Source organism: Spirosoma taeanense, assembly GCF_013127955.1.
GTDB classification, from domain to species: domain Bacteria; phylum Bacteroidota; class Bacteroidia; order Cytophagales; family Spirosomataceae; genus Spirosoma; species Spirosoma taeanense.
The window spans coordinates 2,879,677-3,110,362 of record NZ_CP053435.1; the positions used below are offsets into that span (position 1 = coordinate 2,879,677).

The window sequence follows — 230,686 nt, forward strand, 5'->3', positions numbered from 1 at the left end:
TAGAGCCGTCCTTTCTGGGTAAAGGCCAGCAGGGTGTTGTGCATCGTGGCCGTGAAGAGATGCTCGGTAAAATCCTCTTCTTTCGTGGCCGCGGCCTTCGCGCCTACCCCACCCCGACTCTGCGAGCGGTATTCGGTCGTCGGCGTCCGTTTGATATAGCCTTCGTGCGAGATGGTAATGACCATGTCCTCATCGGCAATCAAGGAAAGGTCGCTGATGTTGCCGTCGCCCAGCGCGTTGATCTCCGTCCGGCGGGCATCGCCGTAACGGGCGCGGATGTCGGCCAGTTCGTCCTTGATCACCTGCCGCTTGCGGTCTTCGCTGGCCAGAATCTCCCGGTAGTCAGCGATTTCCCGCATCAGCTCGTCGTACTCGCCCTGCAGTTTGTCGCGCTCCAGCCCCGTCAGGCGCTGCAGACGCATTTCCAGGATGGCTTTTGCCTGTGCGTCGCTCAGCGAGAACCGCTCCATTAATCCCGTACGGGCTACCTCCGGATCGCGCGACGAACGGATCAGTTCAATCACAGCGTCGATGTTGTCGAGCGCGATCAGCAGCCCTTCCAGGATATGCGCCCGCTTTTCGGCTTCCCGCAGTTCGTACTGCGTCCGACGCGTGACGACCTCGAACCGATGCTCGACATAATACTTGATCATGTCCTTCAGGTTCAGCAGCATCGGCCGTCCCTTAACAAGGGCAACGTTGTTGATACCGAATGACGATTGAAGGGCCGTGTGCTTATACAGGTTGTTCAGGACAACGTTCGGGATGGCATCCTTCCGCAGATCATAAACGACCCGCAGACCGTCCCGGTCGGATTCGTCCCGGAAAGCCGTGATGCCTTCGATCTTTTTGTCGTTGATGAGTTCGGCCGTCTTTTCGAGCATGACCGCTTTGTTGACCATGTACGGTACGTCCGTTACGATGATCTGCGTCTTGCCCCGGTTTTCTTCGATGGTCGCGTGCGCCCGCATAACCACCCGTCCCCGGCCTGTTTTAAAGGCTGACTTCACGCCTTCCATGCCGTAGATCGTGGCACCCGTTGGAAAGTCGGGCGCCTTGACGAACTCCATTAGTTCTTCGACCGTAATGTCGTTGTTACTCAGGTAGGCCGTAATGCCATCCACCACCTCGGTCAGGTTGTGGGGGGCCATGTTGGTCGCCATCCCCACGGCAATCCCCGACGAGCCATTGAGCAGCAGGTTCGGCAGTTTGGCCGGCATAACGCTCGGCTCTTCGAGCGAATCGTCGAAGTTGGGCTGGAAATCAACCGTTTCTTTATAGATGTCAGCCAGAATCTCATCCGCAATGCGCTTCAGCCGGGCTTCCGTGTACCGCATGGCGGCCGGCGAGTCGCCATCAATCGAGCCAAAGTTACCCTGTCCGTCAACCAGAGGGTAACGCAGAGACCAGTCCTGGGCCATCCGGACCATGGTATCGTACACGGAGGAATCGCCGTGCGGGTGGTATTTACCTAATACCTCCCCGACGATACGCGCTGATTTTTTATGTGGTTTGTTGTAGTTAACCCCCAGTTCAGCCATCCCAAACAACACCCGGCGATGCACCGGCTTGAGACCGTCGCGTACGTCGGGCAGAGCGCGCGAAATGATGACCGACATTGAATAGTCAATGTAGGCACCACGCATTTCGTCCTCAATGTTGATGGGAATGATGTTACTGGGCGATTCGAGGTCGGGATTTTCTTCCGCCATGTGACAAAGGAGTTTCGCAGAAAATTACTATTCCGGCCCACACGCTGCGCGTAGACCGCTGTATAGACAAATATACAAAATTTTTAGAAGAAATGGAAATAATGGCACAAATACCTGCTAAAACGCCTGAAAACCGCCCTTTCGGCTGTGTTCCAATCAGATCGGTTTCAGCATAATCCACAGCCCTGTCGTCTATTTGAAATACAATTCTATTTCAACAAAAACGTATACAGATCAACCGGCTCATAGGTCAGGATTTAATCCGGGGATCAAAGGTGAACGGCTCGGTCTGGCGCAGCCGAATCCGGGCAAAATCCGGATGGGACGGATTCAGCAGGTAATTCCATTCGTGGGTGATAATCGCCGAGGGCACTTGCAGGACGGCTGAACGTCCGCTCCGAAGCCACTCCCCTCCTATCTGCTGGCAGAAACCATACTGCTGGAAATCAAACCAGTCAGCGGGTAAAGCCTCAACTGAAACCGCATCAACCGCCAGATCGTCGGGGATATCGATTAGCATGACCCGAAAGCCGTCCAGCAAACCTTCCCCACTACGATGAACCACGTTTTCCAGGCAGGCCAGTGCCCGACTGGCGGCTGTATAGATAACAAACTGCCCCCGGCTGTTCCAGCGCGCAGCCCCGCCCGAAGCCACCAGGCGGTCGGTATAGATAGTTTTGGCAATCCGATAAACAAGCATTGGAAATAAGTCCCGTCCGGTTGGCCGAGTTTCAGGCCAGATCGCCGTATTCAATCCGGACAACCTCATCCAGAATCAGATCAATACCGCCCGAGGTATGCAGCAAATCAAACGGAACCTGATTACCCAGCCCGTAGGCAGGTTTGTCCATCCACCGCCGGAAGGCCTCCGCCGAGCCAAATACCGATTCACCAGTCCGGAACAGGACCATAATCTTCAGGACTTTCTCGCTGTCCTGCGGGTTAAGTTTCCGCTGTTCCCGTTCGTACCGCTGAAAGGTTTTGAGTGAGGTGTCAAACACCTCAGCCAGCTGTTCGCGTTTATAGCCGGTCAGGTCCGCAATTTCAAAAAAGCGCGTCGCGGGAACCCCCTTCAGCGCGGAAAAGACGAGTGCGGTACGGTCTGGTATGATCATGGCGCAAATATAAGACTTTTGTCTCATAAACAAAGAAATTTGTCCCGGAGTTTCCGTGCGTTGGTCTGTTCGGAATTAGGTCAATACCCGCCCTGGGTTGATTATTGGCCCGATTCCGGGAACAATCTGGGCTAAGCCCGGTTGTAGCTATACCACGTTTTCCTATCGGGTGTATTGGCTCAGATAGACTACGTAGGTTCTCTACCCAGCATGGAAACAGCCTTACACGCCAGCACTGCGCGTAAATCTCGCTTACCCCTTCATCCCTGTTTATTTGCCCAGCCCCTCCCCGCCCCTCAGTTACTGCTAACCGTTGTGGTGCCGGTACGTAACGAGGCTCACCACCTGACCCAGACTCTGGACGCGCTGCGCCGGCAGCAGGACCCGCACGGCCAGCCCCTCCCTCCGGCTCATTACGAAGTTCTGCTGCTGGCTAACAACTGCACGGACCGCTCCTATGCCATTGCCCGTCAGTACCAACGGCAGTTTCCGGATTTCCCGCTGCATGTTGCCCAGATTGCCCTGCCCGATCACCAGGCTAATGTTGGCACGGTCCGGCGGCTACTCATGGACGAAGCCTACCGACGCTTGATGAGCCTGGACAAACCCCAGGGGATTATTGCCTCCACCGATGGCGATACGATAGTCGATCCGCAATGGGTGTATCAGACACTGCAGGAAATCGCGAACGGCAACGACGCAGTTGGCGGCCGGATTTTGACCCGGCCCGACGGCAGTCCGGTCCGGATCAATCATCTCCGGAACGTAACGTACCGAACCCTCATTGCCCGCGCCGAATCCATTCTGGACCCCTGCCCCCATGATCCCTGGCCGCGCCACTTTCAGCACTTTGGGGCCAGTCTGGCGGTTACCTGCGCCATGTATCGCCGGGCCGGGCGGCTGCCAATGGTGCCGCACCTGGAAGACGAGGCATTCTACCGGGCTCTGCTCCGGGCCGACGCCAAAGTCCGGAAGAGTCCGCACGTGCGGGTTTTTACGTCGACGCGGCTGCAGGGCCGGGTGGCAGTTGGGTTTTCGGAGCAGTTACGTTACTGGAACGGTCTGAACCGCACCGGCCAATATCAGGTTGTGGAGCCCAGCGAAGCCGTCCTGATCCGGCTTCGCAACCGGCATCGACTCCGGATTTGCTGGCAGGCGGGCGGCCAGGTGCCTACGCATGAACTCCTGGGGAGCATTGCTACGGCGCTGGGCATTCCGGAAACCTGGCTGCGGAAAGAGTTCCGGAAGTACGGGTGTTTCGGTGAGCTATGGGAACGAGTAGAGCAGCAGATGGCGGTTGGCCGGTGGTCGGCGCGCTGGCAGCCCGTGCCGATCACCACGGCGATTGCGGGCCTGCGCCGGTTCCTGCGGCTGCAGGCCCGCCTGAACGATGTTGCCGACTAAAGCGATCGTTTCTGAAACAGATCCAGCCGGTATTTTTCCGTGCGCTGGTTAAGCAGATGTATCAGCGGTTGGCCTTCCCCTACCGCATCCATAAAAAAATCGTGCACCTCGTCGCCCGTCAGCGGGTAATCCGGCACGAAAGGCGTCCAGTGAACCAGCAGCAGATGCCCGTCCGGCAACAGGTGGTCCAGCATCTGCTGGCGGGCGCGGTCCAGGTCTGGTTCTGCCAGATAATACCCGACTTCCGACATCAGAATCAAATCGAACGACTCGTCGGGGAAGCTCGCCGGAATCTGCATCTGTGCTACAGTAGCCTGCGGATACGGGGCCAGTCGCCGACGGGCGGCCTGCAGCGGCAGTTCACTCGCGTCCACCGCCAGCAGCCTGTCGCAGCGAGCCGCCAGTCGTTCGCTCAGCACCCCAATCGAGCAGCCAATCTCGAAGGCGCTGGCGTAACGTTCCCGGGGCAGGACCGCCAGCGTAGCCTCGTACTTTTCGCGCTCGTATGCACTGCTGGTGAAGTTCCAGGGGTCCTCATTGGCCCGGTAGACGTCATCGAAATACGCCTGCGGCAGGCTGGTCTTGGAAGTATTCATACGGAGAGATTGGTTTACAGCACTTCCAGAAACAGTTCCCGGGGCGCATCAAAATGGGTTAAGAGTTCGGGCGACAGGTAAAACGCCGTAGGGTCATCGTCGATCAGCCGGGTCACCTGCGAGCGGTGGGCCGCAATGGCCTGATTACGCTGCGCCAGAACGGAATCAATGGCTACCCGCCAGACGTTCATCTCGTCGGCCTGAGGCATATCGGCTTCGCTGCCCAGCTCCCAGAGCCAGATCAGGTACTCCAGCACCCGTGGGGGCTCAGTCTGGTTTTCCAGCGCGGTCTGCAGCATTTGCCACGACGCCCGGTGGTCGCGGTGCGGGTCCCGTCGCCAGGGCACCAGCACGGTCGTCGGCTTTACCCTCGTTAATACCTGCCTCATCGACGTAACGGCCTCCCTGAACTCCGGCTCGCCGGGCGTCGGCACCCGCGAATCGGGCAGTCGCAGAAACGTAACCTGCTCCGGCGCAACCCCCAGAATCTGCACGGCTTCGCGGGCTTCGGCTTCGCGCAGCGCCCGCAGCCGCTCGGCCGGAAAGCTCGGCGAGTTGGGATGGGACATACTGCCGTCGCTCACAAACAAAACGTGCACCGGATAGCCCGACTGACGTAACCGGGCGATTGTCCCTCCGCAACCCAGGGATTCATCATCCGGATGCGGAGCCACCACCAGCGTAGTGCCCAGTTGACCCAGATCCGTCAGCGGAACGGCCTGCTGCTCCAGCCACCGGCTTTTATCAACCCCAGAGATCATGAGCCGCGTCGGGGTTAGTTAGCACGTATTTACCAATATCAAGCAGGGTTGCATCGGGCGCGGGCTGACGCAGATACAGCGTCAGATCGCGATGAATCCGTTCGAACGGATTCGGACGCAGCAGCCCCCGGGCCCCCACACAGCGTTCGGCCAGGGGCATCACCCGCAGACAGATTTCTTCGATGGCCGTCCGGGTCATATTGGCATAAGCGACTATCTTCGCGTCTGCGGCCCCTTCCGCCAGCCACTGGTCGGTTTTATCGCCGGCCATCTTCAGCCACTGATTCCCGGACTCGATCAGATACGCCATCTCGGCCAGCCGGCTTTGCTGCAGCAGATCATCGGTGCGGTGCATGGCTCCCAGAAACGAACGGGTGGCTTCGTATAAGGCTTCGGCCCCACCCAGTTGTACGGCCGCAAAGCGGATAGCCCCCCCGCTGAAATAAGGTTGCTGCAGGTACTGGCCAGGCCGCCCCAGCAACGCAGATTCGTCGAGTTCAACCCCCGTAAAATCCATCCGGAAGCTGGCCGACGCCCGCATGCCCAGCGGTTTCCAGAACCGGCCGTCCGACTCAATCGGCTTGACCTGCTCCGTGGGGATGATAACCATCTGCCAGCCGCGCTGCGCGCCACCGGCGGAGATCAGTTCGCCCGTCACCAGCGGCCGCTGAATCCAGCCGGCCCCCGAGCAGAACGTTTTGGCCCCTTCAAGCCGATAGACGCCCCCGGTCATTTCGCCGATCTGCACGCCATCAGCCGCCTGCGTGTTCCAGACGCTGAACAGCCGGTTATGCACTGCCACGTCAGCGTACCAGTTCTCCCGCTGGGCTGGACTGGCGAATAAATGAATCAGGTACAGGGCGTTGATGTGGCCTTCATAGACCCGGCCAACCGCCAAATTAGCCGCCCCGATTCGCTTGAGCAGGGTCAGTAGGCGGGCCGTAGTGGCTCCGTTAAAATCCAGTTCCCGGCCCGGCAGCGTAACCCCCAGCAGACCAGCGTCGGCCAGATCAGCAAAGGCTTCTTCAGGAAACGCTCCTTCCTCATCCGTGTCCGGCGCCTTCCCGGCAATCCGACGTAACAGGGCCTCGAATTGATTAGAGTCAGCAGCGTCAATAAGATTGGGCAGGACCGGGTCCGTTTTAGTCGTAAATGCATTCATCGCCATACAGCGTCGCCCTACAGCGGTTGTTCGCTCGGTTCGTGTAGTGTCATTTTCAAGTTCCGCCGGCGATTGGCCGCGACGGGTGGTTGTCTGAACAATCCCTGAGGCAGTCTAAAGGATGCTGTTCCAACCGACTGGTACGTCCGAACTTAACCGTCTGTATGCGCGAACTGTTTTCACGGAAACTGCCGGGCGTAAAAAAACGTCGGCGAATAAGACATATCATCTTCGTTCTGCCGACGTTTTTTTACGTAGTTGCTTACGGTACCGCTACTGTACGGCCACAATCTTGAACTCGGTCCGTCGGTTCAGCTGGTGTTCGATTTCGGTGCAGTTCACGCCATCCACGCAGCCGTTGATGATCTCACTCTCGCCGTAACCGCGGGCGACCAGTCGGTCGGGCTGAATCCCCCGCGAGATCAGGTAGTCGAGCGCGGCCCGGGCGCGGTTTTCCGACAGGCGGACGTTATAGGTATCCGTCGCCCGGGCGTCGGTATGCGAACGCAGTTCGATCTTCATCTGCGGATACTCCTTCAGAAGGGCTACGACATGGTCCAGTTCGCGGGCGGCATCGGCACGGATAAAGAACTTATCGAGGTCGTAATAGATGTTCTTGAGCTGGAAAATGTCGCCCACGCCATACAGACCGAGCGAATCCGTAATGACTTTGGCATTTCGCTTTGGTTTGCTGTACTGGGTCTTTTTGGTAGCGTAGCGATCTTTCTGGGCCGTAATCGTGTAGGGCGCGCCCGGCTTCGTATCAAACTCGTATCCTCCGTCGGGGCCTGTCGTTACGGTCTGTTCGGATTTATCCTTTTCATTCCGCAGCGTCACTTTTACCCCAGGGGCGGGCCGCTGGTTAACCTCTGTCTTAACTACACCCCGCACGAGCATATTCTCGGCACGTTCGAGGTAAATGGATACGCTCATGACCGGCCTGGCCGACTGCGTCAGCGTCGAAAAACGGACGCTGTTCATGGCGAAGCCTTCTTTCACGGCCTTAAATTCGTAGTCGGTATTCACGTCCACGCATAGCTCTGCCCGCCCTTCGACGCTCGTCACGCGCAGGTCCTGGTTGGAGCCGTTCCGCAGAATCCGCACGTCGGCGTTTTCGATCGGTGAGCCCGTTTTGGCATCGTATACAAAGATATTCAGCTGCTTGCAGATTCGCCGGAAGGAATAGATATCGTCATCGCTGACGCCCTTCTTTCGATTGCTGCTGAAGTAGCCGCTGGTGCGGTACCTATCCGTGATGAAACCGAAATCATCCTTCTCGGAGTTAATGGGCGCTCCTGCGTTCTGCACCCCTTTAAAGGCTACGCCATCCTTCAGCTCAGCATAGAATACGTCCAGCCCGCCCAGCCCTTCGTGGCCGTCGGAAGAGAAATACAGGTTGCCGTTCTCGTCGGCAAAGGGGAACATTTCGTTGCCTTCCGTATTAATCTCCTTGCCCATGTTGACGGGCGTTCCCCACTGGCCGTTCTGGTACTCGACTACGTAAATATCCGTACCGCCGTAGCCGCCGGGCATATCCGATACAAAATACATTCGGGTATTGTCAGGCGAAAACGCCGGGTGCCCCACGGAATACTCGTTGCTGTTGAAGGGCAGTTCCTGAATGTCCACCCATTTCCCGCCTTTGTTGATGGACGAATACAGTTTGAGCTTTTTGATCCCGTCCGAGCTTTTCCCCGCTTTGCCTTTGCTGGTATTGTTGCGGGTAAAGACGATCATGTTCTGATCCTTCGTGAAGGTCATTGGCCCTTCATGGTATTTGGTATTCAGCGTCCGGCTGAACAGTTCAGCTTTCGTCAGGGGCTGGTTTCCGCTCCCCGCAAGGTCGCTGGTCGTGGGCCGGGTATCTCCGCTGCCGAGCACAGCCGCGTTGGCCGGCCGGTTTGGCTCGGGACTGGGCGCCCGCAGCTGCGTGGTATCGGGGTGAAAATACATGTCCAGAAACGGTGTCTGGTTCCAGCTGAACACCCGCTTCACGGCCCCTGATTCGTCGCGGGCCGACACAAAAACCAGACCGTTTTTATAATACATAGGGCTGAAATCCGCCTGCCGCGAGTTGATGGGCAGGTTATGGAGCCGGTACGACGACGAATCCTGATAAAAGCGGCTCATGTCCATGTACGACACGGTAAACCGGCGTCCGCGCAGGTCCTGACTTTGCTTTTCCCCGTACTGGCTATACATCTTCTGCGACTCGCGGTATTTGCCGTTAGCCGCCAGCGACTGCGCGTAGTACAGATACACTTCGCTGTCGAGGTCGGTATACGCCCTGATCAGATCGGCATAGACCCGCTCGGCGTTACGGGTATCCTGTAGTTTGCGATAGCTATACCCCAGTTTGGTCAGGGCTTCGCGGGTTTCAGCGGGGTCTTTCTGTTTGTCGGCCCGCAGAAACTCTTCATACGCCCGTATCGCACTGACGTAACTAAGGTTATCAAAATGCTTATTAGCTGCTCGTAAACGTATGCTTTGCGCCTGAGCCGTCAGGCTACCAAGCGCCAGTCCCGCCATGAGCAAAACCCGTACAATTCGATTCATGAATACACTGTGGTTAATATCCTATGGGTTTACGTTGATACGTATCAAATAGGATGCCAATTCAGGACCTAAGATCTGGTCCATGCCCGTTCCGCCCCGCCAGACTGCCCCCGAAACCTTAAACATACGAGTTTTCCGAATGCAAAGGCTCGTCAGCCTGCCACAAGCCTACTGCGCTACCCAGACCAGCCGTGCCACCCGCCTGGTTTGCGGAGTGATCCGGACGTGGTGACTGATGCGTCGGCCGATGACCCAGGCGATCTGTCCGCCCGAGAGCAGCAGCAGGGTTCCTTCCCGTTCGGCTCGGCTCAATTTCAGATCATTCAGCAGATCGCTGACGAGCTTATGGCCCTGCAGCCCCAGGGGTTGAAATCGGTCACCCAGCTGCCAGGGCCGAAGGAGCAGCGGAAAGCTCAGCCGGTCGGCGTCCAGACAGGCTATATTTGGGTCGGCAGGCAGTTTGAAATCGATCGGCCGGGGCATCGTCTCGATAGTCAGCCAGAAACGCCCCGCTACGTCAATCGGTGCGTCCGGCCAGACGTCCAGGCGGATTTCCGGCCAATCTAACGGTGTTAGGTGGGTCAGGAGCAACCCGCTGCGCTCGTGAGTCACCCGGTGCGTTGCCGACTGGAAGACCTGCCCCGGCGGTCGACTTAACGCGTCGAGCATCTGCCCAGCCTGATCCAGCGTAAAGCCGAACGGCTTCAGCCACTCTCCCAGCCGGAAGGCGGGTTCGGGCAGCGCCAGCAGAGCATTCGTTCGCAGCAGCGTTCTATCGCCCTCTGTTTCGGTGATGGTCTGCCAGGACCGGTCGAGTTCGGCCTGCATCAACACTTCGGCCGCCCGAAGCCGCCCGATCGTGCGCGGAAAGGTTTGCCACAGGCCCGGATTCAATTCGGCCAGGACGGGCACTACGTGATGTCGGATTCGGTTCCGGGCATACGTGTCGTCGGCATTGGACTGGTCTTCCCGAAAGGTTACTTGGTGGGTATCCGCATAGTCCTTCAGCTCATCGCGGGTTGCGAACAGCAGCGGCCGGATGACCGATCCCTGCCGGGCGGCAATCCCATGCAGCCCGGCCAGGCCCGTGCCCCGCGTCAGATTGAGCAGCAGAGTTTCCAGCACGTCATTCTGGTGGTGGGCCGTAGCCACGCTGGCGTACCCATGCGCCTGAATCAATTGCGCGAACCAGTCGTAACGCAGATCCCGGGCGGCCATCTGGATAGAAATACCCCGTTCGGTCGCTACGGAGGCCGTATCGAAGCGGGTCAGGTGAAACGGAACCCCGTACCGGGCCGCTATGTTCTGAACAAAGTGAGCATCGGCATCGGACTCCACCCCGCGCAGACCGAAGTTAACATGCGCCAGGGCAAAGGACTGTCCCGTTCGGAAAAAGACCTCGGCCATGACTACCGAGTCCAGGCCGCCACTGACGGCCAGCAGGACCCGGTCGGCGGGACCGATTAGTCGATTGTCGTTAATAAATCCTAAAAAACGCTGCTCCAACATCCGGTATCGGCCCGAAGCCGTAGTTTTGTCGTTATGGTTCGTCTGTTGTTTCGCTTTCTTGCCCTGCTTCTCGTTGCCGGATCCCTGTTCGTTTCCCACAACGCCGGGGCGCAGGTTGGTCGGCCGCCAGCGGGGGGTGGCGACAAAGTTGAGCTGCTGCCCGGCGCCGACAGTTTGGTTGGCTTAAGCCAGCCCGGTCAGGTCATCCGGAAAATCTATAACAACGTCCGGTTCCGGCAGAAAGGCGTTTTAATGTACTGCAACCTAGCCATCCAGAACGTAACGACCAACGTTATCGAAGCCTACGGGAACGTCCGGCTGATTCAAGGCGACACCATCAGCGTCCGGGGCGATACGATGTTCTATTACGGTAATACCCGGCAGGCTAATCTGCGCGGCCATGTGATTATGCGCGACCGGAAAATGACCTTAACGACCGCCCAGCTGGATTACGACATGCTGGCGGGTATAGCCCATTACCCCACCCCCGGCCGTATTGTTGACAAAGAAAACGTGCTGACCAGCCGGGAAGGTTATTATGATACCCGCAGCAAATTGTTTACGTTCCGCCAGAACGTCCGGCTCGTCAACCCCAAAGGTACGCTGACGGCCGATTCGCTGCTGTATAATTCCCTGACCCGCATCGCAACGTTTCAGGGCCCGACCCGCATTACCAACAAAGACGGCGTGCTGACAGCCGTGGCCGGTCAGTACAACACCACCACGGGCATCTCGAATTTCGAGCGCCGGGCCACCGTCGATACGCCGAAATACCGGCTCACCGGCGACACGCTTTACTACGACAATGTCTCCGAGCTGGGGATTGCCCGGGGGAATGTGGTCATGGTGGCTAAAGACCGGAAAGCCGTCATCACGGGGGATCACGTTCGTTATAACGGGAAAGCCGGAATCTCCCGGGTAACTGGCCACCCCGTCGCCCGGAGTATAGTCAGCGCTGACACGCTGTTTCTGCGCGCCGATACGCTGTTTTCGTTCGACAATAAAGTCACCAATACGCGCCGGCTGCTGGGTCAGAAAAACGTGTTTGTCTATAAGTCGGACCTGCAGAGCAAGTGCGACTCCCTGCTTTACGATACGGCCGATTCGACCATCTATTTTTATAAAAAGCCGATTGTCTGGAGTCAGAACAAGTACCAGATGGAAGCCGACTCGATGCGGGCGCTGCTGAAAAACAACCGCATCAGCACCATGTTCCTCAAGAGCAGGTCTTTCGTAATTTCACTCGATACGCTCAAAAACTTCAACCAGATCAAAGGCCGCACGGTAACGGCTTATTTCGTCACGAAACCCAATGCGGCACCCATGGCCAAAGCGGGTTCATCGGCCAGCGCAACCGCCGGTTCCGCCCGAAAACCCTCCCCGGCTGCAACGAAAGCCCCCCAATCCGGCGTATTGGCCAAGGGAACGGCGCCCGTGTCCACCACGGCTCCGATGCAGGAAGAAACAACCCTGGATCGGGTGATCGTAGAAGGCAACGGACAAAGTATCTACTATGCCGTCGACGAAACGAATAAGCTGATTGGGTTGAATCACGTGGAATGCAGCCGGATGAACATAGAGTTTGCCGACAACAAGGTGGGACGGATCCGCTTTTACGGTCAGCCGGATGCGGAGCTGATTCCGCCTAAGGAAATTACCGACGAAGCCAAACAGCTCGACGGATTCCGGTGGCGTGAAGCCGAAAAACCGAACAAAGCCCAGGTCTTATGGCTCGAAACGCCCCCGGCCGAACAGCCCGCGAATAAAAAGCCGTTAAAAACCAGAGCCTCAGCTAAACCTTTGGCTAAGAAATTCGTTCCAAGGGGTAATAATTGACTTATTTAACAATTTTTTAGATAGTACGCCGTTGACTTTGTCTTTTGTGATGAATAGGTTTGTGGTGAGTACGTGTGTACCTGAAGTAAATAATTATGAAACAATGTATACTTATTGGTTTTCTGACCGTCTTACTGGCGGCCACCACTCCGCTCCGGGCGCAGATTGCCCCGCGCGATTCCGACGCCCGCAAGGGTAGCCGGCTGGAGTTGGGGCGCACGGCCGTAAGCCGGAAAGCAACCAGCCCGGCGATGCCTGCCCAGCGGTTTTCGCTGGTAACGGCTCCGGCCTACCAGAGCCTCGACCGACCGAACATACTCCGTAAAAACACCCCGATCAACGAATACTATCGTTCGCTGCTGGTGGCCCGGCCAACGACCAAAGCAGCTTCCCGCCCGGCGGCTACCGAAGAAACGCCTGCGGCCGTGAGCGAACTGCGCTCGGGGGCCGAACCCGAGCTGAAGGCCGAAGACCATATGTATACCAGCGAACGGATTACGGTATCGAACATTTACCCGAATCCGGCCAGCGAAGCCGCCGAAATTGATTACCAGATCTCCGGCCCCATCGGCGAAGCGAAGCTGATTCTGCTCAACGTCCTGGGCTCGCCCGTGGCCGAGTACGAGCTGGAACGTAACGAGCGTAAGGTTCGTATTGTGACCCGCGATCTGGCCACCGGTTATTATTTCTATCAGCTTTCCCTGGATGGTAAAAAAGTAGCGACCAAGAAGCTGCTTGTCCGGCACCAGTAGGCCCGGGCGGCTGTTAATATTTCGTAAAGCCAAGCCCCTGCCGGGCAGGTTGCGGCACTATACGGGTCAAGTCATCGTTTAATCGGTGTAGCCCGTATTTTTTTGTATCTTTGCCCCCCTATGCAACAGCGTCTTATCCTGCAGGTTCTTTTAGGAGCCTGGTTTGTCTTTCTGCTCACGTCCTGCAGCTCGTTCTCGAAACTCCAGAAGAACGGCACCGACGACGAGAAATACAAGGCAGCCGTTGAATACTATAAAAAAGGTGACTGGTATCGGGCCGGCCTGTTGTTTGAGGAACTGATCCCGGTTCTGAAAGGCAGCACCGAGTCGGAGCTGGCCCAGTTCTATTACGCCTATACCCAGTATCGCCAGCAGCAGTACCTGCTCAGTGCCACGTTATTCAAGAAGTTCTACGAGACCTTTGCCCGGTCCGATCACGCGCAGGAGGCCATGTATATGTATGCCTACTCGCTCTACAAGGATACACCCCAGTTTAACCTCGACCAGTCGAATACACTGACGGCAACCGCGGCTCTGCAGGACTTTATCAACGCCTATCCGGACAGCCAGTATCGCGATGAATGCACTAAACTCATTCTTGACCTGCGCCAGAAGCTGGAGCGGAAAGCCTATGAGAAAGCAAAGCTGTACTACAGGACCAGCGGCTTTAACATTGCTTCCTATAAGTCGTCGGTGATTGCGATTAATAACTTCCAGAAAGAATTTCCGGATTCGGAGTACAACGAGGAACTGGCCTTCCTGAAGGTCGATGCGGAGTACAGTCTGGCGCAGAACAGCCTGGAAACGAAGCAGAAGGAACGTTATCAGGAAGCGATTGGTTACTACCAGGCGTTCGTGGATAAATACCCGAACAGCAAGTACCTGAAGCAGGCCGAGAAAATGTATGAGTCCAGCCAGAAGGAAATTGAACGGCTGGTAAAGTTAGAACAGGAACGCGAAAAACTGAAGGAGTCTGAGACCAATCGCCCGGCGAAGGTAACGGCCGCGAACTAAGTGGTGAGTCGTCCGGCAACGCCGGTCCCCGCCTTAATTACTAATTTTAAATATATGGCAACCAACCAATCCATTATTACCCGCGATAACGACAAGATTGCGGCCCTGACGGGCAATCTGTATGAATCGGTTTCGATTATTTCGAAGCGTGCCCGCCAGATTGCGACCAAAAATAAAGAGGAACTGAGCAACAAGCTGTCCGAGTTTGTGTCGGCGGTTGATAACCTCGAAGAGGTATTTGAAAACCGGGAGCAGATTGAAATCTCGAAGTTCTACGAGCGGATGCCCAAGCCTACTTCCATCGCAACCGACGAATTTCTGGAAGGCAAGGTATACTGGCGGTACAACGACGAAGAACCCCAGCCGTAAGCAAACACTATACGTTTTGGAAGCCGCAGGGTCATCAGGCCAGGCGGCTTTTTATATATAGCCTGCATTCAGCTGGTCGGTTGCTGCCCATAACTTTGCCGTCGCTGTTCACAACCGTTCATAGACAGATTCACGGCTGAATCGTTAAGTAACTATCGTCAACTGTTCGTCCTGCATGATCGGACCGCATACACCATTAAATCAAGATAGTGACGCCGAGATTGAGCGGTTAAAATTTGCCCTGCAGGCGGCTGGTATCGGCACCTGGGATCTGGACCCGATCCGTCAGATCGTTCGCTGGGACGACCGATGTAAGGAACTGTATGGCTTTTCGAAAGATGACGTGGTTCCCTACAATCAGGTGCTGACGTATATGCACCCCGACGACCGGGTTCGGGTGCATGCGGCTGTCCAGCAGGCACTCCGCCCGCAGTCGGATGGTCAGTATGATATTGAGTTCCGGACCATAGGGGCCGAGGACGACCGGGTGCGCTGGCTGCGGTGCCAGGGCAAGGCGTATTTTAATGAACAGGGTCTGGCGTACCGGTTTTCCGGTATTGCGCAGGAGGTTACCCAGGAGGTCATGCACCGGCGGCAGCGGCAGGAACTGACGAACCTGCTCCAGTCGGTTCTGGACAGCTCGGCGGCAGGCATCAGTGTGCTGAAAAGTATCCGGAACGAGCAGCATAAACTCGTTGATTTTGAGTACCAGCTGGTGAACCGGGTCACCGGGCAGATCACGAACCGCCACGATCTGGTTGGCCAGCGTTATTCGGCCGTTCTCGCCGACTTCCAGCAGCAGGATTTGTTCCAGACGCTTAAAGAAGTCATTGACACGGGCGATACCCGGCAGATAGACATCCATTTCACGAACGAGGGCGTCAGCCGCTGGTTTGCCGCTACGGTGGTTAAGCTCGACGATGGCGCCGTCGTTTCCGTCACCGACATTACCCAGCATGTGGAGGCCCGCCAGGCGCTCGAAGCCAGTGAAGCCCGCTTCCGGAGCCTTATCGAAGAAGCGTCGGTAGCAACCTGTTTATTCATTGGCCGGGACATGCGCATTGACGTTGCCAATGAGATTATGCTTGGTTTCTGGGGTAAAGACCGGTCCGTAATCGGCCAGCCGCTTCAACAGGCCGTGCCGGAGCTGGTCGGCCAGCCGTTCCTCCAGATTCTGGATGAAGTATTCACCACCGGTGAGCCCTATGAAGCCAGAGCCGCCCGGGCCGAATTAAAGGTAAACGGCGTCCTGGGGACTTATTATTTCGACTTTACCTATAAGCCCCTGCGTAATGCCGAGGGCGAAATCTATGGGATCATGGATACGGCCGTCGATGTTACCGAACAGGTCGTTGCCCGGCGGGCGATTGAAGCCAGCGAAGCTAAACTACGCTCAGTGATTGCCACGGCTCCCGCGGCCATGGGCCTGTTTGTCGGGCGGGATTTAATTGTGGAGCTGCCCAACCAGGCGTTCATTGATATTGTCGGCAAGGGGCCCAACATCTCGGGCAAGCCGCTACGGGAAGTGATGCCGGAACTGGAAAGTCAGCCATTCCTGCAGATCCTTGACGATGTGTATACGTCGGGCAGCATGTTTCAAAGCTTTGGTACGCAGGTCAATATTGTGCAGCACGGAGTTATGACCCATAACTTCTACAATATCACCTATACCCCGCTGTTTGATGCCGAAGGCAAGGTCTATGCCATTCTGGACATCGCTATTGATGTTACCGAAGAAATAAAAGCCCGGCATCGGCTGGAAGAAAGCGAACTGTTCTCCCGCAGTATTATCGAAAATGCGCCGGTAGCCAAGCTGGTTCTCGTGGGCGAAGATATGCTCATCAAGACCGCCAATGAAAACATGCTGGCCATACTGGGCCGCGACGCGGCCATTATTGGCCAGCCGTTCGGGGAGGCTATGCCCGAACTGAACGCAACGCCCCTGCACGAGCGGCTGCGGCATGTGTTTACGAGCGGGGAAACGCATTACCAGCCCGAAGAACAGATTATCCTGAATCGATACGGGCAGCCTTATACCGGCTATTTTAATTATATCTATAAAGCGCTGCGCAATACAGCCGGCGAACTGTATGGCGTGCTCGTGACCGCCATTGAAGTGACGGAACAGGTGGTTGCCCGGCAGAAGGTTGAAGCTACGCAGGCTGATCTGGCCGAGGCTACCCGGCGGTTGAGTCTGGCGCTGGAAGCTGGTCGGTTAGGATCGTATGACCTTGATCTCGCCACGAATCAGATGACCTGCACCGCCCGATGCAAAGCCAATTTCGGACTGGCTCCTGAGGTCACCTTCAACTTCGATGACCTGATACAGGCAATTGTTCCCGACGACCGGCCTAAGGTACAGAAGCAGATCCATCAGGCGATCGGGACTAGGACCCCCTACTATGCCGAGTATCGGGTTATCTGGCCTGACGGCACCCTGCACTGGGTGAAAGCAGCCGGACTGGTCATTGATTCCGACGAGGGTCAGCCAGCCCGGATCATCGGCGTAACCCAGGATATTACCGCCCGCCGGATGGCGCAGGAGGAACTCGAGCGGCAGGTTCAGCTCCGGACCCAGCAGCTGCGGGCATCGGTGCAGGACCTGCAGCGGTCGAACGAAAATCTGCAGCAGTTCGCCTACATCGCCAGCCACGATTTGCAGGAGCCCTTACGTAAGATTCAATCCTTCGGCGACATCCTGCGGAGCCAGTACGCAGTCCAGTTAGGCGAAGGCGTTGACCATCTGCAGCGCATGCAGTCGGCAGCCAGCCGGATGTCAATCCTCATCCGGGACCTGCTGAGCTTCTCCCGGATTTCGACCCGACAGGAAGCCAGCGCTCCGGTATCGCTCACGGATGTGGTACATACTGTCCTGACCGATCTGGACCTCACCATTCAGGAAACGGGAGCGGTGGTGAGCCTGGAACCCCTGCCCACCGTGCAGGGCGACCCCTCTCAGCTGGGGCAGCTGTTCCAGAACCTGCTGAGCAACGCGCTGAAGTTCCGGCAGCCAGGCGTATCGCCGGTGATTGAGGTTAGCGCCGGGCAGGTGACAACCGATGAACTGCCCGCTTCCGTGCAGCCCGCCCGCCAGACCGACTTTTACCACCGCATCGACGTAAGCGACAACGGCATTGGGTTCAACGAAAAGTATATCGACCGGATTTTTCAGGTCTTTCAGCGGCTGCATGGCAAGAACGAGTTTGCCGGTACGGGCATCGGGCTGGCCATCTGCGAGAAAGTAGCCATCAACCACGGCGGAGCGATCACGGCCAGCAGTCAGCCCGGTCAGGGCGCTACGTTCAGCGTGTATCTGCCCGTGACGCGAATGGAAGCGTAAGCCCCCAAGTTCTCCGGCAAACCGCACTGCTTAGCTGACGCGAATGTATTATCTTAGCGACCGGATCCCGGCCGCATTCGAGTGGCCAGCTTCGGGGTCAACTTCATAAGTGGCGTGAACGGAAAACGAATTTTACTCGGCGTAACAGGCAGTATATCGGCCTATAAATCGGCCCTGCTGACGAGGCTGCTGGTGAAAGCCGGCGCTGAGGTGCAGGTTATTATGACCGAGTCGGCACAAACCTTTATTACGCCCCTGACGCTGGCTACGCTGTCGAAGCGGCCCGTCCTGTCAGCCTTCGTCAGCAATACCGACGAAGGCCGCTGGAACAACCACGTTGAACTGGGGCTATGGGCCGACGCGCTGGTGATCGCTCCGGCCTCGGCGCACACGCTGGCGCGCTGCGCCCACGGTTTCTGCGACGATCTGCTGTCGGCGGTGTACCTGTCGGCCCGCTGTCCGGTATTTTTTGCCCCGGCCATGGACCTCGATATGTACCACCACCCCGCGACGGTTGACAACCTGCGCCGACTCGAATCGTTCGGCAACCGAATCATCCGGGCCGAACACGGCGAGCTGGCCAGCGGCCTGGTGGGCGAAGGCCGACTGGCCGAACCCGAAACGATCCTGCAGACGCTGGAAACCTTCTGGGCAGATCAGCCCGGCAAAAGCTCATTCGATTCGTTCTCCGTTCCCCCATCCCCTGGCCCATTGCCCGTTGCCAACCGGCGGGTGCTGATTACGGCTGGTCCGACTCAGGAACCCATCGATCCCGTCCGGTTTATCAGCAACCACTCCACGGGCAAGATGGGTTACGCCCTGGCGGGCGCGTTTGTCAGGGCGGGCGCCGACGTAACGCTCGTCAGCGGCCCAACGGCGCTGGCCGTGCCGCATCCCGCAATCCGGCGCATCAACGTTCAATCGGCTCAGGAGATGTTCGAGGCCACTGAGGCCGAGTTTGCCCGGGCCGAGATCGTGGTTCTGAGCGCGGCCGTAGCCGATTATCGACCCGCTTTCCCGGCCAGCCAGAAGATAAAGAAAACCGACGATACCGTTACGCTGGAACTGACCAAAACCACCGACATTGCCGCTACGCTCGGAGCCCGCAAAGGACGGGGCCAGTGGCTAATGGGCTTTGCGCTGGAAACGGATAACGAGCAGGCTAACGCGCTCAAAAAACTCCACGCTAAAAACCTGGACTGGATTGTGCTGAACTCGCTGCGCGATGCCGGGGCGGGTTTTGGACACGACACCAATAAAATCACCGTTATTGATAAAGACGAACAAACCCACGAATTTGCGCTAAAATCAAAAAACGAAGTCGCGCAGGATCTGGTGGCCCTGGTGGCCGATTCGCTCAACAAACACGAACCCTGATCGTTTTCCCATGAACTTTATCCGGATCGCTATTCTTCTGCTGGGCTGCGTGCTGACCGCCAGCGCGCAGGAGCTCAACTGCCAGGTGACGGTCAACTCCGATCAGTTGTTTGCGCAGCAGAAAACCGATTTTTCATACGTCAATCAACTGAAAGGAATTATCTCCGAGTTCATGAACACCCGGCGGTGGAGCAACGACCAGTTTACGGCCGCCGAGCGGATCAACTGCTCGCTGAACATCAACCTGGTCAAATCACTGACCCAGGGCGCCTTTGAGGCAACGGCGCAGATTGTCGTTACCCGGCCCGTTTACGGCACAAACTACGAAACCACCACCTTCAGCTACGTCGATCGGGCGTTCAATTTTGTGTACCTGCCCACCACCCCGGTCTATTACCGCGAGAACCAGTTTTCCGATGACCTGACCTCACTGCTGGCGTTTTATGCCAACGTCATTCTGGCCGTCGACTACGATTCGTTCAGCCGTCGGGGGGGAAACCTGTTCGTGCAGCGGGCCTACGCCATTACAAATCTGGCCCAGCAGGGGTCGCCCAACGGTGCCTGGCAAACCGGGGGCGACCGGCGCAACCGCTACTGGCTGATCGAGAACCTGCAGAATCAGCAGCTGATCCCGTTTCGCGATGCCATGTACACGTATCATCGGCTGGGCCTAGATGTTTTCGCGGCCAATCCGGTCCAGGTGCGCAAACAAACCCTCGATTTGCTCTCCACCATCCGCAGCATCGGCCTGCAGCTACCGAACTCGGTGCTGATCAACTCGTTTTTTGACGCTAAATCGCAGGAACTGTACAATATCCTCTACGAAGGAACGTCTACCGAGCGAAAACGGGCCTTCGATCTGCTGGCGTATCTGGACCCGGCTAAAACGGAAGTCTACCGGAAGTTGGTCAGCACGGGTCAGTAGGCCGGTGGTGTTTCCGACCCCGCGTCCGGTGATCGGCCCGAAAACCGGGCTCAATAAAAAAAGAAACTCGTTGCCCAGAACCCTAAACTCGTTGAACCGCACCCCGGCTGGCATTGTTAGCTAAGTAAGGAGCTTCATGTATGCTATCGCATTTATTGATAAAAAATTACGCGCTGATTGACCAGCTCGAACTGGTCCCCGACCGGGAGCTGAATATCATTACGGGCGAAACCGGGGCCGGCAAATCCATCATGCTGGGCGCCATTGGCCTGCTGCTGGGTAACCGGGCCGACACGCGGGTTCTGTATAACCCCGAACAGAAGTGCATCATTGAAGGCACGTTCGGCGTTTCGGGTTATATCATCGAGCGGATCTTCGAGGAGGAAGAACTTGATTACGCCGACACCTGCATTGTCCGGCGGGAAATCAGCGTCAGCGGCAAGTCGCGGGCGTTCGTCAACGATACGCCCGTGAATCTGGAAACACTCCGGCGCGTCACGAGCCAGCTCATGGATATCCATTCCCAGCACGATTCAGTGCTGCTTGGCTCGAACGAATACCAGCTGGAGATTGTCGACACCTACGCGCAGGACGATGCGCTGCTGCGCCAGTACCGATCGGATTACCAGACGTACCGTAACCGAAAGGCGGTCTTTGACCAACTGCTGGCCGAAGCTTCGGCCATGCGCAAGGAGTTTGATTACAACAACTTTCTTTTCGAGGAATTAAGCAAAGCCCAGCTGCAGCCCGACGAGCAGGAATCGCTCGAACAGGAGCTGAACATTCTCGAAAACGCCGAGGAGATCAAGGAACGCCTGCAACTGGCTTACGAATACCTCGACAATACGGAGCAGTCGGTGATCGACTTCCTGAAGGGAGCCGTCAGCAATCTGGCGTATATCAGCAAGCTCTCTGACCAGTATGAGCAGTTGCAGCAGCGGGCGCAGAGCAGCCTGATTGAACTCCGCGACCTGGCCGACGAAATCAGTACCGAGCAGGACCGCGTTGAGATAGACGACACCCGGGCCGAAACCATCCGGGAACGGCTGAACCTGCTCTATCAGCTTCAGACCAAGCACCAGGTTAAGGATGTTACCGCGCTGATTGAACTGCGCGACGAGCTGAGCCAGAAAGTGAGCAAGGTTCTCAATCTGGACGACGAACTGGCCGACGCCAAAACACAGACCGAAGCCGCCCGGACGCAGCTGCTGGCCAGTGCCGAGACCCTGTCGGCCGCCCGGCAGGCTGTCCTGCAGCCCATTGAGGCCGAAATTGGCGGGCTGCTGCACGACCTCGGCATGCCCAATGCCTCCCTGAAAATTCAGGCCGAAACCGGTAAGCCCACTCAGACGGGTGTCGATACGATCTCGTTTCTGTTCAGCGCGAATAAGGGGGTTAAGCCACAGCAGCTGAAGAACGTAGCGTCGGGGGGTGAATTCTCCCGGCTGATGATGGCCATCAAGTATATCCTGGCCAGCAAACGCTCGTTGCCGACGATTGTCTTCGACGAAATTGATACCGGTGTCTCGGGGGAAATCGCCATCAAGATGGGGAACATGATGCGCGACATGGCACATAGCCACCAGATCATCGCCATTACGCACCTTCATCAGATTGCGGCCCAGGGCACGGCCCATTATTTCGTCTACAAAGACCATTCGGCGGCCAAGACCGTCAGCCGGATCAAGAAACTAACCCTCGATGAGCGGGTAAATGAGATTGCCCAGATGATCGGCGGCAAGAACCCTTCTGCCAGCGCGCTTAAAAACGCCCGGGAGATTCTGAAACAGCGAACCACCGCAGTGGCTAAATAAAGGCATCCCGGCTGGCGACCCATTCAGGTATCCGGCCGGGGTAATTCTGATTAATTAACCGAGTTCATGACCAAATTTCTCCTTCCAGTAGCGGGCTTTCTGGCCCTGAATATAGCCTTCCTGGCTTGCAGTCCATCCGGCGAAGAAGCCGTAAAAAAAGCCGAAAACGACGTCTTTGCGATCCATGACGAGGTTATGCCCAAGCTCGACGACATGATGCGGATGCGCAAAAAACTTCGACAGCGGATCGCTGCGCTCGACAGCACGGCCGCTTCGGGTTCAGCCTCGGCTACGCTCCGCACCGGCGAAGAGCAGGAACAGGCCCGCCGACTCCTCCGGGATCTGACCGAGGCCGACAGCCTGATGATGAACTGGATGACCCAGTACAAGAACGATACGCTAACCAAGTTGCCTTCGGCAGAAGCGCTGCGCTACCTGGAGCAGCAAAAAGATAAAATTTCCGATGTTAAAACAAAAATCAATACCAGCCTTGCCCAATCCCGCCAGTATCTGGATAAATAGAAGTCGCTGGGCGATCCTGACGGGTTTGCTGGCTGCGGTTCTCAGTTGCAGTCCGGCCGACGATAAACTGCCGATTTTAGGGGAACGAACCACCGTTACGCGCACAGTGAACGGAAAAGCCGTTACGGACTCGGTGTATCATACCATTCCCGATTTCACGTTTGTCAGCCAGTACGGTGATACTGTTACGGCCAGAACCCTGAACGGTAAAGTTTATGTGGCCGATTTCTTTTTTACGAGCTGCCCGACGATCTGTCCCAAAATGAAGGTGCAGCTCAAACGGGTCTATGAGAAGTTCAAAGGCAATCCGGACGTCATGCTGCTGTCGCATACCATTGACCCCGCCCATGATTCCGTGCCGATGCTCAAGGAGTTTGCCGATAACCTCGGCGTTACGGGTCGGCAGTGGCTGTTCGTGACGGGCGACAAGGAAACGATCTATGACATTGGTCAGAACAGCTACATGGTCACCGCCCAGCAGGACGCATCGGCCCCCGGTGGGGTGATACACAGCGGAGCGTTCATTCTGGTCGATAAAAACAAACACATCCGGGGGGTTTACGACGGCACAACGGAAGACGGCGTGGACAAACTCATGAAGGATATGGACCGGCTGCTGGCCGAAGAAAAATCATGATCCGATTAGCCGGAAGTCTGGCCGCGCTGCTGTTACTCGTTGGGACTCTCTCCTGCCAGAGCGAGGAAGAAATCAAGCGCCAGCGCTATATTACCGAGGGAATTCTGCTCTATAAAACGCATTGCGCCAACTGCCACCAGGACAAAGGTCAGGGGCTGGCTGCTCTGTATCCGCCCATTGCGGGTTCCGATTATCTGGTCAATAAGAACAAGGTTATCTGCCTGATTCGCTATGGCCAGCAGGGCCCGATTGTGGTCAATGGCAAACCCTACAACCGCCCCATGCCCGCCCAGCCCCAATTGAGCGATCTGGAAGTGGCCGAGCTCACGACCTACCTGTATAACGAATGGGGGGGCGAGTCAAAGGTGACGGATGTGAAAGCCGTTACGCCCGTATTGAAACAGTGCGGAAACTAGCCGATCCGGCGCAGTTGACCGGTTGGCTATAGCCCACCTTCGACGTTGAAAACGCCGGTTGGCTTGCGGATGGAGTACTGCGAAAAATCCTGGTTGGCATCCAGGCCCAGACCGTACAGCTTCTCGCCCGTCTGCTGGCTGATAACGGCCACGCGCTTATCGGTAAACACCTTCTTGGTCGCCGGATTCCAGCTTAGTTCGGGCGTCAGCAGTTTCTCCTGCTTTTCTTTGTTGATGACGACCACATTGCCCATAACCGTATACAGGTCTTTGGCTTTATCGTAACGCCCGGAGTCGGAGCGCAGGGTTGTCACCTCCGCCCCCGTTGGTCCGTAGAAGCTGATATGCACCGGCTTAGGGTACGTCCGGTTATCGTTGGCATAACGAAACTGCCGGGCCGTCGTTAACTTCACTTTCAGCATCGCGGCTTCACTGTACAGCAGCCGGACATCATTGATTTCCTCAACTGGCCCCTGATAGGGCGCGACTTTTTTAACCTGCTTCGGCTCATCGCAGGCCAGCAGCAGACCACTTAATACGGCTATCAGAATCAGATTAATAGAGGGCACACTATGCATTCTCATTCAAAATCCGGGTCGGTACTGTTCGGATAACACCGATCCGGGTGGGTAAGTTTGCGGAGGAATTAGTCGATAACCGACTTACGGAACCAGCGATCAGTGAGGGAGAAACCAATCCCGATCCGGACGTACTGCTCCCGGATCTGCGTACCCGTCAGGGCTCCCCGCTGGCCGCCGATAATCGATAACGTAGCGCGGTTGACATAGTAGGCACCTACCGGCAGGGACAGGCCTATACTGGCATTTACGTCGTTGATCTGCGTGCCGTCTACGCGGAACGGTAACTGGTTATATTGAAACCCGGCCCGGTACGTAATCAGATCGCGGTAACGGGTTGAGGTTGGCTTCGGCGTATACTCCAGCCCCGTTGCTATGCTCAGGCCATTCACCAGATTGCCCGGCTGGCCGGTAACGGTGCGGTACTGCGCCCATTTCTGTAAGCCAACGTCCACGCCGATCAGTAGCCGGTTGATGCGTTCGAGGCTGATGCCAAAGCGGAGCTGCTGCGGCAGAGTCGCCTGTCCATCGGTGTTGGAACGGAGTGTATCGGCGGCCGAGATCGTCGCGCCGGCGAGGGAGGTCTGCTGGTAGATATCCGTTTCGCGGGCCTTGACCTGGGTGCTCGGATCGTAAGTAACCCCGAAGTTCAGCCCCCACTCCTTGCTGAGTTTAGGCCGCCAGGCCGCGCCCAGCCGCCAGACGATATCACTGTAATTGACGCGGTTCAGGCGGCTTACGCGGGTATCCTGAATCCCCGCGTTGGAGTCATTGATCAGCACCCGCGAATCCGACGAGTTGGTGATGTTGCCAAACAGAAAGGAAGCTTCGGCCCCTAAATAAACAGATTTACCGAGCCGGAAGCCACTGGCGTAGGAAGCCTTATTGAGTCCACCCCGACCACTGTAATTGTATTCGGCCTCGTAGATCGTTCCCGGGATGGGCCGGTACTGGCGGGTGTTGTAATCCACGTAGGTATACGGGCGCAGACTGAGTGACATGCTCCAGCGCGAGTTTGCGGGAAAGCCCAGCGCCAGGTAGCCAAGGTTCCCCCCAAAATCCCGCTGGGTCTGCGTAGCATTGCTGATGGTCTGACTGAGAGCTTTCGACTGCCCCACCAGCCCCACCTCAAAGACTGTATAGGGTGGTCGGGTGCCCAGCAGCGCCGGATTCTGCAGATTCAGGTGGAACGGACTGGCATTACTCACCCCGATATTTCCCATGCCCAGGTTGGCTATATTCCCATCGGGGTAAAGCTCCCCAATGCCCAGCGCCGAATAGGGTGAGTTGCCTAAACCCTGTCCCTGCGCGATGGACGTCGTCGCGGCAACCGCCAGCAAACTAATTTGTAGTACCCGGCGTGTGCGCGTGTAAATTCTCAACATTATAGCGTAAAATTCGATTCAATCCCACCAGCACCAGCTCCGGTACTGCAAATATCGGGGGTTTCAAATGACTTTCAAAGACGGACGCATCGCCCCCGCACAGGACAACGACTAAATCCGGCCACTTCTGGCGGTATGCATCCAGCAGCCCGTTCATCTCAAAAGCCAGCCCGTTGACCACGCCACTCAGCATGGCCGACCGGGTATTTTTGGCCGTCAGCTCCGGCCAGTCCAGGCCGTGCCCATCCGTCGGCGGCTCAACCAGCGGCAGGCGGGCCGTCTGCTCGTGCATGGCCCGGAAACGCATCCGCAGCCCCGGCGAAATCAGCCCGCCCTGAAACGTAGCGTCCGGGTCCACGAAGTCGGCCGTCAGGCAGGTGCCCAGATCGAGCACCAGACAGGCCTGATCCGGAAAGAGGCTGGCGGCACCCACCGCAGCGGCTACCCGGTCGGTGCCGAGCGAATGGGGCGTATCGTAGGCCTTTCGAATCGGCACCGGCGTCTGCGCATCCAGAATCCTGATCTCGCTGTTCAACCCCGACAGCCCCGCCCGAATCTCATCGGCAGGCCGGCTCGTCGACGAAACCAGGACGTGTGCCGGTTGTCCCGGCGAAGCCCCGTCCAGTTCGGCCAGTAGGGCATCCACCGAAGGGTAATGGCCGGTAACGATTTGTTTGTCTTCCCGGAACCACCCAGTTTTCAGGCTTGAATTTCCCCAGTCAATTACCAGATTCATAGCAGTACGGTCCCCAAAATCGTCGTACCGGCGGGTCGTGTGCCGGAGAGGTAACGACGGTTGGGGGTGCAAACATTGTCAAATTTTATCGTTTTAAGATATTTTAAGGAAGGCGCCCCGGCGAATCGGGGCCAGACAGCGATCGTTTCCGGCCTGAGCGGGACCGATCGCCGGGTACGCCGAGGCTGAACTTTTTGAGCGGCTGACGTCTAACAGCCAGCGTTCGGGAAACATTTTTTATTAAAATACGTTCTATTGACAAAACCGGACCAAAACACTACCTTTGTTCGTATCAAACCTGCTGACCAGGTAGTATTCATCCTAAACAGCGACTCACGGCTGCCACGGATTTCCGATTTCCCAAACGTTTTGTTAGCCACCGCGTCTGGCCCCACCAGACTCCCGTGTTTGGATCAAGCAAACCACGTCTTATTTCACAGTTAACCCAGTTTGATTACGTCTAGATCTGAACCTTCGTTCGGTTCGGCAATCGGTGGTTCGAGCAGCCATCGTATGTAGCCCCAGATAGCCTCCCGGCGAACGTTCACGTCGCGTTTCACTCCAATCGTATCACCACCCAATCAGTTGCCCTGAGGTTTATCGTAACCCGACTTTTATGTTAACAAAGGAAGAATTAGACATGAAGCTTCTATCAGAGCTTCAGCCCATTGCCGAGCAGTTTGGCATCACGAACATTGCCAAATACCAGAAGAAAGAATTAATTTATAAGATATTGAGTGAACAGGCCGTCAACCCGCAGGCAGAAGTCGTTGAGGAAGCGGCTCCGGTGAACGAAGCACCCCGCCGGGGTCGGCGGACCAAAGCCGCCCAACCCGAAGCGGAAACGCCCGCCGAGCCGCCAGTTGCTCCTGGCCCGGCCCGCACCACCGAGGCACCCGACAGCAGCCGGACCCGCCAGCGCGTTCGGCGCGACGCCAGTGCCGCCGATACCCCTCCGCCAACCCCGGAAGACGGCATGACGGCCACCGAAGGAACGCCCGCCAGCGAAACCCAACCCGGTACCTTCCCGGAAGATGCCAGGCCCCTTCGCCAGCCCCGCGCCAACCGCGAGCGGCCGGCTGCGAATGCACAGGCAACGGGTACTGAACAACCGCAACCCGAAGCCGCGTCGGAGGCCCAGCGCCCTGAAACACCCACCCAGCCGGTGCAGCCCCGGCCCGAAAGCGACCGGATGCCCGGCCCACGTGCAGAACGGGAAAACGGTCAGCCTAACCGGCCCGACCCAAACCGCCAGCGCGGCCAGCGCCCCGAGGGGAATCAGCCCGGCCCCCGCGACGCGGCCAACCGACCCCGTCAGGACGCGAACCGCAACGACAACCTGCGCGAAAACGGCGCCATGCGTCGCGATGCACGGGATGGCGGCCCCCGGAATCCGCGCGACCAGCGTCCCCGTACCCAGCGGGTGGTTACCGACGAAGTGGCGCTAAATTACGTCCAGCCCGACGAAGAGTTTCTAACGCCCACGGTTGTATCCGACGACAACGCCCCGAACATGCAGTCGGATGTCAACGGAACTCCGTCCACCGATCCGGGCGCTGACACCACCGACCTTTCCACGGAAACGCAGCCAGCGCAGCAGTCTGACCAGCCACAGAATGGAAACGGCCCGGCGGCTCAGCCACAGGTTCCGCAGCCGTCGCGGGAGGCTCAGGAATACCAGAACCGCATCCGCCGGCAGTACAACCAGCACATCCGCGAGTTCGATGGTATCATCGACAACGAAGGGGTGCTGGAGATCATGCAGGACGGCGGCTACGGCTTCCTGCGTTCGGCCGATTACAATTACCTGGCCAGCCCGGACGATATTTACGTATCGCCCTCGCAGATTAAGCTGTTCGGCCTGAAAACCGGCGATACGGTGCGCGGAGCGATTCGTCCGCCGAAGGAAGGTGAGAAATACTTTGCCCTGCTGCGCGTCTCGACCGTCAACGGCAAAACGACCGAAGAAATCCGCGACCGGATTCCGTTCGAGTACCTGACTCCCCTCTTCCCCGAAGAGCAGCTGCACCTCAGTAACCGGCCCGAAAATTATTCGTCGCGGGTACTGGACCTGTTTGCCCCGATTGGCAAAGGCCAGCGCGGGATGATCGTGGCCCAGCCCAAAACGGGTAAGACCGTGCTGCTGAAGGAAATCGCCAATGCCATCACCAAGAACCACCCCGAGGTGTATCTGATCGTGCTGCTGATCGACGAACGGCCGGAAGAGGTAACGGACATGGCCCGCAGCGTAAATGCCGAGGTGATCTCCTCCACGTTTGATGAGCAGGCCGACCGGCACGTAAAGGTGTCGAGCATGGTGCTCGAAAAAGCCAAGCGGATGGTGGAGTGCGGCCACGATGTGGTGATCCTGCTGGATTCGATTACGCGTCTGGCGCGGGCCTACAACACGGTTGTGCCTTCGTCGGGTAAGATTCTGTCGGGGGGTGTAGACGCCAACGCCCTGCACCGGCCGAAGCGGTTCTTCGGTGCCGCCCGGAACGTTGAGAACGGCGGTTCGCTGACCATCATCGCTACAGCCCTGATCGACACCGGCTCCAAAATGGACGAAGTGATTTTCGAAGAATTCAAAGGCACCGGCAACATGGAACTCCAGCTCGACCGTAAGCTGGCCAACAAGCGGGTATACCCCGCCGTAGACGTTCTGGCGTCGGGAACGCGCCGGGAAGACCTGCTGCTGGATAAGGAAACCCTGCAGCGCGTCTGGATTCTGCGCAAGCATATGGCCGACATGAACCCCATGGAAACCATGGACTTCCTGCTCGACCGCATGAAAGGAACGCGCACCAACGAAGAGTTTCTGATCTCGATGAACCGCTAACGTTGACCGTACTGTCCATCAAACAAAAAGCTCCGTTGCCGGAGCTTTTTGTTTGTATCTGGCGCCCGTTTTCAAGTCAGTTCAGGTGCTCAAACCTCACTAAGCTGCGTTTTCAGTGTCTCGATCCCGCGTTTTACTTCCGGCTCGAAATTCGTCCAGTTGCATTCCAGGGATAGCCCACCCCGGTAGTTGATTTCTTTCAGTGCATGCAGATACGGCCTGAAGTCGTCACCGTCCGTACCGGGGGCGGTCCGGCTTCGTTTTTCGGCAATGTGACAATGTACAATGTGACGGCGGTACCGGATGATTTCCGATGGCGGTTCGTTTTCTTTGAGCATATGGTAAATATCGCACTGCAGTTTCAGCCATGGATTCCCAACCGCTTCGATAATTTCTACCCCCTCGGCTAAGCTGTTGATGAAGTTCGTCTCGCCCCGGTTGAGAGGCTCAACGGCGAGGGTTACCCCGTGCTTTTCGGCCAGAGGAGCCATTTTTTTGCATAATTCTATATGCTGGGCTTTAGCCTGCGCTTGGTCGAAGCCCTCCGGAATGGCCCGCGAGCCACCGCTGCCGAACACAATATTCTGCGAGCTGCATTCTTTGGCCCGCCTGAGCGCCAGGTCGGCGCGTTGTAAAATCGCTTCGTGGTGCAGTTCCGGCCCGACCGACTTCAGATTACCCGGAAAAAAGTAGATGTATGACCGGACCGGAAACGCGGCCGCCTGCAATTCCTGCCGGTTTGTTTGATAACCACCATCGCCTGAATCGGGAATTAGAAACCGCCCGACGCTCTCCTCCACGAAGGAACACCCCAGCTCTTTCAGCAACGGAACGTTTTTATAGGCCGTACATACACCCAGGGGCAACGAAAATGCAGCGGGCTTTGCTTCATTTACAGCCGCTCGCATCAGTGTGTCCGTCCCAACTACACCGACCAGGGAAGTTTTCAGAAAATTACGTCTGGATACTGAATGCAAATCAGCCATTGTTTATGGTTTAAGGTTCAGGAACTCAACTGCTCTTTCATCCGACATACCCGACGAACAGGCGGATAGGCGCAGCAGGTTAACCGCAACAAGTTACGCCATCCAGGCAATTGTCGCTACCTATGCAGGCATTTTGGGGAATGACCGGAGCCATCGGGCGGCCATTAGGTTCTGTTTAGACTATATTCCGCAAAACCGAACGCTTGGATTTAACCGAAACTTTCCTGATCCGACAGCTGATGATTCGGCAAGACGATACGCGGTTGTATATTTGTTTAAATCCCTGACACCCAGTGAAAGATCTGATTCAATACGCCATTCCCGGCTTTATTCTGCTGTTAGTCGCGGAGGTTATTGTCACGGCCATCCAGCAGAAAGATTATTACGATGCCAAAGACACGGCGGGGAGTCTGGCGATGGGCATCGGAAACGTGCTGGTGGGGTTCGTGGGGAAAGTGATTGTGTTCGGCGCTTATTCGCTGGTGTATCAGTTCCGGCTCTTTACGGTCGATATGAGCCAGTGGTGGGCCTGGGTTGTGCTGTTCTTCGCCGACGATTTCAGCTACTACTGGTTCCACCGCATCAGCCACAGCAGCCGGTATTTCTGGGCCTCGCACGTCGTCCACCATTCCTCGAAGAAGTATAATCTGGGCACGGCGCTTCGCCAGACCTGGACGGGCAACCTGTCGGGTGCGTGGGTGTTCTGGATCTGGTTGCCGCTGCTGGGATTCTCGCCCGTGGCCGTGATGACCATGCAGGCCATCAGCCTGTTGTACCAGTTCTGGATTCATACCGAACACATCGGGAAATTTCCGGCACCGATTGAGTTCATTTTCAATACGCCCTCGCACCACCGCGTTCACCACGGCTCGAACCTGGAGTACCTGGACAAGAACCACGCGGGCGTCCTCATCATCTGGGACCGGCTGTTCGGCACCTTCGAACCCGAACGCACCCGCCCAACCTACGGCCTGACCCGGAATATCGACTCGCACAACCCCATCCGGATTGCCTTCCACGAATGGACCGACATTGCCCGCGACCTGCGCCGGGCCGGATCGTTCCGCAACGCCCTGGGTTACGTGTTCGGCCCGCCCGGCTGGAGCCACGATGGTACTCGAAAAACAACCAAGCAGTTAAGAGAAAAGTGAGTGCTGCAATCTTGATGATACAGTGACCTACCGCTTAGTCACTTCGTTTTGATAAATTAGCTCCAAGGTCCTCATTTACCAATATAAGACGGAAGTTCACTTAATAAAAACGCGGAACTATAATCCTTTTATTACTAATGATTTATAAGCGAATAGTTCCGCGAAATCGCGTACAATACTATGTTGTACGGAGATGCTCCCTACCTCCCCTTGCTTTTGTCCTATTTTTGGGCTAGCTTGTCGGCGCGGGGAAGCTCGCTTACAAAGCTCCCGACAAGCTAGCCCAAAAATGCACGGCCAACCGCTTCAGCCCATCCCCCGGACTGGATGGGTGTAAACGGACAGTCAAGCTGTCGGTCGAGCCGGTCGACGCTCGTACAACATCGTGAGGGTGTAAGCCGCTGTCGCTACGCTCCCCGGCTTCACCCTCACGGTCGTTGTACGGAGATGCTCCCTACCTCCCCTTGCTTTTGTCCTATTTTTGGGCTAGCTTGTCGGCGCGGGGAAGCTCGCTTACAAAGCTCCCGACAAGCTAGCCCAAAAATGCACGGCCAACCGCTTCAGCCCATCCCCCGGACTGGATGGGTGTAAACGGACAGTCAAGCTGTCGGTCGAGCCGGTCGACGCTCGTACAACATCGTGAGGGTGTAAGCCGCTGTCGCTACGCTCCCCGGCTTCACCCTCACGGTCGTTGGGTGACCCGTAAAAGCAGTGCTTGCATTTCCGGGCCGCGTGTGACAAGCCACACGTCCCGGAGGGCAGTTACGGGGTTCGTTAGGCGGCTTCGGTCGACACGAGAATCGCCCTGGTTAGGCAATTTATACAGAACAGGAAGAACACCTTTAACCTTTATATACTCTAATCCATACAATGATGAAAGCATTTTTACAAAGTATCTCTTTGTTGTTTTTCCTCTGGTTGGTGTTTGCCCAATGTAGTAAAACTCCTGACACGCCCGTAACTCCCAAGAGTTCAGCAAAAAGTTTAACCAATCCGGTTATTGATGGGATAAGTAGTGCTTCCGCAACTTATGATGCTGCCACTTTTACACACATGATCACAGTGCCTTTTGGTACCGATGTGACGGCCTTAAAAATCTCCTTTACGTTGCCGAGCGGGGCTACTGTAAAACCAGTTTCAGGGAGCGTACAGAATTTTACCAATCCGGTCAGTTATACAGTTACCGCCGAGGACACTAGCACACAAACCTACACTGTAAAGGTAGTCGTGCAGGCGGCTCCAAAATCAAGTGAAAAACAGATTACTAGCTTTATTTTTGCTGCCCTCACTCCGGCTGTATCAGCCAGCATTGCCCAAGCTACACATGCCATATCAGCCACTGTGCCAGCCGAGGCTAATCTAACGGCTTTAGTTCCGACCGTCAGCGTTTCAGCAAAAGCAACAGTTTCACCTGCATCAGGTATAGCTCAGAATTTCATTAACCCAGTGAACTATACTGTAACGGCGGAGGACGGTAGTCAACAAATTTATGAAGTAAAGATCGCAAAGGGCAACCCAACTTCTAATAATATAGGTTGCTTAATAAGCCGAATAGATAACCTTGATACAAGCGAAAATATAAATTTTCAGTACGATTCACAGGGGCGAGTTACTAAAATTGATGGAACGTATTTATCTGGCAATACTTTAACTGGTCGTGGCTGAATTGCGTTGAAATGGTATCTTTGTTGATGGTCTTAGAAGCGGTTATTTGCAAACATTGCGGTCAAACTCAACAAGTCAAACGCTATGGCTCTACTCGGGCTGGCACTCAACGCTACCGATGCTACGACTGCGGTCGAACATTTGTGCAGATTTATACCCACAAAGCCCGTGATCCATTGGTTAAAGAGCAAATTACCCAAATGGTGCTGAATGGATCGGGCGTGCGCGATACGGCTCGTGTCCTGGGTGTTAACCGCAATACAGTTAGCAACCAATTTAAAAAAAAGCAGTGAGGTTGTTTATGTCAATCCTGTTTATGTCAATAAAGGCTTGAAAATCACGCTTAAAGTTGACGAAATGTGGGCTTACGTACGTAATAAGAAGCAGCCGCGCTGGCTATGGTGGGTAGAGGATGCCGTGACCGGCGAGGTGGTTGCTTTTGTTTTTGGTCGTCGTACTCACCAAACCTTCCGTCACTTACTAGCTCTATTAGAGCAAGCTAGAATTCAGGTAATTAGGTGGATAACAGACTGCTGGTGGGCATACTTTGATTGTTTGGATCAAAGACTGCGTTTGGAAAGCAAAGCTTTATTGCAGAGTCTTGAACGAAAGCATCTTACTCTTCGGACCCGGCTAAAACGCCTGGCCCGCCGAACGATCTGCTTTTCCAAGTCAGTTACTATACATGATACGATAATCGGTCTATTCATCAACCAATTTTTCTTTGCCAATAAACGCAATTAAGCCACTACCCTTTAACTCCTTTTTCACTTTCTTGTACTTACGGAGCAACGGACGACCTCGTTGAAGCCAGAGATGCTAAAGGTTTTAGGTATATACCTACATATCAGACAGGCAAATTAATTAGCGTTGAGTTGATCACAACAGCATCTGAAAAAAATTCTGTTACAGTTAATGAATCTAATCAAATTACGCAAAGTATTACAAACTGTTGTACTTCAAACTATCTGTACAACAATGGTTCAATTATAAAATCTACAGTAATACAAGGTACAGGAACGAATCAAAAAGTCATTCGAACAAGCGATTTCGAATACACTACTGGTAAATATTTTTTCACTCCTCAGAGTTTACGACCAGCTTTTCTGTATACATTTTACTGGTTTACAGTCAGTTCAAATTGGAGTTTATTTGGTAGTTATTTGGGGCAGAGTAGCCCAGCAAAAACGACGGTTTATTCAGATGCAGGCAGCACAGTTATAACAAAAATTGCTTGGATTAACAAGCTTAATAGCCAAAACTTCCCATCTGAAATTCAGATTGTTTTCGACACAGATGTTAATACTACGTCTCCCAAACAACAGAAATTTAATTATAAACTTACTTATAATAATTGCCAATGATAGATTAAACAACTCCCGGTGACAGGGAGCACGTCCCGAAGAAAAGTAGGCAGCCCAACTGACAAAGGGTGTAAAGGTAGCAGGCAACTCGCCCGTTTTGAGTATTTTGCTTACCATCAGCCCTTTGGGGTGTTAGGTGCGAGTTCATAAACTGCTTCAAATTCTAGCTTCCGGGCGACAATTTGAACGCCCCGCTTGGGAAGGTTTATTCTTCCATTTCGGCGTTTCGGTTGACAGGTTGTACGTCCAAGAGGTCAGGTTTTTTGTTTGTTTGGCGGGTTGCGGCTGACACGAGAAACGCTCCCGTTAGGCAAATAATAATGTAGCAGGCGAGCAACCAACTACCCAAAAGTGAGCTGGAAACGGGTTGAGTTAGATATGAGCGATATAGTGAAAGAGAGTAATACGGCTGAGCTTGAGTGGGGAACGATACGGGAGTATTCTTATATCTATGATTTATTATATTTAATAATTTAGGACGAATGAGTGTATTGTCTATTGTGACGATCAAATGAAAAAATGATATAGTAGGCATATAGGATAATGCTATGGCAAAAAGGGCAAAAACTACGATGGTGGCTGGCTTATATCGTCTTGGCTCAATACTTTTTGCTAATACTAATAGAGCAAAAAGTATAACAAAGGCTAATTCTAAGCTAGACCGGCTTAAAGAACGTCTTAGCCAATTAAGATCTATTGTTATTAGTACAGTGCTTATTATAGTTATATGTGTAATTGTTCATATGATATGGAGAGAGGTAAATAAAAACTATATAATTTTCGATTCTATCGAAGTACCTGAAGAATTAGTTACTCAAGGATATACAGGAACTGTGGTTGCAAGATACCTTATAGATGAGATAAATAGGATAAAATATGTCGCTGAAGACTCTGTAAAATACACATTAAATCCACGGCTGGATATAGTAACGATCGGAGTATATAATGATATACCCGATTTGAATTTTGAAGTATCTGAAACAAAAATTTCCTTTTCATCTATAATAAATTTTTTTAGAATATACTTTAACAAAGAGAGGCTTAATGTAAGTGGCAATATTTTAATTAAAGATAAAAACGTAGAAATTATTTGTAGATATAAAAGTGAAACTTTTCAGGCCAAAGTTTCTGTTGATTCAGTTCGTATTGGGATTAATTTAGTCGCATTAGAATTATTCAAAAAACTCAAACCAATTACTATAGCTAACTATTACTATGCCAAAAATAATTTTGCTGAAGGAAAAAGGTTTTTGCTAGATAATCTACCTTATCTAGAAACAGGCGACAGATCGGAAGCTTATTTGATACTTGGATTAATAGAGAATAGTAAATTGCCTCGTGATACTACAAAATCAAGAGTTTATTTTAATAAGGCTATTCAGGAAAATAGTCAAAATGCTGCTGCGTATAATAACTTAGGATTGCTCATGCGGGAAAATAAACAGTACATTTTAGCTGAGTCTTGCTTTAAAAATGCTATAAATGCTAATCCTAAGAGCGCAAGCGCTTATGTAAATTTTGGTTTATTGAGACTATCAAAATTAAATCATAAAGATTCTTTGATGGCGGAAGAATATTTTAATAGTGCTATTGCACAAAATCCAAATTATTCCTCATATGCATACATTAATCTCGGACTTCTAAAAAAATATCAAGGCGATTCTGATACAGCTGAAAAACTTTTTCAAACAGCTATTGACGTTGCACCCAGACAAGTTGATGGATATATCAATTTAGGCCTACTCAAAAGAGATGAAGGTCGTTTAGTTGAGGCAGAAGAATTATATACACAAGCAATCAAGCTGGAGCCTAAAAATTATTTTACGCATAATATTCTAGGTATTTTAAAAAGAGATCAGGGTATTATTGCTGAAGCGGATTCGTTTTTTCGAGTTGCTTTAAAATTAGAACCTAAACGACCAGCGTATGCATACAATAATATGGGACATATAAGAAGGGATATGATGCAAAATGTTACGGTCGATTCTATGTATCACCTTTCTAATAGAGCAAATCCAAAAGCACCCAATTCTGCGGCTTATTTAGGTATAATGGCTGAAGGACGTGGTAATCAATCCTTAGCTAAATACTGGTATAACAAGGCAATTAAAGTTGATTCTAGTGGTGTCAATGCGTATGTCTATAAAGGATTTCTAGAATTAGATCGCCATAACTACATATCAGCCGAGCAAGAATTAAAGAAATCAATTAAACTAAATCCTAATTTTGTAGATGCATTAATTTGTTTGAGCCTTCTCGAGATTGCAAAAGGCAAAGTAGATAGAGCAAACTTGCTACATCGTAGAGCTATTAATATAAGTCCGACTAATTCTGCTTTTGCTTACAATAGTATTGGTAATTTAAGAAGAGATCAAAAACGTTTTCCTGAGGCCGAAAAAATGTATCGCATAACTATTCAAATCAATAATAAATATATATCCGCGTTCAACAATCTTGCTCGCATCAAGGAATTGCAGAATAAGTTAGAAGAGGCAATAATATTTTATAACAAGGCACTTGCTATCAATCCCAAGGATTTAGAAGCTAGGGCAGGGTTAAAAAGAATAATACGACGATAGGCAGAAGTGGATTTTATTAATCCGTAAGTAAGCCTGTAAAGTTTATGATTGCTCAATATAGCTTGTGAGAAAGTCATGCTATATATGTAAGCTAACGACTTTACGAACCTGTTCACGTATCAATAAGTAGTATCGCTCTGCGTGAGGCTGCTTCCCGGCGACAGGCTGCTCGCCCCAGGAGGAGAAGTTGCAGCCCAACGCAGACAAGGGTACAAAGGTCAAGGCACGTATCTTGCCGTGAATAAAGCGACTCCCATCAGCCCTTGTGGTTGTTGGGCGAACTAAATAAATCCTTGTCTACGCTCAAAAATCACTGACGTTATAATCTTTTGAAACAACCCGGTTCCAGTCGGGGTGGCGTTTGAGGTAGGTGGTTACGAAGGGGCATAGCGGAATGATTTTCAGGTTGTTTCGCTCTACGTATTCCAGCACGCTCTGCACGAGCTTCGACCCGACGCCATGCCCCTCCAGGCTGGGGTCTACTTCCGTATGCGTCAGGGCAAGGGTTTCGTCGTCCACTTTCTGGTAGGCAACAATGGATAGCTTGCCGTCCGTTTTTAGTTCGAAGCGGTGCTGGTGACGGTTATCGCGGACGATGCTTTCATCAGGCGATTTATCGGAAAGACTCATAGCAGTTGGTATTACGTCCTCTCTCTACTCAAAAAGCCGCTTACTTGTTTAGCCGTTTGGGTTATTTTCGCCTTCGATTTCAGCCCTTACATGCCATGAACCGCCTTGACCGCCTGACCGCCATCCTGATTCATCTGCAAACCAAGCGGGTTGTCCGGGCGCAGGAGCTAGCCGAACGCTTCGGTATCAGCCTCAGGACGGTTTACCGCGATGTGCGGTCGCTCGAAGAAGCGGGCGTGCCCATCGGCGCCGAAGCGGGCGTCGGTTATTTCCTAACCGACTACCATTTGCCGCCGGTCATGCTGACCAATGCCGAAGCCAGTGCGCTACTGCTGGGGGCCAAACTAATTGAAAAATGGACCGATCAGTCGGTGCGGACGGCCTTCGAATCGGCTCTGTTCAAGATCAAGTCGGTGCTGAAACGCGCCGATCAGGAGCATCTGGACGACCTCGCACCGAATGTGGACGTATCGAAACCCGTCCGGGACCAACCCTATGCCGATGGGCTGCTCGTTACGTTACAGCAGGCCATTGCCCGCCACCACGTTCTTGACCTGCAATACCATTCGCTGTATAACGACGCCGAAACCCGTCGCGAAGTTGAGCCGGTTGGGCTGTGTCATTACAGCATGAACTGGCACCTCATCGGCTTTTGCCGCACCCGTCAGGATTACCGCGACTTTCGGGTTGACCGCATCCGCGAGCTAACCGGTACGGGCCAGCGATTCAGTCGGCGCGAGCGGCTGACGTTGCAGGAATACCTCGACCGCGTGGGCAACAGCGATCGCCCCTCGGTGGCCGTTACGCTGGTGTTCCAGAAGAAAGCGACCCGCTACATGCAGGAGCAGAAGCACTATTTCGGCTTCCAGGGCGAGGAAACCGTGGGTGACTGCGTCCGGATGCAGTTTCTGACGCCTTACGTCGAAGGACTGGCCCGGTGGCTGCTCATGTTCGGCAATCAGGTGACCATCGAGCAGCCCGATCTGCTCCGCACGATGATGCAGCGGCTGGTAGAAGAAGTCCAGACGCATTACGCCTGACATCGCCGTATTATTTATACGCCGGAATCCCGGTGATGTCGGCCCCCAGAATCAGCAGGTGGATGTCGTGCGTGCCTTCGTAGGTGCTGACCGATTCGAGGTTCATCAGGTGCCGCATGACCGGATACTCGCCCGAAATCCCCATAGCCCCGAGAATCTGCCGGGCCTCCCGCGCGATCCGTAACGCCATCTCGACGTTGTTACGCTTGGCGAGTGAAATCTGCGCAGTGGTCGCTTTCTCCTCGTTTTTGAGCATCCCCAACCGCCAGCACAAGAGCTGCGCCTGGGTAATGTCGGTCAGCATCTCGGCCAGCTTCTTCTGAATTAACTGAAAACTGGCGATGGGCTTGTTGAACTGAACGCGTTCGAGGGCGTACCGCCGGGCTACTTCATAGCACTCCATGGCGGCTCCCAGCGAGCCCCAGCTAATGCCGTAGCGGGCCTGATCGAGACATTTGATGGCGCTTTTCAGGCCAAAAGCTTCAGGCAGCAGGTTTTCTTTCGGCACCCGCACGTCCTGAAATACCAGTTCGCCGGTGGTGCTGGCGCGTAACGACCATTTGTTCTCGATTGCGTTGGTCGAAAAGCCTTCCATGTCCCGCTCCACAATCAGCGCCCGAACTTTGCCCTGATCGTTTTTCGCCCAGACGATCGCAATATCGGCGATGGGCGCGTTGGTAATCCAGAGTTTGGCGCCGTTGAGCAGGTAGTAGTCGCTGCGCTCGATGAAGTTCGTTTCCATACTGCCGGGGTCGGAGCCGTGGTTGGCTTCGGTCAGGCCGAAGCAGCCCAGCAGTTCACCTGTCGCCAGCCGGGGCAGGTATTTTTCGCGCTGCTCTTCGGACCCAAACGCCCAGATCGGGTACATGACCAGCGAACTCTGCACCGACACACAGGAGCGCATACCCGAGTCGCCCCGTTCCAGCTCCTGCGTCATCAGGCCGTAGGAAATCTGATCCAGGCCGCCCCCGCCGTATTTTGTGGGGATAGTAGCACCAAAAACACCGATCTGGCCAAACTTCGTGACCAGATGCCGGGGAAACTCGGCCCGCTGGGCACAGTCTTCGACAATAGGCGTGATCTCACGCTTGACAAAATCGCGCACGGCCGACCGAACGAGTTTATGTTCAGCCGTCAGCAGATCGTCGAGCTGGTAGAAATCCGGCGACTCAAACGAGTCGACCTTGTTGCGGGGCAGGGTTGTGAGGACGGTTTGCATACCGATTTAACTCCAAACCGGTCGGCTTGTTGGCTACAAGGCCATTTTTTGCCCGTCTCCAGCTTAAATCAGGCTACTTTTTACGCTGAAGCCCGCGAAACACACTGGCACGAACCCAAACCCGGAGCTGTCTGTTACTCCTGGGAGACGTTTATTGATTGTATGTATTCCCTGCCGGATAAACACCGGCCCTGATTGGTTCATGATTCATCAACTTTCACTTACCCTTACGCCCGAACAGGCTTACGACGACCTGGCTTTTCAGGCCGAGGCCCTTCGTTCCCTTCGCCTTCCTGCCAGCAGTCCGGCTGTAGTTCGCAAACGCCGGCAGTCTATCGATGCCCGTGGTCGGCAGATTCGGGTTCATGTCGACGCCGAGGTGTTTGTCGGCGAAACTCCTCCCCCACTCATCCGGTATCAGAAACCCCAGACCGATGTCAGCCAGGCCCGACAGGCCATTGTGGTTGGTGCGGGGCCGGCGGGCCTGTTTGCGGCTCTGAGGCTCATTGAACTGGGTGTAAAACCCATTGTGCTCGAACGCGGCAGCGACGTACGCGCCCGCCGACGCGATCTGGCGGCTATCAACAAAGATCATATTGTCAACCCCGAGTCGAACTACTGTTTTGGCGAGGGCGGGGCCGGTACGTACTCCGACGGCAAGCTTTACACCCGTTCGACCAAGCGGGGCGACGTTCGGCGGATTCTGGAGATTTTTGTGGCCCACGGCGCTACCGATCAGATTCTGGTGGATGCTCACCCGCACATTGGTACCAACAAACTCCCCGGCGTGGTGGCCGACCTCCGCGAGAGCATCCTCCGGGCCGGTGGCGAAGTTCGCTTCGATACGAAAGTAACCGACCTGATTCTGGTGAATGGCGAGCTGAAAGGCGTCGTTACGGCCACCGGCGAGGAGCTGAACGGCATCGGGGTCATTCTGGCAACGGGCCATTCAGCGCGGGATATTTTTCACCTGCTCCAGGAACGTAACGTTCGGATTGAGGCCAAGCCTTTCGCCATGGGTGTTCGCATTGAGCATCAGCAGTCTCTGATCGATCAGTTCCAGTACCATCAGCCCGACCGGGGCGACTATCTGCCGGCGGCTTCGTATAGTTTAGTCACCCAGACGCGTTTCAACGGGGTAGAACGGGGCGTTTTTTCGTTTTGTATGTGTCCGGGCGGGTTTATCGTTCCGGCCGCCACGGCCCCCGGCGAACTGGTTGTCAATGGGATGTCGCCTTCGCGCCGGGACTCGAAATACGCCAATTCAGGGCTGGTTGTGGCCATTACCGATACCGACCTGAAGCCGTATGCCGACGAGGGACCGCTGGCGGGGCTGGCGCTGCAGCAGGATCTGGAACGCTGGGCCTGCCGCATGGGCGGTAATAACCAGACGGCTCCGGCCCAGCGCGTGGCCGACTTTGTGGAGGGTCGCGTATCGGGTGAACTGCTGCCAACGTCCTACCAGCCCGGTCTGGCATCGGTCGATATGGCGGATGTGCTGCCTGATCACATTGCCCAGCCCCTGCGGCAGGGTTTACGCGATTTCGGCCGGAAAATGCGGGGGTATCTGAGCAACGACGGACAGGTGATCGGTGTGGAAAGCCGAACCTCGTCGCCGGTACGTATTCCGCGCGACCGCGACACCTGCGAACACGTAGAGGTTCGGCGGCTGTTTCCGTGTGGCGAGGGCGCGGGCTACGCGGGCGGGATTGTCTCGGCGGCTATGGACGGCGAGCGCTGCGCCGAACAACTTGTGCATCTGTATAAATGAGGTTTGGTTTTCGGTTTGTAGTTTACGGCCCTGATTCGGCGAGCCACTACCGAAAACGGAAGACCGGAAACCACTATGATCGACACCTCCTTCCAGACCTTTACTGAACACCTCCGGCAGCGGTTGCAGGAGCCGCTGCCGGGCGAAGCAGCCCATCAGAAAATGGCGTCGACGGCCCGTTACCGGCTCGGGATCAGGCCCAATGAACGTACGCGTCGGTCGGCGGTACTGATCTGTTTTTACCCTTATCAGAATTCAATCTATCTGCCACTGATCCTGCGTCCGCAGTACGACGGCGTTCATGCGGGGCAGATGGCCTTTCCGGGCGGACGCATGGAGCGAATCGACGAAAACCTGACCCGTACGGCCCTACGCGAAGCTCAGGAAGAGGTGGGCATCCGCGTGTCGGACGTAAAAGTGCTGGGGTTACTGACCGAGCTGTTCATTCCGCCGAGTAACTTCTATGTGCAGCCGGTGGTAGGCGTTCTCCCCTACCGGCCCGATTTTTACCCGGACCCCCACGAGGTCGAAGCGGTGGTGGAAGTAGACCTGCAGACGCTGCTCGACGAAACCATCGTCGGCGACAGCCAGATCGAGGTGCGCGGGGTAATGGTCGATGCCCCCTTTTACCAGATCGAGGGCTACCGCGTCTGGGGTGCTACGGCCATGATGATCAGCGAGCTGCTGATGGTGATGGGATCAATCACGCCCTCCTAGCTCCCAAACCCGTAGCTGATTGACTTACCCTCATAAAAAAAGCCACCTGACAGGCAGATGGCTTTTGAACCAGGCGATACACGCGCTTAATCGCCGATCCCAGTTGACTTATCGGGCCGAATCGTCTTCTTCCGGGTGATGGTGTCGGGCGAAGCAGCCTGAAACGGACGCTGGATTTTATAATTCCGAACCGTTACGTCCTGAACAGGCGTATGGTCGACCGTGACACCCCCACTGGGTTGCTGGAAAGGTACCTGCTTTTTATAGTCGGCCAGACGCGCATCCCCCGGCGCCGGTTGCCGGACAGATACCCCTTCACTGGCTTCCCAGCGCCGGGCGGCCGCGGCTTTGTTAGGGTGTTTATAGTTATGAGTCGAATAGGTCGGATCGTTACGTAGTTTCCGGTCGTCCTGAGCCTGCCCGGACAAGGCCAGCAGGCATAGACCTGTTAGTAGTGAAAGTACCGTTTTCATAGCGATTCTGTGGTTTTGTTGTACGACAAAAGTACAATTCTGTCTCAATATATAAACAACAAAAATCGCTACTATATTTATAGTTTTATAACATTTTTTGTATCATTCTGAAAATAGACTCAGATTTTGCATAAGAATTGGCTTCTTTAAGAGAAAACCACCGAATATTCTGCACTTCATCCGTAATGCCGAACGGTTCTTCCGGATCAGCTTCCAGCAAAAATCGAATATCGTAGTGGAGGTGAGCGGGCTTACTGTCTAGGGCGGGTATGGAATGAATATCGACGTCGAAAATCGCCGGGCTGACCAGCTGCAATGACGTCAGGCCGGTTTCTTCCTGTGCCTCCCGCAGGGCCACTGCCGCTACGTCCGGATCGCCATCGGCATGCCCACCGGGCTGAAACCAGCGATCGAGTTTACGGTGGTGAATCAGGACCACCCGCGGCTCGTCGGAATGGCCCCGATCACGCCCGATAATCCAGGCGGAGCCCGTTACGTGCCCGACCAGCAGCGTCCGCTCAAAACAATCGGGATGCTGTTCAACGAACATAATCGTTTCCTGGGTCATGGCCTGTTCATTGGCGTCGGCGAACCGGTGGTGCTGAAGGTGCTGATGGAGGAGCGAAAGGAGCGGCTGGCGGTGCATGAGTTGGGTTTATGCGTAAAAAGCCGCAATTTCGTCTTGATTTTCAGAAAATCATCAACCCAAAATTATTCCCAGTTCATGCGTAAATTCGTAGTTAGTGGCGTAACGCTTTGCTTAGCAGCTCAGTTAGCCACGGCGCAGATTAAGCTTCCTTCCCCTAGCCCCGGCGCTACGGTGATCCAAACCGTCGGCACAACCGACCTGACGGTCAACTATTCGCGGCCCAGCCTGAAAGGTCGTCAGCCCTTTACCGACGCTTTCGTACCGAGCGGCAAAGTATGGCGGACGGGTGCCAACGCAGCAACGGCCTTCACCACCTCTACCGACCTGACGGTCAACGGCCAGACGCTCCCCGCCGGAACCTACGCGATTCTGTCGATTCCAGCCCAGGACAACTGGACGCTGATTTTCAGCAAAAACAAAGGCGTAACGGAGCAGTCTTACAAACAGGATGAAGACGCCCTGCGCGTGAGCCTGAAACCGACCACGACGTCCGAAAAAACCGAAACGTTCACTATCGGCTTCAGCGACGTAACCGACAGCACGGCGAAAATGAATTTTCTGTGGGGCAACGTGAAAGCCTCGGCAGATCTGGCCGTTGACGTCAACAAATACGCAGCCGCCAATGTAGACAAAGCAGTAACTGAAAAGCCCGACGATCCGGCCGTTCTGCAGGCAGCCGCCAGCTATAACCTGTCCAGAGGCCGTAACCTTGACCAGGCGCTGACGTGGATCGACAAGTCTATTGCAGGCCAGGAGAACTTCCGCAACCTGTTCGTTAAGTCGCAGATTCTGGGCCGAATGGGCAAGTTTGCCGATGCGCTGCCGATTGCGCAGAAAGCCCTCGCGCTCGGTCAGTCGTCCAACGACCCGATCTTTGCCTTCTTTAAGGAGGGTATTGAAAAGAGCATTGCCGAGTACACCGCCAAACTCCCGGCGGCTCCCGCCAAAGGAAAAGGCAAGCGCAAGGCGTAACGCACTTGTCTGATGCAAAAAAGCCCGCTTCTTATCATTTGAAGCGGGCTTTTTTGCATCAAACCCGGCTGAACTTCTGGAATACCCAGGCTATGCCCACCACGAGCAGACAGCCGATTACGTTCAGCCAAAGAAACGCGGTGAGGTCGTAATGCCAGCTCAGCACAACAAACACCTCGGCCACGATAGCCGCCCAGAACGTTGCCCGGCCGCCCACGGATTTGACGTAGAACGCCACGACGAACACGCCCAGGATGACGCCGTAAAACAGCGACCCCAGAATATTGACGGCCTCGATCAGGCTGCCGAACTGATTCGCAAACTGTGCTACGCCGACGCAGAAAACGCCCCAGCCAATGGTGGCCCAGCGCGAAACCTGCACGTAATGCCTGTCGTCGCCGGTTTTCACCAGCAGCTTATACACATCCACAACCGTGGTCGATGCCAGTGAGCTATACGCCGACGCAATGGACCCCATCGACGCCACGAAAATGACGGCAATCAGCAAGCCAATCAGGCCGTGGGGCAAATAATCCAGCACAAACCGCAGAAACACATAGTTGATGTCGTTGGTGTCGGCCGTCGGGTTATTCTTCTTGATCAGGCCAACCACGTCGGCCTTTACCTCCCTGAGCGCTTCGTCGGTTTCGCGCAGCAGCGTTCCAGCCGCCGACTGTGCGGCTTCGTCGTTGGCGTCCAGAGCCGCCTGCATGTCGGCCACCGTCCGCTGTCGCTGCGCGGTCAGGTTCTGATGCTTGATTTCGGCCAGCTGGTAAGCACCCGCATAGGGGCTTTGCTTGAGCCGGTCGGTTTCCTGTTTGTTGAAGAACGTGGGCGACGGATTGAACTGATAGAACACAAACACCAGCACCCCCACCAGCACGATCAGAAACTGCATAGGCACTTTCAGCAGGCCGTTCATCAGCAGCCCCAGCCGGCTCTGGCCAATCGACTGCCCCGTCAGGTAGCGGCCCACCTGCGACTGGTCGGTGCCGAAATAGGAGAGCTGCAGAAAGAAGCCGCCAATCAGTCCCGACCAGATATTGTAGCGGCTGTTGGGATCAAAGTTCAGGTCAATCAGATTCATGCGTCCGGCCTCGCCCGCAACGTGCAGCGCATCCACAAAGCCAACGTTATCGGGCAGCAGTTTCACCGTCAGGTACCCCGCCAGCACCATCGCCAGCGTCACAATGGCCATTTGCTGCAGGTGCGTATAGGAAATGGCTTTCGTGCCGCCAACCACCGTATAGAGCAGAACGAGGCTGCCCATGATCAGATTCGTCAGGTAGATGTTCCAGCCGAGCAAAGTCGAGAGGACAATGGATGGCGCGTAGATTGACAAACCCGTCGACAGGCCGCGCTGGAGCAGAAACAGGCCCGCCGTGAGGGTGCGCACCCGCGTATCAAACCGATTTTCGAGGAACTCGTAGGCCGTGAAGATTTTCAGCCGGTGAAAAATCGGCACGAACGTAACCGACAGCACAACCATCGCCAGCGGCAGGCCGAAATAAAACTGAACGAACCGCATACCGTCGGCAAAGCCCTGCCCCGGTGCCGACAAAAACGTAACGGCGCTGGCCTGCGTAGCCATCACCGACAAACCAACGTGATACCAGGGCAGCGATTGTCCCGCCAGCAGGTAATCGTCCATACTCTGACGGCCCCGGCTGCGAAAAACCCCGTACCCGATAATGCCAATCAGCGTTACGGCCAGAACGCCCCAATCCAGTATACTCATGAGAGCCAGCGCATCAGAACGTAAAACAGGATAATCTCCACGACCAGACAGCCAATGACAATGGCGTAAAGCTGTGGCCACGAACGAACAAACGGGGGTAATTCAGGTGGGGTTTCGGACATGAAAAAAGGTGGGTTGTCTAACTCTAACGGCGAAATTAGGGGAAATCTGTCGTTCTCTTTGAAAACCTTCCCGATTCCCATAGTTTGCGGACCAATCCAGCAACAAAATCACTATGCCCATGCAACCGGTTTCCAGCACCGAAAACGCTTTATTTGACCTGACCGGTAAGGTGGCCGTTATCACCGGCGCGAGCAAAGGCATCGGCGAAGACATTGCCCGGCTCTTTGCCCGCTTCGGCGCCCGCGTTATCGTCAGCAGCCGCAAACAGGATGCCTGCGATCAGCTGGCCGATGACATTAAGGCTCAGGGTGGCGAAGCGACCGGCATTGCGGCCCACGTAGGCGATGTAGCCCAGCTTCAGCAACTGGTCGAGAAAACCATCGCCACCTACGGGGGTATTGATATTCTAGTAAATAACGCGGCTTCCAATCCGGTTTTTGGCCCCGCGCTTGACTGCGACGGGAACGCTTTCGACAAGATTATGCAGGCCAACGTAAAGGCTCCGTTTGAGCTGAGCAAGCTCTGCTACCCCAGCATGAAAGCGCGGGGCGGGGGCAGCATCATCATGATGAGCAGTATTGCCGGTCATACGCCCGATCCGGGTCTGGGCATCTACAGTGTCAGCAAAGCTTCGCTGAATATGTGCACCAAAGTGCTGGCGAAAGAATGGGGACCCGACGGTATCCGCGTCAACGCCATCTGCCCCGGCCTGATCAAAACCAAATTCTCGCAGGCCCTCTGGCAGAACGAACAGATTCTGGAGCATTTCACCCAGCGGCTACCCATCGCCCGCATGGGTACTACGGACGAAATCAGCCCGCTGGCCCTGTTTCTGGCTTCCAATGCGTCGTCGTACAGCACCGGCGGCTTCTTCTACGCAGATGGCGGAACGACTATTTAAACCCGAATACTGATGACCCAAACCGATACCCGCGAAGTCTGGCTACGTGGTCCCCTACCCGACGTACCGCCCCTGCTCCAACCCGTGGCTCATACGCTGTTGCAGGCCCGCGACGAAGTGAACGCTCTGATGCGCGACTTTCCCGAAGCCCTGCTCTGGGAGCGGCCCGCGGGCGTAGCCTCGGCCGGGTTTCACCTGCAACACCTCACGGGGGTGTTGGACCGGCTCTTTACGTATGCCCGCCAGCAGGCTCTCTCGCCAGCGCAGTTAAGCGCTCTGAACGCAGAAGGCAAGCCTACCGATACGTCTTTGTCGGTAACGGACCTGGTCGATCAGTTTAACAGACAAGTTGATCTGGCGCTGGCGCAGTTGCGCGCAACGAATGAAGAATCGCTCACCGAAGTACGCGGAGTCGGCCGGGCGGCTATCCCATCAACCGTGCTGGGCCTGCTCGTTCACGCTGCCGAGCACACCATGCGACACGTAGGGCAGCTTACAGTGACTGTGCGTATCCTGCTCGCCCAATCTGCCCAATCCACTCAATAGGGTTCATACGGTTGAGAAAACTTAACGTGCCTGACCTGGTTATACCCCTGTCAAGTGTTCATTTTAATCAGCAACGTTATGAAAAAGGTAAGTTTAATGTTGTTACTGGCCGCAGCTACCCTAAGCTTCCAGGCCTGTAATGAAAACAAAAAAGCCAGCAGCGACAGCGTCGAAAATGCGAACGACGCCAATGATCTGAAAGAACAGAACGGAACCGGGCAGGAAGATGATGCCAATGATTTCGCGGTTAAAGCCGCCAATGGAGGGCTGATGGAAGTCGAAATGGCGCGGGTGGCGCGGGAAAAAGCTCAAAGTGCCGACGTCAAGGAGTTTGCAGCCATGATGATCGCCGATCACTCGAAGGCCAATGACGAACTGAAATCACTGGCGGCCAGTAAAAACATTACCCTGCCGACCACCCTCGGGGAAGACGCGCAAAAAGACCTGAACGATCTGAGTAAACTGTCGGGGAAAGAGTTCGATAAGAAGTACGTCGACATAATGGTTGAGGATCATGAAGAAGACGTCAAACTCTTCAAGGATGCCGCTGACGATGCCGAAGACGCTGAGGTGAAAGCCTTCGCAGCCAAAACATTACCAACGCTCCAGAAACACCTCGATCGCATCAAGATGATTGATAAAAGCATGGATTAATGCTTTGTTTTTCGACCCGCCCCGTGATGAGCCTTCTTATTACGGGGCGGTTATTTTTTAGGTTTTCAGACCTCCGAAGTGGTTTGGCTGCCTATTCCTTTCAATCACCAAGACAGTTGCAATCATGAAATCAGTCCTATTCGGAGCCGCTCTCTTTCTGGCGGCCAGCTTTTATCAGTCTATCCAGGCGCAGTCAACCACGGGTGGCCAGAGTGGCGGCTCGACGGCCTCAACCGGTTCGGGTTACCTAACCGGGGGCAGACGCCCAGCCACCAGCAAAGCCGCCAGTATGACCATTGCCGATGAAGGCGCTACCCGGTCATACATGTATGTTCCGCCTTCCCAAAGAAAAAATGGGGCGTCAACGCAGGCGGGCACCAGTCAGCAGAAAAGTAGCAGTACGGCCGCCCGAAAAGCGTCGGTCAAAACAAAAACGACCGTCAAGAAGAGATTATCCACCAAGGCTCGGCCGTAGTAACACCGTTTTCAGGAGAGAATTGGGCCGGGGCTTCAGCCCCGGCCCTACTACTTTATTCATCTGCTCACGCAGCTTTGGGTCCTTGTCGTCTACTGGTATCTCCTGCTGCTCCACACAGGGCACCGGCTGCGTACAGATCAACCAGCGTAACATCACCCAGAACACTGTCTATTGGCTGGTGAACATCCCGTTTCAGTTCTTCGGTTGTCATAATGCCTAATGCTATAGGTCTACTTTTTCCAACTCCTGTGCAAGCTTTTAAAGTTACGCCTACTGCTCTTTTGATTTTCAGTTAGGATGAGGGGATGTTAACCCTACTCAATCGCCGATAAATCATTAGAACGTCGCCGGTTGTAATGAAGTTTAGAAATAATAAGGATACAATTAATCGTCTGTAAATACAAAAAGCTCCCGCCGTTACAGTGGGAGCTTTTTTATGGTTATCAGAACTTGTGAACTGGTCTACTGGTCTGATTATTTTACTTCTTCATACGGTACGTCCGAGACGTTGTCGCCGGTGGGCTGGCCCTGACCGTCGGCGGAACCATTGCCATTGCCGGTGAAACCATCGGTCGGATTGGCCTGCTGGCCGTTGGTGGCGTTGTACAATTCCTGCGAAGCCGTACCCCAGGCAGCGTTCAGCGCTTCCATGGCCGAGTCAATCGCAGCTACGTCGCGGGAACCATGAGCCGTGCGGAGCTGACCCAGAGCGGCTTCGATGGCCGATTTGTTACCTTCCGATAGCTTATCGCCATAATCTTTCAGCTGCTTCTCGGTCTGGAAAATCATCGAGTCGGCCTGGTTTACCTTCTCGATCTTCTCACGCTCGGCTTTGTCGGCGGCTTCATTGGCTTTCGCTTCTTCGCGCATCCGGTTGATTTCCGTCTCGGTCAGGCCGCTCGAAGCTTCAATCCGGATTTTCTGCTCTTTCCCCGTGCCTTTATCCTTCGCCGTTACGTTCAGGATACCGTTGGCGTCTACGTCGAAGGTTACTTCAATCTGCGGTACACCACGCGGTGCGGGTGGAATATCCGACAGGATGAACCGGCCCAACTGACGGTTCTGAGCCGCCATTGGCCGCTCACCCTGCAGCACATTGATCTCTACGCTCGGCTGGTTGTCCGAAGCCGTCGAGAACACTTCCACTTTCTTGCTCGGGATGGTCGTGTTGGCGTCCACCATCTTGGTGAACACGCCACCCATCGTTTCGATACCCAGCGAAAGCGGGATAACGTCGAGCAGCAGCACATCTTTTACTTCACCCGTCAACACACCACCCTGAATAGCAGCACCAATGGCTACGGCTTCGTCGGGGTTAACGGCTTTCGAGGGCTTCTTACCAAAAAGTTTTTCGACTTCGTCCTGTACTTTTGGAATGCGGGTCGAACCACCCACCAGAATTACTTCGTCAATCTGACCAGCCGACAGACTGGCGTTCTTCAGCGCCCGGCGGCAGGGCTCCAGGCTCCGCTGAATCAGCGAATCGGCCAGTTGCTCAAACTTCGCGCGGCTCAGCGTACGGACCAGGTGCTTCGGAATCCCGTTCACCGGCATGATGTACGGCAGGTTGATTTCGGTCGAGTTCGAGCTCGACAGTTCGATCTTCGCTTTCTCGGCGGCTTCTTTCAGACGCTGCAACGCCATCGGGTCCTGACGCAGGTCAATGCCTTCGTCTTTCTTGAACTCGTCGGCGAGCCAGTCAATAATCACCTGGTCGAAGTCATCACCACCCAGGTGCGTATCACCATCGGTCGATTTTACTTCGAAGACGCCGTCGCCCAGTTCCAGAATAGAGATATCGAACGTACCGCCACCCAGGTCAAATACGGCGATCTTCTGATCTTTATCCGTTTTGTCCAGACCATAGGCCAGCGCGGCTGCGGTCGGCTCGTTGATGATCCGTTTCACGTCGAGACCGGCGATCTGACCAGCTTCTTTGGTAGCCTGCCGCTCGGCATCGTTAAAATAAGCCGGTACCGTAATGACAGCTTCCGTTACGGTCTGGCCCAGATAATCTTCAGCCGTCTGCTTCATTTTCTGCAGAATCAGCGCCGAAATTTCCTGGGGTGTATATTGACGATCGCCGATTCTGACGCGGGGCGTACCGTTGGGGCCGTTCTCCACGTCATAAGCGACGTTCCTGGTTTCGTTCGTTACCTCGTTAAAGCGTTTACCCATGAAACGCTTGATCGAAGAGATCGTATTTTTAGGGTTGGTGATGGCCTGACGTTTGGCCGGCGCGCCGACTTTCCGTTCGCCGTTGCCGTTATCCATAAACGCGACCACCGACGGCGTCGTCCGTGCTCCTTCCGAGTTGGGGATCACGACCGGCTCGTTACCTTCCATAACGGCCACGCACGAGTTCGTGGTGCCTAAGTCAATACCAATGATTTTTCCCATAATTACCAACTAGTGTTGTGGTTTAGTTTCTTGCTGTGAATGTTAACTGACAGACATCACCTATCTATCAATACAAATGCCAGCTCCAAAAATTATTTGTTTTGCTGTCAGATTGACAGTATAACCTGAGTTGACGGGCCAGAATGTCGTCTATTTTCCGCCTTCGGTGTAACTGGCTGGCAGACCTTTAAGCTGAATGACGTTCTCTATCAATTTGAAAGCCGACCAGATTACTGTCAATGGCGGAACCCGTGCGATTACGTCGGCCGGTCAATACACCCAAGAATACGGCGGCAATGGCTTTGACTCGAATGTTGGCAATAACCCCTCAACCTTTACCATCAACTGCAGCAGTTCGGACTGCGTAACGCCCCCTGCCCTACCCTGGCTATCACGGCGACGCCCTCGGCCTGCAACCCCGCCACCAACCTCTACGCCGTTACGGGTACGGTCAGTTTTACCAACGCCAGCGCAGGCAGCCTGACCGTTACCGATGGCACGGCCACGACAACCGTTTCCACGACGGGCACCAGTCCGCAGAACTGTACCCTGACGGGTCTGGTTTCGAACGGGGCGAGCCATACCGTCGCCGTTACGTCCTCAAACCTGGCCCGTCAGGGCGCGTCAACAACCTATCTGGCACCAGCCTACCTACGGTGTGTTCTATGATTATGCTGGTTAAACAATAGCCAATCCGCTCCGGCTCTACCATAAAAATATACGGTCGAAACCTCCTGAATAGACAAAGTTTCGACCGTATATTTTTATGAAACACTCGTTTACAATAACCCTCAGGTGGTTCAATACAGATTAGCTACCGCCCGCCGAACAGGCCACCCAGCATGCCGCCGAGTCCGCCACCCGACTGCTGACTACCGCCCCCCTGCTGTCTACCCATTGCGCGCATCAGATCGCCCATGTCGAGCTTACCATCGGCCATAGCCGACTGTGCCATACTCATCCAGTCAGTACCCTGTTTGCCGGTAGCAGCGCCCATGATGGTATTTCCGTCAATACTCTGATCGTTAGGGTCCTGGGCTTTGTGCATCAGTTTGTTCAGCACGATGGGTACAACCATACTGGCCACCGACATGGCCACCTGCGGAGAAATACCAAGTTTCTGCATCAGATTCTGCTGAACATTCTGCTGAACCCCCTGCGTCACATCGGTATGGGCCGTGCTGTTCTGTCCCGTGAGCATACCCAGCAGATTCCCGAGGCCACCGCCCTGCGCCTGCTGTTGCAGGCCGCCCATGATCCCCCCCGATATCGCCTGTATGGCGTCGTCATTCTTTTCGTTCGGAATAGCCGGGTTGTTTACAACGGCTTCACCAGAATGCTGACGCACTAAATTCATAAGGGTTTCTAACATGATTACGTCGTTTTTTGTAAAGTAAGAAGAAAGCAAACCGAAATGTTTGACCGTACCGCCCCAGGCAGCCTCCGCAGCCGCTCTGACAAAGTGTATCTTTGCTCGACGAGGTCCAGCACTCAGGAAAACTGATGACGAACGAAGCAACCGAACGTAACGACCAACCGGCAGAGGATCGCCCCTTTGAGCAGGCTGCGGCTCCTCTGCTGGCCGACTTGCTCTACCCGAGCGAATCCGACGAACCCGTCGAATTTGTATTGTGCTATTTAAACCAGCCCGAACCGCTGACGGTCAGCCAGATCAAGGACTGGCTGATGCTGCCGCCATCGGTTTACGTGGAAGAGGTCCCGGAGACGACCTTCTGGGAACCTGTCGTGACCGGACAGGACTGGTTTGGCGATGAGGAAAAGAAACGACTGGCTCAGTTTCAGCAGCTCAATCAACTGGTTGAGCAGAAATTGACCGGCCGACAGGTCTTTCGCGTCGGCGAAACCGAGGTAAAGGTTTATTTGCTGGGTCAGCAGTCCAGTAGCGGACGGGCGGGCCTGAAGACAACGCTCGTAGAAACGTAGAACTGTGTAGCTGTATCATGTATTGCTGCTAATGACCGATAAATAAGAACAACTGCAATCCGTTTGAATTATACAGTTGCTTTACCTGTCCAAATAACTAATTGCTTATCAATCATATACGCATTCTAATAAATAACAATAGTTTAATTTATCCAACAGTGGCCAACAGTGAGGATGGCTTAACACATCGGTAGGCTCCTCATCGAATAGCTCTTAATACCTACCATCTTACATAAAATTCATTGTCCCGTTACAATACGTTAGCTCGCTGACCACTGAGCCATAGACGGTTACTGCTTATGAACTGCCGTTTGTTAAACAGTCCGGACATGCTGGATCAGGACAATACTGTCATTCCTACGTTCGGGCGGATAGCCATCGAGTCTCAACTGACTAAGTTTTTTAGTGCTCACTTTCAAACCTGCAAAAGTATGTTACACACCAAAGGTTATGCAGCACACAGTGCTGATTCGCCCTTATCATCGTTTCAGTTTGAACGTCGGGAGGTAGGGGCCAAAGACATTCAGATTGAAATTCTATACTGTGGCATTTGCCATACAGATATTCACATGGCCCGTAATGACTGGGGCTTGACTAATTATCCAATTGTACCTGGTCATGAAATAGTAGGGCAGGTAAAAAAAGTAGGAAGTGACGTAACAAAATTTAAGGAAGGCGACTATGCGGCTGTTGGTTGTCTGGTCGATTCCTGCCGCACCTGTTCCAGTTGTAACGACGGCCTGGAGCAATATTGTGAAAACGGTTGGGTAGCCACCTATGGCTGGATTGAACGGGATGGAAAAACGCCTACCTATGGCGGCTATTCCAGCCAGATTGTTGTAGACGAACATTTTGTATTGAAAGTTGCCGATAATCTGCCGCTTGAACGGGTTGCTCCGCTGTTATGTGCAGGTATTACCACCTATTCTCCTTTAAAAGAATGGAAAATTCGTAAAGGCCATCGCCTTGGCGTTGTGGGTCTGGGTGGGCTGGGCCATATGGCCGTCAAACTTGCAGCGGCTATGGGCATTGAGGTTACGATTTTGAGTACTTCGCCTGAAAAGGAGGTTGATGCCAGACAGTTAGGTGCTCAGAACTTTGTGTTAACGACCGACGAAGCCGCACTAGCGAGCGTACAGAATTATTTTGATTTTATTATCGATACCGTTGCCGCTAAGCATGATCTGCAACTCTACTTAACTACGCTCAAACGCGATGGAACACTGATTCTGGTTGGGGTACCTCCTCAAAATTTAGAGATAAATTGTATGGGCCTGTGTTTTCCCCGGAAGCGGGTCGTCGGCTCGTTTATTGGCGGTTTGCCGGAAACCCAGGAGATGCTCGACTTCTGTGCCGAACACAATGTTTTGTCAGACGTAGAAATCATCTCCATGAGCGAAATAAACGATGCCTATGACCGACTGCTGAAGGGAGACGTAAAATACCGGTTTGTCATTGATATGGCTACCTTGTAGCGTTTAACAATGCCCAACCCTTGAACTCTCCTTAAGAAAACAAGACATAAGTGGAGCGCAAATGACAGGTAGCTGCTATGTTTTACCAGAAATACAGTCCGGCACATCACCTGAAGCCGTTCATTGAATGCTATTATGCCTGGGAGAGTATTCGCTCAATTACGCCGGATACCCCCCTCGTCATCGAATCGCCCCCGAATGGGTTCGGGTCAATGGTGTTCAATACCGGACAACCCTACGCTGTTCAAACATTGAGCGGCCTCTGGCATTCAGTTCCTCCCTCATTTGTCATGGGGCAGTCAACACAGCAATACTGGCTACGGCTGACGGGGCCCGTTCGGGTAATTGGCATTGTCTTTCGTCCGGCAGGCCTGAGCGCCCTGTTTGGTCTGGATATGGTCGAACTAACCAATGAGCGAGTAGACCTAACGGCTATTCTGGGGCCAACGGCTTCGATCCTGATTCAACAGATTGCCGATTGCAGCAACCCAACGCAAAAAGTGGCGATTCTGGAGCAATTCCTTTCCTTTCAATTACTCAGGCAAAACACCTCGGCCGACCGTATCGATCATGCTACAAACCTGATTGTTGAACAGAAAGGAATTATTCAGCTGGACATGCTGATCGAAGACGCCTTTCTATGCCGACGGCAGTTTGAGCGTAAATTTCTTCACCGGGTCGGCGTAAGTCCCAAGTATTACGCCCGCATCCGGCGTGTCGGTTACCTATGCGCCCAACTCGCCGGTCAGCGCTGGCAGATAAGCGACTGGCAGGATCTGATCTGTCGATTTGGCTACTATGACCAGTCCCATTTCATTCGGGAATTTAAGGCCTTTACGGGCAAACAACCTTCGCTGTATGTAAAGGATAACGTTGAGCTAGGCAATTTTCTGGAAAGCTGAAAAAGTCGCATTTGTACAATCATAGCGAGGATGAGGACGATAGTTTTACCACCAGAATCAAACTTCTTCCTCACGATGAAAATGTTCATCCTTCCCTGTCTCATTGCTCTGGCTGCCAGCCCTTTGGTTGCTCAATCCTTAACACCAGCCAAGCTATGGACCGAAACCGACCGGCAGTACACGCTCGACAACCTTCGTCGAACCCGGGATGACCTGGTACGCGAAACAGAAAATCTGACGCCAGCCCAGTGGTCTTTCCATGAATCGCCCGATCGATGGAGTATTGGCGAGGTGGTCGAGCATTTAGCGCTCTGGGAGATCATCTGGGCGCGCGAAGTGGGCGTAAGTGTTATCAATAAACCTACCCCCGAACTCAACCAGACCAGCCGCCCCGACAGCTATTACGTGGAATGGATTATGGAACCGGCACCCCATCTATCACCTGACTATTCGCGCCCCAGCGGACTGATAGAAGGAAGAAACAATCTGACATTTTTTCTGAAACTCCGTGATCAAACTATTGGCTTTGTGGAGAATACCACAGCCGATATGCGAGCGCATTTCGACCGAACCGGCACGGATAGTCCACGTAACATGCACCAGGTTTATATTTTTCAATGGGGTCATGTGGACCGGCATCTGCGGCAGATACGTAAAATCAAACAACATCCCAATTACCCTCAAGCGACTGTTTCCAACCGATAAATCCTCCTAAAATCATGAATACCGTTCAACAGGACACCATTTCAACCCAAACCCGCAAAGGGGCCTGCCTGGCTTTTTTCACCGCCTATGACGACCTCGACACCGCCCGTATGATCGGGCTGGCAGCCCCCGATGCTACGGTTCACTTCCGCCCCCTGGGCGATGCTGGCAAAGGCTCATTCTGGGAGTTCGGCAAAGGCGTCTGGGACCTGCTCATCGACTGCTTCCCCGACCTCAGCAACTCGGTCGATAGCCTCTCCGCCGAGGGGGACACCGTAACGGCTAACGTAACCATCGAAGGTACGCAGGCCAAGGAGTTCATGGGTCTGCCCAGCAAGGGATTACGCTTCAACTCTGACCATATTTTCGTGTTCCGCTTCAACGAGGCCGACCAGATTCAGGAGCTGACCATCGACTGGGACCACGCCAGCTTTGTGAGGCAGTTGAGTGAACCGGTCACACAGTAGTCCTGAGTTTGTACTGGCTGATGCCGGGGCAGACCCAGGACTACTGTGTTTATCATCTGAATTTGTAATTAATGACTAGACTATGCGCCTGAACCGGCTTAAGGGTCTATAAACGCAAAAAGCCCCGGCTTACCGCCGAGGCCTTTGCGCAATTCAGGTCTGTTTACTTTACTTGTTCCACAACGGCGGCAAACGCTTCCGGATGGTTCATGGCCAGATCGGCCAGGACTTTACGGTTGAGTTCGATGCCCGATTTGTTGAGGGCACCCATCAGGACCGAGTACGACATGCCGTTGATGCGGGCACCGGCGTTGATCCGCTGAATCCAGAGAGCCCGGAAATCCCGCTTCTTGGCCCGGCGGTCGCGATAAGCGTATCCTAAGCCTTTTTCGACGGCGTTTTTAGCAACCGTCCAAACATTTTTACGCCGACCGAAATAACCTTTGGCCAGCTTCATTACTTTCTTCCGACGCGCCCGTGAGGCAACGTGATTGACGGAACGTGGCATATTCTTTTGTTTTTTGACGACTGGCGACCGCTTATGGGGTGCTTGAAGGCCAGTAATCGGGTGAAACTTAAACCAGACGCAACTGCGTCTTTTTTGTTCTTAGACGTTCAGCAGCGCTTTGATGCGACGCTCGTCAGCAGGTACCACCAGCGTATCATGAACCAGGTTCCGCTTCTGCTTGGTGGTTTTTTTCGTCAGGATGTGACTGTGGAAGGCGTGCTTCCGCTTGATTTTTCCGGTGCCGGTCAGCTTGAAACGCTTCTTGGCAGCCGAATTGGTTTTTACTTTTGGCATTGTCGTAAACCGCTAATTGTGATAGAAAAAGTAAACAGGCCGCAAAGATACGAAAAATCCGTTAGTTTTCTGTCTTGTTGATGAACAAGGCTCAGGAAGATATAGACCCATTTCGGCTGGCTTGCCGGTCGGTTACCCATTTGCAGAATAAGTCCCACTTCGCCCGGGGCATATCCCGGCTGGACGGCATATACGTAGCGGACGCCCAGTTTGCGGGAGCCATGCGGTGCGCAATGAATTTGTGTCCCCGGCGAAAATAATCTTCGGTAAACGGCGTAATCAGCGACGCTTTCGGATATACCAGATCATACGTGTGTAGCAGTTCCTGGTAAATTACCTCGAAGGTCACCGGCGTCGGGTAATGCGGGTGGCTCGGGTCCAGGAATTTGCCGTAATCGGGACTGGGCAATACGCGCAGACTGACAAAATAACCGGTTCGGATCAGATCAGTCAACAGATTCTCTGAATTAACCTTCGTCGAACCGGGATAGAATACATACATCTTGTTGGCCGCCTGATCGGTCGGGAAGACCACCGTTTGTCCGTCACGAAAGTCGGTCGTTTTAAGGAATTGATTGACGGAAGTCGACGCGCCGGATTGGGTGATCGTAAGTTCCATAATCGTCACCGGCAAAGCTTCTGTACAGGGCCTGCCTTTCTGGTATACACAGACCCGGCAAGGTTCTTTCACCGGACCATAACTAACATAGCCTTCGTTGGGGTCCTGCCCTTGATCGGCGTACAAACCGGCCTGATCGGAAGCAATCATATAGTCGCTTTCCTGCATCAGGATAACCTCGCTGCCTTCATCCTCTACGGATGCTTTGGAGCGCCCATACAGGATTAACCGACCGGCAGCGAATGCGTCTTCGGTTAGTTCTTTGGTAACGGAGAAAGGCAGATCAAGGATTCCGCCCGTTTTCAGCAATTGCTCGCGACTCAGGTGCTGGGCATCAACCTGAAAAACACCAATCGAAATAGCGGGTTTGCCCTCTGTCAACAGCATCAGGTTTAGCGGACCTACCGGATAGGTTTCATAGGCAGGAGGCTCAGAGCTGACCCGTTCTTCGGGAATACTGCCCAGAACGTCCAGGCGCACGCGGCCCTGCTGAATATCGACCTGACCTATAACAGGGGCAAACACTTTGTCGGCCAGAAACGGCGCTACCGGTATCAACTGCCTGCCCATCATTATGGATTTCATTTCTCCTTCGTACCAGGGCGTAAGGCTCCCCACAATGGTAGCAAAGGCCGGATTGGCCTCTGTGCCCAAAATTGAATAATCAGGCGTCTGACTTTCCTCTACCTCAAACAGATTGTAGCGAATAAAAATACCCTTGAGCGGTTCGCTTTTTTGTCCGTAGTACCGGAACAGGCTCATCAGGGGCGCGTGCATGCCCCCCGCCAGTTCTTCCAGCGGGAGTACCGCAAAGAACGTCCCCGACGCTCCTAAAGCCCCTGTTTGATTCACAATTCGATCTGGATTCATAAACCGCAGCGAACCTTTTTCGGGCCTGCCACTCATCAGCACCGCCCCGTTCTGTTGCAGCTGAATCCGATCGCAGAATACCTGACTGAACATGGACAGACTGGGCAGTACGTCGATCATAACCGCACTCGTTTGTCCCAGTTCATGTTCCATACACAGGGTAGCCCCCAGCAGACCGGCAACATCAGCGGGACATTCCGATGTTTCGGAGGTGATTAACCGGTGGTCGGAGATAGCTACACTTTGCACCACCACATCCCTGAACCCAAATTCCATTCCACCGTAATAATTCCAGTTAGCAGGCTGATGCCCCGTCAGCGGTTTTCCGGTGCGTTTACTCCTGACCAGCTCATACAGGTCATGGTAGTCGGTATCCAGCAGACTTTGCCCCAGAGGAGTTATTGCCCAGTCGGCGAATGTCTGCCGGGAGTTAATCGGCTCTATTTCAATGTAACGCAGATCTCCATCTTCGGCAATCAACTGGTTTTGGGGTATCGGCAAGGCCCCCAGCCTGTGCAGCATGAGCAGATCCTGTGACAAGTAGATTCTGGGCGGCAACAGCGCCTGCACCTGAATCGGGTCATAAGTCACCAGGGGCATCAGAATATTATTGTTGGCCGTTCCGGGGTTAATGAAAGCCCGACCCGAAAAATTGATACGCGGAAAATCAAACTGGCTCATAGTCGCTGAACAAATACCATCGGCCCAAAGAAGCTGAGCTATCCGCTAAATTTCTTAAAGTTCACCGGATAAGTTGTAAGTTAGGCTTCCACTGCCCTCAGATGAACGGAACGCTGGCTTCCTATATCGATTTACTCACGCCCTGGATTCCGACAGAGCTGATTTCGCCCCCCTACCTGCACCACATCCGCAGGATTAGTCAGCGGCTGCCGGCTCTGTCATTCGGCTGTTTTGAATGCTGGCTGGCGGCCGAGGAACCTCGTGTTGATTTTAACGTAGCGATTGCGGGCAAACTAAACGAGCACAGAACAGTAGCAGACTGGGTTGCGCGTCTTCCGCAGCCTGATGCTGAAGCACAAACATCGGCACTACGTAACCTGCAAACCATTTGCAGCACCTGGAGCAGCCCCGGCTTTTTTCTCAGTTCCCATATCCGAATCCTCTGGCTGGTTTATGATATTGTCAATCCATTGAGCGTTGTGTCAGTTCCCTGGTTGTACGTTCATTTCCGTGAGAATCAGTTTATGAATGATGCGGTCGTGAGGCCCGAAATTATCCTTCAGACACTCGCGCTGATAGCGAATCGGCCGATTTCAGCTAAAACCGGCGCAATCCGTGCGTTTTTGGAATCTATCCCGTCCAGGATTCAAATCCGCGCGGTTGGACTTCCATCGAACCGGGGCGATAATCTGCTGCGGATATACCTGGTAATGCAGACTTACGCTGACTTGCAGCGTTTCATAACAGAGCACGCATGGCCTGGCGATGTGAATGCGCTGGAGCAGCAGATGAGTCCCTTGATTCATCACTGTGATTTTTTTGCTTTACTCATTGATGTAAACCCAGCTATACAGCCTAAAATAGGGATTGAGTGCTGGTTCAACGACGCCCAGACGCAGGACAAATTAATCAGCTTTACCAATCGCCTGTTGGAGGCCGGGCTGTGCTCCAGCCAGAAACAAGCGGCCCTGCTGCGCTGGAACGGCAGGTTCGAAACCAAAACCAGTCCGCTACTTTGGTCGTCGCCCGATTCCATACCTCACACAACCACCGAACCGCAGCGGGTGGTTATCCGAAAAATGGCTCAGTACGTCAAGCTTGTCTACGAGCCCGGGAAGCCCGTAGTGGCAAAAGGGTATTTGTACTTCGACCGGTTGCTGAAAGGGGGTTGATATGAGCCGGAAGCGACTCAGGCGGAGATTGGCGGTGAGTAAGGCAGACTAATCATAAACTCGGTATAGCTGCCAGCTTCGGTCCGAACGTTCACCTCACCTCCATGCCCTTTTGTAATAATATCATACGTCAGAAACAGGCCCAGACCCGTACCCTGGCCAGCCGGCTTGGTGGTAAAGAAAGGCTGGTAGATTTTATTCAGAATCTCGGCGGGGATACCGGTTCCATTGTCCTTCACCACAAGTTTTAGTTTGTTTTTTTCCAGGTACGTACTCACCCATACCTGCGGTTGATAAGCGTTTCCCTGCTGCCGAGTTTTCTCGTTGACCGCATCAAACGCGTTATTATATAAATTCAGTAAGACCTGCCCAAGCTCCTGCGGCACAACCTCAATCTCGTTCAGATCAGGCGTAAACTCGGTAGTGAGTTTAGCGTTGAACAGCTTATCCTTTATCCGTTTTCCCTGATAGGCTACCTGTAAATATTCTTCGGCCAGAGCATTAACATTGACCAGTCTCTTTTCAGAAGGCCCCGTGCGGCTATGCTCCAGCATACCCTTTACAATGGCATTGGCCCGGTGGCCATGAGCCGTAATTTTCTTCATGTTCCCCTTTAAATCCTCCAGAATAAAACCTGCTTCCTGTAGATCACCTTTGCTCAATTCCTGCTGCGCTTCATCAAGTAAATCAGAGCTTACTTCCGAAAAATTAGTAACAAAATTCAGCGGGTTCTGAATCTCATGGGCAACGCCCGCCGTCAGTTCGCCGAGCGAAGCCATTTTCTCGCGTAGGATCAGTTGGTCCTGGGTAGCCCGGAGCTGGCTGAGCGACTGGTTCAATTCAGCTGTACGCTCCTGTACTTTTTGCTCCAGTTCCTGGTTTAAGATTACTTGTAACTGTTGATTCTCCTCCAGCTGATGAATAATGCGCGTCTGCTTTTCTTCATTCTCACGTCGAAGCACATTGATCATATTTGCCAGGGCAAAAGCCAACAGAATGACTTCAATTGCAGAGCCAGTAGGGAGCGCATATTTAAAAGTGAAATCCGATTTAGGTAGCACGCCCATTAGCGAAAGAATTACGCAAAGGATTCCCAGAAACATGAACGAAAAGCCAATCGAAAAGATCAGTGCCGATGGATACCGGTCTCTGATACTGCGTATGCCTACATATATTATGCAGGGAAAAGTAGCTAATCCCAGAATTTGGGTGATGGCAAAACCTATATCGAAATAAATATAGTTCAGAATACCTGAAATTAGATAGGCCCAGATCAGAGCGTTTAAAACTTTATTCCATCCGGGATACCGTTCCCTGAGATTAAGGAAATTTTGGACAAACAAGGTATAAACAATACCTAAAACATTAGAAGCCGCTACGTCAATATATAAATACCAGTATGGAAAAGAATCAATAAAGCCTAATAAAGAAATAAGGTAACCCGAATTACCAGCGGTGAAAAATATAGTAAACACCAGAACTAACAGGTAATAGGCATAACTTTTTAAGCGCGTCGAAATAAAAATAAATGAATTATAAATAAGCATAACCAGGAAAATACCCAGGAATGTGAATATGATTTTCCCGGCCTGGGCATCCTTTTCATCCACTACGGCTCTCGGCGCTATGGTAAAACTCAGGTCACGTGGAATCTTTTCCGGGTCGAAATGCGATTCAATCCGGACAAAACATTCTTTTATCTCGTCTGACTTTATAGACAATTTAATGTAAGGTTTGTTGGCCTCCGGATAATCCCGTTTTTTATAAGGCAGCAGATATCCGGTTTGCTTATGAATAAACTGATCGCCAGATTTATAATAAAAATCAACGAAGGCCCAATTTTCAAAATTAACTATCCATTCAGCATCAATCTCCTGATTATTTTTTAGCCGAAACGCAAGCCAGTAGACCCGTGTATTATCGTCAAATGCCGTACGGCTTACAACTTGAAACTTCTGGTAGTTTACAGAATGAGTAACGTCCGAAATAGTTAATTTCCCGGAACTATCTTTTAAATATAAAAAATTAGAAGCAACAGGTATCGTCTGGTTTTTCTCCAGCAGTATTGTCTGGGCCTTGGCAGAGTTAATCTGAAATAGCAATGAAAGAATTAGTAAACCGATACACCTCATAGCCACAAACACTAGTTTATAGTTTAAACGGGTCCAAACCAATTTGGAAATTGTAGCAGATGTATGACTGAACAAATCACTGTTAGCCTATATTATGAATAGACTTTTCTTCTTCCAGGTAAGCATGTTTCTTTCTCCATCGCATGCGACCAAATTAGTGAAAAATACACTTGTTTATCAAGATGATTATGCTACTTTAGATTGGATAAGGGCGAGTCGGTCAATACCGTTCGTTATAATGCCACAGATCAACTGCTATTTATCTAAATATACTTACATTTCTTTATCAGTTAACCTCTTAATCTTTATAAAGCATGAAATCATCATCCGAAACCTTAAAAGATGCTCTTATTCGGGTTGGCGACGGTCATTACGCCGATTTGCTGTCCCCAGAGGCTCAGAAATTGACTAAGGCCAAAATTACCGATTTCATGAACAGCAAATCGACGCACACTTTCAGTACAGAAACGGTTAAATCATTGCGAAAATTTGCCAAGCAACGCATGAAGGATGGGAAGAGCATTTTTCCATATGAGAAAATGGAAGGCATTCAACATAATGATGCTGATGACCATATGGGTGGCGGAACCTGGTAAATAAGGTTTCTTGTCCTTATCAATGCTGAAAATGTGGCATTGGTAAGGACAAACGATTCAATAATTTTTTAGCCCCTACGGCAGATTCATATCAAAGTCTGCTCAACTGAGGTTCGTCTATAAAAACTGGCCTACGCGTCTTGTCTTTGTCCGTGCCTGAGCAATAGACTTATGGTTACGAATACCGTAAAAAAAAGACTTCTTGATTTTACAATGGAGACACAGTTAGGCCATGCGTTGTGCTGGGCTGCTGTTGGAACCAGTTGTGCACTTTTTTATGATTCAAACAGTAGCTGGACTCAATGTACCCTGGCCAGCGCTTCCATTACACCTGCCCCGGGCGATTGTTGTTCCGATCCGGAAAACTCACCCTGTGATATACCCTGGTTTCTTCAGAATAAACAAGATATCGGCTCGTTTGTAACGGCTGGAATTGCGGATAATTTCCACAAGGATTTTATTTCGTTTACGCAATTAATGGAGCAGCTGGATCAGGGCCGTTTAGTCGCTTATCTGCTGGAATTAGACATTGACGGCGAAATAGCTGATATGGATAAGTTTTCACATTTTGTGGTTATTGCGGGCTACGAGTCTACGACTACTGAGCAAAACGTCACTGTTTACGATCCTTACTTCGGCACATCGGAAATGCCCTATAAGGAATTTGTAACTAATTATAAATGTCATGGGGGTTCTGTTCTGGGCCATAAAGTAACGCACAGCTTAGTAGAATATACTTTTTTCTCAAAGCCTGCTAAAAAATCCTGACTTATGCCAATATGTACTACGCCTGCACCCGAAGATTCGGTCAAGGGGTTTACTGGCTGGCTCGCGAAACGAAAACCAGACACACGCCTATCTAAACGTAAGAACGTATTACCCCATAAAGTTTTTCATGTTAATCTAAGCGACATTATTGCTGGCAAAGGGTTTACCAACGCGCATGTCGTATCCTGGCGCCATATTTATTCAGACAAACACGGTAGTACGGCCATAGAAACCAAAGTTGGGGAGTCAGGTGATTTCTTATTTCACGAGGCCCATTCCGGCCCAATGGTAGATGAGATGAAGACGTTGCACCTCAAATTAAAAAAAAGGAAAAAGCTGCAGTCCGAAACTTACGAGTTCGCTTTTCTGCGCATGTTTGCGCTAAAGATCAGCGCTATCTGGCTGAGGGCAGCCGATCGACAAAACGATTACTTTGTCCCGCTCCCGCCCTACTTTTACGGATTAGAACAAGGCAGGTTATATCCGGTCAGCGAATTCATTGCGATTACCCAACGGGCAATTACCCAGCTTTCGGCCAAGAGTCGGGGCCCCGCCCAGCGCATGATGGGTGGCTGACCAGCCAAGGTTACAACCGGCTGATTAGGCCGAAAAAAACCGCATATTCCTGAGGGGTTACGAACGCGCCCAGCCCACATATCATTGCCATTTGAAAGAAACCGATGCGCAAAAACAACCAGAGTGAAAGATGAAGCAGAACGCCTAGCGCCAGCACCGGTAGCCTGAATTCGTCAATCCAGACCAGCGTAAACAGAGCGATTTCGATTACCAGGGTGCCATAGGTAGTGGCCTTATAAAACCATGCATGATTCAGCGCAGCCGGAAGTCGGCCTCGATTCCAGATTCGCACATTCAGAACCTGCTGGGTAGCCGTGCCATTCAGCCAGCTATCGCCCAGCAGCTTGAATAACACGTTCTTCATGTAAATATTAGCCATAAACAACCGAATCATCAGGAGCGTCCACGAATAAGCCAGCACGTCGGCATTGAGCAGATGCGGGAGGTTCAGCAGTGATAGCTGAGTATCCGAAGGAGCGAAAATCAGGAGCAGACAGAAAAACCGGTACAGGGCATCCCCTGAGCTTAAGACATAAATGTTCCGGTTATGAATGGAAACTAACGTAACAAAGCAAAGGAGAGCGGCAAGCTGGGGGAATACCCCCACCATAAGACAAAGACCGGCTATAAACTGCAGCAGCAATACCAATTCTACAGATTTGTTTGTTGCCGGCAGGTAATTCAGTAATGAAAACCGAAACGGCTTCAGAGCGCTGGCATATTCGGGATAACCAAACCAGCCGTCAACCGACAACAGGGGTTTATACACACTCAGCCAGTTGCGGGTTTCGGTCAACACCAGAAAGCCCGTCAACACCCGAAAAACGCATATTGTCAGGGTAGGCTGCTCGCTGAATAACGCCCTGTTCCAGATTTCTGCCAGTTCACCTATAGTTATAAATAAGAGGCTCATACGGCTGATTTTTGTGGCTATCTACAAGATCATACGTATAAATTTTACGGCTTAGCCAGGGTAATATGTAAAACGTGCTATCGGGCGCTGGCTCGTAGTATTGTATGATATGCACTTTAATCGGCGGGCTTTTTGCTTGAGGCTGCTTCCCGTATTCGTGGAGAATGTATTTACAGATAGCTTCCTTCGGTATAGGGTCTTTTTGCGATAACAACTGGTTATGCATTTTAATGAACCGGAAGTGAGAGGTTGCCTGATAATCATCGACGATGCTGTACTGGGGCAGTTTCCAGGCCTGGAGGGTACCGTCCGCAAGTTCGATTTCGAACCCAATCAGGAAATTCTTTGACACGGGGCGGGGCGCAAACAAGGCCCAGTAATTATCGAGACCTGCCCAGCATATGTATTTACCAAAATGCCGGTGCAAAATTTCCCGAAAGAAATACCCTTCCGGCAGGCACCAGAATAACAGCAGAACCGTCAGCAGGCCGACGAACGCGCTGATGAAGAGTTTTTGAGTAACTATAAGCCATTCCAAAGCCAGAAAAATTTAGATGGACAGATAGCGTTCATGAAGATACTCTGACTGGAGTTACGTTCACGGAACCAAACGGTTTGTAATTTCAGAGAGGTCTTCTTAAAACAGGAAAAAATACTGGGAATTTTCAAGAAGATACAGCTACCGGATCATAACATTCTGAATGTCTCGTAAAATACGGAAAAAGACAAAGGGAAGAACAGACAACGAAGTTTGTTTTCTTCATCGCGTTCTTCCCTTCGCAGGTGTTACGTATCGCTTTACTTCTTGGGCACTACGACTTTCGGAGCCAGAAACATGGTCATGCGTTTTCCTTCCAGTTTAGGCTCGGCCTCCACTTTACCGTAGTCTTCGAGTCCTTTTGAGAAGCGTTCCAGGAGCTGGAAACCACGATCTTTGAAGACAATCGCCCGACCAACAAACTGGACGTAAGCTTTTACCTTGGCGCCTTCTTTCAGGAAGTTAATGGCGTGCTTAAGCTTAAATTCAAAGTCGTGGTCGTCGGTGTTTGGACCGAACCGGATTTCTTTAATAACGACCTTGGTGGCGTTTGCCTTGATTTCTTTCTGCTTTTTCTTCTGCTCGTATTTGAACTTGGAGTAGTCCACGATACGACAGACGGGCGGAACGGCGTTGGGCGATACCTCAACGAGGTCGAGGTTCTGCGCTTTGGCCATTGCCTGCGCCTTATTTATGTCGTAGATTCCCTGTTCTACATTTTCACCGACCACCCGTACTTCACGGGCCAGGATGCGCTCATTGACTTTGTAGGGTTCTTCAACCACGCGACGGGGTGGTCTGCGCTGGGGTAATGCCATATAATGTGTTTAGCGTACGAATGTTCAGACTGACTTTTTAAGTCGCTTGGATAACGTACCGGGTTCTAAAAAGTTCGGGAAACTATTGAAAATACTGATTCAGTGCAAGTTTACGCAATCTTTGGTATGGGGGCGTTCAGCGTTTAAGCCAGCAACGTCCCCATACTTTATACCTTTACCTCTGCCTGGAACGTCCGGACAAAGTCGTCAATACGCATGCTGCCCAGGTCGCCCTGGCCTTTCCGGCGAACGGATACCTTACCTTCGGCGGCTTCTTTTTCGCCAACAACCAGCATGAACGGCACTTTATTGACCTCGGCATCACGGATTTTACGGCCGATTTTCTCGTCGCGCAGATCCACAAACCCCCGGATATCATGTTCCTGAAGGGCGAAGAACAAATCATTGGCGTAGTCTTCGTACTTCTCCGAAATCGGCAGGATCGCAATCTGGTCGGGCGAAAGCCAAAGCGGGAAGTTCCCGGCCGTGTTTTCAATCAGAATGGCGATGAACCGTTCCAGCGAGCCAAACGGAGCCCGGTGAATCATTACGGGCCGGTGTTTCTGGTTGTCGGCCCCGATATATTCCAGTTCGAAGCGGTTCGGCAGGTTGTAATCGACCTGAATCGTTCCCAACTGCCATTTCCGGCCGAGGGCGTCACGCACCATGAAATCGAGCTTCGGACCGTAGAAAGCCGCTTCGCCCAGTTCGGTTACCGTCCGCAGTCCTTTCTCGGCCGCGGCTTCGATGATCGCCGACTCGGCTTTTTCCCATAGGTCATCCGAGCCGATGTATTTGGCTTTGTTTTCCGGATCGCGCAGGGACACCTGTGCGCTGTAATCTTCGAAACCAAGCGTTTTAAAAACATACAGCACCAGATCGATCACTTTCATAAACTCATCCTTCACCTGATCGGGGCGGCAGAAGATATGCGCATCGTCCTGCGTAAAGCCGCGGACGCGCGTCAGCCCGTGCAGTTCACCCGACTGCTCATAGCGATACACCGTTCCGAACTCAGCCAGTCGAAGCGGCAGGTCACGGTATGAGCGGGGCTTGGTTTTGTAAATCTCGCAGTGGTGCGGGCAGTTCATCGGTTTGAGCAGAAACTCTTCGTTCGGGTCGGGGGTCTTGATCGGCTGGAACGAATCTTCGCCGTATTTGTCCCAGTGACCCGAGGTTACGTAAAGCTGCTTGCTGCCAATGTGAGGGGTCACAACCGGCGAATAGCCCGCCCGGATCTGCGCCTTCCGAAGAAAGTTTTCCAACCGCTCGCGCAACATGGTGCCTTTGGGCAGCCACAAGGGCAGTCCCTGCCCCACCCGCTCCGAAAAGGCGAACAGGTCCAGTTCCTTGCCCAGCTTGCGGTGATCGCGCTTTTTGGCTTCTTCGAGCAGGAACAGATAATCGTCGAGTTCCTTCTGTTTCGGGTACGTAACGGCGTAAATCCGCGTCAGCTGCTTATTCTTTTCATTACCGCGCCAGTAGGCCCCGGCTACGTTCATAATCTTGGCGGCTTTGATAAACCCCGTGTTTGGAATATGCGGCCCCCGGCAGAGATCCGTAAAATTACCCTGGGTATAGAACGTAATGGTGCCGTCTTCAAGGCCTTCGAGCAGGTCAAGTTTATACGGATCGCCTTTCTGATCAAAATAAGCGACCGCATCGGCTTTGCTCATGGGTTTGCGGATGTACTGCTGCTTCTGGCGGGCCAGTTCCAGCATTTTATCCTCTACCTTTTTGAAGTCTTCCTGCGAGAACGACTGCCCATTCAGGTCAACGTCGTAATAAAAGCCCGTTTCAATCGCCGGACCGATCCCGAACTTGACGCCCGGATAGAGCGCTTCGAGCGCTTCGGCCAGCAGGTGAGCCGACGAGTGCCAGAAGGTTGCTTTCCCCTCAGGGTCGTTCCACGTCAGCAGTTGAACGTTGGCATCTTCGTCAATCGGCAGGGTAGCGTCCTGCACCTTGCCGTTAACTTTGGCAGCCAGCACGTTGCGGGCCAGCCCTTCGCTGATTTGGGTGGCAATATCCAGCCCGGTCGAGCCCTTTGGATACGGCCGTACGCTCCCATCGGGCAGCGTCACGCGGATTTGTTCGTCCTGCGCAATCATTTGGTTGTACTAGTTTATATATGGGTAACCGCAGCCTACCTACAACTGTAAGCTACTTAATTAAACTCTGTACACTGGGTAGCTGGCGAACAATATCGTCCGGACAATCCCCCATTGCACGCACTTTAGGTAATCGTTAATTCACAATCGGCTTGATCGTTCGCCGGAGCGAATCGCTTTCACTCGTCATAACGCGGGCTTTGGGCTGGATCGTGGTAATCCGTACCCGCGTTGTGTCCAGTCGGGTACGGGCTGGCGCTACGGGCTCAGCCGGTTTGTTCGGCAAAATTAAGGAGTTATACGAGTTTCCAGCGTACTGCCGCCGTTGTGAGCGCCATAAACCGGCTGTAGCCTGCCGATCCGCTGCGTTTTGCTGCGTCGCTTTCGTATAAGCGGCTATGGCTGCATCATACTGTCCGGTCTGCTCGTGGCAGTAGCCGATATACGTATCGATGCGCGGAAACTGCGGCCGGAGCTGCTGAACGCGCTGGTAATTGGTCAGCGCAGCAAAGTAATTCCGGTATTTCTGATTAATCAGGCCAATCTGAAAAAACGCCTGGTAATAGCTTGGCTGCAGCTTCACGGTCTGTTGATAACAGGCCATGGCGCTGTCGAGTTCACCGGAGGTATGGTAGATAAGCCCCCGCCCAAAACGCAGCCGGGCGTTGTCGGGAAAATACTGCAGGGCCTGTTCGTTATAAGCCAGAGCTGCGTTTCGGTTACCCAGCGACCGGTAGATCGATGCCAGCTGATTATACGTCTCCAGGTAGCGGGGCTTCAGCCGAAGCGATTGCTGGTAGAGTTCGAGCGCCTGCGCCGTGTCGCCCTGTTTGGCGGCCATCAGGCCGTTAAAAAAGTAAGCTTCGCCATCATAGGGCGCCATCTGCAAGGCTTTGGCAACGTATAGCCGGGCTTTGTTGAACTGGTTCTGCTGCTGGAGCAAATCGCCCTGCAGCGTGTATAGCTCGGGCGTATCAACACCCAGGATCTCGGCGCGCTGAGCGTTTTCGAGCGCTTTGCCGGGCTGCTGTAAGGCCCGAAAAATCTGGGCACGGGTCAGGTAGTACAACCCGGCATTATCGTTGCGGCTAATGGCTTCGTCGATATCGGCCAGGGCGTCGTTGACCCGGCCCATTGTCAACAGAATAGCCGCCCGTTTGGCATACGCCGAAGCCGGTGCTGACTGATTAATCGCTACCGTAAGCGCACGGAAGGCGCCTTCCGTGCGGCTGCTATCGCCTGGTTTGGGATAATCCGGTATCCGGGCACCCTGCCGGTTATCACGACCACAGGACAGGAGAAAAAGCGAAAGCCCGAAAATACCTAAGCGTGCAGCCATCGATAATGAACGTAAACCCTTCCGCCCCAAATCGCTGAGGGGATTCAGATTACGCGCCCGTTCCTGCTGCATCAGCCTCGTGGTTAGCATCTCTTTTTTTACTCGTTCGCTCGTTGACAAAGTTACATTTTTTAAACGGACGTAAACCGGTAGAACACGCCCAACGGCAGCCGTTTACCGAATTTATCGTCCATCACCAACTCCCCCCAGCTTGTGTTGGGCACCTTGCCAAAAGTCTGGCGGATCATGTTCTCCAGGATGAGCGATGAGAAGCCCAGCGAATAAAGATTAATAATGAAAAAGAAGTCGTCACGGTCGAGCAGATCGGCGCAGGATTTCAAAAGATCGTTCAGGTGTTCTTCAAGCACCCATTTTTCGCCGTCGGGCCCCCGACCGTAAGCAGGCGGGTCGAGGATGATGCCATTGTATCGGTTGCCCCGGCGCACTTCCCGCCGAACGAATTTAACCGCATCTTCAACCACCCACCGGATGTTATCCAGCTCACTATGGTCCATGTTTTCCCGCGCCCAGCTGATGACGGGCTTCACGGCGTCCACGTGCGTTACGTCGGCCCCGGCCTGCCGGGCGGCCAGTGAGGCTCCACCGGTATAGGCAAACAGATTCAGAACCCTGGGGCGCGAGACGCGGGCCGAAAGCGCTTTAACGTTTTCATGGATAAACGTCCAGTTGTCGGCCTGCTCCGGAAACAGCCCCACGTGCTTGAACGTCGTCAGGGCCAGTTTGAATTTCAGGTTCAGCCCGCCCTGTTTAAACGTTACAAACCACGGATCGCGCATATCGGGTTTGGTCTGCCAGTCGCCCCGCTCGGGCGATTGCCGGTCGCGCCGGAAAATGGAATGAGCGCGCTGTTCCCAGTCCCGCTCAGAGAGCGACCGGTCCCAAATGGCCTGCGGTTCGGGGCGGGCCAGCACAAACTCGCCAAAGCGTTCGAGTTTCTGAAAATCGCCCGAGTCGATCAGTTCGTATTCCGACCAGGGCGCCGGAAGGATAAGTTGAATATCTGCCATATGGAAAAACGCCAGAGCCTCTCCGGACGGGGAGGCTCTGGTCGCACAAAATTACGATTATTGCTGCCCCATTTTCAGAATCAGCTCGAACTCATCCGGCCGAATAGGCATGACCGACAGACGCGACTGCCTGAGAAGTGCCAGGTTAGCCAACAGCGGTTCGGCCTTTATCCGGGCCAGTGGTACGGCCCGGTAAAACGCCAGCACGGGTTCCAGTTCCACCACTACCCAGCGGGGATCATCCGGAACGGTCGGGTCTGGATACGCTTCGCGGACAACCGTTGCCAGACCCACCACGCCGGGGTTCGTTACGCTATGGTAGTAAAGCACCTGATCGCCCAGCCGCATGGCGTTGAGGTTGTTACGGGCCTGGTAGTTACGGACGCCATCCCAGACGGCGCGTCCTTGTTCGGTGAAATGATGCCACCCGTATTTATCGGGTTCAGATTTAACGAGCCAGTAGTTCAACCGTGTGAAAAAGCGAGTGGGTATTTGAGCGAATTAAAACCTAACCCGTGAGGGTTTTCCGGTTCAGTAATAATCGTCGTGTTCCTGACTGCTGCCGTAGGGCGAGCCGTATTCATCCTCATCATCGTCGGCGTACCGCGCCCCTGCTCCCTTAAACGTCAGGGCTTTCTTCAGAATCATGATCTGCCCCGTATGATACAGATCATGGTTAATAATGCCGTGCAGCATATCGTAGTATGTGTAGTCGCGGCCGGGCACAATATCCTCCAGAAATTCGTCATCGTCACGCTTGTCGAGTTCATTGATCAGCTCCTCCTGGCTCAAGCTCAACTCCATTTCGAGCGCTTCCCATTCGAAATCATCGATTTTATCGGGTAAGGCACCAAAGTTTTTTTCGGGCGTCGTGATATCAAACGTAGGGTCGCCCTGCATCTTTTTAACGCAGAAAATCCGCCAGCTGGTCATATGGAAAACCAGTTCGGCAATGCTGTGCGTGTTGGGTGTAATCCGGCGGCCGGCCATGTCGGGCGTAACGCCCCGCAGGGATTCGACCACGGAGGGACCATGCCAGGCTTCCTCGCTTTCGTACGTTGTGTTCAGCAGGTCGATGATACGTAATAATTCGTCGTTATTCTGAGTCTCCATATTCTCTGTAGATGATGGTGCATGACGAGCCTGACGGGCGGGCCATGTCGTATCTCTGTTTTTATCTCTGCGATTAATCTGCGCTCCGATGAACGGGCCTTAATCGCCCCTGTCCTGCCGCGCAGTTCCCAGTAAGTAGCCAGGGCAAAGTTAAATCAATATTTTATGGCGTTCCCAAAAAAAACGACCGTACGCGAAGCGGGTGAGGACGGGCGCTGCCCAAGCGGTGCTCGATCGGGAAAGCTGCCTATCGGCCTGATTACGCCCTTAAATATGGTGACCAATTTATATGTACGCTTATAATATGATGAATATACCGTTTGGTAGATTTACCAGTAAAGTTGCATATAGTGTAACTTAGTTTATACTTAAAAGGGATAAATTGCTGACGCAAAACAAATTAATCCTTATTTAATACGCGTAAGGAGCAACTTATTACCTAGATTATCATATTTGCGTATCATTTCGTTACTATAATAAGATCTAATAGTAACATCAAAGTTACCACCACCCGCCACGACAAGCTACGCATTAGTAACCTAAACCATGAAGAATCAGCTTAAAGATGAAGAACTGATACGCATGTATCTCCACACCCAACAGAACGATTATTTCGAAACCCTGTATAATCGGTATGTGAGCAAGGTGTATAGGCGATGTTTATCCCTGACCAAGGACACGGCTCAGGCAGAGGATTATACGCACGATATTTTTCTGCGCGTGTATGGAAACCTCGTCAATTTCAAGGAGCGCTCGGCCTTTTCAACCTGGCTGTATTCCATTTCGTACAACTACTGTATGGATCAGCTGCGCTACGCCAATCGGAATATAACCGTTTCGCTGGATCAGAGCGAGGAGGATTACGCCTATCCGGAATCGACGGATTCTGAGCAGGTAGAAGGTCGTTTGCAGCATCTAGCGGAAGTCATGAACACGATCTCTCCCGACGAAGTGCAAATGCTCCGTTTAAAATATGAGGATGGCCTGGATATTCGTGAAATTGCCGATCAGTTTAACCTTAAGGACAGCGCCGTTAAAATGCGGTTGAAACGCACCCGCGATAAGATCCGGCGTCTGTATGGTAATCAGATGCTTTAACTCCCCAATTCTTCCATGGGCTTTTCCCGGTTAATTTAAGTTCAGGCCGATCGTTACGCCCAGGTAAGATTTATTCCGATAAATCCAGAGCGGGTTGTGATTATTAGCCAGGTTTTCAAATCCTAAAGCCAGACCTGCCGTAAAGGTTTTATAACCAAGAATCAGGGCCAGCCCGTAATTAAACCCCAGGGCTTCATATTCTTCTGTAATGCGGCCGTTCGTCGTAAACGAACTAACCAGGGTTGACCCAACGCTGGCAAAGCCGCCCAGGCCGAAACTAAACGAACGTCGTTGCGATTCCCGCTGCCCGCGGAAAAATAACGTACGGTAATTACCCCGGTCGTAGCGCACGCCGATATACACACCAGCATTTGGGTTCGTATTCAACTGGCCGGGTCGCTCCCCCTGTCGGAAGCGGTATTTAAACGGTACGGTGAACAAGTCTACATCGAATGACTTCAACTGGTAGTTAAACCACGGGCTCTCTTCTTTGATCCGATTCAGGACCGGATTATAATGCACAAAGAGTATGGCTGATGAATCAGACTGATCGAGCGTTCGGGGGTTATTGTCTGGCTTCGGCAGTGAAGCTGCGATGAATTCCGCAAACAGCGTGTCATTCCGCTCATAGAGAGCCGCTTTCGTTAGGCTTATATTTTCCTTGGTAATCACCCGCCCCCGTTGGCCGGCATACATGAACAAACGCTGGTTCGGACAGATCTGAAAAATATCGTTCAGTTCCAGAATCTCTGAACGCCGGTGCAGACTGGCACAGGATGTGCATACCAGTCCAAGCACAACTAAAAATAGCCCATTTTTCATACCTTGCCACTGTATTACCCGGTCTGATTGATACGCGCAGGAGCAGTTCCTGCTACAAGACCAGGATCACGGCGAAAGATAGCAACGGGAAAACAAGAGTGCACTGCTAAGGCGACAAAACCATGAGCGCCTTAGGCTTCAGCGGGTGCTAAACCTGAAATTAATTCAACGAAGCTGTTTTGTTCATTCGGCTGTAGGTCTTTTTCCGCTCCCAGTTACCTTTCTCGGGCTGAGGACGCAGAACATAGACATCCAGCATGGCGTAGGGCCGGGCGAGATATTCGCGGATGAGCGTACGCAGGGAGTACCCGTCGGGCACGTCCTGCGCGGCAAAGGCAATCGCTTCAATACCCTCATGATTCCCAATATAAAGGGCACGGGCATTGTGGAAATTCTGGGAGATGATCGTAATCTTATCCTGATTGAAAACGTCTTTACAGCGCACCACCGAATCGAACGTGCGGTAGCCGGCGTAGTCGAGCGTCATAACCGACTCCGGAACGCCGAGCTTCAGGAGCGCCTTTTTCATGTCTACCGGCTCGTTGTAATACTCGGAGTCGTTATTACCGCTCAGAATCAGGTATTTCACCTTACCTTCTTTCCAGAGCCGGGCGGTGGCTTCCATCCGGTAACGAAAAAATAGATTTTCCTTACCCGTCCGAACGAATTTACTGGTACCTAGCACCAGCCCTACGTCATTAGCCGGCAGCTCATGAATGTCAAAATAAATCTGGTCGCGGGTGTTGCGGACCACCCACCAGTTACAGACGAGCACCACTGTTACACCCGCGAAAAGCGAGAAAATACAACATTTGATGGTCCACTTGACCAGACGCACCCCTATTGCTTCGTGGGGTGTTTTTCGGCTGTAGTCGGTGGCCAATGTCGTATTCATTTACAAACTAAAATACGGGTTTTCGATGATTCCAATCACATTCCCGAACGGATCGTTGACGGCCGCTGTTTTTATCCCTCCGCCCACATCCTGAACCGGAGCGTGCAGCGTTGCCCCTAACTGCAGCAATCGCTGCTGGGCGGCTTCAACATCGCGAACACCCCAGTAGGTCAGCGTACTTCCGTCGGCAACCTGTGCGTTCGGATCGAGGCCTAGTTCATAACCACCTACGTTGAAGCCAACGTAAAAGGATTCATCGAAATAAGGGTCGAGGTCCAGCGCCTGAGCGTACCAGCGTTTTGTTTCCGCTAAGGCCGGAGCTGCATAGATCACCGTTCGCAACCCTAAGAAAGGTTTTTCTTCCATATGTATCAATAAGCCTAATCGGGCCTGAGCGGGACCGTCCTGCCCAACAAGGCTTAACTTGTTATGAAAACAATCCTAACTGCACGGACTCCTTTTCGTCGGCTTCCGTTGCATCAAGTGCCAGTGACTCAGCAACCGGGGCCGTCCTGGGGACTTCTTTACCGGCTTTTGGCGCCAGCAGTTTAACGTCTTTGACTTTAGCGAAAGGCAGTTTATTCCCCAGGGCTTTCCAGCCGCGCACCTCAATAAAGCCTTCCGGTTCCAGCACCATCTTCTCAAGCGGCCCGCGATCTTTTACCTGATGGACAATCTCGATTCTCGGGTAGCGATCGACCGTTATGGCGAGATTTTTCGATCCTTTGGCGTCGCCGATGAAACTAAATTTCTTGTCAAGAGAAGTTGTTTCGACCTTGAACCGTTTGACGTACCACGCCTTCTGGTTGGCTTCGTAATACACCGCCGACAGCACCGTTTCAGGATCAAACTTCATCAGGACCGCTATTTCGTTTGGCTCGTACCGGTTGGTCAAATCAAAGTTGGTCAGTTCGTACTGCCCGTCTTTATAAACGACCAGAATGCTGTCTTTCGCGTCGAAGTTACCCAGCAGTTTGCCCCGTTCATCGCGGTTCAGCCGCCCCAGGTGATCATCATACCAGATATCGACTCCCCCCAGGGTTGATACGCCACCTGTTTTCTGGGTGATCTTCCGAACCGGATACTTCGTCAGAATATTCCCCTGCGCCGAGCGGTTCTTGATACCAACGCTGGCAAAATCGAAGTCGAACTGCTTGATCTTGGCCGAACTCTGCGCCGTCAGATTGATCGTAATCACTTCAGCCTCGCCGTTGTCGTTTGCGCTGAAGTACGTAATCTTCGACTTCGGATTGCCCATCGTCAGATCGTACTCGCGGTCGCGCGTCACGCCCGTCACGGGGAATCGTTTCGCCATCGAAATACCTGACTTACCGTCCAGATAAACCAGGTTATAAATCTTCCGCTCGTCATTTTTCTTAAAAACCGAGACGTAGAGAATATCCTTGCCGACGAACACCTTCTCTTGTATCTTGGTCACGACGCACTTACCGTCGCGCCGGAACACGATAATGTCGTCGATGTCGGAGCAGTCGCTGACATACTCGTCTTTTTTCAAACCATACCCAATGAAGCCGCCTTCGCGGTCGACGTACAGCTTCTGGTTAGCAGCCGCCACGACGCTCGCAGCAATGGTGTTGAACGCCCGGATTTCCGTTTTACGCTCACGACCTTTGCCGTACTTCTTCTGCAGATCCTTGTAATACGCGATCGTGTAGCGGGTAATGTTGGCCAGGTTATCTTCCGTTTCGGTCAGATCCTGCTCCAGCTTCCGCATCAGCTCGTCCGCTTTGAAGCCGTCGTACTTCGAAATCCGCTTGATCTTGATTTCGGTCAGGCGAATCAGGTCATCCTCCGTAATTTCGCGGTAGAACTGCTTCTTAAACGGCTTGAGCGCTTTGTCGATCGTTGCCAGCACAGCCTCGAACGTTTCGCATTCTTCGATTTTCCGATAGATCCGGTTCTCAATAAAAATCTTTTCCAGCGAGGCATAGAGCAGCCGCTCCATCAACTCACTACGCCGAATCTCCAGCTCGCGTTGTAGCAGATGAACCGTCTGGTGAGTATTGACGCGCAAGATATCGGTTACGCTGACGAAGTGGGGTTTATCGCCGATGATTACGCAGGCATTGGGTGAGATCGACACTTCGCAGTCGGTAAAAGCGTAGAGCGCGTCGATCGTTACGTCGGGCGAAACGCCGGGCTGCAGATGGACGAGAATCTCAACGTCTTTCGCCGTATTATCCACTACAGCTGCTACGGTCCGGCTGGGTGCCTTGATCCGGATTTTTCCCAGTTCGGCCGCCTTCACAATCGAGTCGATCAGCTGCGAAGTGGTTACGCCAAACGGCACGTCGCGGATCGCGAGCGTTTTTTTATCGACTTCTTCGATTCGCGCCCGCACGCGTACTTTACCGCCCCGGTGCCCATCATTGTAATTGCTGACGTCAACTAGTCCGCCAGTCTGGAAATCGGGAAACAGTGTAACAGGTTTATCTTTCAGAATCTGAATCGATGCATCGATCAGTTCGTTGAAGTTGTGCGGTAAAATCTTGGTCGACAGGCCCACGGCGATACCTTCCACACCCTGCGCCAGCAGCAGCGGAAACTTGACGGGAAGGGTTACCGGCTCTTTCTTCCGGCCATCATAGGATAACTGCCATTCGGTCGTTTTGTCGTTGTAAATCGCATCGGTGGCAAACTTCGACAGACGCACCTCAATGTAACGCGGAGCCGCAGCCCCGTCGCCTGTACGCACATCGCCCCAGCTGCCCTGCGTATCGAAGAGCAGTTCTTTCTGACCAATGTTTACCAGGGCCTCGCCAATGGACGCATCGCCATGGGGGTGAAACTGCATCGTCTGCCCGATGACGTTGGCAACCTTGTTAAAGCGGCCATCGTCCATCTCTTTCAGGGCGTGCAGAATCCGGCGCTGAACAGGCTTCAGCCCATCTTCCACGGCGGGTACGGCCCGCTCGAGAATGACGTAAGATGCGTAATCGAGAAAGTAATTTTCATATAATCCTGACACGACGGTCTGATCGTGCAGGACTTCATTGGCTATTTTAATCGGTTGTTCATCCGGTTCAATGGCGTCGATGGGCTCAGTACCGTCAGCAGCAGAGGTTGCATCGGGCTGGGCCTGATCGTCGTCCATCGGTTCCTGATTTTCGTTGTTCATCATGAAGTAATTCCTCAGGACTGTTTCAGTTGAAATATATGGGCGGGTGTTACGCCAGCATCAAACAGTGGCGATCGGCTCCTTAAAGATACAAAAAATACCTGAATTATGTGCCGTTTTGGCCGTTTTTGTCCAACCCAGTCCATACATCGGTTTTTGTCATTTATCCGGCCATAGCTTCATCTTTTATTATACGGTGGTTTTAATAACCCCGTCCCAGCGCCACGGCGTCATCGACCGGTTCGCCCGCCCGGAAGCGCTGCAGATTTTTCAGAAATTGCACGACTTTTCCATCGTCTTCGGCTGGTTGTCCTCCGCCCGTATGCTGGGTGAGCAGCACATTCGGCAGCGTCCACAGCGGACTGTCGGCGGGCAGCGGTTCGGTAGCCGTTACGTCCAGTACGGCCCCGCCAATGGCCCCGGTCTGCAGCGCCTGAATCAGAGCCGGTTCGTCGGTAGTACTCCCCCGCCCGACGTTGGCATAGATACTGCCCGGTGCCATGGCTCCGATCAGATCAGCCGAGAAAAAGCCAGCGACCGTTCCCGGCAGACAGTTGACCACGATGTCGGTCTGGGGCAGCACCTGCCTTAGGTCGTCTTTAGAATGCAGATCGGCCTGCGGGTCGGTGCGGGCAAGCATCTGAATAACGCAGTCGAAGCCGGTCAGCATCTGCCGGACGGCCTGGCCGATGGTGCCGGTGCCGAGAATAACGACGCGCTTACGTCGGAGCAAACCCGTACGGGTACGGATCGGCGCGCCAACCCACTCGCTGCGCTCCTGTAGCTGCACCAGTTCAGGAATACGGCGGTAAAAACCCAGAATCCCGGCCACCATGGTTTCGGCGCAGGGCCAGGCGAAATAATCGCCCATATTGGCAACGACGGCGCTGGTCTGCACCTCCCGGAAACCGTCGAAGCCGGCCGAGTCGAGCTGCCAGAATTTCAGATTGGCTGGCGACTGTGTAAACCAGGCCGCGGGTGGGTTACCCAGCACCAGGTCGGCGGACAGAAAAGCGGCCCGCTGAGCGGATTCGTCGGGCAGGTCGTGGCGAAATACGACAGTCACATCGGCGGGAAGCTGCTGCCGCAAGCGGGCTTTCAGCGAATCGCTGAAAGCAGGATTAACAAATAGCTGCATACGAATTCTACGAAAATGAGAGCGAATTGGTTGCGTACCGGCGACACTCCAGCTTTACTTCGCTCCGTTTAGCTGGGCCATCAGCCAGCCGGTCATTTTCTCGGTTTGTTCAGGATACGTCCAGTGGCCGGTGTCATGATACACGTCCAGCGTTTTGGGGCCGGGGATGACGTTAAAGGCTGCGTACATAGACGTTGGCGGACAGGTTTCGTCGTTGTAACCCCAGGAATAATAGCCGGGTACGTTGACCAGCCGGGCAAAGTTAACGACGTCGTAATAGCCCGTCGTCCGGATGCGGTCGGGTTTATTGTTATACGCCAGGTTATCGCCCGCGAAGAGGTGCGGCCAGCCGCCCGCCCGGCCGTGGAGGTAGCCCGTTACGTCGGCCAGGGCCGGGTAGTAGGCTCCGAGCCATTTCACCCGACTATCCAGTCCAGCCGTCACAATGGATAAGGCCCCTCCCTGACTGCCACCCGTTACGGCCAGATTCTGTCCGTCGTACTGGGGCAGGCTCGTTAGGAAATCCACCGCCCGAACGCAGCCCAAATACACGCGCTTATAATAGTAGCGGTCCCGGTCGTCGAGGTTAGCCGCCTGGTAGCCATTCAGCGGCCCGCGGCTCAGGTTGTCGTACACGCTGGCGTCCATCGTAACGGGAACGCCGTGGATGCCTACCTCCAGCGTAATGAAGCCTTTATCGGCTTCGGCGATCAGACCGTTATAAGGCCGCACGCCCGCGCCCGGCACCCGCAGAATGGCCGGATATTTCCCTTCTTTCTTGGGCACGGACAGAATTCCATAAAAGCGGGAGTTATTAATGTTCTGGAGATTCAGCTGGTACACATTCGTCAGCTCGGTGCAGCGCTCGGGCAGCAGCGTCATGCGGGCATCCATGGGCACTTTCGCCAGATCGGCTTTCGCATTATCCCAGAACTGCCGGAAGTCGGCGGGATTCGCGACGGTTGGCTGGATGCTCAGGGGATCGAACGCAGCCGTAGCCAGTCCCCGGTACTCTTTGCCGTCCACTTCGGCGGTGGCGACGCAGCGCAGAAACCCGGCAGTACGCATCGTGCCGCCGTCGAGCGCCAGGGTACCATTTTTCAGCGTTACGGTTTCTTTACGGGTCGGCTCCATTTTCTCCGGCCCGATCTCATACCGCAGTCGGGCCGCCGGCAGCAGAACGTTACTGCGATACACCGCTACCGTAAACCGGACGGGTTCGCCTAGTTTATACAACCAGTCGGCATGGTCGGGTGAAACAATGACCTTAACGAGCCGTTCAGCAGGCTGAGCAACCAGGTCATTAATCTGAAAAAGGCAAAGAATAAGTAACAGTCGCTTCATACAGAAATGCGCAAGAGGTATTAAAGGCGTAAAGACGGCAGGGCGCAGTTCTTACCCCATCTTTCTTTCCTACCTGAGTTTCAGGCTACCCGGGCCGGCATCTGCTGCCCCCGCCGAACCGGTTGCAGATTCACGATACACCGGACGAGCAGCGTCAGAGGAAACAGAACATCGACCCCGCCGGGCACCTTCGACAGGAACATACCAAGCAGAATCAGAACGGCCGCGCTGCCAAAGTAAACCGTCCGCCGACGAGCGGTAGTGTTGCGGCCCGTTGCCCAGTAAATCAGGGGAAGATGCAGCGGCATGAGGTAAAGGAGCGTCGGGTTCCAGGCCGTTACACCGTGGTCAGTAGCCACCCAGAGCAGAAATAGAAACCAGCCCAGAAAGCCCACAACGGCGAACAACAGCCGGTCGAGCCAGCGATCTACGCGCCCGATCTGATACCGTCGGATGGTGAACACCGTAACCACAATGGCCAGCAGAGCAAACACGACGTGTGGATCAAAAACAAATGGTAACTGCTGCCGAAAGGTTTGCTGAGCGTTATACAATGTCTGGTCGGACGCGACCAGGGGAACCACCTGCCCGTTAGTCTGCTTCAGGGTGGCCCGTGCAAGCTGGTCGTGTACCTGATCGGGCAGATACATGGCATGCCACCCGTCCGTCTGCTCGTCGGCGGGTTGACCAATGGCCAGATTCATGCCCAGCTTGGCCCAGGGTTTTGCGCTCTTATCCAGATACAGGTTCATCCAGTCGCGATAGGACTTGCCGGTCATCTTCAGGCGCGTTGGAATCGTCAGGCTGTCCCCACAGGCTTCGGCGATTTTATCGCGGGGACGGGTAGCACAGTTGTCGTAAAAGAATTTATACTGATACGTCCGGTTTTCGGGACGCATATTGGTCTGTATGACCGCAAAAAGCTGTTCTTTCTGCGCCGGGGTCAGGTTCAATACCTGTTCCCGGACGGTACGGTTCTCGACCTGATAGGCGTACAGAAACGGATACATTTCATACGCATCAATATAGTACGGCAGGGTGCCGCGCAGGAATTTCACGTAGAAATTATCTTCATACCGAAACCCACCCCAGCCAAACGTCAGGTCCATATTCTGCGCCGGGTCATTGATCCGAATGGCCGTATGACCGAACACGGAATACAGATCTTCGCCCGGTCCTACCGTCAGCAAGCTTATCCGGGCGGCTGGCGACAGCGTCTGGGCTATTGAAGCCCCAGGTCGAAGACCGAATACGGTTAACGCCAGCACCAATGCGATTCGAGCCAGCCACGATGCCGACTTAGTCATCGTCTTCCGTATCCTCATCCTGTTCAAACATTCGTCGCTTTTCGGCCGACCCTCGCCGGACCGGTTCTCTTCCCTGAACACAAATAACAAGCTCACCTTTTACTGTTTTTTCGGCAAAATACGTAATAAGTTCGGACAACGCCCCGCGCCGATTTTCCTCGAATACCTTGGTCAGCTCCCGCGAGACGCTGGCAGGCCGGTCGGGACCAAAGACCTCGGCAAACTGACCGAGCGTTTTGAGCAGCCGGTGGGGCGACTCATAGAATACCATCGTCCGCTCCTCCTCGGTCAGTTCCATCAGACGCGTCTGACGGCCTTTTTTATGGGGCAAAAACCCTTCGAACGTAAAGCGGTCGTTGGGCAGACCGGAGTTGACCAGGGCGGGCACAAGCGCCGTCGGGCCGGGCAGGCACTCGACCGGAATGTCGTTCTTAATGCACTCCCGCACCAGCAGAAAGCCGGGGTCCGAAATCCCGGGCGTACCAGCATCCGAAACCAGGGCGAGCGTTTTACCTTCTTTCATCTGACCCACCAACCGCTGCACGGTCTGGTGTTCGTTGAAGATATGGTAGCTGTGAAGCGGCTTGCTGATGCCGAGGTGCCGCAGCAGCACCCCCGACGTGCGGGTATCTTCGGCCAGAATCGCGTCGGCGTTCTGCAGGACCTTAATGGCCCGCAACGTAATATCGTCGAGGTTACCAATGGGCGTTGGTACGAGAAACAGTTTCATGCCGCAAGTTAACAGAGCGCAGCGAGCCAGCCGCAGAACGGTTGAAACTCCCGCCCGTTGTTCATTTTATTCATTCGTTAACCAATCGATCGATGGCACCCGCCAGCCGACGGTCCTTGTCGGTCACGACGTTTCCGGCATCGTGCGTCGATAGTTTGATGGTCACCTGATTATAGACGTTCGACCACCACGGATGATGGTTCATGGCCTCGGCGATAAGGGCCACGCGAGTCATAAACGCGAAAGCTTCCGAAAAATCGGCGAAGGTAAAATCGCGGGTGAGTTGATTATCCTGTTCCTGCCACATAGGAGTTTTTAGTTTGTTGTGCGTAGTTTGCGCAAAATTAGTTTGACGAACAAACTATAGCCAATAAACCACAACTGACCAGCCCCGTCGGGCATTAATCCCCCTCTCCATTCGTTATGGCAAACAAAATTCAGGTGCTACATCCCGAGGTTAAAGAAGGCTTTAAAACCGGCGCGTATTCGCCCGGCGTCATCTGCGATGGCTGGCTGTACGTATCCGGGCAGGCTGCCGTGGATTACCCCAACGGTCAGTACGTCCTCGGCACCATCGAGGAAGAAACGCACCGCACCATGCAGAACGTCCAGCAGATTCTCGAAGCGGCTGGCTGCACGTGGGACGATGTCGTGAAGAGCACCGTCCACCTGGCCGATATTAAGGATTTTGCCGCCTACAACGAGGTGTATGCCAGTTATTTCCCCGGCATCAAACCCGCCCGCACAACGGTTCAGTCGGGCCTGGGTAACGGCATCAAGGTCGAGATTGACGTAGTCGCCAAAGTGCCCTGATATGGCCTGGTATGACGTTCAGAATCCCGACGCCATCGCTTCCCCGGCCCTGCTGGTGTATCCCGACCGGGTACTCAATAATATCCGGCTGACCATTCGGCTGACCGGGGGCGATGCGGCTCGGCTGCGGCCACACGTAAAAACGCACAAGATGCGCGCCGTGACCGAGCTGCTGCTGGACGAAGGCATCCGGCAGTTCAAATGCGCTACGCTTAAAGAAGCCCGGATGCTGGCCGAAGCGGGTGGCGCCTATGCGGGTCAGACCGACGTCATGCTGGCTTATCCGCTGGTCGGACCGGCGGTGACGCAACTGGCCGCCCTGCGGGCCGAGTTTCCGGCGGTTCGGTTTTCCTGCCTGATCGATGCGTCGGCTTCCGCCCAACGCCTGTCGGATGCGTTCCCGGATGATCCGCTGGATGTTTATATCGACCTTAACGTTGGCATGAACCGAACGGGCATTCGCCCATCCGATGCCCCCGCCCTGTATGAATTTGCACGAAACCTGCCCGGTATTCGGGTAGTGGGCCTGCATGCTTACGACGGCCACATTCGTAACACCGACCTCGACCAGCGTCGCCACCACGCCGACGAAACCTTCGCGCTGGCCGATGGCGTACGGCAGGCGATTGACTGGAAGCCCGGCGGCTTACGTCCGCAATTGGTCATGGGCGGAACGCCCACCTTTGCCCTGCACGCCCGACAGTCGGACGTAGTGGTTAGCCCCGGCACCTTCGTTTTCTGGGATGCGGGCTACGGACAAACCCTGCCCGACTTACCATTTGACGTAGCGGCCGTGCTACTGACTCGGGTCATTTCGGTCATTGATGAGCAAACGCTTTGTCTGGATCTGGGACACAAATCCGTTGCGGCCGAAAACCCGCTGCCCCGGGTCATATTTCTGAATCAGCCCGATGCGCAGCCCGTTGGTCAGAGCGAAGAGCATCTGGTGGTGCGCGTGGCCAATGCCCACGACCACCCGCCGGGTACGGTCTGGTATGGCGTTCCGATTCATATCTGTCCCACGGTCAATTTATACGATTCGGTCAGCGTCGTAGTGGATGGTCAGTACGTGGATACCTGGCCCGTCACCGCGCGCGGCCACTAATCTCCATTCCTAATCTGTCATGTTCATTATTGATACCCACCTCGACCTTGCTCTGAACGCCATTGAATGGAACCGCGATTACCGCCTGCCAGTATCGGCCATCCGCGCGTCTGAACAGGGTATGACCGATAAGATCGACCGGGGGAATAACGTCGTTTCGCTGCCCGAGCTTCGCAAGGGCAACATCGGCCTGGTCGTTGCTACGCAGATTGCCCGCGTGAACACAGCCAATGGTAACCTGCCCGGTGCAGGCTGGAACTCGCCCCCGCAGGCCTGGGCCATGACGCAGGCTCAGTTGGCCTGGTATCAGGCCATGGAAACCGCCGGGCCGGATGGCCGACCGGAGATGGTGCAGATCAACAGCCGGGCGGGGCTGGATGCGCACGTTGCCCGCTGGCTGGACGACAGCGAACCCGCTGATGCAAAGCCGGTGGGGTATATGCTGAGTCTCGAAGGCGCGGATTCACTGATTGACCTTTCGTATGTGGAGCGGACTTATGGCTACGGCCTCCGGGCCATTGGACCGGCTCATTACAGCACCGGACGGTACGCACCCGGTACGGGTCTGTCGGGGCGGCTGACGCCGTTGGGCCGCGAACTGCTGCGCGAAATGGGCCGGCTGAACATGATTCTGGATGTTACGCACCTGACCGACGAAGGCTTCGACGAGGCCCTATCGCTCTACAAAGGCCCCATCTGGGCCAGTCACCACAACTGCCGGGCCCTGGTCCCCCATCAGCGCCAGTTGACCGACGAGCAAATTAAAGTTTTACTTGAACGCGGTTCGGTCATTGGCGGCTGCTTTGATGCCTGGATGCTTAAACCCGGCTTTACGCAGCGGATCAGCAATCCGGCTGATTTTGACATTCGGCTGGAAACCATCGTGGATCATTACGACCATATCTGTCAGTTGGCGGGCAACTCCCTCCACTGCGCGATCGGTTCCGATCTCGACGGAACGTACGGTCGCGAACAGTCGCCTACCGATCTCGATACCATTGCCGATCTGCAATCGCTGAAGAGCCGTCTGACTGACCGGGGGTATTCGCCGACGGATATTGCCAACATTTTTCACGGTAATGCCCTTCGGTTTTTACGTTCAGCCCTACCTTAACGTTTGGCAACATCGCCCGAAACGGGCTGGCGCAGCCGGTATAATTTTCCGGCGTTTTCGTCGGGGCGAAGCTGCCAGAAGGTTCGGTTGGGGTAATAGCGGAAAAGCGCCCAGTTCTGCCGGGCACCCTTATCGACGGCCCAAATCACCGACTGGCTGTCGATATTAGCCTGGTTATACACCCATTCTTCCGAAATCGAATGCGTCGGCGCATACTTGACCAGCACGACGTGCTGCCCGCTCTTGGCCGTCAGAAACGCTTCATTAGCCTGGCGTTGCTGCCCTGCTTTCCAGTTGGCGCTGCGCGTCAGGTAGATGCTTTCCAGCACAGCGAGAGGCAGCGTACTGAGCACAACCGCCAGCACAAACCGGGGTCCCCAGTCGCGCCAGCGGCCGGATGCATACCACATGAACAGCAGCCCCTGTCCGACTATTACAGCGAGGGCGCCCGTGGCCGGGGCCAGTTGATGGGGCAGTTCCGTTGAACTGAGCAGATTGGTCCCAAACGCGATCAGAACGCTCCAGAATGCGAGCCGGCCCGTTGCTTCCCAGGGCCCAACTAGAAACAGCACGAACGGCACCAGAAAAAGCAGTCCCAGATAAAAGTTTTCAAAGACAAGCACTTTCCGAAAAACGCCAACGACAAATCCTTCTATGGTTTTTCGATACCCGAATGTAGCCGCTTCGCGCTTATGGAACCGCTTCATCTCCGGCCGATTGTAAAGTATTTCTTTTCGGGCACGCTGGAATAAAAAATGGCGGGTCTGCCTGTATTGCTGAGTATAGTAGGAAGACGGCATCCGGAGAATATCGCCCGTAACGGCATGATTGTAAGCAGGTAACGCCACAATACTGGCGCCCATGAGCAGCAGGCCGGGAATCCAGCGGAGCAACGGCCGGGTGCCATACCAGTACTGCACCTGCTGAATGGCATAGAGCAGCACGCCCAACGGCACAATCGAGAATATAACGCCTTCAACGGGCAGATTGCACCAGAGCAATAACAGTCCTACGGCCATCAGCGTTACGTGCCGCCCGCGCGGTTGTCGTAATAAGGCAATCATTCCGCCAACCATCAGCGCTCCGCCGAGCATGGAGAGTCCACCCCCACCATAGCCCAGGCCCCAGTTTAGCACAAAGGTTGCGTGCGTAGCGACCAACCAGCCGCCAATGAGCGCCGGCACAGCGGGCATGCAGAGCGTCAGCAGCCAGTAAACCGCCAGTACGGCACCAATATACCCCAGCCAGACGCCCACCACCGGCGTACCGAAAATGAGCTGGCCAAAGGCCATGAACATACCCTGCGCGGGCGGGAACTTCGACGCATAAAAGGGTTGGGAAATGACCTGGATAGTTTCGAAAAATGTCCAGAGCGGGTGTGACGGGTTACTCAAACGCCCCTGCGCGAACGTATCGGCGGCCAGTTGCTGACTGAACTCCTCCGGCGCAAAGGGATGCGCCCCTACAACAAATGACAGCAGCAGCAACAGAAATAAGGTGTAGCCCGCCAGAAACCCATAGGCCCGGATCGGCCGGTACGTAATGCGAAGAAGCCAGGCGCTCAGCGTGTAAAAGGCAGGCGTCTGCTGCAGACGTTCGCGACGATCCAGAAGGGTAATCAGCAAAAATGAAACAAGAAAGACAAGCAACTCAAGCCAGCGGTGCTGCGGAATGGGCATACGGGCAACAATTATTCGGGCAGATTAAAACAGCGAAAGTAGCCAAAAGATGAAGGGCAGCCATAGCCGTGTAGTAAATCCACCCTTCCGTAAGTAATATTTCTGGCGGGTCAGGCAGGATTATTTCTGATAGCCTATGCCCTTTGCCACTACACCCGCGCCCGTTATGGTTCTTCGATCGACCAGCAGCGGCACGGTTTTGGGAGAGCGGTCAAAGGCCGAGCGCGTAAAATTCTTCACCACGCACCGGCTCACGACGTTCTGCTGCGTTTCGTTGTAAAAGCGAAAGCCATCCAGACGGGCTCCATCGACGGTTACGTTCGTAAACAGCAGCGTTCCACCGCCCGGAATTCCTGGTGGTGTTTCCCGTTCATCTACAAACACGCCACAGGTTTCGGCGGGCAGGCTTCCCGTGCCAGCAAAAAGGTTGGAATGCCTGACCGATACGTTGCTAATCCGGAGGCTGTCGCCCCCACGTAACGCGCCGACAATAATCAGCCCGATGCCCTGCGCTGAATCGATTGTGTTCTGATAAAAATCGCCCGATGAGCCCCCAGAAATCTGAACGCCTGCGTTCTGGCTGTTCGAGAAGGGAGACACACCAGTCTTGCTGATGCGGTTATGGTGCACCCTGGCTCCGGGCGAACAACTGTACTGGATTCCCTCGCAACCGGCGTTCTCGATTACATTATGGTGCACGTGCAGCCCCCGAATCTCGTGCGGGTACATACCATTTCGACCCTTGTTCCAGAAGCTGTTGCCGATATACAGGCCCTCGCCCCGCGTGTCGTGGACGTAATTGTGGTGCACATGCACATCCTGCATCACAAACTTATTCAGCCAGGTCGATTCGTCGTTTTTGTTCGGGTCGGTCTTGATCATCATACCCGCAAAGCCGGACTGCGACACCTCCACGCGTTCGATCTCAATGTTGGTGGATTTGCCCGCCACCACCAGCGCCGATACGTCTTTGAACGTACTGCTTACTTCAAAGCCATGACGGATGCCCGCCACGCCCGAACCCGTCACGAGGATATACGAACAGCCCGAAATGGTAAAATTGCCGTTGTTCCTAGTTGTACCCTGAATAACCGCTTTATCGCCGTAATTGATAAACACAATCGGCTTGCCCGGCGCTCCGGTAAAATCCTTCAGGATCAGGTTAGGCAGCGTGCCCTGAATCCCGACCGTATCGCCGGGGCCGACGCCCATGCGGGTACCGTCGTACTGCCCGCCCGACGTAATGATCCGTTTTGGTGTAAAGGTGCTGGCCGACCGCTTTACGTGATCTGGAACGGAAGTCCAGGCGCTTTCCCGGCCAAGGGGCTGACGTTTCTTCACTGCCGCGTTGAGTCTATTCGCGATGATGACGATTACGCTCAGCAGCAGGCTTCCAATAAGCAGGTACTTTCTGGTTTGCATCATAACATAATTAAGGTGTCAGGATGCGACCGGCATAACCGGCTTTCTCAGAGGCCGAAATGGCCGGAGGCAGGGCGGTATAGATTTGGCCGGCATCCGTTTTGTTGACGTTAAATTCGAAAAACTGAGCCGCCGGCCCCCGAAGCCGGACGCTGAACACCACCGGCTCGGCCATGCCCGGAAACTGGTAGCGCACATTATCGGTCCGCTCGTCGGTCCATCCTTGATTCATCCCGCCCAGAATCAGCACCTGATAGCCCGTTGCCGTCGGCTGAAACCGCAAGCTATAGGCTGGCTTCTGCGGGCCGTATTTCCCTTTACCGTCGTAGTTATAAGCCTGAATGCCGTCGTAGGCCGACCAGGCTCCACGGCCACCAATTTGTATTTCGGGGTCTTCCACAAGGGTCGAACTGTCGAAAAATTTCTCGTAAGGCTGCAGCTCGTTACGGGCCTGAAACAACGCCGTAACCGCATGGTACTCGTGATTATAGCCCGCTTCCCGGTTGGGGTCAAACCGCGCTGGGGCGTGGAAAATATGAAAACCAGCACCGGGTGTGCCGCCCTCCAGAAAGCGGTGGACGGCATAATAGGAATACATCTCGTAGGGCGGAATCCAGATTTTAGGCTGATCGTCGCAGGGGTCGCCACCATTCAGAAAGTCCAGACAACCCGTGTTCATGGTCGGCGGTACACGCGCAATCAGGTCGTTGGGATACGGAACACCCTCTACGTAACCGGCCTTATCGGCTTCGTACTGGAGTTCGCGCATGCAGACCGTTCCCCGCACCGACTGGCCGGGTCGGTTCTTCATGCGGTAGCGGTTGGCCTGCCAGTGGCCTTTCTGATCGGCGACTACATGCCGTGGTTTAATAGCCGCCCAGATGGCCGGGTAGTTCTGCTTGGTCGGGTTCCGGTTTATCCAGATGTCGGTATACTCTTCTTTGTCCATCCGGAAATTGAACTGGTAGTAGTAATCCAGGTGGAAGGTCTCGTGGCTGTAGATATCGCCTTTAATCTGATACCGACGCCCATTGAGCGTAATGTTCCCGTCCGCATCCCCACCGATATGGCTCACATCGGCATATCCGTCCTGAAACACGGACGTTGAATACGCATTTGATAGTTTAGGCTCCCCCTGATACATCGACGCCCCGTAGGCGATCCAGGCTCCGGCCGGGCTGCGTCGTCGGGCAATCTCCAGCATCAGCACAATCCGGTTGGTGCGCCGGGTAATCATTTCCCGATTCCAGGCCGCAAAGCCACGCGCGGCCAGGGTCTCCAGTGTAACGTTCGGCTCGCCGGTGCTTTCAAGAGTTATGGTCTTTTTGCGGGCCGAACTCCAGGGCTCCGGAAACTTCCCCCGGCCGTAACCACCGTACGGATAACCCGGCATGGGCGCGTCGTAGCTCCCCGGCATCCACTCGTTACTGTTCTCGATATTGGCCACCCAATACCCTTTCTGAGCGCCCGAAATTGACTGCAGACTCTGATAATGGGCTTCGACAGCCGCCAGCGAACGCTCGAAATAACCGGCTCCTTCCAGCGGACCGTGCAGCCCATACTCGGTTGCGTAGACAAACCCATCGCCAAACGGCAGATTATTGTATTCAGCTTCCGTATGCGCCCAGGTCGAAAATAGATTCACTCCCTGCGCCCGGCGTTCGGCAACGGACTGCATCGGGTTGAAGTCAACCGAGAAGCGGTAGTTGGGCGAGTAGTATTTATTCCGGCCAAACTGATCGGCATCCAGCACCCGTTTGGCTTCGAGCCGGTAACCCCGCTGGGTTATTTTCGTGCCAACCCGGGCCGATACGGCATTCGCCCGCGCTCCCTGGGCTACCGCCTGACTACCGGAATTTGCAGGAAGAGTATCGTTCTGAGCCGCAGGACGACTCTCTTTTCCGGGTTTCCGGGAACGGTAAATTGTCTGGGCGCTGGCTGCGTCAAGCAGAGTACTCAGGACAAGAAGAAAACTAAAAAAGCGCTTCATCATTGATTAAAGATAAAACCCGGAGGCTTGTCCGGGCAGGCAATTTATTCAGCGGATACGCTATCCGAAGCTGCCGACGTATAGGGATGCTGCATTCCCTGGATTTGTTGCTAAGTTAGGCGATTGTCGCGAAGGAGTGCGGTAGTCTTCGTCGAACAGCGAGCCAGTACGACGAAGAAACCGGTTTTCGACGCACTTATAAGCAATAAAATAATTGTGTCTCAAACCGGCAATGAATTGACCCAAAATTGATAGCCGAAGAGTTGATAATTGACGAATCTTACGCTATCAATCAAACCTCGTTCGGCTGTTATGAAAACGCTGCTCATCCTTGCCGCTTACTGGGGGTTGGGCTGGTGTGCCGGGAGTCTCCCCACCTGTGCACAACCCGCTGACCAGGAGAAGAATCCGTCGAAAACCGGGGCGCCAAATTCGCTGTTCAACGGGAATGACCCACTGACCTTTACCCTCGTAGCCGATTATCAGGCCATCCTGAAAGGTCGTAATAACCAGACGGTAGTCGACTATCCGGCTACGCTGGCTTATGTCGAAGCAGATCATGACTCGCTCGTCCTGCCGGTTCAAATCCGCATACGGGGTAATTTCCGGCGCGATGCCAGACACTGCAAGTTCCCGCCCCTGCTGCTCGATTTTGACAAGCAAACCACAAAAGACTCGCCGTTTGAACGCCACGCCAAACTAAAGTTAATAACTCACTGCCAGAATGAGGAATACGTTGTCCGGGAGTATATGGTTTATAAGCTGTATAACCTGCTGACCGATTATAGTTTCCGCTCTCGACTAGCGAAAGTCACCTATCGGGACATAGCCGGGAAACGGGACACCGAAACCCGGTACGCATTCCTGCTCGAAGATGAAGCCACGTTAGCCCGCCGGAATGAGGCCACGCTCTCTAAACAAAAACAGCTTCGTATGGCGGCAACGGATTCCCTGCAGATGGCCACGGTAGCCGTGTTTGAATACCTGATCGGTAATACCGACTGGTCGGTGCCGTACCGGCATAATATCCGGCTGCTATCGAGCAAAAAACACCCCGTGCCGATGCCCGTTCCTTACGATTTCGACCATGCGGGAATTGTCGAAGCCAGTTATGCCCTCCCCGCCGAACAGTTAGGCATCCAGACGGTTCGCGAGCGTCTGTATCGCGGTTACCAGTACTCCGACCAGGTCTTTGAACAGGTGTTCCAGACATTCCGGAAACACAAAGCCGAAATCTATACGCTGTATCAGAACCAGCACGCCCTGAGCCCGGCTTACGTAAAACGGACGTTAAGGTATATAGACGAATTTTACAGGATCATCGACCGGCCGAGCCTGGTCAAAGTGCTGTTCGTTGACAAAGGCCGTCAGAATGCAGCGGGCGGCATCGTGATCAAAGGTCTGAAGTAAGCCCTACGCCCATAACGCAGCGATATAGAGAATTACGACCAGCGGAAAGCCAAATAGAAACAGATTATAGCTGATTTTTAAGAGCTTATATTTTTGTTCGAGGACTTTTCCCTGCAGATAGAGGTTATCGATCATGGTGTCGTAGAGCCGTTCCGGATTGTTCATAACGTCTTTAACCCCCGTCCTGTAGGCGTCGGCCGTCAGGCGCGTAAAATCGCCGAAGAAGAGCAGGTCTATCGTACGGTCCTGTGCCGGGTCGGCGGTATTCTGGTGGGACGTAATCCGGGGCCGGGTCGACAACAGCGCAAAGGTGATGGTGAGCAGGCAGAGCGCCGTGAGCAGACAGGTAGGCAGGAGCAGTTGCGGCATTTCGTTCATATTCTTCAGAAACGACGAAATCAGGATGGACACAATAATGGAATTGATGGAAATCATCAGATTCGCCTTACTGTCGGCCATACTGCTCAGTTGAAGGTGGCTGGACATGGTCGTCCGGAACATGGTTTCAATGCCCCGGCTGCCCGATTCCTTCCTTTTTTTGTCTTTCTTCGGCTTTTTACCACCGTCTGTTTTCGTATCCTGATCGGCGTTTAGGAGCGGCTCAGGCTGCATTTCCTCCGGAAGCGATGTCATTGACTGGCAAGTATTTACCGTAAGTTTACAAATCAATCCGGAGATTCCGGGAACACCCGCCTGAATATCACCTGGCTGACCCAGTATACGGTTACGTCAACGTTTGGCGAAGGCTTCTACTGAAAGTCTGTTAGCCATGGGCGAATCGTCCGTCAAACCCTACCTGATACTCCAATTTTATCGACTAATCCGCGCGAACTGGCAAACCACCCGTCTGTTTATGGGTTAACTAATGGAACATACCATAAACCGTACGCTTATGAAGATGAACACGCAGTCGCTGATTAACCTGGAAGTTAATCTGGCCGAGTTGACCGAAGCTTTCCAGCAGCTTCCCTCAAATACAGACGGCAAGAAGCATCATCATGCCGTTAAATTCCCCGTGACCAACGATTACGGCAATGCCTGCGAACGCGAATTGTTATTCACCTGGAATGCCGAATACCAGGACTGGGAATTGAACACCAAAGGTCACGACCTGATTATTACGGCCTCAAGCCGCTAGGCAGTGATTATGTTTGTCTTCGAAGTACTATAGAACAATCTGCAATACACATCATTATATTTATTACCCCTACAACGCTCAATGTTACGTTGTAGGGGTAACTTTTTAAGAGCAGGGATGCATTTGGCTGTTTAAAAGACGGCCACGGAAACCGCTACGAAAAGAACGGCCATTGTCTGAGTGCGTTCACCTATGGCGTGGAGGCCGTGCTGTTTGATTTCTTTCAGTAGCGGGGTAATAGAGTAGTAAGCTTTAGGTGGATAGTACTTTACCCTACATAACCACACCTTTAATTTACTTATTATGTTACAAATAGAACTACTGGACTTAGTACTCAAGGCGCTGTATGAAACCCCATCCCGGTCGGGCGAGATCGTTAAACTATTGAAGCAAAAAGGCGTTGAAGTAACGCTTGATGAAGCTAAGACTCTGGGCAGACGTCTTGGTGATCTTAAATATGTCGCTTATACTCCAACTACAGACAGTGCTCACGTTGACCTGCGTAGTGAAGGTATTGAGTTTGTACAGGGTAGTTCATTTACGCACAAAGGGCATTCAATCATTACCAATCATTATTCTATATCCAATAGCCCGAATGCCAATTTGGTTTCCAGTTCGAGCCATGTGCAAATTACCCAGCAAAACACGACCGAGTTAAAGCAGGTCCTCGACCAGATGAAAGAAGCCATTACTGTGGACGCTTCGGTTGATCCTAGACAGCAACAAGAGATAGTCGAACGTATTAATGAAATTCAGGAGTCCGTCGCTGCAGGTCGCCCACCTAAGTTTGCGATCAAATCTTTAGTTGAAATAGCTTCCACTATCGGCTCTGTGGCCAAATTGGCTACTCAGCTTATGACTCTGTTACCCATTTAACCATTAATAGCCAGCTCAATGTATAGCTATTGTGACTGGAGAGCGAAAAGCAGACAATGATCTGACCAACACGTCAGAACGGTCTATAAAACCAGCAAGTGGGCTTTGAACCGACTAGAATTGAGATTAATCAATCCCGTATTTCACCCAGCTTATAAATAAAAAGTCAACTATCTAATTAACAGATAGTTGACTTTTTTGTGCAGAGAGCGAGGGATTCGAACCCCCGGTACCCTTGCGAGTACTTCTGATTTCGAATCAGACCCGTTCGACCACTCCGGCAGCTCTCTATATCGGTCAATTTGTATCTACTCTCGGCAGAGAGGAAGAGATTCGAACTCTCGATACGGTTACCCGCATACACACTTTCCAGGCGTGCTCCTTCAACCACTCGGACACCTCTCTGTGTCAATTGGGAGTGCAAATATGCACGATTGACGCGAACGACGCAACAGTTTCCAGGCAAAAAATCGCTCATTCGCTCATTTCACCCATAATTGGCTGAGCCAGAAGCGCCCGCAGTCGAACCGGATCTGCCTCCTGGCCGAGCAGCACCATGAGTTTGGTGATGGCAGCCTCGGTTGTAATATCGGCCCCACTCACAACCCCAATCTGCTGGAGCAGTTTGCTGGTCTGATAACGTCCCTGCGTGACTCGTCCGCCCTCGCACTGCGATACGTTGAACACCACCACGCCCCGGTCGATGGCGGCTTTTAGCGTGTCCAGAAACCACGCATCGGTTGGTGCGTTGCCCGCGCCGAAGGTTTCGAGCACAATCCCACGCAGGTTCGGAATGCTGACAATCGACTCGACCACCGGCTGGGTAATTCCCGGAAACAGCTTCAGAATCGTCACCCGAGGGTCGAGCCGCGTGCGAATCGTTAACGGCTGATTGGGCTGATACGAGCGGATGTACGGTCGGTTGTAGTCAATACTGACGCCCGCCGTAGCCAGATGCGGATAATTTTCGGATGCAAAGGCGTTAAACTGCACGCTCTCCTGCTTCGTCGAGCGATTGCCCCGCAGCAGCAGCGAATTAAAGTACACGCACACCTCCGGCACAATCGGCCTGACATCCTCCTGCCCGATCCGATTCGATACGCTCCTTGTGGAATCAGCCGGTTCAACGGCAGCCGAGTCCACGGCGGCCGCAATTTCAAGGGCCGTAATGAAGTTTTCGCGGGCGTCGGTGCGGGCCACGCCAATGGGCAGTTGCGCTCCTGTCAGAATAACGGGTTTGTTCAGGCCCACGAGCATGAAACTCAGCGCCGAGGCCGTATACGCCATGGTGTCGGTGCCGTGCAGAATCACAAAGCTGTCGTACTGATGGTAGTTTTTTTCAATCAGTCGCGCCAGTTCTATCCAGATGGCTGGCTTCATGTTCGACGAATCAATGATGTCGTGCAACGTAACAATCGTGATCTCGAAGTCGAGCCGGTTCAGTTCGGGAACGCGGTCGAGCACCTGCTCAAAATCAAACGGAATCAACTGGTCGGCACGCCGGTCATAGACCATCCCGAACGTACCGCCGGTATAAATGACCAGCACCGATCGGGCGGAGGTAGTCTGAATGCCCGGAGCCGATGCAGCCGGACGGGAGGATTCCAGACTATCCGTAATGGTGGTGTTCCGGCGCTGAGGGTTTACCGACCGCCCCGGGTTAATGCGAACAGTTTTATAAGTCATCCGCCAAAGATGAAGATAATCGGGCAAAGAGGCTGCAAATCGGTTTAATCTCACCCTCGAAACGCTAAAGCGCTAGAAGATGTCTTTTCGTCTGTCCAGGTCTGAGCATTGCTGCTCAACAGAGTAGGCCTCGCCCTGGAAGTCTTTATCCGTCGGAGTTTTTCCCTGACACAGCAACACTGCCGGGGCGTTCAGGAGACTTCATCCCGGCAGCAGGTTCGCATAGAGCGCGGGCAGCAGCGACAGGGCGTTGGCCGTGGTATGGCGGGCAACGTCATCGATACTGACCTGCATCAGGTCGGCGACGCGCTGGGCAATGAGCCGCAGGTAAGCCGGCTCATTACGCTTGCCCCGGTGGGGTACCGGCGCGAGGTACGGGCTATCGGTTTCGAGGACAAGGTGTTCCAGACTAATATGCGGCAGCACCTTGTCCAGTCCCCCATTTTTAAACGTAGCGACGCCCCCGATACCGAGCTTAAAGCCCATGTCAATAGCGCGTTGGGCCTCATCGATCGTGCCGACAAAACAATGGAAAATGCCCGTTAAACCCGGCAAGGCCAGTTTTTCAATCAGGTCAGCGGCTTCGGCAAAGGCGTTGCGGTCATGACCCGAGCGGGTATGCATCGAAACGGGCAGCTTCTGTTCAGCCGCCCAGCGCAGCTGCGTTTCAAACGCCACAAACTGCTGTTCGACAAAGGTCATGTCCCAGTAGAAATCCAGCCCGATTTCGCCGACGGCCATAAAGGCATGCTGGCTCAGTTGCTTTTCGACAGCCGCCAGCTCGGCTTCGACTGTTTCATTAACGTAAGACGGGTGCAGCCCCATCATCGGCAGGCAGCGATCGGGATACTGTTCGGCCAGAGCCATCATACCCGCTACGGTTTCCTGAGCGCAGTTGGGCATCCAGATCTGACTGATTTGCTGTTTTTCGGCAGCCGCCAGCAGGACGGCCCGGTCAGAATCGAACTGCGGATCGTAGATATGCGCGTGGGTGTCAATAAGAATCATTTCAAAAAACAGTGTTCGCGAGAAATCCGGGATGCGATGAACTATGGATAAAGACAAATCGTCCCCGGACCCTCTTCATTATACATACTTCCTGCCTTTCCATTCGATCGGAGTCGGCAACCAGTAAAACGCCACCGACAGCGGCCCGATCAGGAACTGGTATGGTTCAAACAGCAACGCATACGGCCATAACTTGGTTTGACGCAGGCGACTTAAACCAAATGAAATCGTCAGGGTTTGCAGCAACAGTTTGAGAATGTACAGGCCAACGGCTGCCACCGGCGCGAACCAGCCGAGCAGCAGCAGCAGGGGCGCGGCCAGGTACTGAACGTAAAGCCCCGCAACCATCCAGGTGGGTAAATCCGTAGCTCCGCGCATCCAGCGTTTGCGCTGGTGTAGAAACGCCTGCAGCGTATCCACAGGTTGCGTATGGGCCAGTACCCGTTCGTCGAGCAGGTTGCGAAAGCCGTACCCTTTTCGAACCAGCGCCTGGAACAGGGCGTAATCTTCGACCACCGAAAACGGCATCGACTCATACCCTCCCACTGCTGCGTAGGCTTCATGACTGACGGCCATGTTGTTACCCATGGCCGTAACGGCCAGCCCGAAGCTACTCAGCAAATGCGTCAGCGCCAGGTTGTAGAGCCAGTCAATCGTTTGAAGTTTATGGAATAGCCGCGGGCCGGTGGGCAGCGTAACGCCCGTGACAATGCCGGCACCGGACGATGTAAAGGCCCGCTCGATAGCCGTCAGCCAGTCAGGCGGCACCTGCGTATCAGCATCGGTAAAAAACAGATACTGTCCCCGCGCCTGCCGGGCCAGTTGAGCCAGAACGTTGACTTTTCCCCGCAGGCCCGGCCAGGTTGTCAGAATGTCCACCAGTCGAACGCCCGGTTGACGGACTGCGAACTCAGTTACCAGCCGACCGGTCGCGTCCGTGGACTGATCATTACCGATCAGCACTTCGACGGCATGGGCCGGGTAATTCAGTTGAGAAATGGCCCGCAGACAGTCCAGAATATTGGCTTCTTCGTTGCGGGCGGCAATCAGAATACTAATCGTAGGCGGGTTAGTAGCCGGCATAAATAGGCTGCGGAACGGCGCGGAAACTAAAATTCCGCTCGGCAAAATGCGCCAGCATCCGGGGCAGAACGTAGCGCATCGTCGGCCAGGCTTTCAGACTGTCGTGGAAGACCACAATCGAGCCGGGTTCGGTGTACTGAATTGTTTTGCGCAGACAGACGTCGGCGGGCAGGCTCCGGTCGAAGTCGCCCGTCAGCACGTCCCACATCACAATCGAATAGTTTTCGATGACCTCGGCTACTTGCGTCTTCTTAATCCGGCCGTAGGGCGGGCGAAACAGGTCGGTTTCGACGTTCAGCTCCTGCTGACATTCTTGGATATTTTCCAGATAGGTCGCGTCGTCAGTCTTCCAGCCGTTTAGGTGGTTAAACGTATGGTTGCCCACCATATGCCCCGCTTCGAGCACCTTATAGAGCATATCCCGGTGCTTGCGTACATTGTCGCCAATGCAGAAGAACGTAGCCTGAGCCGCGTATTTGTCGAGCTGCTCCAGCACAAACTCCGTTACGTCGGGGATGGGACCATCGTCGAACGTCAGATAAATCGTGGGTTCAACGCTATCGTCAATCTTCCACCAGAACTCGGGATAGACCGTTCGGAGCAGGAAGTTGGATTTATGCAGAAAGAAAGACAAAGTCGTTTGTCGTTTGAGAGTCGGAGATAGTCGTTTTTGGCCGACGACGTAAATGACGCCGAACCGCGAACAACCTAAACAAACTGAGTTAGCTTAACTTCCGCCCTTTCCAGTCGTAGCCTTTCTGCTGAGCCGCCAGCCCGAAGAAAACCACGTAGAACGGGTAGATCAACTGCGTCAGTGGAATGAAGGCTACCGACGATTTTTTTTGTAAAAAAACAAGAACCTGTCGTAAAAACAAAAACTCCGGCACGACCTTCAGCCCAACAACGAGCAAAGCCGTATTTCCGTTTAAAAAATTGAGCAACCAGCACATTACTGCCAAGACGGGTGTCATGTTGCTCAGGAAAATAAAGACCGCCAGCAGCGTGGGCCACCAGTTGGCATAAGCCCGCCACTTGCTCGCCCAGCGTTTGCGCTGGTTATAAAAGGCCATCCAGGACCGGTGCGGCTCCGTTCGGACAATGGCTGCCTGACTTTTCAGAAAACGTACCCCGTCGGGATACCGGGCGGCTATTTTATGCATCAGCAGTTCGTCGTCGCCCGACGCCAGGTGATCGACGCCCGCAAACCCGCCCACTTCGGCAAACACCAGCCGTTCGTAACACAGGTTGGCGCCGTTGCACATCGTGGGCCGGTCAAGGGCCATCGTGCAGGCCCCGGCCCCAATCAGACTCGCAAACTCCACGGTTTGCAGCGCGTTGGTAAGCCGGTGCTGCGCGGGTGTATTGGCCGTGAACGTAACCGGCCCCGAAATCAGCTTAGCGCCGGTCTGCTGGTAAAAAGCCGCGAGTGTCGCCAGCCAGTCCGGCCCCAGGCGGCAATCGCCGTCGGTCGTTACGATCAGGTCGCTGGTGGCGTAGGCAATGCTCTGGCTAATAGCCCGCTTCTTGGGCGAGGCCGCGTTCCGGTCGATCAGGGGCAAGGCCATGAGCGGAAACGAAGACCCGCGGGCGTATCGCTGCACAATGCCCAGCGTATCGTCCGTCGAGGAATCGTCGGCCACGATCACTTCGAAGTGGGTATAGGTCTGACGACTGAGATCATCGAGCAGATTTTCAATGTTTCCGGCTTCGTTCCGGACGGGAATGATCACTGTCAGCGTTGGACCGGTGGCCGATTTTGGTGACTGTGAGAACTGCGGCATACGCAGCCAGGTCAGCCAGAGCGTCAGGGTAAAGCAGGCGTACAGACCCGCAATCAGCAGCAGGAATAAGGTCATTAATCGTTAGTTGTGGTCACGGGTGGTCATTATTCGTGGGGTGCAAACGTGGCGATGCGTGACTACGAATGATCATGAACTGACCATTTCAATTTCCAGACCCAGATCAACCCCACCAGCACCGGCGTCAGGACATTGGCCACCCAGAGTGTCAGTGTGGCCGTCAGCAGCACCGGTGCCGGTACGTCAAAGGGCGCGAATACCCACAGCGAGGCCGCTTCCCGAACCCCCAGATCACTCAGCAGATTAAAAGCGGGCGTCAGCGTTTTGACCAGAAACACCAGCCCAATACCCGAGGCCGAGATCCTTACCGGCAGGTCAATCCCGATGAGCCGCATGGCCAGATAAAATTGTATTGAGAAAATAAGGTAACGCAGGGCAGCCGCGCACAGAGCCAGTCCGATTTCAGAGTCGTTGTATTGCCCGGCCACGTTCCAGTACGACGCAAACCGACTCAGCCCCGGCCGGATTTCCAGCCAGCGCACCAGCCGATGGCGCACCAGGCCGAAAGCTACCCCACCCGCCGACAGAACCGCCAGCCCCAGCAGCAGCCAGCGCCCCGCCAGATTGTCGCGCTCCGGTGCTATGGTCAGGTGATGCGCCCAGGCGATTGTTCCGAACACCAGCGCCACGTAGAACTGCATGCCGCCCGATACCAGCGATGCGCCGATGGCCCCACCCCGTTCGCCCGACCGCAGCGACAGCACCCGGCCGGCCGTATCGCCCAGTTGTGCGGGTAGGGCGAAACCCAGCGAGACCCCCGCCAGAACCCCCCGGTAAGCGCCCCAGAAACCCGTCGGTTCCACCCGACGCAGCAGAATCTGCCACTTGAGCGCTTCAAATCCCCAGTTAATGGGCGTGAGCAATAGCAGTGCAGAGGCCCATAACTCCGGATACGTAACTGAGCGGAGTTGACGCTGCACCACGGCCCAATCAAACCGCTGTTGCCGCAACACGTGGCCGATATAGGCAACGAGTGCGGCAAAAACGGCCATTTTCACCCAAAAAAGTATTTTTTTAGACGGTTTCAGCGACAAAACGTATAAGAAGACGTTACTTTGTGAAACGCATAACATCATTCTCATGATTATTCCTCCCAAACCAGCCGTCATTCCCGAGAAAATCATTCTCGGCGTAGACCCGGGCACGCAGGTTGCCGGTTACGGCATCATTTCGGTGAAGGGGGGCGTCATGAGCATGATGCAGTACGGCGTTGTTCAGTTGAGCAAATATAGCACCTACCAACTGAAGCTGCAGAAACTCCACGAAACCATCCTGCGGCTGATTGACGAGTACAAGCCCGACGAGATGGCGATTGAAGACCCGTTCTTCGGCAAGAACGTACAGGCCATGCTGAAGCTCGGCCGGGCGCAGGGCGTGGTGATGGCGGCTGCCCTCTCGCGGAATATTCCCATCGTGGAATATGCCCCCCGGCGCATCAAGCAGTCGGTTACGGGCAATGGCAATGCCTCGAAGGATCAGGTGTCGCACATGGTCAGCCACCTGCTACGGGAAGAACTAAATCCGCAATTCTTCGATGCCACCGATGCGCTGGCCATTGCCGTCTGCCACCACTTCCACGAGAATGCTCTGCCGACGGTTTCGAACAAAAAGACCAAAAAAGGAGCCTGGGGCGCATTCGTAAGTGAAAACTCAGGACGCATAAGCGGTTAGCCCCTAATACGACTCATATTCGAAACGTAGGGTCTCCACCTCTACGGTACTGTTCGGCGGGCTGTAGGTCGTTGTCCTGATGCGCATGGTAGGTAGATTCTGCGCGTTATACTGGTACTGATAGGTAAAGGTTCGCCCTCCCCCGTTCGGTACGCTGGTCAACACATTGTTCTGACTAAGATTCAGCGCGTTATCTATGCCCCCGAAATACGTATAAATGGCGCTGGGCGAAAAGCGGGGATTGACGAACCCATTCGGATAGGGTGCTGGAATCACGTACACGCCGTAGAACGGATTCACTTTATCGTCATAGGTAAAACGGGTCGTGCCGGAACTCGGGATAGCCGGACCTCCTTTCGCGATAATAGTAGTTCGGTTGCTGTCGGCGGTCAGGTTTTTTCCGGAGAAGGTAAACACATCCAGCCCCTGAACCTGAAGCCCGCCCGTCGAATAGAAACGCCCACTGCTCGTCAACTGACCGGCGCTGTTATAGTTGAACCCCAAAACATACCCTGGCTCGCCGGGACTATGCGTCAATTGGGATACCTGTCCCGCCGTATTGTACAAGTAATCGTACTGCTCAACCCGATTCGGTTGACTACCCCGGGGATAGAGAACGGCCTCGTGATGCAGCCGCGTTAGTCGATTTTGGGCATCGTACTGGTAGTTGCTGTACTCAATTTCGGAGATGCTGCTATCTGGCGTCTGGTAGGTCAGGATTGAACTGAGCCGGTTCTGAGCATCGTACCGGAACTGGCTGACTTTGGCCAGGTTATTCGGCAGCTCCATCGTTATTGATTTGACGCGCAAGCGGCTGGCCGATGAACCGGGCGTAACGGTCAGGTCGCGATGATCGAAACAGGCGGCAAGGCTCCCGGCCAGGAGCAGGCCAATGAGCAGGTGTCGGATAGACATAGGAGTAAGGGTTTAGGAATGTAATAAGCATGACAGCGGATCCATCACGGAAGAATAGACAGGTTCCGTTTCAATAGGGTTGCATTCCGGCTCTCCTTAGTCCTAAATTTAAGTTCTATTATTTATTAGAATTATCATATTAATCAAAAAGTTTATCTTGCGTGGCCCCAAAACTCCGGTTCATTCCCGACGTTATAAACTGTATACAGTGTCCTACAATCATGCCCACGTTTCAGCACACGCTTCGCCTGCCCGCCTACCCGCGCGGTTTCCATCTCATTACCCGGCTAATTGAGCGGGAGTTTGCCAACCTTCGCCAGATACGCACCGGACTCCTGCACGTCTTTATCCAGCACACCTCGGCCAGCCTCACCATTAATGAAAATGCCGATCCAACCGTCCGGGGCGATTTTGAGCGGTTCTTCAACAGGACCGTACCGGAAAACGCCCCCTATTACCAGCATAATTCTGAAGGCCCGGACGATATGCCCGCGCATCTGAAAGCGGCTCTGCTGGGCCACTCGGTTACGATCCCAATTACGAACGGACGGCTGAATCTAGGAACGTGGCAGGGCGTCTACCTGGGCGAACACCGCGACGAAGGCGGCTCCCGAACGTTAATCCTGACCGCCTGGGGTGAGTAGCCGACCCGTCACCGCAGCATCCGCCATACCTCATCTACGCTGGTAACGGGCAGTTGACACGCCCGGTTGTAACAGACGTAAACAGCCGTTTGCCCGTTAATCGGTCCGCGCTGCTGCAACAGGGGCAGGTCGCTTTTGTCGGTCGTTCCGCAGAGTACTTTATTGGGGTAAAACTCCCGGTCCAGCTCCGCCCGAAACGCTTCGGCTTCTGGACCAACCAGGGCAATCTCGGCCGTGGGCCGTACGCGCAGTGCAAACAGAGCGGCCCAGTTGGTCAGGTAATCAGCGTTCTGCTGCACCAGCGGCTGGATTCGTCCCAGCATCTGGTCGGCCCGCTCGGCATAGTCCGGCCGCTCCAGCAATAAACTCAGTGTATAGAGATTCTCGGCCATCATCGAGTTCGACGCGGGAACAACGTTGTCGAACAGTTCCTTACGTCGGGCAATGAGTTCTTCGCCGTTTTTGTCGGTGAAAAACAACATGGGATCGGACTCGTCCGCACCTTCGGCCGGATCGGCGAAATTGGTCAGCACGTACTGCATCAGTTGATCGGCTTCGGTCAGCCAGCTTTCGGTAAAGGTAGCCTGATAGAGCGCCAGCAGGCCGTCGATCACAGCCGCGTAATCGTCCAGGAATCCGGCCTGCCGGGCGCGGCCAAGCTTATACGTATGCCACAGCCGACCGTTGCGGGCGTCGCGCATTTTTTTCAGCAGGAAGAACGCATTACGCAGGGCCAGCGTCAGAAACTCCGGTTCGCCAAACACGCGGTATGCCGTAGCCAGCCCTTTCAGCATCAGGCCGTTCCACGAACACAGAATTTTATCATCGAGCCCCGGCCGGATACGTTCGTTACGTATCCGGAGCAGTCGCGTGTGAGTCGCATCGAGCCGTACGTTCAGATCGGCCGCCGACCAGCCCATCCGTTCGGCGAAGGCTTCATCCGTTTCGGTCCGGTGCAGAATATTACGTCCGTGTTCCCAGTTGCCGTCGTCCGTCAGATTATACAATTCCGCAAACCAGCCGTAATCCTCACCCAGCGTCTGCCGCAATTCCGGGGTGGTGAAAGTATAGAACTTGCCTTCCACCCCTTCGCTATCGGCATCGAGAGCCGAGTAGAAGCCGCCTTCGGGACTCAGCAGTTCGCGCTGGGCGAAGGCAATTGTCTGGTAGACGACATGTTTGTATAAGGGCCGCCTGGTCAGGCTATACGCTTCGGCGTAAAGCGCCAGCAGCTGCCCATTGTCGTACAGCATCTTTTCGAAATGGGGGGCAAACCAGTCGGCATCGGTCGAGTAGCGGGCAAACCCACCGCCAAGCTGATCGTAGATGCCGCCGAGGGCCATACGGTCGAGCGTCAGCGTAATCTGATGCAGGGCGGCTTCGTTGCCTGTTACGTCATAGTAGCGTAGCAGAAACCGCCAGATGCTCGGCATCGGGAACTTAGGCGCCCGGCGCATACCACCTTTTTCATCATCGGCCTTAACGGCGATTTTACGATACAGTACCTCCAGCGTTTCGGGCGCAAACAGCGGATCAGCGGGTTTCAGACCGTACCGTTCTGCGTCGCTCAGGTTCAGTTCGGTCGCAAAGCCTTCCGCCGACTGCGCCAGGTCGGCCCGGTGCTCATCGAAGGCATCGCGGATATTCCCCAGCAGATTCACCCAGTTCTGGGGCGGCAGATACGTTACGCCGTAGAAGGGTTTGGCATCGGGCATCAGGAACACGTTCAGCGGCCAGCCTCCCTGCACACCCATCGCCTGTACGGCCTCCATATAGATAGCATCTACGTCGGGGCGCTCCTCCCGATCGACCTTGATGCAGATGAAGTTCTCGTTCATGACCCGCGCCACGGCTTCCTTTTCGAACGATTCGCGCTCCATGACGTGACACCAGTGGCAGGCCGAATAGCCAATACTGACAATTATTGGCTTGTCTTCCTCGCGGGCGCGGGTCAGAGCCTCTTCGCCCCAGGGGTACCAGTCAACGGGGTTGTTAGCATGCTGGAGCAGATACGGGCTGGTTTCGTACTGGAGTTGGTTCGGCATAACGTTGGCAGGTCATTACAAAGTCCTGACTGTCCTGTATAGTCTTTACGACAACTGACCGGCAATGACTACTTAATGACTATTTTTTTAGTTTGGCTTCCGCGTTCGCTGGTGATCCGCAGAAAATAGAGTCCGGCAGGCAGCGTGGCGACGTTCAGGGTTTCCTTCGCCGTTGCGACCGTCGTTCGGCTAACCACCCGACCGGCTGCAGTGAGTAACACCAATTCGGTAGCTGCGGTTGGCTTCCGGGCGAAAGAAATCGTCAGGGTCGTTGTCGCCGGATTGGGAAATACCTGCACCTCAGGCACTACCGGCTCCGTGGCCGTAACGGTTCCCATCTCATACCGGCATAGGGATACTTCCCGCCCCGTCAGCTCGATGGTGCGGCCCCAGTTCCTGTACCGAACGACCAGTTCTGTCTTTGCGCCTTCGGCAGCATAGGGATTCTGGGCGGCAATCAGGATGGTGTTGTTCTTGACCACCCCGCGCCAGACGGGCAGTTGCTTGTCCATCAGGTCGCGGGCGGGCGTTTCGATAACCAGTTCATAGGGCGCCTGAAACATATCGGCGAAGCGCGACAGCCGGTACAACCCGTGGATAAAATGCTCGTAGGCCGCGTGATTGTCGGTGCGCGTGCGCGACAGACTCTGATCGTCCCAGAGCCACAGACCGGCCGCCCCGGAGAAGAACGGGAAAATGGCGGTGGCTTCAGCCATAAACGGCTGGATGAAGTTGGGGTAATTGCCCGAACTATCGTGGTAGCGCAGCCAGACCCACGGCACAACGGGCTTTGTGCTCCACGCCCGGTTGGCTTCGACCTGAAACAGCAGATACGCCAGACAGTCCTGCGCCAGCGGGTTCGGGTAATCGTAATAATAGTAAGCCGACGGCGACAGCGCGTCTAACTGCGCATAGAACGGCCCGCCTACTGCGCGCTCCGTCGAATCTTTCACCAGGTAATTGACCCGGCTCAGGTTCGTTGTCCAGTCGGTCCAGGGAAAGGTTGGTACATTCAGATAAGTATTCAGAATAGGCGTGTCGGCGTAGCTGCTGACGCTCACCCCGGTCAGGTCGGCGTGCTGGCGGACGTAACGCAAGCCTTCGGCGTATAGATTCCGGATCGCGTTTTTATAGGCCACCACAAACTCACCATCCGGCAGTTTTCGGTAGGCTTCGGGGACGCGGGTATCCAGCTTGAGCCGCAGAATCCGGGCTTCGGTTTCCTGAATCCGCTCGATGTCCAGCACCAGCCGGTTGGTCTGGATATTGTACTGGCCGGCCGCGTTCTTCTGTCCTCCGGCCAGATCCGACAGGAAACGGTCCCATTTGGCGCGGTAGGCGTTCAGGTCATTGGCCCAGGGGCTTTCGATGGTTTCCCAGGGCTGGCTCAGGCCCGTGGCGAAGCCCGACCATTCGACAGCCCGCTGGCGAAACGGAACAACCGTACCATACTCGCTGTCCTGCACGTGAACGATATGACTGAAGCCATGCCGCAGCGGACTCCCGTTGGCATCGCCCAGCCGCGGCCCGCCAAAGACGACCGGAAACGGCAACGTAAACTGGGGAAATTTGCTCCATTCGATCTGATTCGGCTGACTGACGGGCGTAAACGTCAGCCGGTCGGCGCATTGCTGCTGGGCCAGAACCGACTGACTTAACCCTAAAGCCGTCATCCACAGGAAGAAAAAGCCAAATCGAGCGCGCATAGCTTGTATTTTCGCCAAAACTAAAGAATTTTGCCCGCGACACGTAGTTTGTCATGTCTGGCCGCCTGCTAACGAACCGGTTCGTTGCTAAACGATTTGGGCGGACTACTTCGTTTTCACCTCGACATTTCTCACACTAACGTTTACTCTGGTTATGAAACGGTCCCGTTTTCTGTTTTTTGCCCTGCTGGTGGTCGCTTCCCTGGCGGGCTGCAAGGATGACTCTCCGAATGCCTCCACCCAGACCGAATTACTGGTGGCCAACAACTGGCTGACCAGGCGCGTGACGACGCCCGATGGACAGGAAATCAACCGGAGCCGGCTGAACCTCGCCACGCAGGTCCTGTTCGATCTGAACATGCAGTTCCGCTCCAACGGCACCGTTCGGGCGCTGGACCCCCGACAGGCCAACTCGGTTGTGAACGGAGGAACCTGGAAACTGGCCGCCGACAACCAGTCCATCGACGTTGACGTATCGGGGTTCAAAGGCAACTTCCCAATTATTCAACTGAACCGCACGAAGCTCATTCTGCGCCAGCGCGCACCAGTCGACGGTAAAGACACCGACGTAAACCTGGAGTTTGAGCCGGTCGTTTAACGAAACAGGCGAACGTGTAACGAGCCGGTACTCTTCTCCACGTTTACGCGTTCAGCCATTGTGTCCATGCCTACCCTCCGCTTCGAAACAGAATCGGGATATTTCATTACGGCCGACGCCTATGGCGATCCGGCCCATCTGCCCGTCCTGCTCCTCCACGGTGGCGGACAGACCCGCCATTCCTGGGGCGACACGGCCCGGCTGCTGGCCGATGCCGGGTGGTATGCGCTCGCCCTCGACGCCCGCGGGCACGGCGACAGCGACTGGTCGCCTGAGCATCACTACGATCTGGATTATTTAGCCAGCGACCTCCGCGCCGTCATCGCGCAACTCAACCAGAAACCGGCGCTGGTGGGTGCCTCCATGGGCGGCATGACGGCGCTGATCGCGGAAGGCGAACGCCCTGCGCATACCGATTCCATCTGCACCGCCATTGTGCTGGTCGATATTGCTCCCCGCGCCGAACAGAAAGGCATCGAACGAATCTTTGCGTTCATGAGCGGCAATCAGGGCGGGTTTGCCAGCCTCGATGAAGCCGCCGAAGCCGTAGCCGCTTACCTCCCCCACCGCCCGCGTCCGTCGGACCACAGCCGGTTAGAAAAAAACCTGCGGCTGCGTAACGACCCCAATGGTCAGCCACGCTATTACTGGCACTGGGACCCGGCCATGCTGGCCCTCTGGCGGCAAACCACAACCCCCGACCGCCAAATTCACCATGAAGAGCGGCTCTACCGGGCCGCCCGCGCCCTGACTGTTCCGACGCTCATTGTGCGGGGTGGCATCAGCGACGTCGTAAGTGAGAAAGTAATGGCCGAGTTTCTGGATGCCGTACCGCACGTGCAGAGCGTGAGCGTTGCCGAAGCGGGCCACATGGTCGCCGGCGATTCAAACCATGCCTTTACGCGGGCCGTCATTGACTTTTTACGAAGGGAACAGGCGAATAAGTAAAAGAGAGGTGTACCTTGCTCAACTATTCGTTCTTCCGTTCGCGGTTTCACTCGTTTACGTTTCGCTCGTTCGCTCTGTATGCAGAAGAACAACCCTCGTACGCTCACTGCCTGGACGTACTATGACTGGGCAAACTCCGTGCATTCGCTGGTGATTGTATCCAGCATCTTTCCGGTCTATTTCTCCGCCACCGCCCTTAATGACGCGGGCGGTCCGGTGATTAACTTCCTCGGCTTTCCGATCAAAAATTCGGTGCTCTTTTCCTACACCATCTCGGCGGCTTTTCTGTTTACGGCCTTGCTCTCGCCGTTCAGTACGGCCATTGCGGATTACAGCGGCCGTAAAAAAACCTTTATGAAGGTATTCTGCTATACGGGAGCCATCAGTTGCGGCCTTCTGTATTTTTTCACTCAGCAGACCACTACGTTTGCTGTTATCTGCTTCTGGCTCAGCCTGATCGGCTGGAGCGGCAGTATCGTCTTTTACAACTCCTACCTGCCCGACATCGCCACCGAAGACCAGTATGACCGGGTCAGTGCACGGGGCTTTTCGATGGGGTACATCGGCAGCGTCCTGCTGATGGTCGTCAACCTGCTGATGATCCTCAAACGCGACTGGTTCGGCAACATCTCCGAAGGAATGGCTTCGCGTCTGGCCTTTCTGACGGTAGGTCTATGGTGGATTGGTTTCGCGCAGATTCCGTTCAGTCGCCTGCCCGAGGGAAACCGGAACGGAAACCCGACGGGGAATTACCTGTTTAACGGGTTCAACGAATTGCGGATGGTCTTTGGCCAACTGCAGGAGCGGCCGCTGGCCAAGCGGTTTTTGGTTGCCTTTTTCGTGTACAATATGGCCGTTCAGACCGTCATGTACGTGGCGACCATCTTCGGGAGCGACGAGCTGAAAATGCCCGGCCAGAGCCTGATCATTACGATCCTACTGATTCAGTTGGTGGCCATTCCGGGCGCTTATGGCTTCTCCTGGCTGTCCGAACGCTTGGGCAATACGTATGCCCTGATGATTGCCGTCGTGATCTGGATTGGCATCTGTACCGGCGCGTATTACGTCCAGAATCAGACGCAGTTCTTCGGGCTGGCGGCTGTGGTAGGTCTGGTGATGGGCGGGATTCAGTCGCTCTCGCGCTCAACCTATTCCAAGCTCATTCCGGCCACCAACGACACGGCCTCGTATTTCAGTTTCTATGACGTAACCGAAAAGGTGTCGATTGTCATTGGCACCCTTGTTTATGGGTTGATTGAACAATTTACGGGCAGTATGCGCAACAGCGTCCTGGCGCTGCTAGTGCTGTTTATCATCGGGTTTATCCTGCTGTGGCGGATTCCCTCGCAAAAAATCTACAGCACGCGCTTGCAAACGGAAGAGGTTTTGTAGTATGTTTGTAGTCCCCGGAAGGCGTTGGCGACGCCGTTTGTCAAAACCCGCCGTTAACGCTTTCTCGGGGACAAAGGAGGTTAGCTCAGTTGGTTCAGAGCGCTGCTTTGACAGAGCAGAGGTCAGCGGTTCGAGCCCGCTACTTCCTACCGGACAGGTTGTCCAAACGCCCCAAATCCAGTGGATTTGGGGCGTTTTGCTGTAGCTTTTACCTGTGTCCTTCTACCTACGGGCTTACGTATCTGGCTTAACCCCCAACTGGAATAGCCATATACCGCTGGTTGTGCCTGAGAATATATCTTCTTAACTGATAGCCGCGGCCAATTGACGTCTGTTACAGCGCGTTACCAATTCCCACTAACACAATCGAAACCAGGATCACGACAATACCGGCCACAAAGGTGCGAAACGTCCGGGGCGACACGCCCGACCACTCTTTCAGGTACAGGCCCCAGATATTGGCCGTCAGGATAATCGTGGCCATGTGCGTGATCCAGGAAGAAGCCCCGTTGCCCAGCTTGCTTTCCCCCATACCGTAGAAGAAAAACTGCAGAAACCACATCGTACCCGCAATACCCGCAAACATAATGTTCGAAGCAATCGGCGTATGGGTGTTGGTATAGTCGCCGAATGTCCGGTTTTTGGCGTTCAGATACATGCACCATAACAGGTTGGTCGTCAGACCACCCCATAGAAGCACTACGTAAGTCACATTGTTCTGAAACAGCGGATTGCTGCCCTGCTCAACGGCCTGATCGGCCAGGGGCTTACCCGCTTCAATACCATAATTAAAGAAGGCACTCAGAATCCCCGAGATAACGGCGATGACCAGCCCTTTTATTAGGCTGAACTCCTTGACCGATGCTTTCTTATCTTCTTCGGAAAGCTCCCCTTCTTTCATCATGCCGGCCCGGCCGGAAATGGCGATTCCAACCAGGCACACGAGTACACCCAGCAGCACCAGCTGCCCGCCCGAGGTACCCAGCATATCGGTAAACGACGCTTTCCCCTCGACGGGATTAAAGTTGTAATAGATCGGCGGTACGAGCGCACCAAAGGCCGAACTGAATCCTAGTACGACGGAGTTGCCCAGGGACATACCCAGGTAGCGCACCCCCAGTCCATAGGTCAGGCCGCCGATACCCCACAGCAGGCCCATCAGGAACGTAATGGATTTAATGCTGAAGTCGGCAGAGGCAATGATGCTAGGGAAATCGGGGATGGTCAGGTAAGCGGCTAAGGGCGGCACAAGAAGCCAGGAAAACAGCCCGCCAACAATCCAGTAGCTCTCCCAGGACCAACCCCGAACTTTGTTAAAGGGCATGTAGAAACTACCCGAGAAACCTCCACCGATGGTGTGGTAAATGATACCTAATATTGCCTGCATTGCCCGTAATCTGTCTAGTTGTTTTGTTTTCTGTTTGTAATGGATTTCAGATCTGTGCAAAGAAGGACTTTTTCCTGACTTCCTCCTCATAGAGGCCGACAGAAAGACAAGGAGCGCACGCGCAAAACACAAATAAGGCTGGCCCCACCCGATTCATCGTTCTGTGAATTCAGGTAGGCAGCCAGCCGGGCAAGTCGAAAAGAAGATATTGGGTTCGGAGTCTCAAAAGCCAGGAACAGCAAACCGATCCATTAGGTCTTAAGCAACGAACTTAGTTTGTGCAGAGCGGAAACGAAGCCAGCCTCGGCCGTAACTGCGACACCTGCCGACGTGAAATTGGCAGCCGCCGGTCCTGCGAGAGCCGAACAAACGGCGTTGGCACGTAGCGGGTTCTGTAGGCAACAATATGCGCCGGATTAACCAGTATGCCTTTATGGATCCGCAGAAAATCGGGCAGGCGCTCGGCAAAGCGTTTGAGTGTAACGGCCACCAGCATGGGCTTCTGGCCAATCAGATGTACGGTAGTATAGTTACCAACGGCTTCCAGGTATTCGATTGTAGCGACAGGAACGGCACGTCGGTAAGTAAAGTCGGGTAAGAGTAAGGTTTCCATAATGAAGATTTCGTCTCGGGTTGATCAGAGCCAACGCCTGCGTCAGCGTTGCGTACCTGTCAATAAAAGTAGACGCCTACCGCGCGGAATCCGGGTGTGATCGGTATGAACTGTAAGAAACAGGCAGTGATCAGTGACTATTTCCGGATAAACCGTATCCACCCGAACGTAACGCCGGTAGGGATAAAGGCCGCTGACGGTGCGAATGAATCAGTCCCGGCCTACCCATAACCAGACCGGTATATTATCGGCACCTGATAATTCCTTTTAAAACAATAATACCAGTGCCTCGGTAATAGTGAACAATAGCTATGACTGCCTGTTAAGCTGGTAGTATAAATACTTATACGTACAACAAAACCACAAAACAATGGCGGATTACACTAACCAATCCTCAACAAACCCATCAACAGCCAGTCAGCCTAATCGGATGGTGACGACCATGTACAACGATCGCGACAGTGCAGAACAGGGCTATTCTACCCTTCGCGAACGGGGTTATTCGGACAGCGACATTAATTTGCTGATGTCTGACGAAACGCGGGACAAGCATTTTGTTCAACGCCATGACGATGATACGGATACCGACCTTGGTAACAAAGCCATGGAAAAAGCAGGCGTTGGCTCGGCTATTGGTGGTACCATTGGAGCCGTAGCAGCAGCTATTGCGGCCATTGGTACAAACCTGATTCTTCCTGGTCTGGGTCTGGTTGTGGCCGGTCCATTGGCTGCAGGTCTGGCGGGTGCCGGCGCGGGTGGCCTTACGGGCGGTTTGATCGGTGCGCTGGTCGGCTCAGGCATTCCCGACGACCGGGCCAAAGAATACGAAGAAGGAATTAAACAGGGTGGTATCGTGATGGGCGTAAGCCCACGCGACGAAGAAGACGCCCGGCATCTGGAGCAGCATGGCTTCCGGTAGACTACGTTGATTCCGAACAGGCCGTGGGGCCAGATGAGCTTTTCATCTGGCCCCACGGCTTTTTAGTACCTCCCGAAATCAGAAACCCAAGATAAACACGCCGTCCCTAAGGAGCCCGGCTGCGTCAAATGCAGCCGGTTCGGCAAAAAGCTGGGGCGACAGCTAATTATAAATCATCACCGGCATCAACCTGCTAAATAATCCGGCCTAACTGGTTTGGCAGCGCCGACTAGTAATTTCTTCGTGGCTGCCGAAAAATTTTTAAGTTTGTTTGCGGCAGCGCCTATTTACAGGCTATTCTACGGAAGATTTCACATGACGTTCAGCGAAACAAAACTCAGGCTATTTGGCCCCCTGGTGCTGTTTCTGGTAGGAACCACGTTCTTCCGGCTGGACTGGTATTTTGATTTACCCTGGATAAGCATCCTTAAATCGGACCTGATTGGCCTGACTGCCGGGTATATCTTCTGGGAGCTGTCGCGCTGGCTTGTCAGGCGGCTGCAACGACGGTATCCCGGTTTGCTGAATACCCGGGTTCGCATCCGGTGGCTGCTGGTGGCCCTCCCCTTTCTGGTCAATCTTTCCTGGTTTGTGCGGCTACTGTTTCGAATAGCCGCGGGAGAGTCGGAGTTTGGCCGTTTCAAGCTTTCCGATTATACCTATTCAATTGGTATTCAGTTATTCTACCACCTGGTTTACTTCGTCATTTACGAAGGGCTTTACAGTATGCAGCAGTGGAAAGAAACCTACGCGCAGAAGGAAGCTTTAAAAAAAGCCGCGCTGCAAACTCAGCTCGACTCGCTCAAGAACCAGATCAACCCGCATTTTCTGTTCAACAGTCTGAATATTCTCACGGCGCTCATCAGCGAAAACCCGCGCCAGGCCGAAACCTTTGTGGATGAGATCAGCAGTGTTTACCGCTATTTATTACGCAGTAACCAGCAGGAAATGACCACCCTGCGCGACGAGCTGACGTTTGCAGAATCGTATTTTCACCTGATGAAAACCCGTTATGGTAGCGGCATTGAACTGCAGAACGACGTGCCCGCAAGTTATCTGGATTATCAGTTACCCCCGCTTACGCTCCAGGTGCTGATCGAAAACGCCGTGAAGCACAACATCGTGTTGCCGGAGCAGCCCCTGCGGATTCTGCTGCGGGTGGATAACGAGCGGCTGGTTGTGCAGAACAACCTCCAGCGTAAACAAACAAAGGTTGCCTCCAATCAGGTCGGGCTGGCGAATATTGCGGCCAAGTATAACCTGATTGGGCGGCAGACGATTGGCATCCGCGAAACCGATGATTCGTTCGTGGTTAGCCTGCCCCTCCTGACAGCCAGCCACCTGATTGTAACCGAATGAACGATGATCAACGTGTCTAACGATACTGCCCTGCGCATCATCGGCCCCTTCGTTCTGTATGCATTCGTTGGGTTCTTTTTCCGGCTCGACTGGTATTTTATTCTCCCGCTGAAAACGCTCATCCAGAACGATCTGATTGCCTTTACGGCCGGAATGGTCTGCTGGCAGATTGCCCGCTGGGTGGTGCTCCGGATTCAGCGGCACCTTCCCGGCCTGTCCAACACGCCGAAGCGATTGCTCGTGCTACTGCTTCTGCTACCCATCCTGGCCAATTTTGCCTGGCTGCTGCGGCATTCGGCCCGTTTCCTGATCGACGGACAGTTTCTGTACTTCCGGACCGCCGTCGAACTCAGCCGCACGCTGGGTATCCAGCTTTTCTATCATTTCGTATATTACGTCATCTACGAAGGTGGGTATATTCTGCGGGAGTGGCAGCGGGCTTACGTAGAGCGGGAAGAACTCGAAAAAAGTAACCTCCAAACTCAGCTCTCATCGCTGCAGCATCAGGTTAACCCGCATTTTCTGTTCAATAGCCTCAATTCAGTGTCGGCCCTGATTGGCGAAAATCCACAGCAGGCTGAGGAATTTGTCGAGGAGTTGAGCTCGGTTTATCGCTACCTGCTGCGGGCAAACGAGGAAAACCTGACGTCGCTCGCGACGGAACTGGAATTCATCCGGTCCTACTGCCATCTGTTACAGACCCGGCACGGCGACTCGCTTCAACTGGTCATGAATGTAGCGCCCCACTACCAGCAGTATCAACTGCCTCCGCTGACGTTACAGCTTCTGGTTGAGAATGCCGTCAAACACAATGTCATCCTGCCCGACAAGCCCCTGTTCATCCACATTACGACAACTGATACTGCCGATCTGGTTGTCAGCAACAACCTCCAGCGCCGGACGGTACGGGTTCAGTCCAACGGGCTGGGCTTAAACAATATTCTGACAAAATACCGGGTGATGGGCCATAACGAACCCACTGTGCAGGAGCAGGCCGGGCAGTTTGTGGTGACACTTCCGCTGATGGTTGAATAAGCCGCTCAACCAATTCGGTAGAATCGCGTAGCTAAGCAGCTTTTAGATGCATGAATACTCGCGCTGCTTTTTCCGCTCTCCTCTGCCTGTGGCTGCCCCTCGCCACCCTGGCCCAGCCCAACGCCAGCCGTCCCGACCTGCGGCAGGGCGCTTACTTTTCGGAAGCCGAAGGTGCCCAGCGCCTGGCTGAAACCGCCCAAACCTACACGAACCGCGCGGACTGGGAAAAACGAGCCGCCCTGATCCGGCAGGGCATCCGCGAGGGCATGGAACTCCCCGACCGGCCCGACTTCGCCCCGCTGAAACCCATCCGGCACAGCCTGCGCAAGCTCGACGGCTATACGGTCGAGAATGTGGCGTTTGAGAGTCTGCCGGGCGTTTACGTCACGGGGAACCTATACAGTCCGCTGAGCATGACCGGCAAGCGACCGGTTATCCTTTGTCCCCACGGTCACTCAGCAACGCTGGAAGGCCGGACGCTGGAACAGGCCCAGCAGCGCTGCGCCACGCTGGCCCGCATGGGGGCCATGGTGTTCGCCTACGACATGCCCGGTTATGGCGACTCGAAGCAGTGCGACCATAAACTCGCCAAAGCCCTTAAGCTTCAGACGCTCAACAGTATGCGGGCGCTCGATTTTCTGCTGAGCCTGCCCCAGGCCGATGCCAGCCGCGTCGGCGTAACGGGCGAGTCGGGCGGAGGAACGCAGACGTTTCTGCTGACGGCCCTCGATCCCCGCGTAACGGTAGCCGTACCGACCGTTATGGTATCGGCGCACTTTTTCGGCGGCTGCACCTGCGAAAGCGGCATGCCGATCCACAAACGCCCCACGCATGAAACCAATAACGCCGAGATAGCCGCCCTGGCCGCACCCCGGCCGCTCCTGCTGATTTCCGACGGAAAGGACTGGACAAAAAACACGCCAAGCGTCGAGTTTCCATTTGTGCAGCGGGTGTATGGGTTCTACGGAGCCGAAAATAAGGTCCAGAACGTCCATCTGCCCGCCGAAGGCCACGACTACGGCCCCAGCAAACGGGCGGCTGCCTATCGGTTTCTGGCTAATCACCTGAAGCTGGATGTGAGCCGGGCCTTCGTAAACGATCAGCCCGACGAGAGCCGCAATACCATCCTGGAACCAGCAGCCCTGCGGGTTTTCACGACCGACCGGCCCCGGCCTGCCAACGCCGTCATGGGCGATGACAACGTCATGGCGCTGCTCAACTAAGAGTTGAACCTAACCTCCTTTCGAGACTGCCTGCTTAAATTTTGATCTGTTTTCGGGAAAGCCTGCGCTGGGCCGCGTTATATCTTTGTGCCGACAGTTACCGGCCAACTGACGTTTGAATTCATATCCCTGTGCCCTATAGCGAACCCCAACTCCGAACCGTCCACGTGATGCGTTACGTCACCCCGTTGCGCGAAGGCGGTTCTCTACCGGCGATTGTGGAGGCCGACGACGAGTTTTTATACGTGTTGAAGTTTCGCGGTGCCGGGCAGGGCGTAAAGGCCCTAATCGCCGAACTGATTGCCGGAGAGATTGCCCGGACGCTCGGTTTGCGCGTGCCCGAAATTGTTTTCGCCACCCTTGACTCCGCCTTTGGCCGCTCTGAACCGGACGAAGAAATTCAGGATCTGCTCCGAACCAGCGAAGGACTAAACCTGGGGCTGCACTATCTGTCCGGTGCGATTACGTTCGATGCGCTGATAAACCCCGTCGATGCCCGGCTGGCTTCGCAGATTGTGTGGCTGGACTGCTTCGTCACGAACGTGGACCGTACCCCGCGCAACACGAACATGCTTATCTGGCATAAGGAACTGTGGCTAATTGATCACGGCGCATCGCTTTATTTTCATCATTCGGGTCAGAACTGGGAAGAGCAGGCCCGGCGGCCGTTTGGTCCGATTAAAGACCATGTTTTGCTACCCAGGGCCACTGAACTCGAAGCCGTCGATGCCGAATTCCGCCAGATTCTCACCCCCGAACGTATTGCGGCCATTGTCGCACTGATTCCCGACGAGTGGCTGGCGGATGAGTCGTTCGCCGAATCGCCCAGTGAACAGCGCCAGATTTATCGTCAATTTTTAGAGACTCGGCTCGCCACGTCCGAGCTTTTTGTGAAGGAAGCGCAGTATGCCAGAAAAGCACTTGTTTGAGTACGCCGTCATTCGCGTCGTGCCCCGCGTAGAACGGGAAGAATTTCTCAATGTCGGCGTGATTCTGTATTGCCCCGCGCAAGGCTTCCTGAAAACCCTTTACGAGCTACCCGAAGAACGACTGCGTGCTTTCTACGCACCGATCAACCTGCCGGAACTGGAGGAGCGCCTTGGCGCGTTCAGGCGCATCTGCGCGGGCCGGGCCGAAGGTGGCGTCATCGGCCAGTTGCCGATAGCCGCGCGATTTCGCTGGCTTACGGCCGCCCGCAGCACCATTGTCCAAACTTCAGCCATACACCCCGGCCTCTGTACGGATGCGGGCGAAACCCTCAGCCGCCTGTTTGCCCAACTGGTTCAGTAATTCGAACCCGTCTCCGGCCTTTTGTCCGTATTTCCAATCCCCGGCATCAGGAGAGTTCATTGGTAAGGTTTACCACCCTACAGGCCGGCCATGTCTCTTATAAAATTCGGGAACGTATAGCAGTAATTGGCAATACGAACAGACTTTACTATAGCGGGAGCTACTAACCCGGTATTGGTTCGTAGAAACCCTTACTTAACGAGAACGACCTGGCTATGACCCACGGGTCGATACCGGGGACGGTTATCGTTTATTAAGACTGTTAAATTAGGCCTCATGTTTAAGCCCGTTTATTCTATTTGCCTGTTAGTCTGCCTGCTCGGTGCAGCCATTTCGGGTTTGCTCAGTTTTAAAGCCAGCCCCGGCCTTACCCTGGGCGAAGGTTCCTCTCCCGCCCGCACACCCGCCGAAGAATTAGCTACGTTTCAGATTGAGCCGGGCCTGAAGGTGCAGCTCGTTGCGGCCGAGCCGATGGTTCAGGACCCGGTTGTCATGACCTTCGATGAAAACGGCCGGCTCTGGGTAGTCGAGATGCGCGGTTTTATGCCCACTGTCAATGGCGAGGGTGAGGACAAGCCCGTCGGTCGGGTATCGGTGCTGGAAGATAAAAACGGCGATGGGCAGATGGACGTCAGCACCGTCTATCTCGACAGTCTGGTCATGCCCCGGGCCATTGCCCTGATTCCGGGTGGCGCGCTGGTCGTTGAAAACGGCGCGCTATGGGAGACCAAAGACAAGAACGGCGACCTCAAAGCTGATAGCAAAACGCTGATTGATAAGGATTACGCCGGCAGCGGCCTACCCGAACATTCCGGCAATGGCCTCTGGCGCAGTATGGACAACTGGTACTATAACGCCAAGTCCCGGTTTCGGTATCGCCTGGTCGATGGTGGCTGGCAGCGCGACTCGACCGAGTTTCGGGGGCAGTGGGGCATCAGTCACGACGACGAAGGCCGGCTGTACTACAACTACAACTGGTCGCAGCTCCACGCCGACCTGGTTCCGCCCAATTACCTGTCGCGCAATAAAAATCACAAGCCCACCACGGGCATTGACCATGGCCTGACCGTAGACCGGCGCGTTTATCCCATCCGGCCCAATCCGGCCGTCAACCGGGGCTACATACCGGGCACGCTGGATAAAGAAGGGCATCTGCAGGAATTTACGGCCGCCTGCTCTCCGCTTTTCTACCGGGGAAGAGCCCTGCCTGCCGCTTATTATGGCAACGCTTTCGTCTGCGAACCCGCCGGGAACCTGGTTAAACGGAATGTGGTCGCCGATCAGGGGCTGATGCTGACGGCTGCCGACCCGCATCCGGGCAAGGAATTTTTTGCTTCAACGGACGAGCGCTTCCGGCCCGTGCATCTGGCTACGGGCCCCGACGGAGCGCTTTACGTCGCCGATATGTACCGGGGGCTGATTCAGCACGCGGCTTACGTAACGCCTTACCTGAAAGACCAGACCATCAAGCGTGACCTCGTCATGCCAATTAACCGGGGCCGTATCTGGCGGATTGTGCCCGAAAACTGGAAACCGACGAAAGTTCGGAAACTGTCCAATGCCTCGTCGGCCGATCTGGTTGGCTACCTGTCCAACGCCGACGGCTGGTACCGGGATATGGCGCAAAAGCTGCTGGTTGAGCGTAACGATAAATCCGTCGCCAAGGCGCTGACCAATCTGGCCGTAAAAGGCGACAACCCGCTAGGCCGGTTTCAGGCGCTGTGGACGCTGGATGGCCTGAAGCTGAGCAACCCTGATATGCTGCTGCCACTGGTATCGGACGCGAATCCGCTCGTTCGCACCACTGCCCTGCGGTTACTGGAACCCATTGTCCGAACCGACAAAGCCAGTCGGGCCAAACTGGAACAGAGCCTGCTTAACGACTGGGAGAAAGCGCCCATTGAACAGGTTCTACAGATTGCCCTCACGGCGCAGGCTCTTGACCAAACCGCTTCCCATCAGTTGCTGGCGGGTATTGCCGAACGCCACGGCGACTCTCCGCTCATCCGCGATGCGGTCATGAGCAGCCTGCAGGATCAGGAGTTTGCTTTTTTGCAGAATCTGCTCAAATCACCCCGCTGGCAGGCGCAGGTGCCAGCCAAAGAAATTTTCCTGGAAATGCTCACCACCTCTATTGTCCGGAAGCGGGACCCCGCCGAACTAACGGCTCTCCTGACGCTGCTGGACAATAAGAAAGAAGCGCTGGGCTGGCAGGAAAAGACAATCCTCACCGGCATGGCGATTCAGGGACAAACCGGCAAGCTGAAGCCGATCAAGCTTTCGGCCGCCCCCGGCATCCTGACCCAGGCAAACCCGAACATTATCCCGGCGCGGCAACAGGCTCTGGCGTCTTTGTTTGAATGGCCGGGCCATACGGTTGACCAGCAGGCCAGCACCCAGCAGAAAGTTCTGCTGAACGAAGAAGAACAAAAGCTGTTCGCCATCGGGCGGCAGCAGTATCTCTCTACCTGCTCCGGCTGCCATGGAACTGACGGAGCCGGCCTGAATCGGTTTGCGCCCCCGCTGATCGGGTCCGACTGGGTACTGGGCGACGAGAAGCGGCTGGCCCTGATCGTTCTGCACGGTATGGAAGGCCCCGTTGATGTGGCCGGCAAAACCTATAACGCACCCGATATTCTGCCGGTCATGCCTGCCCACTCGACGATGGACGATGGGGCTATCACCGCCATTCTGATGTATATCCGGAACGAGTGGGGCAACAATGCAGGTCCGATTGGCAGACGTACCGTTGGCATGACCCGGGTTACGTCGCAGGGACGGGTTGTCCCCTGGACGGCCAAAGAACTGAACAAGTATATCCTGGAAGCCAAAGCAACAACCGGGAAATAATTATTCCTAAACCCTTAACGAATCCAATGGACGGTAACCAACATCAAACGCAGGCAGACGCAGCGCCGATGCAGATGGACAGACGAGGCTTTTTACAGAAAACAGCCATCGGTGCCATAGCCTTATCGTTCCCCTCGCTTCCTAACTTCCTGAAGGAAACGCCGATGGGCGTGGTGGTTCACTCCTACGGGAGCCGCTGGAATTCAAAGGCCGACAGCAAACAATATCCCGGCTTTGCCAATGCCATCGACCTGATCAACCATTGCCAGCAGATTGGTGCGGGGGGCGTGCAGGCCGTCGTCGGCGGCTGGACAACCGACTTCGCCAAAAAAGTCCGGGATGCGCGGGAAAAAGCGGGGCTGTATCTGGAAGGCTCCATCGGTATACCCAAAAACGCCGGTGATGTAGCCCGTTTTGAGCAGGAAGTACGTAACGCGAAGGAAGCCGGTGCGCAGGTGCTCAGGACGGTCTGCTCGGCCGGGCGTCGCTACGAAACCTACCACTCGGCTGAAGCCTTTCAGGAACTGAAGAAAAACGCGATGACCTCGCTGCAACTGGCCGAACCCGTTCTGCGTAAGCATAAAGTCAAGCTGGCGGTAGAGAACCACAAAGACTGGCGGGCCACCGAACTGGCCGCTATGCTGAAACAAATTAACAGCGAATGGATCGGTGCCACGCTGGACTTTGGCAACAGCATTTCGCTGCTGGAAGACCCAATGGAAGTTGTTCAGACGCTGGTGCCGTACGTCTTTTCGACTCACGCCAAAGACATGGCCGTTGAAGAGTATCCCGACGGCTTCCTACTGTCCGAAGTCCCGCTGGGTCAGGGCATTCTGGACCTGCCAAAGATTATTGCTCTCTGCAAGCAGCATAACCCGGCCGTTACGTTTAACCTGGAAATGATTACCCGCGATCCGCTGGAAATCCCCTGCCTGAAGACAGATTACTGGGCCACGTTTCAGGACGTCTCCGGTAAGGAACTGGCCCGCACGCTGCGCATGGTCAGGCAGCACAAACCCGCTACACCCCTTCCGCGCGTATCGCAGTTAAACGCCGAAGAACGGCTGGCGGCCGAAGAGCAGAACATTCTTTCCTGCCTTGCCTACAGCAAGGACAAATTAACCCTTAAATAACAAGCGTCAGTCGAAAACCCCTCATGAGTCAGGAAACACTTCCCGGAATTAAACAATTCGACCTTAGCGGCAAATCAGCCATTATTACAGGCGGGTCAAAAGGTCTTGGTTTAGCGATGGCGGCCGGGCTGGCTTCGGCCGGTGCGAACGTAATGCTGGTTAATCGAAATGCCGAAGAAGGCGCTCAGGCCGCCCAGGAGCTGAGTCAGGAATACAACGTAAAGGCTCTTTCCTTCGCGGCTGACATTACCGATCAGGCACAGACCGAAGCCATGGCGAAAGCAGCCATGGACGCGTTCGGGCAGATTGACATTCTGATCAACAGCGCCGGCATTAACATCCGGGGCGCCATTAATGAGGTTAGCCCGGACGATTTCCGGAAGGTTCTGGCCGTGAACGTAGAAGGAACCTGGCTGTGTTGCCGGGCTGTAACCCCCCACATGAAAGCCGCCGGACGGGGGAGCATCATCAACCTGGCCAGTACGCTCGGGCTGGTTGGTCTGGCCAACCGCACGCCGTACACCGCCAGCAAGGGCGCCGTTGTTCAGATGACCCGTGCGCTGGCGCTGGAACTGGCTCCGTTCCACATCAACGTGAACGCCATTTGCCCCGGCCCGTTCCTGACCGAGATGAACGCCCCCATCGCCGACAGCGAAGAATCGAAAAAATTCATTGTGGGTGCAACCGCCCTTGGGCGCTGGGGGGAACTGCGGGAAATTCAGGGGGCCGCTATTTTCCTGGCCAGCGAAGCCGCCACCTACATGGTTGGCTCAATGCTGACTGTGGATGGTGGCTGGACCGCAAAATAATCCCAGCCTCTAATCGAACGACCTTTCCTAAACCTTTACCGTATGGAACCAGTAAATCGCGGAGACAAGAAAACTCGGGTACGCTACGGGATGCTGGCGCTCGTGTTCATCAACGTAGTGATCAACTACCTCGACCGCAGCAATATTTCGGTAGCTGCGGCTACTTTCAGCAAAGACCTGCACTTGTCATCGGTTCAGCTGGGGCTTATTTTCTCCGCGTTTGGCTGGACGTATGCGTTTCTGCAGATTCCCGGCGGTCTGATTGCCGACCGCTTTGGTCCGCGCATACTCTATGCTTTCTGTTTAATTACCTGGTCACTGGCCACGCTGTTTCAGGGCTTTGCCCGGGGATTTGCCAGCCTGTTCGCGCTGCGTCTGGCTACGGGGGCTTTTGAAGCGCCCTCCTACCCGATCAACAACCGCATCGTAACGAGCTGGTTTCCCGACCATGAGCGGGCGTCGGCCATTGCGCTGTACGTATCGGGGCAGTTCATTGGGCTGGCCTTCCTGACCCCTGTTCTCGTTACAATTCAGTTCTACGCCGGCTGGAAAGGACTGTTTATCACCACCGGCCTGGTCGGTCTGGTCTGGGGCGTAATCTGGTATTTGTTTTACCGCGACCCGCTCGATCATCCGCGTGTCAATCAGGCCGAACTAGAGTATATTGAACAGGGGGGCGGCCTGGTCCGCAAGAAAACCGCCACCAGTCATACCTCCGTATGGAGCTGGGGTAATTTCAAACAGGTGTTTTCCAGCCGCACGCTCTGGGGCGTGTACATCGGGCAGTTTGCGGTCAACGCTACGCTCTGGTTTTTCCTGACCTGGTTTCCGACCTATCTGGTGCAGTACCGGGGGCTGGACTTCATCAAATCCGGCTACCTGGCTTCCGTACCCTTTCTGGCGGCCTGCGCCGGTCTGCTGCTGTCCGGCTTTTTATCCGACAATCTGGTGAAGAAAGGCCGGTCGGTTGGTATGGCCCGCAAAACGCCTATCATTATTGGTCTGCTGCTGTCGGTAAGCATCATTGGCGCCAACTACAGCAATGATACCACCATGATTATCTTCTTCATGGCCCTCGCCTTCTTCGGGTCTGGTATGGCCTTGATTTCGTGGGTATTTGTTTCCATTCTGTCGCCCAAGCACTTGATTGGCCTTACGGGTGGCGTCTTCAATTTTATGGGCAACCTGGCCTCCATTGTGGTGCCAATCGTAATCGGTTATCTGGCACGCGGGGGCGATTTCAAACCAGCGCTCATATTTATCGGTGCCCTCGGCCTGATCGGTGCCTGCTCGTATATTTTCCTGGTTGGTAAGATTGAGCGCGCACCCGTACCCGATAACGAGCAGGAACGTGCGCTGCTCTCGGCTAACGAATAAGCTCCGGAGCCATCAGTACGTAGCGCGCCCACCCGACAGATCGAACACAAAACCGGTCGTGAAGCTGGCTTCGGCCGAGACGATCCAGGCTGCCATCGCGGCCACTTCGTTGACGGTACCCAGGCGTTTCATGGGGATTTTGGCGGTCATATAAGCCAGTTGCTCGGGCGCGGTATTCTCGTTCATGGCCGTTTTGATCACCGCCGGAGCCAGTCCGTTTACCGTAATGCCGGTTTCGGCGTATTCTTTGCCGATACCTTTAACCAGCCCGATCACCCCGGCTTTCATCGACGAATAACCCGCCATGAACGGGTTGCCTTCCTTACCGGCAATCGACGCCAGCAGCAGGATTCGGCCGTAGTTATTTCGTTCCATGACGTCTACCGCGTACTTGGTCATCAGAAACGATCCCCGCAGATTAATGGCATACACCCGGTCGTACTCTTCGACACTGTAGTCGGTGATCCGGGTACTGGACGGCCCCACGATACCCGCTGCGTTGACCATAATATCCAGCCGGCCAAACGTTTCGGCTACGTTTTCGACGGCCTCTCTCACGGGTCTTTCCTGCGCAATGTCGACAACCTGACCCGTTACGGTATGGCCCTGCGCGTTAAACTCAGCCACCGTCTGCTGGAGCAGGTTCTCATTGATGTCAAATAAAACGACGGTGGCGCCTTCGGCAGCCAGCCGTTTGGCGACGCCTTTGCCGATGCCATCTGCACCACCCGTAATAATGGCTACCTGATTCTGAAACCGGTCAGTCATGAACGCTAAAAATCGAATAGGATATTGAATTTATGATTCCCCCGAACGCGAAGATAATGGGCAGGCTTAAAGTCTGGCTACTCTTCGCCGAATCCCTTTCAATTCGGCGAAGAGTGTAGTCGCAATCCTCCTGAAACACTAGACCCGCATTCACCCACAGCCGACTGAACTTCGGTTTGTTTTCGGGACTGATACAAAGACTGACAATTTTCCCGGCGGAGTGGGCACGGCCAGTGGATTCGGCCCACCTGTCCGGATGCTGACCAGAGGTGTTTAATTCGTTGGTTAACCCCTACACGCATCGCCGTTGGCCCGGACCTGGACGACCGTGATGGCATTAACCCCCAGCGAGCTGGTCTGCCAGACGTTGCAGGTGAAGTGCTGAATCTGGCGGACGGGGATTGAGCCGGTAGAGGTCGTTCTTCGTAGCCAGCCAGAAAAGTTTATCGGGCCTCCAACCATGTCGACGCCGGTGTCTTTTGCTTAAAGACTGGTTCCGCTGCCCCAAACGCCAAGCCCATCAGCCAGATACTGAGCAGGTTGCTGAACCTGAAGCGAATAAAGATGACATTGGCTCAATTTATTGAGGTTAACTGTACAAAAAATATAAATTGCTATAAAAATGAGAGAATCCTGTCCGAAACAGTGTGATTTCAATCAATTTCTGCCTTTCGGATCAAAGAATTTTGCGCTGTAAATAAAGTGTGTAGATAGCCGGTTCCGGCGCTGTTCTAGAATAAAGGTCTGATAGTTACGCTTGAATAATGCTTCAGGATTCGAAGCTTACCTGAATTGCCCGGGATAGATTACGTACTCAACCTGATCCGGTTAGTTTCCCTACTATTTTAATGACAACTGCTTACCAGACACTCTTTCTGCTACGTAAACGTTTACTCGAATCAGCGTATGATTCATTTTGATACCTACGTTAAACACACCCCAAAAGGATTAGGTCTGTTCGCCAAACGACGGCTGGAACGAGGAACGATTCTCTGGATAATCGACGACCTTGACGTTAAAATCCCGCTCGTCGATTATTTGTCAATGGACGAATTCCAGCGCCGGAAACTTGACATTTATAGCTACCTGGATTACGAGAACCGGGTGATTATTCCCTGGGACGAAGGCAAATACGTTAATCATTCCTGCGCGCCGAACTCAACGGGAATTCTGGATTTTGATAACATCAGTGTTGCTTTACGGACCATTGAGCCTGACGAAGAGATTGTTGAGGATTATTACAGTTATTACGGCCATTTCGAAACGTTCCAGTGCCGCTGTGGAGCCTCCAATTGCCGGGGTATCATTTCCCAGGTAGATTCCTACCGTCCTGATCTACGGATGCGCCTACAGGACGTCAGCTCGTTGCTACTGAGCCTGCCCCAATCCCTGCTCAACGTCCGATCATCGGAAAGCGATAAGTTCGTTCAACGGCTTCATGCCTATGCTCCTATTCACTGACCGGCTTCAACCGTCGCCCAGATTAGCAGCGGCAGCTTCCTCGGCGAGATGAGCCGGCTGATGGGTCAGGTCCCCAGCGCTACGGTGCAGGTTGAGCGGGTTGTTACGCTGGCGAGCTGGCCTAACAACACAGTCGGTCAGGCGATACGATTTTTCTGAACTGTGGGTACCCAGTTGGGAAACACCCTGTTTCTTTACTAAAATAGATTTGGTGGATGGGCAGTCGCTAGTGTTAACAATTCAAATTCAGCTCGTTATGAATGTATCGGATTACATTGTCAGGTTTTTAAAAGCCGTGGGCGTTCGTCAGGTATTTGGTTACCCCGGCACACCCATTTTGCCGTTCATGGCCGCCCTGGAACGCCAGTCGGATATTGAGTGGGTACTGATGCGGCACGAAAACGCAGCCGCTATGGCCGCTTCGGCCCAGGCCCGCCTGACGGGTGAACTCACTGTATGCATGGCGACCTCCGGTCCGGGTTCGGCCAACTTCATCTGCGGTCTGGTCGATGCGCAGCTGGACCGAGCCCCGGTACTGGCTCTGACAGGTCTTGTGCCAACCTATAACCAGGGTCATTCCGAGTTTCAGGACATCAACCAGGCGCAGCTTCTGTCGACTGTCTTACCGATGAGTAACAGTTGTGTACACCCGCGTCAACTGGTGCCGCTGCTGCGTAACTCGGTGGGTTTCGCCTGGCAAAATCAGCAAACGGCTCATCTGGCGCTCTCGTCGGACGTGCTGAACGCTCAGATAGCGGATGATGATTCTTTGTTTGCCATTGACGTAGATTATCTGCCGCGTCCGCTCCGGCTGATGCCGCCCCCGGAAGAAGCGTTCAATCTTGTAGCCGATGAACTCATGAATAGCCATCAGGTCGTGATTGTTGTGGGTCGGCGGGCCGTTGGCTGCGGAGCTTCTATTACGCAATTAGCCGAAAAGCTGGGTGCCCCAATCATTACCAGCCTGGATGGAAAAGGAATCGTCGATGAAACCCATGCGCATACGCTGGGGGTTCTGGGCATTTTCGGGTTGCCCGGCGTGGAAAGCACCAAACAGATTATCCGGCAGGCCGACGCGATATTGGCTTTTGGCGTAGACACGTTGAAGCCCTTTCTGACCGACGCCGACAACGCGCAACGCCGGAAGCTGATTCAATGCGAAGCGGGCTTCAACACAATCAGCCTGGAATACCGCCGAACCCGCACGCTGGTAGGACCTCTGGAAACCATCGCCGAACGCCTGGCCTATCGGGTAGGTGTTCGACAGGCGATGAACCCGTTGCTGATGGATTCGTTTACCAGCAGGCAGGTCCACTTGCAGGAAGTAGCCGAACTGAACACGAACGGGGGAAATTCCAACTATGTCCACCCGGCTTATTTCCTGACCAGGCTGAACCGATTTTTAGATGAAACGTCCATGCTGGTACTCGATACCGGTGCGCATACGGTCTGGGCTGCCCGTTATCTGCAATTAGCTCATCAGCAGCCGGTCATTGTCAGCAGTCATCTCGGTACTATGGGTTTCAGCCTGCCCGCCCTGATCGGCATTCAGATGGCTCGACCCAATCATCGGGCCGTTGGCATTAGTGGCGACGGCGGCTTCCAGATGGTCATGGGCGAACTGGCGACGGCCGTGCAGAACAAACTACCCATCATTCTGATCATCTTCAGCAATGGAGTCCTGCAGAACGTAAGAACCCAGCAGGATATTCCCTTTGGGACGTATCTCTACAATCCGGACTTTGTGGCGCTGGCTAAGGCCTTTGGTGCCGACAGTGCCCTAATAGACGGGCAGACTGACATCGACACCGTGTTGACCCAGGCGTTTGCCAAACGAGACCGCCCCTTTTTGCTGGAATGCAAAATTGATCCAGAGCTGGAAATTCCCCTGAGCCGGTGGGAACGACTGGTTGCCGTTCACTGAACAGGAGAGCCTGAAAGTTTCCTGCCCGGTTGGCCTGAAAACAGGAGCACCACCTGGACAAAAGGTGTTTCTATTCCGGGGATTTGTCAGGCTGTGTCACCTTTCAGCACGTTCTGCCGAACGTAACTAGATTCAGCAATGTCAGCGCGGAGTTAGCAGCCATGGCAAATTTATCGGTAAGGATTGGCGGCTTCTACCGGGCCGATTCCTCGTTTCTATCTTCCGGGTTGCTGAGTCCCGCGAGCCCGCTGCTTTTCTGAGCAGCGGTATGTTCCTGGTTAACCTGGCACATTGGCCCATTTGGTAACGCCAGAGACTTATGCTTCCCGCAGCGTTGTTTACACTTTTGTCTTTTGAGAAATTTTTGATAACTATAGGCAACAAAACGAGCCGTCATTATGGAGTCTCAGGCCGCTGAAACATACATCCTGCAACTATTACAGACAGATCTGTCGCCGACGTTGTATTATCATGGCCTTCACCATACGCTCGACGTATATGAACGTGCACTGCATTTAGCAAGGGCCGAGGGCATCGACAGGCCGGAGCAGCTAACCCTGCTGCGGACAGCCGCCTGTTTTCACGATGCGGGCTTTCTGGTTACGTATCAGCAACACGAGGACGCCGGTTGCCGCATGGTGCGCGAGCTTCTTCCCGGCTACCAGTATTCAACTGATCAGATCGACTCCATCTGTGGTATGATCATGGCGACCCAGCTACCGCAGGCTCCCCACACCCCTCTGGAGCAGATTCTGTGCGATGCCGATCTCGATTATCTGGGTCGTGACGATTTTGAACCGATTGCTTATTCCCTGTTTCGCGAGCTACAGGCGCGGAATATGGTGACCGACGAACAGGAATGGAATCATATTCAGGTAAACTTTCTGGAGAGCCACCAGTACTGGACCGCTACGGCGGCAGCCTGGCGGCAAACCGGCAAACAGAAACGGCTGGATGCATTACGTGCCCTAATCGCCCAGTAGACAAAGCCAGACAGCTCGATCGTAGTCATGCATAAGCCCGGCGCTCGGATTATTGATACTTTCTCTAGATTAATTACCGACTCATCCGGCAAGCGTATCAATGGGCTTCAGTTTATGGATTTACCCGGGTGGACGGACCCGCAACAGTTATAATACCTCATTTCTGGCTGATTTTTTACGGCTAAGTAATCTATCCCAGTACTTTTACGACGTAATTTTCAAGTATTACTTTTCGATGGCTTTCTAAAAGGCCTTTATGATACAATCATCAGCCACCAACAGCGATAGCCTGGCCTTCAATGCACTACTCATCAATGCCATGCCAGGCAATCATCTGGTGCTGTTGCCGAACGCGCCAACGTTTACCATTGCAGCTATATCGGACGAATACCTGGCCGAACTCAACCTTCCGCGTGAAATCATGGTGGGTTATGGCGTGTTTGAGGTATTCTTCAGCGACGCAGTAAACGATGCCGTTGCCGGACAGCTTATGCAATCGCTGACTCAACTGCTGCAAACAAAACAGGCCCATTTCATGCCCGACCAGCAGCATAGGTGGCCTAACGCTAAAACGGGGCTGCCGGAGTGGCGCACCTGGCGTCCGGTCAATAAACCGGTTATTGGTCCCGACAAGGAAGTCATCTATATTATTCACACCATTGAGGACGTCACTAATGCGCTGCAACTGGTGGAGATCACCGAGGCTAACCGGTATTTACAAACCATCATCAATCTATTAAAAGAACCCCTGCAGGTTCTGCAACCGGTTTTTGAAGACGGCGAAATTGTTGACTTTCGCTTTAAACTCACGAACCAGGCCTATGCATCGTATGCAAACGCCACCCCGGAGCAATTGCAGGGAAAACGGGTGGGCGATGTTTTTCCGAGCTATTTCGAAACGGCAAGTTTCATTAACTCAGTTAAAACCTACCAAACTGGTCAGCCGCTCACTTTTGAAATTCACTACGACAAGGACGGCCTGGACCTGTACAATCTGATGAGTACTTCCCGGCTCGATGACGAAGTCGTCATTCACTTTACCGATTTTACCCGTCTGAGGCAGCTCCAGCTTCAACTCGAAAGCAAGATTGACGAATTAAAACGCTCGAATGATCATCTTCAGCAGTTCGCCTACGCATCCTCCCATGATTTACAGGAACCACTGCGAAAGATTCAACAGTTCGGTGATTTGCTCAGAAGCAGCTACGCCGAGGAACTCGGGGCAGGTCTTAGCTACCTGGAACGAATGCAGTCAGCCGCCGGACGCATGTCGGTACTCATCAAAGATCTACTGACCTTTTCGCGCATTGGTACTAACCAGGCCGCCAGTCAATGGGTTGCGCTGGGCACCCTGGTAGAGGAAGCCCTGACCGATCTGGAACTGGTCGTGGCGGAAACAGGGGCAGTAATTCAGGTAGCGCCCCTGCCGACGGTCTTGGGCGATCGGCTGCAGCTAAGTCTGTTATTTGGCAATCTGCTTTCGAATGCGCTTAAGTTCCGTCACGAAAACCGCAGACCGGTAATCACGGTCAAGGCGCGCCAGATAAAGTCCAGTGCACTGCCCGCAGGGTTACGCACAGGCCGGGAGGTCGCGGCTTATCACCTCATTGAGGTTTGCGACAACGGAATTGGCTTTGATGAAAAATACACCGATCGCATTTTCCAGGTATTCCAGCGCCTGCATGGCCACAGTGCCTACGCCGGAACGGGTATCGGCCTGGCGATCTGTGAGAAAGTGGTAACGAGTCATGGCGGAGCTATCACCGCCCATAGTCAGGTAGGGCAAGGCGCCACGTTCCAGGTCTACTTACCTGCTTGAACTGATTGTTTCCTTACCCCGATTGAGGAGCCCGTTTTGAAAATAGATAACCATGTCGGTAGCGACGGGTTTGTGTTCCAGCATCCGGACCATCTTGGCCAGCTGCCCCCGGTGGTAGGTGCTATAGTTAACGGTATGGTTCATGAGTTGCCAAAGTGGCATTCGAAAACGTTCACCCCGCCGGGTCTCCAATTCAAAAATACGGTCCGGCTTAGCTTCGTCAACCAGACTAATCATCTTAATAAAACGATTGAGCAGAAGTCCTATGGCTTACTGTTCGCCGGGAACCGATGCGGACAGCGTTCGGAGAGACTCGTTCTGCCGACGTAATCGCTGGCACAGCACCCGGATAATGTTCTGCAGCACCTCGCTGCGCTCTTCCATCAGATCGTAAAAATCATCCAATAATCATCGGCCTTCCTATCACTTACTTCGTTGTCAGGAACTGGCTGGCTCATTATGCGACCAGGATCGAGTTAAGCGATTGGCTTTCTGCTGGGCCAGCCCTATTAATGCTGTTTCTGGTCTTAGTTTCGATTGGTAGTCGAACCGTATCTACTGCCCTGATGAACCCAGTCAAATCGTTACGGTCAGAATGAAGCGTACTGAAAGTAGCAGTACGCTTCGTACAAACCATTTCTCTAGAGATGGTCTGCACTGATAGAACATACCATAAATCAAATAAACCGTTCTATAAAAAAACAGAAAGCGTTTTCTGAGCGAATTTATATAGTAAAGGCTACTTATCTAACTCGACCAGTCTTACTCTTTAACAAACTGGATAATAAAGCCTCCCTTAGGGGCCAAAGTGTAGGCCCAGGTAGACGTAAGGGGATAGGTTTCCGTTTTAAACGTCATCAATGGATTTTCGCCTTCCGTAATAACTCTAAATTTAGAAAACCCCTTAGCATACTTGGCCAGATTCAGGTTGACAGGGGCGGCCTTATTCGTGCCATTTATACCGACAATGTAAGAAAGACCTTCCTTCTGACGAGCGATTATGAGCTGTTCCCCCGGTTGAGCTACAATAGGTTCCGTTTTATCCCAGCTGGCCGGCATGTCTTTCAATAACTGTCGAACCGGCGCAGGTAAGGAATCAAATACCTCTTTTGAATCGGCAAAATGAATTATGCCCGACGTATAGATCATGGCCGTAGCCAGCTCATGAACGGCCGTGTTCAACCGGGGATATTTTCGGATGGTCAGGGCAAACGGGGTGTAGTCTGTTGGGCCGGCTACGTTTCTGGTGAAGGGCAATATGGTATTCTGCTCGGCGGCTAAATCAGGATATCTGGGTTCATAGAAATAACTTTCCGCTCCTAAAACCGCTTCGGCGGTCATGAAATTTGGCCAGGTTCGATGCCAGCCCCTTGGAACCGTAACACCATGAAGATTTACCAGTAAATGCTCTTTAGCGGCATCCTCAAAAAGGGACTGAAAGCAAGCCATTACCTCCTGCCGGTCGGAACACCAAAAATCGATTTTAATGCCTTTGACGCCCAGAGCCGCCAATTCTTTGAATTTCTTTTTTCTTTTTGCTGCGTCGAAATACGAGGCTGAATAAGCCCACACCATGGGTTTGACGCCCTTAGAAGTGGCCTTGGCAATAATGCCCCCTTCTTTGTCAGCTTTCTCCCAGCCCGCATCAAACAGCGTATAGCCGAAGCCGAAAGAAGCGGCAAGATCAGTGAATTGGTTATAAATTTCAGGGGAGTGATCCTCGGGATGAGACCACCAGGACCAGGTGGCTTTTCCGCCTTCGATCCAGGACGTATCGTCCAGTTTAGAGGCAGGCGCTAAATCGGTAATTAATGTTGACAGCAGGATATCCCCGGCCTGATCACCAATGATGATCACCCGCCAGGGCATGGTCCAGGGAAGATTGAATGCCGGATTATTATTTTCGCCCAGGGGCAGGGTATATTTTTCGTCTTTTTCAGCAAAGGCAATTTTATACAGTCCGCCCTCCGAATTGGGTTGTAAATGACAACCTGGAAACGAACCATCCGTTCCGGACTCCGCAATCAAAACCCAGTTTTTGCGATCATTTACGTTAAAAAGGGCAGGCATACACCACCCGACAGAAGGATTGCGGGGCTTACGGATAGAGTCACCGGGATGTATGTTGAGGTAAAAATCTTCATAACCTGGGGTGTATTTTCCCGCTTTATTATACGGCTGCAACCAACCTTTCGCATTTTTTTCAATTCGAAATCCTGTGATCTCATTGTTGATCACCCGTAATTTTTTGTCTTGGTCCGGAAACCGGTAACGGAAAGCAACACCCTCCTTCCCAGTAACTAAATCAACGATCATGAGCGCGCCCGAACTATTTTTAAACGTTACGCTCTTGGTTTCAAAAGCATGATCAATCGCTTTGACATTACCTACCTTCAGGTCGTATTTCTCCCTTCTTTCTTCAATGGGTGAAACGTTAACCACGGAAAGACCAGACGTAAAATTCTGATCGTCACAGGCCAGACCAAGCGGAGAATCGGCAATAATGAGTTTATCCCGGCGTGTTACTCGGTACTGCAGCTCTCCCTTTTTGGTCAAAGACAATATAATTTTATTGGCTCCAATCTTTGAACTTAGACCCATCGACTGACTGGCTGCGTTGAAGCCGCTGAAAAGAACAATGGCGCCGACTAAAAGGGGAAGGACTTTATAAATGGATACATTTCTCATACTACTGGTTGTGGTTCTTAGTGCCACGCAGGCAACCTGTGAAAAACATAGCTTGTAACTAATGGTACTTATTCTGATTAGCGAGTGGGTTTTACGAGAATTACGTACACACAAAAAATGGTCAGTATCCTGGTGATACTGACCAGTAAAGACAGGCTTGTAGAGTTTCTATTGATGACCGGCAATAGTATGAAGAACATACGCCCATTATTTCTTCAACGGGGATGGAAGAATTCTCTCGGATAGCGATAGACAAATCCAGGTAGTCAATTAATTCAATTTTACTTTTTAACCACCGGTTTGTAAAATGAAATAACTGATATGTTTTTTCGCCTTGTTATTTTAGCAATACAATCCGATCATTGAATAACGTTGCCATGCTTACTCAAGAGGAAATCGAGTTTTTGGATACCTACGGCTATCTAAATTTAGGGCAACTATTGACCCCCGAACAGGTAAACCATATCAATGACCGGTTAGCCCAATTAATGGAATCGGAAGGCGAAGAGGCTGGTCATGAACTGGCTCAATCCAAATACATCCGCCATCCCAAAGAAGAAGGGGCTGACCGGCTGGCCGATTTAGTCAATAAGGGGCAGGTTTTCGATGTCTTTTACACCCACGAGTGCTGGCAGGCATCGAAGCCGTTCTGGGGCGGGAATACAAGCTGTCATCACTGAATTATCGGGCCGCCAAACCGGGCAAAGGGCATCAAAAACTCCATGTCGATTGGAAAAATACGGTGGTCAATGGCGCCTACCAAGTCTGCAACAGCATCTGGTTGCTAGACGATTTTACCGAATCCAACGGGTCCACGCGCATCGTGCCGAAAACACATAAATTGAATCGTTTACCCGACGAAGTCATGGCTGACCCCAATGATAAACATCCCGACGAAATTCGGATCATTGCGCCAGCAGGATCGGTATTTATCTTTAACTCGCACGTTTGGCACGGAGGCACAACCAACTTGACCGATAAAGACCGGCGCAGCATTCACAGCTATTTCTGCAACCGAGCCCAGCCGCAACAAATCGACCAAAGCCGATACATCACCGAAGAGACGCTGCACCGAATCGGCGAGAGAGGCAGGTATATACTAGCCGTTTGAAGCCGTTCTCTGCTTTTTTACCAATGACGTACAGCGTAAACGCCCCTGCTGTTGCCTGTTGGCAGGCTCTGTCGTACTCGCTGGCCAGTATACGGATAAGTCAATACCACGATTCAGCAGCGCTGAATACTGAATATTGGTCGAGGCCCCATAATCCCCAAAAGCGGAGAGAAAATCAACTCATTTGGCCCGTCTTCCCCCACTTCTGCCCACCTGTGGTTAGCGCGTCTTCTCCACGCTGACGCTCGTCCACGATTGAAGAGTTTCTTGAACCAGCATTTAGCTGCTGAATTCTGTCATCTTTTTTGCGATATGGCCCATGACTTCATTCAACTCTTTTTCAGGGCTGAAATCAATGAATTTCAGGTCCTTTTCTACGATAGCGGTATGACCCGGCGGTAGGTAGAAAACGTCGCCCGTCGTTACTGTTTCTTCGGTTCCATCATCATACTTCAACTTTAAGGCGCCTTCAACTACATAGCCCCAATGCGGACAATGGCAACTATTGTTGGGTAAACCGGCCAACAAGGGCGAAAAATCGGTGCCTGCCGGGAGTTCATTAAACGCAACGGTCATGCCGCCATAGCCGGGAAGCGCCCGCATGGTTGTACCGGGAGCTTCCATCGTTACCGGGATATCCTCTTTCTTCGTTTTCATTTGATTTTAGTTTAAAGGGTATCAAAAATTAATTCTGTTTACTGTTGTGTTTTACCCATACCTCCTATCAAGTTGATTTGGTCGGACGTGCCGAACGTATCTGTCGCGGCCACCTCCTTGTTATCCGTCGATTGAGCAGATAAACTTGATGAAGCCGTAAGAAAAGCAAGTAAGAGTAGTCATGTTTTCATGACCAGAACCGTGAAAATGACCTGAATCAAAGTTGATCGATTAACCAAGGCTCCACAATCCCCAAAAGCGGGGAGAAGTTCGACTCATTTATCCCGGCTTACCCGCTCATTTAGACCGTCTTCTCTACAGTGACGCTGGTGCCTTTAGCCGGTTCACTCCTCAGTTGATAAACGGCCCCCATCGCTTTGGCCCGACGGGGCATATTGTCCAATCCGTTGCCTCCGCTCGATGCCAGGTCCAAATCAAAACCTTGCCCGTTGTCGGTTATGCTGATCTGCACTCGGTTGCCCCTATATCTGACTGCCAGGACAACTTCTGTCGCTTGAGAATACTTACCCGCGTTGTGGAGGGCCTCCTTGCCAATCAGATACAGGTTTCTGACCACGTCCGGTCGTAGGGTCAACCGCTCTAGGCCGGTGTCAGTTTCGACTTTCAGATGAATACCCCGCGCCGTGAGCAACTCCCGACCGACCAGCTCTAACCGCTGAGCCAGTTGGCCCGCATTGTTGGTGTCCGAACGCATCGACCAGACCACGTCGCTCATCTGGCTGATGGTCTGGCGGGCGTTGTCAGCAATTTTGAGCAGGAGCTGGTAGGAGTCAGCATGTCGACCCTGTTGGTGCATCTGCCGGGCGGCTTCGGAGTAGAAGGAGATGCCCGACAGGATGCCGCCCACGTCGTCGTGCAGGTCACGGGAGATCTGGTCGCGGATAGCCTGCTCATGCCGAAGCTGGTTAATGCGGTAGCGATAGGCAGCATAGAGTAGGCCAGCAAAAGCTAATCCAATGATGATTTTGAACCAGACCGTTTGCCACCAGGCGGGTTGAATCACCACCACCAGAGAGGTGCCTTTTTCATTCCATACCCCATCATTGTTGGAGCCTTTCACCCGGAACGTGTAGGTGCCGGGGTCTAAGTCAGTGAAGGCCGCTATCCGGCGGGTACCGCTGTAAACCCAATCTTTTTCCAGACCCACCAACTGATAGGCGTACTGATTTTTTGGCGAATTAGTATAGTTGAGGGCCGCAAACTCGAAGGAGAAGAAATTCTGATCGTGGTTAAGAATAATTTCACTGGCTTCATGCATACCGGGCTGGATTTTATCGAACAGCCGGAACTGAGTAATTACAATGGGAGGCACGTGACTGTTAGGCTGGATTGTAGTAGGGTCAAATGCATTAAAGCCATTATTTCCACCAAAATAAAGCGTTCCGTCTTTCCCTTTACAAGCGGCCCCTTCGATAAACCAAGCAGCAAATATATTCCCCTGGAGCCCTTCATCAGCACTGTAGTTGGTGAATTGATGGGTAGTCAATGAAAACTTGGAAAGACCCTTGTTGGTACCCAACCAGAGGTTGCCCCCATCATCTTCAAGGATGGAATAGACTGAGTTTCCGGCTAGCCCATCCTGCTCCGTGAAAGTCGTGAACGTTTCGGTGGCATGGTCGAACCGGCACAGACCGCCCTCGCCCGTCCCGAACCAGAGGCTTCCTTTTGAATCTTCATAGATACTGGGAATGGTTGTGGAACTAATGCTACCCGGTTTTCGGCCATCATATCGGTACTGCTTAAACGTACCAGTCCTGCGGTCGAATCGGGTGAGTGCCTGACTGCCTGGTCCAATCCACAGATTTCCCCGACGATCTTCCAGAATCGCCAGTGCCCAATAGTCACTAACGCGCTCGGGATGCTCGGGGTCGTAGGGGTAACTAACGGTCTTGCCCGTCCTTTGGTCAAAACTCAGAAAACCATTGTCCGTACCCAGCCAAAGCGTTCCTTGTCTATCCTCGTAAATAGTAAAAATGAGCGAATTGCTGGAATTCATGAGAAAAGGATGATGCAGCGGATAATGGGTAAAGGAAGTATCGTTGCGGTTAAACCGAGAAAGATAGCCTCCGTTTCCCACCCAAAGACTTCCGTCCCTGGTCTTCAAAAGAGCAGTCACTACATCACTGCGTAAACTGGTTATTTTTCCGGGCTGGTGTCGATACTGCCTAAACTGTCCGGTTGCCCTATTCAACACGTTCAAGCCGCTTTCCATTGTTCCAAGCCAGAGTGCGTTCTGGTGATCTTCGCAAATAGCAGCAATATTATTCTGGCTTAATGAGTGGGTAATAACGGGATTATGGCGGTACAACCGGAAGGGTTTGCGGTTGGGATCCAACTTTATAACACCTCCCAGTGTAGCGGCCCACATTATGCCGGATTTATCGACCATAAGTGTAAAAACGGTGTTATTAACAATGCTGTTGGGATCAGTAGGATTGTGGATGTAATTCGTAATGAGGTTCCGGTCTTTATTCATTTTATACAGTCCGTTTCGGTACGTACCCACCCATAGGTTACCCTCCTGATCCTCTACGAGGCCAGTTCTAAACCTTCGTAAGAGGCCAAGTTTACGCACAGGGTCGAGCGGGTAGCGAATAAACTGGCCCGACCAGCGGTCAAATGAATGAAGGACACCTTCGGAAGTAACCACCCACAGCAAACCTTGTCGGTCTTCGTATAAGCCAGTGACGAAGTTCTGGCTCAGGCTATTCGGATTATCAGGATTATGCCGGTAATGGGTGAAACTTACTCGGGAAGGCTTACCCGCACCGGCGGGAGCCAGGTTGAGCCGGTGCAAGCCCGTTGGACTGCCCACCCAAAACGTTCCGGACTTATCGCGCAAGGTCAGGTAAAGCGCCTGGTTGCCGCTGGGGTCACCACCCAGTAGATTGGCGTAGTTCGTTGCGGAAAACTGGCCCGTTTTACGGTCTACTTGCCTTAATTCTCCCGTAAAGCCTCCCCCCACCCATAGATTCCCTTCTTTATCTTCACCAATGGATTGGATAAACGAAAAGGCATGCGGATTTGCGGGGCTCTTCACCAGTCGGATAAACTTTTCAGTGCGCGGGTTAAACCGGCAGGTCCCTTCACTGGTACCTACCCAAATCAGTCCGTCCCGATCTTCCAAAAGCGTGTAAACCTGATTTTTGGTCAGTGACGTTGTATCACGCGGGTCAAACTTATAATTCGTAAATCGGTAACCGTCGTACTTATCCAAACCGGTAGCAGTACCAAACCACAGATAGCCTTTTCGGTCCTGCATAATGGGGACGACAACGTAATTGGAAAGGCCCTGCTCCGTGGTCAGTCGCTCGAATTGCACGGTAGAATTGCCTGCTTCAGCCGGTCTGGCCGATTGCCCCCAAAGCCGCAGTGGAATACCAGCCAGCCCGCTAATCAGCAGGCAGATGGCTAACCATCGCCATGAAACTAATGATTTCAGGGAGGTGTCCATAGGTAAGCAGTTGAATAATAAGCTAATATACCACTAATAGCCCTAATGAGAAAGGTTGCTTAGTTTACCCGTTTGCCTACTTCGTTGGAAGCCGTTTTTCGGGGCTTGTTACTGATGATCTTCTGGTCACCAAAACCACGCATGTAAGTCAGAGGCACTACCCGTGGCTCGCTAAAATAGAACCGGGTCCTAGTATCAAAGGCCAAATTGGGTACGTTGGTATCCGATCTAAGCAGATGAGTCCAGAATAAATCACTCACCGGAGCCGTCAGCGTTTCCGGTTTGCCGAAAGTTTTTTTGAGCTCTTAAGTTACCCTCCCCTGCTTAGTTATCAACTAAAGCCATTGGCGGTGGGGAAGCGAACCAGGCCGTTATCTCAACCGTGAACTGATTGGGTAGTCGGATCAAGTGGGAGGTATTAATTTGTGTGCCTAACTGATAAATAGGGCGGGTTCGGCCTGGAGGGTGCACAGACTTTGTTTCTGCATGGCAATCAGCTAGGATGGTGACTGGCAGTGTGAGGGGCAGAGCCAGCGCATCGGCCCAGTCAAGGCTGACGACCCAGAAGGTAGGCGAGTTAGTGGCCGGATACACCGAAGGAACAAATCGACTCATCAGATTTTGTCTATGACTCTCGTTTCGCTTTACAATAGCTGCTTTTATCTGGGCTACTACTTTAAAAGATAATTTCACTTCTTGCTGATAGAAGCAGAAAAATAAGAGGCTAGGTAATATGATCAAGGGTTTTATTTTGATAGCATTTTTAGCTGATTACTTCTGAATTAACTCTACCACGGCCCCATCCGGATCTTGAACTACAATTACTTTGAATCCCTGCGGAGCGGTTACAGGGCTTTTTTTACTCCATACATGAATATCACTTTCTTTAAATCGCTTCAGATAAGGTGTCAGGTCATTGACAACAATAGTTATGTATCGAAGACCGGGATTAAATGAATTGGATAGCGCTGCTGTTTTCACACCTTCAATTTTGGCTAGCTTATACATCGGGGCATTCGGCAGATCATTTATTTTAAGATTAACTACATCAATGGCTTTCCCCTTGGTTAATCCTGCACTTTCCGCCAATTCAGCATCGGCACGGAAGGTACTTACCTTAGTCATGCCCAATACATTGGTGTAGAAGTCCAATGATTTTTCCAAATCGGATACGACAACACCTGTATTCATAGATACTATAGCCTCATCGGTCCTCTGTTCATAATGAAAGGCGAAAAAAAAGGCCGACACTAATAACACAAGGCCGAACATAAATTTAACTCTGGATTTAGGTTTCATATAAAAATAGATAAGAGTTAAAGATTTGTGTCATATGCAATTAAGCGCGTTTAATTAACTCACTTTTTGCGTGCTTCAGGCGAGTACTTCAGCCACCATTTCCTAACGGCTCCTGTACTGTCAAACACGTTGTAATTGTGCGTCACATGCATTGTAACTACTTTCCAATTGCTATCAATTTTCTGCATCCCAAAGGAGAAACAGCCATGCCCCTTTGTCGTATCGCCGTTAGCTTCAATTCGCTCGTTGTAGAATTCAACCAGGCAGGAAGCAACATCTCTAGAGAAGACATGTATTTTAGGATTGTAAAAGTCCCATTTCAGCATCTTTTTTACACCTCCCGTAAAGTCCTTCCAAATGCCGTCAATAGTTTTGTAGTCGCCCCAATAATAACCATCTCCAAAAATGATAAAGTCATCTATGTCTGCATAAAACGTCATAACTGCTTTATAGTCACGATTTCGTAAGTCTTGCGCGTTCTTTTCGGCTCGTCTGATAATATCATTTTTTATTTGCGCAATTTCCTGGGCAGATAACGGTTTTTCTGGTTGACACAAACAGTGTTTGGAGCCACTAAGCAGTAGTAAGGAAAGCAAAAATGTCATTCGTTTCATAACCATATTTTTTAATCAGAAGGCAGCCTGACACCGGTTCACAGACCGGGTCTGGATGAACCGGGTCAAAGTTCACGAATAAAAAAAGGCGTGTAAATCCCCATATGTGGGGATAGGAGGTAGCCAATCAGACTACTGGTGACAGCAATTCGAAAGAAAAAACGGAAGATAGCTTACTACACCAGACCCTCCCGCAACGCTTTGGCTACGGCCTCGGTCATGGAAACAACATGGAGTTTTTCGTAGATATGCTTCATGTAGGTGCGGACCGTCTCGTAGCTGATGTTCATCCGGTCGGCAATCATTTTGTAGCTAAGTCCCTCAACCAGATATTTTAAGGTTTCCTGCTCACGGGTAGTGAGGGCATAATGGGGTGCTGAGGATGCGGGAGTTGGTAATTGCTGGAACACCTGTACGGCCTTGCGGGCAATGCTGGGCGAGAGTGGAGCACCCCCGGCATGAGCGTCCTGTACGGCTTCAATCAGGCGAGTGGGCGTCGAATTTTTCAGGATGTACCCCACGGCCCCTGCGCAGAGGGCGCGGAAAATCTTGTCCTCTTCCTCAAAGACGGTAAGCATGACAATGTTGATGAGCGGGTATTTGGCGTGGATAGCCTGCGTGGCCCGAATACCATCCAGGCCGGGCATTTCAATATCCATCATAATGACGTCAGGCTGGGCATCCTGTAGCTGGCGATCCCAATTGACTGGGTTGGGGAACGCCCCGATCAATTCGATACCGGGCATTCCGTCGAGGAGTATCGAGAGGGAATCGCGGATGGCCGTATTGTCTTCGTAGAGAATAACGCGCATGGTGAGCCTCACCGGTTGATTATGTGGCAAAGTACAACAAAGTGCTCATCAACCTCAATCCCCACATTCGGGTATAGGAGGATACAGCCGAATAATAGAAAACGTCCGATTCCAATCAGGACAAGACAATAGTTTTCCTACGTCTTCCTAGAGGGCCATAACTGTTAAGGGCCTCGTTTGGGCTAGCATGTTGCAGCTTAGATGCGGTCACTTATAATTGTAGAGCCCCCTCTCCAGCAGATCGTAGGTCTCCACCAGGCTCTGAACCAGCTGATGACTTAGATATTCCTACATTAAGTCAAGCCGGTTAAATGAGCTGCTGGAAAAAGGCCAAATTCAGGTTATTTTAATTTGGTAAACTTTAGCAGGCTACCGAATACTGCCACCCGGATTCAACCCACTGGGGACACGAGTCGGGATGTACTTATCAAAATTAGAATCAGTCAGGGCATGCAGAAACGAAATGAGCTGATCCTGCTCAGCAGTGCCCAGAGCGATCCGCTGTATATTGGCGTCTAACTGCTGCACCGGCACGTGCGGGTTTTGTGAAATAGGCTCACCGATATCGTCATAAAACTTCATCACCTGCTTCAGCGTTTTAAAGACCCCGTTGTGCATATACGGAGCCGTCAGCCCTACATTTCTCAACGTAGGTGTCCGGAACGCATAGCCCCCCATCGCTCCCGCGTCTGAACTGGTCAGTTGGGTATTGTCAGGCACTGACATCACATGTAGTTTGTAATCGGAAAACATCGGCCCTGAATGACAGATAGGACAGCCCTCGTCCTTAAAAAGACGCATGCCCTGAATTTGCTGGTCAGTAAGAGCCGTTTTATCACCCTTCTGGTAGCGGTCGAAGGGAGAATTCATAGCCACTAAGGTGCGCTCGAAAGCCGCAATGGCGGTGCTGATGGTAGCCGCTGTAATAGCCTGGCTGCTGCCAAAGGCAGCTTCAAACAGGTGTCGGTACTCCGCGATTTTTGTCAACCGGGCCACCAGAGTGTCTATCGTGACGGCTTCGCTGTAGCCATGTCCGCGCATTTCCTCAAAAGTCGTTAGCGGGCTGATTACCTGATTTTCCAGACTCTGGATACGCGAATCCCAGAACATAGGTGCGGTCCGCGGCATATACTTCCCGCTGGCATCCATGCCATTAAACACTACGTTGAGCAAGGTCGGAGAATTTCGTTTAGTAACTGGCACGTCGTTCGGCAGCAGGAATCGGCGGTTTTGTCCATAACCAATAGCATTGGCACCCAACGACAGGTCCAATCCATCGGTATAAGCATTATTGGGATGATGGCAGGTAGCACAAGCTACATCTTTACCGCCCGATAGAATTGGGTCCCAAAACAGCGCCTGGCCAAGCGCAGCCGTATCATTGGTAATTGGGTTACTGACCGGAGTGTTGTCCACAATTGGCTGAATAGACGAAGTCGTGGTGGGCACAATAGCCGTACTATCGTCTTTTGTACACGCCTGGATAACCACAGCGAAAAAAATAAAAATCGTCAGTAAGGCAACTAGATTTTTGCACATACCCTGATCGGATTGTGTGTAAGTAAGTTACGTAAAGTTTGCAACAGTTGAATTTGGTCAGCATCGTATATATGTTCCATGATACGTTACTTTAAGAATTGCACGGATACGATGCTGATTTCAATTCATCGTTGTGGGAAAGTGCCTCTGTAAGTTAATAACAATGAAATTGTTTATTGACAAATTCAGGTAGATTGTTTCGATCTGCTATTCCAGGCAAAGACGAACTTTTGATATGTGTTCACAACCGATCTCTACTCCACGATTTTATGATTGACTTTTACGTTTCTGAGCGTAAAACCGTCGACTACCGTTTTATCAATAGCCGCGTTTTTACTTTCAACTACGAAGTTTTCGAACGTAAAATTAGAAAGCTTGTCATGGTCAGAAATGGCAACGTCGAAGAACGTATCGCAGGTCAGCTCAATATTTTTAAGACGCACATGATCGGAGTAGGACAGCGGTACGTCGGGTCGCCCCTGTAAATCGAAAAACTGCGTCCAGGGCTTCACATACAGAAGGCTATGCGCCTGCCCTCTGATGTTTTCCAGCGTAATGTATTCGTACAGCTGCGGAGTATCGGGCCGCATCTTCAGCCACAGCACCCGGCTGGCTTCGCTGACGTGGCAGTTGCGCATCAGAATGTTCCGGTTATGAATGGCTTCACTGCCGCAGGTTAGCGCTGAATGGCAGAAGCCAAACTCACAGTCCTCAATGATGATGTTGGTGTTGGCACCGTTGCTGGGTACCCGGTCGGCCCAGGGGCCTTTGCCGCCTTTAAGCGCAATCGCGTCGTCATTGACCGACATATAACATCCTTTAATGAGCACGTTGGAACAGGCATCCAGGTCAATGGCGTCCGTGCTGGGCGCCTTGACGGGTTTGTAGGGCGAATAAATGTGGGCATTCAGAACTTTTACGTTCTGACACTGGTAGTAGTGACTGGTCCAGAAGCCTGCATTATGCAGTTTCACATCCTGAACCTGTACGTTGTTGCATCGCCAGATAAAGACCAGCCGAGGCCGCGAAACCTCAAGATTCGTACAGTTGGGATTTTCTTTACGTCGGGCCCAGAAGGCTTCCCAGAAGCGCAGCCCATTCCCATCAATCGTTCCTTTTCCCGAAATGGTAAAGCCATCGACCTGATAGGCATTGACCAGTGCCGCAAAGTAGTCCAGACTCTGGCCCTCCATCCGCGAGGGCAATTTTGGGTAGTCGGCGATGTTGTTGGAGCCTTTCAGAACGGCCCCCTCCACTACGTGCAGATGCGTTTTGGGCTTGAAAAATAACGCTCCACTCATAAACGTGCCCTTCGGTATCACGATTACGCCCCCACCTTTCTGGGCGGCCAAATCAATAGCCTTCTGAATAGCGCTGGTCTGCACGAGTGTGGAGTCTGATTTTACGCCAAAGTCCGTAATGACATACGACTTTCCGAGCTGGGCAAGGTTTACTTTCTGAACCGTCGTAAACCAGCTACTGATCGGACTGCCGTCGGGGAAGGAGGCTTTGCCCGCGTTTTGCGCGATAAGTTGTGCGTTTATGGCAATCGTACACGCCAGGGCAATGACTATTGTTCTCATATTGACTCTGTTCTGCTTTCTAAAAGTGCTGTTCGGCCGATAACTCTCTTTTGCTGTCCGATAAAATTGCGGGTACGGCTTTGCGAATCTGCCGACATCCGGGTGGTAGCCATTATTGCCTACAAACCTGAGGTTTCGGCTACTTTCCATAGGTGAGCCAGTTGGTAGGAGCTGCCGGTTGCCCCTGCTCGCGGGCCAGACCGGGAACCGTCGGGAGTGTATTGCCAAACAGCATGGGTCCGAATCGCGTCACGAATTTACCGTAATTTAAAGTGTCGTTGCTCATAATCAGACGTTGGCGGCTGACGGCCGAAGCACCGAAATAGCCCAGCGCCAGCTGATTGGTATCGGCCTCTGCCCGGACGTTACCCTCAATGCTGGCAGGCTGGGGATCAAAGATCGTACCGCTGCGGGCGAGCTGCTCTTCGTACAATACCCAGTACTGGTAAGCCGCTCTGGATAAGGAGTACTGCCTGACTTCTACGTATTGGGCACCCAGTGCCAGCAGGGGCGGTGCTAATACCAGCCGACCGGCGATGCGGTTGCCGTTGATGAGCTGGTCGCTCTGGACGTTGGTCAGCGACCCGTAAAACGGTGCATAGGCTCCATTTCCTGGCCCTATCCTGCGATTGTACTGCCCCAGAGGATCGTTCCCCTGCCAGATAGGCATGTAACACATGGCTTGCCATCGGTAAAAGTTACCCGGTGTAGCAGGGTCCTGAGTGTCGATATGTACCGAGAACGTACTAAACTGAGTCGAGTTCGGGGGCGACTCATGGTATTGGCCGTTAAGTTGCTCGATAGGCGGCACCGGTGCCATGAGTTCGGGCCGGGAGCTATAGCGACTGCCGTCGGGCAGTGTCACACGTAGCGTATAGGCACGACCGGCTCTCCCTCGCAGCCGGTCGTCTCGTAACCAGTAATACGCCGGATTCAACGGGTCCTGAATTAACTGAGCCCGGTTACCCAGGTTGTCTTCCACCGTAACGAGTGCCCCGTTGACGGCCAGCTCGTCCGGAATCAGCAGGGCCCGGCTCAGATTGCCCGAATAAGTCAGTTTGACGGGGTAAGGTGGGGCCTCGTCGGTGATGAGGCCATCCACCACCAGACGGCGCCGGGTCTGCCGAATAGGCAAATCCACGGGGTCGATGCAACCGGCCAGGCAGGCCAGCAGCAGTCCCCAGGTAAGCCAGCGTCGCCCAGGGCGGAGCAACCGAGTTACGTTGCTCATGCCAGGTTTACCAACAAACAGGTCGAACATAGAATAGCGGTTCATGGCGTTAGCTCCCACCAGTCGGTGCAGCCCACAATCCGGTTAAGCCCGGTACTGATGCGTTGACTTTCGTAGCCCCAGCCCAGGTAGGCCCGTTCGGGTTTAGCGCCATCGGGGGCGCTAAAGACCGCCAGCAATTGATGACCCTGACCAGGGTAGTCGCTTATTTGTTGCCAGCGGTCCGTGACCGGATCATACTGCCACAGATCGCGAAGCCCTTGCCCGTCATCGGTTAAACCCAGACCAAAATAACCTTTTCGGGCCAGTGCGAAGCTTACGCCCCAAATACGGGAGTTTCCAGGAAAATCGGCCTTCGCCGTCCAGCCATCGGCCTTCGGATCATAAGCCCACAGCCGGGTCGGACGGCCAGGTCGCTGGTTGATCACATACCCGATGTTGCGAATGGAAAACGTTGCCAGTGTACCCGGCTGCTCGGGCAGGGGTGCACGCACCGTCTGCGTAAAGATGGCGTGGATGCTGCGCATGGCGGGTGAGCCGTTCTGGGTCAGAAAGTAAGCTTCGTCGGTGGTTGTAAAAAAGGCGACTTCGCCGTCTTCACCTCCGTACAGCGGTAAGACCGGGCTGCCTCCTACGGGGAAAACCGCAGACATGTCCCGGTAATAAAAGTACTTACTGGGCGCTCGCTCCTCAGTTATGAAGCCTAACCCGCTGAACTGATAACGGTCCACTCCCTGAAAAAATAAATTATACTGCACCATGTTACGTCGGGGCGTTCGGATATAGTCATCCGGATAGAACGGCCAGCTATCGGTGGCCCGGTCGTATAGCCGGATATCGGTGTAATTTCTTTCCTGCGGCCCTGGGTAACGCAACAACTGAACCCGGTTCCCTACGTAAGCTCCCGTGGCTGGATTGCCGCAGCCGTTATCCGGGTTAGCTCCGCAGATGCCATCGACCGCCACCGGGCAGGCGGTATAGTCGCCCCCGCTGAATGACGCGTGAGCCAGCCGCGTCCAGTGCGGTGGGCCAGTGAGCTGGTGGGTATAAGACCGCAGGGCCGTGATCGAGTCGGTGTCGGCAAAGCGGAAGGCCAGCCGGAGTTGATACGTTTGGCCGACACGAAGCCCCTTTAGCTGCAGTGTTGTCAGCGTAAAGTCGTCTAAAGGTTTAGTCTGCGTAGGCGTAATGGAAAGGTTGTCAGCTTGGGGAGAATTAGCCGTCAGGTGCCATCCGGAAGCTTCAAGCCGAATGCTTTTGACTACGATCTCTGCCGTGGTGGCGTCCTGAGCCTGAACACTCACCAGCGATGCCTGGGCAGCGGTAACCGGATCAGCCGTCAGTACGGGGGCCATAACCTCGGCTGTGCGGCAGGCCGACATGAGCACTACCAGGGCCAGAAACAAACGCATCACAAAAATCGGTATCAATACGTAACGCAGGTAAAACGGCACCCGGCAAAACTTCTACTTTTCCCCGTTCGTACGTACGAGTCGCCCCGCAACTGCTTCGGCCTTCAGGTTTGTGAAGTGCGCTTATGCCTGGATTGGAACAGCTTGCTGCGAAGCCCAATAGGCCACCCAGGCGAAACGACTCGAGAAGAGAACTCTTGCTTACGGTGCGGTGGGAACGGATGCGGACAGCGTTCGTAAAGACTCGTTCTGCCGACGTAACCGCTGGCACAGCACCCGGATAATGTTCTGCAGCACCTCGCTGCGCTCTTCCATCAGATCGTAAAAATCATCCTGATCAATGCGGAAAGCCATAACGTGGGTGAGTGCTACGGCCGTGGCCGAGCGGGGTTCGGCGTCCAGCAGGGCCAGTTCACCGAAAAACCCGCCTTTCCGGAAGGTAGCTAACTGTTCCGATTCGTCGTAAATGGCTACTTCGCCATCGTAAATAATGAACAAACTGGTACCGGTTTCGCCCTTCGCAAAGACTTCCTGCCCTTCATAGTAGGTCACCTCATGCATGATGACGGCGATGCTGCTGAGCACGTTCTCGGGTGTATCGGCGAACAGAGCCGTGCGCTTCAGGGCAATAACGCGGTCAATAGCCGAAATCTGGGCGGTGGTCGTGTGTTTCATGAGTATCTGGTCTGGATATGACTGGCTGGCCAGCAGGCCCGGATGGCTGGACGATAGCCGCTGTAATGCATCGGATGCGGTCTCACGAATTAATTCGCTGTCCGTATTCAGAAACGGCGTTAAATAGTGAATTGTCGACCGAGAAGGCATCCACAGGCGCAGAGCCTGACTGATTGTCCATTCCGTAAAAACGGCTTCGCCCTGTTGGATAATATACGCCGTAATCGGCTCGGTATCCTGAAGCGGGGCCGTCAGTTTACCCAGCATGCGCAGCTTATCGCCTACTGGCAGGTCGTCTACCAGCGCCTGCAGACTCTGGTAGGTAGCGCGGGGAATCAGGTTCTCAAGCATTTCGAGTGCGTTGGCTTTCCGGTCGCGAGTCGCATGCGCTACGCCCCGCTGGGCGTCGGCAATCAGATGCGGGTCGTAAAGTTGTCGAAGCAGACCAAATACGCGCTGCTCCAGTAGAGTCAGTTCATACGCTAAGCTGTCAATCAACGCCACATCCGATTCCACGTCAATCCCGATCAGCAGCCGCTGCGCCAGCTGCCACTCTTCCGCCAGTAAATCCTGGAAATGAGCCGCATCGGCCGGCTCGGGCGCGAAGCCATGCAGCGACCGCAGCGCGGCTGCCCGCCAGAACAGGTTGGTCACCTGCGTCAACTCAATCAGTAACTGCCGACTTTCGGAAGCAGCAATCTGGCCGCATACCCCAGCAAGGCGCCGAATGAACAGCGGGCTGGCCGTGGACTGCACAGCGGCCCGCAGGTAGGGCACTGCCGCCGTACCCGAATGAATTAGACTCCGGGCAGCTACGCGCCAGAGCAACGGGTCTGTCAGAAGCGCAACAATTTTGGGCGTTACGTCGGCACTGGCCATCTGGCCGGCGGCCTCAACAGCAGCCTCCCGCAGGCTTACGTCCTGGCTGGCCAACGCTGTCTCTAATAACTGGCGCTGGGCTTTTGGGACAAAAAAGGTAAGCAGCTCCAGCGCAGCGATCCGATCTGTCGGTTCGTCGGTCGTTGCCAGCTCTGTCAAATACTGATAAGCGAGCGGGTCAGAGGGATTTGCTTCCAGCCGCCCCCGGATTGCCCCGGTGCGTACTGCCAGATCGGAATGTTTCAGCAAGCGGTTTAGTTCATCCTCCCCGCCGTCCGGGCGGTACGCCAGCCAGTAGGCGGCTGTTTGGCGCAACCGGGCTTCGGGGTCGGCCGTCAGCAGGGCATGCAGCAACTGCCGGTCGGCCTGTTCGCCCAGAATAGCCAGTGCCCGCGCCCGCACCTGACTGTCCGTATGCCGAAGCAGATATGAAGCCTGCGCATTGAGACTGTCGGGGTCGTGCTGCTGAAACCAGTCAAGGGCGTGCAAAACCTCTTCTGGCCGGGAGCTATGCAGGTTTTCTGCCAGCACATCCTGAGCCGCTACGGGCAGAATCAGGTCGTCGCTGGCCAGAAACCGGCGCTCCAGGGCGTCTTTAAGCGTGTTGAGGTAATGGTGGTATGTCCGATACAGAAAATACAGAGCCGCTGCCATAAACAGAGCCATCCATATAAATGGCACCCAGTAGGCAACCGTGGGCAGGCTATTCAGAATCAGCAGCAGCAGGCCGGCCAGGGCCATACCAGCTGGTTCGTAAAACCCTTTTACCAGTGTATGCCCCTGCAAACGGGCCTGGGGGGTTAAGGGCTGAAACAGAACCAGGAATATGGGATCGAAAACCGACCGGCGAAGTACCTCCAGCAGCAGATACAGCCCACAGAAATAAACCAGCAGACTCGTTTCGCTGACGCCCAGCGCCAGCAGAGCGCCGAACAGGCCAATCCCCAGCAGAGCACTCACCGGCAGCACCGCCAGCGACCAGCGAACCCCGATCCGCTCGAACGTTTTTCGGGACAGCATCAGCTTGAAAATCAGCGCGGATAAATACGTGAGCATCAGCACAAAGCCGATATACTGCATTACGTCACCCTGGTGATGAAATTTCTGTTTGACGTTAATAAAGAAAAAATACTCCACGCTCGTCACCACGCAGGCAATGGCCGCCAGACTCAGACACATGGAAAATACCAGCTCATGACCGCCAAACAACTGCCGAACGAACGGTGGCGACGTTCGTCGGCGGAGCCGGGCTTTGGCGGGTGCTACGCCAATGGCGTGTGACCGGATCGTAAACCGCAGCACGTACATAGCCACCCCATAAGCTAGAAAAGCCGTCAGCAGCAGCAGATAGAGATCGTCGTGATCGTGCACAATGACCGACAGAAGCGCGCCCAGGGCTTTGGCGGGCATATCGCCAGAGCTGATGACACTGAACAGCCGCTTGCTCTGCCGCACGTCGAACACCACCGCCGATATGCCCCAGAATTCCAGATTGGTCAGCAGATAGATTACCCGGTAACCGGCCATGATGGCGATGGCTGATGCGATGGAATGCCCGAACAGCACCAGCAGGCCCAGCACAAACGTACAGACCACAACGGCCAGCAGCACCCGCACGGCCAGCCGACGTAAGAGCAGGTGATGTTCAAAATAGGTATACAGCTTACCGACGCCCATCATGGCCAGGGCTGCCGTCAGGTAGGCAATGGGCAGGCTGGTCCGGGGGTTGTTTTCGAGGAGGATAACATTGGCCGACACGTAAACCAGAATGGTACCAATGCCCAGAAAAAAATTATGCAGAAAAAACAGCCAGACTGTAGAAGCTTCGGTTGTGCGAACGCCAATAGAACGGTACCAGACCTGAGCAGATGTCATTTCGTTTTCAAGCAGAATTAGGTCAATTTTAACCATTTATCCCACACGAATGACGTCAGGACTGCAAAATTATACCCATCGTAAACGGTGAGTGCTGTAAATTACTCCAGCACTGCATACACCAGAACAGGCCTGGCTTTGTTTTTCAGGCTGACCTCCCCGATCCGTTCGCATTGAAACGACTCGCTGATCTGCTGATAGGTCTGGTCGGTGACCAGAATCTGGCCGGGGTGCGCTATCGACTGAAGGCGCTGCGCCAGGTTAACCGTATTGCCAATAACGGTGTAGTCGAACCGGCGCAGCGTCGCCGATCCGATGTTGCCCGACACCATTTCGCCCGTGTTGATGCCAATAGAAACCTCCGGGCGAAATGCAATGGTGCTGGGCAACACGTACGTATTATCCCGGATTTGCTGACGAACCGCCAGAGCCGCGTCAATTGCCCGGTCCAGATGGTGTTTGCCCTGAAAAACGGCCATGACGGCGTCGCCGATGAATTTATCGACGTAACCGCCCTGGGCAATCAGTTCTTTTACCATCTGATCGAAGTATACATTCAGCAGGGTCACGACCTGGTTAGCCGGCATGTTCTCGGAAATAGCAGTGAACCCGCAGATATCAATGAATATGACCGTTGCATCAACCGTCTCGCTGGTCAGCAGCCGGTCTTCGACACCCGGCCGGGCCATGAAGTTAATTACAGCTTCGTCGACGTACATTTTCAGGATATTGTTTTCCTGAATGGCCCGGAGCGTTTCCTGCATCCGGCTGACCTGCTGAATCGTCTTATCAATAGTAATCTCCAGGTCGGTGAAATTGACCGGCTTACAGACAAAGTCAAACGCGCCCCGGTTCATAGCCGTCCGGATGTTGTCCATATCGCCGTAGGCCGAGACGATGACGGTTTTTAGCAGACTATTCAGTTCGCCTAACTTCGTTAGCAGCGTCAACCCGTCCATAACGGGCATGTTAATGTCACTCAGAACAATATTTACGTCGGGGTTCTCGGCAATTTTATCCAGCGCTTCCTGCCCGTTCGTCGCAAAAATAAACTCGTAGATATTCTCACGAATTTTTCGCCTGAATTTTTGCTTGATGAGTAGCTCCAGATCCGTTTCGTCGTCGACAACTAAAATTTTGGTGCTCATAACGGATTGAACTGATTGAGTTTATCTTTTAACTGAGCGAAGTCGATGGGTTTGGTCAGAAAGTCATTCGCCCCGTAATCCATGGCCTGCTGGTAACTCTGCGGGTCGCCATAAGCCGTTATCATCACGACGACCGGGGCTGGCACGATTGGTTGCGCCCGAATATGCCGCAGAAGTTCCAGCCCACTCATACCCGGCATGTTGATATCCGACAGGATCAGTACGGCCTGGGCACTGTGTTCATGTAGGTATTCAAGAGCGGTCTCGCCAGAATTGGCAAAACTAAACAGCAGCTCGCCACTGCGAATTTCGCGCCGAAACCGTTTTTCGAACAGCAACTGCATATCCGCTTCGTCGTCTACAATCAGAATGTTCATAGAATCAGAGTAGGGTTAGGTTGACATGGACTTGATATGGTCAGGACACAGCCATTTCTACCGCTACGGGTAAGGTAATAATGAACTCCGTAAATTCTCCTTCTTTTGTGTCGACGGTCAGTGTGCCGCCATGCCCTTTGGTGATAATATCATAGGAAAGAGACAGCCCCAGGCCAGTTCCTTCGCCTGTTGGCTTGGTCGTAAAGAACGGCTGGAATATTTTCTGCTTTACCGGCTCAGCGATGCCTTTCCCGTTATCACGTACCCGAATTTCTACCCCCGCCCGGGTTCTGGCGGTGCTGACCGTTACGGTTGGTTTGTAGTCGTCGGCGGATTGGTGCTGCTTCTCCCGCACCGTATAAAACGCGTTCGTAAACAGATTCAACAGGACCCGACTAATCTCCTGGGACTCTACGCTGACCTGGCCCAGGTTGGGGTCCAGATGGGTTACCAGCGTAGCATTAAACTCTTTGTCTTTAGCCCGAAGCCCGTGGTAAGCCAGCCGGAGATATTCCTCCGCCAGACTGTTAATATCCGTAGGTTGAGGTTGCCCCGAGCTGGCGCGGGAATGCTGCAGCATGCCTTTCACGATGCTGTCGGCCCGCTTGCCGTGATGAACGATCTTCTCCTGATTCTGAGCCAAATCGGTCATGAGTTCCTGAAAATATTCTTTGTCGGCTTCGGGCAGGTCCAGTTTCTGTAGCTCATCCAGAGTTTCCTGACAGAGCTCGGCCGACACTTCGGCGAAGTTGTTAACGAAATTCAGCGGGTTTTGGATTTCGTGGGCGATACCGGCCGTCAGTTCCCCCAGCGACGCCATTTTTTCGTGCTGGATAAGCTGCGTCTGCGTTATTTTCAGTTCAGCCAGTGTGCGCTGTATTTCTTCTTTCTGCTTCTGGAGCAAGGCGTTGGCTTTGTGTTTGGTGCGGAAGGCAATAAAAGCAACAATTGCCAGGCTTAAGGTTAGGAGCAGGCCCACCAGCAGGGCCAGTTGCCGGGTCTTTGCCACGGCATTTTCCTTTTGTTGCTCAGCCTTAACCGCCTGCTGTTTTTTATCGAATTCAAAATTGAGGGTCAGCTCGGTAGCTTTCCGGATATTGTCTTTGCTCCGTATGGAGTCAGCGATTGCCGTGCCTGTTTTGAAGGCGCTTAACGCGCGGCTAAAGTCTCCGGTTTTTTCGTAGCATTTGGATAACTCCTGATACGCCTGCTCAACCTGATCATCATAAATATCGGCGTCTTTGATCGCCTGGAATCCCTTTTCGTAATACGGTATGGCAGCCTGATAGTTTTTCATCATATTCTCGATAGCCCCCATCGTGTAATACGCCTGAAAACTGTTCAGTGGCTGTTTCGACAGGTTGGCAATGGGAATAGCCTGTCTGGCCAGCGCCCTAGCGTCCGAAAACTTCTGCCTGTGCGCCAGCGCGTAGGCCGCGTTCGACAAGCCAGTCGCGTGCATACCCTGATCGCCCATCTGTTTGCCGAGCGCAGCCGTTTTCAGGGCATATTCATACGACTTGACGTATTTTCGCTCACTCTGGTATAAGGTAGACAGGTTGGAGTAGGCGTACAGCTCCACGTTTTTGATAGCGGCCTGCCGGGCTAAACTAATCGCTTTGAGCAATGTTTGTTCAGCCCGGGTCGTATCGCCCGTAGTCTTGTAGGTAATGGCTAAATTGATGAGCACATAGGCCTGCATATTTGCATTCTTTGCTGTCTCGGCCAGGACCAGCGCTTTCTGGAAATAAGTCAGTGCCTGCGAGTAGTTCGACAGCATCTGGTACGAAACCGCCAGATTCTGGTAGGCCCGGCTCAACGATTTATTATTGCCGGTCTGCTGGGCGATTTCGCGCGATTTATCAAAATAATAGATGGAACTGTCGTACTTGCTCTGCATGCCATACATCATCCCGTAGCCGGAGTACATATCGCCCAGATCGCCCAGATTCTTAAGCGCTCGGAAGTCTTCCTCCGCTGCCTTCAGGTTTGCACTGGCAGCTGAAAATTCACCTTTATAACAATAGGCATTGGCGGCCTCCAGACGCGCCCGGGCTTCGCCCCGTTTATAGTTAATAGCCCTGGCCTGCTCGATCGTTCGTTTGCTTAAGCTCAGGGCCGAGTCGATATTGACTTCAACCAGATAGGAAAGTTTTTTATTGATCAGATTGATCCGTCCCGTATCCGTTGTTGCTTTCGCAATCAGCCGATCTAAACTGTCAAGCTTACGCTTCTGGGCATAGGAAGACGTAACACAGTAAGTCAGCAGCACGAGAACCATGAACCCCTTCATATAGATTGCTCCGGTGTACGCTTTAGATTTTTAGACGGGTATACCAACAGCCCGACGCGCCAAGCATGGCACATACCGCCAGCCACATATTTCCTGATCACAGAAGCAGGAAGGCGTATTCTGTAAATATACAGATTCAGTTCAATCCTCAACAGAACTGCCTTTCATTCAAAGGAATGGACATTAAATCTTTACTTGAAGGTAAGTCCTCGCGGCTTCAGCGACGCTGACCTATGCCCAACCTTTAGCTCTTTTTTTAATGGATTAATCTCTTTCGGAATCAGTAAGCGCGGCCCAATACATACCGTTAAATCAACAAATATTAGGGAACGGCGCACTCGGAATGCTCACTTTAGCGTATGTTTGAAGCCTCGGATGAACATTTAACGGGCGGCTATCGAAACAACTCTACCCTTACAGATTACTCTTTCTTAAACTGTAAGACCGGTTTATTACTCCATTCAATTCATTACAAAAGGTTTATGAAAAAAGTCTGTCGCAGCGTTCGGTATCTGCTTATTTTCTTTGCTCTGGGTTCCGCCGGAGCCTGCACCCGGAGTGCCAGTGACCCGCAGCCGGTGGGAAGCCCCACGGGGCCGTCGGGTACGGTCTCTCTTGAGTTAACGGACGCTCCAATTGACGATGCCAGCGTGCAGGGTGTGTTCGTTACTGTCGCTCAAGTTAAGATCGACGGGAAGGTTTTCCCGGCTTTTACCGGCAAAAAAACCATCAACGTTCTGGCGCTACAGAATGGCAACGTTGAGTCGCTGGGGCTGAGCCGCCTGGAAGCCGGCACCTATAGCAACATCTCACTGGTACTCGACTATTCGACCGATGCCAGCGGGAATGCGCCGGGCTGCTACGTTCTCTCAACGGGCAATCAGAAATACAACCTTGCCGAAGGCGGCAAACAACAGGTTGAGCTTAAAGCGGCCAAAGCTCTCGACGTAAAGGAGAATGCGCAGACCAGCCTGGTGATGGATCTCGACCTCCGGAAAGCGGTGAAAGACAACAACGGGGCAAGCGCCGGTGGTTATCAGTTTGCCAGTGAAAATGAACTGCAGTCGATGGTCAGGCTGGTGAGCAAAGAGCGGACGGGGGCCGTAACGGGTAAGTGTAGCAATACAGGCTCAAACCGGAAAGTGGTCGTGTTCGCTTATCCGAAGGGCCAGTTCAACAAAAGCGCCGAAGTAAACAGCCAGTTTCAGGGGGCGGTTACCAGCGCAGCCGTTGATGGGAATGGTACTTATAAGCTTTCTTTCCTGGAAGAAGGAAATTATGAGCTTTATTTTGCGGGTTACCAGACAAGCCAGAATGCCACCACCTTCCAGGGCTTGCTCCAGCTAAACGGCGCCCTGAACCTGAACAGCGTATCTGTTAAGTCAGGCGCTGAAGTCAGACTGGATGTGAGCCTGGGTGGCTTACTGAGTTTATAATCAGCGACCGAACACGCTTTCAACAATCCGCAAGGTTTATGCAAACCTTGCGGATTCTCGTTTATCTCTACTCCTGTTTGGGTTTTTCGAGTACAACCCACCGGTTAACGCGGTTAGCGGGTCCTTCCAGCACCACTTTATAAAACGTAGAAGGAAGCTGGCTTACGTCAACAACGGCCCACTCCTGACCAAGGGGCACCTCGCCCAGCAGGTGATACTGATCTGTTCCGCCGGTTTCGAACTGATTGGTCGACGTTACCCAAATTTTCACCGTCTCGCCGGGTTCCAGCGACTGCCACGTAATATCGAGCTTGTCCTGAACGTAATTAACCGCCAGGTCCATTATGGAAACCGGCCCGATCAGCGACGTGCCGTCCAGTTCCTGCGCGACATCGTTCGGCAGGGTTACGTTCAGGAAGCTTGCCAGCGTTGGCATGATGTCGACAATCCCCGGCTGCGTGGCCCGCGCATACGCGTTTACGTTGGCATAGTTCGTTACCAGCCAGGTGTTCCGCTGCCGGGGCGATTGCCCGCCGTGGTTTTTGCCGGTCTGTTCGTCGCGGCCGTGATCGGTCGTAACTAGGAGCAGCCAGTCTTCCGGAAAGTGCTGCTGCCGATACTGAATGGCGGCCCACAACCGACCAATCTGCCCATCCATCATTTCGACAGCCGCCCGGAAGGGTTCACTATCACCGTAGCGGTGACCCATGTCATCGGTAAATTCGAGGTACACCCAGGATAAATCCGGCCCCTGCCGACGAATCAGGTTCGCTGCATCACTAACGACCTGCTCATCGATCCGGTGCATATACTGTTTCTCCGGATCTTGCGGAAACCGGACCGTATCCAACTCATAGCCGTCGAAGTGATAATCCAGTTTAAAATGACTGGTTTGCGCCAGTCCTTCGCCCAGCAGCCTGGTTCGGTTATCGGTCCAGCTGGAGAAGACGGCGGTCGTTCGAGTGGGATACTGGGTTTTGAACAGCCGAAAAATCGTGGGGTAGTGGTAGTTCGGTGACTTGATGGCGTTGTCCCATACGTTGTGTTTGTTAACCCACGTACCCGTCAGCAGACTGTTGTAGCCAACGGCCGAAATAGTCGGCGTCTGGGAGTAGGCGCCTTTCTCACCACCAACGTGCGCCCGCAGATACCGGCCCTGCTGAGCGATGGCCCGCAGATTGGGCACGCTTGCGGTTTGGATAACATCGGCGGGGATACCATCAACAATAACGAAAATAGCTTTACGCTGTCGCTCCTGCGCTAGGGCGGAAGAGTTGACGGATACGGTTATTACGGTCAATACGCCTACAAGTAAGCCTTTCTGTATTGGAGACATCATGCTGGAGTCGTTCAATCCGACGGCAAGCTAACAGCCATACCGCTTTCTTCCCAGACTCATTCCTCAAACCACTGCCGAAACAGCGGAGCTTTTTCTTTGCTGATAGTCAGATCGGGTGGGTCGTTGGGTTTTTTAAGCGTTAGCAGCAGCTTGCCTGTATCAAGCGGCCGGTAGCTGACAATGGCGTCAATATGCACCAGATACTGACGGTTTGCCCGGAAAAACAGAGCTGGGTCGGTCAGTTCTTCCAGCTCATCAAGGGTGTTATAATCAGTTATCAGCCGCTGCCCGTCCACTGTATGCAGATAGATCACTTCATGGCGGGTAAAATACGCGACCTGCTCCTGCGGTATGGGTACAATCTGTCGGAGATGATGGCCCATAAACCGACGTTTATACAGTCTGACGTTTCGCTGGCCCGTTAAATCCGAGAGCAAGTCCTGAAACTGCTGCCTGAAGTCGGCCCCGCTCAGCTGCCAGCGATGAAACTTGGCCAGGGCCGCTTTCAGCTCATCCGGTTCAATCGGTTTCAGCAGATAGTCCAGACTGTTGAGCTTGAAAGCCCGGATGGCGTAATCATCGTAGGCCGTCGTGAAGATGATGGGACCGTTGAGATCCGTCTGCTGGAAGGCTTCGAAACTCACCCCATCGGATAGTTGAATGTCGGCGATGGTCAGGTCGGGCGGCTGGTGAGTACGCAGATAGTCGCAGACGCTCTGAACACTGGTCAATGGCCCATCGATAAGGGCCGTTGGCTCCAGTTGATGCACCAGTTTACGGAGCTGTTTTCCGATCAGCGGCTCGTCTTCAATCAGCAGAATCGTCATGTAAAGAAAGGCGAATAGCCAGATTTGGGGTTTTGTCGGGCTTAGAGTAGCGGCACGCGCACCCGGAAGCGGTCGCCGTCGTCCAGCACCTCAACGGGCTGCTGGCTCAGGTAGCTATACAGCAGCCGAAGATTGGTCAATCCCTGCTGGTTCGACGTTTCGACCTGTCGTTTGCGTTGAACCCGATTCTCTACGTTCAGATAGGCATCGTCGGTAGCCGCGCAGATCTCCAGCGGATGCGCTTCGTTGATCACGTTGTGCTTGATGGCATTTTCGATTAGCACCTGGAGCGTAACCGGCACAATCGATTTGTCCAGGGCGTCCTCGGCGATCTGAAACGATACGTTCAGCGTGCCGTCGAAGCGCGTTTTCAGGAGCGACACGTAATTATCAACGAACGCCAGCTCCGTTTCGAGAGATACCAGCTCCTTGTCCTTATTCTGTAATACGTACCGGAATACCTTCGACAATTGGCGCAGAAACTGCCGGGCCAGCACCGGATTTTCGTCGATCAGGCTATCGAGCGACGACAGGCTGTTGAACAGAAAATGCGGATTTAACTGATTCTTCAGGTTGTCGTACTGCACCTGCGATTTTTCCTTTTCCAGCCGGGCCGCCCGCAGCACATTCTCCTGCCAGCGCTTGAATAGATAGTGAGCAATGAACCCCAGGCTGATGACCACATTGGCCAGAAAGATACCCGTGCTCAGCGCAATGAGTGTCAGGCGGTTTATGGACAGCGCCAGAGCGGGCAGAATCTGATCGACAATCAGCAGACCGCTCAAAATCATCAGCGTTTTCACCACACCCCAGCCACCGAGCAACTGAATCAGGATGCGTCGGCGGGCGCTTCGCTCGAACGGCACGTGCCGGTTCAGCCAGTCGTTGAACGCGTAGTGAAAGGCCCACACCACGTTCATCAGAATCAGCGTCAGCACAAACAGCAGCAGTTGCTGCCTCCAGTTGATGGTCGGCAGAACCCAGGCCCGGCCAGCGATACCCGCCAGAGCGACGTAAACGAAGGCCAGTTCGACGTATTTATTGAATTTTATTTTCATGGCTGGCAATGATCTTACCGTCCGACATTTCAATGATCCGGTCGCAGCCCTCGGCAAAATCGGGGTCGTGCGTAACAGCAATGATGGTCTGGCCCTTACCGGCCAGCTCCCGGAAAATACTGAACACGTTCTCGGTATTGGCTTTGTCCAGATTACCGGTCGGCTCATCGCCCATAATGATCGTCGGGTCGTTGATCAGCGCCCGGGCAATGGCTACCCGTTGCTGCTGCCCACCCGACAGTTTGCTGGCCGGTTTGCGGGCGTGCTCGGCCATGCCAATCAGCCTGAGTTTTTCCATGGCCCGTTCTTCTACCTCTTTTTCCGGATACCGCCCCAGCTTTAGCCCCGGCAGCATGACGTTCTGCAGGGTCGTAAACTCGGGCAGTAAGAAGTGAAACTGAAACACAAACCCCAGGTGTTCGTTCCGGAAGTGTGACAGGAAATCCTGACTGCGTCCGACCAGCTTCGTACCGGCCAGTTCAATACTGCCTTCGTAGTCGGTATCCATGGTCGAGAGCAGGTACAGCAGCGTCGATTTGCCACAGCCTGATTTACCCACAATCGCCAGAAACTCACCCTGCTCTACCTCGAAGGTTACATCGTTCAGGACCTGAAACTTCTCGGGGTCGTAGAAATACTTGCTCAGGTGACTGGCTTTCAATACAGTAGCCATACATTATCCTCTTAAAATCGAAACCGGGTCCACCTGCGCGGCCTTTCGGGAGGGGAAATACCCCGCCAGTACGGTTGTGATGACGCCGAACAGAATCCCCATGATGTAATATTTGACGGCAAAAATTACCGGAAACGTTTTGATGCTCAGAAAATCGCCCGCATCGAACGGCGTTACCGACAGCAGTGAACTCAGCACGAACCCAACCAGCAGCCCCATCAGCCCGCCCGTCAAACCAATGAATACCGCCTGCAGCAGAAAAATAGCGACGATGTCCTTCCCATCGAAGCCGGTGGCTTTCAGAATGGCAATGTCTTTGATTTTGTTGATGACGGTCATGTTCATGATGTTGTAGATGCCGAAACCGGCAACCACCAGCAGCGTAATCGACACGACATACGTTAGCACGTTCCGGATTTTTTCGCCCGCCAGAATCGCCGTGTTGGCCGTTGCCCAGTCCTCGGTATAGTAGCCATAGGTAGCCCGCAGCCGCCTGCTGACCGGAATAGCCTGCAGCGGGTCGATCATTTTGATGTGGATGTCCGTAATGTAGCTGGGATCTTTCTGGAGCATTTCCTGCACGGTTGACAGATCGGCGTAGCTCTTGGTGTTATCGACCGTGCCGATGCCGAACCCGAACGTTCCCACTACCCTTAGGATGCGCGTTCCGCCAATGGGCGTCGTTACGGCCACTTTGTCGCCGGTCCGGACGTTGAGCTTCCGGGCCAGCGTAGCGCCCATAATCAGGCCGTCGGGGTTGGTCTGCAACGCCCGGATGCTGCCCGACTTAAGCCGGGAGCGAAGATTATACAGCCGGTTTTCGCGGTCAATATCCACCCCTGAGACAGTCCCCGAAATCTGGATGGGTCCGTTGTTGTAAAACACCTGCGTGGCCACCTGTGGCGATACACCCAGCACGCCCGGTTCGCGCTCGATGCGCTCCGCAATGACGAGCCCGTTTCTGAGCCGGGCCTGCTCATCTTTCGGTTTCTGGTGATAGATAACGTTGAACTTGTCTGCACCCGGTTTCAACTGCTCGATCAACCCCGGCCGCTGGGTGTTGACCTCATTATACATTCGGATGTGCGGACTGGCGTCCAGCGCCGAATCCTCCAGAAACTGGTTGACCCCCTGCATGAAGGAGATCATGGTGATGAACATGGCAATGCCGAACATCACCCCCAGCATGGCAACGAGGGTCTGCCGTTTCTTGGCCAGCAGGTGCGTCCGGGCAATCTGGGAAGCGATTCGGAGGTTCATGAGCGATCAACGAGTGAAAGGGCGAACGAGTGAACGGCGAACGGATGGGATTAGCAGAACGCTCTTTCACTCATTCACTCGTTCGCTCATTGATTTGGTAGATACATAGCTGTTTCATAAGTCATCCGCACTCACAAGAACCGATTTCTCGCTTAATCCGCCTTTCACTTCAACGAGGTCGAAGTTTTCGGCTCCCTTTATAAACCGGACTTTTTTCTTTTCGCCGTCCTGCTCGACCCACACGCTGTCGGTGCCGATAACGTAGGACTTGGGAATCGTCAGTACGCGCTGGTTCTGACTGATAATGATATTGGCTTCTACCGTCAGCCCGTAATACGAAGCCGGCCGCTCGCCCACGAACTCTGCATCAACCCGAAATGACTGATCGCTTCGGTTCAGGCGGGGATACTTCTTGCTGACGCGCGCCCGGAATACCTTATCCGGATAGATGTCGGCTTTCAGAATTACCTCCTGCCCCGTTCTGACGCGGCCAAAGTCGCTTTCATCGACGGATAGTTTCACGTATAACTGGTTCCCGCTGCCCACCAGCGCCAGTTGCTCACCCGGCCGGACAATCTCGCCGGGCTCCTTGTAGACCTCATAAACTTTCCCATCCACAAAACTCCGGATGCGGGTGTTGCGACCCGCTACCTCCGAGCTGACCAGCTGGCTGCGGTTGTTGGCTACGTCGAGCTGAATCTGGTTGCGGGTGCGCTGCAGACTGTTGAGCTGGGCGCGGAGGTTATTGCGCGATACAGTATAGTTCAGTTCGGCGCGCTCCAGTTCAGCCCGCGACGTAGCGTTTTGCGCGTATAATTCCCGAAAACGAGCGTAATTGATGGAGTCGTTGCTCAGCCGGACGCGGGCATTCCGCACCTGCGCTTCGAGTTCCGACAGCACGGGCGAATTCGCGCTCAGGTTTGATTTTGCCAGTTGATACGCCCGGTTGGCCGCCTGCCGACGGGCATCCTCAGTAGCGCTCTCCAGCACGAACAGGAGTTGATTCCGGCGGATGGAGTCGCCTTCGTTGATGAGCCGCTGCTGCAATACCCCATCGGCGTCGGCCGTAACGGTGTATTCATTGCGGGGAAAAACGCTGCCCGAGGCATAGACCGCTTCGGTGAGTTCTCTGTACTGGGGCTTAATGCCCTCCTGGCCCCGGTTACAGGCTGTGCCAGCCAGGGCCAGCGCCATAAGGTAAAGTCTGGTTCTCATTACTGACCGCTTCTGATTTGTAAAATGGTCTGGTTAATAAAGACGTTCGACAGATTGTTGAGGAACCGGTTCTGCGCCGTCAGGGCTTCGTTGAACACGTTCAGGTACTGATCGTAGGCGAACAGGCCGGAGCGGTACTTCACCAATGCGATCTGAACGTTCTGCGTGCTGAGGTCATAATTCTGGCGGTTCAGATCCAGCGAGCGAACGGCCTGGTTATACGTATTTCGAATATCTTCGGTGTCGATCTGCTGGCGGTTCTGCTCGTAGGCCAGTTCGGTCTCGGCTCGTTTGAGCTGCAGCCGGGCACGCGTCAGGCCGCTGGTTCGCAGACCACCCGAATAAATGGGCAGATTGAACTGCAGTCCCGTTACGCCAATGGTGTACCAGCGCTCGTTCGGGTTCAGAAAATTGATCTGATTCCGCTGCGCCTGCTCCGAAAAGCGGGCATAGGCCGACAGCGTCGGCCAGCGCAGCAGCTTCTCACGGTTCACCTGTAGCCGGAACAGTTCGACCTGCGCCTGCTGCAGCAACACCTGCGGCCGCTGCACCGACAGAGCCGCCCCGGCCGGAACCAGCCCCTCAACCGGCCGGGTAGCCAGATCCTCCGCCAGCACCAGACTATCGGCCGGAGCCAGCCCGAGCAGGAGCTTTAACTGGTTTACATTCCGGACGTAGGCAACCTCATTCTGGTAGAAGACGTCGGCGGTGGTCAGTTGGATGGAGCGAATCCGGTTATATTCCAGCGGTTCAATTAAGCCTTTATCCAGGCGCTGGCGGGCAATCTGGGTCAGGGTGTCGGCCGCCAGCAGATTCCGGCGCGTAATGCCGATAGCCGAGCGGGTCAACAGGGCCGCGTGATAGAGCCGGGCCGTCTGGGTGGCAATCTCGTCCTGAAGCACCAGCGTCTGATCGTCGATGACCCTTAGATTCTGGTCGGTGATGGCCAGATCCAGCCGGGCGGGCCGGTTCAGCACGGGGGCGGTTATCTCGGCTCCCGCGGTCAGAAAAAACGGCAGCCCGAACCGCAGCGACCGGTACTCGCCCGGACGACCACCCAGAAACTCGGCCGGAACCAGTTGCACCGGCAGGGCGTAGTTGTAATCGAAATTAGTGAAAACCCTGGCCTGGGGCCGTAAAGCCGCCCGTGCGGCCACCCGCTGCTGATCCTGCGCCAGCCGGTTCTGACGGGCACTCAGCAGGTCGGGGTTACTACGTCGGGCCAGCGCCAGCGCTTCCCGCACGTTTTGAACAACGGTCTGGGCGTTTGCCGCCAGTGATAGGCACAACGCCCCAGCCAATAGCAACCGATTCATAGTGACCTCAGATGGATACCCAAAGGAAGAAGGTTTCGGACTTGAGAGTACGTTTTTTTTCGCGAAGCGGCCGAAATTCCGGATAAAGCGGAAACCCGATGAAACAAATAAATTTCGGGGATGATTGTGCTTGATCTCTCAACCTATTTCATCCTTCGCGGTTACTACAAAACCAGTCCTTACATCGTTGGCCTGCCCGGCTACGCATGAATACGACGTAACCGGATTCCATTTTCTAACCGGAACCTGATGAACAAAGCCTTATTCCTCGGATTAGCCCTTAGTCTTCTTCCAATCGGATGCCGAACCAGCAACCCGTCTACAACAACCAGCACTGGCCGGATTACAACCGGGCAGCGAAACCAACAGGCGCAGCCCTTTGCTAAAGGAGCCGATATCGGCTGGCTACCCCAAATGGAAGCGTCGGGCTATGTATTTTATAATGACCAGGGCGTCAGGCAGGACTGTTTTCAAATTCTGAAAGATCATGGCATCAACACCATCCGCCTGCGAACCTGGGTTAATCCGTCATCCGACAGCATCAGCGGCCATTGCAGCAAAGACGAAACCGTCGCGATGGCCGTACGCGCCCGGAAATGGGGCATGCGGGTCATGATCGACTTCCATTATAGCGATAGCTGGGCCGATCCCGGAAAACAAAAGAAACCGGCCGCCTGGGAAGGCCACGATTTCCCGAAATTGCTAACGGACGTGTATGAGTATACCTTCGAGGTCATGACCGCGCTCAAAGCCAAAGGGGTTACGCCCGAATGGGTACAGGTGGGCAACGAAACGCCGGGCGGCATGATCTATCCAGAAGGCAGCACGGCCAACTGGGCGCAACTGGCGCAACTGATCAACAAAGGCTACGACGCCATCAAAGCGGTCAGTCCACAGTCAAAGGTGATTCTGCACCTGGATCAGGGCAACAACCGCGAGCGGTTCCGGACCTGGTTTGATAACGCCCGATCGCACGGAGCCCACTACGACGTCATTGGCCTGTCATATTACCCGTACTGGCTACCGGGCAATCCGGACTATCAGCTTTCGATTGATGACCTAGCCCGGAATATGAATGAACTGGTTGAACGGTATGGCAAGGAGGTCATGGTTGTTGAGGTCGGTGGCGAAGACACCAAACCGCAGAACACCTACGACATGCTGGTTGCCGTGCAGCGCAGGGTTAAGGCTGTACCCAATAATAAAGGACTGGGCGTCATTTACTGGGAGCCGGAAGGCGCCAGAAGCTGGAGCAAGTATCCGTTAAGCGCCTGGGGCAATGACGGCAAGCCCACCAAAGCCCTGGATGCGTTTCTGGCGGAGTGAGCGTCTCCCCCACTTAGTAAACAGTTTCCAAAATTCTTCCGACAATCGGTTTTGTCAATATATTTACGCTAAAGCCCTGATTCATACGTCACTTTATAACATTTAAAACCGGCTTTCACCTATCCCTTAAACCGGTCAGATGATAAACCATATCCTTGTAAACACCAAAATAGCCGTTCGTAACGCCTTAATTCTACTGGTCAGATTAGTTGGTATACGGCTTTTCAATCTGAATCAAACCATTACCTTCCTGACCGACAGTCAGCGGGCCTATGAACCGGAGTACCAGCTTTCTCTACCCGATGTGTTTGACGCCATCGACCCGGACAAACAGGTTTTTAAACGTCCTGAAGCGGTTACACTCCCCACTTACGCGTGGCAGTACACCCCCAGACCCGCTAGTGCTGCCCTGCTGCCCAGTGGGTGCCTGTTCGCCGAAGGCCAGGTTCTCTGCACCGACTACTGGAACTACCAGGCGATTAAACACCGGCTTCGGCCACCCAAACGCCAAACGGTTCAGACCGATCTGCTGGTAGCCCCCTTTTCGCATCAGCAGGATATGATTGCGTTTGGCGGTTACTATGATTATCTGTTTCTGATCGCGGCCAAATTGTGCCGCCTGCAACAGGCCATGCCGGAGGTTTCCTTTGCCGATGCGGCTGTTGCCTACCCGCTGTTCGGCACCTCGTATGAGCAGGAGTTTTTGACCCTGATGGGTTTCCGGCCCGAGCGGATTCTGGACAGTCGCCAGCATGACGTAACATTTACAAGCTGCCTGCTGGGCAGTGGTGGAGACTGGTTCTATCCCAGCCCAGCGGATATCCGGGCGCTTCAGATGCGGCTGACTCCGCTGGTTCATAACCCCGATAAGAAACGGGAGCCAACCTATATCAGCCGGGCCGGGCGTCGACGGGTTGTCAACGAAGATGCGCTGGTCCGGATGCTGGAAACGTACGGGTTTAGAATCGTTGAAGACAAGCCGCGCACCCTCGCCGAACAACTGTCGATCTATAACCAGGCCTCGTTTGTGATTGGTCCACATGGCGCGTCGTTCAGCAATATTCTCTGGTGCGAACCGGGCACCCACCTGTTTGAATTGTTCGCTCCCGACTACGCCCCGCCTTTTTTTCTGTACCTCGCGCAACTCCTGGGCCTTCGCTATTCAGCCGCCTACCAGAAACGCCCCGACCAAAACCCGGTTAATGCCATTGAAGCCAACATGCGGGTTTCTATTCCAGATCTTGAACGTAAACTTAACCAGGTGTTTGAGAGCGACTTCCGATAAGAGTACCTAAGCCGATCAGTACCCGGCGGCCTGGCCGTCTTTACGCATTTCGGTAGCGCCCCAGTAAATTCGGTTGACGGCATCCCACTGAATGGCCTGGTAGCCGCCGAAGAAATCGGTTTCGGCCAGATGATGTCCCCGGCGTTCGAGTTCGGCGCGAACCTCTTTGGCGATACCGCTTTCCAGCGCCAGCCGCCCCCCATCATTCATAAGTGTTCCTACGGGTTCACTGCTGCCCGAATGGCTGAACCGGGCCGCATCGCCTGCTTCCTGTACGTTCATCCCGAAGTCAATGATGTTACACAGCACCTGCAGATGCCCCTGCGGCTGCATGGCCCCACCCATTACGCCGAAGCTCAGAAATGGCTCCCCATTTTTAAGCACAAAACCCGGAATGATGGTTGTAAAGGGCCGCTTGCCGGGCGCGTAGACGTTGGCGTGGCCCGGCTGCATCGTAAAGCTGGTCCCCCGGTTATGGAAAACAAACCCCAGGCCATCGGGCACCATACCGCTGCCAAACTCAAGCATATTGCTTTGAATCAGGGAGACCATATTTCCCTGATCGTCGGCAACAGTCAGGTAGACCGTATCGCCCGCACGCAGGGCGGGCTCTCCGGCATCGAGGTGTTCGGACGCTTTGACAGGATCGATCAGCTTCCGGCGCTGCGTGCCGTATTCCTTCGACAGCAGCCAATCCAGCGGAATCTTACCAAAATCGGGGTCCGAGTAGTACCGGGCACGGTCTTCGAAAGCCAGTTTCTTGGCTTCGACCAGCAGATGCAGGTAATCGGCGCTGTTGTGTCCCAGCTTTTTCAGGTCGTAACCTTCCAGAATGTTGAGCATCTGTAGCACGGCAATGCCCTGTCCGTTTGGCGGCAGTTCAAACACGTCGTAGCCGCGATAGTTGACCGATACCGGCTCGACCCAGTTGCTTCTGTGAGCCGCCAGATCGGCCTTCCGTAGGTACAGCCCCGCCCGGCGGGCGTACCGGTCCATTACATCAGCCAGGGAGCCCTTGTAGAAAGCATCCCGCCCCTCCTCGGCAAGTCTCTCATACGTAGCCGCCAGATCCGGATTGCGAAAGATCTGCCCTTCTACGGGTGCTTTTCCGTCGATGAGAAACGTCCGGCGAAAATTATCGAACTCACCTATATCGGCCAGACTGCCCGCCAGCCGCCTGGCGGCCACCTGCCAGGAATAGGCAATGACCTGCGGAACGGGAGCCCCTTCCCGCGCGTACCGAATGCTGGGTGCGAGCAGATTCCGCATGGGCGTTTTGCCAAACCGGCGATGCAGCTCAAACCAGCCATCGACCGCGCCTGGCACGGAAACCGACAGCGGGCCGTAGAGCGGAAGCTGGGTCCGCTTCCCCAGAACGGTTCGCAGGGCATCGTAGCTCAACCCTTTGGGCGAACGGCCACTGGCGTTAAGACCATACAGCTTCCGGTCTTTAGCCGACCACACGATAGCAAACAAATCGCCACCGATGCCGCCGTTGTTGGGCTCTACGACGCCCAGCGCGGCATTGGCGGCAATGGCGGCATCAACGGCCGTTCCGCCCTGTTTCAGAACGTCCAGGCCAATCTGCGTAGCCAGTGGATGGCTGGTCGCGACCATGCCACGTTGCCCCAGCGTTGGGCTGCGGGTTACGAAATTCGGGCCGGTAATGCGGTCGCCCTTACCGGTCGACTGTCCGTATAGCTGAATAGCCGTCAGCGCCAGTAAGCCGATTACATAATCTATTCGAATGCGTCTCATCCCTGCAAGGGTAACTGAATATGTTACTGCTATCCTGGGTAAAGACGGCTGCATTCAAAAACTATTGGCGGCACCAGGGAAATCTGGTGGCCAAAACAAACAACGCGTTACAGGCTCCTGACCGGAAAAGCCTGTAACGCGTTGCTGACCAGAACTATACTACCTCACTTTTAATTCGTCCGCCGAATTTCTTCGTCGGAGCCGGTACGCCGTTGCCGCTCGCTTTTCAGCTTCTGATTGCCGAAGGTATAGGTCAGATTCAGCAGCGCGACGCGCGTATCGAACGTCAGCACACCCCGCTGATAGCCGCTGGGCACATTTACGGTCGGACGGAAGCGGTTGGTATGGAACAGGTCCTGCATGCTGAACTTTAACTTTAAGGCCGACGACATCGCTTTCTGCACCCCCGCATCCAGCGATCCCAGCCAGGGCGACCGCCAGATGCCCTGAACGGCGGGGGTGCTGACCCAGCCGTTCAGCTCGGCCGTCCAGCCGTGGCCCAGCGTAAAGGCGTTGTTGCCATTAAGCCGACCGGCAACGTTCTGCATCTGCAACACTGTTCCTTCGTAATCGTACTGAAACTGATTGTAGTACCCCAGTACGTTCGTTTGCAATTGCCAGCCTTTCATCACGGTCAGGGGCCAGCTGAGTGTTAGCGTATACCCGTCCGAACGACCCAGGTTCTCCACGGTTACGTAGGTTTTGTTGCCCTCTACCGAATGAATGGTAAAGAACATCAGATCGGTTGTGTAGTTAGCCCCCAGCGAGACAAACACCCCATTCTTCAGGCTTAGCTTGCCCTCCACCGCGTGGGTAAACTGCGGCTTCAGATAAGCGTTGCCCTCACTGTAGGCGAAGGGATCAACGTAACCCCGCGCCGGATTGAGACGCTGGTAGTTGGGCCGGTCGATGCGGTAACTATACGAAAAGGTCAGCGTCTGGTTTGGCGACAGGGGCCGCGATACAAACAGGCTCGGGAACCACTTCAGATAATCCCGGACGACGACCTGATTCAGGGTTATGGAGTTCCCTTCCGAGTGCGTGTGTTCGGCCCGCAGACCAGCCTGTATATCAGTTTTCCCAAATACCTTTCCCGACACGCTCACGTAGGCAGCCCTGATCCGCTCGGTGTACTGAAACCGATTAGACAAAAGCGGGTCAACCACCAGGGCTCCCGCCGGTCCGCTGCTCAGGTATAAATCGTTGTCAGTTTCTACGCGTGCCGTTTTCAGCCCCGTCTCCAGCTTCCAGCCTTTCAGCAACGGCCGGTTATAATCCACCTTCATGGTCTGAATGTCTATCGTCGTAGGCTGCGTTATCAACAGCCCTTCCACGGGCGAGGAGACGTCGCTGCTGGCAATCAGGGTTTTAGTCAGCAGACTGTTGTCGTACTCACGGCTGAAATAGCCCCGGTCAAAATCGGCGTTCAACTGGCCGCCCTTCTCCCCGAACGAATGCTGGATGTTCAGATTCCCGATCTGGTTCTGACTGTATACGTTATACGTCTTATCCGTCACCGTCTGCAGATAAACCGGGGCTCCTTCCGCCCGCCGGAAACTGGTGCTGGCCGGTCCGCGTTCGCGGTGGTCGCTCCAGAAGCCGGTCCAGACGATGCCGATGGTGGTCGTTTTGGAAGGCGAAAAATCCAGCCCGACTTTAGCGTTCTGTCCTACGTCCCGAAACTTCAGATATGATGTCTGATGCACCACGTTCCGCCGGAACGCGTCGTCCGGACTGGGGTCGGGCTGGCTGCGATTGAGCAGAAAGTCCCAGTAGCTGCCGCCCCGGTTCAGGCTGTAATTACCGAACAGGTTCAGCTTCTTCGTGCGGTGGTTCAGTTGCAGGCCGCCCCGTTCCCGATCAAACCGCCCCGACCCGCCGGCTATTGACACCGTGCCGTTCGTTCCCAGGTTTGTATTCTTCTTCAGCCGGATGTTAATAATGCCTGAGTTACCGGCTGCGTCGTATTTGGCCGAGGGGTTCGTGATCAGTTCAATCGTTTCGATGTTGTCGCTCGACATACTCCGCAGCAAAGCAATGACATCCTGCATGGAGAGATACGTCTGCTTGCCGTCAATCTGCACGATAACGCCCTCTTTCCCCCGTAGCTGAAGCCGGTCATTCTGGTAGTCGACCGTAACACCCGGCGACTTTTCAAGCACCTCCAGCGCCGTGCTACCGCTGCCGACAATGCTGTTCGCTACGTTGACGACCGTACGATCGAGCTGCTGCTCAACGAACGGTTTTTTGGCCGTTACCTGCACCTCGGCCAGTTTTCCAGTTACTTCAGACAGCGTCATACCGGGCACGGCAACCGGGCTGGTTGCTACGTCCAGTGCATTCGAGTGCGCTTTCTGGTAACCAACAGCCGACACCCGCACGATATACTGTCCCGCCCGTACGTTCTCGAAGGCATAGGTTCCCTGCTGGTCGCTGGCGGTACCTTTTGCCAGGCTTGAATCACGGGCGTTGAGCAGGGCCACACTGGCGAAGGGTAACGGCTTACCGGCTCCGTCGCGAACCGCCCCGTTCAGAGTTGTCTGACCAAATGTTTGCAGGGTTACCAGCGCAGCCAGCAAGCCTGTACCTGTACGTGTAAGTCTGTTCCTGTTCATTATATAGGGTATGTGGATAAGCACACTCCATTAGGGAGCGTGCAGGAATAATGTTGATAAAAGCAGGCGTTTTTACCGACGCTGTACAAGGCTGGCCGAACCAGCGTAAAGTCCTGGGTGGTAGAAAAGCCAATAGTTGCCCTGGCGGGTGGAGAAACGCTCAACTGGGGCCGAACCGGAACCAGCGACGCAAATGACACGCCACGTGAAGATGATGTGAACCAGAAGCGGATGCCGCCTTTTCATATGGATAAACAAGAAGAGTGTGGATAGAATAAACCAGTGCTGATCGATCCGAACAGACTCCGATAAACTGGCTACGTGCGGCTCAGATAAAGGCCGCAATACACCCGTAACGACAGCGTGTCTTACTCGAAAAATCAGCAGAGTGCAGGTAACAACTCGGCAGCAACTACCGGAGTGCGGGTTGAGCAGCGTCGGGCTGGCCATGCAGCTTCTTTGTTAAGCTGCGGAGAAAGTAAGCGGAGCCATAGCCCTACCGGGTAGCCAGGGTCAGAATCGTCAGGCTGACCGCTGGTTATCAGATAAGCGACCCAGAAGTAAAAACCACGTAGGTTTTTTAAGCGAGGGGGAACATCGGCGGTTGTGTTTAAATCGCGAATCGAAGGTATATAACTAGCTGATATAAAAGCTAATAGTCTTGAGCGAACGGTTAAAAAGCACTATATACGTCAATGGTATGGCTTCGGAGGGTTAGGGAATGGCAACACCATTCGCTCAACTCTGAAACCATACCATTGACGTAACCGAACCCGCAGAAATTAATGCTTTACCGCGAGTCTGGCTCCTTCGGTTGTGTCATGGGTCATGACAATCCGGCCAGACGAAGGAGGCTCGATTCGGAACGTCTGCGTAACCCGGGCGAGATGCGTCTTCAGCTCGATTGTATAAAAACCGTAGGGCAGAGCCGAAACATCAAACCGCCCGGCGTACTTTGGCGCGTGAATCAAATCCTGGTAGATCACTTTTTTCTTTTCGTCCAGAATTTGAATCTGTACCGACGTATGCGACTGGTTTTCGAAATGAAGCTTAACTGCCGACCGGTTTAGAATTGGATAAGCAACCGCACGCAGGCTGGCTGGCGCTTCGGCAATTACATCCGGCCCGGTAAACGTCTGGGCGTATAAAGAAGGCGACGCCAGTGCGAAACCAGCAATCAGAGCGCGGCCGATCAGGGCGCGCTGGCTTGGGGTAAGGTGGAACGTTTTCATGGTGTGATAGAAGATAATAGTTGGATAATCACCTTCACCAGAAGGGTGATCGCGTGATTAAACCCTTAGTCGGAGCCTGGCAAATAGTTGGTAACACTCTGAGAATTATTTTTTAATCAGTCGTTAAATCTGCCGTTGGGATATAGAGCGGCCCTTTTTCTTCTAACTCGGTCGAAGCCGGGAAGGCTTCATTAAAGAACAAGATTATGTGGTGGATATACGCGCTTTTATCGGCCCTGTTTGCTGCTCTCACGGCGGTTCTGGCCAAGGTTGGCATCAAAAACGTCGACAGCGATCTGGCAACGGCCATTCGGACGGTCGTCATTGTAGGAATTGCCTGGGGGATTGTGCTGGCCCGTAATGCCTGGCATGGATTACCCCTGCTGACCCCGAAGAACTGGACATTCCTGCTCCTGTCGGGTCTGGCAACGGGTCTGTCGTGGCTCTGCTATTTCAAAGCCCTGAAACTGGGTACGGTCTCACAGGTAGCGCCGGTCGATAAGCTGAGCGTCGCTATCGCCATCGTACTGGCCGTCCTGTTTCTGGGCGAGACCCTTACGCTAAAAACGGCCCTGGGGGCAGCTCTGATTATCAGCGGAACGCTGGTGCTGATCTGGTAAGCCGACCCGGCTCTAATCGAAAATCGCCAGGTACCGCCAGATCGACTCATCGAACAGCTGGTGGCCATTGGTGTCAATCCGCTGCCAGTCAAACGCCCCATAAATGGAATCAAACGCGAGCGGAGCTACCCGATCCCTGATCTGCTCTACCGCGTTTCGGCGCAGAGGCAGGTGGTTCGGGTAACTATACATAAAAGTTAGCCCCCGCCGGTCGCGGGTGACGTAAATACTGTCGCCAGCCAGCAAGGCGCCGTTGCCATCGGATAAATGTGGGGCGTATAACACGCAGCTTCCCGGAAAATGCCCGCCCGTATTGACAATGGACAAGTTGGCCCAGAGCGGCATTGTTTCGCCCGACCAGCGATGAAGCCGGTCAGATGGGTTCATGATCCACTGTCGGTCGTTTGCGTGCAGGTAAACCGGGCAGTCAAACACTGCAGCCCATTCGTTCATCAGGCTATAGTAGTGCGGATGCGAAATGGCGATTCCCCGCAACCCGCCCTTCGAGCGGATAAATGCAATGGTCGGCTCGTCGAGAAACGGCAGGCAATCCCAGAGCAGATTGCCTGCCTCACTCAGCAATAGATGCGCTTTCTGGCCGATTGCAAACGAAGGCGTAATCCGCAGATCAAACAGTTCGGGCTGCAGTTGCTGAATCCGGATCGTGCGGTCGTTCGCCAGGGCAGCCCAGCTAATCCAGGTCTGACCCGCGTCCCCGATATACTGCCGGTCGTCGTTACAGATCCGGCACAACCCGGGCAGGGAATTCACCGGATCGTACTGCGTCCCGCAGGTGGCACAGATACAGCTCAACTGCTCGTTTGCAGGATGGTACATTATCGGTAGCGGCTGGGCCGGCCTTTATCGGCTAGTCAGTTTTTCTGCTTTTGGGCTCCACCTGCGTCGGCTCAGGGCTATGTTACGCAGTTCATAGTTGATGCCCTGCACTTTTGCCGTTTCGCGGTAATCGTGCAGCATGTTGTAAATATCGTGGTCAATAAACGGTGCTTTGGAACCATCGATAATCACCTCGTCGCCGGGCTGTAACGTCCCCAACGCTTCCTTCAACTGCGGTTTGCTTAGGAAATACAGATCCTTTTCGAACTCAATTGTCACCTTACGCCCGTCGCGGTTTAACCGGAACGTAGACTGGAAGTTAGTGTAGAGTACGTAAATGATACCAACTACCGTACCAAGGGCGATCCCGACCAGCAAATCCGTGAACACAATTCCCACTACCGTCACCATGAACGGCACAAACTGACTCCAGCCATCCCGGTAGGTTTTCTTGAAAATAGCCGGCTTGGCCAGTTTATAGCCAACCATGATCAGCACAGCCGCCAGACAGGAGAGCGGGATGAGATTCAGAAGCGCTCCGCCCAGAAAAACGGCCAGCATCAGCAGAACACCGTGGATCACGGCCGACATCCGCGTTCTGGCTCCTCCATATACGTTGGCCGTGGTCCGCACAACAACCGACGTAACGGGCAGACCGCCAATCAGACCCGACAGCATGTTTCCAACTCCCTGCGCGATTAATTCCTGATTGGTGGACGATACACGCTTGGCCGAATCGAGCCGGTCGGAGGCTTCCAGATTCAACAGCGTCTCCAGACTGGCCACCAGGGCAATCGTCGCGCCAATGATATAAACCTGGGGATTTTGGAGAATGCTGAAATCCGGGAAGTCGAATATCGAAAACACACTTTTCCCAACGGCAATGGTTGGAATCTGCACCATGTGCTGATGGGCCGTATCGCCCAGATACCATCCCGGCATGGCGACCCGGAACAGCTCATTCAGCGCTATGCCAACGAGCACTACGGCCAAAGCCGCCGGGAAGTTTTTGAAAAAGGCGCGGGTGCTGCGGCCTGCAGTCCGCTCCCAGACAATGAGGATTGCCAGCGATGTAAGACTGATCACGACGGCGCCGGGGCTGGCCGTTTCGATAGCACGATAAATTTCGGAGATCGTATTTTCGCCGTCGGCCAGCTGCTGAAACTCAAATTCGCCTTCGTAGTCGTTGTCGCGGCCCAGGGCATGAGGAATCTGCTTCAGAATAATCACAAGGCCAATGGCAACGAGCATTCCTTTGATAACGCTGTCGGGAAAGAAGCTGCTGAACCGACCGGCTTTGAGCAGACCCATGATTAACTGGATGAGTCCGGCCAGCACAACGGCCACCAGAAATGCCTCGTAAGAACCTATTTTTGTAATCGCATCGGCGACAATGACGGCCAGACCAGCCGCCGGTCCACTGACGCTGACTTCGGACCCCGACAGCAGGCCAACTACGATGCCGCCAATCATGCCAGCCACCAGGCCCGAAAACAGAGGTGCCCCGGAGGCCAGCGCGATTCCCAGACAGAGTGGTAGCGCTACCAGGAAAACAGATAAACCGGCAGGGAGATCCTGCCGTAGGTATCCAGACTTATAATGAGCTAGGGTGCGAATTGGATTGACTCGTTGCATGAAAGGTTAGGGGGTTATTTATGTGTGCAACACTGAAGATACCTTTAGCGTTGCACAAAATTAAAAGTAGATTAAAATTTAACACTATACGTTGAGTGGCATTTATTTCTATAGTCGAACGCTCGTTTATCCGTACGCACCTGACCGACGATCTGCGGTCGCTGATGCTGCGGCCTCATCCAGCCGGACTTGACCTGAAAAAGCTGGCGGCTCAGATCGGCGCCCGTCAGAAAGCGCGAGAGAAACTGCCTACCTGGTACGCCAGCGATGAGGTAGTATTTCCACCCGCTCTGTCATTCGAACAGGCATCTTCCGAGCGAACGGCAATGTATAAAGCCTCACTCGTACAGGGCGCCCGGCTGGTTGACCTGACGGGGGGTATGGGCGTTGATAGCTGGGCGTTTGCGCAGTACGTTAAGCGGGTCGAATATGTGGAGCAGCAACCCGAGCTGGCCAGTCTGGCGGCTCATAATCTGCCGCTGCTGGGCGCATTGAACGTAACGGTTCAGGCGGGTAATAGTCTGGCGTTCGTTGAAAACCTGACCGAAAGCGTCGACTGGCTGTATCTGGATCCGCACCGGCGCGACGAACGGGGCGGTAAGGTCGTCCGGTTGGAAGACTGCGAACCCGATGTTTCGCGCCCCGACGTGCTGACGAACCTGCTGGCCCGAACCAACCGAATTCTTTTGAAAACATCACCCCTGATTGATATTGATGCCACGATCCGGCAGTTAGCAACTGGCTCGGCCGGGTCGGTTGAAACCGTGCATGTGGTGGCGGTACAAGGTGAGGTTAAGGAAGTTTTGTTTGTGCTAACCCAGCAGGCTATAGCTGAAGAATTGATAGAGATTAACGCCGTTAACCTGCTATCAAACAGAAGCTTTATACTTCCATTCAACCGGAAAGACGAGCGCAGAGCTGATGTTTCCTTTGGCAATCCGCAGCACTATATTTACGAACCGAACGCGGCTGTTCTGAAGGCGGGGGCTTTCAAGCTGGCAGCCAGCCGTTATAACCTGACCAAGCTGGCGCCCAATAGCCATTTATACACTAGCGATGCGTTACGACCCGATTTTCCCGGCCGCGTGTTTTCATGCCAACAGACGATTAAACCAGATGCCAGGTCATTGCGGGCGCTTGTGCCGACCATGCAGGCCAACCTCACCGTGCGAAATTTCCCGCAGTCGGTAGCTGAACTTCGTAAAAAGCTAAATTTACGCGAAGGTGGCGATACCTATTTATTCGCGACCACGTTGCTGAACGGCGACAAACGGCTGCTGGTTACGCAGAAAATCTAATAGAGTACTTACTTCCAAATCAATTTCCCAGCTTGCTATGAACTTCATCCTACGTTTCGCTTTGGTTATCGGCTTCTTTAGTCGGGTCAGCGGCTTGCAGGCGCAAACGGTCTATGCGGGCGAAAGCAATGTTGATAACGCTAAACGACCCGGTGTCTACCTGACGCTGCAGGGCGACGGTCGCCTGATTGAAAAAGCCTGGGAAGATCAACTCAAAACGTATGGTCGCCTAGCCACTTCGCGGGGCACGTACCGGGTGTCCAATGCCGACATTAGCGACATCTCCCCCGACCCGATTAACCTGGTCAGTACGGTAAAAGCATCGCGCAGCTCCGCCACTATTTTTGCCTCCTTCGACAAAGGCAGCGGCAACTACGTAACACCGGGCAGCAGCGGCTACTCCGCAGCGGAAAAAATCCTGAAAGATTTTGCCGATAAGACACGGTTCATGCAGGAGGTCCGGACGGCCGAGAGCAGCCTGGAGGAAGCCCAGAAAAACCACCAGAAACTGGTGCGCAATGGTGAGCGACTCCAGCGCGAAATTGAACTGAACGCCAAAGAAAAAGAGCGGCTGATTAAACGAATTGAAGAAAACGAAAAGCAGCTCGAACAACTCAAAAAAGATATTGAAACCAACAAAACCGAACAGGAAACTGCCGTGACGGAGCTGGAAAACCGGCGAAAGAATGTCGAAGCGGTCAAAGCCAAGGGCAATAATTAAGGCTGAAGGGATCATAGCCCAGTCTTAACTACGCTTTCCTTAATTGCCTTCTTTAAAAAACACCCGTTTCACACGCTCGCTGATGCCCGTCAGGATTTCGTAGGGAATGGTCCCAATTTGTTGCGCCAGTTCGGTAATGGCGATTTCCTCCCCGAACATCTCGACCTCGTCTCCCTCGGCGGCCGACGCGGCCGTTACGTCAATCATGGTCATGTCCATGCACACGTTGCCAACCGTGGGGCAACGCGTACCGTTGACCCATACGTGCCCAACCCCATTCCCTAGCCGCCGGTCATACCCATCGGCGTATCCGATGGCCAGGGTAGCAATTCGGGCTTCGTGATCAAGTACCCCCCGGCGACTGTAGCCCACCGACTCCCCGGCCGGAACGGTTTTGATCTGACTGATAACGGTTCGCAGCGTGCCAGCGGGCTTTACGGCCCCGGCTTCAATTCGACTGGCCTCCACGCCGTATAGCCCGATTCCTAAGCGAACCATATCGAGTTTGTAATCCGGGAACCGCACAATCCCCGCCGAATTCAGCAGATGCCTGGTCGGTCGGTAGCCCAGACCCGCTTCGAGCGTAGCGGTGCAGCGCAGGAAGGTTTCGTACTGCTGATGCGAAAATGCGTTAAACTGCGCTTCATCGGCCCCGACCAGATGGCTGAATACGGTGGCGACGCGCAGGTTCGGCTGGCTGTTCAGGTAGCTGATTACGTCGGGCAGTTCGCGTTCCAGAAAACCCAGCCGATGCATACCCGTATCAATCTTTACATGCAACGGGCAGGGCGTCTCTGCGTTGCCACCAGCGTTTTTAGAGACAGCCCGGTTCGCGGCATCCTCGGCGATAAACCCCGCCCACTCTTTCAATAAGCGCAGACTGTAAATTTCCGGTTCCAGCTTGTATTCCAGTAGCGTGGCAAAGGTTTCAGGCGCCGGGTTCATCACCATAATCGGCAAATCAACGCCGTTCTGCCGGAGCGACACGCCTTCGTCGGCATAGGCAACGGCGAGGTAATCCACGCGGTGAAACTGGAGCAGTTGCGCCACTTCGGCACTGCCGCTGCCGTAGGCAAACGCCTTCACCATCACCATGATCTTGGTCTGCGGCCCTACTTTCTCCCGGTAATAGTTCAGGTTGCTGGTGAGGGCGTCGAGGTTGATGTGCAGCACCGTGCCGTGCACTTTACGCTGCAGGCGATTAACGATCCGCTCGAACGAAAACGGCCGTGCTCCTTTCACCAGTACGGCGCTATCGCGCAGATCATTGCCCCGGAAAGCGGTCAGGAAATCATCGGTGGTGTTATAAAAGCGACTGTTCTGCGCGAAAAACCGCCGGTTCCGGCTCAGCACCGGCCCGATCCCGACAAAAAGTGCCACTTCATTGGCCTGCATCAGCGCCCCGACCTGTTCGTAGAGGTCCTCTTCACGCTGCCCCGACTGGAGTACGTCGGACAGAATAACGACCCGACGGTTGCGGGTGCTTTGCTGGTTCAGGAATCGCAGGGCAAGCTGCAGTCCGGCGACGTCGTTATTGTAGGAATCGTCGATCAGGACGCAGTTGTGGATACCCTCCTTCAGTTCAAGCCGCATCGAAACGGGTCTAAGCCGGTTCAGCCGGAGTTGAAGCACGTCGGTGCCGGAGATGCCCAGCGTCAGCATCGCGACGATGCAATGCAGGAGGTTTTCGACCGATGCCGGGTCCGTAAAGGGCAGTCGCAGCTTTAATCCGTCGGCAGGCCCCGCCAGCGTAAGCCAGTCCCCGTTCAGCTCGGCCCGGTAGAGCGCATCCCCCCCGTCAGCGACCAGGTGATGAACTGCATATCCGGGTTGACGGCCTTCAGCAGCAGGTTGACTTCCTCGTCAATGTCGGTGTAGTCGCGGCAATAAATCAGCGTGTTCGTGTGAATGAACAGCCGCAGCTTCTCGGCAATCTTCTGCTTTCGGGTTCGGAAGCCTTCGTCATGGGCCGTACCGATATTGGTAAAGATCCCGATCGTCGGCCGGATAATCGCTTCGAGCGCCTGCATCTCGTGCGACCGGGAAATACCGGCTTCAAAGATACCCAGCGTATGGATGCTGTTCAGCTCATGCACCGACAGCGGTACGCCCAGTTGCGAGTTATAGCTTTTCGGGCTTTTGGCGATCCCAAAATCGTCGGCCAGCAGTTGCGCGAGCCATTCTTTCACGATGGTTTTACCGTTGCTGCCCGTAACACCAACTACCGGAATCCGAAACTGACGGCGATGGTCGGCCGCCAGCGACTGCAACAGCTGCAGACTGCTGTCAACCTCAATAAAGGTAGCGTCCGGATAGTGGGCCAGTTCAGCTCGTCGGTCTGGCGTCAGCGCCGAACGTTCTACGACAAACTGCCGCACGCCTTTCTGGTACAGTTCGCCGATGAAGTCGTGTCCATCGTGGTGTTCGCCCTGGATGGCAAAAAAAACGGCAGCGGCCGACTGAGTCGTGTTAGCGGGGCCGGTAACCTGCCGGGAATCGGTCAGCCAGATATCGTTCAGAGTGGCTAAGGTTGGCGCCATAAACTAATGCAGGATCACGGCCATCCGGGTGTAAGGACTCTCGCCTACTACATCCAGCCGCGTCGTTTAAAGTAAATTACCTCGCCGATGGCAATACCGGTCATCGCTACGAGCACCCAAAAATAGCCGGTTCGGCTATGAAGTTCGGGCATGTTGTCAAAATTCATTCCGTAAATACCGGCAATGAACGTCAGCGGAATAAAGATTGCCGAAACAATGGTGAGCGTTTTCATGACCGAGTTCATGCGGTTGCTCACGATGGAATAATACACATCCATCAGGCCCGCAATGAGTTCTCGGTAGGATTCCAGCGTTTCAACGACCTGATTGACATGATCGGCCAGATCGCGCAGGTAGGGCAGCGTCGTTGGCTGAATTAGGTCCGATTCTTCACGTAACAGCGTACTGATCATATCCCGGAGCGGAGAAACCGTCCGACGAATAAAGGCCAGTTCGCGCTTGAGTGCGTACAACGTTGCCAGCGTCTGCTGGTTTGCCCGCTCCTTCACAATCTCCTCCTCAACCTCGTCGATCTTATCCCCGACGCGCTCGGTTATCAGAAAATAATGGTCCACAATAACGTCCATCAGCGCATACAGCAGGTAATCGGCCCCATTACGTCGGGTCTTGCCCGAAGAGGCTTTGATCCGATCAATGACCGGCGCGAAAATGTCGCTTGTTCGTTCTTCCTGAAAGGAAATCAGGTAATTCCGGCCCAGCACCAGACTCACATGCTCAACGTCAATAAGCTGCCGCTGACGACTGTGGTGCAGCATTTTGAGCGTTACGTAAACCACCGTGTCGTCATACAGGTCAATCTTGGGTTTCTGCAGGGTGTTCACTACGTCTTCGAGCAGCAGCGGGTGCAACCGATACTGCTGCCCCAGAGCGGCCACTACGTTGGGTTCATGGATACCGTCCACGTCAATCCAGTTGACATAGGGCGTACCGGACTTCGGCAGCCGACAGGCGCTTAGCTTACTGCTTTCGTCAATATGGTACTCCGCTTCGTTGTATTCGATGCGTTTGATTTTTGTCTCGTGCTTAATTTCCTCGCCTACGTACGTAAGCGTACCGGGCGATGTGCCGAGGGTTTTCTCGGCCGAGGGATAATGTCGGCGTCTGGCCATGCAGTTCTTGCGGTTCGGGTTTAAAGCGGGCCCGTAAACATACGATACACGTAAAGCTGCTCTTTTCCGGAACGCATCCGGAGCAGGCATAAACAACTACTTTTCCTTGCCGCCGAATGTTCAGAAAATTCGGTTTACGCCCACCCTGGCACCTTACCCCACCGATTCTGAATAATACCCGTTACGTAAAGCCACTTTCCCGCGTCTTCCTATATTGCCCGCATGAAAATCGTTCTGATAACCCTGCTGATAATATTCACCCTGCTGGTCGTTTATCGTCAGATCAGCTACTCACAGCTATCGCCCGCCGTTCGGGAAAAAGAACGCCAGGTAGCGACAGCCCTCACACAACGGGGCCTTTCGCCTAGCTACATCCTTATTTCCGGTTACCGGCCACCCTGGCTCAATCGCCTGATGCCGCTTTCGGCCCGAAAGAGCGTTCACCAGCAGGGACAAGCGATTGATCTGTTTATATTCGACATCAACCGCGATGACCGCTGGAACCGCGCCGACACCGACCTGATGGCCCGACTCCTCGATTCGCTCGACCGGAAGCACCCCGACACTCGAGGGGGCGTCGGTTTGTACTATGGGCATCTGTTTTCTAAACGGATGGTGCATTTTGATGTATCGGGACGACACCGCCACTGGAACTACTGAAGCCCATCCGCCAAAGAACCTTATCTTTAGGGGTTACCAAGCCGAATATGTCTTTCACTGCTCCTGCCCTGCTGCATCTCGCTCAGGACCCGACCATGGCCCGGATCATCGCCGAAACGCCCGCGCCCAAACTCTTCAGCGACTACGCCGACGACGTGTACATCGCCCTGCTCGAAAGCATTGTCTCGCAGCAGATTTCCGTAAAGGCCGCCGACGCAATTTTCGGCCGACTGTGTAGTCTGTTTCCCAACAACTATCCCAGCGCCGACGCCCTGCTGAACCTGTCATTTGATGATCTGCGCAGCGTGGGATTGTCGGGGCAGAAAGCGAAGTACATTCAGAGCGTCGCCGATTTTTCGCTGCTGCACCCCATGGACCGGGCGCACCTGGACCCCATGACCGACGAGGAGATAGTTCAGTACCTGACCCCCATCAAAGGTGTTGGCCGCTGGACGGTGGAGATGCTGCTCATGTTCGTGCTGGACCGCCCCGACGTGTTTCCGATTGACGATCTGGTGATTCGCCAGCGGATCATGCGGGCTTATCCCGACCGAACGGAAGGACTCACGGGCAAAGCTCTGTACCGGGTGCTGCACGAAATCGCCGAGCCCTGGCGCCCCTACCGCACCACTGCCTGCCGGTATCTCTGGCGCTGGAAACCAAATGGCCCTACAATTTCTTGATCAGCACCGCCACCTTCGACTCCACCTTGATCAGCACCTGAATCCCATCGGGCCGAATCACGATCCGCTGCGGCACCAGCCGGAAACCCTCCAGATCCAGATCGGTTTTCTTTCCGGCCTTGCCCCGCGCAAAAGCCGTTTCAATGATGTTGGGCAGTCGGGCAATCTGCCGGTTCAGGGGAACCACCAGCACCGACTGTAACGTATCGCGCAGGTGGTCGTGCAGTAGCCAGTCGGCCGTCGACAGCAGATACTCTTTGGTATCCACGTCAAAATCAACGTCTTTTACCCGCAGCGTATTGGTTAAGGTGTCGTACCTCGGCTGACCGTGAAAATAAAGCGTTCCGTTAACGGTACCGCCGAGTTTGGCCTCCAGAACCAACGACCGGCCACCGCCATAGATTGTTGCCTCTTTTACCTTTACCCGTCCGCCCACGAGGTCAAGTTTCTGTTTCGACATGGCCTGCTCCAGAACATGATTCAGATCAGTATAAGGAATGAAAGCCAACACCTCCAGCCGCGAGGCTTCGGGCAGCTTATTCCGGCGCAGCAGCCGGGGCAACCGTTCAAGTTCGGTAACAACCGGCTGTTCGCCGAACCGCGTATCAACCCGGAACGCAATCTGAATGGGAATCGTAATCTGTCGGCTATTGCCATAAACCGGGGCCGCAGCGATACTGAATGGCCGGGGAATGATCCAGATTTCTTCGGGCTTTTTACTGATGCGCAGCGGTTTCTGCAAATCCCGCCAGACACGCCGGACGTGCTTGTCCAGACGTAATTCGCTATGAACGGCCTTATCAATGGCGGCTTCAATGTCGGCTTTTCGTTTGTTGAGCAGGGTTTCAGCCAGTCGGGTAATGCCAAAATCGACGCCCAGCAGCCGAACTGTCGGGCGTTTAATCCACTCGTAATTTTCGAATCGGGAACGCGTCGTTAGCCGCCAGTTGGAGCCGACCGCCAGCGGAGACACAAAGTTGACCGAAAGGGCGCACAACTGACGGTGTTTCCGGTTCTTGCTCAGGCCAAGCGGGTTGGTGTACATAACGCGCAACGGAGCCGAAAACGACACCCTGCCGCTTGTATAGCGAATCCGCACACGGCCCGTTCGCTCGACCCGCAGCCGCCAGGCTTGCCCCTTTTTTCCCTGAAAGGTTTCTTCGGAAACCAGTATGGGGTTTAGTGACTGGTTAATTTTACGCTCCAGGTCCCGAATCTGAAACGTAATATTACCCGCCACAAAAGATACCGGGTCGGGAATGGCTGGCTCAAACTCTTCAGCAACAGGCGCTTTCGGGCCTTCGCGCTTACAGTTAACCGCGCCGGCCAGAGCCAGTAAAACAAATAAAAATCCGATAGTTCGTTGAGGGTTCATTTCAACATGAAACTATCGGATTATCAAAATGTTAGCCTACTAAAAATGTAGGCTTTTATCTAGATTTCGTAATTGCTTTTGTATCAGTCGCACAGCCGCATCCTTTGCCGCAACCCGCCTGTTTTTTAGCAAAGTTGCGGTAAACGCGGCTGCCCAGATAACCGATGGCAACGGCAAAGATGACGAAGATGATCAACTCCTGCATACCCGTATCGACAAACGCTCAGCCCCCGTCTTTTCGGATGAAACACGCTTATCGCGGCAATGGGTTCCGGGTCGGTGCCGATTCTCGGGTTAGACCTGGCGTTACGTAGTGTGCTCCAGCCAGCCTTCACGGGCAGCCAGCCGATAAATATGCTGATAGTGGTGTTCGCCATGCCAGGCATACATGCCGATCACTTCCGAAAGCGGCACCATGCGCTGCGTGGCCGGGTGAAAATACGTCCGCAGCAACTGCGTTTCGGTGAGCGAATCCAGCAGCGTCACCCAGCGCTGGTGCAGATTGCGCAGAATAACCAGGGAAAGGGCTACGTCGAGCTGAGAATCGGGCAGTTTGGCCCACTCCCCTTCTTCGTAGGGCTTAATGGTCGGATTATCTTCCGTCAGAGCCAGCTTCGTGCGTACGTAGGCGTTGATATGGCTGTCGGCGATGTGATGTACCAGTTGCCGAACAGTCCAGCCTTCGGGCCGGTAGGGCGTATCCAGCCGCTCGTCGCCCCATTTCCCAACCAGCTCGGTCAGTTTAATCGGCAGCTTGTCTATTTCGGCAATATGCGCTCTGGTTTCGCCGAGCGGAATCGGGGTTCCGTAGTCGAACCTCCCGATGGGATACCGAAGAACATCAAGGTCCTGCATGGTGTATAAAACAGTTATGGATTGAGGTTTATCGTTACCGATTCAGAGTGCCCCGGCGAAGCCACCCGCAGCCTTCTAAACCGCCGACGACTCCCAATAGCCCTGAATCACCTGCATCAGTTCCGGATGAATGCCGCAACTGGCCACAACATCGCCCCGGAACAGGAAGTCGTCGCCCCCGCCGAAATCCGTTACGATCCCGCCCGCTTCCTGAACCAGCAGCACCCCGGCGGCCATGTCCCACGAGTTGAGGTTGTACTCGTAAAAAGCCTCAAACCGCCCGGCCGCTACGTACGCCAGGTCAATGGCCGCCGAGCCCATCCGGCGCAGGCCATGCGTCTGCTGCATCAGCAGCTCCAGAATCTGCAGGTACTTCTGCATCTGATCGAAGCGGTAGTACGGGAACCCCGTTGCAATCAGGCTTTCGTGCAGCTGCGTCGCGGGCGACACCTGAATCTGTTCGCCGTTGCAGTAGGCGCCCCCGCCCTGCCAGGCCGAAAAGCACTCATTCCGGTTTGGATCAAATACCACCCCGGCAATGGGCGTCTTGCCTTCCGCCAGCCCGATACTGACCGAGAATACGGGCAGCCCATGAATGAAGTTGGCCGTGCCGTCGAGTGGGTCAATGATCCAGTTCAGCATCGACAAATCAGCTTCCTGACCAGTTGTGCCTTCTTCGGTAATGAATCCCGCTTCGGGCAGCAGCCGGCTGAGTCGCTCGACCAGTTGCTTCTCGGTTTCTTTATCTACGTAAGAGACTAAATTGTTCAGCCCTTTATATTCAATGGCCTCTCGTTTGAACAGGCTGCGTTCCTGAAGCAGAAACGCGCCGGCTTCGGTGGCAATCGAGCAGATTTCCCGCGTGAGCGTGGCTAAATCCTGGGTCATAATGTATTCATTCAGAGAGTATAGGCCGTGCAAACGGCGCGTTATGCCATTATATTCCCCAGCGCGTTGTCATACAGATCCTTCGCCTGAGCGGTGGTCATAACCACATTCTCGTCAATGACAAAATCGCCGTTCGTTACGATACCCAGCCGCGTAAAGACGTTATACCCTTCGTCCAGATACGCTTCGACGTAATGCAGTTTTTCGGGCGAGACCGAGACCACCACCCGGCTCTGACTTTCGCCGAACAGGAAGGCGTCGGTGCGGTAACGGTCGTTGGTGTCAATCGCAAACCCTTTGTTGCCCGCCATCGCCGACTCCGCCAGCGTTACGAACAGACCGCCATCCGATACGTCGTGCGCCGACTGAATCCAGCCGTTACGGATCATGGTCTTGATGCCTTCCTGCACGCGCCACTCGGTTTCGAACTCAAAATACGGCGCGGGCGAGGCTTTGACGCCCTTGTAGGAGTAAAGATACTCCGACGAAGCAATATCGTCCGTCGAGGGGCCAACGAGGTAAATCCAGTCGCCTTCGTTCTTGAAGTCCAGCGTCATGCGCTGAGTAGGGTCTTCCATCAGCCCCAGCATGCCGATGGTGGGCGTCGGGAACACCGGCCCGTCGTCGGAGCTTTGGTTGTAGAAGCTGACGTTACCACCCGTAACCGGCGTACTGAACCGGCGGCAGGCTTCGCCCATACCCTGCACGGCCTCCACAAACTGCCAGTACACTTCCGGCACGTACGGATTGCCAAAGTTGAGGTTGTTCGTTACGGCCAGCGGCTCGCCACCCGAGCAGACGATGTTGCGGCAGGCTTCGGCCACAGCAATCATCGCGCCCTGACGCGGGTTGGCGTTTACGTACCGGCTATTGCAGTCTACCGTAATGACAATTGATTTGTTTGTTCCCTTTACCCGCACGACGGCCGCGTCGGAGGGGGCGTTGGTGCTGCGGTTGGCGGTGCCGACCATCGAGTCGTACTGTTCATATACCCACCGCCGGGAGCAGATGTTCGGGTGGGCCAGCAGATGCCGGGCAACTTTCGCAATCTCGTCCGTTTCGACGTCATCCACGTCCGACGGGTCGAATTTGGCGAACTCCTGAATATAGGCAGGTTCGCGGTATTCGCGGTGGTACTGCGGAGCGCCCCCGCCCAGCACGAGGTCATACGCCGGTACATCGGCGACAAGCTCACCGTGGCGGTAAAAATGCAGTCGCTGCGTATCGGTCACCTCGCCGATCTGGGCGCAGTTCAGGTCCCACTTGTCGAAGATGGCCTGAATGATATGTTCTTTTCCTTTTTCGATAACCACCAGCATTCGCTCCTGCGACTCCGAGAGCAGAATCTCGAAGGGAGCCATGTTGGGCTGGCGGGTCGGCACCAGGTCGAGGTCGATAATCATGCCATGCTCGCCTTTTGCACTCATCTCCGAGGTCGAGCAGATGATTCCGGCCGCGCCCATGTCCTGAATCCCGACGACGTAACCCGTCGCGATGATTTCGAGGGTGGCTTCGAGCAGCAGCTTTTCCATGAACGGGTCGCCAACCTGTACGGCGGGCAGCTTGTCGGTCGAAGCCGCCGTAATATCTTCCGATGCGAACGTAGCGCCGTGGATACCGTCCTTACCCGTCGCCGAACCAACGATAAACACTGGGTTGCCAACGCCGTAGCTGGTGGCTTTGGCTACGTTACCGACTTCCACAATCCCCGCCGAGAAGGCGTTGACGAGCGGGTTGGTATTATAGGACTCGTCGAAGAACAGCTCTCCGCCAACGGTCGGGATGCCGAACGCGTTGCCGTAGTCGCCAATGCCTTTCACGACGCCCCGCAGCAGCCGCTTGGTTTTCGCCAGCTTCAGATCGCCGAAGCGCAGGGAGTTGAGCTGGGCAATGGGCCGGGCACCCATCGTAAAAATATCCCGGTTGATACCACCGACGCCCGTGGCGGCTCCCTGGTAGGGTTCGAGCGCCGAGGGGTGGTTGTGCGATTCGATCTTGAACGAGCAGGCCAGTCCATCCCCGATATCGACCAGCCCGGCGTTTTCTTCCCCGGCCTTGGCCAGCATCCGGTCGGAGTCGCGGGGCAGGGTTTTGAGCCACACGATCGAGTTCTTATACGAGCAGTGCTCCGACCACATGACCGAGAAAATGCTCAGTTCGGTGAAGTTCGGCTGACGGCCCAGTATCTGATTAATGCGATCGTATTCGTCGGGGAGCAGGCCCAGCTTGCGGGCGGTTTCAACAGTCGGGAGAGATTCGATAGCGTCCATGCGTTTGAATTAGTGAATCAGCGAATGAGTGATTGAGCGGGTAAGGGGCGACGTAAACCGTTCACCAGAAGCAAATCGCACAATCACTCATTCACAAACTCGCTCATTGAATATGAGGCAAAACTACGGTTTTTGGCCTAAAATGCCCGGCGGTGGGTTGACAAATCTCAAAACGCTCGTATATTTGTGCCCACAAAGAGGGATGGCAGAGTGGTCGATTGCGTCGGTCTTGAAAACCGAAGACTGTAACAGGTCCGGGGGTTCGAATCCCTCTCCCTCTGCTAGTTTTAACTAAAAAGCTCAAAATGAACGTTTTGAGCTTTTTTTTGCATTTAGACTATTTTTTCCCTTCTATATGGACTCACAACTACAATCTATCTCCAAGCTTTTTACAGAAAGGTTATATAGAATTCCAGATTATCAAAGAGGATATGCTTGGGGGGAAAAGCAATTGAAAGACTATTGGAGTGACATACAACAGTTGGAAGAAGGCAAAAATCATTATATTGGGGTATTAACTTTAGAAGCAGTTTCAAAGCTAAGCTTCGATCAATGGCTTGACGACAAATGGATAATTGAGTCTAAAAGCTTTACCCCATATTATGTTGTAGATGGCCAACAACGTTTAACTACAACAGTGATATTAATTCAAGCTATTACAGAACTAACATTAGGGACAAATAAACTTAATTACACCAGTATTGAAGAAATAAGAAAGAAATTTATATATGATTCAAAAGATGAAGGCATATCAAGATCATACATATTTGGTTACGAAAAAGACAACCCAAGCTATGAGTTTCTTAAGAATAAGATTTTTCAAGAAACTAGTAATAGCGGGTACATAGGTGAGGAAACTATCTATACCTTAAATTTAGAATATGCAAGAAGTTTTTTCATTGAAAAACTAAGGGAACTTTCAGTTGAAGAAGTTGAAAAGATTTACAAAAAGATAACTCAGAATTTACTATTCAATACTTATACTATTTCAAGCGACATAGATGTATTTGTTGCGTTTGAAACAATGAATAATAGAGGCAAACCCTTATCTAATTTAGAATTATTAAAAAATAGATTGATTTATATATCAACTAAATTTAATGCAAGTGATTACGAAAAAGAAAAATTACGAAGAGTAATAAATGACTGTTGGAAATCATTGTACCACTTTTTGGGCAAAAATAAGAAAAAGCCTTTAAATGATGATTTATTCTTATCAAACCATTTCTTCATGTATTTTGGTAAAGAGGTAAAGAAAGAAAAACAAGAGGATATTATTAATAGACGAATAGCCAACGTTTATAGAGACACCTATGTAGATTACTTATTGGAAACGAAGTTCACAACTAAAAATATCATCAATGTATCTAGCTCTAGTGCCCTGACATTAAACGACGTTTATAAATACTCAGAAAGCTTACAAAGTACGATCAAGATTTGGTACGATTTCTTTAACCCTCTTCAGAGTACTATTTTTCTAGAAGAGGAAAAGTATCTACTTGACAAATTAAACAGAGTTGGCATTAAGTTATTTTTACCACTATTGACATTATTTTACAGTAAAAACCCAACCAAGAAGGAGTCTATAAAATTTCTTGAATTACTTGAAAGATATTATTTTATAAGTTCTATAACAGGACCTAGATTTAGTATTGGCCAAAGCGAAATTTATTATTACACACTTCACTTTTGTAATAGGAGAAGTGTCATTTCATCCATCATTAATTTTTACGAAGAAAGAATAGCGTCTATTACTGAAGATCCAGAGAAGTTCCAAGATATATTAATTGAAAGATTTAACATGCGTAGCTTCTATGGCTGGGATGCTATTAGGTACTTCTTATATGAATATGAGCAGAGTTTGAGACTTAAGTCTAAAACATCCCACGATAAACTATTATGGGATGTTTTAGACTTACCGATTAGTAATGAGGATTTCATAACGGTAGAGCATATATATCCACAAGAAAGTAGTAAAGAATGTTGGAATATTATTAACAAAAGATTTAGACCTAAAGAAAGAAAAATACTTGTTAATTCTTTAGGCAATTTACTTCCACTGTCAAAGCCTAAAAACTCAAGTTTGCAAAATGAATGTTTTAGTTCAAAAGTTGATTCAAAGGGTACTATTGGATATAGGTATGGGTCTTTTTCAGAAAATCAAGTTTCTGCATATAAAGATTGGACTGCCGAGACCATTTTGGATAGAGGGCTAAAAATGTTAGATTTTATGGAGGAAAATTGGGGATTACCTTTAGGTACAAGGGATAGAAAGGTTCAATTACTAGGTTTGAAATTTGTTGAAAAGCAACCATCAATATAATAGCTTAACATGTACGATCACAATATTTACAAATATTGTGATCGTACGTCTCATTTACCTCTGAGACGCCTTGCGGCCTTAGCACATCTATAGCAACAGAAAGCGGAGTCCATACGTATGCTTTCGTACCTACAATTACAATGTAGGCAAGCCTTTTGATAGTACACTCGCCTTCCCCTTCGTTCAGCTAGTTTGTAATTGAAACTTCGTACTGGTTTGATTTTTGTTTGTTCTTCCATTCTGGTTAAAAGTTAAAGTGAAATTTGGACTCGATAATCCTTCGAAAAGCCTCCCCTAAGCCTCACATAAGCCTTTGTAAATCCTTCGATATACTGGCAAAAGCCTCGTTAAAGCCTACGAAAAGCCACGTTTTAGCTTATACGGTACTTTTGCTGTATCATTTGATTGAAGTCTTTGAAATCAGCGTACAACTCTGGCCGATCGTTCACCAAGAGGGAATCAACTGGTGGAGGCTATGACGCCGGCTGGGGCGATCTTAACCGCACGGCCTGGCTAACGATCAACGCGAACAGGCCCCGACATCACTGCCGGGGCCTGTTCTACATCACAAAAACTTTAATTTAAATCACTACTCTTTCTTCAGCACTTTGATACTCTGCTGACGGCCGTTGCTGACCGCCCGCAGCACATATAGGCCTGAGGGCTGAGCATCGATCGTCCAATCAACCCACTGCTCACCAGCAGCCTGCTCCCAGCTTTGCTGCTGAACCGCATGGCCCCGCATATCCACTAGCTCTACTGTGAGTCGCTGACCGCCAGCACCCAACACGCGGGCCCGCAGCTGACCACCTTCAAGCGGGTTCGCCATCAATTGTATACTCAGCTCGGGCTGCTCCTCAGCCGCTACCCGACCACCGGGCACGGTGCCGCACTGACCTAACTTATCGCCCTTGGCCAGGTGAGCCGCTACCGCGTTTTCATCCACGCAGAGCTGATTCCAGGGATTTTTATCGCTGCCCGTCTTCTGGCAGATTATCACCTTGTCGTTCTTGCTGCCGCAGCGCACGTCCACCATCTTCACCGATACAACGCTCGTGCTCTGCACACAGCCCCGGGCGTCGGTGATGGTCACGCTGTAGTCCCCAGCCACTGTTACCACCAGCGAGGACCCCGTCGAGCCATTGCTCCACTTATAGCTGTAAGGCGCTGTGCCTCCACTCACCGTTGGCTTGTAGGCCAGACTCTGAGGACCGTAGCCCACATAGATCGTGTTGGGCTCCGCCCCAGCCCCGATGGGGTTCACACTGGGTAGGGTCGCGCTCAGGGACGCATTGATAACCACTGTGCCGCTACACTGCGACTGATTACCACTCTGGTCGGTCACCGTCCACTGAATCGTGCTGGTGCCCACCTGAAACACACCACTGGCATCGCTGCCCGTGCCGCTGCGGGTAGTGGCCCCGCTAATGACATAGCTCACCGAAGCAATTCCGCAGTTATCCGAAGTCACTAAAGCTGGAATCTGGTAGGTATTGTTAGCAGCAAAGCAATGTTTCACCTCATCTGCCGGGCAGGTAGTGACTGGCTTGCTCTTGTCTTCCACCGTCACCACGGCAGTGGCTGTGCTCTGGTTGCCGTGAATATCGGTCACCGTCAGGGTAACCGTGTTCTGGCCCAGATTGACGCAGTCGAAGCTAGTCTTGTCCAGACTCATTGACTGGATACCGCAGGCATCCGAAGAGTTGTTGTTGAGCTGGCTGGCAGTGACGGCAGCCTTACCCGCAGCGTCGAGCTGCACCGTCAGGTTCTGGGCTTTCGCCAGGGGCTTTTCCTTGTCCTCTACTACGATCGTCTGCGTTACGTTCGTTGCCGCAATGCCGTTGGCATCGGTCACGCTCCAGACGATGGTCGTCTTGCCCACGGGGTAGGCATCGGTCAGGGCTTTGCTGTCACTGCGCACACCAGAGGGAGCGCCCACCGAGCAGTTGTCGGTTGCCGAAGCCGAGACGGCGACCGTAGCGCTACACTGACCGGCATCGGTAGCAACGGTCTTGTCGCCATTGGGGGTGATGACCGGAGCCGTCTTATCTTCTACCGTGACTACAGCCTCCGCCGTAGCGCTGTTTCCGCTGGCATCTGTCACCGTTAGCGTGACGGAATTAGGTCCCAGGTTTGAGCAGTCAAAACTGGTCTTGTCCAGGCTCAGCTTGAGGCTGGCTGCGTCAGTACAGTTATCTGAGGAGCCGTTGTTGACCTGAGTCGCCATGATGCTGGCCTTTCCGGTAGCGTCGAGTTGCAGCGTCAGGTTCTGTACTGCTACTACCGGCTTCTGCTCGTCTTGGGCCGTCAACGTAACGGCTTTCCCGATGCTGTTGCCGACCTCATCTTTAGCCGTGATGGTTATAGGATGGGTCTGACCCGGGGCCGAGTTGAGACTTGTCCCGGCAGCCGGGCTTTGGGTAAAGCTCACTTTGCTGCAGTTGTCGCTGCCCGTCAGACCCGCCAGCAGATCCGGCACCGCAAAGCTGCATCCTGCCAGCAGGCTAACCGTGCGGTCGGCCGGGGCGTTGAACGTTGGGGCTGTCTTGTCCTCTACCGTAACAGTCGTGTTCTGACTGCTCTTTGCACCCCGGGCGTCGGTGACGGTAAAGACTACATTGGTAACGCCAAGAGCATAGGGCCCAGCGGGCAGAACACTGAACGTCAGCGCATCATTATCGGGATCAGACGAACCGTTGTCGAAAGCCGCTGCCGTAGCTGTACTCTGGCAATTCGCACCGGCCGGAACGACCAGCGGTTTAGCCACCGCCACCGGCGCTTTATTGCAGGAAAACTGGGGGTCGGTCACGGTGATGGTGACCTGCACACTGGTTGACTTCCCGTTGACATCGGTAGCCGATACGGTGATGGTGTTCTCACCGAGGTTGCTGCAGTCGAAGCTGGACTTGCTGAGTTGCAGACTGGCTACGCCACAGTTATCCGAATAGGCGGTTACCACATCACTAACCTGGATGGTGGCCGAACCGGCAACCAACGCCACGGTCTTGTTAACTGCCGTCAGCGTGGGGGCAATGTTATCGACCACAGTAACCTTAGCCACGGCCGACGAGCTGAGTCCTGCCGCATCCGATACGGTCAGGGTAACGCTGTTCACCCCGGTCCCCAACTGCTGAATAACCCCGGGCGCCACGAATGACTGGTAGCCGGTCATGTTGAACAGGGTACCATCATTCTTGCTGGGCGACTTATCCTTCACTTTGGTACTGCCCGGACCATCCTCAAAATCATAGTAGGCAAACAGGCCGTATTCGTTACCCGAAAGCGACTTATTCTTGAAGGTGTTGATATCGGCAGCGCTTCGGGCTACACTCCAGATCCGCACTTCATCCATCTGCCCTTTCAGATAAGGATCGGGATACTGCGATCGGCCAATGTAATTATTATTGGTAATGCCGCCATTCAGGCTGTTCGGGGTCAGCTTCATGACATTATTTGTACCGACCACATTCCCATCAATGTACATGGTACCGATTACACTGTTGCTCGACACCTGCTTCAACACGACAGCAACGTGATGCCAGCCTGTCGGCATAGCCATGTTGGAAGTAATGAGTTCTTCGTTACTGGCTCCTGCGATAGTAATGGCAAATCGCGGGTTGCCGGCATTGGGTGCCCGGTTTGACGCCGGGGTAAAGAACATGTTCACATTCGTATTATTACCAAAGTCCATGAATCGTGACCAGGCTCCGTTGTTCTGGTAGTTCACCCAGGCTTCAAATGTAAAATTGGTCAGCCCTTTAACCACGCCGGCGGGTAAGGTAAAATAACCGCCCGGATTGGTGCCGTTGAAGGCCAGGGCATAGTTAGCCGGATTACAACCGAACGTGGTGTTCGAAACGGCTTTGTTCGTAATGCCCTGATCATCCGTGCTGCCCCCGTCAATATCATCCGGCGTGATGGAGGCCTTGCCATTGGCATCCAGCGCAATGGTGATGTCTCTGGCCACCGCCACCGGAGGCTGGTTGGCCTTGCCCACCACCGAGAACACACCCGGTGTATTGCTCACGGAATAGTTCGTCAGCTTATTATTGGGATCAGCCAGCGTGGCCGTGATGGGGTAGCCTTCTTCTTTGGCTTCGCTGTTCTTGTCCGCCGTAGTGCTGTAGGTAACGCTGATGCCGTCTGAAGGAATGAGACCGGTTACCGTACCGGTCAGGGGCGGGTTGTCCTGACCGTAATTTTTGGTTTTGTTATCAACCACAATCGTCAGCGGGGCCTGGCTAATGGTGATGGTAGCCGTACCGCCCGCATTGGTGTAGTTGCCGCTGGCATCGGTGAAACTCCAGGCTGCACTACCCCCTGGCACATTGGTGAAGCTTTCCCCCAGGTTCAGGCCGGTTAGTGTTTCTCCTTTTACCCCTTTGGCAGTGCCGGTGGCCCCGTGCGCCTGACCGTCGTACACGCCGGTGTAGCCAGCCACGTCAACGGTGGGGTTCGCTTTGTTGATTTGCAGGGTTACTTTGGTGCGGTTCGGGTTAACGCATCCGTTGACGGCTGCCTGCGCGTAGTAAGTGTACGTACCGGCGTTGGTAGCTGTTGGGCTAACGGGGTCTCCGTCTGCGGGCGCTGAAAAGTACTGCACCGTTGCGCCGTTACCTACCGCAGCGGTTGCCGTCTGCTGACTGCCGTTATAAGTGAAGGTGTTTGATGCATCATTAACCAATGGCGCTTCCGTTGCATTCTGCACGGTAACCGTGGTTTGGCAATTGGCCGTAGCTCCCAGTGGGTCAGTAACTGTGAGCGTCACCGTTGTTGTACCGACGGCAAAAGGTCCGGCCGGCAAAACCGAGTAGGTTAGGTTACCACCCTCAGGATCAGAAGAACCATTACTGAAGTCCTGCGCGTTGACCATCGCCGTACAACCCGGACCATTGGCCGCTACGGTAACCGGTTTACAAACAGCCGTGGGTGCCTTATTAGGATTCGGGTCCTCCAGTGTAATGTCATTGCTTCCTGCATTATACTTAATTATATACTTTGTACCGCCCAGTGTGATCGTCGCATTGTTAGGTGCCGATGTAAATGTTCCGAATGTGGCATCGGTACCGTCGTTTTCCAGAATTTTGATTGGGACGGCCAGTCTTGACACCGTGCCCCCCACCAGCGTCGCCCCATTAATATTAGCTGAACCATTTACAACAAGCTGGTCATGGTTAATACAGGCAACACCATCGGCAATATCAATGGTCAAGGCAGAACCACTTCCCATAGACAGATTTCCATTGATGGTCAGGCAGCCCGCGCCATTACCCGGCGCTATGCCGCCACCAGCGCTACACGTTACGGCTCCGTTCAGCGTACCTGTGCCGATGATTTTACCTCCATTTGAAGTAAATCCACCTGAGGAAGTAACGGAATACCCGCTTACATCCCAGGCTCCATTGGATATAGTAATTAAATTAAACCCATTGGCTACAGATAGGGATGGTATTAATAACTTACCCGACGGTTTGGCCATATAGAGTTGGGGAATTCTCCCAGTTCCGCTGATGGTCTGATCACCACTGCCTGTCAGTTGTAGTCTGGCCAGCGCCGTATTGTTAGAGCCGGTTGGAGCCCACCCATCAGGGTCATTGGCAATCACATCCCCTTCTACCAGTAGTGAATTCCCACTCGAAGAGATTGTGTTGAAAACCATAGTGCCGATTGCCGTAATGGTCAGGTCATTGAGAATCTTCAGGTTATTACTTATGAAGACACTGCCAGCCAACTCTACATCTTGTACATCACCCTGATAAGCCAGTGTAGTGCCTGTAAATATTAACCTGCTGTTGGCGTTGCTGGCCGATAGAATGTGGGCCGAAGCCGAACCACTAAGCCGCCCACTAACCTCCAGATCAGTGGCCAGCAGTACATTGCCACCGCTTTTGCTTACATTCAGTTGCGGCAGAACAGCTTTGGAACCCGTGCTGCTGATAATCTGATCACCACCACCGACTAGATTCAGCGTGGCCTGGGCTGTGTTGTTGGTGCCGGTAGCTCCCCAGCCATTAAGGTCATTAGCCATCACGTTGCCACCTACTAACAGGGCACCCCCACCGCCGGATAGTGTGCTTGTGATGATGGTGTTGACTGATGTAAGGGTCAACTCATTTAGAACCGTAAAGTTAGTACTGAGGCCAATACCGCCATTGCCGGTTATTTCTACGTTCTCTACGTCACCCTCATAGGCCAGTGTTGTCTGTGTGAGCAGTAACCTGCTGTTGGCGTTACTGGCCGACCGGATGTGGGCCGAAGCCGAACCATTTAGCTGCCTGCTGACCTCCAAATCATTAGCTAACAGCACATTGCCCATGTTTTTGTTTACAATCAGATAAGTCAGAACCGCCTTTGAGCCGGTAGTGCTTCGGATGGTCTGATCACCACTACCTACCAGACTTAGGGTTGATAAGGCGGTATTGTTGCTACCAGTCTCCTGCCACCCATTAGGGTCATTGACAATCACATCCCCCTCTACCAGTAGCGAATTCCCACTCGAAGAGATTGTGTTGAAAACCATAGTGCCGATTGCCGTAATGGTCAGGTCATTGAGAATCTTCAGGTTATTACTTATGAAGATACTGCCATCAATTTCCGCCTTGTAAACAGGAGCCCGCGAAGCAAGGGTCACACCTCCTTTGAAGAGGACAAGTCCTGTTCCTGCATTGAAGTCCTCTACACCGGCAACAGTAAAATTTACGGAAATAGTGATCGTAGATGCCCCCTGGAAAACAGTACCACCGTATTCAGCTGCTGTAGCAATACCCTGTATGGTGGGGTTGACATCTATTGTACAGTTAGCACTGGATGTACCGTTGAATACAGCCCGATCTGCTGAGCCCGGTACAGAAGCCGGACTCCAGTTGGCTGCAGTGCTCCATTTACCATCGCCACTCCCGTTTGTCCAAACTTTGTCAATAGCATAGGCCGGGAGTTGGGAAATTAAAGTTAGTGCCAGCGCTATGATCCGGATGGTTTTGGCAATGGGCAAAGGAAATCTGGTTGGGCCGCTGTGCGGAGAACTAGTGTACAACATAGCTCTGCTGCCACTCAGCAGTGAAGCAATCTGATGTGTGTAAATATTATTCATACAAAGCATTTGGTTAGTTTTACGATGCCAGAAGCAGCCATTGCCAAGTATTGGCGGGCTTACCGCTGCTCCATTACAAAGCACGTCCACTTGCCCTTCACCAGCGTATCAAACTATATACATAGCCGTATTAAGACATACATCAGCGTGTCAATCATACTACACCAGCGTGTCAAGTGGCAAAGGCTACCCAACAATAGCCACCTTCCTGCGTTTCCACGCGCCTTGAGTGAGCCATCAGGCCACCAAAAGATCGGGCTGCTCTCCAGTTGAGAGCAGCCCGATCTTTTGGCAACATCCTGACAGAAACAGAAGGACTCAGAAGTAGTCCGAGGGGCTTTTGCCAAACTGCTTTTTGTAGCTGGTCGAGAAATGGTTTGCCTGACGAAAGCCCACCAACTGCGCCAGTTGTTTGACGCTGGACACCTCCCGATCTTCCAGAAGCTGGCGGGCACGCTGGAAGCGGGCTTCCGTGATGTACTGGGTGGGCGTCAGCCCCGTCAGCCGCTTTACTTCCCGAAATAGGGTGCTCCGGCTCACGGCTATGTCATCGGCCAGCCTCTCGGCGGTCAGGTTCGCGTTGCTCAGTTGAGCAAACGTGGCAGTTTCCAGTTTTTCCAGCCACGCCATATCGGCAGCAGATACGGTCTGACCAGATTCTCTCTCAACTGCAGTAGCCCACGCACCTGTTCGCACTTCTTCCTGGCTCGAAACCTGCCTCTGTCGTTCTTTCTGGTTGGCTAGGAGACTGGTAATCCGGGCTATCAACTCCTCTTCGTCGAAAGGTTTGAGCAGGTAATCGTCGACGCCAATCCGCAACGCCCGCAGTTTATCCGTTTTATCAGCCCGGGCAGTCAGCATGACTACTGGAATAAGCCGAAAGATATCACTGGTTTTTAGGGAATCAAGAAGCTGAAAGCCGTCCATCAGGGGCATCATTACGTCTGTGATGATGAGCGAAGGCAGCTTGTCGGCCTGCGTCAGCTGTTGCAGGGCCTCCTGCCCATTCTCAGCCGTCAGTAGTGTGAATCGGGGCTGCAGGATCATCGTCAGGTAGTCCCGAAGATGCGGATTATCTTCCACTACCAGTATCGTATCGCCGGAAGCTGCGCTCTCCCAAACAGGCGGAATTAGTCCGGTCGGCGCCCCTTGAGGCTCATCCGGACCAGCCTCAAGCTCAGGCACGCTGGCCGACGTTTCCTGCCACGGTAATTCCAGAAAAAATGTAGTACCCTGCCCCCATTGGCTTTCGACCCAGAGTTTGCCCTGCATCGTGCGTACGTATTCCTGACAGAGTGCCAGTCCAATACCCGTACCGCCTTCAATGACTGTATCGGTCCGGTTAGTTTGAAAGTACCGATCAAACACGTAAGGCAGATCGTCGGGATGAATACCCCGGCCTGTGTCGCTTACCCACAACCGAAGTTTTCCGTCATGCGTGCCTACCCCCAGGACTATGGCATCGCCAGCCTGCGTCACTTTAAAGGCATTTGACAATAAATTATTAAGTACTTTACGCAGTTTGTCAGTGTCCAGCTCAACGGTTAGTGACTCCGGAGCATCATACGTAAGTGTAAAAGCTACGTCGCGGTAGTAAGCAAGTGACTCAAAATTGGCCACAATGAGCCGCACCATATTACTGAGCTGTACCGGCTGCAGCGCTACCGCTATTTTACCAGCTTCCAGCTTGCTCAGGTCCAGAATTTCGTTGACCAGTTCCAGTAATTGCCGGGCGTTACGCCGGGCCAGCCGAATCAGCTTAGCATCTGAGGCATCCAGCCGCTGGCGGTTCAGCACACTGCTGAGCGGTCCCAGAATCAGGGTAAGGGGCGTGCGCAATTCGTGCGATACATTAGCAAAGAAGTGCGTCTTCATCTGATCGACCCGCTGTAGTTGCTCCGCCTGCCTTTCGATCACCTTCATCTGACGGCCGATGGCCCGGCGGTTTTTGAGCTGGTGATAAAACGCAATACCCCCCGTAATCAGCAACAGGCTTATCAGCACAATCACACTAACCAGATATCGTTGCTGCTGCCGCTGCTGCAAAAGCAGCCGATCTTTTTCCTTTGTCTGAAAGGTAGCCTCCCACTGAGCCAGGCTGACCGAGTTCTGAGTCTGGTATTGGTGGGTGACAGATGAATACTCTTTCTCCAGGTAAGCCAACGCACCGGCTACATCGCCCATACGTTTCCGATTGGCGTAATGCCTGAGGTTCGTTGAGGGGACATAGCTTTTGTGCCGGGCCATCAGAGCATACAGCGAGTCCAGCCGGGGAAGTAATGACTTCGCCTTATCGAACTGACCATTGTCCACGTAAAAATCATAAAGGGCATTCAGCACGTTGTCCTCCTGGATCGCTTCACCCGTAAGCTGACTGACTCTGAGCGCTGTTTGATACAGGTGCTGAAGACCAGCCCGGCTTTCGCCAAGTGGAAGCGCCGATGAAAGTATATAGATACGCCCCAGGACACGAGGCATTGGTCGCCGGGCCAGCAGGCCCGTGATCTTCAGCATATAGGCCGCCTGCCGATCATGCTGCCGGGCGTCTTCATAGTTCATCGCCAGGGCCATCATTTCCTGGGCTATCTGAACCGTATCGTGCTGACTGATGGCTATGGCCAGCGCCGACTCATGGTACGGAATGGCTTTCAGTGAAGCGCCGAAATAAACGCGCCGGTTCAGATTACCCAGCAGCGAAAGGGCCTGCATCTCGAGTACCCGATCATGCTCCTGTCTGGCCAGTTCGAGTGCTTCCTGAGCGGTCGCGTAGGTAGCGGGAAAATCGCTTTCCTGCCCAAATAGGCTGCGTGAAAGCGACAGCCGGGCCCAGCCCCGGAAGATATTCAGCGAGTCGGCCAGCTGACCCGCCTGCCGGGCAATCGTTTCGGCCAGCCGATACTCACTATATGCATTATGAAAGTTTGCCTGCTGTATCCACAACATGACCAGCCGGGTATTCCGCTCCGGGCCGACAGTCGCTTTTAACCGGTTCAGCACCTGTTGATTACAGGCGTATGAACTGGATGCCCGCAGGTCTGCAAAAGGCTTTATCCAGGTCTGCGGTCGGGGATTATGCATCCAGAATTCGGTTTCCGGACAGGTCAAATACGTCGGCGCTGAATACCTATGTAACCAGTTGGCTAACCGGTTGATTTGCTCAGATGTCGCCGGCCGAACCTTGGTTGGCGTTACAGCTCCCCATAAACTGGCCAGACTCTTGCTGTCAGCCGACTGAGCCAGAGAATTTGTCGAAAAAAACCCAATAAAAAGTTTAACTCCGAACAGGAATAAAGTAGTCGGTAAATGTTTAATCAAGCGGGCAATCTTTATGTAACCTGAAAGTTAGCTAAAAAATCTTAATATAGTATTAGTTACCAAGTCAGTGCAGCCCGGTATTGTACGTTTTCCGGAGATGTCTTTCGACCACCTCCCAAACTAGTCGCCTTGCCTGTTCCTTTTCCAGCTTATACTGTTTTGATAGTGCCTTCGCTAATGAATCACTTAGTAGCCATATCGCCCGCGAATTTTTGTAAATGGTGTTTTCCAGAAAGCCGGTAATCATCTCATTGTATGTAACAAAATCAAAATGAGTTTGAACGGCAGGAACAGGCTCGGGCTCCGCTAGTTTTGCCTTTCGCCCATGATGCTCCTGATACCATAGCTTAGCCAGACTGGCAAACTCACTTCGGAAACCGGGGTTGTTATAGATTTCGTCAATCAATTCGTGATGTCGCGTCAGTATCTGCTGCACGGTTTCGCTGTTCGACAAATCCTGATACCACCAACTGGTCAAGCCTCCGCTTTCCAGGGAATAACACCGCTGGTAGGCCATTTTGAACAGGTCAAGCAGCAGGCCATAAGACTGGTCAATTGCGCCTTTGGACGTACGTATGCGCAATACCTTTTTAAGCCCGGAGAACCTGATGATCAGAAAAGGAGCATCGTCATTCACCGAAGCGGTGGATGCATTAAGCGATTCAATTTCGGCCTCCGTAGGCTTCAATGGATGCAATAAATTTTCGATATACCATAACCAACTCATTTTTCTGGCTTCATCCAGTTGACTGAATCGGGTAAGCAGGTTTTCTTTCGAATAGATGCCCTGCCCAAACTGAACAATTGCGATTTCTTCTTCCAATTCCATGGTCTGATTAAATAAAAGAAGCCTGCGTTCGTTGCGCTTTTCTCTGGAAGTACTTCAAAACCGGCGTAACGTGCCATTGCATTAAGTCGTTAAACGCCCCCCTCTTCGCTCAGGCCGCCCGAACCCGCCGACGTTCAGCTGATGGGTGACCAGGAAGGGTGTTCTGACCACCGGTATAATAGGTAAAAAACGAAGTGAAGAGGGTTATACTGAGCACCAGGCTAAATTTGAACAGCGAGGCCGGAAGCCTGGTCAGCCAGGCGATCCGGAGCCAGAGACAAACCCGATAACAGAACCCCATGTTCCAGTTGACGTACCGGTCAAAAGCATTGAAGCTGATGGTAAATGGCTCCCCACCGCCGACGCGAGACAGGCAGAGCCTCCCCGGTTGTCAGGTACACCAGTCCCCCCTGATCGGTCCGCTCCAGATGATGAACGTAATACCGGTTGACCAGGCAGTTACGGTGCAGGCGGATAAAGCATTCCGGTGGCAGTTTGGCCACATAGTAATTTAGCGGTCGGGGCAGGAGCATCCGCTGACCATCGGCCCAGTTGAGCCAGCTATAATTAGCCTCGGCCTGTGCATATAGCAGATCCATTACCTGAAATGACTGCCGCCCTGTATCCCGGGTATAGACTTTGATCGGTGGCCAGTGCAGCAGGGGCGTGGTCCGACCAAAAACAGCAGAAACCCCCTGAACCATCGTCCGTAAACGTTAGCGGCTTTTCTATTCAAATTGATCAATCAAACGTAACTGAATAGACCTAATCTGTCTATAAGATTAGGTATGAACCGGCGGTTTTTGCGGATGAGCGCTGACGGTTGATTGACGTATTACGTAATGAGGAGTAAGGGTGATACTTAGACGCCGTTAATTTTACGAACTAACAAACGGTCCGGTTCTTTGCCCGTTAAGACATAAACCTCATTGAAATCGGGCAACTTTCTCTTCTTATGGGTATTCACATTGGCACCTCGGGCTGGAGCTACGACCACTGGCAGGGCGTTCTGTACCCCTACCCGACGCCGGTTCATGACCGGCTCGGCTACTACGTCCAGCGTTTCCGGACCGTTGAGCTCAACAGCAGTTTTTACCGCTGGCCCAAACAGGCCACCTTTGCGAGCTGGCGGCAGCGACTGCCCGAGGGGTTCCAGCTGACGGTTAAAGCCCCCCGGGGCCTGACCCACGCCAAGAAGCTGTATGCACCCGAACGCTGGATGGACCGGATCAGCGTCTGCTGGCATGAACTGCTCGACAAGCGGGCCGTGCTTCTGGTGCAGCTGGCTCCCCAGCAGGTCTGTGATTATAATCGGCTGGCTTATTTCCTGAATCAGGTTCCGCACTGGATGCGGGTGGCGGTAGAGTTCCGGCACTCCAGCTGGCATAATGAAGCGATTTTCGGCCTGCTCGAACAACATCAGGCGGCTTACTGCATCATGAGCGGAGCCCACCTCCCCTGCGTACTGCGAGCCACCGCTCCGTTTGTGTATGTACGGCTGCACGGGCCGGATACCGAGTACCTGTACGGGGGCTCTTATTCCGAAACCGATCTGCGCTGGTGGGCCGACCGAATCCGGGAGTGGGCGGGCATGGGCAAAGACGTCTATGTATATTTCAACAACGACGGTGGGGGCCACGCCGTACGAAACGCCGAGACGCTCCGGTGGCTGCTTTCCTAAGGTAGTAGTGGCTTACTGGTGAACTTCATCGAACTAGGATTCAGGCGCACCGCTCCGGTGCGCCTGAATCCTGCTCAAGAAAGACATCATTGACTGCTACATCGAACGGCTATTGACGACCAGAGCCAGATCAACCCATTCAATGCCAGCGCGAATATCCGGCCGGTGTGCGTCGATCCGGAAATTTTCGCCCTTGGAAAGCCCGGAGCCAATATGGCGATCAGACCCGGTAATTTAGTAACGCCCAGAAATGGAATCAGGTAAGCAGGATACCCAATTTTCTGAACCCTTCACCAGCCAGCGGAACCGCCAGAATATCTGGAATGGCTGTGCCAAGCATGATTGCTGCAAACAGAGCAGGGAATACTCAATAGGCACCTTTTACCGTTTTTAAGGCTTCCGATTTTTGCAGCCTGATCCGGTAACTGGCTGAATTATAGAACTACGCTTGTGCTTCTGTCAGAAATAATACCTGCTTAAACGCTCTTTTAGAGTAGGCAAAACCGTCAATTCACGGGACCGAGTTCGGCCTTCTTTCCGCCCATGTGCAGCCATTTTAAAGAATTCATTTTAGCGATTTCGGATAACGGCTTCAGGCGGTGGATCTGATCACGCATTCTATTGGTTTTAAAGCCGGCTGGGCAGCGGACTTACCAAAAGGTTATTAATTAATCAGAAGCGTAATTTAATAGATTTTTGTAAAATGGCAACGTCCGCCATATAAGTCATTAATCAGTCAATATCAATTCAGATGAATTCAGGCTCTTTACTTCGCCGGATGGCTTTATGGTACATCGAAGCATTAAGCAGGTAATAGTAAGTCTTGCTACAGCGAATGCAGATTGGTATTTACGGGCGCTACTGATTTTAGAAAGAATTTAAACCGGCTAATTGAGTCGGCAACAATTATCTATAAAAAAGCTGGGTACTATCGTCTGATAAAAAAGACGCATCCTCTCCCAACAGGCTAGAAAGGCTACGCAGGCGTCTGCGCTACAGAATTAGCAGCCATATTTTTTATTCTGTCCGAAATCCCAGGCGTCAATTAATGGCTATTTCATAGGTTTCAGCGTAGTATCCACAAACAACAAATTTAGCCTCATCATATTTCCAGTTCGACTTTTGCAGACAGGTAATCATTTCCGACGAATCACGTCGCCACAAAAATTAAAAATTCGCTCACAAAAATTTCGATAGTAATTCGTTTATATCAGAATCATACCATTAAGTCAAATTTTTAAAAAAAGGACATCCAACATCAAACAAGTCTAACCTATCAATAGATAACTAACTTATTGTCAACTAATTATAGGCACACCTTAAGCCCTCGATAAAGTATTATTAAAGTGAATATGAACCAGAAATTTCTGGACAAAACGCTGCTTTATTTATTAAGACAGGATTAGCTCTATCCTTGTTTTACAACTGTTTCAGCTTAGGGTACTGAACAGAAAATTCTAATCTGCAACTTATATAATTTTATATTGTTACTTGACACAACTTAGATATTCAGTAAGTTTGTACCGTATTTTCACATAAAAGACTATGAAAGCGAAAGAAATCCGTTTTTTCAAAATTGAGGATAACAGCGAACAGAAGCCTAAAGTACAAGCTAAACCAGCTACTATTACGGGCTATATTTCGACAGGAGGCAAAATAGTATTTCCCGCAAAATCGGTTAAGCAATTAAATTTCGATCCGGAAACTACTCGCTTTAAGGTTGGCGTACAGCAGGGCAAGCGGAAGATAAAATCGCTTTTTCTTGTCCCAGCGGACGATCAGTCGGAAGCATTTGACCTGATAAAAGCCGCGAAAAGTTACACCATCGCTCTGGCGCTCATTCTGCAAAAAAGCGGTATTGATTACGCCAATACTAAATATAGCTTCACGGTAAAGCCGTTTGAATATGAAGCAGGCGTAACGGGTTACGAACTGCAATTAGACGACCAGTCGCCAAAAGCGGAGTACACCGGTAAGCCAAGAGGTCGTAAGCGAAAAACAACAGAAAACGCAACGCAGGAATAAGTTGCTTCATTACGTTGCGTTCTGCACAAATAAAGAGAAAACGGATTCGTGACCAGACTTGTCCGCTTGCTGAATTCCTATTCCCTTTTCAGCCCGCCTTCCCGGTGGGCTTTTATTTTCTTATCTTTACAGAAGCTAAGTCTTCTTACGTTAGTCCCTCTTGAATCTGCCCGCTGATCATATTCGCTTATTATTTGGCCTGAAACTTCGCCAGCTACGACTTGATAAAGGTCTGTCGGCCAGCGACCTGGCGCAACAGTCCGGTTTATCTGTTTCGTATATTACGGAGATTGAAAAAGGCCGCAAATACCCCAAAGCCGATAAAATTTCTGCGCTGGCCAATGCCATGCAGGTCGACTATGATACACTGGTTTCGCTGAAGCTGAGCAAAAAACTGGAGCCAATTTCAGACCTGCTGCGCTCCAAGTTCCTGACCGAAATTCCGCTGGAGCTGTTCGGCATCGACCCTTCCGATCTGCTCGAACTGCTGGCCGAAGCGCCAGCCAAAGTCAGCGCCATGATTCGGACTTTCATGGACATTGCCCTGAGCTACAACATGAGCGTTGAACGGCTGTACCTGGCCATGCTTCGCTCGTATCAGGAATTGCACGATAATCATTTTCCGGATATTGAAGCCGATGCGGATCGATTCCTGAACGAGTTTGCGCCCCTGAATCAGCCCGTTACGGAAGCGCTGCTGGCCAATCTGCTCAAAACGCGATACGGCGTCCATATTGAGCAGTTTGACCCGCTTACGCAGCCCGAACTGAATTCGTTACGCTCGGTTTTCCGGCCGGAACAACGTACGCTCCATCTGAACGCCGGCCTGTCGGCAGAGCAGCGGGCGTTTATCTTGGCCCGGGAGGTAGGCTTCCACTTTATGGCGCTGAAAAACCGACCGTATACATATTCGTGGGTCGAAGCCGAGTCGTTCGAGCAAATTCTGAACAACTATAAGGCTTCGTATTTTGCCGGGGCTATTCTGATCCGGCGCGAGGTTCTAGTTACCCGGCTGACCGAGCTGTTTTCGCAGGAAACCTGGAATAACGACGCGTTTCTGCAACTTATCGCCGACTTTGGGGCAACGCCCGAACGCTTCTTTTACCGGCTCAGTAACGTGTTGCCGAGCCATTTTGGCATTGATCAGCTGTTTTTTTATCGCTTCAACAATACGGTCGGGCAAACGACCTTTCAGCTGACCAAAGAGATGCACCTTTCGCGGCAGCAGGGACCGCGCGGTATGGTCGATGAGCATTTCTGCCGCCGGTGGGTGGCCCTGACCATTCTGCAGGAACTCCAGTCGCTGCAACTGAACAAAGCTTTCGACGGGACTCTTTGCCGGGCGCAGTTGTCGGAATATGCCGGCTCGGGGCATCAATACCTGATTGTTTCGGTAGCTCATCCCTTTCAGGCCGTTACGCAGCAGAACATGAGTGTGTCAATGTGCTTTGCGGTCAACGACGCCCTGAAGAGCAAAATGAAGTTTCTGCGAAACTGGCCCCAGAATCCGGTGTTAACCAATGTACCGCACCGGGTGGTGAATGAAGCCTGCGAACGTTGCGGCATATTTGACTGTCGCGAGCGCGTGGCCGCCCCTACTGTCCTGCAGAAGAAACGGCAGTTTCTGGCTATGAAACAGGCCATGAACCGGCTTCAGTAATTAGATCATCGGGTGTCATTTTAAATGTGACCGATGAACAACCTTCCGGCCACAGCACCTGATTTTCCCGTCGTTTTCTGCGGATCGGTGGTCAGGTTATAGAAGGCTACCGACGACAGAACTTACCGGCTAAAAAGAAACCCGGTGAGCCATGACTTTGGCTCACCGGATTATTTAATCGGAGCAGTAGGGCCGCCTTACGCGTTCTGCTTCATCCGGATGATGTTCAGAGCCGCACCCGCTTTGAACCACTCAATCTGGCCTTCGTTGTAGGTATGGTTCGCCAGGAACGTATCCGTGGTGCCGTCGGCATGGTTCAGGACGATTTCGAGCGGACGGCCCGGCGCAAACCCGGTCAGGCCGTTGATGTCGAACGTATCGTCTTCCAGAATCTTGTCGTAGTCGGCCGGGTTGGCAAACGTCAGCGCCAGCATCCCCTGCTTTTTCAGGTTCGTTTCGTGAATCCGGGCAAACGACCGGACCAGAATCGCCCGAACGCCAAGGAAGCGCGGCTCCATGGCTGCGTGCTCGCGCGACGAGCCTTCGCCGTAATTCTCGTCACCTACCACCACCGAGCCAATACCAGCGGCTTTGTAGGCCCGCTGCACAGTCGGTACGGGCCCGTACTCACCGGTCAGTTGATTTTTCACGCTGTTGGTCTGCTCATTGTAATAGTTCACAGCCCCGATCAGCATGTTGTTCGAGATATTATCCAGGTGGCCCCGGTACTTCAGCCACGGACCCGCCATCGAAATATGGTCGGTCGTACACTTGCCTTTCGCTTTGATCAGCAGTTTCAGCCTTTTCAGGTCGGTACCTTCCCAGGCTGCGAACGGTGCCAGCAATTGCAGACGGTCCGACGTAGGGCTAACGATCACCTGTACACCCGAACCATCTTCGGCCGGGGCCTGATAGCCTGCGTCCTCAACAGCGTAGCCTTTTACGGGCTGTTCGATACCTTTCGGCTCGTCGAGCTTCACCTGCTCACCGGCTTCGTTGGTCAGCGTGTCGGTCATGGGGTTGAACGTCAGGTCACCCGCAATGGCGAGAGCCGTAACGATTTCGGGCGAAGCCACAAACGCGTGGGTGCTGGCGTTGCCGTCGTTCCGCTTGGCGAAGTTCCGGTTGAACGACGTAATGATCGAGTTCTTACGGGTCGGGTCGTCCATGTGCCGCGCCCACTGCCCAATGCAGGGACCGCAGGCGTTAGCCAGTACGACACCGCCCATGTTCTCAAACGTTTGCAGCAGACCATCGCGCTCGGCGGTAAACCGAACCAGTTCCGAACCAGGCGTAACGGTGAACTCCGAACGTACTTTCAGATTTTTGCTCACGGCCTGTTCTGCTACCGACGCCGACCGGGTCAGGTCTTCGTAGCTGGAGTTGGTGCAGGAACCAATCAGACCTACTTCCAGCCGCTCGGGCCAGTTGTTTTCCTTGACGGCTTTGGCGAAGTTCGACAGCGGCCAGGCCAGGTCGGGGGTGAACGGACCGTTGATGTGCGGCTCCAGCTCTGACAGGTTAATTTCGATGAGCTGGTCGTAGTACGTAGCCGGATCGGCATAGACCTCGTCGTCGGAGCGCAGGTGCTGCTTGACGCCTTCGGCCGCTTCGGCGATGTCGGCGCGGTTGGTAGCCCGCAGGTAATCGGCCATTTTCTCATCGTAGGCGAAGATCGAAGTCGTTGCCCCAATTTCAGCGCCCATGTTGCAGATCGTGCCTTTCCCGGTTGCCGACAGACTTTCGGCTCCTTCACCGAAGTATTCAACGATGCAGCCCGTTCCGCCTTTTACGGTCAGGATACCGGCCACGCGCAGGATGACGTCTTTTGCCGACGCCCAGCCGCTGAGCTTGCCGGTGAGTTTTACGCCGATCAGTTTCGGCATTTTCAACTCCCAGGCCAGACCGGCCATCACGTCGCAGGCATCGGCTCCACCCACGCCAATGGCAATCATTCCCAGACCACCCGCGTTGGGCGTGTGCGAATCGGTACCGATCATCATGCCACCGGGGAACGCGTAGTTTTCAATCACCACCTGGTGAATGATGCCCGCGCCGGGTTTCCAGAACCCAATGCCGTATTTATTCGAGATGGACGACAGGAAGTCGTACACTTCTTTGTTCTTGTTTTTAGCAACGTCCAGATCCTGATCGGCACCAACTTCAGCCTGAATCAGGTGATCGCAGTGTACCGTTGACGGGACCGCCACCTGCGGCCGACCCGCCTGCATAAACTGCAGCAGGGCCATCTGCGCGGTTGCGTCCTGCATGGCTACGCGGTCGGGCGCAAAGTCCACGTATGCTTTTCCCCGTTCAAACGCCTGCGTAGGCGTACCCGAGAAAAGGTGGCTGTATAAAATTTTCTCCGACAGAGTCAGCGGTTTACCCACTGCCTGCCGGGCTGCTTCGACGCGTTCGCCAAGGTTGGCGTATACGCGCTGAATCATATCGACATCGAAAGCCATAATAAAATGAGATAACGGTTACTGAATGAGGGTACCTAGTTGAACAACTAACAAAAATGCGGAATGGATTCCGGCTGCGCGCCAAAATTAGAAGATTCTCGTTCGTTTTGGAAATATTCTGACCAATAGCCGTAAAGCAGCCGGACAATCGTAAACAGTGAGACCGTTTTCTCAGTTTTAACCACGACCTGACAATATGCGGTCTATTTCGCCATTTTACCTATACGAACCGCGTTAACCGTCTCCGTTGCAGTTGCTGTTTTCGGAAAATTAGCGCTTAGATTTTATGTTGTATGAACAAAAAAAATACGCTCCTTTCCCTGACAACCCTGCTAGCTTTGGGGCTGTCGTTCACGGCCTGCATGACCGAGGACAACGAAAACCCAAACACCATTTCGCCGATTACCCGGCTGACGGCCACGCTCAATGGGGTCAGTGAGAAACCCACCTCAACCACGTCGCCGGCAACAGGGACGTTTGTGGGCAACCTCAACACCACAACGCGGGTGCTGAGCTATACGGTTACGTACCAGGGATTCCCGGCCAATGACCAGCCCGTAGCCGGTCACCTGCACAAGGTTACCCAGGCGAATGGCACTGGCCCGGTCGATATTCCATTTCCGAGCCTGACGTCACCAATTATCGCAACCACTTCGCCACTGGCTCAGTCTAAAGTCGACAGTATGCTGGCGGGTTTCTACTACGCCAACATTCATACGCCCAGGTTTCCGGCGGGGGCCATTCGGGGCGATATTAAACGCCGGTAACGGACGCCATCCGGCAATCAGAAGCCCGGCCAGTCAGGCCGGGCTTCTTTTTTCCAGTACGCGAAAACTTTTCAGCGTTGCCTGGCGGCCAGACGTGTCGGCCAATCTGCTTCTATGCTCACTGGCCTGTCGGCACCAACCATGTACCTGTTTCCGGTAACGGCGTTCGTAATACCATCATACCGACCTGGTAGCTGCTGGCAGACAGGTATTAACCCAAATCGGGAATTTTATAAAGTAATAAGATGCCGCAAAACCGTAAATTTTATATTGACTAACCCAATCCCTGGCAACGGCTTAAAATCTGGAAAATTTGCTCATTTATAGACTTTTCATTCCTGATTGCCGAACGTTGCGATGTAACAAACTGTTACTTATTTATAACCAATCCACTGCTTTTACGATACGTTGCCTACCTTGTCCATTTGCACAAGTCAAGGCTTTTGCGTCTATATTTGGGCCGAACGCGTATGTATTTGCGGAGGAAAGGCAGTGGACATGCGTCCCGGAGTACTCATCAACCTGAACACCGATTATGTCGAAAAACTTAGTCATTGTGGAATCGCCGGCGAAGGCGAAAACCATTGAAGGCTATCTGGGCAAGGATTTTACGGTAAAGTCCAGTTTCGGTCATGTACGCGATCTGCCTAAAGATGGGCTGGCCGTTGACGTGACCAATGGCTTCCAGCCGTCTTACGAAATTTCGCCCGATAAAAAGAAACTGATCAGTGAACTGAAGTCGCTGGCAAAGTCGGCCGAAGAGGTCTGGCTGGCGACGGACGACGACCGCGAAGGAGAAGCCATTTCCTGGCACTTGAAGGAAGCGCTCGGCCTGCGGGACAATACGAAGCGGATCGTTTTTCGGGAAATCACCAAAAATGCCATCCTGAATGCCATCAAATCGCCCCGCACGATCGACGTAGACCTGGTGAACGCCCAGCAGGCTCGGCGCGTACTCGACCGCCTGGTTGGCTACGAACTGTCGCCGGTACTCTGGCGCAAAATCAAAGGCGGCAGTACAGGGCTGTCGGCGGGGCGGGTTCAGTCGGTGGCGCTGCGGCTCGTGGTGGACCGGGAGCGCGAGATCGACAAACACCAGTCGAAGTCGTCGTACAAGGTGACGGCTCAGTTCATCGTGGACGGCAACAAAGTCCTGAACGCCGAACTACCGAAGAACTTTGCGACTTCGGGCGAAGCCAGAGCGTTTCTGGAAGCCTGCATCGGCGCCACGTTCAGCATCAAGAATCTGGAAACCAAACCAGCCAAGAAGTCGCCCGCACCGCCCTTTACGACCTCCACGCTGCAGCAGGAAGCTTCACGCAAGCTGGGCTACTCCGTGGATCGTACAATGCGGATAGCGCAGAACCTGTATGAAGCCGGTAAGATTTCGTATATGCGAACTGACTCGACCAACCTCTCGCAGGAGGCCGTTGACAAGGCAAAGCACGAAATCGAAACGGAGTTTGGCCCCAAATACGTCCAGACCCGGCAGTTCAAGACCAAGAATGAATCGGCGCAGGAGGCTCACGAAGCCATCCGGCCAACCAATTTCAACGATCGCCATGCCGGGGGCGACCGCGACCAGAAACGGCTCTACGAGTTGATCTGGAAGCGCGCGATTGCCTCGCAGATGGCTGACGCCCAGCTCGAACGCACAACTGTTACCATTGGTATCCGCTTCGCGGGCGGCACCACCGCTACGGTACAGGCTCACATTGACGACAGTCCGTTTGTTGATACGCCCGCACCAGCCGCCAAAGCCAGTGGCTCGTTCCCTGGCGAACTTGTGGCGCAGGGTGAGGTGATTAAGTTTGACGGTTTCCTGCGAGTTTACCTCGAATCGAAAGATGACGAGGACGACGAAGACGCGAAAGGGATGCTGCCTCCGCTTCGCATCGGGCAGGACCTGAACCTCGGCCAGATGAAAGCCACCGAGAAGTTCACCCGTCCGCAGCCGCGCTACGCCGAAGCTTCGCTGGTGAAGAAACTGGAAGAAATGGGCATTGGCCGACCATCGACCTATGCGCCAACTATTTCAACCATCATCAACCGGGGTTACGTCATCAAACAGGACAAACCCGGCCAGGAGCGCAAGTTCACCGAGTTCACCCTTCAGCGCAACCAGATCACCGAAACGAGCGGCAAGGAAACCTTCGGCTCGGAGAAAGCCAAGCTGTTTCCGACCAACACGGGTATCGTTGTCAATGACTTTCTGGTCGAATATTTCCCCGACATCGTGGACTTCAAGTTCACGGCGACGGTCGAGAAAGAGTTCGACGAGATTGCCGACGGCCGGATGAACTGGCAGAAGATGCTGGAAGAGTTTTACGGCGACTTTCACAAGAATATCGAAGAGATTCAGGGCTCGTCGGTAGTATCGTTCAAGACCGGTGCGCGCGAACTGGGTACTGATCCCAGCTCGGGTAAGAAGGTATCCGCCCGGCTTGGTAAGTACGGCGCTTATGCCCAGATTGGCGAATCGACCGACGACGAGAAGCCGCAGTATGCCAACCTGCGCGAAGGGCAGTTGATCGAAACCATCTCCCTGCAGGATGCGCTCGATTTGTTCACGCTGCCGCGCGAAGTGGGTTTCTTTGAAGATAAGCCCATGACAATCGGCATCGGCAAGTTTGGTCCGTATGTGAAGCACGACGACAAATACGTATCGCTGACGCGCGAAGACGATCCATACACGATAACCCCCGAACGCGCCATTGAACTCATTCAGCAGAAGCGGGCCGAGTCAGTGAGCGAATCGCTGGGCGAGTTTGAAGGGAAGCTCGTTACGACCGGCAAAGGGCGGTTTGGCCCTTACGTAAAGTTCGAAGATAAGTATATCTCGATTCCACGGAATGAGTCGCTGGCGGGGCTGACGCTCGAACGGGCCGTTGAGCTGATTCAGGCCAAGCGCACGGCCGAAGCCAATAAGTTCATCAAAGAGTTTCCCGAGCGCCCGGAGGTCAAGATCGTCAACGGTATGTACGGGCCGTATCTGGCCGTCGGCAAACGTAACGTCCGGATTCCCAAGGATGTCGATGCGGCTTCGCTTACGCTGGAGGAATGCCTGAAACTGGCGGGCGACGAGCCAGCCCCGGCGGGTAAGACAACGGCTAAGAAAACCACGGCCAAAGCTACCGAGAAAGCGCCGGCCAAGGCAGTAGCTAAAAAGACCACCACTGCTAGTGGTGCGGGCAAAAAAGCGACTACCACACGCACGGCTACGGCCAAGAAAAAATAGTCTGGCCGTATATCATATATAGAGTTATCAAAGAGCCGCTTATCACTGGTAGGCGGCTCTTTTTTTACCGTTTAGTAAGTGCGCGTAGGCGTTCTATAGAATGAGTAGAAATACGGTTGATTTTGGGTGCACGGTACATAAACTTTCGTGTATTGTTAACCGAACTCCTATTCTGCCATGAAAGCAAATCTGTTTCTACAATTCCGTAGGAGCCTTCTGGCTCTGGTATGGGTAGCTACGCTAACGCTCGGACTAACAGCAAGAGCACAGAACACTACCTCGGCCGACGAACAGGCAATTCGGAACCTGGTGGCCCAGCAAAACAACGGCCAACGGATTCCGTATACGAGCGAGGGTATATTCTGGTCAGGCGCTTATCCGCGTCCTGTCAGAATTGGGAAGCCGGAAACCGAAGACGAGAAAGCGATCAACGAGCGTATGCGTAAACGTACAAACCAAAAGAGTGCATTTAACATCGACCGATTAGTCATAGCTCAGTCGGGCGATATAGCCTACGAGTACGGTACCGGATCTCTCAGTTTTGATGATGCCGATAATAAGCACGTCAGTCATGAAACCGGGTACCTGCGGACCTGGCGTAAGCAGAATGGTGAATGGAAAGTTGACCTCATGTTTATTCGTCCAATGGATTCGGGTATGACAGCGTTCAAAAAGTAATTTTTGCTTCTAATACAAAGCCCGGCAAACCTTGTTTGCCGGGCTTTGTATTACCTTGTGTTCATGAAACAGAAAGCCAAACTTGTTGTTTTATCGGGTGCCGGCATCAGTGCCGAGAGTGGAATTCCGACCTTCCGGGCATCGGACGGGCTCTGGGAAAATCACCGCATTGAAGACGTCGCCACGCCCGAAGCCTGGCAGCGTAACCCCGATCTGGTGCAGGAGTTTTATAACCAGCGCCGAAAACAGGCGCTTACGGTGCAACCCAATGCGGGGCACCTCGCCTTAGTTCGGCTGGAGGAGCAATACGACGTAACGGTCATTACGCAGAACGTCGATAATCTCCACGAACGGGCTGGCTCGTCGAAGGTGATTCACCTGCACGGCGAACTGTTCAAAGCCCGCAGCACCAAAGACGAGTCGCTGGTGTACGACATCGAGGGCTGGGAAATTAAAAAAGGCGATTGCTGCGAAAAAGGATCACAGCTTCGCCCTCATATTGTCTGGTTTGGGGAGGCTGTCCCGATGATGGATGTTGCGATGGATTTCACCGAACAGGCCGATATTTTTATCGTAGTGGGCACCTCGCTCAACGTCTATCCGGCGGCTGGTCTGGTGTACAGCGTCCGGCCGGGCGTACCCATTTACGTCGTAGACCCGAATACGCCCGCTATGCAGCGACGGAACAACGTAACGTTCATCGCCGAACCCGCCACCATCGGCCTGACCCGGCTGGCCGACCAGTTGCTCTCTGAACCCAGGCCCGTCTAGGCAGACTCGGAGCAGACGGGTTTAATTATAGAGTGAAAGCAGAAACATTCCGGCCGGGGTCGGGTTCAGCAGAAACGTTTTCTGTTTCTGTATGCAATTCGATTCCAACCCTGCCGCTCGAACCCTCGACGCCCACCAGCGACTCAATGAGTTTTACGGTGTCCAGGCCATTTACGGCCGCGCCGACCCGATGCACGAACTTATCGGCACCATTCTGTCGCACCGCACGACCCATGCCAACGAGGTCACGGCCTACCGGACCATGCGTGAACGGTTTCCGACCTGGGAGCAGGTTCGTGACGCGCCCCTGCCCGATCTGATCGACGCGATCCGGACGGCCAACTATCCGGAGGTCAAAGCGCCCTACATCCAGAACCTGCTGGCGCATCTGTTCCGCGAAACGGGCGCGGCCAATATTGATTTTCTGAACGATCTGTCGACCGAAGATGCCATGAAATGGCTGACCGATTTGCCGGGTATTGGTCTTAAAACCGCGACCTTACTCCTGTTGTTTAACTTTCAGAAGCCCGTACTACCCGTCGATACACACGTGCATCGGGTTACGCAGCGGCTGGGTTTGATTGGCCCAAAAGTCAGCGCGGAGAAAGCCCACGCCCTGCTGCTGTCCTACCTGCCGCCGGATGCCGGGGTTCTCTTTAACTTCCATAAGCACTTTTACTGGCATGGGCAGCGGATCTGCACGTGGTATACGCCAAAATGCCCGGACTGTGTGCTGCGCGATACGTGCGATCATTATCAGTCGGGCGGGAAAACCGCCCTGAGCAGTACGCCCGTCCGAAAGGCACGTACCGGCTAATTCCTGGCCCGGTATTTACGCTCGTAGAACCCCTGCGCCTGATCGACCCAGTTGTCGCGCTCAATCCGGCCGGGAAAGAATTCGATGATTTCATTCACCTTATTGATATCTTCTTTGGTGAAGTTCGCAATCTGACGGAACGTATAAATGCCGAGGCTGTGCAGTTTCCGCTCTAGAAACGGCCCAATGCCTACAATATCCTTCAGATCGTCGGCATCGGCAGCCGTAGCCCGGCCAATCCGATCAAAATTAAGCTCATGGGCGCGGGCGGCTATCCGGTTGAGAACGGCCGCTTCCGAACTGTCGGCTAAAGGGGTTGTGGCAGCCACCGGCACCGGCATGGGCGGTAAGACGGTAGGTACTTCCGGGATTGGCGCGCCGAGGGGCGGCACTTCTACGGGAATCGTCGTACCCGACAACGACCCGGCCGGAACTGGCACTTCGCTGGCATCGGGCGTTTCATCCTGATCGAAAGCGGGCAACAGCGGATCAGCCGCTGCGTCATCCGGCGTCACTCGCCCCGCTGCCCCTGCTACTTTCGAGCGACGGCATTCTTCCAGCTCGGCTTCTTTACTGGCAATGGTCGAACGTAGGGTCTTGATCTGGCCGCTGAGCATCAGCCTACCCAGCCCCCAGCCCACCAGAGCGGCCAGCGCCAGTAAAATAAATAGTTCAGCAACAGCTATCGCAGGATTTGACGGATCGAGTCCAAACATGATGGGTAGTTAGGTTAGAATAGTGTAGTTTATATGTCCGGAAATACAGAAAGCCGCCACAGGCTTTCAGCCAATAGCCGCAATGCCTTTACTCTACCCGGCGTTTAGCCAGTTCGGCCGACTGCCCGACCCAGTTGTCGCGCTGGATACGACCAGGAAAGTATTCGATAAGATCGGTCACTTTGTCGATATCTTCCTGGTTGAAATGGGCAATCTGCCGAAACGTATAGACGCCGATCGCGTGGAGTTTTTTTTCCAGAAACGGTCCAACCCCCACAATCTGCTTCAAATCATCGGCTTCTGTGGCGTCAGCCCGGCCAATCCGGCTCAAATCAAACTCACCGGCCCGGGCACGGATGCGGTTCAGCACGATTATCTCGTCGGTATTGATACCGAACCCGGATATCGGCCACCGCTGGCATTCCTCAATGTCGCGCTCCGTAATGGCCAGGTCGTCCTCCAGCTGCCGAACCAGGCTCCGTTGCGAAATATAGCCAATAATAAAGCCCAGCACACCGGTAACCCCCAACATAATCAGGTGCTGCATGGGCGCATCGGGCAGGTTAAGTGGATTTAAGTCAAACATGCTTGTTGGAGTTTAGAAATTAATGCACGACTACCGTTACGCGCCGGTTGGCTTTACGTCCGGCGAAGGTAGCGTTGTCGGCTTTGGGCTGGGTTTCTCCTTTCGCATCGACGGTAATCTGACCGGACTCAATCCCCGATTTCCGCAACTGGGCTTTCACCTGATTGGCCCGGTCGCGGGAAAGCCGCAGGTTTACCTCATCGGGGCCAGAATTGTCGGTATGGCCCGTTATCAGCAGCTTTTTGGTTCTATTCTTGGCCAGATACTTCGCAGCTTCGTCGAAAAACTTCTGGGTTTCAGGCGTCCGGATATAGGTCGCGCCACTGAGCGGAAAATACAGGTCAATCGGCTCAAAGACCGACGTAAATTTCTCAGCGGCTGCCAGTCCTTCTTCGGTTGTTGGCAGGGCCGCCGTTTCCGAAACAGGGGCGCTGGCCGTCGCGATGGTGGTGGCAACGGTCGTCGTCGCCACGGCCGGGCTGGTTCGGGAGGTTGTATCGGTAGCTGCCGAATCAGCCGGCGCCGGACTGGCAAACGTAAAGGCGAGGCCGCCATAGAGTGAATCCCCCTGCGGAGTAAACATCAGGTCGCTCTGCTCAACGCCTTTTGTTAGCAATGATGCGGCCGGAACGCCGTGCTGCACAAAGTATTGTTTGAGGCCTTCGGCCCGGGCCAGTCCCAGACTGGCAAACGGGGTGGAATTAGTTTCGGCGGTGGTAAAGTAGCCGATGATGGTCAGCACCCGGTCCGGGTTCGCTTTGAGATAGGACGTCAGCGAGTCGAGCGAACCGCCTAAGCGATTCATGCCCGCAAGCGCACCCGATCGGGCAAAGGCGAAGTTCCCGGGCAGCGTCAGCAGAAACCGATCGCTGTCGGCAATGAGCAGCCCCTCCGGCCCTACGGCTGGGGGCAAATCGGCCGCGGCTGTTTCTGACGTCGGCAGCGCGTCGTCCGGACATACCTGCTTTATCCGGCAGACATGCCACCAGATTGAGCCGATCATCCAGAGGACGAGCAGAATGACCCAGGGTGTTTTGCTGGTGAACATAAGTAAGGGTGGAGTTTAAGAAAGTTGCCTTCCGGGCCTGAGCATCGGGGTCAGCCTGATTCAGCGCAGAACCATGGCTGAAATAGCCTGAAAGCGGCCCAAAAATACAAGTAAGCACTACAAATGCAAGAGTGTTTATGCGACCTGCCTGCCCACTCCGCAATGAGATACCGGGCTGAGGTTTTTCCGTTTTTGTCAGAACCGCTGCGCTAGCCGCTGATCCACCGCTGCTTCCGGTTCCGTACTTGGTCCGGACGTGTCTTTTAATAAGAATTAGCAACAATAAGCCCTCCTTTGCGTAAATTTAGCCTGATTTCAGAACTACTGCCAATCACGTACCTGCTAAAAGCAATCGGCACGAACAGGTAATTTGTACTTGACAATGCGAGGTCAGCGCTCTGCCTTTTTTATTCTTAGCGTTTCACTGGTGGCCGTTGGTCTGTGGACCTGCCAGCCCGAGGAGCTGGCCGGCACCGGCCCAATAGGAGCGGAGGACCCTTCCAACCTGCCCTCCTATCTGCCGGCTCCATCGCTGCCCCCACTCAGCCACCCCTTTACGTATCAGGTTCCGGCCCGGCAGTCGCCCTGGCCCGATTATAACGCCAGCCGCATCTACGATAAGGTTGTTGGACCAACGTCGGTGCAGGAATCGCCGACGCTGCAGCTTGAGGTTCGTAAAGAGTACGGCGCGTCGATTCAGATCCGCGACAAAGTGACGAACCAGCCGCTGATCAACTTTTATGACCTCGGCCGCGAAACAGGCATGACCTCGTACGGAGGTCCCCGCAGCTTCGCCGACGACTCTCCGCGCTGGAAAAATATCGGCTATAATCCGCTGCAGGCCGGCGACGACGGTATGAACCCCTCGCCTATTCTTTTCCACGGGTTCATCAACGGCTGGATTTACACGAAGGCTCAGTGTCTTTCGTGGGCCCACCAGGATGCCCGGTTATTACCGTTTTATTATGAGCAGTGGGTGCGCCTGGATGGTAACAAAGTGCACGTACGGGTACGACTGACCCACGAGCGCCCCGACAAAACCTTTTACGGTGCCGAAGAGCAGGAATGGCCGATGATGATGATCAACGGCGCCCGGAAGGTGCATTTCTATAACGGTTCGTCGCCTTACACCTACGACAAAACAACCGTAACGGACGGTATTGAAACGAAACGTTCCGATGGCAGCTATCTCCTGCATCAGGGGACACCCTTCGGCCTGACGGAACCCTGGCAGGCGGTTGAATTTGGCGCCAACCCCGATGGCGTGCCGCGCCTGATTGGGCTGTACTGCTCGGATTATTTCTGGGCGAACTACACGGTAGCGGGAGTGGCAGCCGCCGAAACCTGGGAAGGCGGTAACACCCATACCTATACCAGCAACCGCCCGATGGCGCACCTCGACAGCGATAACACCTGGCACAAGGAATACACGTACATTGTTGGCACTGAACAGGAAATCCGGGATTACGTGTACGCCCAGGAGCGGATAAACCGCCCCGATTTTATGTTCAATCTATTTAACGGCCGAAGCGGCTGGGTGATCATCGACGGAGGATTCGATCAGAAAGAGCCGTTCGTTACCAACAACTGGCAGGTCACGTTTACGGGCAAAACTGAAAACGGCCTGACCAATGCCCGGGGCACCAAGCTCGTTTCCCCGACGGGCAGCTGGAAGGCCAGCAGTTTCCAGGACGTGTATATTCGGATGGCCTATTCCGGCCGGCCCGGCTCACCCGCCCAGCAGCAGTTGCGCCTGACCTGGCTTCTGAACGGTCAGGCACCCGATGGGGTCGACGACACCTTCCCCACGCAGAACAGGCTCCGGTTTCCACGCGGAGTTCGTAAACCAGCGGAGCAGTCGGTTCCGCTCACGGTTTTCAACGACGGCAAACTGCATACTTACAAAATCAGCTTCGCCGGTCATCCCATGTGGAAAGACATTATCCAGCGCTTTGACATCAACCACCCGGATACACCGTCTTTTGTCGCGCCGGGCGAGGTGATCACCCTGGCTTATTTCGGCTACCGCAACCCCGGCAACTGAGCTTCGCCGGGCTTTTTCATCCCGTTTTCCAGGCGGGAACGTCCCAAGCCATCGAACAGCGGGGCGCCAGGTGCGTTCCGGTCTGTTATTTTCGCCGATGGGCTGGTTACCCAACGCGCGTCGGGTGTTAACTTGCGATAAAATTTGCTCTTTCTGAATCGGCCCAGGCCGCTTGTTTCTTCATGATTATTGATCTCCGCAGCGACACAGTAACGCAACCTACGCCCGCCATGCGCGAGGCTATGTTTACCGCCCAACTGGGCGACGACGTCCTGGGCGACGACCCCACCGTCATTGCCCTCGAAGCTAAAGCAGCCGCTATGTTCGGCATGGAGGCTGCCCTGTTCTGCGCCAGTGGCACGATGACCAATCAACTCGCCATCCGTACGCATACCAAACCAGGCGACGACGTCATCTGCGACGTTCTCTCGCACGTGTACCAGTACGAAGGTGGGGGCATTTCGGTGAATGCCCTGGCCTCGGTCAGCCTGCCCCAGGGCGAGCGCGGCAAACTCACGCCCGATCTGATCCGGGACTATATCTACAGCCCGGCCGATCCGCACAAACCGCTGTCCCGGCTGGTCGTGCTGGAGAATACGGTCAACAAAGGGGGTGGGTGTTATTACACCGTGCCCGAAATTGCGGCCATCCGGCAGGTCTGCCTCGAAAACCGGCTGATTCTGCATCTGGACGGTGCCCGGCTTTTCAACGCGCTGGTCGAAACGGGTGACCCCACCGAAGCCTACGGGCAACTGTTCGATTCGATCAGCATCTGCCTGTCCAAAGGGCTTGGCTGCCCGGTTGGATCCCTGCTCATCGGCAAGGCCGACATGATCCGGCAGGCCCGGCGTTACCGTAAACTCATGGGCGGAGGCTGGCGGCAGGCCGGTTTCCTGGCCGCAGCCGGTATCTACGCCCTCGACCACCACGTTGACCGGCTGAAGATCGACCACGCCCGCGCCCGCAAGATCGGCGCGATGCTCGAACGCCTGCCCGAAGTTGAGGAAATTCTGCCGATTGACACCAATATTGTGATTTTTAGGCTTTCGGCAAACCACTTAGCTGCCGATTACGTTGAGAAATTAGCCGCAAAAGGTATTCGGAGCGTCACCTTCGGTAAACACCTTGTGCGTTTTGTGACGCACCTGGATCTGACCGATCAGATGATAACCGAACTGGAAACCCGATTATCAGAACGGTGACGGGTGTGATCCCGACCAGGGCTACGATCTTAATTTAATCCGCGCACACACCCGGCCGCCTTCAGGAACAGACTATGCATATACAAACCAGAAATTTACAGAAGGAAGATTATCACGACCTCAAGGAAACCATGATTGAGGTCTATAGTGGTATTGGCGGGGATTACTGGCCGAAAAGCTCAATTACCAAACTGCTCAACCTGTTTCCGGAAGGTCAGTTCTGCGTCGAGGTCGACGGCAAGGTCGTAGCCATTGCGCTGGCCATCCGGGTCAAATACGACAACTTCGGTGATAACCATACGTACTTCGAGATTACGGGGGGATATACCTTTAAAACCCACGACGATTTGGGCGACTACCTCTATGGTATCGAGGTGTTCGTGCATCCCGACTACCGCGACCTGCGACTTGGCCGGCGGCTTTACGATGCCCGGAAGGAACTCTGCGAGCAGCTGAACCTGAAGGGAATTCTGGCGGGCGGCCGGATTCCAAATTACCAGAAATTTGCCGACGAGCTGACACCCCGCGAGTATATCGCGAAGGTGAAACAGAAAGAGATTTACGACCCGACGCTGACGTTCCAGTTGTCGAACGACTTCCACGTCCGGAAAGTCCTGCGCGGCTACCTGCCCGGCGATACCGAATCGAAGGAGTATGCCACCCTGCTGGAGTGGATCAACATTTATTACGTTGCCGAGAAAGACAAAAAGCCCCATACAGATTCGATTATCCGGCTGGGCGTAATCCAGTGGCAGATGCGGCTGTTCAAGAACCTCGCGTCGTTTCTGGATCAGGTAGAGTTTTTCGTGAACGCCGTGAGTGACTACCGGGCCGACTTCATGGTTCTGCCGGAGTTTTTCAACACGCCCCTGATGGCCGAATTCAACGACCTGCCCGAGCCGGTCGCCATCCGCAAACTGGCCGACTTTACGCAGCCGGTGCGCGAAAAGCTTTGTGAGCTGGCTATTTCCTATAACGTCAACATTGTGGGCGGCAGCATGCCACTGGTCGATGAAGACGGCAAGCTCTACAACGTAGCGTACCTGTGCCGGCGCGATGGCTCCTTTGAAGAATACCGCAAGATTCACATCACGCCCAACGAGGTGAAGCATTACGGCATGGTTGGCGGCTATGAAATCCGGGCGTTCGATACGGACTGCGGTAAGATTGGCATGCTGATCTGCTACGATGTCGAATTTCCTGAACTGAGCCGGATTCTGGCCCAGCAGGGTATGCAGATTCTGTTCGTACCATTCCTGACCGACACCCAGAACGGCTACTCGCGGGTGCGGCACTGTGCGCAGGCGCGGGCTATTGAGAATGAGTGTTATGTAGCTATTTCGGGCTGCGTGGGCAACCTGCCGAAAGTGCATAACATGGATATCAACTTTGCGCAGTCGGCCGTGTTTACGCCTTCGGATTTTCAATTCCCAACCAACGCGGTGAAGGCCGAAGCCACGCCCAACACCGAAATGGTGCTGATTGCCGACGTGGATCTAAGCCTGCTGAAAGAGCTGCACGAACATGGTTCGGTTCAGGTACTGAAAGATCGCCGGACGGATCTGTATGACGTAACGCTGAAGAAAGTGGCCCGCAAAGCCCTGAAAAAGAAGAAAGAATCGGCGGATAACGACCCAGAAGAGGTCGCGCCCCTGATTGTCGTATCCGAATAAGTGAAAAGGGGTGGCCCGGGCCACCCCTTTTTTTATCGCAGCAGTTCAGCCAGCAGAATCCCCAGATAGGTACCAATGGCGTTGCCGAGCGTTCCGACTAGTACGGCCGGAAGCTGCAGATCCGGACGGTTCAGGCTGCGGGCCAGCGCCAGCGCCGACGTAGCCCCGCCGATGTTGGCCTGCGATGCAATACTCAGCACATCCCAGTCCTGCCGGAACACCGCCCCGACGCCAAACAAAATACCGGCGTGAATCAGCACCAGCAGGAGAATCATGCCGAACAGCACGAGGGCCAGCTGCCCGTCGCGCAGCAGTGCCGCTACGTCGCAGTAAGCGCCGATGACGGCCAGAAAAATATAAACGCCGAACAAACCCAGGAGTCGGCTGCCCCGCAGGCGGTTGACAATTCGGAACTGCGCCAGCACCAGCGCGAGGGTAGTCAGCACCAGCACGAACGGCAGGGCTGGAACCCGTACGGCCAGTTGCCGGGCGAGAAATATCGATCCCAGCCCCAGTGCCAGCAGCAAGGCAAGATCGGCGGGGCTGATCGTTTCCGCATCGTCATAAGCGGTAGCCTCTACGGAATGAACCGGTTCACTGACCGTTGGCAACTGCCGGGGAAAGCGTCGTTGCAGAAAATGCGGCAGCGCAATGGTCGCAACCATCCAGAGGGCAGTCACAATATTGTCGGCGGCCGTAGCTGCAATGAACAGATTCCCGACTTTTGACACACCGTAATGCAGGGCAACAGCGTGGAAGTTAATGCTTCCCCCGATATACGTTCCGGTAAACATCCCCGCCAGGGCATAAAACAGGCTTCCTATTGTCTGGGGAGCGTCAAACAGCCACACACTGACCAGCACGCCAATTATCGTTCCGGCCGATCCCGTCAGAAACATCGTGAGCATGGGCAGCCCCGCCCGACGAAGGTCCTTCAGGTTTACGTTCAGCAGCAGCAGAAACAGAGCTAACGGAGCCACATAATCGAAGATCCCGGTATAGACCGGCACCTCACTGGTGGGCAGAAGAGTCAGGTTTGCCTCAAGCGCCGTCAGCAGAATGACCAGTAAGGCCGTGCCAATGTGACGGAAACCCGGCTTCTGGGTAAGCCATTCGCAAACCACAACGTTCAGGCAAAGAACAAATACGATAAATACAGAGTCAGCCACGGCGAAAATCCAGATTATGTCCAAAAACACAAGTACGGGCTTCTTGACCGTAAAAATGCGCTTTGATCCGATCCTTGTAAACAAAATAAGACTTCACCCTCTATCAATACGATAAGATAATCTATAAGCCCTGTATAGAATAGCAAAACAATCTCTACTTTGCATCCATATTTTTCTTATAAAATCACAAAAATTTATAACCCAAATGAACCGAAAATTACTTGTATGGCTATGGCTGTTTTTCGGCCTTGCCGGAACTGCCCTTGCGCAGGAACAGGCAGTCACCGGGCGCGTAACCGACGCCCAGGGCGCCCCCATACCGGGGGCCAGTGTTGCGCTGAAAGGCCGGACTATTGGAACCAATACCGACGCCAACGGAACCTACCGGCTCAATGTACCGGCTACGGGTACGCTTGTTTTCAGTTTTATTGGGTTTGCCACCCAGGAAGTAGCCATTGGCAATCGCACCACCATTAACGTGCAGCTCACTGAAGGTAACCAGCAGCTCGAGGAGGTAGTCGTAACGGGTCTGGCGACGAGTGTCAAACGCTCTAATGCGGCCAACGCGGTCAGCAGCATTGGCGCCAATCAGATTTCGGGCGTCACCAAACCACAAACCGTCGATGGAGCGCTGAACGGCAAGCTGCCGGGCGTCAACATCACCGCCAACAGTGGCGCACCAGGCGGAGGTTTTTCGGTCAAGCTGCGGGGTATATCGTCCGTAACCCAGGCTTCCGAACCGCTCTACATCATCGACGGCGTGTATATCGACAACTCGCAGTTTAATACGGGGGCCGGCACGGGCTCCTTCAACCGGGCTACTGCGCAGACAACCGGCACGCAGGACCAGGCCTCTAACCGCATAGCCGACATCAACCCCGAGGATATCGAGAACATTGAAGTTTTGAAAGGTCCGTCGGCGGCAGCCATCTATGGAACGCGGGCCAACGCCGGGGTCATTCTGATTACGACCAAGCGTGGTAAAAACGGTCAGACAATCATCAACTTCGGCCAGGATCTGGGGTTTGCGGAAGTTAACAAGTTTGCCGGAATGGCCGCATCGCCCTGGAACGCCGAGAAAATAAACAATGGTGTTTTCCTGATCAGCAATAAGGCCATGGCCGATCTGTATGCCGCAGCCGGGGGCAACCAGGCCAGACGGTATGATTATGAGCGCGAGATTTACGGTCAGAAAGGCCTTCTCCGCAACACAAAACTGAACGTATCGGGCGGCACCGACCGACTGCGCTACTACGTGAACGGGAGCGTTCTGAGCGAAGATGGCGTCCAGAAATACACGGGTTTCAAACGAAACTCCTTCCGGGCCAATATTGACGCCAAGCTGTCGGACTTCATCGACATTTCAACCGGCTCAAACTACGTCAACTCCTCCTCATCCCGTTCCTTCAGCGGCAACGATAACAATGGCGTTTCGCTCGGGTATAACCTGGCTTATCTGCCCCCCTGGCTCGAACAGCACCAGAACGCCGACGGCACTTACCCCGCCAACCCCATTACAGGTCAGAACCTGTTTCAGGTCGTAGACCGAATGCGGAACACCGAGCAGACCAACCGGTTCATCCAGTCGATGAACGTTAATTTCTACCTGCTGAATGAGAAAAACCACCAGCTGAAATTCGCCGTAACGGGCGGGATCGATTATATCCTCAGCGAAGCGCAGGCCTATGCCCCCAGCGACATGCAATACTTTGTGGGCGCCGGGCTGGGCTATTTTGGCGCGGTTCGCAACACAACCAATCGCAGCCTGAACACCAACATTCAGGGGTTTCTGGTCGATAACCTGCAGCTGAACGGCGACCTGAACTTTACCACCTCAGTTGGTACGGTACGGCTCACCAACAGCCAGCGGCAGTCCTATATTGAAGGGCGGGGCCTGAAACCCGGCCCAAACAAAAATCCCAATACGGCCGACACCCGGGTAACGGATACCTATTACCTCGAATCGCAGGACGTGGGCTACGTGGCTCAGGAAGAAATTAACTGGAAAGATCGCATCATCGCAACCGGTGGCGTGCGCTTCGACAAGTCCAGCCTGAATGGCGATAATAACAAGCTCTATACCTTCCCCAAAGCATCCCTGGCGATCAACGTAGCGAACTTTGGTTTCTGGACATCCAGAGAGCTGGTTTCGTCGCTGAAACTCCGGGCGGCCTACGGCCAGACGGGGCGTTCGCCGAGCTTCGGCAATACATTTACGTCGCTGACGAACGTCTCTATCGATGGCAAATCAGGCGTGACGGTTCCGCTGCAGCTGGGTAATGCAACGGCGAACCCCGAAACGGCCAGTGAGATCGAGACGGGCGTGGATATTGGCTTTCTTAACAATCGCCTGACGCTGGAAGCGACCTATTACGACAAACGGGTTCTCAACTTTCTGTACCAGTATCAACTGGCCCCCAGCGTTGGCGCTACGCAGATCAACGCTTATCCGGTGGGCGATCTTCAGAACAAAGGAATTGAGCTGAGTCTGAATGCTCAGGTGTTCAAAAAGGCCGGTTTAAGTTGGAATTCGACCCTCAATTACTGGTTCAACCGCACGAAAGTTACGCGCCTGGCTGTGCCAAGCTTTACGGTTCCCTCGTCGGGATTTGGTGGCTTCGGCACGAACCAGATTCTGAAGCCCCGGGACGGGCAAACCTTTTCGCCCACGGCCTGGTATGGCTCGCCTTACGACGCCAACGGTAACCCAACGGCCTATAACGACTTCCAGCCCCGTTTCAACCTGTCGACCTACAACATGGTTACGTTCCTCAACAACTTCACGTTCGCGTTCCTGCTGCACTGGAGCTACAAGAATTACAACGCAACGCTCAATCAGGAGCTGATGGACGAAGGCGGCACCACGCCCGACTGGCTGAACAAAGATAATCTGTATCAGGCCGAGCGGGTGGCAGCCGGACTGGGCGACGGCAGTGCGTATAATGGCGTCGCCCGGATTGCCGGTTCGCCGGGCGTAACGACCCGCCAGTTTGTGCAGGATGCCTCGTATGTCAAGCTGCGCGAGCTATCGTTGTATTACACGGTTCCGCGGGCGTCGTTCAACAAACTGTTCGGCAACACTGTAAAAGGTATCCGGCTGGGCGTATCGGGTAACAACGTATTTGTCTGGACCAAGTATGTAGGTTACGATCCCGAGGCTTCCCAGTTCGGTAACCGGCCCATTGGCGCTGGCGTTGACCTGCTGTCGTTTCCGGCATCGCGCCGATTGTTTTTCCACCTGAACTTCACATTCTAACCCCCGACCATTGCCATGAAACGCAATAAATTTCAGGCATACGCGCTCCTGGCTGCCCTTTCGGGTGGGCTTATGTCGTGTGGCTTCTTCAAGACCGATCAGGTCATCGACCCCAACAACATTGCCGTTGTTACGTTCATCAACAACCCAACCCGCGATCAGATCAATCTGATGGCCGTTGGCCTTCAGGCCGCTCCCCGAAACGGCTACCTGGATATGATCCGGATTACGGCATCGGTCGGGCGCGAGGGCATCTATTCGGCCTCTACCGACAACCGCTATTTCACCGAGATTCTGGGGACCACCGCAGCGGCCTATGGCGGAGCCAATGATCCGAATGGTATTTTCAATACCTATTACACAAGCTTTTCGAGCACCCGGCGGCAGGCCGAATTTTTCAGCATGGCTGCTCAGAGTTCGTCGGCCCTGACCGAAGCAGAGAAAGCAGGCGCCAAAGGCTTTGCCCGGACCATTCAGGGCTACGCCATGCTGAATCTGCTGAACATGCAGTTCAACAACGGCATCCGCTCAGGCTACACAGATCTGAATTCGCCCGGCGACCTGCTCAGGCCGCTTAAATTCACAAATTACGCCAGCGGGCTCGACCTGGTGATCGCCACTCTGAACGAAGGGGCTGCGTCGCTGGATGCCGCAGGCCCTACCTTTTCATTCGCGTCGGCGTTTACCAGCGGATGGGCAGGCTTTACGACCCCGACCGACGTGAAGAAGGTCAACCGGGCGTTTGCCGCCCGCGCGTTCATGTATAAGCAGGACTGGGCCAGCATGCTTACCGCCCTCAACCAGTCGTTTCTGAACCTAAGCGGGAGCCTGTCGGTCGGGCCGAAATTCAATTTTGCGAACGCGCAGAACGATATCGCCAACACGCTCTTTCAGAATCCGGATGCGAACGGCGCACCTTATGTCTTGTTCGACGAGGTGGTGACGAGCGCCGAGCCGGGCGATACCCGGATTGCGGCCAAAACCCGCCGACGGACCAGCCCTCGTTCGTCGGGCGGTATTGTGTCGAACTATGAACTCCAGTTATATCCGACCAATGCATCGCCGATCAGTATTATCCGCAACGAGGAGCTGGTTCTGATGTATGCCGAAGCTAAAGCGCAGACTGGTGATCTGGCCGAGGCCATACGGGCGATCAATATCATTCGAAGCTCGGCAGGCCTTTCGGCCTATAGCGGAGCCAGCACCAAAGACGCGCTCATCAGCGAAATCCTGAAGCAGCGTCGGTATTCGCTGCTGTTTGAAGGCCATCGCTGGTTCGACGCCCGCCGGTACAACCGGCTCGGAACGCTGCCGAATAGCACGGCTCCCTACAAAGTGTTTGAGAATTTAGTACGGCCGAATGCCGAAACGCAGTGGGAGCTGGCTAACCCGCTGTAGAACGGCGCTTCGCTTACGTAAAGCGGGCGTCAGAATCAGTCTGACGCCCGCTTTACGTTCTGTTTGATAGAGTTTTCACCAGCGAACCAAAGCCGCTCCCCAGGTGAAACCGCTGCCAAAAGCAGCCATGCAAACCAGGTCGCCTTCTTCAATTTTCCCCTGTTCCCAGGCTTCACAGAGGGCAATGGGAATCGACGCGGCCGTTGTATTCCCGAATTTGTGAATGTTGTTAAAGACCTTATCGTCGGCAAGGCCCAGCCGTTTCTGCACCAGCTGCGCGATGCGTAAATTTGCCTGATGCGGCACCAGCAGGTCAATGTCTTTGGGCGAGAGGTTCATTTCGTCCAGCGCTTCGATAATGACCTCCGGAAAGCGCGTTATGGCATGGCGCAGCACAATCTGGCCGTTCATATAGGGTTGGCTGGCGCGGTCTTCCCGCAGGCCCTCATACACATAGATACTGTCGAACTCTTCCTTGGAGAACTTAAACCGGTCTTTGCCCAGATAATACCCCCCGTGGGCACCGGGGCCGTAGCAGGCTAGTTCTTCGGCGTGGGTGCCATCGGCATGAAGGTGGGTCGTCAGGATACCCCGGCCCGGCTCGTCGCAGGGCTGTACTACGGCCGCTCCGGCACCGTCGCCAAAGAGCACCGTTACGTCGCGGCCCGAAGGCGTAAAGTCCAGATTCCAGGAATGGGTTTCGGCCCCGACCACCAGCACGTTTTTGTATTTCCCGGTTTTAACAAACTGGTCCGCAATAGAAAGCGCGTAAATAAAGCCCGAGCACTGATTGCGAATATCCAGCGCGCCCATTGTCCGGTGGGTTATACCCAGCTCGCGCTGGAGCAAGACCCCGTTACCCGGAAAGTAATAGTCGGGACTCAGCGTAGCGAAGATGATAAAATCAACATCCGAAGGCAGGATTCCGGCCCGATCAATCGCAATCCGGGCCGCTTCGGCGCCCATTGTCGTAGTTGTTTCTTCGTGCTTTTTACGGTACCGGCGCTGCTGAATGCCCGTTCGGCCCTGAATCCACTCGTCGGAAACGTTAACCAGCGGAGCCAGTTCAGCATTATGAACGATCCGTTCAGGAACATAATAACCCAATCCGGCAATGCGTGCGTTTTTCATCATGTTGCGTGTGGTCGTTTTCTGAAGGGGTCGATAACAGCTAAGGTCTTGGTAACAGCAACTGTTTGCCCCCGGCCTGTTGCGCAATATAAAGTCAATTCAATCAGCCAGATAAGGCATTTACTAAGCGGTGAACGCGTTCTCTATTATTCGGATGTATTGACTTGCTGAGGGCTCCGCTTCCCGTAAACGGCTCAGTAACAAGCGCACGCCAATGCCCTATACACGCGCAAAACGGCCAGAAAATGGTATCTTTGCCAATTCTTCGCCGATTACTCACTTTTTCCGTATGGAGTACAATCATCGCCAGACCGAGCAGAAATGGCAGCGGTTTTGGGACGAAAACCAGACTTACCGCGCTGAGACGGATTCGTCTAAACCCAAATATTACGTCCTGGATATGTTTCCTTACCCATCGGGCGCTGGCCTGCACGTTGGGCATCCGCTGGGCTATATTGCATCGGATATTGTCTCCCGCTATAAGCGGCTGAAGGGCTTTAATGTGCTGCACCCGATGGGTTTCGATTCATTTGGTCTGCCCGCCGAACAGTACGCTATCCAGACGGGCCAGCACCCGGCCGTAACAACTGAACAGAACCTGAAGCGGTATATCGAGCAACTCAAAAATATCGGGTTCAGCTACGACTGGTCGCGCGAGGTGCGCACGTCCGACCCATCCTATTACAAATGGACGCAGTGGATTTTCATGGAGCTGTTCCGCTCGTGGTATAATAAGGACACCGACCGGGCCGAACCCATCGAAACGCTGCTGGAGAAGT

Annotated in this window: 190 protein-coding genes, 4 tRNA genes and 2 pseudogenes (2 of these 196 running past the window's edge); 90 read left to right on the plus strand and 106 right to left on the minus strand. The window is 53.7% G+C overall.

Features of this window, described 5'->3' with window-relative positions:
- The 3 genes from gyrA to parS form a co-directional block, all read right to left on the minus strand.
- Nucleotides 1-1,712, minus strand: the 5' portion of a protein-coding gene (gyrA, locus tag HNV11_RS12085) for a DNA gyrase subunit A (protein WP_171739904.1). Its footprint begins 802 nt before the window's first position; 1,712 of the gene's 2,514 nt are visible here — the first part of the coding sequence; the start codon lies at nucleotides 1,710-1,712; its stop codon lies off the left edge, out of view.
- A 250-nt stretch (nucleotides 1,713-1,962) separates the two neighbouring features.
- Nucleotides 1,963-2,412, minus strand: a complete 450-nt coding sequence (locus HNV11_RS12090; RefSeq protein WP_171739905.1) for an RES family NAD+ phosphorylase — start codon at nucleotides 2,410-2,412, stop codon at nucleotides 1,963-1,965.
- A gap of 31 nt (nucleotides 2,413-2,443) precedes the next feature.
- On the minus strand, nucleotides 2,444-2,827 hold the full coding sequence (parS, locus tag HNV11_RS12095; protein WP_171739906.1) for a type II RES/Xre toxin-antitoxin system antitoxin: 384 nt from the start codon (nucleotides 2,825-2,827) through the stop codon (nucleotides 2,444-2,446).
- A gap of 210 nt (nucleotides 2,828-3,037) precedes the next feature.
- Here parS and HNV11_RS12100 point away from each other — a divergent pair, with 210 nt between their 5' ends.
- On the plus strand, nucleotides 3,038-4,231 hold the full coding sequence (locus HNV11_RS12100; RefSeq protein ID WP_171739907.1) for a glycosyltransferase: 1,194 nt from the start codon (nucleotides 3,038-3,040) through the stop codon (nucleotides 4,229-4,231).
- Here HNV11_RS12100 and HNV11_RS12105 read toward each other — a convergent pair.
- From HNV11_RS12105 to tilS, 5 genes are all read right to left on the minus strand, one after another.
- Nucleotides 4,228-4,827, minus strand: a complete 600-nt coding sequence (locus HNV11_RS12105) for a class I SAM-dependent DNA methyltransferase (RefSeq protein WP_171739908.1) — start codon at nucleotides 4,825-4,827, stop codon at nucleotides 4,228-4,230. The genes HNV11_RS12100 and HNV11_RS12105 overlap by 4 nt on opposite strands.
- Before the next feature lie 14 nt (nucleotides 4,828-4,841).
- A complete protein-coding gene (locus HNV11_RS12110) occupies nucleotides 4,842-5,588 on the minus strand; it encodes a PIG-L deacetylase family protein (protein WP_171739909.1) in 747 nt (248 codons plus the stop codon).
- Complete coding sequence (locus HNV11_RS12115) at nucleotides 5,572-6,750, minus strand: acyl-CoA dehydrogenase family protein (RefSeq protein WP_171739910.1); 1,179 nt, start codon at nucleotides 6,748-6,750, stop codon at nucleotides 5,572-5,574. The genes HNV11_RS12110 and HNV11_RS12115 overlap by 17 nt, the downstream gene beginning before the upstream one ends.
- Nucleotides 6,751-7,023: 273 nt before the next feature.
- Nucleotides 7,024-9,306, minus strand: a complete 2,283-nt coding sequence (locus HNV11_RS12120; RefSeq protein ID WP_171739911.1) for a carboxypeptidase regulatory-like domain-containing protein — start codon at nucleotides 9,304-9,306, stop codon at nucleotides 7,024-7,026.
- Between the two features lie 168 nt (nucleotides 9,307-9,474).
- Complete coding sequence (tilS, locus tag HNV11_RS12125; protein WP_240163405.1) at nucleotides 9,475-10,914, minus strand: tRNA lysidine(34) synthetase TilS; 1,440 nt, start codon at nucleotides 10,912-10,914, stop codon at nucleotides 9,475-9,477.
- Here tilS and HNV11_RS12130 point away from each other — a divergent pair.
- The 11 genes from HNV11_RS12130 to HNV11_RS12180 all read left to right on the plus strand — a co-directional run bounded on the left by HNV11_RS12130 (nucleotide 10,849) and on the right by HNV11_RS12180 (nucleotide 23,817).
- Nucleotides 10,849-12,651 (plus strand): OstA-like protein, encoded by a 1,803-nt coding sequence (locus HNV11_RS12130; protein WP_171739912.1) that lies wholly within the window; start codon nucleotides 10,849-10,851, stop codon nucleotides 12,649-12,651. The genes tilS and HNV11_RS12130 overlap by 66 nt on opposite strands.
- 95 nt (nucleotides 12,652-12,746) lie before the next feature.
- A complete protein-coding gene (locus HNV11_RS12135) occupies nucleotides 12,747-13,403 on the plus strand; it encodes a T9SS type A sorting domain-containing protein (RefSeq protein WP_171739913.1) in 657 nt (218 codons plus the stop codon).
- Between the two features lie 120 nt (nucleotides 13,404-13,523).
- Nucleotides 13,524-14,417, plus strand: a complete 894-nt coding sequence (locus HNV11_RS12140; protein WP_171739914.1) for an outer membrane protein assembly factor BamD — start codon at nucleotides 13,524-13,526, stop codon at nucleotides 14,415-14,417.
- A 54-nt stretch (nucleotides 14,418-14,471) separates the two neighbouring features.
- Nucleotides 14,472-14,786, plus strand: coding sequence for a DNA-directed RNA polymerase subunit omega (locus HNV11_RS12145; protein WP_171739915.1), 315 nt, complete (start codon nucleotides 14,472-14,474; stop codon nucleotides 14,784-14,786).
- A gap of 175 nt (nucleotides 14,787-14,961) precedes the next feature.
- On the plus strand, nucleotides 14,962-18,126 hold the full coding sequence (locus HNV11_RS12150) for a PAS domain-containing sensor histidine kinase (protein WP_171739916.1): 3,165 nt from the start codon (nucleotides 14,962-14,964) through the stop codon (nucleotides 18,124-18,126).
- Nucleotides 18,127-18,240: 114 nt separating this feature from the next.
- Entirely contained in the window at nucleotides 18,241-19,503 is a 1,263-nt protein-coding gene (coaBC, locus tag HNV11_RS12155; RefSeq protein ID WP_171739917.1) for a bifunctional phosphopantothenoylcysteine decarboxylase/phosphopantothenate--cysteine ligase CoaBC, read from the plus strand.
- A gap of 10 nt (nucleotides 19,504-19,513) precedes the next feature.
- Nucleotides 19,514-20,428: a type IX secretion system protein PorD gene (porD, locus tag HNV11_RS12160; protein WP_171739918.1), complete on the plus strand. Its 915-nt coding sequence runs from the start codon at nucleotides 19,514-19,516 to the stop codon at nucleotides 20,426-20,428.
- 140 nt (nucleotides 20,429-20,568) lie between these two features.
- Nucleotides 20,569-22,242 carry a DNA repair protein RecN gene (recN, locus tag HNV11_RS12165; RefSeq protein WP_171739919.1) on the plus strand — a complete coding sequence of 558 codons (1,674 nt, stop codon included), beginning with the start codon at nucleotides 20,569-20,571 and terminating at the stop codon, nucleotides 22,240-22,242.
- A gap of 66 nt (nucleotides 22,243-22,308) precedes the next feature.
- Nucleotides 22,309-22,764, plus strand: coding sequence for a viral A-type inclusion protein (locus tag HNV11_RS12170; protein WP_171739920.1), 456 nt, complete (start codon nucleotides 22,309-22,311; stop codon nucleotides 22,762-22,764).
- Complete coding sequence (locus HNV11_RS12175; RefSeq protein ID WP_240163406.1) at nucleotides 22,733-23,401, plus strand: SCO family protein; 669 nt, start codon at nucleotides 22,733-22,735, stop codon at nucleotides 23,399-23,401. The genes HNV11_RS12170 and HNV11_RS12175 overlap by 32 nt, the downstream gene beginning before the upstream one ends.
- A complete protein-coding gene (locus HNV11_RS12180) occupies nucleotides 23,398-23,817 on the plus strand; it encodes a c-type cytochrome (RefSeq protein WP_171739922.1) in 420 nt (139 codons plus the stop codon). The genes HNV11_RS12175 and HNV11_RS12180 overlap by 4 nt, the downstream gene beginning before the upstream one ends.
- Before the next feature lie 26 nt (nucleotides 23,818-23,843).
- Here HNV11_RS12180 and lptC read toward each other — a convergent pair whose 3' ends face one another.
- The 3 genes from lptC to HNV11_RS12195 form a co-directional block, all read right to left on the minus strand.
- Nucleotides 23,844-24,401, minus strand: coding sequence for an LPS export ABC transporter periplasmic protein LptC (gene lptC / locus HNV11_RS12185; protein ID WP_171739923.1), 558 nt, complete (start codon nucleotides 24,399-24,401; stop codon nucleotides 23,844-23,846).
- 62 nt (nucleotides 24,402-24,463) lie between these two features.
- On the minus strand, nucleotides 24,464-25,780 hold the full coding sequence (locus HNV11_RS12190) for a hypothetical protein (protein ID WP_240163407.1): 1,317 nt from the start codon (nucleotides 25,778-25,780) through the stop codon (nucleotides 24,464-24,466).
- The gene (locus HNV11_RS12195) at nucleotides 25,737-26,516 is read right to left on the minus strand and encodes a type III pantothenate kinase (protein WP_171739924.1); all 780 of its coding nucleotides are present in this window, start codon (nucleotides 26,514-26,516) and stop codon (nucleotides 25,737-25,739) included. Before HNV11_RS12195 ends, HNV11_RS12190 begins: the two co-directional genes overlap by 44 nt.
- Nucleotides 26,517-27,132: 616 nt before the next feature.
- On the opposite strand from HNV11_RS12195, the gene rho reads away from it, so the two are divergent.
- The gene (gene rho / locus HNV11_RS12200; protein WP_171739925.1) at nucleotides 27,133-29,355 is read left to right on the plus strand and encodes a transcription termination factor Rho; all 2,223 of its coding nucleotides are present in this window, start codon (nucleotides 27,133-27,135) and stop codon (nucleotides 29,353-29,355) included.
- 89 nt (nucleotides 29,356-29,444) lie between these two features.
- On the opposite strand, the gene HNV11_RS12205 is transcribed toward rho, so the two are convergent.
- Entirely contained in the window at nucleotides 29,445-30,341 is an 897-nt protein-coding gene (locus HNV11_RS12205; protein ID WP_171739926.1) for a sugar phosphate isomerase/epimerase family protein, read from the minus strand.
- Nucleotides 30,342-30,634: 293 nt separating this feature from the next.
- Here HNV11_RS12205 and HNV11_RS12210 point away from each other — a divergent pair, with 293 nt between their 5' ends.
- The 6 genes from HNV11_RS12210 (at nucleotide 30,635) to HNV11_RS12230 (ending at nucleotide 37,100) form a co-directional block, all read left to right on the plus strand.
- Nucleotides 30,635-31,492, plus strand: a complete 858-nt coding sequence (locus tag HNV11_RS12210; RefSeq protein ID WP_171739927.1) for a sterol desaturase family protein — start codon at nucleotides 30,635-30,637, stop codon at nucleotides 31,490-31,492.
- Between the two features lie 873 nt (nucleotides 31,493-32,365).
- A complete protein-coding gene (locus HNV11_RS12215) occupies nucleotides 32,366-33,157 on the plus strand; it encodes a DUF5018 domain-containing protein (RefSeq protein WP_205402731.1) in 792 nt (263 codons plus the stop codon).
- Between the two features lie 26 nt (nucleotides 33,158-33,183).
- Nucleotides 33,184-33,450, plus strand: coding sequence for an IS1-like element transposase (locus tag HNV11_RS24215; protein ID WP_394353889.1), 267 nt, complete (start codon nucleotides 33,184-33,186; stop codon nucleotides 33,448-33,450).
- Nucleotides 33,395-33,901: an IS1 family transposase gene (locus HNV11_RS12220; RefSeq protein WP_171739929.1), complete on the plus strand. Its 507-nt coding sequence runs from the start codon at nucleotides 33,395-33,397 to the stop codon at nucleotides 33,899-33,901. Before HNV11_RS24215 ends, HNV11_RS12220 begins: the two co-directional genes overlap by 56 nt.
- 131 nt (nucleotides 33,902-34,032) lie before the next feature.
- Nucleotides 34,033-34,521 carry a hypothetical protein gene (locus tag HNV11_RS12225; RefSeq protein WP_171739930.1) on the plus strand — a complete coding sequence of 163 codons (489 nt, stop codon included), beginning with the start codon at nucleotides 34,033-34,035 and terminating at the stop codon, nucleotides 34,519-34,521.
- Between the two features lie 548 nt (nucleotides 34,522-35,069).
- Complete coding sequence (locus tag HNV11_RS12230) at nucleotides 35,070-37,100, plus strand: tetratricopeptide repeat protein (RefSeq protein WP_171739931.1); 2,031 nt, start codon at nucleotides 35,070-35,072, stop codon at nucleotides 37,098-37,100.
- Between the two features lie 303 nt (nucleotides 37,101-37,403).
- On the opposite strand, the gene HNV11_RS12235 is transcribed toward HNV11_RS12230, so the two are convergent.
- Nucleotides 37,404-37,730 carry a GNAT family N-acetyltransferase gene (locus HNV11_RS12235; RefSeq protein WP_171739932.1) on the minus strand — a complete coding sequence of 109 codons (327 nt, stop codon included), beginning with the start codon at nucleotides 37,728-37,730 and terminating at the stop codon, nucleotides 37,404-37,406.
- Between the two features lie 95 nt (nucleotides 37,731-37,825).
- On the opposite strand from HNV11_RS12235, the gene HNV11_RS12240 reads away from it, so the two are divergent.
- Nucleotides 37,826-38,770: a helix-turn-helix transcriptional regulator gene (locus HNV11_RS12240; protein WP_171739933.1), complete on the plus strand. Its 945-nt coding sequence runs from the start codon at nucleotides 37,826-37,828 to the stop codon at nucleotides 38,768-38,770.
- Nucleotides 38,771-38,780: 10 nt separating this feature from the next.
- Here HNV11_RS12240 and HNV11_RS12245 read toward each other — a convergent pair whose 3' ends face one another.
- Entirely contained in the window at nucleotides 38,781-39,989 is a 1,209-nt protein-coding gene (locus HNV11_RS12245) for an acyl-CoA dehydrogenase family protein (RefSeq protein ID WP_171739934.1), read from the minus strand.
- Between the two features lie 202 nt (nucleotides 39,990-40,191).
- On the opposite strand from HNV11_RS12245, the gene HNV11_RS12250 reads away from it, so the two are divergent.
- Both HNV11_RS12250 and HNV11_RS12255 read left to right on the plus strand, forming a co-directional pair.
- Complete coding sequence (locus tag HNV11_RS12250) at nucleotides 40,192-41,760, plus strand: NAD(P)/FAD-dependent oxidoreductase (protein ID WP_171739935.1); 1,569 nt, start codon at nucleotides 40,192-40,194, stop codon at nucleotides 41,758-41,760.
- A 75-nt stretch (nucleotides 41,761-41,835) separates the two neighbouring features.
- Entirely contained in the window at nucleotides 41,836-42,477 is a 642-nt protein-coding gene (locus HNV11_RS12255; RefSeq protein ID WP_171739936.1) for an NUDIX hydrolase, read from the plus strand.
- An 86-nt stretch (nucleotides 42,478-42,563) separates the two neighbouring features.
- Here the strand turns inward: HNV11_RS12255 and HNV11_RS12260 are convergent, their stop codons facing one another.
- Both HNV11_RS12260 and HNV11_RS12265 read right to left on the minus strand, forming a co-directional pair.
- Nucleotides 42,564-42,950: a hypothetical protein gene (locus tag HNV11_RS12260; protein ID WP_171739937.1), complete on the minus strand. Its 387-nt coding sequence runs from the start codon at nucleotides 42,948-42,950 to the stop codon at nucleotides 42,564-42,566.
- 85 nt (nucleotides 42,951-43,035) lie between these two features.
- On the minus strand, nucleotides 43,036-43,596 hold the full coding sequence (locus tag HNV11_RS12265) for an NUDIX hydrolase (protein ID WP_171739938.1): 561 nt from the start codon (nucleotides 43,594-43,596) through the stop codon (nucleotides 43,036-43,038).
- A 78-nt stretch (nucleotides 43,597-43,674) separates the two neighbouring features.
- Here HNV11_RS12265 and HNV11_RS12270 point away from each other — a divergent pair, with 78 nt between their 5' ends.
- Nucleotides 43,675-44,571 carry a DUF2911 domain-containing protein gene (locus HNV11_RS12270; protein ID WP_171739939.1) on the plus strand — a complete coding sequence of 299 codons (897 nt, stop codon included), beginning with the start codon at nucleotides 43,675-43,677 and terminating at the stop codon, nucleotides 44,569-44,571.
- A gap of 58 nt (nucleotides 44,572-44,629) precedes the next feature.
- Here the strand turns inward: HNV11_RS12270 and HNV11_RS12275 are convergent, their stop codons facing one another.
- Nucleotides 44,630-46,309, minus strand: coding sequence for a sodium:solute symporter (locus HNV11_RS12275; RefSeq protein ID WP_171739940.1), 1,680 nt, complete (start codon nucleotides 46,307-46,309; stop codon nucleotides 44,630-44,632).
- A complete protein-coding gene (locus HNV11_RS24075; RefSeq protein ID WP_262889942.1) occupies nucleotides 46,306-46,431 on the minus strand; it encodes a hypothetical protein in 126 nt (41 codons plus the stop codon). Before HNV11_RS24075 ends, HNV11_RS12275 begins: the two co-directional genes overlap by 4 nt.
- 119 nt (nucleotides 46,432-46,550) lie before the next feature.
- Between HNV11_RS24075 and HNV11_RS12280 the strand changes: the two genes are divergently transcribed.
- The 4 genes from HNV11_RS12280 (at nucleotide 46,551) to HNV11_RS12295 (ending at nucleotide 49,008) form a co-directional block, all read left to right on the plus strand.
- Nucleotides 46,551-47,333 (plus strand): glucose 1-dehydrogenase, encoded by a 783-nt coding sequence (locus tag HNV11_RS12280; RefSeq protein WP_394353865.1) that lies wholly within the window; start codon nucleotides 46,551-46,553, stop codon nucleotides 47,331-47,333.
- A 12-nt stretch (nucleotides 47,334-47,345) separates the two neighbouring features.
- Nucleotides 47,346-47,879 carry a DinB family protein gene (locus tag HNV11_RS12285; RefSeq protein ID WP_171739942.1) on the plus strand — a complete coding sequence of 178 codons (534 nt, stop codon included), beginning with the start codon at nucleotides 47,346-47,348 and terminating at the stop codon, nucleotides 47,877-47,879.
- A gap of 78 nt (nucleotides 47,880-47,957) precedes the next feature.
- Nucleotides 47,958-48,533 carry a DUF4142 domain-containing protein gene (locus HNV11_RS12290; protein ID WP_171739943.1) on the plus strand — a complete coding sequence of 192 codons (576 nt, stop codon included), beginning with the start codon at nucleotides 47,958-47,960 and terminating at the stop codon, nucleotides 48,531-48,533.
- A 124-nt stretch (nucleotides 48,534-48,657) separates the two neighbouring features.
- On the plus strand, nucleotides 48,658-49,008 hold the full coding sequence (locus HNV11_RS12295) for a hypothetical protein (RefSeq protein ID WP_171739944.1): 351 nt from the start codon (nucleotides 48,658-48,660) through the stop codon (nucleotides 49,006-49,008).
- Nucleotides 49,009-49,075: 67 nt separating this feature from the next.
- Here the strand turns inward: HNV11_RS12295 and HNV11_RS12300 are convergent, their stop codons facing one another.
- Both HNV11_RS12300 and dnaK read right to left on the minus strand, forming a co-directional pair.
- A complete protein-coding gene (locus HNV11_RS12300) occupies nucleotides 49,076-49,222 on the minus strand; it encodes a hypothetical protein (RefSeq protein ID WP_171739945.1) in 147 nt (48 codons plus the stop codon).
- Between the two features lie 263 nt (nucleotides 49,223-49,485).
- Nucleotides 49,486-51,411 (minus strand): molecular chaperone DnaK, encoded by a 1,926-nt coding sequence (gene dnaK, locus HNV11_RS12305; RefSeq protein ID WP_171739946.1) that lies wholly within the window; start codon nucleotides 51,409-51,411, stop codon nucleotides 49,486-49,488.
- 196 nt (nucleotides 51,412-51,607) lie between these two features.
- On the opposite strand from dnaK, the gene HNV11_RS12310 reads away from it, so the two are divergent.
- Nucleotides 51,608-51,895, plus strand: coding sequence for a hypothetical protein (locus HNV11_RS12310; RefSeq protein WP_171739947.1), 288 nt, complete (start codon nucleotides 51,608-51,610; stop codon nucleotides 51,893-51,895).
- Between the two features lie 330 nt (nucleotides 51,896-52,225).
- Here HNV11_RS12310 and HNV11_RS12315 read toward each other — a convergent pair whose 3' ends face one another.
- Nucleotides 52,226-52,783: a hypothetical protein gene (locus HNV11_RS12315; RefSeq protein ID WP_171739948.1), complete on the minus strand. Its 558-nt coding sequence runs from the start codon at nucleotides 52,781-52,783 to the stop codon at nucleotides 52,226-52,228.
- A gap of 131 nt (nucleotides 52,784-52,914) precedes the next feature.
- On the opposite strand from HNV11_RS12315, the gene HNV11_RS12320 reads away from it, so the two are divergent.
- From HNV11_RS12320 to HNV11_RS12340, 5 genes are all read left to right on the plus strand, one after another.
- Nucleotides 52,915-53,355 (plus strand): nuclease A inhibitor family protein, encoded by a 441-nt coding sequence (locus HNV11_RS12320; protein WP_171739949.1) that lies wholly within the window; start codon nucleotides 52,915-52,917, stop codon nucleotides 53,353-53,355.
- A 431-nt stretch (nucleotides 53,356-53,786) separates the two neighbouring features.
- Complete coding sequence (locus HNV11_RS12325; RefSeq protein WP_171739950.1) at nucleotides 53,787-54,830, plus strand: NAD(P)-dependent alcohol dehydrogenase; 1,044 nt, start codon at nucleotides 53,787-53,789, stop codon at nucleotides 54,828-54,830.
- 77 nt (nucleotides 54,831-54,907) lie between these two features.
- On the plus strand, nucleotides 54,908-55,732 hold the full coding sequence (locus tag HNV11_RS12330) for a helix-turn-helix domain-containing protein (protein WP_171739951.1): 825 nt from the start codon (nucleotides 54,908-54,910) through the stop codon (nucleotides 55,730-55,732).
- A gap of 75 nt (nucleotides 55,733-55,807) precedes the next feature.
- A complete protein-coding gene (locus HNV11_RS12335; protein ID WP_171739952.1) occupies nucleotides 55,808-56,437 on the plus strand; it encodes a DinB family protein in 630 nt (209 codons plus the stop codon).
- Nucleotides 56,438-56,451: 14 nt separating this feature from the next.
- On the plus strand, nucleotides 56,452-56,904 hold the full coding sequence (locus HNV11_RS12340; RefSeq protein ID WP_171739953.1) for an ester cyclase: 453 nt from the start codon (nucleotides 56,452-56,454) through the stop codon (nucleotides 56,902-56,904).
- A 163-nt stretch (nucleotides 56,905-57,067) separates the two neighbouring features.
- Here the strand turns inward: HNV11_RS12340 and rplT are convergent, their stop codons facing one another.
- From rplT to HNV11_RS12355, 3 genes are all read right to left on the minus strand, one after another.
- The gene (rplT, locus tag HNV11_RS12345; protein ID WP_171739954.1) at nucleotides 57,068-57,412 is read right to left on the minus strand and encodes a 50S ribosomal protein L20; all 345 of its coding nucleotides are present in this window, start codon (nucleotides 57,410-57,412) and stop codon (nucleotides 57,068-57,070) included.
- 99 nt (nucleotides 57,413-57,511) lie between these two features.
- The gene (gene rpmI, locus HNV11_RS12350; protein WP_171739955.1) at nucleotides 57,512-57,706 is read right to left on the minus strand and encodes a 50S ribosomal protein L35; all 195 of its coding nucleotides are present in this window, start codon (nucleotides 57,704-57,706) and stop codon (nucleotides 57,512-57,514) included.
- Between the two features lie 91 nt (nucleotides 57,707-57,797).
- Nucleotides 57,798-59,876 carry a hypothetical protein gene (locus HNV11_RS12355; protein ID WP_171739956.1) on the minus strand — a complete coding sequence of 693 codons (2,079 nt, stop codon included), beginning with the start codon at nucleotides 59,874-59,876 and terminating at the stop codon, nucleotides 57,798-57,800.
- Between the two features lie 101 nt (nucleotides 59,877-59,977).
- Here HNV11_RS12355 and HNV11_RS12360 point away from each other — a divergent pair, with 101 nt between their 5' ends.
- Entirely contained in the window at nucleotides 59,978-61,048 is a 1,071-nt protein-coding gene (locus tag HNV11_RS12360) for a hypothetical protein (RefSeq protein ID WP_171739957.1), read from the plus strand.
- Nucleotides 61,049-61,065: 17 nt separating this feature from the next.
- Here the strand turns inward: HNV11_RS12360 and HNV11_RS12365 are convergent, their stop codons facing one another.
- Nucleotides 61,066-63,192 carry a sensor histidine kinase gene (locus HNV11_RS12365; protein ID WP_171739958.1) on the minus strand — a complete coding sequence of 709 codons (2,127 nt, stop codon included), beginning with the start codon at nucleotides 63,190-63,192 and terminating at the stop codon, nucleotides 61,066-61,068.
- Nucleotides 63,193-63,494: 302 nt separating this feature from the next.
- On the opposite strand from HNV11_RS12365, the gene HNV11_RS12370 reads away from it, so the two are divergent.
- The 3 genes from HNV11_RS12370 to HNV11_RS12380 all read left to right on the plus strand — a co-directional run bounded on the left by HNV11_RS12370 (nucleotide 63,495) and on the right by HNV11_RS12380 (nucleotide 65,120).
- Nucleotides 63,495-63,776: a hypothetical protein gene (locus tag HNV11_RS12370; protein ID WP_171739959.1), complete on the plus strand. Its 282-nt coding sequence runs from the start codon at nucleotides 63,495-63,497 to the stop codon at nucleotides 63,774-63,776.
- 171 nt (nucleotides 63,777-63,947) lie between these two features.
- Nucleotides 63,948-64,544 (plus strand): C39 family peptidase, encoded by a 597-nt coding sequence (locus HNV11_RS12375; RefSeq protein WP_171739960.1) that lies wholly within the window; start codon nucleotides 63,948-63,950, stop codon nucleotides 64,542-64,544.
- A 3-nt stretch (nucleotides 64,545-64,547) separates the two neighbouring features.
- Nucleotides 64,548-65,120, plus strand: coding sequence for a hypothetical protein (locus HNV11_RS12380; protein ID WP_171739961.1), 573 nt, complete (start codon nucleotides 64,548-64,550; stop codon nucleotides 65,118-65,120).
- 10 nt (nucleotides 65,121-65,130) lie between these two features.
- Here HNV11_RS12380 and HNV11_RS12385 read toward each other — a convergent pair whose 3' ends face one another.
- From HNV11_RS12385 to HNV11_RS12420, 8 genes are all read right to left on the minus strand, one after another.
- The gene (locus HNV11_RS12385; RefSeq protein WP_171739962.1) at nucleotides 65,131-66,033 is read right to left on the minus strand and encodes an HTTM domain-containing protein; all 903 of its coding nucleotides are present in this window, start codon (nucleotides 66,031-66,033) and stop codon (nucleotides 65,131-65,133) included.
- A complete protein-coding gene (locus tag HNV11_RS12390; RefSeq protein WP_171739963.1) occupies nucleotides 66,005-66,571 on the minus strand; it encodes a hypothetical protein in 567 nt (188 codons plus the stop codon). The genes HNV11_RS12385 and HNV11_RS12390 overlap by 29 nt, the downstream gene beginning before the upstream one ends.
- Nucleotides 66,572-66,831: 260 nt before the next feature.
- Nucleotides 66,832-67,389 (minus strand): translation initiation factor IF-3, encoded by a 558-nt coding sequence (gene infC, locus HNV11_RS12395; protein WP_171739964.1) that lies wholly within the window; start codon nucleotides 67,387-67,389, stop codon nucleotides 66,832-66,834.
- Nucleotides 67,390-67,556: 167 nt separating this feature from the next.
- Entirely contained in the window at nucleotides 67,557-69,500 is a 1,944-nt protein-coding gene (gene thrS / locus HNV11_RS12400) for a threonine--tRNA ligase (RefSeq protein WP_171739965.1), read from the minus strand.
- Between the two features lie 136 nt (nucleotides 69,501-69,636).
- A complete protein-coding gene (locus tag HNV11_RS12405) occupies nucleotides 69,637-70,839 on the minus strand; it encodes a tetratricopeptide repeat protein (RefSeq protein ID WP_171739966.1) in 1,203 nt (400 codons plus the stop codon).
- A gap of 131 nt (nucleotides 70,840-70,970) precedes the next feature.
- Entirely contained in the window at nucleotides 70,971-71,867 is an 897-nt protein-coding gene (locus tag HNV11_RS12410) for a class I SAM-dependent methyltransferase (protein ID WP_171739967.1), read from the minus strand.
- A 57-nt stretch (nucleotides 71,868-71,924) separates the two neighbouring features.
- On the minus strand, nucleotides 71,925-72,335 hold the full coding sequence (locus HNV11_RS12415) for an EVE domain-containing protein (protein ID WP_171739968.1): 411 nt from the start codon (nucleotides 72,333-72,335) through the stop codon (nucleotides 71,925-71,927).
- Nucleotides 72,336-72,398: 63 nt separating this feature from the next.
- A complete protein-coding gene (locus tag HNV11_RS12420; protein ID WP_171739969.1) occupies nucleotides 72,399-72,980 on the minus strand; it encodes a DinB family protein in 582 nt (193 codons plus the stop codon).
- Between the two features lie 546 nt (nucleotides 72,981-73,526).
- Here HNV11_RS12420 and HNV11_RS12425 point away from each other — a divergent pair.
- Nucleotides 73,527-74,078, plus strand: coding sequence for an RNA polymerase sigma factor (locus HNV11_RS12425; RefSeq protein ID WP_171739970.1), 552 nt, complete (start codon nucleotides 73,527-73,529; stop codon nucleotides 74,076-74,078).
- Nucleotides 74,079-74,108: 30 nt separating this feature from the next.
- On the opposite strand, the gene HNV11_RS12430 is transcribed toward HNV11_RS12425, so the two are convergent.
- The 9 genes and pseudogenes from HNV11_RS12430 to HNV11_RS12470 all read right to left on the minus strand — a co-directional run.
- Nucleotides 74,109-74,900, minus strand: coding sequence for a hypothetical protein (locus tag HNV11_RS12430; RefSeq protein ID WP_171739971.1), 792 nt, complete (start codon nucleotides 74,898-74,900; stop codon nucleotides 74,109-74,111).
- Nucleotides 74,901-75,060: 160 nt separating this feature from the next.
- Nucleotides 75,061-75,795, minus strand: a complete 735-nt coding sequence (locus tag HNV11_RS12435) for a SanA/YdcF family protein (protein WP_171739972.1) — start codon at nucleotides 75,793-75,795, stop codon at nucleotides 75,061-75,063.
- Nucleotides 75,796-76,161 (minus strand): VOC family protein, encoded by a 366-nt coding sequence (locus HNV11_RS12440; RefSeq protein ID WP_171739973.1) that lies wholly within the window; start codon nucleotides 76,159-76,161, stop codon nucleotides 75,796-75,798. It abuts the gene before it with no gap.
- A gap of 61 nt (nucleotides 76,162-76,222) precedes the next feature.
- Nucleotides 76,223-78,937 (minus strand): DNA gyrase/topoisomerase IV subunit A, encoded by a 2,715-nt coding sequence (locus tag HNV11_RS12445; RefSeq protein WP_171739974.1) that lies wholly within the window; start codon nucleotides 78,935-78,937, stop codon nucleotides 76,223-76,225.
- A 199-nt stretch (nucleotides 78,938-79,136) separates the two neighbouring features.
- Nucleotides 79,137-80,072, minus strand: a complete 936-nt coding sequence (locus HNV11_RS12450; protein WP_171739975.1) for a D-2-hydroxyacid dehydrogenase — start codon at nucleotides 80,070-80,072, stop codon at nucleotides 79,137-79,139.
- 54 nt (nucleotides 80,073-80,126) lie between these two features.
- Entirely contained in the window at nucleotides 80,127-81,416 is a 1,290-nt protein-coding gene (locus HNV11_RS12455; protein WP_171739976.1) for an acetylxylan esterase, read from the minus strand.
- An 80-nt stretch (nucleotides 81,417-81,496) separates the two neighbouring features.
- Nucleotides 81,497-82,723, minus strand: coding sequence for a lipoprotein N-acyltransferase Lnb domain-containing protein (locus tag HNV11_RS12460; protein ID WP_171739977.1), 1,227 nt, complete (start codon nucleotides 82,721-82,723; stop codon nucleotides 81,497-81,499).
- On the minus strand, nucleotides 82,716-83,453 hold the full coding sequence (rsmI, locus tag HNV11_RS12465) for a 16S rRNA (cytidine(1402)-2'-O)-methyltransferase (protein ID WP_171739978.1): 738 nt from the start codon (nucleotides 83,451-83,453) through the stop codon (nucleotides 82,716-82,718). The genes HNV11_RS12460 and rsmI overlap by 8 nt, the downstream gene beginning before the upstream one ends.
- 70 nt (nucleotides 83,454-83,523) lie before the next feature.
- Nucleotides 83,524-83,772 (minus strand): annotated as a pseudogene (locus tag HNV11_RS12470) (4a-hydroxytetrahydrobiopterin dehydratase); the annotation flags it as partial.
- 104 nt (nucleotides 83,773-83,876) lie between these two features.
- Between HNV11_RS12470 and HNV11_RS12475 the strand changes: the two are divergent.
- Genes HNV11_RS12475 through HNV11_RS12485 form a run of 3 tightly spaced genes read left to right on the plus strand, consistent with a single transcriptional unit; the run spans nucleotide 83,877 to nucleotide 86,485 of the window.
- On the plus strand, nucleotides 83,877-84,266 hold the full coding sequence (locus HNV11_RS12475; protein ID WP_171739980.1) for a RidA family protein: 390 nt from the start codon (nucleotides 83,877-83,879) through the stop codon (nucleotides 84,264-84,266).
- Between the two features lies 1 nt (nucleotide 84,267).
- A complete protein-coding gene (locus HNV11_RS12480; protein WP_171739981.1) occupies nucleotides 84,268-85,371 on the plus strand; it encodes a D-TA family PLP-dependent enzyme in 1,104 nt (367 codons plus the stop codon).
- A 19-nt stretch (nucleotides 85,372-85,390) separates the two neighbouring features.
- The gene (locus tag HNV11_RS12485; protein ID WP_171739982.1) at nucleotides 85,391-86,485 is read left to right on the plus strand and encodes a dipeptidase; all 1,095 of its coding nucleotides are present in this window, start codon (nucleotides 85,391-85,393) and stop codon (nucleotides 86,483-86,485) included.
- On the opposite strand, the gene HNV11_RS12490 is transcribed toward HNV11_RS12485, so the two are convergent.
- The 3 genes from HNV11_RS12490 to HNV11_RS12500 all read right to left on the minus strand — a co-directional run bounded on the left by HNV11_RS12490 (nucleotide 86,482) and on the right by HNV11_RS12500 (nucleotide 91,579).
- The gene (locus HNV11_RS12490) at nucleotides 86,482-88,164 is read right to left on the minus strand and encodes a hypothetical protein (RefSeq protein WP_171739983.1); all 1,683 of its coding nucleotides are present in this window, start codon (nucleotides 88,162-88,164) and stop codon (nucleotides 86,482-86,484) included. The genes HNV11_RS12485 and HNV11_RS12490 overlap by 4 nt on opposite strands.
- A 120-nt stretch (nucleotides 88,165-88,284) precedes the next feature.
- On the minus strand, nucleotides 88,285-89,589 hold the full coding sequence (locus HNV11_RS12495; protein ID WP_171739984.1) for a right-handed parallel beta-helix repeat-containing protein: 1,305 nt from the start codon (nucleotides 89,587-89,589) through the stop codon (nucleotides 88,285-88,287).
- A gap of 7 nt (nucleotides 89,590-89,596) precedes the next feature.
- Nucleotides 89,597-91,579 carry a hypothetical protein gene (locus tag HNV11_RS12500; protein ID WP_171739985.1) on the minus strand — a complete coding sequence of 661 codons (1,983 nt, stop codon included), beginning with the start codon at nucleotides 91,577-91,579 and terminating at the stop codon, nucleotides 89,597-89,599.
- Nucleotides 91,580-91,888: 309 nt separating this feature from the next.
- On the opposite strand from HNV11_RS12500, the gene HNV11_RS12505 reads away from it, so the two are divergent.
- Nucleotides 91,889-92,986: a hypothetical protein gene (locus HNV11_RS12505; RefSeq protein WP_171739986.1), complete on the plus strand. Its 1,098-nt coding sequence runs from the start codon at nucleotides 91,889-91,891 to the stop codon at nucleotides 92,984-92,986.
- Between the two features lie 3 nt (nucleotides 92,987-92,989).
- Here the strand turns inward: HNV11_RS12505 and HNV11_RS12510 are convergent, their stop codons facing one another.
- On the minus strand, nucleotides 92,990-93,619 hold the full coding sequence (locus HNV11_RS12510) for a Pycsar system effector family protein (RefSeq protein WP_171739987.1): 630 nt from the start codon (nucleotides 93,617-93,619) through the stop codon (nucleotides 92,990-92,992).
- A gap of 259 nt (nucleotides 93,620-93,878) precedes the next feature.
- Here HNV11_RS12510 and HNV11_RS12515 point away from each other — a divergent pair, with 259 nt between their 5' ends.
- Together HNV11_RS12515 and HNV11_RS12520 are read left to right on the plus strand one after the other, a co-directional pair.
- Nucleotides 93,879-94,124 carry a hypothetical protein gene (locus HNV11_RS12515; protein ID WP_171739988.1) on the plus strand — a complete coding sequence of 82 codons (246 nt, stop codon included), beginning with the start codon at nucleotides 93,879-93,881 and terminating at the stop codon, nucleotides 94,122-94,124.
- Nucleotides 94,125-94,427: 303 nt separating this feature from the next.
- The gene (locus HNV11_RS12520; RefSeq protein WP_171739989.1) at nucleotides 94,428-95,000 is read left to right on the plus strand and encodes a hypothetical protein; all 573 of its coding nucleotides are present in this window, start codon (nucleotides 94,428-94,430) and stop codon (nucleotides 94,998-95,000) included.
- 203 nt (nucleotides 95,001-95,203) lie between these two features.
- Here HNV11_RS12520 and HNV11_RS12525 read toward each other — a convergent pair.
- The 8 genes from HNV11_RS12525 to HNV11_RS12560 all read right to left on the minus strand — a co-directional run bounded on the left by HNV11_RS12525 (nucleotide 95,204) and on the right by HNV11_RS12560 (nucleotide 101,670).
- A tRNA-Ser gene (locus HNV11_RS12525) sits at nucleotides 95,204-95,290 on the minus strand.
- A gap of 28 nt (nucleotides 95,291-95,318) precedes the next feature.
- A tRNA-Ser gene (locus tag HNV11_RS12530) sits at nucleotides 95,319-95,405 on the minus strand.
- 69 nt (nucleotides 95,406-95,474) lie between these two features.
- A complete protein-coding gene (locus tag HNV11_RS12535; protein WP_171739990.1) occupies nucleotides 95,475-96,686 on the minus strand; it encodes an asparaginase in 1,212 nt (403 codons plus the stop codon).
- Between the two features lie 201 nt (nucleotides 96,687-96,887).
- Nucleotides 96,888-97,694 (minus strand): TatD family hydrolase, encoded by an 807-nt coding sequence (locus HNV11_RS12540; protein ID WP_171739991.1) that lies wholly within the window; start codon nucleotides 97,692-97,694, stop codon nucleotides 96,888-96,890.
- A gap of 78 nt (nucleotides 97,695-97,772) precedes the next feature.
- Entirely contained in the window at nucleotides 97,773-98,777 is a 1,005-nt protein-coding gene (locus tag HNV11_RS12545; protein WP_171739992.1) for a glycosyltransferase family 2 protein, read from the minus strand.
- Nucleotides 98,764-99,411, minus strand: coding sequence for a polysaccharide deacetylase family protein (locus tag HNV11_RS12550; RefSeq protein WP_171739993.1), 648 nt, complete (start codon nucleotides 99,409-99,411; stop codon nucleotides 98,764-98,766). Before HNV11_RS12550 ends, HNV11_RS12545 begins: the two co-directional genes overlap by 14 nt.
- Nucleotides 99,412-99,499: 88 nt before the next feature.
- Nucleotides 99,500-100,633: a glycosyltransferase gene (locus HNV11_RS12555; RefSeq protein WP_171739994.1), complete on the minus strand. Its 1,134-nt coding sequence runs from the start codon at nucleotides 100,631-100,633 to the stop codon at nucleotides 99,500-99,502.
- A gap of 62 nt (nucleotides 100,634-100,695) precedes the next feature.
- Nucleotides 100,696-101,670 (minus strand): lysylphosphatidylglycerol synthase domain-containing protein, encoded by a 975-nt coding sequence (locus tag HNV11_RS12560; RefSeq protein ID WP_449451394.1) that lies wholly within the window; start codon nucleotides 101,668-101,670, stop codon nucleotides 100,696-100,698.
- A 46-nt stretch (nucleotides 101,671-101,716) separates the two neighbouring features.
- Between HNV11_RS12560 and ruvC the strand changes: the two genes are divergently transcribed.
- Nucleotides 101,717-102,307: a crossover junction endodeoxyribonuclease RuvC gene (gene ruvC / locus HNV11_RS12565; RefSeq protein WP_171739995.1), complete on the plus strand. Its 591-nt coding sequence runs from the start codon at nucleotides 101,717-101,719 to the stop codon at nucleotides 102,305-102,307.
- Between the two features lie 3 nt (nucleotides 102,308-102,310).
- Here ruvC and HNV11_RS12570 read toward each other — a convergent pair whose 3' ends face one another.
- Nucleotides 102,311-103,222 carry a hypothetical protein gene (locus HNV11_RS12570; protein WP_171739996.1) on the minus strand — a complete coding sequence of 304 codons (912 nt, stop codon included), beginning with the start codon at nucleotides 103,220-103,222 and terminating at the stop codon, nucleotides 102,311-102,313.
- A 221-nt stretch (nucleotides 103,223-103,443) separates the two neighbouring features.
- Here HNV11_RS12570 and HNV11_RS12575 point away from each other — a divergent pair, with 221 nt between their 5' ends.
- Nucleotides 103,444-103,866: a secondary thiamine-phosphate synthase enzyme YjbQ gene (locus tag HNV11_RS12575; protein WP_171739997.1), complete on the plus strand. Its 423-nt coding sequence runs from the start codon at nucleotides 103,444-103,446 to the stop codon at nucleotides 103,864-103,866.
- 8 nt (nucleotides 103,867-103,874) lie between these two features.
- Here the strand turns inward: HNV11_RS12575 and HNV11_RS12580 are convergent, their stop codons facing one another.
- Both HNV11_RS12580 and HNV11_RS12585 read right to left on the minus strand, forming a co-directional pair.
- Nucleotides 103,875-105,911: a thioredoxin domain-containing protein gene (locus tag HNV11_RS12580; protein WP_171739998.1), complete on the minus strand. Its 2,037-nt coding sequence runs from the start codon at nucleotides 105,909-105,911 to the stop codon at nucleotides 103,875-103,877.
- A 68-nt stretch (nucleotides 105,912-105,979) separates the two neighbouring features.
- Nucleotides 105,980-107,617: a T9SS type A sorting domain-containing protein gene (locus HNV11_RS12585; protein WP_171739999.1), complete on the minus strand. Its 1,638-nt coding sequence runs from the start codon at nucleotides 107,615-107,617 to the stop codon at nucleotides 105,980-105,982.
- Between the two features lie 154 nt (nucleotides 107,618-107,771).
- On the opposite strand from HNV11_RS12585, the gene HNV11_RS12590 reads away from it, so the two are divergent.
- The 4 genes from HNV11_RS12590 to HNV11_RS12605 all read left to right on the plus strand — a co-directional run bounded on the left by HNV11_RS12590 (nucleotide 107,772) and on the right by HNV11_RS12605 (nucleotide 110,704).
- A complete protein-coding gene (locus HNV11_RS12590) occupies nucleotides 107,772-108,215 on the plus strand; it encodes a hypothetical protein (protein WP_171740000.1) in 444 nt (147 codons plus the stop codon).
- 66 nt (nucleotides 108,216-108,281) lie between these two features.
- Nucleotides 108,282-109,163, plus strand: a complete 882-nt coding sequence (locus HNV11_RS12595; protein ID WP_171740001.1) for an alpha/beta fold hydrolase — start codon at nucleotides 108,282-108,284, stop codon at nucleotides 109,161-109,163.
- Nucleotides 109,164-109,241: 78 nt separating this feature from the next.
- Nucleotides 109,242-110,555, plus strand: a complete 1,314-nt coding sequence (locus tag HNV11_RS12600) for an MFS transporter (protein ID WP_171740002.1) — start codon at nucleotides 109,242-109,244, stop codon at nucleotides 110,553-110,555.
- 74 nt (nucleotides 110,556-110,629) lie between these two features.
- Nucleotides 110,630-110,704: transfer RNA gene (locus HNV11_RS12605), tRNA-Val, on the plus strand.
- Nucleotides 110,705-110,889: 185 nt separating this feature from the next.
- On the opposite strand, the gene rhaT is transcribed toward HNV11_RS12605, so the two are convergent.
- On the minus strand, nucleotides 110,890-111,942 hold the full coding sequence (gene rhaT, locus HNV11_RS12610) for an L-rhamnose/proton symporter RhaT (RefSeq protein WP_171740003.1): 1,053 nt from the start codon (nucleotides 111,940-111,942) through the stop codon (nucleotides 110,890-110,892).
- 271 nt (nucleotides 111,943-112,213) lie between these two features.
- Entirely contained in the window at nucleotides 112,214-112,555 is a 342-nt protein-coding gene (locus HNV11_RS12615; protein ID WP_171740004.1) for a LytR/AlgR family response regulator transcription factor, read from the minus strand.
- A gap of 370 nt (nucleotides 112,556-112,925) precedes the next feature.
- Here HNV11_RS12615 and HNV11_RS12620 point away from each other — a divergent pair, with 370 nt between their 5' ends.
- The 10 genes from HNV11_RS12620 (at nucleotide 112,926) to HNV11_RS12665 (ending at nucleotide 124,550) form a co-directional block, all read left to right on the plus strand.
- A complete protein-coding gene (locus HNV11_RS12620; RefSeq protein WP_171740005.1) occupies nucleotides 112,926-113,474 on the plus strand; it encodes a hypothetical protein in 549 nt (182 codons plus the stop codon).
- 315 nt (nucleotides 113,475-113,789) lie between these two features.
- Nucleotides 113,790-114,833: a sensor histidine kinase gene (locus HNV11_RS12625; RefSeq protein ID WP_171740006.1), complete on the plus strand. Its 1,044-nt coding sequence runs from the start codon at nucleotides 113,790-113,792 to the stop codon at nucleotides 114,831-114,833.
- 3 nt (nucleotides 114,834-114,836) lie between these two features.
- Nucleotides 114,837-115,868, plus strand: a complete 1,032-nt coding sequence (locus HNV11_RS12630; protein WP_240163409.1) for a sensor histidine kinase — start codon at nucleotides 114,837-114,839, stop codon at nucleotides 115,866-115,868.
- Nucleotides 115,869-115,918: 50 nt separating this feature from the next.
- Entirely contained in the window at nucleotides 115,919-117,091 is a 1,173-nt protein-coding gene (locus HNV11_RS12635; RefSeq protein ID WP_171740007.1) for an alpha/beta hydrolase family protein, read from the plus strand.
- A gap of 170 nt (nucleotides 117,092-117,261) precedes the next feature.
- On the plus strand, nucleotides 117,262-118,020 hold the full coding sequence (locus HNV11_RS12640; protein ID WP_171740008.1) for a HipA family kinase: 759 nt from the start codon (nucleotides 117,262-117,264) through the stop codon (nucleotides 118,018-118,020).
- The gene (locus HNV11_RS12645; protein WP_171740009.1) at nucleotides 117,998-118,381 is read left to right on the plus strand and encodes a DUF3037 domain-containing protein; all 384 of its coding nucleotides are present in this window, start codon (nucleotides 117,998-118,000) and stop codon (nucleotides 118,379-118,381) included. Before HNV11_RS12640 ends, HNV11_RS12645 begins: the two co-directional genes overlap by 23 nt.
- Nucleotides 118,382-118,657: 276 nt before the next feature.
- Entirely contained in the window at nucleotides 118,658-121,231 is a 2,574-nt protein-coding gene (locus HNV11_RS12650) for a DUF7133 domain-containing protein (RefSeq protein WP_171740010.1), read from the plus strand.
- A gap of 74 nt (nucleotides 121,232-121,305) precedes the next feature.
- Nucleotides 121,306-122,364: a sugar phosphate isomerase/epimerase family protein gene (locus HNV11_RS12655; protein ID WP_171742167.1), complete on the plus strand. Its 1,059-nt coding sequence runs from the start codon at nucleotides 121,306-121,308 to the stop codon at nucleotides 122,362-122,364.
- 23 nt (nucleotides 122,365-122,387) lie between these two features.
- Nucleotides 122,388-123,173, plus strand: coding sequence for an SDR family NAD(P)-dependent oxidoreductase (locus tag HNV11_RS12660; RefSeq protein WP_171740011.1), 786 nt, complete (start codon nucleotides 122,388-122,390; stop codon nucleotides 123,171-123,173).
- Nucleotides 123,174-123,215: 42 nt separating this feature from the next.
- On the plus strand, nucleotides 123,216-124,550 hold the full coding sequence (locus HNV11_RS12665; RefSeq protein WP_171740012.1) for an MFS transporter: 1,335 nt from the start codon (nucleotides 123,216-123,218) through the stop codon (nucleotides 124,548-124,550).
- A gap of 12 nt (nucleotides 124,551-124,562) precedes the next feature.
- Here the strand turns inward: HNV11_RS12665 and HNV11_RS12670 are convergent, their stop codons facing one another.
- Nucleotides 124,563-125,318 (minus strand): SDR family NAD(P)-dependent oxidoreductase, encoded by a 756-nt coding sequence (locus HNV11_RS12670; protein WP_171740013.1) that lies wholly within the window; start codon nucleotides 125,316-125,318, stop codon nucleotides 124,563-124,565.
- A gap of 906 nt (nucleotides 125,319-126,224) precedes the next feature.
- On the opposite strand from HNV11_RS12670, the gene HNV11_RS12675 reads away from it, so the two are divergent.
- The 4 genes from HNV11_RS12675 to HNV11_RS12690 all read left to right on the plus strand — a co-directional run bounded on the left by HNV11_RS12675 (nucleotide 126,225) and on the right by HNV11_RS12690 (nucleotide 131,505).
- Nucleotides 126,225-126,779 carry an SET domain-containing protein gene (locus HNV11_RS12675; protein ID WP_171740014.1) on the plus strand — a complete coding sequence of 185 codons (555 nt, stop codon included), beginning with the start codon at nucleotides 126,225-126,227 and terminating at the stop codon, nucleotides 126,777-126,779.
- A gap of 256 nt (nucleotides 126,780-127,035) precedes the next feature.
- Nucleotides 127,036-128,703: a thiamine pyrophosphate-binding protein gene (locus tag HNV11_RS12680; RefSeq protein ID WP_171740015.1), complete on the plus strand. Its 1,668-nt coding sequence runs from the start codon at nucleotides 127,036-127,038 to the stop codon at nucleotides 128,701-128,703.
- A 398-nt stretch (nucleotides 128,704-129,101) separates the two neighbouring features.
- Entirely contained in the window at nucleotides 129,102-129,686 is a 585-nt protein-coding gene (locus HNV11_RS12685; protein WP_171740016.1) for an HD domain-containing protein, read from the plus strand.
- A 256-nt stretch (nucleotides 129,687-129,942) separates the two neighbouring features.
- Nucleotides 129,943-131,505 (plus strand): sensor histidine kinase, encoded by a 1,563-nt coding sequence (locus tag HNV11_RS12690; protein WP_171740017.1) that lies wholly within the window; start codon nucleotides 129,943-129,945, stop codon nucleotides 131,503-131,505.
- Here the strand turns inward: HNV11_RS12690 and HNV11_RS12695 are convergent.
- Nucleotides 131,494-131,742: a DinB family protein gene (locus tag HNV11_RS12695; RefSeq protein ID WP_171740018.1), complete on the minus strand. Its 249-nt coding sequence runs from the start codon at nucleotides 131,740-131,742 to the stop codon at nucleotides 131,494-131,496. The two genes, HNV11_RS12690 and HNV11_RS12695, sit on opposite strands and share 12 nt — an antisense overlap.
- 525 nt (nucleotides 131,743-132,267) lie before the next feature.
- Nucleotides 132,268-134,193 (minus strand): glycoside hydrolase family 97 protein, encoded by a 1,926-nt coding sequence (locus HNV11_RS12700; protein WP_171740019.1) that lies wholly within the window; start codon nucleotides 134,191-134,193, stop codon nucleotides 132,268-132,270.
- Between the two features lie 377 nt (nucleotides 134,194-134,570).
- On the opposite strand from HNV11_RS12700, the gene HNV11_RS24140 reads away from it, so the two are divergent.
- On the plus strand, nucleotides 134,571-134,873 hold the full coding sequence (locus tag HNV11_RS24140; RefSeq protein ID WP_317167993.1) for a hypothetical protein: 303 nt from the start codon (nucleotides 134,571-134,573) through the stop codon (nucleotides 134,871-134,873).
- On the plus strand, nucleotides 134,819-135,304 hold the full coding sequence (locus HNV11_RS12705) for a phytanoyl-CoA dioxygenase family protein (protein WP_317167994.1): 486 nt from the start codon (nucleotides 134,819-134,821) through the stop codon (nucleotides 135,302-135,304). The genes HNV11_RS24140 and HNV11_RS12705 overlap by 55 nt, the downstream gene beginning before the upstream one ends.
- Nucleotides 135,305-135,583: 279 nt before the next feature.
- Here the strand turns inward: HNV11_RS12705 and HNV11_RS12710 are convergent, their stop codons facing one another.
- The 14 genes from HNV11_RS12710 to HNV11_RS12775 form a co-directional block, all read right to left on the minus strand.
- Nucleotides 135,584-135,961, minus strand: a complete 378-nt coding sequence (locus tag HNV11_RS12710) for a cupin domain-containing protein (protein WP_171740020.1) — start codon at nucleotides 135,959-135,961, stop codon at nucleotides 135,584-135,586.
- A 301-nt stretch (nucleotides 135,962-136,262) separates the two neighbouring features.
- Entirely contained in the window at nucleotides 136,263-139,436 is a 3,174-nt protein-coding gene (locus tag HNV11_RS12715) for a ligand-binding sensor domain-containing protein (protein ID WP_171740021.1), read from the minus strand.
- A 324-nt stretch (nucleotides 139,437-139,760) separates the two neighbouring features.
- Nucleotides 139,761-140,051 carry a hypothetical protein gene (locus HNV11_RS12720; protein ID WP_171740022.1) on the minus strand — a complete coding sequence of 97 codons (291 nt, stop codon included), beginning with the start codon at nucleotides 140,049-140,051 and terminating at the stop codon, nucleotides 139,761-139,763.
- Nucleotides 140,052-140,207: 156 nt separating this feature from the next.
- Nucleotides 140,208-140,735 (minus strand): VOC family protein, encoded by a 528-nt coding sequence (locus tag HNV11_RS12725; protein ID WP_171740023.1) that lies wholly within the window; start codon nucleotides 140,733-140,735, stop codon nucleotides 140,208-140,210.
- A 59-nt stretch (nucleotides 140,736-140,794) separates the two neighbouring features.
- Nucleotides 140,795-141,349, minus strand: coding sequence for a nuclear transport factor 2 family protein (locus HNV11_RS12730; protein WP_171740024.1), 555 nt, complete (start codon nucleotides 141,347-141,349; stop codon nucleotides 140,795-140,797).
- Between the two features lie 176 nt (nucleotides 141,350-141,525).
- Nucleotides 141,526-142,161 (minus strand): response regulator transcription factor, encoded by a 636-nt coding sequence (locus tag HNV11_RS12735; RefSeq protein ID WP_171740025.1) that lies wholly within the window; start codon nucleotides 142,159-142,161, stop codon nucleotides 141,526-141,528.
- Between the two features lie 369 nt (nucleotides 142,162-142,530).
- Nucleotides 142,531-143,700, minus strand: coding sequence for a cytochrome-c peroxidase (locus HNV11_RS12740; RefSeq protein WP_171740026.1), 1,170 nt, complete (start codon nucleotides 143,698-143,700; stop codon nucleotides 142,531-142,533).
- Nucleotides 143,701-143,954: 254 nt separating this feature from the next.
- Complete coding sequence (locus HNV11_RS12745; RefSeq protein WP_171740027.1) at nucleotides 143,955-145,283, minus strand: rhamnogalacturonidase; 1,329 nt, start codon at nucleotides 145,281-145,283, stop codon at nucleotides 143,955-143,957.
- A gap of 139 nt (nucleotides 145,284-145,422) precedes the next feature.
- Nucleotides 145,423-146,559, minus strand: coding sequence for a DUF4249 domain-containing protein (locus HNV11_RS12750; RefSeq protein WP_171740028.1), 1,137 nt, complete (start codon nucleotides 146,557-146,559; stop codon nucleotides 145,423-145,425).
- On the minus strand, nucleotides 146,556-147,944 hold the full coding sequence (locus HNV11_RS12755) for a kelch repeat-containing protein (protein WP_171740029.1): 1,389 nt from the start codon (nucleotides 147,942-147,944) through the stop codon (nucleotides 146,556-146,558). The genes HNV11_RS12750 and HNV11_RS12755 overlap by 4 nt, the downstream gene beginning before the upstream one ends.
- Nucleotides 147,945-148,127: 183 nt before the next feature.
- Entirely contained in the window at nucleotides 148,128-151,355 is a 3,228-nt protein-coding gene (locus tag HNV11_RS12760) for a cyclic nucleotide-binding domain-containing protein (RefSeq protein WP_240163411.1), read from the minus strand.
- A 101-nt stretch (nucleotides 151,356-151,456) separates the two neighbouring features.
- On the minus strand, nucleotides 151,457-152,503 hold the full coding sequence (locus tag HNV11_RS12765; protein ID WP_171740031.1) for an adenylate/guanylate cyclase domain-containing protein: 1,047 nt from the start codon (nucleotides 152,501-152,503) through the stop codon (nucleotides 151,457-151,459).
- Nucleotides 152,500-152,880: a response regulator gene (locus HNV11_RS12770; RefSeq protein WP_171740032.1), complete on the minus strand. Its 381-nt coding sequence runs from the start codon at nucleotides 152,878-152,880 to the stop codon at nucleotides 152,500-152,502. Before HNV11_RS12770 ends, HNV11_RS12765 begins: the two co-directional genes overlap by 4 nt.
- A 40-nt stretch (nucleotides 152,881-152,920) precedes the next feature.
- Nucleotides 152,921-155,173, minus strand: coding sequence for a tetratricopeptide repeat protein (locus HNV11_RS12775; RefSeq protein ID WP_171740033.1), 2,253 nt, complete (start codon nucleotides 155,171-155,173; stop codon nucleotides 152,921-152,923).
- A gap of 482 nt (nucleotides 155,174-155,655) precedes the next feature.
- Between HNV11_RS12775 and HNV11_RS12780 the strand changes: the two genes are divergently transcribed.
- On the plus strand, nucleotides 155,656-156,609 hold the full coding sequence (locus HNV11_RS12780) for a DUF4382 domain-containing protein (protein WP_171740034.1): 954 nt from the start codon (nucleotides 155,656-155,658) through the stop codon (nucleotides 156,607-156,609).
- Nucleotides 156,610-156,676: 67 nt separating this feature from the next.
- On the opposite strand, the gene HNV11_RS12785 is transcribed toward HNV11_RS12780, so the two are convergent.
- From HNV11_RS12785 to HNV11_RS12815, 7 genes are all read right to left on the minus strand, one after another.
- Nucleotides 156,677-157,948, minus strand: coding sequence for an alkaline phosphatase family protein (locus HNV11_RS12785; protein ID WP_240163412.1), 1,272 nt, complete (start codon nucleotides 157,946-157,948; stop codon nucleotides 156,677-156,679).
- A gap of 56 nt (nucleotides 157,949-158,004) precedes the next feature.
- On the minus strand, nucleotides 158,005-158,775 hold the full coding sequence (locus tag HNV11_RS12790) for a LytR/AlgR family response regulator transcription factor (protein ID WP_171740035.1): 771 nt from the start codon (nucleotides 158,773-158,775) through the stop codon (nucleotides 158,005-158,007).
- Nucleotides 158,776-158,816: 41 nt separating this feature from the next.
- The gene (locus HNV11_RS12795; protein WP_171740036.1) at nucleotides 158,817-159,833 is read right to left on the minus strand and encodes a sensor histidine kinase; all 1,017 of its coding nucleotides are present in this window, start codon (nucleotides 159,831-159,833) and stop codon (nucleotides 158,817-158,819) included.
- Complete coding sequence (locus HNV11_RS12800; RefSeq protein ID WP_171740037.1) at nucleotides 159,814-160,506, minus strand: ABC transporter ATP-binding protein; 693 nt, start codon at nucleotides 160,504-160,506, stop codon at nucleotides 159,814-159,816. Before HNV11_RS12800 ends, HNV11_RS12795 begins: the two co-directional genes overlap by 20 nt.
- Before the next feature lie 3 nt (nucleotides 160,507-160,509).
- On the minus strand, nucleotides 160,510-161,766 hold the full coding sequence (locus HNV11_RS12805; RefSeq protein ID WP_171740038.1) for an ABC transporter permease: 1,257 nt from the start codon (nucleotides 161,764-161,766) through the stop codon (nucleotides 160,510-160,512).
- A 114-nt stretch (nucleotides 161,767-161,880) separates the two neighbouring features.
- Complete coding sequence (locus tag HNV11_RS12810) at nucleotides 161,881-162,981, minus strand: efflux RND transporter periplasmic adaptor subunit (RefSeq protein ID WP_171740039.1); 1,101 nt, start codon at nucleotides 162,979-162,981, stop codon at nucleotides 161,881-161,883.
- Nucleotides 162,981-164,297 (minus strand): TolC family protein, encoded by a 1,317-nt coding sequence (locus tag HNV11_RS12815; RefSeq protein ID WP_171740040.1) that lies wholly within the window; start codon nucleotides 164,295-164,297, stop codon nucleotides 162,981-162,983. The genes HNV11_RS12810 and HNV11_RS12815 overlap by 1 nt, the downstream gene beginning before the upstream one ends.
- A gap of 249 nt (nucleotides 164,298-164,546) precedes the next feature.
- Here HNV11_RS12815 and HNV11_RS12820 point away from each other — a divergent pair, with 249 nt between their 5' ends.
- Entirely contained in the window at nucleotides 164,547-165,623 is a 1,077-nt protein-coding gene (locus HNV11_RS12820; protein WP_171740041.1) for a glycoside hydrolase family 53 protein, read from the plus strand.
- A gap of 139 nt (nucleotides 165,624-165,762) precedes the next feature.
- Nucleotides 165,763-166,908: a glycosyltransferase family 61 protein gene (locus HNV11_RS12825; protein WP_171740042.1), complete on the plus strand. Its 1,146-nt coding sequence runs from the start codon at nucleotides 165,763-165,765 to the stop codon at nucleotides 166,906-166,908.
- 15 nt (nucleotides 166,909-166,923) lie between these two features.
- On the opposite strand, the gene ggt is transcribed toward HNV11_RS12825, so the two are convergent.
- The 3 genes from ggt to HNV11_RS12840 all read right to left on the minus strand — a co-directional run bounded on the left by ggt (nucleotide 166,924) and on the right by HNV11_RS12840 (nucleotide 172,513).
- Entirely contained in the window at nucleotides 166,924-168,666 is a 1,743-nt protein-coding gene (gene ggt, locus HNV11_RS12830) for a gamma-glutamyltransferase (protein WP_171740043.1), read from the minus strand.
- 170 nt (nucleotides 168,667-168,836) lie between these two features.
- Nucleotides 168,837-171,281, minus strand: a complete 2,445-nt coding sequence (locus tag HNV11_RS12835) for an outer membrane beta-barrel family protein (protein ID WP_171740044.1) — start codon at nucleotides 171,279-171,281, stop codon at nucleotides 168,837-168,839.
- 782 nt (nucleotides 171,282-172,063) lie between these two features.
- Nucleotides 172,064-172,513 (minus strand): DUF3244 domain-containing protein, encoded by a 450-nt coding sequence (locus tag HNV11_RS12840; RefSeq protein ID WP_171740045.1) that lies wholly within the window; start codon nucleotides 172,511-172,513, stop codon nucleotides 172,064-172,066.
- A gap of 206 nt (nucleotides 172,514-172,719) precedes the next feature.
- Between HNV11_RS12840 and HNV11_RS12845 the strand changes: the two genes are divergently transcribed.
- Nucleotides 172,720-173,133, plus strand: coding sequence for an EamA family transporter (locus HNV11_RS12845; RefSeq protein WP_171740046.1), 414 nt, complete (start codon nucleotides 172,720-172,722; stop codon nucleotides 173,131-173,133).
- 12 nt (nucleotides 173,134-173,145) lie between these two features.
- Here HNV11_RS12845 and HNV11_RS12850 read toward each other — a convergent pair whose 3' ends face one another.
- Both HNV11_RS12850 and HNV11_RS12855 read right to left on the minus strand, forming a co-directional pair.
- Complete coding sequence (locus tag HNV11_RS12850) at nucleotides 173,146-173,970, minus strand: MBL fold metallo-hydrolase (RefSeq protein ID WP_171740047.1); 825 nt, start codon at nucleotides 173,968-173,970, stop codon at nucleotides 173,146-173,148.
- A 24-nt stretch (nucleotides 173,971-173,994) separates the two neighbouring features.
- Nucleotides 173,995-175,605, minus strand: coding sequence for a SulP family inorganic anion transporter (locus tag HNV11_RS12855; RefSeq protein WP_171740048.1), 1,611 nt, complete (start codon nucleotides 175,603-175,605; stop codon nucleotides 173,995-173,997).
- Between the two features lie 95 nt (nucleotides 175,606-175,700).
- On the opposite strand from HNV11_RS12855, the gene HNV11_RS12860 reads away from it, so the two are divergent.
- Both HNV11_RS12860 and HNV11_RS12865 read left to right on the plus strand, forming a co-directional pair.
- Nucleotides 175,701-176,903, plus strand: coding sequence for a class I SAM-dependent methyltransferase (locus HNV11_RS12860; protein WP_240163413.1), 1,203 nt, complete (start codon nucleotides 175,701-175,703; stop codon nucleotides 176,901-176,903).
- Nucleotides 176,904-176,940: 37 nt separating this feature from the next.
- Nucleotides 176,941-177,624 (plus strand): hypothetical protein, encoded by a 684-nt coding sequence (locus tag HNV11_RS12865; protein ID WP_171740049.1) that lies wholly within the window; start codon nucleotides 176,941-176,943, stop codon nucleotides 177,622-177,624.
- Between the two features lie 39 nt (nucleotides 177,625-177,663).
- Here HNV11_RS12865 and HNV11_RS12870 read toward each other — a convergent pair.
- Nucleotides 177,664-180,164, minus strand: a pseudogene (locus HNV11_RS12870) (bifunctional UDP-N-acetylmuramoyl-tripeptide:D-alanyl-D-alanine ligase/alanine racemase).
- A gap of 47 nt (nucleotides 180,165-180,211) precedes the next feature.
- The gene (corA, locus tag HNV11_RS12875) at nucleotides 180,212-181,294 is read right to left on the minus strand and encodes a magnesium/cobalt transporter CorA (RefSeq protein WP_171740050.1); all 1,083 of its coding nucleotides are present in this window, start codon (nucleotides 181,292-181,294) and stop codon (nucleotides 180,212-180,214) included.
- Nucleotides 181,295-181,516: 222 nt separating this feature from the next.
- On the opposite strand from corA, the gene HNV11_RS12880 reads away from it, so the two are divergent.
- Nucleotides 181,517-181,954 (plus strand): DUF882 domain-containing protein, encoded by a 438-nt coding sequence (locus tag HNV11_RS12880; protein ID WP_171740051.1) that lies wholly within the window; start codon nucleotides 181,517-181,519, stop codon nucleotides 181,952-181,954.
- Between the two features lie 47 nt (nucleotides 181,955-182,001).
- A complete protein-coding gene (locus HNV11_RS12885) occupies nucleotides 182,002-182,637 on the plus strand; it encodes a DNA-3-methyladenine glycosylase family protein (protein WP_171740052.1) in 636 nt (211 codons plus the stop codon).
- On the opposite strand, the gene HNV11_RS12890 is transcribed toward HNV11_RS12885, so the two are convergent.
- The 5 genes from HNV11_RS12890 to purL form a co-directional block, all read right to left on the minus strand.
- Nucleotides 182,624-184,012 (minus strand): DUF4403 family protein, encoded by a 1,389-nt coding sequence (locus HNV11_RS12890; protein WP_171740053.1) that lies wholly within the window; start codon nucleotides 184,010-184,012, stop codon nucleotides 182,624-182,626. The two genes, HNV11_RS12885 and HNV11_RS12890, sit on opposite strands and share 14 nt — an antisense overlap.
- A gap of 55 nt (nucleotides 184,013-184,067) precedes the next feature.
- On the minus strand, nucleotides 184,068-184,217 hold the full coding sequence (locus tag HNV11_RS12895) for a FeoB-associated Cys-rich membrane protein (protein ID WP_171740054.1): 150 nt from the start codon (nucleotides 184,215-184,217) through the stop codon (nucleotides 184,068-184,070).
- Nucleotides 184,218-184,318: 101 nt separating this feature from the next.
- A complete protein-coding gene (locus HNV11_RS12900) occupies nucleotides 184,319-184,867 on the minus strand; it encodes a YfiT family bacillithiol transferase (protein ID WP_171740055.1) in 549 nt (182 codons plus the stop codon).
- A gap of 75 nt (nucleotides 184,868-184,942) precedes the next feature.
- A complete protein-coding gene (locus tag HNV11_RS12905) occupies nucleotides 184,943-185,755 on the minus strand; it encodes an inositol monophosphatase family protein (RefSeq protein WP_171740056.1) in 813 nt (270 codons plus the stop codon).
- A gap of 41 nt (nucleotides 185,756-185,796) precedes the next feature.
- Complete coding sequence (gene purL, locus HNV11_RS12910; protein ID WP_171740057.1) at nucleotides 185,797-188,025, minus strand: phosphoribosylformylglycinamidine synthase subunit PurL; 2,229 nt, start codon at nucleotides 188,023-188,025, stop codon at nucleotides 185,797-185,799.
- A gap of 196 nt (nucleotides 188,026-188,221) precedes the next feature.
- On the opposite strand from purL, the gene HNV11_RS12915 reads away from it, so the two are divergent.
- Nucleotides 188,222-188,306: transfer RNA gene (locus HNV11_RS12915), tRNA-Ser, on the plus strand.
- Nucleotides 188,307-188,380: 74 nt separating this feature from the next.
- Nucleotides 188,381-190,348, plus strand: a complete 1,968-nt coding sequence (locus tag HNV11_RS12920) for a DUF262 domain-containing protein (RefSeq protein ID WP_171740058.1) — start codon at nucleotides 188,381-188,383, stop codon at nucleotides 190,346-190,348.
- Between the two features lie 589 nt (nucleotides 190,349-190,937).
- Here the strand turns inward: HNV11_RS12920 and HNV11_RS12925 are convergent.
- From HNV11_RS12925 to HNV11_RS12945, 5 genes are all read right to left on the minus strand, one after another.
- Complete coding sequence (locus HNV11_RS12925) at nucleotides 190,938-197,339, minus strand: LamG-like jellyroll fold domain-containing protein (RefSeq protein WP_171740059.1); 6,402 nt, start codon at nucleotides 197,337-197,339, stop codon at nucleotides 190,938-190,940.
- Between the two features lie 417 nt (nucleotides 197,340-197,756).
- Entirely contained in the window at nucleotides 197,757-200,516 is a 2,760-nt protein-coding gene (locus HNV11_RS12930) for a response regulator (RefSeq protein WP_171740060.1), read from the minus strand.
- Between the two features lie 301 nt (nucleotides 200,517-200,817).
- Nucleotides 200,818-201,582, minus strand: coding sequence for a DUF5958 family protein (locus HNV11_RS12935; protein WP_171740061.1), 765 nt, complete (start codon nucleotides 201,580-201,582; stop codon nucleotides 200,818-200,820).
- Between the two features lie 109 nt (nucleotides 201,583-201,691).
- Entirely contained in the window at nucleotides 201,692-201,883 is a 192-nt protein-coding gene (locus HNV11_RS12940) for a hypothetical protein (protein ID WP_171740062.1), read from the minus strand.
- A 19-nt stretch (nucleotides 201,884-201,902) separates the two neighbouring features.
- Nucleotides 201,903-202,286 carry a LytTR family DNA-binding domain-containing protein gene (locus HNV11_RS12945; protein WP_171740063.1) on the minus strand — a complete coding sequence of 128 codons (384 nt, stop codon included), beginning with the start codon at nucleotides 202,284-202,286 and terminating at the stop codon, nucleotides 201,903-201,905.
- A gap of 251 nt (nucleotides 202,287-202,537) precedes the next feature.
- On the opposite strand from HNV11_RS12945, the gene HNV11_RS12950 reads away from it, so the two are divergent.
- From HNV11_RS12950 to HNV11_RS12960, 3 genes are all read left to right on the plus strand, one after another.
- Entirely contained in the window at nucleotides 202,538-203,263 is a 726-nt protein-coding gene (locus tag HNV11_RS12950; RefSeq protein WP_171740064.1) for a DUF72 domain-containing protein, read from the plus strand.
- A 1,545-nt stretch (nucleotides 203,264-204,808) separates the two neighbouring features.
- Nucleotides 204,809-205,288 (plus strand): hypothetical protein, encoded by a 480-nt coding sequence (locus HNV11_RS12955; RefSeq protein WP_171740065.1) that lies wholly within the window; start codon nucleotides 204,809-204,811, stop codon nucleotides 205,286-205,288.
- Between the two features lie 160 nt (nucleotides 205,289-205,448).
- Entirely contained in the window at nucleotides 205,449-206,948 is a 1,500-nt protein-coding gene (locus tag HNV11_RS12960) for a helix-turn-helix domain-containing protein (RefSeq protein ID WP_171740066.1), read from the plus strand.
- Nucleotides 206,949-207,145: 197 nt separating this feature from the next.
- Here HNV11_RS12960 and HNV11_RS12965 read toward each other — a convergent pair whose 3' ends face one another.
- Entirely contained in the window at nucleotides 207,146-209,413 is a 2,268-nt protein-coding gene (locus HNV11_RS12965) for an aconitate hydratase (protein WP_171740067.1), read from the minus strand.
- Nucleotides 209,414-209,706: 293 nt separating this feature from the next.
- Here HNV11_RS12965 and HNV11_RS12970 point away from each other — a divergent pair, with 293 nt between their 5' ends.
- The 5 genes from HNV11_RS12970 to HNV11_RS12990 all read left to right on the plus strand — a co-directional run bounded on the left by HNV11_RS12970 (nucleotide 209,707) and on the right by HNV11_RS12990 (nucleotide 215,684).
- A complete protein-coding gene (locus HNV11_RS12970; RefSeq protein WP_171740068.1) occupies nucleotides 209,707-210,180 on the plus strand; it encodes a CHRD domain-containing protein in 474 nt (157 codons plus the stop codon).
- 535 nt (nucleotides 210,181-210,715) lie between these two features.
- Complete coding sequence (gene topA / locus HNV11_RS12975) at nucleotides 210,716-213,418, plus strand: type I DNA topoisomerase (RefSeq protein WP_171740069.1); 2,703 nt, start codon at nucleotides 210,716-210,718, stop codon at nucleotides 213,416-213,418.
- A 177-nt stretch (nucleotides 213,419-213,595) separates the two neighbouring features.
- Nucleotides 213,596-214,096: a DUF4440 domain-containing protein gene (locus tag HNV11_RS12980; protein ID WP_171740070.1), complete on the plus strand. Its 501-nt coding sequence runs from the start codon at nucleotides 213,596-213,598 to the stop codon at nucleotides 214,094-214,096.
- Between the two features lie 63 nt (nucleotides 214,097-214,159).
- Nucleotides 214,160-214,867 carry an SIR2 family NAD-dependent protein deacylase gene (locus HNV11_RS12985; RefSeq protein ID WP_171740071.1) on the plus strand — a complete coding sequence of 236 codons (708 nt, stop codon included), beginning with the start codon at nucleotides 214,160-214,162 and terminating at the stop codon, nucleotides 214,865-214,867.
- A 91-nt stretch (nucleotides 214,868-214,958) separates the two neighbouring features.
- Complete coding sequence (locus HNV11_RS12990; protein ID WP_171740072.1) at nucleotides 214,959-215,684, plus strand: endonuclease III domain-containing protein; 726 nt, start codon at nucleotides 214,959-214,961, stop codon at nucleotides 215,682-215,684.
- On the opposite strand, the gene HNV11_RS12995 is transcribed toward HNV11_RS12990, so the two are convergent.
- From HNV11_RS12995 to HNV11_RS13005, 3 genes are all read right to left on the minus strand, one after another.
- On the minus strand, nucleotides 215,681-216,400 hold the full coding sequence (locus HNV11_RS12995) for a hypothetical protein (RefSeq protein WP_171740073.1): 720 nt from the start codon (nucleotides 216,398-216,400) through the stop codon (nucleotides 215,681-215,683). The genes HNV11_RS12990 and HNV11_RS12995 overlap by 4 nt on opposite strands.
- An 88-nt stretch (nucleotides 216,401-216,488) precedes the next feature.
- Nucleotides 216,489-216,986: a hypothetical protein gene (locus HNV11_RS13000; RefSeq protein WP_171740074.1), complete on the minus strand. Its 498-nt coding sequence runs from the start codon at nucleotides 216,984-216,986 to the stop codon at nucleotides 216,489-216,491.
- A gap of 19 nt (nucleotides 216,987-217,005) precedes the next feature.
- On the minus strand, nucleotides 217,006-218,034 hold the full coding sequence (locus HNV11_RS13005) for an OmpA family protein (protein ID WP_171740075.1): 1,029 nt from the start codon (nucleotides 218,032-218,034) through the stop codon (nucleotides 217,006-217,008).
- A gap of 382 nt (nucleotides 218,035-218,416) precedes the next feature.
- Here HNV11_RS13005 and HNV11_RS13010 point away from each other — a divergent pair, with 382 nt between their 5' ends.
- The 3 genes from HNV11_RS13010 (at nucleotide 218,417) to HNV11_RS13020 (ending at nucleotide 222,953) form a co-directional block, all read left to right on the plus strand.
- Entirely contained in the window at nucleotides 218,417-220,078 is a 1,662-nt protein-coding gene (locus HNV11_RS13010) for a hypothetical protein (RefSeq protein WP_171740076.1), read from the plus strand.
- A 182-nt stretch (nucleotides 220,079-220,260) separates the two neighbouring features.
- Entirely contained in the window at nucleotides 220,261-221,280 is a 1,020-nt protein-coding gene (locus tag HNV11_RS13015) for a threonine aldolase family protein (RefSeq protein ID WP_171740077.1), read from the plus strand.
- 74 nt (nucleotides 221,281-221,354) lie between these two features.
- Nucleotides 221,355-222,953 carry a carbon-nitrogen hydrolase family protein gene (locus HNV11_RS13020; RefSeq protein WP_171740078.1) on the plus strand — a complete coding sequence of 533 codons (1,599 nt, stop codon included), beginning with the start codon at nucleotides 221,355-221,357 and terminating at the stop codon, nucleotides 222,951-222,953.
- Between the two features lie 32 nt (nucleotides 222,954-222,985).
- Here the strand turns inward: HNV11_RS13020 and HNV11_RS13025 are convergent, their stop codons facing one another.
- Nucleotides 222,986-224,122 carry a DUF819 family protein gene (locus tag HNV11_RS13025; RefSeq protein WP_171740079.1) on the minus strand — a complete coding sequence of 379 codons (1,137 nt, stop codon included), beginning with the start codon at nucleotides 224,120-224,122 and terminating at the stop codon, nucleotides 222,986-222,988.
- A 205-nt stretch (nucleotides 224,123-224,327) separates the two neighbouring features.
- Between HNV11_RS13025 and HNV11_RS13030 the strand changes: the two genes are divergently transcribed.
- Together HNV11_RS13030 and HNV11_RS13035 are read left to right on the plus strand one after the other, a co-directional pair.
- Entirely contained in the window at nucleotides 224,328-227,378 is a 3,051-nt protein-coding gene (locus tag HNV11_RS13030; RefSeq protein WP_171740080.1) for a SusC/RagA family TonB-linked outer membrane protein, read from the plus strand.
- A gap of 15 nt (nucleotides 227,379-227,393) precedes the next feature.
- On the plus strand, nucleotides 227,394-228,776 hold the full coding sequence (locus HNV11_RS13035) for a RagB/SusD family nutrient uptake outer membrane protein (protein WP_171740081.1): 1,383 nt from the start codon (nucleotides 227,394-227,396) through the stop codon (nucleotides 228,774-228,776).
- A gap of 75 nt (nucleotides 228,777-228,851) precedes the next feature.
- On the opposite strand, the gene HNV11_RS13040 is transcribed toward HNV11_RS13035, so the two are convergent.
- Nucleotides 228,852-229,910 carry a 3-oxoacyl-ACP synthase III family protein gene (locus tag HNV11_RS13040; RefSeq protein WP_317167995.1) on the minus strand — a complete coding sequence of 353 codons (1,059 nt, stop codon included), beginning with the start codon at nucleotides 229,908-229,910 and terminating at the stop codon, nucleotides 228,852-228,854.
- Nucleotides 229,911-230,196: 286 nt separating this feature from the next.
- On the opposite strand from HNV11_RS13040, the gene leuS reads away from it, so the two are divergent.
- Nucleotides 230,197-230,686, plus strand: the 5' end (the start) of a protein-coding gene (gene leuS, locus HNV11_RS13045) for a leucine--tRNA ligase (protein WP_171740082.1). The gene runs 2,405 nt beyond the window's last position; the window shows 490 of its 2,895 coding nt (coding positions 1-490); it begins with the start codon at nucleotides 230,197-230,199; its stop codon lies off the right edge, out of view.

Excerpts from the sequence above, each read along its gene's own strand:
- HNV11_RS12555 (WP_171739994.1), bottom strand. The coding sequence starts at position 100,633 with ATGACCTTATTCCTGCTGCTGATTGCGGGTCTGTACGCCTGCTTTACC.
- HNV11_RS12315 (WP_171739948.1), bottom strand. The coding sequence starts at position 52,783 with ATGTTAGAAACCCTTATGAATTTAGTGCGTCAGCATTCTGGTGAAGCC.
- purL (WP_171740057.1), bottom strand. The coding sequence starts at position 188,025 with ATGGACGCTATCGAATCTCTCCCGACTGTTGAAACCGCCCGCAAGCTG.
- HNV11_RS12320 (WP_171739949.1), top strand. The coding sequence starts at position 52,915 with ATGACGAACGAAGCAACCGAACGTAACGACCAACCGGCAGAGGATCGC.
- HNV11_RS12285 (WP_171739942.1), top strand. The coding sequence starts at position 47,346 with ATGACCCAAACCGATACCCGCGAAGTCTGGCTACGTGGTCCCCTACCC.
- HNV11_RS12115 (WP_171739910.1), bottom strand. The coding sequence starts at position 6,750 with ATGAATGCATTTACGACTAAAACGGACCCGGTCCTGCCCAATCTTATT.
- HNV11_RS12570 (WP_171739996.1), bottom strand. The coding sequence starts at position 103,222 with ATGTCTATCCGACACCTGCTCATTGGCCTGCTCCTGGCCGGGAGCCTT.
- HNV11_RS12105 (WP_171739908.1), bottom strand. The coding sequence starts at position 4,827 with ATGAATACTTCCAAGACCAGCCTGCCGCAGGCGTATTTCGATGACGTC.
- HNV11_RS12785 (WP_240163412.1), bottom strand. The coding sequence starts at position 157,948 with ATGATGTCTCCAATACAGAAAGGCTTACTTGTAGGCGTATTGACCGTA.
- HNV11_RS12130 (WP_171739912.1), top strand. The coding sequence starts at position 10,849 with ATGGTTCGTCTGTTGTTTCGCTTTCTTGCCCTGCTTCTCGTTGCCGGA.
- HNV11_RS12410 (WP_171739967.1), bottom strand. The coding sequence starts at position 71,867 with ATGGCAGATATTCAACTTATCCTTCCGGCGCCCTGGTCGGAATACGAA.
- HNV11_RS12595 (WP_171740001.1), top strand. The coding sequence starts at position 108,282 with ATGCCTACCCTCCGCTTCGAAACAGAATCGGGATATTTCATTACGGCC.
- HNV11_RS12325 (WP_171739950.1), top strand. The coding sequence starts at position 53,787 with ATGTTACACACCAAAGGTTATGCAGCACACAGTGCTGATTCGCCCTTA.
- HNV11_RS12710 (WP_171740020.1), bottom strand. The coding sequence starts at position 135,961 with ATGAAAACGAAGAAAGAGGATATCCCGGTAACGATGGAAGCTCCCGGT.
- HNV11_RS12380 (WP_171739961.1), top strand. The coding sequence starts at position 64,548 with ATGCCAATATGTACTACGCCTGCACCCGAAGATTCGGTCAAGGGGTTT.
- HNV11_RS12230 (WP_171739931.1), top strand. The coding sequence starts at position 35,070 with ATGGCAAAAAGGGCAAAAACTACGATGGTGGCTGGCTTATATCGTCTT.
- HNV11_RS12690 (WP_171740017.1), top strand. The coding sequence starts at position 129,943 with ATGATACAATCATCAGCCACCAACAGCGATAGCCTGGCCTTCAATGCA.
- HNV11_RS12945 (WP_171740063.1), bottom strand. The coding sequence starts at position 202,286 with ATGGTTCAGGGGGTTTCTGCTGTTTTTGGTCGGACCACGCCCCTGCTG.
- rho (WP_171739925.1), top strand. The coding sequence starts at position 27,133 with ATGTTAACAAAGGAAGAATTAGACATGAAGCTTCTATCAGAGCTTCAG.
- HNV11_RS12950 (WP_171740064.1), top strand. The coding sequence starts at position 202,538 with ATGGGTATTCACATTGGCACCTCGGGCTGGAGCTACGACCACTGGCAG.
- HNV11_RS12140 (WP_171739914.1), top strand. The coding sequence starts at position 13,524 with ATGCAACAGCGTCTTATCCTGCAGGTTCTTTTAGGAGCCTGGTTTGTC.
- HNV11_RS12250 (WP_171739935.1), top strand. The coding sequence starts at position 40,192 with ATGATTCATCAACTTTCACTTACCCTTACGCCCGAACAGGCTTACGAC.
- HNV11_RS12455 (WP_171739976.1), bottom strand. The coding sequence starts at position 81,416 with ATGAAGCGACTGTTACTTATTCTTTGCCTTTTTCAGATTAATGACCTG.
- HNV11_RS12640 (WP_171740008.1), top strand. The coding sequence starts at position 117,262 with ATGCGTTACGTCACCCCGTTGCGCGAAGGCGGTTCTCTACCGGCGATT.
- HNV11_RS12995 (WP_171740073.1), bottom strand. The coding sequence starts at position 216,400 with ATGTTTGGACTCGATCCGTCAAATCCTGCGATAGCTGTTGCTGAACTA.
- HNV11_RS12980 (WP_171740070.1), top strand. The coding sequence starts at position 213,596 with ATGAAAGCAAATCTGTTTCTACAATTCCGTAGGAGCCTTCTGGCTCTG.
- HNV11_RS12480 (WP_171739981.1), top strand. The coding sequence starts at position 84,268 with ATGGCCTGGTATGACGTTCAGAATCCCGACGCCATCGCTTCCCCGGCC.
- HNV11_RS12355 (WP_171739956.1), bottom strand. The coding sequence starts at position 59,876 with ATGAGCCAGTTTGATTTTCCGCGTATCAATTTTTCGGGTCGGGCTTTC.
- HNV11_RS12540 (WP_171739991.1), bottom strand. The coding sequence starts at position 97,694 with ATGATTCTTATTGACACCCACGCGCATATCTACGATCCGCAGTTCGAT.
- HNV11_RS13015 (WP_171740077.1), top strand. The coding sequence starts at position 220,261 with ATGATTATTGATCTCCGCAGCGACACAGTAACGCAACCTACGCCCGCC.
- HNV11_RS12985 (WP_171740071.1), top strand. The coding sequence starts at position 214,160 with ATGAAACAGAAAGCCAAACTTGTTGTTTTATCGGGTGCCGGCATCAGT.
- HNV11_RS12265 (WP_171739938.1), bottom strand. The coding sequence starts at position 43,596 with ATGCACCGCCAGCCGCTCCTTTCGCTCCTCCATCAGCACCTTCAGCAC.
- HNV11_RS12385 (WP_171739962.1), bottom strand. The coding sequence starts at position 66,033 with ATGAGCCTCTTATTTATAACTATAGGTGAACTGGCAGAAATCTGGAAC.
- ggt (WP_171740043.1), bottom strand. The coding sequence starts at position 168,666 with ATGAGACGCATTCGAATAGATTATGTAATCGGCTTACTGGCGCTGACG.
- HNV11_RS12890 (WP_171740053.1), bottom strand. The coding sequence starts at position 184,012 with ATGAACCCTCAACGAACTATCGGATTTTTATTTGTTTTACTGGCTCTG.
- rhaT (WP_171740003.1), bottom strand. The coding sequence starts at position 111,942 with ATGCAGGCAATATTAGGTATCATTTACCACACCATCGGTGGAGGTTTC.
- HNV11_RS13040 (WP_317167995.1), bottom strand. The coding sequence starts at position 229,910 with ATGATGAAAAACGCACGCATTGCCGGATTGGGTTATTATGTTCCTGAA.
- HNV11_RS12775 (WP_171740033.1), bottom strand. The coding sequence starts at position 155,173 with ATGAAGGGGTTCATGGTTCTCGTGCTGCTGACTTACTGTGTTACGTCT.
- HNV11_RS12845 (WP_171740046.1), top strand. The coding sequence starts at position 172,720 with ATGTGGTGGATATACGCGCTTTTATCGGCCCTGTTTGCTGCTCTCACG.
- HNV11_RS12255 (WP_171739936.1), top strand. The coding sequence starts at position 41,836 with ATGATCGACACCTCCTTCCAGACCTTTACTGAACACCTCCGGCAGCGG.
- HNV11_RS12740 (WP_171740026.1), bottom strand. The coding sequence starts at position 143,700 with ATGTGCAAAAATCTAGTTGCCTTACTGACGATTTTTATTTTTTTCGCT.
- HNV11_RS12495 (WP_171739984.1), bottom strand. The coding sequence starts at position 89,589 with ATGATGCAAACCAGAAAGTACCTGCTTATTGGAAGCCTGCTGCTGAGC.
- HNV11_RS12840 (WP_171740045.1), bottom strand. The coding sequence starts at position 172,513 with ATGAAAACGTTCCACCTTACCCCAAGCCAGCGCGCCCTGATCGGCCGC.
- HNV11_RS12100 (WP_171739907.1), top strand. The coding sequence starts at position 3,038 with ATGGAAACAGCCTTACACGCCAGCACTGCGCGTAAATCTCGCTTACCC.
- HNV11_RS12460 (WP_171739977.1), bottom strand. The coding sequence starts at position 82,723 with ATGACTAAGTCGGCATCGTGGCTGGCTCGAATCGCATTGGTGCTGGCG.
- HNV11_RS24140 (WP_317167993.1), top strand. The coding sequence starts at position 134,571 with ATGCTTACTCAAGAGGAAATCGAGTTTTTGGATACCTACGGCTATCTA.
- HNV11_RS12620 (WP_171740005.1), top strand. The coding sequence starts at position 112,926 with ATGGCGGATTACACTAACCAATCCTCAACAAACCCATCAACAGCCAGT.
- HNV11_RS12695 (WP_171740018.1), bottom strand. The coding sequence starts at position 131,742 with ATGATTAGTCTGGTTGACGAAGCTAAGCCGGACCGTATTTTTGAATTG.
- HNV11_RS12300 (WP_171739945.1), bottom strand. The coding sequence starts at position 49,222 with ATGACAACCGAAGAACTGAAACGGGATGTTCACCAGCCAATAGACAGT.
- HNV11_RS12720 (WP_171740022.1), bottom strand. The coding sequence starts at position 140,051 with ATGAGTCGATTTGTTCCTTCGGTGTATCCGGCCACTAACTCGCCTACC.
- HNV11_RS12295 (WP_171739944.1), top strand. The coding sequence starts at position 48,658 with ATGAAATCAGTCCTATTCGGAGCCGCTCTCTTTCTGGCGGCCAGCTTT.
- HNV11_RS12585 (WP_171739999.1), bottom strand. The coding sequence starts at position 107,617 with ATGCGCGCTCGATTTGGCTTTTTCTTCCTGTGGATGACGGCTTTAGGG.
- HNV11_RS12520 (WP_171739989.1), top strand. The coding sequence starts at position 94,428 with ATGTTACAAATAGAACTACTGGACTTAGTACTCAAGGCGCTGTATGAA.
- HNV11_RS12190 (WP_240163407.1), bottom strand. The coding sequence starts at position 25,780 with ATGTTGAGAATTTACACGCGCACACGCCGGGTACTACAAATTAGTTTG.
- HNV11_RS12905 (WP_171740056.1), bottom strand. The coding sequence starts at position 185,755 with ATGACCCAGGATTTAGCCACGCTCACGCGGGAAATCTGCTCGATTGCC.
- HNV11_RS12815 (WP_171740040.1), bottom strand. The coding sequence starts at position 164,297 with ATGAATCGGTTGCTATTGGCTGGGGCGTTGTGCCTATCACTGGCGGCA.
- HNV11_RS12500 (WP_171739985.1), bottom strand. The coding sequence starts at position 91,579 with ATGATGAAGCGCTTTTTTAGTTTTCTTCTTGTCCTGAGTACTCTGCTT.
- HNV11_RS12990 (WP_171740072.1), top strand. The coding sequence starts at position 214,959 with ATGCAATTCGATTCCAACCCTGCCGCTCGAACCCTCGACGCCCACCAG.
- HNV11_RS12475 (WP_171739980.1), top strand. The coding sequence starts at position 83,877 with ATGGCAAACAAAATTCAGGTGCTACATCCCGAGGTTAAAGAAGGCTTT.
- HNV11_RS12090 (WP_171739905.1), bottom strand. The coding sequence starts at position 2,412 with ATGCTTGTTTATCGGATTGCCAAAACTATCTATACCGACCGCCTGGTG.
- HNV11_RS12615 (WP_171740004.1), bottom strand. The coding sequence starts at position 112,555 with ATGGAAACCTTACTCTTACCCGACTTTACTTACCGACGTGCCGTTCCT.
- HNV11_RS13035 (WP_171740081.1), top strand. The coding sequence starts at position 227,394 with ATGAAACGCAATAAATTTCAGGCATACGCGCTCCTGGCTGCCCTTTCG.
- HNV11_RS12665 (WP_171740012.1), top strand. The coding sequence starts at position 123,216 with ATGGAACCAGTAAATCGCGGAGACAAGAAAACTCGGGTACGCTACGGG.
- HNV11_RS12120 (WP_171739911.1), bottom strand. The coding sequence starts at position 9,306 with ATGAATCGAATTGTACGGGTTTTGCTCATGGCGGGACTGGCGCTTGGT.
- HNV11_RS24075 (WP_262889942.1), bottom strand. The coding sequence starts at position 46,431 with ATGTCCGAAACCCCACCTGAATTACCCCCGTTTGTTCGTTCGTGGCCA.
- HNV11_RS12575 (WP_171739997.1), top strand. The coding sequence starts at position 103,444 with ATGCCCACGTTTCAGCACACGCTTCGCCTGCCCGCCTACCCGCGCGGT.
- topA (WP_171740069.1), top strand. The coding sequence starts at position 210,716 with ATGTCGAAAAACTTAGTCATTGTGGAATCGCCGGCGAAGGCGAAAACC.
- HNV11_RS12805 (WP_171740038.1), bottom strand. The coding sequence starts at position 161,766 with ATGAACCTCCGAATCGCTTCCCAGATTGCCCGGACGCACCTGCTGGCC.
- HNV11_RS12420 (WP_171739969.1), bottom strand. The coding sequence starts at position 72,980 with ATGGAGACTCAGAATAACGACGAATTATTACGTATCATCGACCTGCTG.
- HNV11_RS12490 (WP_171739983.1), bottom strand. The coding sequence starts at position 88,164 with ATGCCCATTCCGCAGCACCGCTGGCTTGAGTTGCTTGTCTTTCTTGTT.
- HNV11_RS12885 (WP_171740052.1), top strand. The coding sequence starts at position 182,002 with ATGTCTTTCACTGCTCCTGCCCTGCTGCATCTCGCTCAGGACCCGACC.
- HNV11_RS12510 (WP_171739987.1), bottom strand. The coding sequence starts at position 93,619 with ATGACATCGCTTCCGGAGGAAATGCAGCCTGAGCCGCTCCTAAACGCC.
- HNV11_RS12880 (WP_171740051.1), top strand. The coding sequence starts at position 181,517 with ATGAAAATCGTTCTGATAACCCTGCTGATAATATTCACCCTGCTGGTC.
- HNV11_RS12680 (WP_171740015.1), top strand. The coding sequence starts at position 127,036 with ATGAATGTATCGGATTACATTGTCAGGTTTTTAAAAGCCGTGGGCGTT.
- rpmI (WP_171739955.1), bottom strand. The coding sequence starts at position 57,706 with ATGCCAAAAGTAAAAACCAATTCGGCTGCCAAGAAGCGTTTCAAGCTG.
- HNV11_RS12780 (WP_171740034.1), top strand. The coding sequence starts at position 155,656 with ATGAAAAAAGTCTGTCGCAGCGTTCGGTATCTGCTTATTTTCTTTGCT.
- corA (WP_171740050.1), bottom strand. The coding sequence starts at position 181,294 with ATGGCCAGACGCCGACATTATCCCTCGGCCGAGAAAACCCTCGGCACA.
- HNV11_RS13010 (WP_171740076.1), top strand. The coding sequence starts at position 218,417 with ATGCGAGGTCAGCGCTCTGCCTTTTTTATTCTTAGCGTTTCACTGGTG.
- rsmI (WP_171739978.1), bottom strand. The coding sequence starts at position 83,453 with ATGAAACTGTTTCTCGTACCAACGCCCATTGGTAACCTCGACGATATT.
- parS (WP_171739906.1), bottom strand. The coding sequence starts at position 2,827 with ATGATCATACCAGACCGTACCGCACTCGTCTTTTCCGCGCTGAAGGGG.
- dnaK (WP_171739946.1), bottom strand. The coding sequence starts at position 51,411 with ATGGGAAAAATCATTGGTATTGACTTAGGCACCACGAACTCGTGCGTG.
- HNV11_RS12650 (WP_171740010.1), top strand. The coding sequence starts at position 118,658 with ATGTTTAAGCCCGTTTATTCTATTTGCCTGTTAGTCTGCCTGCTCGGT.
- HNV11_RS12360 (WP_171739957.1), top strand. The coding sequence starts at position 59,978 with ATGAACGGAACGCTGGCTTCCTATATCGATTTACTCACGCCCTGGATT.
- HNV11_RS12855 (WP_171740048.1), bottom strand. The coding sequence starts at position 175,605 with ATGCAACGAGTCAATCCAATTCGCACCCTAGCTCATTATAAGTCTGGA.
- HNV11_RS12445 (WP_171739974.1), bottom strand. The coding sequence starts at position 78,937 with ATGATGAACAACGAAAATCAGGAACCGATGGACGACGATCAGGCCCAG.
- HNV11_RS12545 (WP_171739992.1), bottom strand. The coding sequence starts at position 98,777 with ATGCCGGCTACTAACCCGCCTACGATTAGTATTCTGATTGCCGCCCGC.
- HNV11_RS12290 (WP_171739943.1), top strand. The coding sequence starts at position 47,958 with ATGAAAAAGGTAAGTTTAATGTTGTTACTGGCCGCAGCTACCCTAAGC.
- HNV11_RS12110 (WP_171739909.1), bottom strand. The coding sequence starts at position 5,588 with ATGATCTCTGGGGTTGATAAAAGCCGGTGGCTGGAGCAGCAGGCCGTT.
- rplT (WP_171739954.1), bottom strand. The coding sequence starts at position 57,412 with ATGCCACGTTCCGTCAATCACGTTGCCTCACGGGCGCGTCGGAAGAAA.
- HNV11_RS12725 (WP_171740023.1), bottom strand. The coding sequence starts at position 140,735 with ATGAAACCTAAATCCAGAGTTAAATTTATGTTCGGCCTTGTGTTATTA.
- HNV11_RS12900 (WP_171740055.1), bottom strand. The coding sequence starts at position 184,867 with ATGCAGGACCTTGATGTTCTTCGGTATCCCATCGGGAGGTTCGACTAC.
- HNV11_RS12310 (WP_171739947.1), top strand. The coding sequence starts at position 51,608 with ATGACGTTCTCTATCAATTTGAAAGCCGACCAGATTACTGTCAATGGC.
- HNV11_RS12430 (WP_171739971.1), bottom strand. The coding sequence starts at position 74,900 with ATGAAAAATGGGCTATTTTTAGTTGTGCTTGGACTGGTATGCACATCC.
- HNV11_RS12935 (WP_171740061.1), bottom strand. The coding sequence starts at position 201,582 with ATGGAATTGGAAGAAGAAATCGCAATTGTTCAGTTTGGGCAGGGCATC.
- HNV11_RS12215 (WP_205402731.1), top strand. The coding sequence starts at position 32,366 with ATGAAAGCATTTTTACAAAGTATCTCTTTGTTGTTTTTCCTCTGGTTG.
- HNV11_RS12505 (WP_171739986.1), top strand. The coding sequence starts at position 91,889 with ATGAAAACGCTGCTCATCCTTGCCGCTTACTGGGGGTTGGGCTGGTGT.
- HNV11_RS12235 (WP_171739932.1), bottom strand. The coding sequence starts at position 37,730 with ATGAGTCTTTCCGATAAATCGCCTGATGAAAGCATCGTCCGCGATAAC.
- HNV11_RS12170 (WP_171739920.1), top strand. The coding sequence starts at position 22,309 with ATGACCAAATTTCTCCTTCCAGTAGCGGGCTTTCTGGCCCTGAATATA.
- HNV11_RS12195 (WP_171739924.1), bottom strand. The coding sequence starts at position 26,516 with ATGAATCTGGTAATTGACTGGGGAAATTCAAGCCTGAAAACTGGGTGG.
- HNV11_RS12820 (WP_171740041.1), top strand. The coding sequence starts at position 164,547 with ATGAACAAAGCCTTATTCCTCGGATTAGCCCTTAGTCTTCTTCCAATC.
- HNV11_RS12685 (WP_171740016.1), top strand. The coding sequence starts at position 129,102 with ATGGAGTCTCAGGCCGCTGAAACATACATCCTGCAACTATTACAGACA.
- HNV11_RS12800 (WP_171740037.1), bottom strand. The coding sequence starts at position 160,506 with ATGGCTACTGTATTGAAAGCCAGTCACCTGAGCAAGTATTTCTACGAC.
- lptC (WP_171739923.1), bottom strand. The coding sequence starts at position 24,401 with ATGAGAATGCATAGTGTGCCCTCTATTAATCTGATTCTGATAGCCGTA.
- HNV11_RS12245 (WP_171739934.1), bottom strand. The coding sequence starts at position 39,989 with ATGCAAACCGTCCTCACAACCCTGCCCCGCAACAAGGTCGACTCGTTT.
- HNV11_RS12580 (WP_171739998.1), bottom strand. The coding sequence starts at position 105,911 with ATGCCGAACCAACTCCAGTACGAAACCAGCCCGTATCTGCTCCAGCAT.
- HNV11_RS12275 (WP_171739940.1), bottom strand. The coding sequence starts at position 46,309 with ATGAGTATACTGGATTGGGGCGTTCTGGCCGTAACGCTGATTGGCATT.
- HNV11_RS12865 (WP_171740049.1), top strand. The coding sequence starts at position 176,941 with ATGAACTTCATCCTACGTTTCGCTTTGGTTATCGGCTTCTTTAGTCGG.
- HNV11_RS12535 (WP_171739990.1), bottom strand. The coding sequence starts at position 96,686 with ATGACTTATAAAACTGTTCGCATTAACCCGGGGCGGTCGGTAAACCCT.
- HNV11_RS12340 (WP_171739953.1), top strand. The coding sequence starts at position 56,452 with ATGAATACCGTTCAACAGGACACCATTTCAACCCAAACCCGCAAAGGG.
- HNV11_RS12940 (WP_171740062.1), bottom strand. The coding sequence starts at position 201,883 with ATGGGGTTCTGTTATCGGGTTTGTCTCTGGCTCCGGATCGCCTGGCTG.
- thrS (WP_171739965.1), bottom strand. The coding sequence starts at position 69,500 with ATGATTGCGCAGGACGAACAAATCCGCGTGACGCTGCCCGATGGGAGC.
- HNV11_RS12145 (WP_171739915.1), top strand. The coding sequence starts at position 14,472 with ATGGCAACCAACCAATCCATTATTACCCGCGATAACGACAAGATTGCG.
- HNV11_RS12825 (WP_171740042.1), top strand. The coding sequence starts at position 165,763 with ATGATAAACCATATCCTTGTAAACACCAAAATAGCCGTTCGTAACGCC.
- HNV11_RS12955 (WP_171740065.1), top strand. The coding sequence starts at position 204,809 with ATGAAAGCGAAAGAAATCCGTTTTTTCAAAATTGAGGATAACAGCGAA.
- HNV11_RS12450 (WP_171739975.1), bottom strand. The coding sequence starts at position 80,072 with ATGCAGCTATTTGTTAATCCTGCTTTCAGCGATTCGCTGAAAGCCCGC.
- porD (WP_171739918.1), top strand. The coding sequence starts at position 19,514 with ATGAACTTTATCCGGATCGCTATTCTTCTGCTGGGCTGCGTGCTGACC.
- recN (WP_171739919.1), top strand. The coding sequence starts at position 20,569 with ATGCTATCGCATTTATTGATAAAAAATTACGCGCTGATTGACCAGCTC.
- HNV11_RS12180 (WP_171739922.1), top strand. The coding sequence starts at position 23,398 with ATGATCCGATTAGCCGGAAGTCTGGCCGCGCTGCTGTTACTCGTTGGG.
- HNV11_RS12645 (WP_171740009.1), top strand. The coding sequence starts at position 117,998 with ATGCCAGAAAAGCACTTGTTTGAGTACGCCGTCATTCGCGTCGTGCCC.
- HNV11_RS13030 (WP_171740080.1), top strand. The coding sequence starts at position 224,328 with ATGAACCGAAAATTACTTGTATGGCTATGGCTGTTTTTCGGCCTTGCC.
- HNV11_RS12670 (WP_171740013.1), bottom strand. The coding sequence starts at position 125,318 with ATGACTGACCGGTTTCAGAATCAGGTAGCCATTATTACGGGTGGTGCA.
- HNV11_RS12715 (WP_171740021.1), bottom strand. The coding sequence starts at position 139,436 with ATGGACACCTCCCTGAAATCATTAGTTTCATGGCGATGGTTAGCCATC.
- HNV11_RS12330 (WP_171739951.1), top strand. The coding sequence starts at position 54,908 with ATGTTTTACCAGAAATACAGTCCGGCACATCACCTGAAGCCGTTCATT.
- HNV11_RS12260 (WP_171739937.1), bottom strand. The coding sequence starts at position 42,950 with ATGAAAACGGTACTTTCACTACTAACAGGTCTATGCCTGCTGGCCTTG.
- HNV11_RS12760 (WP_240163411.1), bottom strand. The coding sequence starts at position 151,355 with ATGACATCTGCTCAGGTCTGGTACCGTTCTATTGGCGTTCGCACAACC.
- HNV11_RS12590 (WP_171740000.1), top strand. The coding sequence starts at position 107,772 with ATGAAACGGTCCCGTTTTCTGTTTTTTGCCCTGCTGGTGGTCGCTTCC.
- HNV11_RS12700 (WP_171740019.1), bottom strand. The coding sequence starts at position 134,193 with ATGAGAAATGTATCCATTTATAAAGTCCTTCCCCTTTTAGTCGGCGCC.
- HNV11_RS12970 (WP_171740068.1), top strand. The coding sequence starts at position 209,707 with ATGAACAAAAAAAATACGCTCCTTTCCCTGACAACCCTGCTAGCTTTG.
- HNV11_RS12965 (WP_171740067.1), bottom strand. The coding sequence starts at position 209,413 with ATGGCTTTCGATGTCGATATGATTCAGCGCGTATACGCCAACCTTGGC.
- HNV11_RS12930 (WP_171740060.1), bottom strand. The coding sequence starts at position 200,516 with ATGCATAATCCCCGACCGCAGACCTGGATAAAGCCTTTTGCAGACCTG.
- HNV11_RS12375 (WP_171739960.1), top strand. The coding sequence starts at position 63,948 with ATGGTTACGAATACCGTAAAAAAAAGACTTCTTGATTTTACAATGGAG.
- HNV11_RS24215 (WP_394353889.1), top strand. The coding sequence starts at position 33,184 with ATGGTCTTAGAAGCGGTTATTTGCAAACATTGCGGTCAAACTCAACAA.
- HNV11_RS12335 (WP_171739952.1), top strand. The coding sequence starts at position 55,808 with ATGAAAATGTTCATCCTTCCCTGTCTCATTGCTCTGGCTGCCAGCCCT.
- HNV11_RS13020 (WP_171740078.1), top strand. The coding sequence starts at position 221,355 with ATGCATATACAAACCAGAAATTTACAGAAGGAAGATTATCACGACCTC.
- HNV11_RS13005 (WP_171740075.1), bottom strand. The coding sequence starts at position 218,034 with ATGTTCACCAGCAAAACACCCTGGGTCATTCTGCTCGTCCTCTGGATG.
- HNV11_RS12635 (WP_171740007.1), top strand. The coding sequence starts at position 115,919 with ATGAATACTCGCGCTGCTTTTTCCGCTCTCCTCTGCCTGTGGCTGCCC.
- HNV11_RS12795 (WP_171740036.1), bottom strand. The coding sequence starts at position 159,833 with ATGAAAATAAAATTCAATAAATACGTCGAACTGGCCTTCGTTTACGTC.
- HNV11_RS12765 (WP_171740031.1), bottom strand. The coding sequence starts at position 152,503 with ATGAGCACCAAAATTTTAGTTGTCGACGACGAAACGGATCTGGAGCTA.
- HNV11_RS12425 (WP_171739970.1), top strand. The coding sequence starts at position 73,527 with ATGAAGAATCAGCTTAAAGATGAAGAACTGATACGCATGTATCTCCAC.
- HNV11_RS12600 (WP_171740002.1), top strand. The coding sequence starts at position 109,242 with ATGCAGAAGAACAACCCTCGTACGCTCACTGCCTGGACGTACTATGAC.
- HNV11_RS12675 (WP_171740014.1), top strand. The coding sequence starts at position 126,225 with ATGATTCATTTTGATACCTACGTTAAACACACCCCAAAAGGATTAGGT.
- HNV11_RS12920 (WP_171740058.1), top strand. The coding sequence starts at position 188,381 with ATGGACTCACAACTACAATCTATCTCCAAGCTTTTTACAGAAAGGTTA.
- HNV11_RS12485 (WP_171739982.1), top strand. The coding sequence starts at position 85,391 with ATGTTCATTATTGATACCCACCTCGACCTTGCTCTGAACGCCATTGAA.
- HNV11_RS12850 (WP_171740047.1), bottom strand. The coding sequence starts at position 173,970 with ATGTACCATCCTGCAAACGAGCAGTTGAGCTGTATCTGTGCCACCTGC.
- HNV11_RS12440 (WP_171739973.1), bottom strand. The coding sequence starts at position 76,161 with ATGGAAGAAAAACCTTTCTTAGGGTTGCGAACGGTGATCTATGCAGCT.
- HNV11_RS12630 (WP_240163409.1), top strand. The coding sequence starts at position 114,837 with ATGATCAACGTGTCTAACGATACTGCCCTGCGCATCATCGGCCCCTTC.
- HNV11_RS12770 (WP_171740032.1), bottom strand. The coding sequence starts at position 152,880 with ATGAACATTCTGATTGTAGACGACGAAGCGGATATGCAGTTGCTGTTC.
- HNV11_RS12515 (WP_171739988.1), top strand. The coding sequence starts at position 93,879 with ATGAAGATGAACACGCAGTCGCTGATTAACCTGGAAGTTAATCTGGCC.
- HNV11_RS12730 (WP_171740024.1), bottom strand. The coding sequence starts at position 141,349 with ATGAAACGAATGACATTTTTGCTTTCCTTACTACTGCTTAGTGGCTCC.
- HNV11_RS12405 (WP_171739966.1), bottom strand. The coding sequence starts at position 70,839 with ATGGCTGCACGCTTAGGTATTTTCGGGCTTTCGCTTTTTCTCCTGTCC.
- HNV11_RS12150 (WP_171739916.1), top strand. The coding sequence starts at position 14,962 with ATGATCGGACCGCATACACCATTAAATCAAGATAGTGACGCCGAGATT.
- HNV11_RS12735 (WP_171740025.1), bottom strand. The coding sequence starts at position 142,161 with ATGCGCGTTATTCTCTACGAAGACAATACGGCCATCCGCGATTCCCTC.
- HNV11_RS12835 (WP_171740044.1), bottom strand. The coding sequence starts at position 171,281 with ATGAACAGGAACAGACTTACACGTACAGGTACAGGCTTGCTGGCTGCG.
- HNV11_RS12280 (WP_394353865.1), top strand. The coding sequence starts at position 46,551 with ATGCAACCGGTTTCCAGCACCGAAAACGCTTTATTTGACCTGACCGGT.
- HNV11_RS13000 (WP_171740074.1), bottom strand. The coding sequence starts at position 216,986 with ATGTTTGACTTAAATCCACTTAACCTGCCCGATGCGCCCATGCAGCAC.
- HNV11_RS12745 (WP_171740027.1), bottom strand. The coding sequence starts at position 145,283 with ATGAGAACAATAGTCATTGCCCTGGCGTGTACGATTGCCATAAACGCA.
- HNV11_RS12895 (WP_171740054.1), bottom strand. The coding sequence starts at position 184,217 with ATGCAGGAGTTGATCATCTTCGTCATCTTTGCCGTTGCCATCGGTTAT.
- HNV11_RS12655 (WP_171742167.1), top strand. The coding sequence starts at position 121,306 with ATGGACAGACGAGGCTTTTTACAGAAAACAGCCATCGGTGCCATAGCC.
- HNV11_RS12660 (WP_171740011.1), top strand. The coding sequence starts at position 122,388 with ATGAGTCAGGAAACACTTCCCGGAATTAAACAATTCGACCTTAGCGGC.
- HNV11_RS12205 (WP_171739926.1), bottom strand. The coding sequence starts at position 30,341 with ATGGCTGATTTGCATTCAGTATCCAGACGTAATTTTCTGAAAACTTCC.
- HNV11_RS12135 (WP_171739913.1), top strand. The coding sequence starts at position 12,747 with ATGAAACAATGTATACTTATTGGTTTTCTGACCGTCTTACTGGCGGCC.
- HNV11_RS12790 (WP_171740035.1), bottom strand. The coding sequence starts at position 158,775 with ATGACGATTCTGCTGATTGAAGACGAGCCGCTGATCGGAAAACAGCTC.
- HNV11_RS12625 (WP_171740006.1), top strand. The coding sequence starts at position 113,790 with ATGACGTTCAGCGAAACAAAACTCAGGCTATTTGGCCCCCTGGTGCTG.
- HNV11_RS12750 (WP_171740028.1), bottom strand. The coding sequence starts at position 146,559 with ATGAACCGCTATTCTATGTTCGACCTGTTTGTTGGTAAACCTGGCATG.
- HNV11_RS12810 (WP_171740039.1), bottom strand. The coding sequence starts at position 162,981 with ATGAGAACCAGACTTTACCTTATGGCGCTGGCCCTGGCTGGCACAGCC.
- HNV11_RS12240 (WP_171739933.1), top strand. The coding sequence starts at position 37,826 with ATGAACCGCCTTGACCGCCTGACCGCCATCCTGATTCATCTGCAAACC.
- infC (WP_171739964.1), bottom strand. The coding sequence starts at position 67,389 with ATGGCATTACCCCAGCGCAGACCACCCCGTCGCGTGGTTGAAGAACCC.
- HNV11_RS12370 (WP_171739959.1), top strand. The coding sequence starts at position 63,495 with ATGAAATCATCATCCGAAACCTTAAAAGATGCTCTTATTCGGGTTGGC.
- HNV11_RS12270 (WP_171739939.1), top strand. The coding sequence starts at position 43,675 with ATGCGTAAATTCGTAGTTAGTGGCGTAACGCTTTGCTTAGCAGCTCAG.
- ruvC (WP_171739995.1), top strand. The coding sequence starts at position 101,717 with ATGATTATTCCTCCCAAACCAGCCGTCATTCCCGAGAAAATCATTCTC.
- HNV11_RS12435 (WP_171739972.1), bottom strand. The coding sequence starts at position 75,795 with ATGAATACGACATTGGCCACCGACTACAGCCGAAAAACACCCCACGAA.